Here is a 225,298-nt window from a genome sequence, read left to right as displayed (position 1 = left end):
GGCGCTGCGGCTGAAGGTCGGCATGGTCTTCCAGCAGTTCAACCTGTTCCCGCATCTCTCGGCCGGCGGCAATGTGATGCTGTCGCTGAAGGTGGTGAAGAAGATGGGCACGGCCGAGGCCGAGGCGGTGGCGCGCGAGATGCTGGCCAAGGTGGGCCTCGCCGACCGCTTCGATCACACGCCCGATCAGCTGTCGGGCGGCCAGCAGCAGCGCGTGGCGATCGCCCGGGCGCTGGCGATGCGGCCCAGAGTGCTGCTCTGCGACGAGATCACCTCGGCGCTCGATCCTGAGCTTGTGGCCGAGGTGCTGGCGGTGGTGCGCCGTCTGGCCGAAGAGGGCATGACCCTGGTGATGGTCACCCACGAGATGCGCTTCGCCCGCGAAGTCTGCGACGAGTTGGTGTTCATGCATCAGGGCCGGATTCACGAGCGTGGTGCGCCTGCCGAACTGTTCGCTGCACAGCGTACGCCGGAGCTGGCGGCGTTCATCGGCGGGCACTGAACGCGAAGACTGTTTATCATAAGAAACCAGCGAGAGAAAATCACGTATCCGGACAAGATAGGACAGCTTTCCTGAATATTCTGCAGGCGTTGCGGCGCTTCGTCGCAAGTTCCCACCCTTAACGTATTCTTCATCGCCCGCACATGAAGATGCTGCGCAGGTTCACACCATCAACAGGCGCGCATCATGTTCTGGCGGAAGAATGACGGTATGCAGGGGGCCGACGGAGAAGCGGCCCGTCAGATGGAACTCCTCGGCCGGTATGCAGGCGTCGGCTTGTGGGACGCGGTGCTCTATCAGGGCGACGCGATGCATGCCAAGGCCTCGTGGCACTTCTCGGACGAGTTCCGCCGGCTGGTGGGCTTTGCCCATGGCGACCGGCAGGGTTTCCCCGACAAGGTCCAGTCCTGGTCCGACCGGCTGCATCCGGAGGATTCCGGCTATACCTTCGAGGCATTCGCCGCCTGCCTGAACGACAAGAGCGGCCGCACCGGCTATGACGTCACCTACCGGCTGAAGATGAAGGACGGCAACTGGCGCTGGTTCCGTGCCGTGGGCGGTGTCGCCCGCGACGCCCAGGGCAACCCGCTGCGCGCCTGCGGCTCGCTGATCGACGTGCATGACCAGAAGGTCGATGTCGAGCGCATGGCCCTGCTGGCGCGCCATGCCGGTATCGGTCTTTGGGATGCCCTGCTCTACGAGGGCGACGCCATGCATCCGAAGGCACAGTGGCGTTTTTCGGGCGAATTCCGTCGCCTGGTGGGCTTCGGGTCCGACGATCTGACCGGCTTCCCCGACAAGGTGAACGCCTGGTCCGACCGTATCCATCCCGAGGACACCGCAGCGACTTTCGACGCCTTCGGTGCCTGCCTGAACGATCGCAGCGGCCGCACCGGCTATGACGTCGCCTATCGGTTGAAGATGAAGGACGGCAGTTACCGGTGGTTCAAGGCGATCGGCGGCGTGGCCCGCGACGCCAAGGGCAACCCGCTGCGTGCCTGCGGCTCTCTGATCGACATCCATGCCCAGAAGCTGGCGGAGCTTGAGAACGAGCGCGCCGAGGCCAATCGCCGCAAGGGCATCCACGACATCGCCGACACGCTCTCGGCCCGGGTCGGCAGCTCGGCCGATCGGGCGACCGCCAACACCCAGGTCGTGGCGACGGCGACCGAGGAACTTTCGGCCTCGGTGGGCGAAATCGCCGCCCGTTCCAGCGCGGCCGCCAATGCGTCGGCCACCGCGGCGAACGAGGCGACGCGCACCAACGAGACGGTGCAGGCCCTGGTTGCGGCCGGCGAGCGGATCGGCGTGGTCATCAAGCTGATCAACAACATCGCCAGCCAGACCAATCTTCTGGCGCTGAACGCCACCATCGAGGCCGCCCGCGCCGGCGAGGCCGGCAAGGGCTTCGCGGTGGTGGCCGGCGAGGTGAAGAACCTCGCCCAGCAGACCGCCTCGGCCACCGACGAAATCGTCGAACAGATCGCCTCGGTCCAGCGCGAGGCTGCCCGCACGGTGGACGCGATCCACGCGATCTCGGCCGCCATCGGCGAGGTTCAGACCATCTCGGCCTCGATCGCCTCGGCGGTGGCCCAGCAGGACGCGGCCGCGCGCGAGATTTCCGCCAGCATCACTCAGGTCGCCCGCGATGTGGGCGACGTGTCGGAAAATGTCGGCGCGGTGACCCGGCAGCTTCGGGCCGGGTGAGCGGACGGGGCGGACGGCCAGGAACGGACGGAATGCCGCCGGGGAGGGGACTCTCCGGCGGTTTTTCTTTGGGGTGGGCCGCCTCAGCGTTGTGGGGGCCGCATGGTCGGGGCCGGTGCCCGGAACCGACGCCGTGCCTCGGCTTTGACCTCCGCCATGGTCGCAAGCGTGCTGCGGCCGCTCTCAAGCCCCTCTTGCACGGCTGCACGCAGCTCTTCGACCGTGTAGCCCGGCAGGTCGCGCCGCTCCTTCCATTCCCGCACGGCATCCTGCACGACATCGGCCGCGGTCGCATACTCTCCGGAGGAGACTGCGGCATGAACGGCGTCGGTCAGTTCCGGTGCGAGAGTGATGGAGATTCTGCTGGTGGTGGCCATCTCCTACCTCCTGATCCGGCGATGTCCATGCGTCCCGGAGCGGTCGATCGGCGCTTTGTTACTAATCCACGCACCCGCAAGGGGTGCAACCGTATTACAAATCAAAACGGTGCGGGCATCTGCGGTTTCAATCCACGCACCCGCAAGGGGTGCGACCTCGATGCCGAGCGTGTCGGCACCGAGCACCGCGGTTTCAATCCACGCACCCGCAAGGGGTGCGACCTCCCTGTAAAGCGGTTTGTTTCGATTTTTTCGGTTTCAATCCACGCACCCGCAAGGGGTGCGACGCACACCCCGGCGGGCTGGCGGGGATCGCCGCGGTTTCAATCCACGCACCCGCAAGGGGTGCGACGAGGCACCCGGGGCACTCCACTCGGTCGTCATCGAGTTTCAATCCACGCACCCGCAAGGGGTGCGACCTGTCGATGGCGCGTCATACACCGCGTCGAAGGTGTTTCAATCCACGCACCCGCAAGGGGTGCGACTCACCCCCTTTTAATATCCTGATTCAGCGTCGGAAAAAAGCCGATTTGCGCGAACCTCGGGGCGAGATATGCGGTGGTATGTGTGTGACGTCACTGCAAAATGCAGGTGTTTGAAAGATAAGGGGAATCTGGCGTGCGAACCTCCCGGGGTTTTTACGTGTGCTTGGGGTTCGCGGAGATCGGGGCTGAGGGAGGGATGATCGCCCGGGGGTGGGGTGGCTTGCAAGGGGGATATGCGCGGGGGGCCCGGGCAGGGGGAACCCGCGGGTCCGGGGCGTGGTTCGGGTGGCGGATGGGGGGATGTCTGCCCATATGATAGTGCGCCACAGCAGCAGGAGCCGGATCATGGCCGATCTTCATCCGCCCGAGGTGACCACCGCTTCGGATCGTGTTCCGGCGCCCGGCGAGGTTCGGGCCAATGGACGGCGGCCGCGGGTGGTGATCGCAGGTGCCGGCTTCGGCGGATTGCAGGCGGCGAAGGCGCTGGACGGAGCGCCGGTGGAGGTGATCGTCGTCGACCGGCAGAACCACCACCTGTTTCAGCCGCTGCTGTATCAGGTGGCGACCGCGACCCTGTCGCCCGCCGACATCGCCTGGCCGATCCGCGCCATCCTGCGCCGGCAGGCCAATGCCACGGTGCTGATGGCCGAGGTGGACGGCGTCGACACCGCGCGGCGCGAGCTGCGGGCCGGGGCGGCGCGCATTCCCTATGACCAGCTGATCCTGGCCACGGGCGCCACCCATTCCTATTTCGGCCATGACGACTGGGCGGGGGCGGCACCGGGGCTGAAGCGGATCGAGGATGCGACCACCATCCGGCGGCGGATCCTGCTCGCCTTCGAGCGGGCCGAGATGGCGCGGTCGGATGACGAGCGGCGCCGGCTGCTGACCTTCGTGGTGGTGGGCGGCGGCCCGACCGGCGTGGAGATGGCGGGCGCCATCGTCGAGATCGCCCGCAAGGTGCTGCCGCCGGATTTCCGGCTGGTCGATCCGCGCGCCGCCCGCATCGTGCTGGTCGAGGCCGGGCCGCGCATCCTGCCCGCCTTCCCCGAGGATCTGTCGGATTATGCCCGGCGCTCGCTGGACAGCATGGGCGTCGAGGTGGCGACGGGTGTGCGGGTCACCGCCTGCGACATGGATGGCGTGTCGGTGGCCCTGGCCGAGGGCGTGACGCCGGCCGCGGGCAGCGCGATCGAGGGCGGGCGGATTCCGGCCTCGACCATCATCTGGGGCGCGGGCGTGGTCGCTTCCCCCGCCGGCAGATGGATCGAGGCACCGCGCGATCGCGCCGGACGGATCCAGGTCGGCCCCGATCTGAGCGTGCCGGGGCACCCCGAGATCTTTGCGATCGGCGACACCGCCGCCGTCACCGGCCCCGAGGGCCGGCCGGTGCCGGGTATTGCGCCGGCCGCCAAGCAGATGGGCGATTATGTGGCGCGGGTGATCCGCGCCCGAGTGACCGGGACGGCCGTGCCCGGCCCCTTCGCCTATCGTCATGAGGGCGATCTGGCGACCGTCGGCCGGCGATCGGCGGTGGTGAAACGCGGCGGGCTGAAGCTGACCGGCTTCACCGGCTGGGCGTTCTGGGGCATCGCCCATGTCTATTTCCTGGTCGGGCTGCGCTATCGCATCGCCGTGGCGTTCAAATGGCTGTGGGATTATCTGACCCTGCAGCGCGGTGCCCGGCTGATCACCGGTACGGAGAAGGACGGACCGGTGGGCCAGGCGGTGGTGCCGGTGGCTGAAGAGGCGCGGCGAGGCTGAGCCCCCGTCAGACCGCCCCCTCACACGGGCAGTTCGGTGGTCGACAGGATTTCTTTCAGCACGAAAAAGGTGCGGATCTGGCGCACGCCAGGAAGTTTGATAATTTCGCCAGCGTGCAACTTGTTGAAGCGGGCGAGGTCGCGGGTGCGGAGCAGGAGGAAATAGTCCACCTCGCCCGCCACCAGATGGCATTCCAGGCAGCCGCTGAGGCTGCGGGCTGCGGTTTCGAAATCTTCGAAGCTTTCGGGGGTGGAGCGGTCGAGCACCACGCCGACGAAAACCAGCGTTGTCATGTCGACCGCTTCCGGATCGATCATGGCGACCGTGCGGCGAATGATACCGCGCGCCTTCAGCTTTTCCACCCGGCGCAGGCAGGCGGTGGCACTGAGATGGACCCTCTGGGCCAGCGCGGTGTTCGGCAGATCCGCATCGCGCTGCAACTGGCGCAGGATGTTGCGGTCGATGCGGTCCAGGCTGTGATCCTCTTCCATGTCGGGCCCCTTCGGCTGACGCAGAAAAACTGCGTGATTACCGTAAATGATGCAATCAGGCGCAATAAATTGTCGAGATCGAGACCAATTCTTCGAGAATGTGGCCCGATAACGCATTTGCCTGAAGCTTGGGCCCGCAACAGGATTCCAGGGTGGACGGAGGGAGCCGCCCACAACTTTCGAGGGAGGTTGCGACCATGCATCTGGATCGTTTCGCGCGCCATCGCCTGACCTTCGGCCCGACCCCGATCGAGCGGCTGGACCGGCTGTCGGCGGCGCTGGGCGGGCACGTCACCATCTGGGCCAAGCGCGAGGACTGCAATTCGGGCCTGGCCTTCGGCGGCAACAAGCTGCGCAAGCTGGAATATCTGGTGCCCGAGGCCCTGGCCCAGGGGGCCGACACGCTGGTCACCATCGGCGGCATCCAGTCCAACCACACCCGCCAGGTGGCGGCGGTGGCGGCGAAGTTGGGGCTGCGCTGCCGGCTGGTGCAGGAAAACTGGGTCGATTATCACGATGCGGTCTATGACCGGGTCGGCAATATCCTGATGAGCCGGATCATGGGCGCGGAGGTCGAGCTGGTCGATGCCGGCTTCGGCATCTCGTTCAAGGAAAGCTGGGAACAGGCGCTCGACGATGTCCGCCGCCGCGGCGGCCGGCCCTATGCCATCCCGGCCGGGGCGTCGGATCATCGCCTGGGCGGGCTGGGCTTCGTGGGCTTTGCCGAAGAGGTGCGAGCGCAGGAACGCGAGCTGGGCGTGCACTTCGACCATGTCATCGTCTGTTCGGTGACCGGCAGCACCCAGGCCGGCATGGTGGTGGGTTTCGCCGCCGACGGCCGTGCGCAACAGGTGATCGGCATCGACGCCTCCGCCACCCCCGACGAGACCCATGCCCAGATCCTGCGGATCGCAGAGCGCACCGCCGATCTGGTCGGGCTGGGCCGGCCGATCACGGCCGACGACGTGGTGCTGGAGCGCGGCTATGCCTACCCGTCCTATGGCGTGCCCTCGGCCGGGACCAATGACGCGATCCGGCTGGCGGCCCGCACCGAGGGCATGATCACCGACCCGGTCTATGAGGGCAAATCCATGCAGGGGATGATCGATCTGATCCGCAGCGGCCGGATCCCGAAGGGCGCCAATGTGCTCTATGCCCATCTGGGCGGGGTACCGGCGATCAACGCCTACAGCTTCCAGTATCGCAACGGTTGAGGATCAGCCGGGGGCGGCACCGTCGATCATCTGACGGTCGGCTGCCCCCGCATCTCACGCCGCCCTGAGTTCCGGGATCGGCGGTTCCAGCTCTCCGGCATAGTGGCAGGCGACCTGGTGGTCGTCGGGGAAGCGGCGCAGGGCCGGTTTTTCGGTGCGGCAGCGGTCGGTGGCGAAGGGGCAGCGGCCGGCGAAGCGGCAGCCCGGGGGCGGGTCGATCGGGCTCGGCGGTTCGCCGGTGATGGTGAAGCGGTCCGCAGGCGCCCCGCCGGCATGACGTTCCGGCGACAGCGCCGAGGCCATCAGCGACCAGGTATAGGGATGGCGGGCACTGGCGAAGAGCCGGCCGGTCGGGGCCTGTTCGACGAATTCGCCCAGATACATCACCGCCACCCGGGTGCAGATGTGCTGCACCACCGCCAGATCGTGCGAGATGAAGACGTAAGTGAGGCCGCGATCGCGCTGCAGGCCCTTGAGCAGGTTCAGGATCTGGGCCTGGATGGCGACGTCCAGCGCCGAGACCGGCTCGTCGCAGACCACCAGTTTCGGGCTGGTGACCATGGCCCGCGCGATGCACAGCCGCTGGCGCTGGCCGCCCGAGAACTGGTGCGGGAACAGCCGGCGGGCATCGGGGTGCAGCCCCACCTGCCGGAACATGGCGTCGACCCGGGCGTCGCGGTCGGATTTCGCGCCCAGATTCATCAGGTCCAGCGGCTCGCGCACGGCGGCCCCGGCGCGCAGCCGCGGGTTCAGCGACGAGAACGGGTCCTGAAACACCATCTGGATCATCGGGCGGAGCCGGCGCAGCGCCTCGCCCGCGGCGGTGCCGAGATCATGGCCGTCGAGGCGGATGTGACCCTCGACCGGATCGACCAGACGCATCAGGGCGCGGGCGGTGGTGGATTTGCCCGAGCCGCTTTCGCCGACGATGCCGAAGCATTCCCCCTCTGCGACCTGGAAGCTGACCCCGTCGACCGCATGCACGGTCTTGCCCGAGGGCAGGGGAAAATGGACCTTGAGGTCTTCGACCGAAAACAGGCTCATGGCCGCGCCTCCGCGGAATGGGGGGGGACGTGCCAGCAGAGTGCCGTATGGGCGGGGCCGGTCGGCACCAGCGGCGGCGCCTCGGCATGGCAGCGGGCATCGGCCAGGCCGCAGCGCGGACCGAAGCGGCAGGCACGCGGGAAGCGGCCGAGCGGCGGCACCATGCCCGGGATCTCGCCCAGGCCGCGCGGGTCCGGCTGAAGGGCGGCGGCCCCCAGGCGGAGCCGTGGCGTGCAGGACATCAGGCCGCGGGTATAGGGATGCGAGGGCGCGCCCAGGATGGCATCGACCGGGCCGCGCTCGACGCATTTGCCGGCATAGAGCACCGCGACCTCGTCGGCCATGTCGGCGACCGCCCCCAGATCATGGGTGATCAGCAGGATGGCGGTGCCGGTGTCCATCTGGAGTTCGCGCAGCAGCCTGAAGATCTGCGCCTGGACGGTGACGTCGAGCGCAGTGGTCGGCTCGTCGGCGATGATCACCCGTGGCCGGCAGGCCAGCGCGATGGCGATCATCACCCGCTGGCGCATGCCGCCCGACAGCTCGTGCGGATAGGCGTCGAGCCGCTGTTCGGGGCCGGGGATGTGGACCGCGCGCAGCATTTCCAGCGCGATCTCGCGCGCTTCCGCCCGGCTGCGGCCCTGGTGCAGTTCGACCACTTCGGCGATCTGCCGTCCCACGGTCATCACCGGGTTGAGCGAGGTCATCGGCTCCTGAAAGATCATCGAGATGGCGTTGCCGCGCAGCTGGCGCAGCCGCGGGGCGGCAAGGCGGGTCAGGTCTTCGCCGTCAAACAGGATCTCGCCGCCGGTGACGGCGAAACGTTCGGGCAGCAGACCCATGGTGGCGAGTGCGGTCATCGACTTGCCGCAGCCGCTTTCTCCGACCACGGCCAGCGTGCGCCCGGCATAAAGGTCGAGCGAGACCCCGTCGAGGACCGAGAGCGACCGGCCGCCGATGTCGACCTCGACCTTCAGATCGCGGATGGAGAGGATCGGATCGGCCATCACCGCTTCCTCAGCTTGGGGTTCAGCGCATCATTGATGCCGTCGCCGACCAGGCTGATCGCCAGGACGGTGATGAAGATCGCCACACCCGGCAGGGTGACGGTCCACCAGGCATCAAGCAGGTAGTTGCGGTTCTGGCCGATGATCAGCCCCCAGGACATGGTGTTGGGATCGCCGAGCCCCAGGAAGCTCAACCCCGCTTCGAACAGGATGGCGGTGCCGACGGCAAGGCCCGCCGCCACCACCAGCGGCGGCAGGGCCCCCGGCAGGATCACCCGGAAGATCAGATAGGCGTCGCGGGCGCCCGAGGTGCGGGCGGCGGCGACATAGTCGAGCTTGCGGATGCGCAGGAATTCCGCCCGGGCAAGGCGGGCCACCTGCGGCCAGGCGACCGCGCCGATCGCGACGGTGATGATCGGCAGCGAGGCGCCGAAGATGGTGACCAGTACCATGGCCAGCAGCAGCGGCGGCAGGATCTGGAAGAATTCCGTCACCTTCATCAGCGCCGCATCCATGACGCCGCCGAAATAGCCGGCGAGCGAGCCGATCAGAATGCCGATCCCCACCGAGATGGCGGCGGCGGTGCCGCCGACCGCAAGCGTCGCCCGGCCGCCGGCGATGATGCCGGCCAGGATGTCGCGGCCCAGATAATCGGTGCCGAAGGGCGCGTAGTCGCCCAAAGGCGGGGTGAAGGGCACGTCGACCATCGAATAGGGATCGACCGGGTAGAGAACCGGCCCGAGGAAGGTTGCAAGCAGCACCAGGGCCAGCAGCAGAATGCCGAGGATGGCCGACTGGTTGCGGGCGAAGGCGCGGAAGAACTCGACGGCCGGATGCACCGGGCGCGGTGCGTCCAGGGCCGGGTCGGCGGCGGGCGCGGTGACGCCTGCGGCGGTGGCGGTCTGGTCGGTCATCGCGGGGCTCCGGTGGCTTTGGGCTTGCGCGCGGCAGCGGGCTTGCGGGTGCGGATGCGCGGATCGACGAGGCCATAGGCGATGTCGGTGAGGATGTTGGCCACCACCACCAGGATCGCCGAGAAGAACAGGATCCCGAGCAGGGTTGGGTAGTCGCGGCGCAGGATGCTTTCGAAGGCGAGCCGGCCGAGGCCCGGCCAGTTGAACACCGTCTCGACCAGCACGGCGCCGGCGAAGAGCTGGCCGAATTGCAGCCCGACCATGGTCACCACCGGGATCAGCGCATTGCGCAGCGCATGGCCATAGACCACGCGACGCTCGCTCAACCCTTTGGCGCGGGCGGTGCGGATGTAATCGGCCCCCAGCACGTCGAGCATGGTGGCGCGCGACAGCCGGGAATAGATCGCGATGTAGATCGAGGCGAGCGTCACCGCCGGCAGCACCAGATGGTGGGCGACATCGGCCACGCTGCCGAGGAAGGTTTCGGCGCCGCGGACATCGGCCATGCCTGAGACCGGGAACAGCGGCAGGATCGACGAGAACAGGATGACCAGCATCAGCCCGGTCCAGAACACCGGCGCCGAATACCCGGCGAGAGAGACCAGCGTCACCAGATAGTTGAGCGGGCCGCGCGGCCGGCGGGCGGAGAAGATGCCGAGCAGGGTGCCGACCAGCACCGCGACCGCAAGTGCCGTCACCACCAGCAGGATGGTGGCCGGCAGCCGCTGGAGGATCAGCGACAGCACCGGTTCCTTGAAATAATAGGAGAAGCCGAAATCGCCGTGGAGGATCTTCCAGACATAGACCCCGAGCTGGACGTGCAGCGGCTGGTCGAGCCCGTATTCCGCCCGCATGCGGGCGATCAGCTCTTCCGAGGCGCCGCCCATCTCGCCGACGATGACCGAGACCGGATCACCCGGCGCCATCTGGATCAGCAGGAAGTTCAGCACCACCACCGCCAGCAGCAGGCCGAGGGTCGATGCCAGGCGGCTGAAAAGGGGAAGCAGGCGTTTCATGTCGTGCCCCGGCTCGTGGATCGGGTGGGACGGGCGGGCGCGGGGGAATGGATGGGGGTGGATGCGGCCCGGGCAGGCCGCACCACCCACGCGCCGGCAGAGACGGTTACTTCTTGTCCCAGTAGACCTCGTCCATGGGCGAGGCGGCACCCCAGATGGTGAGCGGCGGGTTCTTCAGGTTGGATTTGTAGACCGTGTTGAACGGCGTGACGTTCAGGAACAGGATCGGCGCGTCGTCGACGACGATCTTCTGGAACTCGGCATAGAGCGCCGCGCGCTTCGCCGGATCCATCTCCTGGCCGGCCTGTTCCAGAATGCGGTCGACTTCCGGGTTGCTGTACTGCTGGGTGTTGGACCAGATCACACCCTTGCGGATGTTCGACGACAGATAGGTGCGGTTCACGCCGATGACCGGGTCGCCCCAGTTGTAGACGTTGTCTTCGGTGACGTCGAAATCATAGTTCGAGATGCGCTGTGCCCAGGTCGGGAAGTCGGGCGAGTTACGGACTTCGACCTCGATGCCGACCTGGCGGAGCTGGGTGCGCAGATATTCAACGATGTTGCGGCCCTGATCGGTGAAGCCGGGGATGTAGTCGGCGGTCATCTTCAGGCGCACGCCATCGGCACCGGGCTTGAGGCCGGCCTTGTCGAGCAGCTCTTTCGCCTTGGCGAGATCGAGGTCGTAGTGCTCGACCTGATCGGTGGCGAGCGGCGAGGAGGGCACGATCGGCCCATAGGCCCGCTGGGCGACGCCGCCGAGCAGGCGCTCCAGGATGAATTTCTTGTCGATGGCATAGCCGATGGCGCGGCGCACATCCGGGTTGTCGAAGGGCGGCTTCTTCGTGTTGAAGGCCAGCCAGTTGAGCGCGCCGAAGCCGTCGGAGCCCTTGTCCGAGACGGTCAGCCCCTCGGTCTTCTGCAGCATCTGGATGTCGCGGACGGCCGAGACATAGGGCACCAGGTCCAGATCACCCCGGCGCATCGACAGCACCATGCTGGTCGGGTCGCCGATGATCTGGACGATCACCTCGTCCAGATAGGGGCGGCCCTTGATGAAGAAGTTCGGATTCTTCTTCAGCTTATAGTATTCGCCCTGCTTGTATTCCTCGAACATGAAGGGGCCCGAGCCGACCGGCTTCAGGTTGGCGGGGTTGGACTGGATGTCGCCCTGGCCATAGACGTGTTCGGGCAGGATCGGCATCAGCGCCGGCGACATCGCCAGCAGCAACGCCGGATGCGGATGGGCGAGTTTGATGACCGCGGTCTGCGGGTCCGGCGTCTCGACGTCGGTGACCGGCGCCAGCATGGTGGTGAAGGGGTGGTTCTTCTTGATCGTCATGATCGAGAATTTCACGTCTTCCGACGTGATCGGCTGGCCGTCATGGAAGGTGGCACCCTCCACCAGATGCAGCGTCACCGACAGGCCGTCGGCCGCCACCTCCCAGCTTTTGGCCAGATAGGGCTGAGGGGTCCAGTTGGCGTCATAGCGCAGCGGGCTGGCGAAGATCTGGGTCGAGGCAAGCGCCGTCGCCTGGCCGGACTGAATGGCGCCGTTGAAATGGCGCGGCACCTGGGTGGTGCCGACCACCAGCGTGCCGCCGTCTTCGGGTGCTGCCTGCGCACCTGTCCCGCCGAGTGCCGTTGCCCCGAGGGCGAGTGCGACCGCGGCCGCGAGCGTGAACTGCTTCAGTCTGTTCAGCATGTGATGCCGTCCCCCGTTCTTGTCAGGTCGATCTGGCCGTTTCGGCCTCTCTGTCAGCTCTGGTCTTGTTTTTGGGTCGTCTGTCTCGTGGTCGTCTGGTGTGTGGTCGGGAGGGCCGCGGTCAGGGCAGACCGTTCAGCCCCCGCAAGGCGGAGATGCCGGCCGTGATCGCAAGCAGGCCGATCGCGGCGCGGCGGTAATTGCCCTCGCTCAACCGGGCGAAGACCCGGCCGCCGGCCCAGGTGCCGACGAGCAGCGCCGGCAGCGCCACCAGGGCTGCGATCACCTGGTCGCGATGCAGCTGGCCGGCCAGGGCGAGGCCCGGCAGAGCCATGAGCGAGGTGAAGAAGAAGAAGACCATCAGCGAGGCGCGCACCCGTTTCGCCGGGGTGGCGGTGCCGAGGAAATACGCGATCGCCGGCGGCCCCGGCATGGCGGCGAGGCCCGAGAACAGGCCGGCCACCAGGCCGGCGCCGACCGCGCTGCCGCGGCCCGGGCGCAGCAGCCCCTGGGGGCGGCCGATCAGCACGGCCAGGCCGAGCATCACCACGCCGGCGATCACGATGCGCATCACATCCGGGCTCAACCGGTCGAGCAGCCAGATGCCGGGCATGGTGCCCAGAACCGCGCCCAGCGACAGGAAGGCGAGGGTGCGATGGTCGGTATCGGCCCTGAGCGCCACCACGTCGCGCAGGCCGACGAAGCTTTGCAGCAGCAGCGCCACCGCGACGGCCTGGGCGGGGGGAACGGCCAGACTCATCAGCGGCACGGCGGCCAGCGCGAAGCCGAAGCCGGTGATCCCGCGAAGGATGGCCGCCGCGAAGACGGCCGGAACGACGATAAGAAGGGTGCCCGACATCCGGCTCCGGCTCAGTCGAAATTGATGACGATGGTCTTCTTGCGGGTGAAGTGCTCCAGCATCGCCTCCAGCGAGGCCTCCTTGCCGAGCCCCGAGCGGCCGAAGCCGCCATAGGAGACGTTGGGCTGGATGGTCAGGTTCTGGTTCACCTGCACATAGCCGGCATCGATGCGCTGTGTGGCATCGAGCGCGGTCGAGAGCGAGGCAGTCCAGACCGTGGCCGCAAGCCCGTAATGAGTGGCATTGGCGCGGGCGATCACCGCGTCGTAATCGGCCCAGGGCTGGATCACCGCCACGGGACCGAAGATCTCTTCCTGCACGCAGGGGTGATCATCGGCGATGTCGGTGAGCAGGGTGGGCTGCATGAACAGCGCAGGATCAAGGGCCGGATCTTCCGGCAGACGGCCGCAGCGGATGACGCGGGCGCCATCGGCCTCGGCCAGATCCAGATAGCGGCGGATGGTCGCCATCTGCCTCGCCGAAATGATCGTGCCGACATCGGTCGCCTCGTCGAGCGGATCGCCGATCACCAGCTGGTCGAGCCGGGCGGTGAGCGCCCCCAGGAAGGCGTCGTAAAGGTCCTGATGGACATAGATCCGGCTGGAGGCGGTGCAGCTCTGGCCCTGGCGGGTGAATCGCATGCCCGAAACCGCGCCCTCGACAGCCTTGGCCAGATCGGCATCGGCGCAGACGATCATCGGGCTCTTGCCGCCCAGCTCCAGGCTGACCGGCACGATGCGGGCGGCGCCGGCCTCGTAGACCGCCTGGCCGACCGCTTCCGATCCGGTGAAGGTGATCTTGGCGACATCGGGGTGGGCGGTGAGCGCCGCGCCGCAGACGGCGCCGGTGCCCGAGACCACGTTGACCACGCCGGCCGGCAGATGGCGGGCAAGGATCGCGGCGGCGGCGAAGGTGGCGTAGGGGGCTTCTTCCGATGCCTTCACCACCACCGTGTTGCCGGCGACGAGGGCCGGCGCGATCTTCAGCATCATCAGCACCAGCGGCACGTTCCAGGGCAGGATCGCGGCGACGACGCCCAGCGGCTCGCGGGTGGTCATGGTCAGCATGCGCGGGTTGAAGGGGACGGTCTCACCCTTCAGTTCCGATCCGAGCCCGCCATAGAATTCCAGGATGTCGGCGGCGGTGCGCAGCTCGCCGCGGCATTCGGTGCGGATCGCCTTGCCGGTTTCCAGCGCCAGCACCCGGGCCAGATCCTCCAGCTCGTCGAGGATGGCACGGCCGGCGGCGGCGACCCGGCGGCCGCGATCCCGTGCCGGCATCGCCGCCCAGCCGGGCCAGGCCGCCCGGGCCGCCGCGACGGCGGCATCGACCTCGGCCGGGCCCGATGCGGCGGTGACGCCGATTTCTGCGCCGGTGGCAGGCGCGATCACCGGCAGGGTCGCTGCGGCGGCAAGCCGCTCGCCGCCGATCAGGTTCAGGCCCTGCCAGGCGGCGATGATGGCGTCGGCGGCCGGAGCTGTGGGGGCAGTTGGAGTTATGGGGGCGGCCTGGGCTGTGGACGTCTGCACGGTCATGATGCGGGGCTCCGGGGGGCGAGAATGAAGAAGGGGGCGGCCATCAGTCTGCGTCGCCGCGCAGCAGGGCGGCGAGATCGAGGCCGGGGGCGCTGGCGATGGCCATCAGCCGGGTGGCGGATGTCTGGTCCGCCGCCTCGGGGCCGAATTCCCACTGCCCCTGCACCCATTGCAGCAGCTGGGGGCGGGGCGCATCGGTGAACTGCACCCAGCCCTTCAGGCGCAGCAGGCTGCGCGGCAGGCGGCCGAGCGCCCGGTTCAGGGCGGCACGGTCGAAGGGCCGCGGGTCGGTCAGCGTCAGCGGATGGAAGATGCGGTCGTGGCCGGCGTGATGATGACCGTGCGGGGCGGCCGCGAAGACGGTGATCTCGTCGCGCACCAGCAGCGCGGCCGGGATCTCGGCGCGCACCGTTTCGATCACCGGCCGGCCGGGGGCCAGGCGGCGCAGCGCCGCCCGGGCGGCATCGCGCGCCTGCGGGCCGGCCATGTCAACGCGGTTGAGCAGGATAAGATCGGCGCCGTCGAACTGGCGGGCGACGGTGTCGCCGACCAGCGGATCTTCCAGCTGGTCGGGCAGGTTGGCGGCATCGGCGAGCGTCACCACCAGATCCAGATGCAGGGCCGGGTCGAGCAGGGCGTATTCGGCCACCCGCCGCGGCTCTCCCACACCGCTGGTCTCGATCAGGATCCGCGCGGGGCCGGCCGCGACCGCCCGTGCGATGGCGGAAGCGAGCCCGTCGGCCATGGAACAGCAGATGCAGCCATTGGCGAGTTCGAAGGTGAGGCCGTCGCCGGAGTTGAGGACGGCGGCATCGACGTTGATTTCGCCGAAATCATTGACCAGAACCGCGGTGCGGGCCGGGCTTTCGGCCAGCAGCCGGTTCATCAGCGTGGTCTTGCCGCTGCCGAGAAAGCCGCCGATCACCGAGACCGGGATGGTGGGCCGTGCATCGGGCGCACCGGGGGACGCCATCACGCGGCCCCGATCGCGCTCTGGTGCGGCATGCCGCCCAGGATGGTGCCCCAGACCCGGACATCTTTCAGTGCCTGGGGCGCGATCCCGGTGGGGTCGTCCTCCAGCACCGCGAAATCGGCATATTTCCCGACCTCGATCGAGCCGACCACATGGTCGAGACGCAGCTGCCAGGCGGCGCCCAGCGTGATGGCGTGGAGCGCGTCGGCGACGCTGATCTTTTCTTCCGGGCCAAGTTCGCGGCCGGTGGCCGTCTGTCGGTTGACCGCACACCAGGCGGTGAAGAGGGGGGCGAGCGGGGTGATCGGCGCGTCGGAATGCATGGCGAAGCGCACGCCTTCGGCCTTCGCGGTGCCGCAGGCATCCATCCGCCGGGCGCGATCGGGGCCCATGGTCAGGGCGGCGTGCTGATCGCCCCAGTAATAGATGTGGTTGGCGAACAGATTGGCGGCGATGCCGAGCGCCGCCATGCGCCGGAACTGCGCGGCATCGGCCATCTGGCAGTGCTGAAGCACGTGGCGATGATCGGGGAAGGGGGCCTCGGTCAGCGCTTCGGCCAGGCAGTCGATGGCGAATTCCGAGGCCTGGTCGCCATTGACATGGATGTGCATCTGGATGCCGGCGGCGTTATAGGCCTTCATCTGCGCCTTCAGCACGGCCGGCGGCTGGTTCCAGATGCCGTTGGGGGCGCCGTTGTGATAGCCGGGCCATTTCAGCCGGGCGGTGAAGCCCTGGATCGAGCCGTCGGTCATCACCTTGACGAGGCCCGGGCGGAATTTGTCGTTGGCGCGCTCTTTCAGAACCGCCATGCGGGCGATGCCAGTCTCGGGCGCCCAGGCGGCGGCGGCCATGGCCGGGGCGATGCGCACCGGGAAATCCTCGGCCGCGGTGGCGGCGACATAGGCATCGAGTGCGGCATCGTCGAGCGGCGCATACAGATCGGTGCAGGTGGTGACGCCGGCATTGGTGGCAGAGCGGCCGAAACGGCGGAGCGAGGCGATGCTGGTTTCGGTGAGGGCGAATTTCGCACCCACGGCCTGGCGGGCATACTGCATCGCCGCCATTTCCTGCAACTCGCCGGTGACGTCGCCCTGGCCGTCGCGCAGGATGCCCTCGACGCCGGTGACCTGGAAGAGGCCGCCCTTGTCCAGCACCACCGTGTTGACGTTCATGATGTGGAAGCTGGCATGCATGACCAGCACCGGCCGGGTGGTCGACACCCGGTCCAGATCATGGCGGGTCATCCGCGCGCCGCCGTAATAGATCGGATCGAAGCCCCAGGCGAGCAGCGGTTGATCGGGATCGGTGAGTGCTGCTTCGGCCCGCTGCAGGCGCTGGACCGCGTCTTCGATGGATCTGATCCCGCCTTCCAGGCTGCCTTCGGGGGAATGGCGCGGGAAGAAGCCGAGGAAGGTATCGGCCCAGACGGCACCTTCCATCGCATGGCAATGTGCCTCGACCAGGCCGGGCATCAGCACCTTGTCGGCAAAGCGATCATCGATCGGCGCCCCCCAGCCGGCCGCATCTTCGGCATCACCGACCGCCAGGATCCGCCCCTCGCGCAGCGCCACATGGGTGGCGACGGGGCGGTTGCGCGCCATGGTCAGGATTTTCCGGGCGCGGAAGACCTTGATCGGTTCGGACATCGGCTTCCCTCATCAGCAGCGGTCTTTCCGACGCTATGAGGGTGGGGCAAAGGGGGACAGGGCCAGGGGGGGAGGTTGGGATGGGCCAGGATTGTCCGGCCGGTATGTCCTGGCCCGGGCGTCTGAGGATGCCGGTCAGCCCCTGGTACAGGTGGCATGGCCACACCAGCGCCTCGCGGGAGCTGGTGTGGCTGCTGCCGTCAGACCGGCGTTTCAGGCGACGGATCCGTCAACGCGGATCAATCGGAACCGCAGGGCCGCCCCGCGCGGCGATGTCGGCTCCGGCATCCAGAAGCAGATCCTCGCGGAAGCGGGCGGCGATGAGCTGGACGCCGACCGGCGACCGGCCTTTCATGCCGGTTGCAACCGAAAGGCCCGGCAGGGCCAGGAAGGGAATGCCGAGCTGGGGAAGCTGGGCATCCCAGACGCGAAGATAGGCCTCTGCGTCCTTCAGGTCTTCATTGAAGGGGAAGGGCAATTCGGCCGAATTCGGCATCAGCAGGATCGGATAATCCTGGAAGAACATCTGCCATTTGCGCGCAAGCGTGGCACGGGTCTTCAGCAGGCCGTGAAGTTCGGGCAAGCCTATGGAGCGGGCCAGTTTCTCCTGACCGCGCAGCATGGCGATCACGCCCGGATCGCCATCGGCCTCGGCCGCGGCGAGCGTGCCGTCGAAATCCTCGGAGAGCCAGAGTTTGACCTGGGCCTCGCCGGCCTCTTTCAGGGGCGGGATGGTGTCGATCTCGTCGACCTGCCAGTCTGCGTCGCGCAGCCGTTCCGCCGCGTCAAGCAGGGCTTCGACGATGGCATCCTGCGTATCCAGCCCGTCCGGTCGCAGTGACAGAGCCACCCGGCGGGGGACATCCGGCCCTTTCAGCGGGACGGGCGCATACCAGGGGTCGCGCGGGTCGGGCTGTGCCATCGCCTCGAAAGCCAGGCGCAGGTCGTCGATGGTGCGCGCCAGCGGGCCGGACACCGACATGAGCTGGCCCGAAATCCCGCGTTCGGGGAGGCTGGGATTGTAGTTCGGCACCCTGCCCAGCGTCGGCCGCAGCCCATGCACACCGCAGGCATAGGCCGGGTAGCGCACCGATCCACCAATATCCGTCCCATGCGCGATGGCACCAATGCCACTCGCCACGGCCGATGCCGCTCCGCCGGAGGAACCGCCGGGGGTGATGCCCTTGTCGAACGGGTTGTAATTGTCGGGATAAAGCCGGGAGGTGGTGAACCATCGGACCCCGAAGGAGGGCATGTTCGAACGTCCGATCGACACGGCACCGGCGCGTTCGAGATTGTCGACAACCGGGCCGTTTTCAGCCGCGATGTTGTTTTTGTAGGCGACCACGCCAAAGGTCGTGGCGAAGCCGGCCTCGTCATTGGTGACTTTGATCGTCACCGGCACACCTGCCAGCGGTCCGGGATCGCGACCCGCCAGGATCATGGCGTCAATCTCGGCAGCGCGTGCCAGCGATCGCTCGGGGTTGTAGTCGACGATGGCATTGATCAGCGGGTTGACCGCTTCCAGCCGCTGAAGTGCCGATTGCGTCGCCTCGACCGCCGTGAACGTCCCGGCGCGGACGGCGGTGGCGATGTCGACTGCGGAAAGTTTCCAGATGTCCGACGTCATGCTTCCTGTTCCTCTGTTATTCAAGGTTTCTTTGTTTCAACGAAGCGAAGCGGGTGCATCCAGGCCATCGTCGGAGACCGTGAAGCCCGGCCCCGGACGTTTGCAGAATGCGTCACATGAATCGCTACTGGAGCAGGAAACGCTTGCATAGGTGCAGATGGCATCTATCCATGGCTACAGCCCGCCCGATCGGTGCCGTCTGCGGCCCGTTGCCCCGGGCCAAAACACTGGTGATCCCCGCAGGGCGACGTTAAATTCAGCCCATCTTTCCGGCCGCTCCCCTGCAGGCAGAGCTGCGGAAGTCTGGGGTGAGCCAAATGATCGAAAACTTCATCCGGCTCGACCGTCATTCGACGGAGAGTCTGCAGATGCAGATTCGCCGCCAGATCGCCATCGCCGTGGTCTCCGGCCGATTTCCGCCGAATTATGCATTGCCGTCGGTCAGAGGGTTCGCGCAGCGGCTCAATGTGAGCAACAACACGGTCTCTCTGGCCTATGACGCGCTGCGGCAGGATGGGTTCATCGCCAGCAAGAACCGGTCCGGCTATTACATTTCACCGGATGCCCACGCGATCCGCGACGCAGCGGTTATGCGGGATGCCGCCCGCGAAGATGCCGATCGATTTGATTTCAAGGCGCATTTTCGTGGCGCGACCTATGACCAGCCGCGTACGACCAAGCCGCATGATGCGCTTGTCCGTTTCCGTTTCCCTTTCATTTGCGGGCATGTGGATCCGAACATATTCCCTGTCGGTGCCTGGCGGGAATGCGTGCGCGATTCGGTGAACTCCCTCCAGATCCGCAATTGGGCGATGGATTTTTCTACCGTGGACGACCCGCTTCTGGTTCAGCAGCTGATCTTGCGTGTTCTTCAGCCGCGCGGGATCTATGCCAATCCGGACGAGGTTCTGATCACCGTGGGCGGCCAGAACGCGCTTTACATCGCACTGAAGCTTTTGCTGAGCAGACGCGGCGTTCTGGGCGTGGAAAATCCCGGATATCCCGAGGCCGCGAATATTGCCCGGATGGACGGGCATCGGGTACGCCACCTTCCCATGGATGAAGAGGGCCTGATACTTTCGCCCGAAGCATTGGAGTGTGGCTGTCTTTACGTGACGACCACCCATCAGCATCCGACGACGATCACCATGTCGGAACCGCGCCGCCATGCGTTCCTGGAAAAAACACGCGAGAAGGGCATCTTCATCATTGAAGATGACTATGAGGCAGAGACGACCTTCGACGAGAAAGCCGTGCCGGCGCTGAAGGCGCTCGATCGCTATGGCAACGTCATCTATGTCGGCAGCCTGACAAAGTCTTTGATGCCGGGCCTGCGGATCGGGTTCCTGGTGGCCGATCGCGATTTCGTGACCGAGGCGCGCTCTTTCCGTCACCATATTCTGCGGCATCCGCCGATCAACAACCAGAATTCCGTGGGGCTTTTTCTGGAGCGCGGGCATTTCGACAGGTTCATCGCACGGCTGCGACAGGAATACATTGCCCGCTCGGACATTATGCGCAAGGCGCTGCACACCTGGCTGCCGGAACTGGACGATCGTGTGCGCTTTGGCGGGAGCAGTTGCTCCCTCAGTTTTGCCGACATGCTGGACACTCTGGCCTTGCAGGAAGCGGCGGCGCGTCGATCCGTGTATTTTGAAGAATTGAGCAAGAATTTTGAAAACCCCGAAGACGGTCGCTCGTGGATGCGCATCGGGTATTCCTGCATCGACAAGGCGCTGATCCCTGAAGGCATCCAACGCCTGTCGGAAGCGGTTGCCGAACTGCGCGGCCAGCAAAGGTGATCTGAGGCCTTTTGCCGGTCGCGGGCACCCGTCGCATCACATCAGGTCATGCGCCCGATCTCCCGCGCCGCCCGCCCCAGCCTTTCCAGCCCCGGATCGATCCGGCGTTCCGAGATGTAGGAGATGCCGAGGCGGATGAAGCGGCCGGCCTGGGCTTCGGGCATGAAGGGGTCGCCGGATTCGATCAGCACGCCGAGGCCGGCGGCGCGCTCGGCCAGCGTGCGGCCGTCGATTTCAGGCGGGCATTCGAGCCAGAGGCAGGAACCGCCAGTGGCGGGGGATCGGCGGAAGCCGGGGAGGTGGCGGTCGCAGCCGTCGGCCATCCGGCGCCAGCGGAGTTCATGGGCGGTGCGCAGCGAGCGGAGCAGGGCGGTGTAATGGCCCTCTGCCAGGAAGATGCCGGCGGTGCGCTGGTTGTTGAGCGGCGTGGAGCGGTGCATCAGCCGGCGCAACCACAGCGCCTCGCGGATCAGCGCCGCATCGGCGACCATAAAGCCGATCCGCACCCCCGGCGCCAGCACCTTGGACATGGTGCCGAGATAGACCACCCGGCCGTCGGTGTCGCGGGATTTGAGCGTGCCCGCCTCTCCCGATCCTGAGAGTTCGCCTTCGAAATCATCCTCGATCAGGATCGTGCCATGGGCGCGGGCGGTGGCGTAGACCCGGTCGCGGCGGCGCTCGCTCATCGAAACCATGGTCGGGCATTGATGGGCGGGGGTGAGAACGGCGAGGTCGAGCGGGCCGGCTGCAGAAAGATCGGCGCCTTCGGCATCGACCGGCAGGTCGACGATCTCGGCCTGTTCGGCCGCGAAGATGTTGCGGCCGTCGGGATAGCCCGGCACCTCGATACCGACCCGCGTGCCGTGGCGGGCGAGAAGGCGGGCAAGCAGATAGATGCCCTGCTGGGTGCCCAGCGTCACCAGGATCTGGTCTTCGCGCACGAAGATGCCGCGCTGGGGCAGGATCTGGGTGCGGATCTGCTCGATCAGCAGCGGGTCGTCTTCGACAGCGCGATCGGCGGTCCACCAGTCGATGGCGGCCCGGCCCAGCGCATCGCGGGAACAGGTGCGCCAGGTGTTGATCGGGAAGAGGTTGGGATCGACCTGACCGTAGATGAAGGGATAGTCGAAATCCTGCCAGTTCGACGGCTTGACGATGTGGCGGAGCGTCGACGGGGCCTGTTTCAGCCGGCCCTGCCAGTCGATCGCCCCACCGCGCAGCGGCGCCTGCGCCTCTTTCCGGATCTGGCCGGCATCCGCCGGCAGGCCGCGGCCGACGAAATAGCCCTGGCGGGGCAGGGCGTCGAGATAGCCGCGGGCGACCAGTTCCTCGTAGACGGCGGTGACCGTGTTGCGGGCGATGCCGAGCTGTTCGGCCAGCCGGCGCGAGGGCAGCAGCTTCTGCCCCGGGGTCATCTGCCCGGCGTGAATGGCCGCGATGATCGAGCGGCGCAACTGCGACTGGATCGATTCGTCGCTCTGCCGTTCGAGGACGGATATCGACATGCGGGGGCCTTCCTGGGAGGTCGTACCCGGTCAGTATTGCACGAAAGCCGGGCAGGAAAGCCAGCAGTCCGGACATTGTGCCGGCGGGAGCGGCAGAGGACGTTGGTCGTGGTTCCATAGAATGACGGGCCGTGGACCTGTCGCGGCCGCGCGAAACGGCGTAGCTCGATGGATGATCACGGACCTGTTGCCACAGGCCCGACCGAACCGGAGCCGTCACGATGTCTGAAAACGACCTGTCCCATATCGTCGAAGCCGATCGCGCCCATGTCTGGCACCATCTCGTGCAACATCGGGTCTTCGATGCCCGCGACCCGCGGATCATCGTCGAGGGCAAGGGCATGTCGGTCTGGGACCAGAACGGCCGCCAGTTCCTGGATGCGCTGTCGGGCGGCGTGTGGACGGTGAATGTCGGCTATGGCCGCGAGAGCATCGCGAATGCGGTGCGCGACCAGCTGATGAAGATCAACTATTTCGCCGGCTCCGCGGGCTCGATCCCCGGCGCGCGCTTCGCCGAACGGTTGATTTCCAAGATGCCGGGCATGAGCCGGGTCTATTACTGCAATTCGGGCAGCGAGGCGAACGAGAAGGCGTTCAAGATGGTGCGCCAGATCGCGGCCCGCCGCTATGGCGGCAAGAAGCACAAGATCCTGTTCCGCGAGCGCGACTATCACGGCACCACCATCACGGCGCTGTCCGCCTGCGGCCAGCCCCAGCGCGCCGAGCAGTACGGGCCGTTCACCCCCGGCTTCGTCGAGGTGCCGCACTGCCTGGAATATCGCAAGCAGTGGGATGTGGAGAATTACGGCGAGCGCGCGGCCGATGCGATTGAAGAGGTGATCCTGCGCGAGGGCCCCGACACCGTCGGCGCCATCTGCCTGGAGCCGATCACCGCCGGCGGCGGCGTGATCACCCCGCCCGAGGGCTATTGGCAGCGGGTGCAGGAGATCTGCCGGAAATACGACGTGCTGCTGCATATCGACGAGGTGGTCTGCGGCGTCGGCCGGACCGGCAAGTGGTTCGGCTATCAGAATTACGGCATCGAGCCCGACATGGTGACCATGGCCAAGGGCGTGGCTTCGGGCTATGCCGCGATCGCCTGCCTGGTGACCACCGAGGCGGTGTTCGACATGTTCCGCGAGGATGCCGCCGACCCGATGTCCTATTTCCGCGACATCTCCACCTTCGGCGGCTGCACTGCGGGGCCCGCGGCGGCGCTGGAGAACATGCGGATCATCGAGGACGAGGGCCTGCTGGAGAACACCCAGGTCATGGGCGCGCGGCTGATGGAGGGCTTGCAGGCGCTGAAGGACAAGCACGCCATGGTGGGCGATGTCCGCGGGGCCGGCCTGTTCGCCGGTGCCGAGCTGGTCGCCGACCGCGAGACCCGCGAGCCGCTGGCGGAAGCCCGCGTCCAGGCGGTGATCGCGGCCTGCGATGCCGAGGGCGTGCTGGTCGGCATGACCAACCGTTCTCTGCCCGGCTTCAACAACACGCTGTGCTTCAGCCCGGCGCTGATCGCGACCGCCGACGATATCGACCACATCCTGGCGACGGTGGACGGCGCGCTGACCAGGGTCGCGGCGGCCTGACCGGCGGCTGGTGACCGACGGCTGGCCGGCAGACTGAAGAGGGGTCGCCCGCGGGCGGCCCCTTTTTTATGCGCGGAAGCCGTGCCTAGCCCGAGACCACCTCTACCCCAGAGCGCCCGGCGCCCCGGGGGGTGACGCGGATCTGGACCGGGATGCGGTCCTTCAGTGCCTCGACATGGCTGATCACCGCGACCCGGCGGCCGGTGGCCTGCAGGCGTTCGAGCATCGAGATCGCCATGGCGAGTGCGTCCGGGTCGAGCGCGCCGAAGCCTTCGTCGATGAACAGGCTTTCGATGGCGAGCCCGCGGCCGGCGGAAATATCGGCGAGGCCCAGGGCCAGCGCCAGGCTGACCAGGAAGCGTTCGCCGCCCGAGAGGTTGTGCACCGCGCGCGCCTCGTCGGCCATGTCGTGGTCGACCACCTCCAGCGCCATCTCAGCGCCCTCCATGCGACGCAGCGCATAGCGCGGGTGCAGCTCGCCCAGATGGCGGTTGGCGCCGGCGACCAGCCGGTCGAGGGTGAGCGACTGGGCGAAGCGGCGGAATTTCGTGCCGTCGGCGGCGCCGATCAGCTCGTTCAGCTGCGCCCAGACGTCCGCCGCGGCCCGGGCATCGGCGAGTGCGGCGGCAAGCCGGCCTGCGGCCAGGCGGCGGCTGTCGTCTTCGGCGAGGCGCTGTTCAGCCTTGCGGCAGGCGGCCTCCGCTGCGGTGCAGGATGTGGCCGCTTCGGCATGTGCGGCCTCCGCGACCTCTCGCAGGGCGGTGTCGGCCCCCGAGGCGATGGTGTCCGGATCGGCGAGATGGCGGGCCAGATCCTCCTGCCGGGCGCGGAGCGTCGCCTCGGCCTCGGCCAGGCTGCGGGCGAGCGCGTCGAGCCGCCGGGCCTCGGCATCAAGCGCCGGTGCACCGGCCGTGATCACCGCGCGCAGGGTGTCCGGATCCATGTCGAGCGCCGCGCGGGCGGTCTCGAGCGCGGCATCGGCAGCGGTGGATGTTTCTGCCGCGGCAGTCACCGCCACCTCTGCCTGATGGCGGGCTTCCATCGCCCGGGCGCGGGCGGTCGCAGCCTCGGTGAGGCGGGTGAGGGCGGCATCGAGGGCCATGCGCGCGGTGTTGCGGGCGGCCTCTGCCCCGGCCTCGACCGCCGCGACCGACCGGCCGTCGAGCAGCATGGTGCGGGCGTCCTGAAGGGCCGCATGGCTGCGGGCGCACTCCTCGGCAAGTGTCGTGGCGTGGCTGGCGGCGTCGGCGGCGGTTTCGGCGCGGACCCGGGCGGCGGCATGGTCAGGGGCGAGGCGAATGCGCTCGGCCCGTGCGGCTTCGGCGGTGCTCTGCGCTTCGGCCAGTTCGGCGGCCCGGCGTCGGATCAGGGCGGCGAAGCCCGCGGCGTCGGCGGCGAGGCTGTTCCGCCAGTCGGGACAGGCGGCATCGAGCAGGGTGGCCAGCCGCTCGTCCAGCCGGGCGATGCGGGCGGCGAGATCGGTGCGGCGCTGCTCGCCGCGGGCGATCGCGGCCCCGGCTTCGGCCCGGCGCGCGGCCAGGCGGGCGAGCGCTTCGGCGGCCGCATCCCGATCGCGGGTGGCGGCAGTGTGGTCGCGGCGGAGGCTGGCGGCCCGGGCGGCGGCGGCGTCGATCGTCGTGATCCGAACCTCGGCCGCCTCGATTGCATCGGTGACGGCCTCGCGCCAGCCGGCGAGGCGGGCAGCCGGCGGCCGATGGTCGGTCGTTTCGTGAGCGGCTTCGGCGGCGGGCAGGGGCGGCAGGGCATCGAGCCCGGCCTCGGCCGCTTCATCTGCCAGCCGGGTGAGCAGTGCCTCGTGGTCGGCCGTCGCAGCGGCGAGGGTTTCCGCCGAGTCCTCACGGGCGGTGGCTGCGTCGGCAGCGCGGCGGGTTTCGGCGCGCGCCCGTTCTTCCGCCCGGGCGAGGGCGGTGGTGAGGGCGCCAAGCTCGGCCTTGAGATCGGCCAGCCGGGCGCGGTCGGTGTCGAGCCGTCGGGCGAGCAGGTCGTCGATCGCACGGGTCGGATGATCGGTCGAACCGCAGACCGGGCAGGGCGCACCCGGGATCAGCAGAGCACGCAGCCGGCCGGCATGTTCCTCGGCCGCGGCCGATGACAGGTCGGCGGCGCGGCCGGCCTCTTCGAGCTTCGCTTCGACCACCGGCAGGGCGGCGCGGTGGCGTTCGGCCTCGGCAGTTGCGGCTGCAGCAGCCTGCATCGCGTCTTCGGCCGTGGCGGCATGGGCGTCGCGGGCGCGCGTGGCCTCAAGCGCTGCAACCATCACCTCGGAGAGGTCGTCGAGGTGATGGCCGATCTCGACCAGCCGGTCGCGGCGGCGGCGCAGTGCCCGTGCCTCCGCCTGGTCGGCCTCGGCCTCGGCGGCGGTGATCGCCTCGGCAAGGCCGGTCATGCGGCGGGCGGCATCGTCGCGGGCGGCGGCGAGGCGGTCGGCCTCTGCGGCATCGGCGCGGTCGCGCGCCTGAAGATCGTCGAGCCCGACGGTCAGCCGACGCAGTTCGTCACCGAGGGGCGCACGCTCCAGGATGGTTTCGGCCGCGGCCTCCGGATCGGCGACCGGCGGGGCGGCTGCCGCCAGCGCTGCCAGTCGGGCCAGGGCGGCGGTCTCACGGGCCTCGGCGGCAGCGATGACGGCGGCCAGCCGGTCGGAGGCGGCCTGATGGCCGGTGGCGATGTCGGCGGCCGCTTCGGCGTCGCGGCGGGCCTGGGCGAGGGCCCGGGCGGCGGCACCAAGCTGTTCGTCCAGCCGTCGCGCCTCGGCCAGATGCGGGGCGCGGGCGGCGTCTTCGTCCCGGCAGCGGCCGACGGCGGCTTCGGCCTCGGTCCGGGCAGTGCGTGCGGCTTCGTGATCGGCCTCGGCCCGGGCAAGGGCGCCGGTGGCCGCGCCAAGCCGCTCGCGGGTCCGGGCCAGCCCGGCGGTGGCGGCATCCGCCGCCGCCAGTTCGGCCCGAGCGGCCAGGGCCTGGCGGTTGCGGGCCAGCCGGTCGCGGTCGGGGGAGGCGGCGTCATTGGCAAGGCGGGCGGCTTCCAGGGCTTCTGCCGCGGCGGTCCGGGCCGCCTCCAGCGACAGGCGGCGATCGATGCGGCGCAGGGTTTCGGCGGCGGCCTCCTGCCGGGCACGGGCGGCGGCGAGGGCATGACGCGCCGCCTCCGCGGCGGCCTGGGCCTCGGCCCGGGCTGCGTCGTCGAGCGGCTGGTGCTCCCCAAGCTGAAGACGGATGCGCTCGATCTCGGCCTGGGCGGCCTTGTTGCGCTCGAAGGCTGCACGCGACAGCCGGCCATAGATGCCGGTGCCGGTGATCTTCTCCAGCAGATCGGCGCGGTCGCGGGCATCGGCGCGCAGAAAGGCGTCGAAATCGCCCTGGGCGAGCAGGACCGACCGGCGGAACTGGTCGAAATCGAGCCCGATCCGGGCCGCGATTTCGATACCGACATCGCGCTTGCCGTCGGCGACCACCTGGCCGGCCTCCAGATCGATCAGCACCCGCTTTGCCGCCTGCAGCGTACCGGTGGCCCTGCCCCGGGCGCGACGCACGCTCCAGCCCGCCCGGTAGCGGCGGCCGTCGCGGCCGATGAAATCGATTTCGGCCTCGGCCTCACCCGCGCCATGGCTGAGGATCCGGCGGCCGTCATTGAGGGCGAGGTCGCGGGTCTCACCGCGGGCACCAGCGCCGGCGGTGCGCGGCAGGGCATCGTAGAGCGCCAGGCAGACGGCATCGAGCAGGGTCGACTTGCCGGCGCCGGTCGGGCCGGTGATCGCGAGGATGCCGGCATGGGCGAGCGGTGGGGCCTCGAAATCGATGATGAAATCGTCCTGAAGGCTGGCGAGGTTGCGGCCGCGGATCCGGAGCAGGCGCATCAGGCGGTCTCCCCGGCATCGGTGTCGGGGCCGGCATGGGCGTCGGCGAGCAGTTCGGCGAAGGCGCGGGCCAGTGCGTCGGGCGGGTCGGTATCGAAACGCTGGCGGTGCAGCCGGGCGAAGACGTCGGCCGGATCGATCTCGTCGAGGGCGGGCGGCAGGCTGGCGCCGTCGGCGAGGCTGCCGCCGCTGCCGCGGCTGAGCGAACGCACCCGGGCAAGGCGCACCGGCGTATCGCCCAGCGCCTCGGCGACCCGGCGGCGGAGATCGGGGACGGGGGCGTCGATCGCGACCACGACCTCCAGATAGGGGCGGAGATCGGGGCTTTCGGGTGGGGCGATGTCGAGGGCTGCGACCGCGGCGAGCGCCGCCTCGGGGTCGAGCGCCCCGGTTTCGGGCACGCGCAGAAAGGCGACCGGGCGCGGCACCGGGATCAGCCGGTGGGTTGCGGGGCCGCACCCGTCGGTTTCGACCAGCACCACCGAATGGCGGTAGCTGCGTTCCGCCATCGACATCGGGAAGGGGGCGCCGGCATAGCGCAGCGGCATGGCGGCTTTCAGCCCCTGGGCGCGGTGCAGATGGCCGAGGGCGACATAGGCATAGCCCTCGGGGAAGAGGTCGGGCGACAGCGCCTCCTCGCCGCCGATCATCACCGGCCGTTCGCTTTCGGCCGAAACGTCGCCGCCGGTGACGTGGAGATGGCCGGTCGCGATCACCGGCAGGCCGGGGAAGCGCTCGCGGGCGGCGGCGAGAGCCTCGGCATAGATCGCGGCCAGCGCCGCGGCACCGCCGCCGTCGACCGGCAGATCCCCCGGGCGGGGATAGGCGATGGCGGCGACCACGGCGGCCACCTGTCCGGCTTCATCGGTGAGCGGCACCAGCGTGCGGGCGGGATCGGGCCGGCCGTCGCTGCGGGGCAGGGCGCCGAAAATCGAGATCCGCGACCGGTCGAGCAGTGGCGCCGGCAGTTCCAGCCGGCTGGGCCCGTCGTGATTGCCGCCGACGATCACGATGTCGAGCCCGGGCCGGCGGGCCAGGGCGGTGTTCAGGAAGCGGTAGAGCCGCTGCTGGGCGGCGACCGGCGGGTTGACCGTGTCGTAGACATCGCCCGCCACCACCAGCGCATCGATCGCGTCTTCGTCCAGCGTGTCGAGCAGCCAGACGAGGAAACGGTCGTGCTCGGCGCCGCGGTCGAAACCGTGCAGCTCCTGACCCAGATGCCAGTCGGCGGTGTGGAGGATGCGCATGCCCGTTCCGGTCTGCGCCGGGGCGGTCTCGCCCGCGGCGGGAAGTGGAAGAGCGGAAGATACACGCGGCCGATGGGGGAGCGGAAGAGGCTGCGGCCCGGAGGCGGATCAGCCGGGCCGCCGCATCAGCCGCCAGACCAGGAAGGCGGTGACTTCCACCGCGAGCACGGCGGCCGCGAACCACATCATCACCTGGGTGGTGTCCATCCGGCTTTCGGCGAGCACGTCGCCCAGCACCACCAGCGGCGTGTTCCAGAGCGCGGTGCCGACGATGGTGGCGGCGAGATAGGGCCGGAAGGGCATGCGCATCACGCCGGCCGGCAGGCCGATGAAAATCCGGACCGTGGGAATGGTCTGGGCGATCAGCGTCACCAGGAAGGGGCGGCGGCCATAGGCGTCGCGCATCCGGGTATAGAGCTTAGGGGTGAGCAGGATATAGCGGCCGCGGCGGGCGACGAAGCGCTCGGCGCGTTCCGACAGCACCCGGCCGACCCAGTACCAGCCGACCGCGCCGATCACCGACCCGATCGTGGCCGCCACGACGGTCGCGACGATGCCGCCTTCCATCTGATCGCCCAGCGCACCGAAAGCGGCGAGCATCACATAGGAGGGGATGATCGGCACGTATTTCTCGGCGAAGGCCAGAAAGGCAACCCCGGCGAGACCGGCGGACATCAGCAGATCGACGATGGATTGCGGCATGGATCGAGGACGCGCGGCCCCTCCGGACGGTGATTCACCGGCTGTTCATATCATGCCCTGCGACCGGAGGGCAGTGACCAGATCGCGGCGGTGCAGACGGTCAAAGCTGCACGGGCAGACTCTTCAGGAACATGGCATCCTTCTTGGGCGCAGTCCCGAACAGCCGCGTGTATTCCCGGCTGAATTGCGAGGGGCTTTCATAGCCGACGCGGAAGGCGGCGCTGGTCACGCTGGCGGCTTCCGCCACCATCAGGCGCCGCGCTTCCAGAAGCCGCAGCTGCTTGTGATATTGCAGCGGTGTCATCGAGGTCAGCGTCTTGAAGTGCTGATGGAAGGACGACACACCCATGCCGGCGGCATGTGCCAGCTCCTCGATGCTGAGTGGCTGCCCGACATTCCCGCGCATCAGATGGATCGCTTCCGCGATGCGCTGGGTGTGGCTGCCGGCACGCGCGATCTTGCAGATCTCGCCGCCATTCGGGCCCGACAGAAGCCGGTAATACAATTCCCTGACGGTTGCGGGGTAGAGAACGGGAACCGCATCGGGGGTTTCGAACAGCTGTACGAGCCGGATAAGGCAATCCTGAACCGGGTCCGACAGCTCCTCGACAAAGACGCCGAGCCGTTCTTCCGCCGGCCGCGGAGGCGAGGGCATCTGATCGAGAACCTCGCGCAGCAGGGCGATGTCGAATTCGATGGTCATGCCGAGGAAGGGCTCCGCCTTCGTCGCCTGCGTCACGCTGCCGAAGCCCGGCAGGCCGATACTGATGATCAGTGCGCTGCCGGCCGAATAGTCGAAGCTCCGATCTTCAAGCTCGATGCGCTTGGCGCCCTGAACGACCACGCAGAGCGACGGCTTGTAAGCCTTGCGGAAGGGCATGCGCTCTTTCGTGCTGCACATGAGGATGACGTCCTGAACCGCTGTCCGCGAGACCGCGTCCGGGCCGCCATGGCTTGCAACATAGCGCGCCACAACTTCCCTCAATTCCTGCCGCATCGTGCTGCTCCCGCCGGTGTCGATACGGAAAAAGCCTAGGCACGAATTCCGCACCGCACCAGCACCTTGGAGAATCGGGCAAGTTTTTTGCGCGTTCCGGCATGAAGGGCCTGGCCTTCGTTTTCATCTTCCAGAGATGCAACAGGCTGGAGGTCGATGATGACGGGCAGAGATGTCGGATGTGCGCCGCAGATCAGGGTCAGCCCGGCCGTGGCGGGAACCGGTCGTGGAGGCGTCGGATGGTCGCGCTGACGGTGAACGGCCGCCGGGTCGAGGTCGCGGCACCGGATCACAAGCCGCTGCTCTGGGTGCTGCGCGAGGATCTGGGGGTGCTCGGCCCCAAATATGGCTGCGGCGTGGGGCAGTGCGGCGCCTGCCGGGTGCTCGTCGATGGCGAGGCGATACGGTCCTGCATGCATCCGATCGGCAGCCTCGGCGGCGCTTCGGTGGTCACGATCGAAGGGCTCGCGGATCCGGACGGCAGGCTGTCGGTCGTCCAGCAGGCATGGATCGACGAGCAGGTTCCCCAATGCGGGTACTGCCAGCCGGGCTTCATCATCGCCGCAACGGAACTTCTGGCCCGGACCCCCGCGCCCACCGATGCCGAGATCGACGAGGCGATCACCAACATCTGTCGCTGTGGCACCTATCCGCGCATCCGCCGCGCGATCCACCGTGCCGCCTCCATGATGACCCGGACGTAAGGTGTTCCCATGCCCCGTCTTCTGTCCCGACGCACTTTCCTGTGGACCGGCGCCGCGCTCGGCGGCACGGCGCTGGTCGCCGCCGTCGGTGGTGCCGGCTATCTTGCGACCATCGATGTGGACGGGCGCGCAAGCTCCGTCGACGACGACGGTGCCGCACTCAACGCCTTCCTGACCATCCATGGCGACGGTCGCGTGGTCATCCGGGTTCCGAAGACCGAGATGGGGCAGGGCATCCATACCGGGCTCGCCATGGTCGTGGCGGAAGAGCTGGACATTCCCTTCGACGATCGCATCCGGGTGGAGTTCCCGGTCGAGCCGCTGCCGGCCTATTCCAACTGGTTCAATATTCTGCGCGTGCGCCCGGAAGAGGCGAGCGGGCCGGTGGTCTGGGTCGGGCGGCGCGTGCTCGGCCTGGCGGGCTTCATCGCCACCGGCGCGTCGGCGTCGACCATGGCGCTGTGGCATCCCATGCGGGTTGCGGGCGCGTCGGCGCGCCACATGCTGCTCGCGGCCGGCGCGGCCCGGCTCGGCGTGCCCGTTGCCCAGCTTTCGACCGGCGACGGCAAGGTCCGGCACGACGCGTCCGGTCGCAGCCTGTCCTATGGCGACCTTGCGCGTGACGCCGCCTTCATGCCGCCGCCCGACGATCCGCCGCTGAAGCCGGCGGCCGAATGGCGGGTGATGGGCAGGTACCAGCCCCGGGTCGACGTGCCGGCCAAGGTCAGAGGCGAGCCCGTCTTCGGCATCGATGTCGTACGCCCCGAGATGCTGCACGCCACGATCCGCCAGGCTCCCGTGTTTGGGGCAGGTGTCGCACGCGTCATCAATGCCGCCGAGGTGCGTCGCGAACCCGGAATCGTAGATGTCGTGGTCATCGACGGCAAGAGTGTCGCGGTGGTTGGTGATCAGTGGTGGCAGGCCGAGAGCGCTGCCCGACGCCTGGAGATCGCGTGGACGCCGACCGACGCGGATCACGTGTCCGACAGCACGCTGTCCGCAGCACTCAGGGCCGGGCTGCGCAGCGAGACGCCCTATGAAAACGTCGAGATGGGAGATGTGGATGCGGTCATCGCGGCCAACCCGGCAACCCTGGTCGAGGCCACCTGTGACGCGCCTTTCGTGGCCCATGCCTGCATGGAGCCGATGAACGCGACGGTGATCATCCGGCCGGACGGGTCGGCCGAAGCCTGGGTGCCGTCGCAATCGCCCATGAGCGTGCGGACCGGGATACGCAGCGGCGCCGGCCGCGCCGGCGTCAGCGTCGCCGACATCACCTGCAACATCACGATGAACGGCGGCGGATTCGGGCGCCGCAGCGACCAGGATGTGGTCGCGCAGGCCGCGTATCTTGCGGCACGCCATCGCGGAAGGCCGGTCAAACTGGTCTGGCCGCGTGAAGAGGATATCGGTCGCGGCCTGTTCCGCAGCCATGCGGCTGCACGGCTGCGCGCGGTGCTGGGCGCGGACGGCCTGCCCGTCGCCTGGGATGCGCTGGTCGCGACGCAGTCGGTCATACATTCGGTCGCCGGCCGGAACCTGCCGTTCACGCCCGGTCCCGACGGCGATCGCCTGGCGATCGAAGGGCTGGAAAAACCCTGTTATGCCATCCCGAACCGGCGGGTGCGCAGCCAGAACGTTCCCAGCCATGTGCCGATCGGTCTGTGGCGATCGAACGGGTTTTCCTTCAACACCTTCTTCACGGAAAGCTTCATCGACGACTGCGCGCTGACCGCGCGGATCGATCCTGTGGACTATCGCCGGGTACTTCTGCGCGACAATCCCCGCCATCTGCGCGTCCTGGAGCGCGTGGCCGGGATGGCCGGCTGGGGCAGTTCCATGGCGCCGGGGCGCGGGCGCGGCATCGCCATCGAGGACTGCTATCAAAGCGTGGTGGCTCAGGTGGCCGAGGTCACGGTTGCCGGGGATGGCGAGATCACCGTGGATCGGGTGTTCTGTGCGATCGATGCGGGGCTGGTGATCAATCCCGATGCGGTGATGGCCCAGATGGAGGGCGGCATTATCTTCGGCGTCACCTCCGCATTGAACAGCATGATCACGCTGGAAAACGGTGCGGTGATGCAGTCGAACTTCCACGACTTTCCCATGCAGCGCCTGCACAACGCCCCCGCCGTGACGGTCGAGATCGTCGGGAGCGACCTGCCCCCGGGCGGCGCGGGGGAACCCGGCATCGTCCCCGTCGCGGCAGCGATTGCAAATGCGGTTCGCGCAGCGACCGGCCTGCGCCTGCGCTCCCTGCCGCTCGCCACCACCGAGACCGTGGGGGACGGGCGCACACGGACGATCCTGCGCACGACCCAAGCCTGACACGATCGCATCAGATCCGATGGTCCCGGGACCCTCGTTCATGAAACGGAATGCATCCATGCTCTCCGACCAAGCCCGTTTTTTTCGCGCCTGGATGGCGAACCCGTTGCGGGTCGCGGCGCTGGCACCTTCGGGCGCCGCACTGGCACGGCTGATCACCAGCGAAATCGGGGCCTCTCACGCCCCGATCCTGGAACTCGGCCCCGGGACCGGCGTCTTCACCCAAGCCCTGATCGATCGCGGGATCGACGAGCGGGATCTGACGCTGGTCGAATTCGACGCGGCGTTCGTCACACTTCTGAAGAGACGGTTCCCACGGGCGAACATCGTCCATGCCAGTGCCGTGCGTCTCTCAGGGTTGAGACTGTTTCCCGGTGCGGAAGCCGGCGCCGTCGTCAGTGGCCTCGGTCTGCTGTCGATGTCCACCCGGATGGTGTTCGCCATTCTTGCGGGTGCGTTCGCCAGCCTGGGTCCGTCAGGGGCGTTCTACCAGTTCACCTATGTCCCGCGATGCCCGGTCGAGCGGCCGATCCTCGATCGGCTCGGTCTTGAGGCGCGACGCCTGGGCGGCACGCTGCGCAACCTTCCGCCGGCCGCGGTCTATCGTGTCGCCCGGCGCGATGCGCTGCCTGCGTAGTGGTCAATTCATGGCCGCGATGCGGGCCGCGAGATCGAAGGATCCGACAGATGACCAGATGGACCATGGACGACATCCTTTTCCAGAACGGACGCACGGCCGTCATCACCGGCACCGGCGGCCTCGGCTACGAAACGGCTCGCGCGCTTGCCCGCGCCGGGGTGCAGGTGATCCTGGCCGGGCGCAATGCGGCAAAGGGGGCAGACGCCGTCGGACGGATCCGGGCGGCCACGCCCGGCGCCAGGATCGCCTTCGAACGTCTCGATCTCGCCAGCCTCGACTCGGTTGCCGATTTCGGCGTGCGGCTGGGCGCGACGTGGGGAAGGCTCGATCTGCTCATCAACAATGCCGGTGTGATGGTCCCGCCCAGACGACAGCAGACGGCGGATGGCTTCGAGCTGCAATGGGGCGTCAATTATCTCGGTCATTTCGCGCTGACGGCGCATCTCCTGCCATTGCTCAGGAATGGCAGTCATCCCCGGGTGGTCAGCCTGTCGAGCATCGCCGCCCGCACCGGCACGATCGATTTCGACGATCTGAACGCGGCGCGCGGCTACAGACCGATGCCGGCCTACAGTCAGTCGAAGCTCGCCTGCCTGATGTTCGCGCTTGAACTGCAGAGACGCAGTGAGGCTGCCGGCTGGGGCATCACGAGCATGGCCGCTCATCCGGGCGTCTCCCGCACCGGGCTGCTGCGCGACGGCCCCGGCCGGCAGAGCCTGTCCGGCATGGCGAGGAGGTATCTGTGGTTCCTGTTTCAGCCCGCAGAACGGGGTGCCCTGCCCACGCTTTACGCGGCGACCTCACCCGAGGCGACGGGTGGCGGCTATTACGGCCCTGACAGGATGAGCGAACTCCGCGGCTTCCCGGCCCCGGCCCTGCTCCCGCCGCAGGCGGAGGATCACAAGACCGCGGCGCGATTGTGGGAGGTTTCGCAGGACCTGACACAGGTCCGCTTCGGCTAGGAGGGCGACCGGCATGCGGCATGCCCGCATGCCTCCCTGGCCGGCGGATCTGATCGAAGCGGTGGACTTTTGCTCCGGATAAGCATTACCTGTGCGGGACAGGACATTCCGGCGCCCGCGGCCAGATCTGCGGGCCCGTTGCGGAGAGAGTTTGCTCATGACCAGGATCCAGCTTTCCCGCGCCGTGCTGGCGGCGCTTGGTATCGTTGCCGGGATGGCGGCGGCGGGGGCGCCCCTGCGGGCTGCCGAGTCGATCCGGGTGGGCGAGGTCAACAGCTATTCGGCGCTGCCGGCCTTCACCGAGCCCTATCGCAAGGGTTGGCAGCTGGCGCTGGACGAGGTGAATGCGGCGGGCGGCGTGCTGGGGCGGCCGCTGGAATTCGTCTCGCGCGATGATGCCGGCAAGCCGGCCGATGCGCTGAATGCGGTGAACGAGCTGGTGACCCGCGAAGAGGTGGCGCTGGTCGCCGGCACCTTCTTCTCCCATGTCGGTCTCGCGGTCGCCGACTATGCCGCGCGGCGCGAGGTGTTCTTCCTGGCCGCCGAGCCGCTGACCGATGCGCTGGTCTGGTCGAAGGGCAATGACGTCACCTTCCGCCTGCGGCCCAGCAATCATATGCAGGCGGCGATGCTGGCCGAAGAGGCGGCGAAGCTGCCGGCGAAGCGCTGGGCGACCATCGCGCCCAACTACGAATACGGCCAGTCGGCCGTGGCCGAGTTCCGCAAGCTGCTGTCGGAAAAGCGTCCCGATATCGAATGGGTGGCGGAGCAGTGGCCGCCGCAGGGCAAGATCGATGCCGGCCCGGTGGTGCAGGCGATCGCGGCAGCGGAGCCCGAGGCGATCCTGAACGTCACCTTCGGCCCGGATCTGGTGAAGCTGGTCCGGGAGGGGACGACCCGCGGCCTGTTCAAGAGCCGGTCGGTGGTCAGCTTCCTGACCGGCGAGCCTGAATATCTGGACCCGCTGGGCGCCGAGGCGCCGGAGGGCTGGATCGTGACCGGCTACCCCTGGTATGCGATCGACACGCCCGAGCACAAGACGTTCCTGGAGGCCTATCAGGCGCGCTGGAACGATCATCCGCGGCTGGGGTCGATCGTGGGCTATGTGACGGTCAAGTCGATCGCGGCGATCATCGCCAAGGCTGGCTCCACCGATACCGCGGCCCTGGTCGAGGCGGCGAAGGGGGTGGCGGTGGACACGCCCTTCGGACCCATCACCTATCGCGCAGCCGATCATCAGTCGACGCTGGGCGCCTTCGTCGGCCGCACGGCGGTGGTCGACGGCAAGGGGCGGATGGTCGACGCGGTCTATCGCAACGGCGCCGACTATCTGCCGGCCGAGGCCGAGGCGGCGAAGCTCCGGCCGGGCGGCTGAGCCGTCCTTCCGCCGTCCTCGCACATGCGCGGGCATCCGGTGTAGACTGATGCACCTGATCGCCCGCACCCCCTGTCTGCTGCCCGGCCCCAGCTTTAGCGGATCCTCTGCTTGGACCTGATCCTCGCCCAGTTCCTCACCGGCCTCGCCAGTGCATCCTCGCTGTTCCTGGCGGCGTCGGGGCTGTCGATCATCTTCGGCGTGACCCGGATCGTGAACTTCGCCCATGGTGCCTTCTACATGCTGGGCGCCTATCTGGCCTGGACCTTCGCCGGGCTCTGGGCGGGTGCGCTGGGCTGGTGGGCGGCGATCCTGGCGGCAGCGGCCGTGACCGCGGCCTTGGGTGCGATCACCGAGATCGTCCTGCTGCGCCGGCTCTATCGCGTGCCGGAACTGTTCCAGCTGCTGGCGACCTTCGGGCTGACGCTGGCGGTGCAGGACATCGTGGTGCTGATCTGGGGGCCCGAGGATCTGGTGGGCCCGCGCGCCCCCGGGCTCGACGGGGCGGTCACGATCATGGGGCAGGCGCTGCCGGTCTATGATGTGGTGCTGATCGCCGCTGGACCGATCGTGTTGGCGGGGCTGTTCCTGATCTTCCGCCGCACCCGTTTCGGCATTCTGGTCCGGGCGGCGACCCAGGACCGCGACATGGTGGCGGCGCTGGGCGTGGACCAGCGGCTGCTGTTCACCGGCGTGTTTGCGCTGGGCGTGTTCCTGGCCGGGCTCGGCGGCGCGCTGCAACTGCCGCGGGCGGCCGTTTCTCACGCCATGGATCTCGGGATCATCGTCGAGATCTTCGTGGTGGTGGTGATCGGCGGGCTGGGCAGCATCACCGGCGCCTTCCTGGCGGCGGTGATCGTGTCGGAGCTGAACGCCTTCGGCATTCTGGTCCTGCCCGAAATCTCTCTGGTCATCGCCTTCCTGGTGATGGCGGTGGTGCTGGTGGTGCGGCCGCAGGGCCTGCTGGGGCGGGCCGAGGCGCCGGCACGCGGGGCCGCGGCCGGCTTCGTGCGCAAGCCCTGGGCCCCCTGGCCGGTGCCCGTGCGGGCGGCCGTGATCGCGGGGCTGGTGGTGCTGCTGGCGGGCCTGCCCGTCGTGACCGGCGGCTATGTGCTGGGGGTGGCGGCCGAGATCGCGATCTTCGCGCTTTTCGCCCAGAGCCTGCAATTCCTGATGAGCACGGCGGGCGTGGTGTCGTTCGGCCATGCCGCCTATTTCGGGCTGGGGGCCTATGGCACGGCGCTGGCCGCGACCGGTTTCGGCCTGGCGATGGGGCCGGCGGCTGCGGCGGGCGTGGCGCTGGCCGGTGCCGGGGCGGTGGTGTTCGGCTGGTTCTGCGTCAGGCTTTCGGGCGTCTATCTGGCCATGCTGACGCTCGCCTTCGCCCAGATCGCCTGGTCGATCGCCTTTCAATGGGTGTCGGTCACCGGCGGCGACAACGGCATTCTGGGGGTCTGGCCGCCTCGGGCCGTTTCCGACCCCGCAGCATTCTTCCGGCTGGCGGCGGTGGTGGCGATCGCGGGCGTGGCGCTGCTGCGCATGATCACCTTCGCGCCCTTCGGCCAGGCGCTGCGCGCCCTGGCCGATGCACCGCGCCGGGCCGAGGCGATCGGGCTGGACCGGCGGCGGATGCAATGGGCGGCCTTCGTGGTCGCGGGCGTGATGGCGGGGCTTGCCGGCGTGCTCCACGCCTATCTGAAGGGCAGCGTGTTTCCGGACGTGCTGGCCATTCCGCTGTCGGTCGATGCGCTTGCGATGGTGCTGCTGGGCGGTGTGGAGACGGTGTCGGGCGCCGTGCTGGGGGCGGGCGTGTTCCGCGGCCTGTCGATCTGGCTGACCGCCAGCACCGATCTTTCCAAGCTGGTTCTGGGCCTGCTGATCGTGGTGGTGGCCGCCCTGGTGCCGCGCGGGCTGGGCGGTCTGCCCGCCCTGCTGCCACGGAGGCACGGCCGGTGACGCCGGTGCTGGAGGCAGACGGGCTGGTCAAGGCCTGGGGCGGGGTACGCGCCGTCGACCAGGTGTCGATCCGGGTCGAGGCCGGGCGGATGCTGGCGCTGATCGGCCCCAACGGCGCCGGCAAATCGACCTGCTTCAACCTGCTGAACGGCGAGCTTGCCCCCGATGCCGGGCGGGTGGTGATGCTGGGCACCGAGGTGACCGGCTGGCCGCCGCGGCGGATCCGGCGGCTGGGGGTGGGGCGCACCTTCCAGATCACCGAGGTTTTCGGCTCCATGACCGTGCGCGAGAACGTGCAGGCGGCGCTGATTGCGGCCCGCAGAGAGAGTTTCCGCTTGTTCGGCCGCGCCGACCGGCGGCATATGGACGATGCAAATGCCTTGCTGGATCGGATCGGCCTGGGGGAGCAGGCCGGGCGGGCGGCGGGCGAGCTGGCCTATGGCGACGTCAAGCGGCTGGAACTGGCGATCGCCATCGCCAACCGGCCGAAACTGCTGCTGATGGACGAGCCCACTGCCGGCATGGCGCCTGCGGAACGGGCCGGGCTGATGCAGCTGGTGTCGGCGCTGGTGCGCGAGACCGGCATGGGCGTGCTGTTCACCGAGCACGACATGGATGCCGTTTTCGGCCATGCCGACCGGCTGATGGTGCTGCATCGCGGCCGGGTGCTGGCCGAGGGGCGGCCCGACGAGGTGAGGACCGACCCGCGGGTGCGCGAGGTCTATCTTGGTGGCGCCACGCCGCCGGACGGGAGGGATAAGACGAGATGACCGACGGGCCCGCCGCTCTTCTGGCAGTGGAGGAGCTGAGCGCCTTCTATGGTTCGGCGCTGATTCTGGACGGGCTGTCGCTTTCGGTCGCACCGGGAGAGGTGGTGGCGCTGCTGGGCCGCAACGGCGCCGGCAAGTCGACCGTGCTGAAGGCGGTGCTGGGGCTGGTGCCTCGCCGGCTGGGCCGGGTGACCTTCGAGGGCGCCGACATCTCGCGGCTGCCGACCCATGAAATCGTCCGCCGCGGCATCGGCTGGGTGCCCGAGGACCGGCGGATCTTTACCGAACTGACGACGCTGGAAAATCTGGAAGTCGGCCGGCGCGACGCCCGCCCCGGCGCCCCGCACTGGACCGTGGAAGCGCTGATCCGGCTGTTCCCCAACCTGGCCGAACTGGCCGACCGGCCGGCGGGGCGGATGAGTGGCGGCGAACAGCAGATGCTGACCATCGCCCGCACGCTGATGGGCAACCCGTCGCTGGTGCTGCTGGACGAGCCCTCCGAGGGGCTGGCGCCGCGGATCGTGGAAGAGATGACCCGGATGCTGGCGACGCTAAAGCGCGAAGGGCTGGCGCTGCTGCTGTCGGAACAGAATCTCGCCGTCGCCCGCGCGCTGGCCGACCGGGTCTATGTGATGGAGAAGGGCCGGGTGCGCTTTACCGGCACGATGGCCGAGCTGGACGCACGGCCGGATGTGAGGGATGCCTATCTGGCGGTCTAGGCCGCGGCTGCCGCCCCTCCCCACGGTTGAGGCCGATACCGCCCTGCGGAATGTTCGCCCGGGCCTGTTGACACAAACGTTCGTATGAAAGAGCCTTGTTTCCGAGAGAAGGTGCCACGGCCGGGAGGGGGCCGGCGGCGCCCGCCTGCGTGCAGATCAGCCCCGCATACCCGCGAACCGGGATGCCCGTCCGAGGAAGCGCTCCTATGACCGAAGCCGTCATCGTCTCCACCGCCCGCACGCCGATCGGCAAAGCCTATCGTGGTGCCTTCAACGACACCAGCGGCCAGCAGCTTGCCGCCCATGCCATCCGCCATGCGGTCGCCCGTGCCGGCATCGACCCGGCCGAGGTCGAGGACGTGGTGCTGGGCTCGGCGCTGCAGCAGGGCTCGACCGGCGGCAATGTGGCGCGTCAGGCGGCGATCCTCGCCGGCCTGCCGGTGACCACCTCGGGCACCACCATCGACCGCCAGTGCAGCTCGGGCCTGCAGTCGATGGCGCTGGCCGCCCGCGCGATCATGTACGACAAGGTGCCGGTCGCGGTGGCCGGTGGCGTCGAGTCGATCAGCCTGGTGCAGAACGACAAGATGAACACCTACCGCGCGGCCGACGAAGAGATCCTGCGCATGAAGCCGGAACTCTATCTGCCGATGATCGACACCGCCGAGGTGGTGGCCGCCCGCTACGGCATCAGCCGCGAGGCGCAGGACGAGTACGGGCTGGAAAGCCAGCGCCGCACCTTCGCCGCCTTCGAGGCCGGCCGCTTCAAGGACGAGATCGTGCCGATGACCACCACGATGCTGGTGGCCGACAAGCAGACCGGCGAGATTTCGAAGCGCGAAGTGACCCTGGACCGTGACGAGGGCATGCGCGGCGAGACCACGCTGGAAGGCCTGTCGTCGCTGAAGCCCGTGCGCGGCGAGGGCAAGACCGTCACCGCCGGCAATGCCAGCCAGCTGTCGGACGGCGCCTCGGCCCATGTGCTGATGAATGCCAAGCTGGCCGAGCAGAAGGGCCTGCAGCCGCTGGGCATCTTCCGCGGCTTCCAGGTCGCCGGCTGCGAGCCCGATGAGATGGGCATCGGTCCGGTCTTCGCGATCCCGCGCCTTCTGGAGCGGAACGGCCTGAAGATCGACGATATCGGCCTCTGGGAGCTGAACGAGGCCTTCGCGGTGCAGGTGCTCTATTGCCGCGACAAGCTGGGCATCGACCCCGCGAAGCTGAATGTCGACGGCGGCGCGATCTCGGTCGGCCACCCCTATGGCATGTCGGGCGCGCGGCTGGCCGGCCATGCGATGATCGAAGGCAAGCGCCGCGGCGTGAAGTATGTGGTGGTGACCATGTGCATCGGCGGCGGCATGGGCGGCGCGGGTCTGTTCGAGATCGTCTGATCCCGAGCGCCGTGTCCGGGCTGATCCGGAACCGCCCGGCGGGGAGACCCGCCGGGCGGTTTTGCATGTCTGGCGGCAGGGGATCCTATGGGGGTTGACGGAAAGGGAGTGCCATCCCAGATGGCCGGGCGCCTGTGGCAGACGCCCGGCGCCGTGGCTGACATCCGATGTCGGAGTGGAATGCGCTGGCGCGTCTCATGCATGAGGAGGTGGTGAGCCATGACGGCATGCTGCATGTCCCGTGCGTCTGCACCGACGGTCAGGATCTGGCGGCCCGCACGGCCGGTGACCCGAAGCGCGCCTCGCAGCCGGGACTGGATCCTGGAATTCGAACCCGAAAGCGCCCCATGGATCGATCCGCTGACCGGCTGGACCGGCAGCGCCGACACCCGGGCACAGATCAGCCTCCGCTTCCCCAATCCCGCTTCGGCAGTCGAATTTGCACGGCGGAATGGCTGGAATGTCGAACTGATCCTGGATCGTGATGTGGCAAGGGAACCGGTGGATACCGGTGCGGCATGGGCGGCGAACATCATGAAGGAGGAGAGGCGCCATGCGGCTTGAGGACGCAGTGCGGGCGCCGAAGACGGCCGGTCCGGATGCCCGGGGGGTGGATGCCAGCGGCGTGGACGACGGCGGCGTGGACGACGGGCCGCGGTGGTCGAAGAGGTGGACGCCGGCCGGGCTGTGGCAGGCGATGGCGGCCGGCGGGGCATTCGCGACCGCGGCGCCGGTTCTCGGCTGCCTGCCGATGGTGGTTCTTGTCGCCCTGACCCCTCGTGACTGGCGCCCGCGGATCATGCCGGAGGTTGCGCGCTTTGATCTGAAGCATTGTGCATGGCCGGGCTTCATGGAACTCTGCACCGACAACCACCGCAACGGAGTTGCCGAGCCCCATGGAAGGCAGTCCACGCATGCTGCTGCCCTGTCCCCTGACCCCGCTGGCGGTCGAGGTGTGGGAGCTGCGTGACGATCTGCCGGACAATCCTTTCGACCAGTACGAAGTGCGCCAGCTGATCGCCCCCGACGAGCAGGAGGCGGAAGAGGTGGCGCTGGGCCTGCTGACCGTCTTCGCCGATATGAGCATCGACGAGGTGGAAAGCCTGCAGCTGGACTGGCTGGCATCGGGCATGTCGGGCATGGTGCCGACCGCCGGCGGTTTTCTGGGGCTGCGCGCGGTGATCTATGCCATGCAGGTGGCAGGGATCGGCCGCGAGGATCTGGCACCGGTGCGCGACTATATCCGCGCCTTCAACGAACTCTGCCTGCGTCGCTGGCGGGCGGACGGGCGCGAGGCCGATGCCACCACCCTGGCGGCCTGGCTGGAGCAGTTCGACCAGCACTGGGCGGTTTTCCTGGAGGCCTGGCAGGCCGCGCATGCGCCGGGCGATCCGGATGTCGTGGATGCCCCGGATCAGGCGGCACTCGATGCGGACGGCATGGGGGAACCGGGAGACGACCCCGCCGGTTGATCCCTCGGGCCGCATACCGCGGCCTTCAGATCAGCCCCCGGAAGCCCGTCCCGTCATGACCGCCACCCTCATCGATTTCGCCGGTTTCGTCGCCCTGCTGCTGTGGGGGACGCATATGGTGCAGACGGGGGTGCAGCGGGCGGCGGGCGCCCGGCTGAAGCTGTGGTTGGGGCATGCCCTCCGCGGCCGGTTGAGCGCCTTCGCCGCCGGGATCGGCGTGACCGCCCTGCTGCAGAGCAGCACCGCCACCGGGCTGATGGTGACCGGTTTCGCGGCGACCGGCCTGCTGGCCCTGGTGCCGGCGCTGGCGGTGATGCTGGGGGCGAATGTCGGCACCACGCTGATCGTGCAGCTTCTGGCCTTCGATGTGCAGCTGGCGGCACCGCTGCTGGTGCTGATCGGTGTGGTGGTGTTCCGGCGGCTGGAACGCGGCCGGCTGCACGATCTGGGGCGGGTGGCGATCGGGCTGGGGCTGATGCTGCTGGCGCTGGACCATCTGAGCGGCAGCCTGGCGCCGCTGGCCGACAGCCAGGCGGTGCGGACCCTGATCGGCCTGCTGCAGGCGGCACCGGTGGCGGCGGTGATGCTGGCCGCCGCACTGACCTGGATGGCGCATTCCAGCGTGGCGGTGGTGCTGCTGGTGATGTCGATGGCGGGCCAGGGCCTGGTGGCGGGGCCGATGGCGATCGCCCTGGTGCTGGGCGCCAATCTGGGCACCGCGATCAATCCGGTGCTGGAGGGGGCGGGCGGCGACGACCCGCAGGCGCGGCGGCTGCCGCTCGGCAATTTGATCAACCGGGTTATCGGCGTGGTGGCGGCACTGATCCTGATCGAGCCGGTGGCGGGCGCGATGGGGCGGCTGGTCGAAGACCCGGTGAGGATGGTCGCGGTCTTCCACACCCTGTTCAATCTGACGGTCGCGGCGGTGTTCCTGCCGGTGCTGCGCCATTATGCCGGGCTGCTCGCCCGGCTGCTGCCGGTGCGGGCGGTGCCGGCCGATCCGGCCCGCACGCTGTATCTGGACGAAGAGGCGCGGGAGACGCCGGAAGTCGCGCTGGGGCTCGCCACGCGCGAGGTGCTGCGCATGGCCGATGTGCTGGACGACATGCTGGCCGGTGCGCGCGCGGCGCTGCGCAGCGGCGAGCCGGGGCCGATCGCGGCGCTGAAAGGGTTGGACGATGTGCTCGACCACGTCAACCGCGCGCTCAAGACCTATCTCGCCGGCATCGAGCCCGCGCGGCTGGGCCCGGCCGACGAGCGCCGGCTGACCGATCTTCTGGCCTTCGCCACAAGGCTGGAACAGGCGGGGGATGCCGTCGATCGCGGGCTGCTGCCGACGCTCGGCAAATGCCACAAGCGCGGGGTGCGGCTGTCGAAAGAGGGACAGGGGGAGCTGCTGCGCCTGCTCGACCGGCTGCGCGACAATCTGGCCCAGGCGGCGGCCCTGCTGATGACCCGCGACCTGCGCGCCGCCCGGCTGCTGGCGGCGGAAAAGGCGGTGTTCCGGCGGCTGGAGACCGAGGCGACGCTGGCCCATTTCCGCCGCCTGCGCAGCGGCCGGCCCGAGACGGCGCTGACCAGTGCGCAGCATCTGGACCTGTTGCGCGACATCAAGCTGATCAATTCCCAGATCGTCGCCGCCGCCGCCTATCCGGTGCTGAACCGTGCGGGCGAGCTGCTGGCGAGCCGGGTTGCCGGCGAAGAGACGGACGAAGACGAGAATGAAGGCGAGACCGTAAGGACAGAACCGTCACCACCGCGGCGGTGACGGCCGCCGTCAGCCGCGCGGTTTCAGCTTTTCCGGATAGACCGCTTTGAGCTTGGCCACCTTGGGCGCCGAGACATGGGCGATATAGGGCTGGTTGGGGTTCCGTGCCGCATAGTCCTGGTGATAGGCCTCGGCCTCGTGGAAGAGGTCGAGGGGGACGAGTTCGGTGGCGACCGGGCGGTCGAAGACCCCGGCCTCGTCGATCGCCTTGATATAGGCCTCTGCCACCGCTTTCTGGCCGTCATCGGCATAGAAGATCGCCGAGCGGTACTGGCGGCCGACATCGTTGCCCTGGCGGTTCACCTGGGTCGGGTCGTGGGCGACCGAGAAGAAGATCTTCAGGATCTGTCCCAGATCGATCACCCGCGGATCATAGCGGATCCGCACCGCCTCGGCATGATCGGTGTCACCGCCGCAGACCGCGGGGTAATTGGCGGTGTCGGCCGTGCCGCCGCTATAGCCCGAGGTGACCTCGACCACCCCGGCCAGCTCGCGATAGACCGCTTCCACACACCAGAAGCAGCCGCCGGCCAGGATGATCTCCTGTTCGGTGGTGCCGGCTTCGAGCGGGGAGGCGGGCGGTGGCTCCGGGAAGGGGCCGGCGGAGGGACCGCGATTGCGGCCGAGGATGCCGTCGAGCAGGCTCATCTCGAACTCTCCTTCGGGGACGGTGTCCTGACCAGATGGGAGCGGCGTGCCCCCGGATCCAGGGGGCACCGTTTTCCGCCGCCGCTCGCGCCCCGTGTCCTTGCCATGCCATAGGAGATCCACGCCTTGAACCGTGTCTTCAGGCGGGCCATGTGCCGAAGACCACACGGCCGGTGCCGGATCTGTTCGCAGGGAGACACGACCATGGATGCCAGAAAGCTGCTCGACCAGGTGATGGGGGCGGCGTCGTCCCGCAGCGCGCAGGGCGGCAGGCTGCCCTCGGGCCGTTCCTCCGGGGGGCTTCCTTCGGGGCTGGGCGACATGCTGGGCAAGGTGACCGGCGGTGCCAGGGGTGGCGGCGGTGCCGGTGCCGGTGGACTCGGGTCGATGATGGGCGGGTTCGGCGGCGGCGCCGTGACCGGCGGGCTGGTGGGGCTCTTGTTCGGCAGCAAGAAGGCCCGCAAGACCATGAAGAAGTTCGGCGGCGGTGCGCTCGGCTATGGCGGCGCCGCGGTGTTGGGTGCGCTGGCCTATCGGGCCTGGGCCGACTGGCGGTCGGGCAAGGCGCCCGAAGCCGCGGTGCCGGCCCGGCCCGATGATGCGGCGGCGGCAGAGCCCGCTTTCCGGCCGCTCGACACGATCACCGACCCGGCCGAGGCCGAAGGCTTCGCGATGGCGGTGCTGAAGGCGATGATCGGCGCGGCCAAGGCCGACGGCCATATCGATGCCGACGAGCGCGGCCGGATCTTCGCAGAGGTGGAGCGCCGCGATTTCGACCCCGAGACCAAGGCGGCGATCTTCCAGGTGCTCGATGCGCCGGTCTCGATCCCCGACATCGCCGCCGCCGGCACCGACGAGGCCCGGTCGGCCGAGATCTGGCTGGCGGCGCGGCTGGCGGTGGATGTCGACCATCCGGCCGAACGGGTCTGGCTGGACGCGCTGGCCCATGGGCTGAAACTGCCGGCGCCGCTGGTGGAGCATCTGGACCGTCAGGCGGTGATCGGCCTCAACGATCCGGGCCAGGAGATGGATCCGGCGCGGAACTGATCGCGGCATCGATCCGGGCTTCGAGCCAGTCGAGGCCCGGATCGGGCGCGGACGCGGCCCGGCGCATGATGCCGAGGTCATAGCCCGCCAGCGGCAGCGGCGGCGGGCAGAGCGCCACGCCGAACCGCGCGGCATGGCGGCGGGCCACGCGCTCGGGCAGGGTGGCGACCAGATCGCTGTCGGCGACGACGGCAAGCGCGCCCATGAAATGCGGCACGGCCGCCACCACCCGGCGCGACAGGCCGCGCTCCGCCAGCTCCTCGTCGATGGTGCCGGCGAGGTCGCCTGCGGCCGAGACCAGGATATGGGCGAGGGCGGTATAGGTGGCGAGGTCGGGCGGGCCGTCGGCGAAGGCCGGATGGCCGTGGCGCGCGGCCAGCACATAGCCTTCGTGGAACAATACCCGGCAGATCAGCCGGCCGGGATCGTGGCTGGCCAGCCCGATCATCAGATCCACCTCGCCCTCCAGCAGGGCGCGGACCGCCCGGGCGCGGCCGAAGCTGAGGAAGGCGAGGCCGAGGCCCGGCGCCTCGGCGGCGAGCCCCGCGACCAGCCGCGGGCCGATCACCGACACCGTGTTGTCGAAGGCGGCCACCCGGAACACCCGCTGCGCGGTCCGGGGGTCGAAGCCGCGTGCCGTGCCGATGGTGGCGGCAAGCGCTTCCAGCGCGGCGCGCACCGGGCCGGCCAGGGCCAGGGCCACGGGGGTGGGCTCGATCCCGCCCGCGCGGCGCAGGAAGAGCGGGTCGCCATAGATGTCGCGCAGCCGCCCCAGCGCATGGCTGATGGCCGAGGGGGTGAGGCCCAGCCGCTCGGCCACAAGGGTCAGCCGGCGGTGCTTCAGCGCTTCGTCGAGCACCAGCAGCAGGGTCGGATCCAGTCTGCGGAGTTGAACAGGATCGAAATCGGTCATGAAGCCATTTCGGTGGGGTTCATCTTTCTCCGGTTCTACACCTTGAAGGACCGGCGGGCCAGCCGCCGGCAAACTGCCGCAACCGGAGACCGCTCCCCATGCATGCCCTCATCGTCCTCTCCCATCCCGAACCGCAGAGCTTCAACGCGGCCATGGCGCGGCAGGCCGCCGCCGCGCTGACCCAGGCCGGCCATACGGTCGATCTGGCCGATCTGCATGCCGAAGGCTTCGATCCGGTCTCGGACCGGCGGAATTTCACCACCACGGCCGACCCCACCTATCTGAAACTTCAGGCGGAAGAGATGCAAGCCACCGGTGCAGGCGGCTTCGCGCCCGATCTGGAGCGCCAGATCGCCCGGCTGGAGGCGGCGGATCTGCTGATCCTGCAGTTTCCGCTCTGGTGGTTCGGCCTGCCGGCGATGCTCAAGGGCTGGGTGGATCGCAGCTTCGCCATGGGCCGGATCTATGGCGACGGGCGAATGTACGAGGCCGGCCGGTTCCGCGGCCGGCGGGCGCTGCTGTCGCTGACCACGGGCGGGGCGCCGGCCGGCTATACGCCCGAGGGGCTGCATGGCGATCTCGACGGCGTGCTCCGGCCGATCCGCCGCGGTATTCTGGAATTCGTCGGCTTCGACGTGCTCGCTTCGGAAGTGGTCTGGCAGCCGGCCCGGCTGACGGAGGCGGAGCGGATGGCGGCGCTGGACGGCTGGGCGGCGCGGCTGGCGAGGATCGGGACGGAGACGCCCGAGGGCGCCGGGCGGTACTGATCCGGCTCCGGTCAGCTCCAGATCCTGGTCAGGCGCAGGCGGCGGCGCGGTCGCGGCTGCGGCCCAGCATCACGAAGACCACAAGGGCGGTTGCGAGCGTGACCGCGGCCAGGATCAGCAGCAGCAGGTCGAAGGCGGCATCGAAATGCGCGAGCAGGGCCGCGTGGCTCTGCCCGGGCAGGGCTGCGAGGGCGGCGGCGGCGTCGCCCGCCACCAGCCGGCGGGCGGCGAGGCGGGTGGCATCCATCGGCCCGGCGCCCGCCAGCTGTGCAAGGGTGAGGCCCGAGAGCAGGGCGCCGACCACGGCGAGCGCGATGCCTTCGCCCGCCACCCGGATGGTCGAGAAGATGCCGGTCGCCATGCCGGCCCGGTCGCTGGCGACCACGCTGACCGCGAGCCCGTCCATCAGCCCCCAGGGCAGGCCGATGCCGATACCGATGGTGAGCAGCGGGCCGATCAGGGCCGCGGGCGGGGCATCGGCCGGCAGGAGGGCGGCCCAGGCGAGGCCGGCAGCGTTGATCACCAGCCCGCCGCCGCAGAGCCGGGCGGGAGAGATCCACCGCGCCGCCCGGCCGGCGAGCAGCGGCACCACCAGCAGCGGCGCCGACAGCGCGATCATCATCCGGCCGGCTTCTGTCGCGGTCATGCCGTCGAGGCCGACGAAGCGCACCGGCAGCAGCACCAGCAGCACCACGAAGCCATAGGCCGGGGCGGCGGCGAGCAGCTGCACGCCGGCAAAGCGCGGGTTGCGGAACAGCGACAGATCGAGCATTGGTCGCGCCTGCCGGGCTTCGATGCGGATGAAGCCCCAGATGCCCGCCAGCGTGCCGGCCAGCAGCAGGATCACCAGCGGATCGCTCCAGCCGGTTTCCGGCGCCCGGAGGGTTGCGAAGGTCAGAAGCGTGAGGGTGAGGGTGAAGACGACCGCCCCCGCCCGATCGAGCCCGGTGGCGGCGGGATCACGGCTTTCGGTAAGCGCCCGGGCGCCGGCGAGACAGGCGGCGAGGCCGAGTGCCGCCACCAGCGCGAAGATCATCCGCCAGCCCGCGGCATCGATAATCGTACCCGAGGCGATGGGGCCGAAGGCGAGACCGACGCCGAAGGCGGTGCCGACCAGGCTGAAGGCCCTGAGCCGCGCGGGCCCCTCGACCGTCTGGGCGAGGGCCGCCATGCCGCCCGAGAAGGCGGCGGCCGCCGCCAGCCCCTGGGCGGCGCGGGCGAGATCGAGGGTGAGGATGTCGGGAGCGAGCCCGGCCGCCAGCGAGGCGAGGGCGAAACCGCCGGTGCCGGCAAGAAATACGCGCCGGCGGCCATGGGCATCGGCGAGCGCACCGGCCGCCATCAGACAGGCGCCGAAGGTGAGCATGAAGGCATTGGTCACCCAGGCGAGGGCGACCGGCGAGCCGCCGAGATCGCGGGCGATCGCCGGCAGCGCCACTGCCGTGCCGGTGAAGGTGAGCGGCATAGCCGCCGCCGCAAGACAGACGGCGAGAAGGGCTGCCCCGGGATGGCGGCCCGGCGGGTTGATCATACGGCTCATTCCTGTCGGATCCCATGCGTGGAAGAAGGTGAGCGAGGGAAGAGGCAGGATGATCCGGATCGGTTGATGCTGGAAGCGGGCCTGGTTTCCGTCCAGACTGGACGAAAATTCCGGAATTGAAGGGTTGATGCCATGGACCGGTTGGGCAGCCTGACGGCTTTCGTGCGCACCGCCGATCTGGGCAGTTTCGCCGCCGCCGGCCGGGTGCTGGGGCTGTCGGCCTCTGCCGTGGGCAAGGCGGTGACGCGGCTGGAGCAGGAGATGGGGGTGCGGCTGCTGGCCCGGTCGACCCGCGCGCTCGCCCTGACCGACGAGGGACGGGTCTTTCACGAGCGCTGCCGGCGGATCCTGGATGATCTGGACGATGCACGGGCGGTTCTGTCGCGGTCGCGGGAGGTGCCGCGCGGCCGGCTGAAGGTCAGCCTGCCGATCGTGACCTATCATCTGCTGATGCCGGTGCTGCCGGATTTCGTGGCCGCCCATCCGGAGATCGAGCTGGAGCTGGATTTCAACGACCGGCTGGTTGACCTGATCGACGAGGGCGTCGACGTGGCGATCCGCAGCGGCGAGCTGCCGGATTCCCGCCTGATGACCCGGGCGCTGCGCCCCTTTCAGTTGCTGCTGTGCGCGGCACCCGCCTATCTGGCGGCGGCAGGGCAGCCCGAATGCCCGCGCGACCTGGACGGCCACCGGGCGGTGCGCTTCCGTTTTCCGAACAGCGGCCGGTTGCAGCCCTGGCCGCTGAGACTGCCCGCGGGGGCGGCGGAGCCGCGGCCGCGGACGGTGATGGTCTGCAACAACATGGAGGCGCTGAAAGGGGCGGTGACCGGCGGCCTGGGCATCGGCTGCATGCCCGATTTCCTGGCCGCCGCCCCGATCGCCGAAGGCCGGCTGGTGCCGGTGCTGACCGGGCATCTGGACCTGCCCGGCCAGTTCCACCTGCTCTGGCCGTCAAGCCGCCATCTGTCGCCCAAGGTCAGGGTGTTCGTGGATTTCGTGGGCACGCGGCTGTTTGCGGCGGGGTGAGGGGGCGGGTGGGGGGCAGACGGGCATCACCCCCGCCCGCAATCCATCCTGAACGGACCGAAGGCGGTCTCGACCAGCCGGCTGTCGATCCGGGTGAATCCGGCCTCGGTCATGGCGGCGGCGATGGTGCCGTCGTCGAAGGAGCGGTCCTGGCCGCGGAGCGCCGGGACGAGGCGGCCGGTGACATGGGTTTCGGGGGCGGTGCGTTCGCCGGTCAGCGCCTCGTGCAGGGTGACGAAGACCCCGCCGGGGGCGAGAGCCCCCCTGATGCGGGCCAGCACGCCCGCCAGATCACGGGCATAGTAGAGCGTCATCGCCGTCCAGATCATGTCGTAGCCGGTGCCGAAATCGGTCTCGTTCATGTCGCCGGCGATGACGGTGACCGGGCGGCCGTTCAGCCGGGCGCGGATGCGGTCTGCCATCGGCGGCAGGTCGAAGACGGTGATGTCGAGCTGCGGGTGCCGGTCGGCCAGGCGGCAGGCCAGCACCTCGGACCCGGCCCCCAGATCGAGCAGGCGGCGCGCCGCCGGCCATTCGGGCAGGAGGCTGAGCAGATGGCGGGCGGTCTCGGCCCCCATCGCCCGGTGGAAGGCCCTGAGGCTGTTGGCCGAGCCGTCCCAGAAGGCGGGTGCCGCCATATCGGGGGCGGGCGCCGGGCCCGGATCCTTAAGCAGACCGGCGACGTCGCCATGGCGGAGCCGCGGCAGGGTGAGCAGCAGGTCGCGCATCGACCGCGTGCCATCGGCCCTGAGCAGCGGCGCGGCCTCTGCCGTCAGGCCGTAGCGGCCGCGGGTTTTGTCGAGCAGGCTCATGGCGGCGAGCGCGTCGAGCACGCGGCCGAGACGGGTGGCATCCAGGCCGAGGGAGCCTGCGAGATCCGCTGCGGTGGCCGGCGGGTCGAGCCGATCGAAGAGGCCGAGATCGAGCCCCGCCGCAAGCAGCTGCCAGCGCAGCGGCGCTTGGATCAGGTCGAACAGCCGGCCGGCGAGGCCGTCGCGGCCGGGGGTCTCGACGACGGGGAGCGTGCGATTGCGCATCACCAGCTGGCCTTTACCTGAAGGCTGACCTCGCGGCCGGTGCCGTCTTCGACCAGCTGGCCGAGCGGCACGCCGACGGCGCGGGCATAGACATTGCGGTCGAAGATGTTGCTGGCCTGAAGCGAGATCTCGATGGTGCCGAAACGGTAGCCGAGGGCGGCATCGGCCAGGGCGAAGGCGTCCTGCGACAGGCTGTTGGCGCCGTCGAAGTAATAGGGGCCGGAGCCGTTGGCGGCGATCAGGCCGAACCAGCCGTCGCCGCCGGCGGGGCCGCCCTGGTCGTAGCGGAGCCCGGCCGACCAGGTGGCCTCTGCCGCCATCGGCAGGCGGTTGCCGGAATAGTCGACCGGGACCAGCGTGCCGCCGCGGTTGACGGTGGTGCGATACGAGGTGGCCTCGGCCTTCTGGAGGCCGCCGGTGGCGAACCAGCCCCAGACCTCGTCGATCCGGCCGTCGAGGGCGAGTTCGGCGCCGTAGATGCGGGCCTCTGCGGCATTGCTGATGGTGGTGACGCCACCCGGTTCCAGATCGAGGATCTGGCGATCGGTCGAGGTGGTGTGGAAGAGGGTGAGATCGGCCAGAACCCGGCCGGCGAAGAGGGCGGTCTTGACCCCCGCCTCGGCCGTCCAGCTGTGTTCGGCGCCATAGGTCAGGCTGTCGGACCCGGTGGCGTTGCCGTAATTGTAGCCGCCCGGCAGATAGCCGCGGGCGTAGGACGCATGCAGCATCGTCTCGGGCGCCACATCCCAGGCGAGCGAGATCTTCGGCAGAAGCGTGGTATCGGTGATGTCGGCGTCGAAGGTGGAGCTGCCGGCGCTGTTGGTCAGCCGCATCCGGCCGCTCTGGTCGATCCGCTCCACCCGCGCGCCCAGGGTGACGCGCAGATCCTGTGTCAGGCCGTATTCCGCCTGACCGAAGCCGGCGATGCCGGTCTGGTCGATCGAGGTCTCGCGTGCCACCCGCGGCGTGCCGATGCGGAAATCGAGATCGGTGCGGCTGACATAGCCGTAAAGCCCGGCGAGCCAGCGCAGCCGCGCGCCGTCGTCGGGCGAGGCGATGCGCAGTTCCTGCGAGACGGTGTCGTCCTTGTGGGAGGAGAGAGTCGGCAGGGTGGGGAGCGGCGTGCCGTCCAGATCCATCCGGAAATCGCGGGTGTAATGCGTCCAGCCGGTGATGGCGGTGACGTCGACCGGCCCGGCGCGATGGTCGATGCGCAGCGACTGGATGGCGGTCACCGTGTCGTCCCACGAGGCGGCGTCGTAATTGGTGACGTGGCGCGGCGTGGCATAGGGGCCGGTCAGGAAGCGCAGCCGCTGCTTGCCGAGATCGGCCCGCTCCACGACGCTTTTGAGCGAGATGTCGGTGTCGTCGTCGGGCAGCAGGGTCAGCCCGCCCGAAACGGTCAGCCGGTCGGTTGAGGCGCCGTCATCGGCGCCGTCGGCGAGGTTGAGGCCGGGGCCGCGGGCCTGTTCTGCCCGAAGCGCGAGCGACGCCGCCGCCTTGTCGGGCGCGATGGCGCCCGAGACCCGGCCGCTGATCGTCCAGGCCGGGCTCCAGCCGTCGGCGCCGTCTTCGAAGCCCAGAATGGCGCGGGCTTCGGCCGCCGGCTGCCAGTCGGGATCGGCGGTGCCGGTGCGGATCAGCCCGGCCTCGGTGTTGCGGCCGTACAGACTGCCCTGGGGGCCTTTCAGGATCTCCATGGTGCCGGGATCGGGCAGGCGCGGCGCCTGCACCGCGCCATGGGGCAGGGCCACGTCGTTGACCGTGAAGCCGAGCGGATCCTGCAGGGCGGTGTTGGCGACGGTCATGCCGCGCATCACCACCCGCGTCTGCACCGAGGACTGTTCGATCAGCACATTGGGCGAGCGGCGGGCGATGCCGGCGAGGCCGTCGGCGAGGGGGCCCGCCTGATCCTCGGGTGTCAGCAGCTCGACGGTGCCGGGGGTGCGGCGGACATCCTCGGTCCACTGGCGTGCCTCGACCATCACGGGGGCGAGGCGGGTGATGGTCTCGTCCTCGTCGGCCCGGGCCGCCCCCGTGACGAGCGTCGTGCCGCCGGCCAGCAGCATGGGGACGGCGGAGGCGAGCAGGCGGGTGCGGACCCTGCGATGCGTGGTCATGGGCGTCTCCGGAAGGCGCTGGATGAGATGGGGCGAGGCTAGCGCCCGAGAGCGCCGCGGGCGCCCTTATGGCGAACGCCCGCCGTCATCCGGCGAAAGCTTCGGTGCGGCGGCGGAAGGCGAGGCCTGCAATGGCCGCGAGCAGGGCCGCGCCCGCCCACCAGGGGGCGGTGGGGGAGAGCTGGTGCAGCGTGGCGCCGAGCATCGGCCCCGCCGCCATGGCGAGGCCCTGGGCCATGCCGTTGATGCCGGCGGCGCGGGCCTGGCCGCCCGCAGGGGTCGCGAGGCTGAGCCCGGCGAGGTTGCCGGGCAGCAGCAGGCCGAAACCGGCGCCGAGCAGCACCATGGCGAGCTGCAGCCAGAGGATGGTGGGGGCGGCGGCGGCAGCCGTCATGGCCAAGAGGCCGAGCAGCGCACCCGTCTGCACCAGACGGCCGGGTGCCCAGGCCAGACGGCCGATCACCAGGCCTTGGGTTGCGACCATGGCGAGGGTGGTGAGGGCGAGGAGCGCGCCGCCGCGCTCGATCGAGGCGGCAGCGCCCAGGCCGAACTGATCCTGGAGGCGAAGCGCCGTCACCTGCTGAAGCTGGGCATAGGCGGCGAGCCCGGCGAAGGTGACGGCAAGAAAGGGCAGAAGCCCCCCGAGCGGCGGGCGCGGCGCGGCGGGTGCGGTTGCAAGGGCAGGTGCCGGACGCGGCGCCGCCCGCAGCAGCAGCGCAACCAGAAGCGTGCCGGCGGCGATGGCAAGGCAGAGGATCAGCAGTGCCGCGACCGGCGAGGCGCCGCCCAGCCGCCAGGCGGTCATGCCGCCCAGGATCGAGCCCAACCCGAAGGCGGCGCCCATCATCCCCATGCCGCCTGCGCGTCGGTCGCGGGCGGTGACATCGGCCAGGAACCCCTGGGCTGCGGGCATGATCCCGGCCGACAGGGCGGCCTGAACCAGCCGGGCCGCGAGCAGCAGGATATAGGCGCGGCCGGCATCGAGCCGGCCGGCATCGAGGGCGTCGAGAACCGCGGCGAGCAGGGCGGGGAAGAGCGCCGCGGCGGCAAGCCCCGCCACCAGCACCGGCCGGCGCCCGATCCGGTCGGCGACATGCCCCCAGACGGGGCCCGCCACCACCATCAGCAGGGCGGAGAGGCCGAGCAGCAGCCCGGTTTCGACATCGCCGAAACCGCGGGCGCGGCCAAGCGGCGGCAGGGTGATCAGCAGAAAGGCATGGCCGGCGCCGTTGGCGGTGAGGGCGGCAAGCAGGGCGGCGATCGCGGGACGGGTGGACATGGGGGCAGCGGGCTCCGGATGGGCGGTCTGTGGATGACCATGCCCGGTCCGGCGGCGGCGTGCCGTCATCTGGCGAAAGGGCGGGGGCCTATCCGCGCCGGAACGCCGCCGGGCTGGTGCCGTGGCGGGCGCGGAAGGCGGCAGCAAAATGGCTGGAGCTGCTGAAGCCGCAGAGAAAGGCGATTTCGGTGACGCTCGCCTCGCCCCGTTCCAGCGCGCGGCGGGCCTGATCCAGCCGGCGGTCGCGCAGCCAGGCGAAGACCGTGGCGCCATAGGCCTTGCGGAAGCAGCGGTTGAGGCGGACATGGCTCATGCCGGCGAGCGCCGCCAACTCGTCGAGCGAGGGCGGTTCGGCCATGTCGGCCAGCAGGCGGTCGGCAACCCGGGCGACCGCGCGGCGGTCTTCGGGCGCGAGCAGGCCATTTGGCGGCTCCGGGGCGTGGCCTGGGCCGAGCCAGTCGGCAAGCAGGCCGAGGGCGGCACTCTCGGCCCGGAGCCGATCGAGGGCAGAGGCCAGCGGATTGCCGGTGAGGGCGGAAAGGGGGCTGCGATCATCCAGCCGCCCCAGGCGCCGCGCCCCGGTGCCCTGGCGCGCGATCCCCGCCTCGGCCAGTGCCGTGGCGATGCGGTCGAGGTCGAACTTGACCGCGAACATCGAGGCCTGGTCCTGGGCCGGGGTGAGACGGGTGATCGGCGCATCGTCCAGCCGGAACAGCCAGACATCACCGGCCTGAACCTTGTGGGTGAGATCGGGGCGGCCGCAGCCGAACAGGCTGGTGCCCGAGAGCCCGAAGGCGAGCACACCGACCGCACCACCATGATCGATGTGCGAGCGGTAGTCTGCCTCCAGCCGGCAGGAACTGGTCGTGAGCGTCAGGCCGGGGCCGGGGCGCGCCGTCCGGAAACGCACCGCGCCGCGGCCGACGCCAAGGGCGTGATCCTGCCAGTCGGGGCGGCCGGCCGACAGCCGGTCGAGCAGGCGCGGCCCCACACGGAATTCCTTGCCGGCACGGAACTCGGTCTCGGCGGGGTGAAGCGAAGCGGGGCGGTCGGTCATCGGCGGCGGATCCGGCAGTGGCGGAGTGCCGTCAGACTAGCAGATCATGTTATGAGATTGATAGTGATTCGCAAATAGGGGCGGAGATTCACGCCTCGGTCGGGGTCAGGCCGCGGGTGATCAGATCGAAGATGTCGTCGAAGGCGCGGTCGACATCGGCTTCGGGCAGCGACCAGTGGCCGACATGGGCGGGGTGATGGAAGACCATGGTGGTGCGCAGCACCGCCCAGGCCATGGCGCGCGGGTCGCTGAACCGCACCTCGCCCGTGACCATGCCGTCGCTCAACATGCGCGAGATCTGGTCGACCAGCTTGCCGACATGCTCCTGAACCACGGCATCGGCCTCGTCTGCCAGCGCGTGATAGACCGCGAACAGCTCGGGATCGTCGAGCACCTTGCCGCGCTTGATCCTGATCAGCTGCTCCAGCCAGCGGCGCAGGCGCGGCAGGGCCGGGCCGGTTTCGGCGGCAATCTCGCCCAGCGGTTCCGAGACCCGGGCGAGCCAGCGGCTGGCCACCGCCTCGCGCAGGGCGGTCTTGCTGGGGAAATGGCGGTAGATGCTGCCATGGCTGACGCCAAGCGCACGGGCCACGTCGACGACAGTGGTTTTCTGAAGCCCGAACCGGCGGAGGACATCCTCCGCCGTGTCCAGAATCTGTTCGGGCGTGAGCGCGCCGTCGGCCAATCCATCTCTCCCCGGGGGGCCGGGGCGTCAGACGGCCCCGGTCTCGCTATCCAGCATCCGCATCTGCTCGGGCGCGTAGCGCGTCCCGGCCGGGGCATCGGCCGGGATGGCATTGCGGATCCGGGCAAGATCGCCGGATGAGAGCCGGATGTCGAGCGCCCCGATCGCTTCGGCCAACTGGTGACGCCGGCGGGCACCGATCAGCGGCACGATATCCGGGCCCTGGGCCAGCACCCAGGCGATGGCGATCTGGGTGGCGGTCATCTCGTATTCGGCCGCGATGTCGTGCAGCACGCCGGTGAGCGCCAGATTGCGTTCCAGATTGTCGCCCGAGAAACGCGGCAGATGGGCGCGATAGTCGCCCACCGCCAGCGCCTTGCGTGCCGCCCAATCGGTCGAAAGCAGGCCCCGGCCGAGCACGCCATAGGCGCTGATCACCGTGCCGAGCCGGCGGGCGGCGGGCAGGATCGAGGCTTCGATGCCCCGGTCGAGCACCGAATATTCGATCTGCAGCCAGCGCACCGGATGCACCGCGGCGGCGCGCTCCAGCGTCTGGGCGCTGACTTCCGAGAGGCCCAGATGGCGGACATAGCCGGCCTGGATCATCTCGGCGACGGCGCCGACCGTGTCCTCGATCGGCACGGCGGGATCCAACCGGGCCGGCTGGTAGAGGTCGACATAATCGGTACCGAGCCGTTTCAGGGTGTAGGCGAGCGCGTTCTTGACCGCGGCCGGGCGGCTGTCGAAGCCCAGGAAACGGCCCTCGGGGTCGCGCAGCGCCCCGAATTTGACCGCAATGAACACATCCTCGCGCCGCCGGCTCCACAGCGCTTCGCGGATCAGCAGTTCATTGTGGCCCTGGCCGTAGAAATCGCCGGTATCGAGCAGGAAGATGCCGGCATCGAGGGCGGCATGAACGGTCGCGATGCTTTCGTCGCGATCGGCCGGGCCATAGGCATCGGACATGCCCATGCAGCCGAGGCCGAGCGCCGGCAGGGTCATCGGGTCGTCGAGCCGGCCGGCGGTGCCGGTGAAGGTCTGGGCGGGAACGGATACGGGCATGACACCATCCTCTCTTCATCGGGGTGTGAAGAGAGGATGCGCTTTGCGATGACAGATTTCAATATCTGTCAGTGAGATTCTTTAAACGGTCATCTCATGACTGTCAGGTGGCGCTTTCCTCCCGCGCCGGTTCGTCGAAAAAGGCGGTGGCTGCCGCGGCGATGAAGGCGGAGCGTTCCATCGGCAGCATATGGGTGATGTCGGCCAGCTGAAGCAGGTCGAAACCGCCGGCGCGGGCGGCTACCGGGGTGATGGCGGCGGTGAAAGGATCGGCGGTGATGCCGGTGGGGCGGCGGCCGGCGATCATCAGGCTGGGGGCGACCAGCCCCGGCGCGCGCTTCGCCCGGGCGAGCAGATCCCAGAGCCCTTCGGGCGTGTTGCCGCTGTAGAAGCCGCTTTCGACGGCGGGGGCGCAGGCGAGGCGGAAGCCGCCCTCTTCGGCCGGCACCAGCACGGCGGCGGCCAGATCGTCGGGGGCGCCCGGCTCCATCCAGGCGAATTCCGGCCGCTCGCGGAAGATGCGGGCGAAATCCTCAAGGCTGGCGAAACGGTCACGGCGGCGCTTCATCCGCTCGGCCATGAAATCGCGCCCGGCGGCGGCCTCTGTCGCCCCCTCCATCTCGCCGGCCGGGATCAGCGGCGGCTCCATGAACACCCGACGGTGATAGAGCCGGCCTTCGGCCTGCTCGGCATGCAGCGACAGCACGCCGGAATAGGAATGGAACACCGCGTCCGGGGGCGTGCCGGTCTCGGCCGCAAGATGGCGGGCGATGGCGGCCTGATCGGCGGCAAGCCGGGCCTGGGGCGGGGTCGCGTCGATGCCGGCGGCGTTGAGGCCGTGGCCGCGCAGGTCCACCGCCACGACTTCGCGATCCCGCGACAGGGTCTGCCAGAGGCCGCGATAGGCGAGGGTGGCAAAGCCGACGCCATGGCCCAGGATCACCGGCCGGCGGCCGCTTTCGGCGTAACGCGGGCCGATCCGGGCGAGGGTGAGGGCGACGCCGTCATCCATCACCAGACGCTCGACCGTGAAGCCGGCATCGGCGAAGGCGTCGGGGATCACGCCGTCACCGCGCGCGTCCGAACCAGTATCTCTGAATGCAGCGTCCGATGAACCGGGCATTTGTCGGCAATCTCCATCAGCTTTGCGCGCTGGTCGTCGTCGAGCGGACCGTCGAGAAGGATCTCCCGGTCGATCACGTCGATCTTGCCCTCGCGGGTTTCGCACTCGGCGCAGTCTCGGGCATGGACCTTGGCATGCGCAAGGGTGACGGTCACACGGGCGAGCGGCCAGCCCTTGCGATCGGCATACATGCGGATGGTCATCGAGGTGCAGGCGCCAAGTCCGGCCAGCAGATAGTCGTAGGGTGCCGGGCCGCCATCCTGGCCGCCGACCGCCACCGGCTCGTCGGCGAGTTGGATATGCCGGCCGACCCGGACCGTGTTGCCGAGTCTGCCCCGGCCGTTCTCCGCCACCACCACCCGGCCTTCGGGCGGCGGCGCGCCGGCCGCGGTGGCGGCATCGACCGCCGCGGCATCGGGCGCGCCGGCCCGGGCGCCGTGGCGATGGCCGTCGTCGTCGCGGGTATAGCGCGCGGCCCAGGCGGCGATGACGCCGGCGGCATATGCGGCATCGGCGGCGCCGTTCAGCAGATGGTCGGCGGTGTCGAGCGACACGAAGCTTTTGGGATGGCGGGCGGCGACGAAGATCCGGGTCGCCTCGTCGATGCCGACGATCTGGTCGAGCGGCGCATGCATCACCAGCAGCGCCTTGTGCAGCCGGCCGAGGCCGTGCAGCACCTCGGCCTCGCGCACGCCCTGGACGAAATCGCGGGTGACGGTGATGGTGCCCGACCCCAGCGGCAGCACGGCGCGGCCGTCTTCGAGCGCGTCATCGGCGGCGCGACCCAGATGGTGCAGGATGTGTTCGGGGGCGGAGGGCGCGCCGATGGTGGCGACGGCGCGCACGGCGGCGAGCCTTGGGGCCGCCGCCAGCACGGCGGTGCCGCCCAGGCTGTGACCGATCAGCAGGACGGGCGCTGCATGGCTCCGCTCCAGCCAGCCGGCGGCCAGGATGATGTCTTCGACATCGGCGGCGAAATCGGGCGCCGGCGGCTCGCAGCCTTCACCGCTGCCGGTGAAATCCACCCGAAGCACGCCGAAGCCTTCCGCCGCCAGCCCCCGCGCGATGCGGGTGGCCGCGGTGCTGGCGGCGGAGCAGGTGAAGCAATGGGCGAAAATCGCCCAGCCGGCCGTGACCGCCCCGCCCTCGGGCAGGTCGACCAGAACCGGCAGCGGCCGGCCGTCACGGCCGGCAATCTCGGGGCGGAGCGGCGGGGAGGCCATGGGCGCGCATCCTTGGGCCAGGTGGACGGGATGCCTGCCATGCTACCGCCCGATATGGGGGACCGCCAGTCATGCGACTTTGGGGCGCGGTTCAATGCCCCTCTCCCGGCAGAGGCAGAGATAGACGGCCAGCGATCTGCGGCCTTCCTCTATCAGGTCGGGGATCGTCGTCGCATAGAAGTCGGCGCCACCGCTCAGGCCGATGAATGCACCGCGCAGCATCCGAATCTCGGGATCGAAGGTGACGATCACCGTCTCGCCGTCAATCTCAAGAAGGTCGTTCATGGGGGCGATGCTGCCTCCCGACATGGTGCTGCCTCCCGACATGGGAGATGACCCGAAAGCGTCAAAATCAGCTGTGCATACCAACCTGTGCGTGATTAAAAGTCAAACAGCTTCAGTCCTCCAAAAGGGCGGGGACCCGCCGCCGAGGGGGCGGCATGGTGGTCCCCGCCGGGGTGGGGCGGGTGGGGTCAGCGGGCCGGGTCCGGCGGCGGGGCCGGTTTGCGGTTGCGGGTCACACCGGAATTGGGGTCCGAATGCGAGGGCGGGTCGCTGGCCGGGAAGGTCTCTTCCAGGGCTTCGTCGACCCGTTCCTCCTCGTGCTCTTCGGCTTCGGTCTCCGCATCTTCGGCGGGATCGTCGTCGATGCGGGCGTTGCCGGGCTCGGTCTGGGACGGCGGGTCGCTGGCGGGGAAGCTCTCCTCAAGCGCCTCGTCCAGGCGCTCGTCGGTATGGGCCCGGGCGGCGGTCTCGTCAACCTCGTCGGCGGGGGATTTCCGGTTGGTCATAGGGTCCTCCTGTTCGGGGGCGCACCTCTCATATGTCGATGCATGCCCGGAGGTACAACCCGCGAGACCCCGATCTGGTGCCCTATTGAAATGCGGTTTCGGTGAAGCTGCGCAGCTTGCGGGAATGCAGACGTTCGCGTGGCATGGCGCGCAGCGCCTCCATGGCGCGGATGCCGATTTCCAGATGCTGGGCGACCTGGCGCTTGTAGAAATCGGTGGCCATGCCCGGCAGCTTCAGCTCGCCATGGAGCGGCTTGTCCGAAACGCAGAGCAGGGTGCCGTAGGGCACGCGGAAGCGGAAGCCGTTGGCGGCGATGGTGGCCGATTCCATGTCGAGCGCGATGGCGCGCGACTGCGAGAAGCGCTGGACCAGGGCACTCTGGTTCCAGAGTTCCCAGTTGCGGTTGTCGATCGAGGCGACGGTGCCGGTGCGCATCACCTGCTTCAGATCATAGCCGTCGAGACCGGTGACATCGGCCACCGCATGTTCCAGCGCCACCTGGACCTCGGCGAGCGGCGGGATCGGCACCCAGACCGGCAGGTCGTGATCCAGAACGTGATCGTCGCGGACATAGCCATGGGCGAGCACGTAATCGCCCAGACGCTGGCTGTTCCTGAGGCCGGCGCAGTGGCCCAGCATCAGCCAGGCATGGGGGCGCAGCACCGCCACATGGTCGGTGATGGTTTTGGCGTTGGAGGGGCCGACGCCGATATTGACCAGGGTGATGCCCGACTGGTCGGCGCGGGTGAGGTGATAGGCCGGCATCTGCGGTAGCTTGCCGTCGGGCAGTGCCAGGCCGCGACCGGTTTCGCCCGCACGGGTGATCAGGTTGCCGGGGGCCACGAAGCTTTCGTAGCCGCTGTCGCCGTCGGCCAGAAGCTCCGAGGCCATGCGGCAGAATTCATCGACATAGAACTGGTAGTTGGTGAAGACGATGAAATTCTGGAAATGCTCGGCAGCGGTGGCGGAATAGTGCTGCAGGCGGTGCAGGGAATAATCGATCCGGGGGGCGGTAAACGGGGCCAGCGGCAGTACGCCGTCGGGCGCTTCATAGGTGCCGTTGGCGATGGCATCGTCCATCAGCTTCAGATCGGGCAGGTCGAAGATGTCGGCCAGCGGCCGGTCGATGCGCAGCGCCGCGGCGCCTTCGACATGGGTGCCGTCCCAGAAGGCGAAATGCAGCGGGATCGGCACCTCGGAATCGCCGATCAGCACCGGCACGTCGTGATTGCGGATCAGCAGTGAGATCTGCTCGGTGAGATAGCGGCGGAACAGGTCGGGGCGGGTGACGGTGGTGGCATGCACCCCCGGCCCCGAAACGAAGCCGTAAGAGAGCCGGCTGTCGACCCTGGTATGGCTGTCGGTAACCAGGCGGATCTGAGGGTAGAAGGCACGCACCCGCACCTCGCCCAGGCTGCCGTCGAGCAGTCGGGCGAAGGCATCGCGCAGCCAGCGGGTGTTGCGCTCGAACAGTTCGACCAGCCGGTCCACCGCCGCCTTGGGGTCGCGGAATGGCTGGAGCGGCGCGGCCGGCGCCAGCTCCAGCGGGCGGCTGCCGGTCGCCCGGCCGGTGGTCTTGGGATAGGGCACGGGGGTCGTCTCCGTTCTCGCCATATGATCAGGCAAGATCGGGTGCGGCGGTGCCGGTATCAAGGGAAGAGCCCGTGACGGTCCGGGGTGTCAGTGCCGATCCTCTCGCGAATAGGGGCGGCCGAGGGCGGCCGGGCCCATGGCGCCGTCGCGGCGCAGGATGGCGGTGGCCACCAGCACCGCCAGGGCGGCGAGATAGGGCGCCATGAACAGGATGAAGGTGGGCACCGCCACGCCGGCCGCCTGCAACCGGGGCACCAGCGCATCGACCGCGCCGAAGAGCAGCGCGCCGCCGATCGCCGCGACCGGGTTCCAGCGCGCCAGGATGACCACGGCGATCGCGATCCAGCCGCGGCCGTTGGTCATGCCCTCGATCCACATCCGGCTGCCGGCCAGTGCCAGATAGCCGCCGGCAAGGCCCGAAAGCGCACCGCCGGCCAGCACCGCGCCCATGCGGGTGGCGGTGACCGGCACACCAGCCGCATCGGCGGCATCCGGCGCCTCGCCCACCGCCCGCAGCTTCAGCCCGCCATCTGTGCGGGCGAGATACCACCAGACCAGGGCCGCCAGCGGCAGGCAGGCATAGAGCAGGGCGTCCTGGGCGAAGAGAACAGGGCCGATGCCGGGCAGATGGGCGAGGGCGTGATCTTCCAGCCGTGGGAAGCCGGGCACGCTCTTCTGGGCGTAATCGCGGCCAAGGAGCCCGGTGATGCCGGCGCCCAGTGCTGCGAGGGTGAGGCCGGTCACCACCTGATCGGCCTTGAAGATCAGGCAGGCGACGCCGAAGACCAGGGCGAGGCCGGCCCCGGCCAGGATCGCGGCCGCGACGCCGGCGACCGGGCTGCCGGTGGCGAGCGACGCGACGGCGCCGGCAAGCGCGCCGCACATCATCATGCCCTCGGTGCCGAGATTGAGCACACCCGCCCGGCCGGCAAGGATTGTGCCGAGGGCCGCCAGCAGCAGCGGCATGGTCATCGGCAGCGCCGCCGCCGCCCAGTTGATCAGGAAGATGGCGTCGGTCATGGCCGGTCCCCCCTTGCGGGATGCGGGCCGACACGGTGCAGGCGGATGCCGTAGCGGGCGAGCATGTCGGCCGAGACCACCGAGACCAGGATCACGCCCTGGATCAGCAGCACCACCGCCCGCGGCAGCTGGTAGAAGACCTGGGCGGTATCTCCCGCGACATAGAGACCGGCAGTCAGGATCGCCACGATCACCACCGGGATGACGCCGAAGCGGGCGAGGAAGGCGATCACGATCGCCGAGAAGCCGGTGCCGGTGGCGAGCGCCTGGGTCAGGCGGTATTCCTGGCCGGCGGCGATCATGAAGCCGCCGAGGCCGGCAAGCGCGCCCGAGAGCAGCACGGCGCCCGCGATCACGCCCGCGACCGGCAGGCCGCAGGCGAAGGCGACCCGGGCATCGGCCCCGACCGCGGCCACCCAGGCACCGATGCGCGAGCGTTCCGCCACCAGCCAGAGCAGGGCGGCAAGCGCTAGCGCCACGATCAGCCCGACATGAACCTTGCCCCAGCCGAGCCCGGCCAGACGCTCGACACCGGGCTCGAAGCTTTCGGAATAGGGGAAGCTGGAGGCGGGATCCTTCCAGACCCCGAAGACCAGATGCTGCACGAACAGGGCGGCCACATAGTTCAGCAGCAGGGTGGTGATGATCTCGTTGACGCCCAGCCGGCGCTTCAGGATCAGCGGCGGCAGGGCCATCAGCGCCCCGCCGGCCATGGCGGCCAGGGCCATCAGCAGCAGGCGCGCGCCCGGGCTGCCGATATCGGCGACGGCGACCCAGGTTGCGCAGATCGCACCCATCCAGGCCTGGCCCTCGATGCCGATGTTCCAGAAGCCGATGCGCAGGGCCGCGGCGGCGGCGAGCCCGACCACGATCAGCGGGGTGGCGGCCACCATGGTCAGCGCCAGGCCTTCGCTGCTGAAGAAGGTGTAGATCACGAATTCATTCAGCACGTCACGCGGCGGCACGCCGGCGGCGGCGAGCATGGCGACGGTCGCCCCAAGCCCCACCCCCAGCCCGACGGCGAGGGCGAGCAGGGTGTGGCGGGGCCGGACATCGCGGCGGGGCGTGGCGATCAGCCGGACGGGCAGGCGCGGCCGGCGGCCGGCGGGAACGGTCAGGTCAGCCATGGGCGTGCCCCTTCTGATCGCCGACCATCAGCGCGCCGATGGCGGTGCGATCGGCCCCGCCCGACAGTTCGCCGACGATCCGGCCACGGTTGATCACCCCGATCCGGTCGGCCAGCGCCAGGATCTCGTCCAGGTCGTCGCTGATCAGCAGCACGGCGGCACCGGCATCGCGGGCGCGGACCAGGCTGGCGCGCACCGCCTGGGCGGCGCGGACGTCGAGCCCGCGGGTGGGCGAATGGGCCAGCACCACCGCGGTTGCCGGATCGCCCAGTTCGCGGGCCAGGACCAGTTTCTGGGCATTGCCGCCCGACAGCAGCCGCGCCGTGGTCCAGGGGGTGGCGCCGGCAATGCCGTGGACCGCGATCAGCTTGCGGGCACGATCGGCCAGCGCCTTGCGGTCGAGCAGGAAACGGCCGCGGCGGAGCCCGGTGAGCGCGAGGTTGAGCGCCACCGGCAGGTCGGCGGCAAGGGCCGCGGCGAAACGGTCGGCCGGCACGATGCGCAGCCCCGCCTGCCGGCGCGCGGCAGGGGGCTGGCGGTCGAAGGCATGGCCGTCGATCACCACCTGGCCGGCATCGGCGCGGCGCAGACCGGCGATCGTTTCGGCCAGTTCGGTCTGGCCATTGCCACCGACGCCGGCAAGGCCGTAGATCTCGCCGCCATGCACAGCCAGCTGCACGCCATGCAGCATGGGCGCGCCGTCGTCGCGCCGGCCGGCGAGGTCGTTGACATAGAGCCGGACCTGGCCCGGCCGGGCCGGAGCGGGTGTGACGGCGGGGCCCGGCTCCCCCACCATCAGCCGGGCAAGCTCGGCCGGGCCCAGCCCGTCGGCGGGCAGGTCGGCGGCGACGGTTTCGCCCGCACGCATCACCGTCACCCGGTCGGCGACCGCGGCGATTTCGTGCAGCTTGTGGCTGATCAGTACGATCGCCCGGCCCTCGTCGGCCAGGCGGCGAAGTGTGGCGAGCAGGGCCGCCGCCTCGACATCGGCCAGAACCGCGGTCGGCTCGTCCAGGATCAGGATCCGGGCGCGGGTGATCAGCGCCTTCACGATCTCCACCCGCTGCATCTCGGCGACCGAGAGGTCGGCGACCCGCGCCTCGGGATCGAGGTCGAGCCCGGCCTCCGCCCCCGCTTCCGCGATCCGGCGGGCGATTTCGGCGCGGGTGAGACCGGTGAACGCTTTCGCGCAGGCGAGGCGCAGGTTTTCGGCCACCGTGAACGGCTTCACCAGCTTGAAATGCTGGTGGACCATGGCGATGCCCAGGCCGGCGGCGATGTCGGGATCGAAGCCCGGCACCGGCACGCCCGCCACCGCCACGCGGCCCCGGTCGGGCGCATAGAGCCCCGTCGCCACGGTCATCAGGGTCGACTTGCCGGCGCCGTTCTCGCCCAGCAGGGCGTGGATCTGGCCGAACCGGGCGGTGAAGCCGGCGGCTTTCAGCGCCGGCTTGCCGTCGAAGGCCTTGTCGATGCCGCTGAGCGACAGCGCCTCTGCCCCCGCCGCAGGTGCGGCGGGGGAGGCGGCGACCATCGGGTGCGCGCGGGGTGATGGCGCGCGGGGTAGGGCGGCGGTCATTTCGGCAGCGTGCCCGAGGTGCCCTCGACCAGGAAATCCATGCCGAAGAGCTGGGCGGTATCGAGGGTGGCGCCGTCTGCGACCACGACCTTGCCGGTCTGGTCCTTGATCGGACCCTTCCAGATGTCGAGCCTGCCCTCGGCGATGGCGGCCTTGGTCTCCAGGATCTTAGCCTTCTGGTCGTCGGTCAGCGCCGTGCCGGTGAAGGCGGAGATGTCGACCAGGCCGGTTTCCAGCCCTTCGAAATAATTGCCGCCCTCGAAGGTGCCGGCGATCGCCTTTTTGATCTGCGGCACCACGAAGGCGCCCCAGTTCCAGGTGGCGGCCATGATATGGGCGTTGGGGGCGGAGGACGACATGTCGGCGTTGTAGCCGATCGACTTCACGCCGGCGCGTTCGGCCGCGATCTGCGGTCCGGGGGTGTCCTGGTGCTGGCCGATGACGTCGGCACCCTGTTCGATCAGCGCCTTGGCGGCGGCCTCTTCCCGCACCGGGTCATACCAGGTGTTGGTGAAGGAGACCGCGACCTCGGCGGCGGGGTTGACCGATCGCGCGCCCAGCGCGAAGGCATTGGCGTTCCACAGCACCAGGCCCAGCGGATAGGCGGCGACGAAGCCCAGCTTGTTCGATTTGGTGGCATAGCCCGCCGCCATGCCGGCCAGATAGAGCGATTCGTAGGATTTGCCGTAATAGGAGGCGAGGTTGGGCGCCGAGGTGTAACCGGCGGCGTTCATGAACACCACCTCGGGATGGCGCGCGGCGGCTTCCTTGAAGGCGTCGGAATAGCCGAAGGCGGTGCCGACGATGATGTTGAAACCGCGCCCGACATAGCGGTCGATCACCTGCGATACCCGCTCGGTGACCTCGGGGATGCTCTCGGTATAGGCGGTCTGGACGCCGAGTTCCTTTTCGACCGCCTTGCGCGACTGATCATGGGCCCAGGTCCAGCCCAGATCGCCGACCGGGGCGATATAGATGAAGGCAACCTTGGGGTCGCCCTTGATGCCCATCGCCGCATCGGCCGGCGCCGGCACCGCCGACATCAGGCCGAGCGCCATCATCGCCGCCGTCAGGGCTGCGCGTATCCGCATGTGTCCGGATCCTCGGAAAGATCGTGGAAGAGGAAAAGATCGTGGGAGCGTCAGGGGGATGAGAGAGGGGGCTGCCGGTCAGTCGAGCATCTTGTTGATCCGGAAGACATTGCCTTCGGGATCGAGCAGCACCGCCTGATACCAGTCGTAATAGGTGCGATAGGGCGCCTTGATCAGCGTGGCACCCTTTTCGACGGCCTTCGGGACCATGGCATCGACCTCGTCGACCGTGTCGACATCGATGTTGAGCAGGAATTTGACGCCTTTGGTTTCGGCAAAATCCTGCAGTTTGAGCAGTTCATAGGCGTCGAGGGCGTTGAAGCCGATCGCGGTGCCGCCGGCATCGATGCCCCGGAAAATCGGCGAGCGTATCGCCTCGATTTCGGGGAAGCCGAAGACCTCGGAATAGAAGCCCGACAACGCAACCACGTCGCGGGCGAAGACGTTCACATAGCTCAGATGCGCCATCGGGCGTCGCTCCAACTCGGGACGAATGCGGGAGGGGCGCCGCCGCTCAGGCGGCGTCGCGGCCCTGGGCGGTCTGCTTGGTGAACTTCATGTAGAGATGATCGCCGGACGAGACCGGCGCGTATTTCGCCGGATTGCCGGGCCCTTCGCAGCTTTCCAGGCACGACACCATGGCGTCGTAATTCGGCTGGTGGAAGAAGACCAGCGAGATGCGCCGGCTGTCGAGCGCCTTGTCGCGCGGCGGATTGATCACCCGGTGCATGGTCGAAATCCAGGTGTCGTTGGTCCACTGCATCATCAGATCGCCGATATTGACCACGAAGGAGCCGGGGATGAAGGGCACGTCGACCCATTCGCCCATTTTGTTGCGCACCTGCAGCCCGCCCGGCCGGTCTTCCTGACGCACGATCGTCAGGCTGCCATAGTCGGAATGGGCACCGGCGCGCATCTGGCCGGGCAGCGGCTCGTCTTTCTGATCGGGATAGTTCAGCACCCGGAACATGCTGATATGACGGTCGATCTTGTCGTCGAAGAAGGCCTCGGGCAGGTCGAGCGCCAGCGCGAACAGCCGCATCAGATCGGCGGCCAGCGTCTCCTGGCTCTTGAAATAGGCCTCCCAGATCGGGCGCAGCGCCGGCAGATCCTGATCGGGCCAGAGATTGGGCGCGAAATGCACCGCCGCCGATCCCTCGGTGAAATAGGGATCATCCCTGGGCACGTCGATCGGGCCGACCGAGAAACTCTCTTTCAGGTCGGGCGGGGTGGGATCGTCCAGGCTGTAGGACAGCCCCTCTTCGCAGAGCCCGCTATAGCCGCGGACCTGATCGGGCGAGGGCTGGGCGACCTTGCGCTTCACCGGTTCGGGCAGGTCGAAGAACTGCCGCGAGATGTCGTAGGTCGAGGCGACCAGATCCGCCGGCACCTGATGGCCGGTGACGACCATGAAGCCGATATCGCGGCAGGCGCGGCCGACCTCGGCGGCGACCTTCGCCTTGCCGTCGGGCGTGCCGTCGTAATAGCCCGCAAGATCGATGATGGGAACGTTCTCGAGTGGCATGACTGCCTCCACAACGCGGGGACCACCGTCCGGCATCGTTCTTCGCGCGCCGGCCCTGTCTTTGCTTGGCGGTTGCGGCGACGTCTCACCGGCCCCGGCTGGGCCCCGGGTCCGGATCGTCATCGCCGTGTGCGCATGCGGGGGCATTGCGTCACCACCCCCGTCTCCCCGGGGGCGCTGGCGGTGCGGAAGGTTAGCAAAAGCCGTGCCATGGCACGGGTGCAGCCCTGCCATGGCATGATGGCGGAAACCCTGACCAACTGGTCAGAAAATGCGGCCGGCATCGGGAATGACTGCATAAAAATTATGCGCTTGCCCGATTCCTCGTCATTTTGCCTGTTTTTCGCTCAGATCCTGGTCATGAGGATCCCGCGGCGGCGCTGCAACATGTTGCAACAGATGATCGCGTGCCGACGATAGAACCCGCGGGGCATTCTCGCTGCGTGATTTCGGATGGATCGGCATCCGGAAAGATGGAGCGAAGACATGGCTGACATGATCGTGGTCGATACGCTGGCGGATCTTCTGGCGATTCCTGCAGGTTGGCGGGGGCCCGCGCAGATTCTGGGGCGCAATGTGGTGAATGACGGGGGCGGTGGTGTGTTTCAGTGGGATGCCGCCAGCACGGCGACGCCCAACCGTGGCACCGTCTTTCAGCCGACGGCGGGCGGGACCGGGCGCTGGATCCGGATCTGGTCGGCGATCGCCGACCTGCCCTGGTTCATCCGTGCGGCGGACGGCAGCGCCAGCCCCGGCCTTGCCGCGGCGCTGGAGGTGGCCGATGTGGTCCGCGTCCCCGTGGGCAGCTGGAGCCTGGCCGACATGCATGTTCTGGAAGGCAAGCGCCTGATCGGCGACGGCATGGGGCTTTCGGTCCTGACGCTTGCGAATACGGCTGCCGGCGTGACGCTGTCGGGCCAGGTCGACGGCACCGGTATCTCGGGGCTGACGATCGACGGCGGCCAGCTGACCGATACCACCGGCGCCTCGGGTCTGGTCTTCCGCAATTCCCGCCACAGCCGGGTCGAGAATGTCGAGACCCGCGCGCTGCCCGCCGGCACCGGCTTCGACTTCGTCAATGTCGACAGCGGTTTCAACGAGAGCAACATCCTGATCGGCATCCGCGCGACCGATTGCGGCTGGGGTCTGCGCTTCCGCCGCGCGGCCGGCTCGACCGCCGACAGCTTCTACTACAACACCATCATCGGCACCGTGAGCGGGATGCCCGAAGGCGGCACCGGTCTTGCGGTGGAAAGCGTCACCGATGGTGGCACCACCCGCTTCAGCGTGCTGTCCGGAGCTTTCGTGCGGCTGAACGTCTACGGCAGTGTCGCCGCCGGCTCGCGGGTCGTGGACATCGGCGGGCGCGTGACCTCTTCGGCGCTGTTCGTGACCGGCGAAGCGCCGAGCGGATCGACCGCACATACCACGCTGCGCCTTGGTCCCGCTGCCCACTTCCGCGAGAACACCGGCCAGATCACCTATGTCAACGGTAAGATCGAGATCGCCCCGGATACCACCATCGTGAACAACAAGGTGCTGTTGCAGGCGGGCACCGACGTGCGGGTTCTGGAGACGGCGATCGGCGGCGAGGAAATGCTGAAATTGAACATTCAGGTACCAGCGGATGGCGCCTGGAAATCCCTGGTCAACATCAGTGATGATGATGACGACGAAAAATGGGTGAAGGTGTTCGACCGGCCCAGTCCGCCCGTTTCGGGCGAGCAGATGGTCGGCGGCAAATTCGTCGCCGTGGTGGCTGGCTGCTACCGGATCTCTGCCAACCTGCTGCTGACCGGGATTACGGCCGGTCAGCGAGTGGAGGTTCATGCGGTCAAGTCGGGCAGCAGCCTGAGTGATGCCGGGATCCGGCTTCTGATCGACGACCGTGTGGCGAATGCCGATGGTGTGCTGGTGGTCAGCGGGGATGTGAGTGACCGTCTTGCCGCTGGTGAAGAGGTCTGGCTCGAAACGCGGGTTACTGGCGGCGGCGCCGTCGAGATTGATGCCAGTACCATGGTGGGTACTGACAAGGTCACGGGGTCGACTTGGTCGATGATCTGCCTCGGCAGCTGATCAGGTCTGCCCGACTGAAGACATCACTCGACCCGCGGCTGCACCGGATGCAGGATCACCTCGCCCGCCTGAAGGCGGGCGAGGTTGGTCATGGTGACGGCGGCCAGGCGCTCGTCGATGGCGCCCGATCCGCCGCCCGCGACATGGGGGGTGATGATCAGGTTGGGCGCGCGCCAGAGGGGGGCATCTGCGGGCAGCGGCTCGGGGTCGGCGACGTCGATGCCGGCACCTGCGATCGAGCCCGAGAGCAGGGCTTCGAGCAGGGCGGTCTGGTCGATCACCGGGCCGCGGGCGACATTGATCACCAGTGCATGGCGGGGCAGGGCGGCCAGCACCTGGCGCCCGATCAGCCCGCGGGTGGCATCGCCCAGCGGCAGGCAGGCATAGAGCACGTCGCTGCGGGGCAGAACCGTCGCCAGATCGTCGATCCGCACGGCCTCGTCGGCCAGATCATGCGGCCGGGCGCTGCGGGTGACCGCGATGATGCGGGCGCCGAAGGGCTTCAGCCGCTTCGCCGTCTCTTCGCCGATGGAGCCGAAACCGAGCATGGTGACGGTGCGGCCTTCGAGCGAACCCATCTCGCGCAGGATGCCCCGATCCCAGTTCTGATGCGCCTGGGCGATGCCGGCCTGGGGCAGGCGGCGGAGCAGGGCGAGCATCATGGCGACGGCATGTTCGGCGACGGTCGGCGAATACGAGCCGCCGGCATTGGCGACCATCAGCCCGGCGGGCACGCCATGGGCATCCAGCGGGTCGAAACCGGCCGTCAGCAGCTGAACCAGTTTCAGCCGCGGCATCGCCGCCGCGGCCAGATCGCGCACCTTGGGCGACCAGAATTGCGAGATCATCGCCACCATGTCGACGCCCTCGGCCAGGATGCGGGCGAAATCCTCGCCATTCAGGGCCACCGCCGGCTCGTGCCCGGCCGCGGCGACGCGGTCGGCGATCAGGTCGCGGGCATTCGGGGTCCAGATGGCGATGCGCATGCGGGCCGTCTCCTCGGCGCGGTGTCGAACGGGTAGAGCGATCGGTCGCAGACTACCGCTGTGCGGGGGTTCCCGATACCCCCTTCGAGGGGGCGTCCGACGGGTGATGCTGCATGGAGATTTCCTCTGGCGACGCGGCGTCCCGGACGGCATATCCTTGACACTCAAAGAATGGCGACCGGCGGGACAACCGCAGGCGGCAGTGGAGGAGGCAGTTGCAATGTACAGCGTGGAGCCCGCAGCGCCGCGGGGTCTGGAACGGCTGGTCGACCGGCTGGCCGGCTATGGCGCCTATCACCGTGATGCCCGCAATCTGATCACCCATCTCATCGGCATTCCGATGATCGTGGTCGCGGTCGCGATTCTATTGTCGCGGCCGACGCTGGATCTGGGCGATGTCCATCTCAATCCGGCCATGGTGGTGGCGGGCCTGGCTGCGGCCTGGTATCTGGGCCTGGATCTGCGCTTCGGCGCGGTGATGACCGTGCTGTTGACGGCGGCCGTGGTCACCGGCGATGCGCTGGCTGATCGCAGCACCGGCGTCTGGCTGGGCTGGGGGCTGGGCCTGTTCGTCGTGGGCTGGATCTTCCAGGCGGTGGGCCATGTTTTCGAAGGCCGCAAGCCCGCCTTTCTGGACGATGTCGCCGGGCTGCTGATCGGCCCGCTCTTCGTGGTCTCGGAAACCGCCTTCATGATCGGTCTGCGCCGCGAGGTCGCGGCCGCGATCGAGGCCCGGGTCGGCCCGCTGCGGGTGCGCGAACGCCGTCGGCCGGTGAGGCCGCACTGACGTTACAGCATCCGACTGACGTCATAGCATCCGGCATGTCTGCCCGACGGGGCGGTGGTCAGTCCACCGCCCCGTCGTCGTCTGTGGGGGCGGGCTGCGGATGTGCCTGCAGGGCACCTGACGAGCCGTGACGGCCGAAGGTGAAATAGCGCAGCGCCGCCTCGTCGGTGATGCCGGGGCCGGGTTCGGGAGAGACGCGGCGCGGATCCAGCGGCTCGCCGCATTCCGAGCACGAGACCACCGGACGGAAGTGGTGGCCGCAGTCCAGATGGCGGTGCAGCACCGGCACGCCCTCGCTGTCGGTGCGCCAGCGATCGCCCCAGCTCAGGATCGACATCAGCACCGGATAGATGTCGAGCCCCTTTTCCGTCAGCCGGTATTCCTCGCGCAGCGGCCGTTCCTGATAGGGCACGCGCACCAGCAACCCCGCCTCGACCAGCTTGCGCAGCCGGTCGGCGAGGACATGGCGGGTGATGCCCAGCCGGTTCTGGAAATACTCGAACCGGCGCACGCGCATGAAGCATTCCCTCAGGATCAGCAGCGTCCAGCGATCGCCGATGATCGAGAGGGTGCGCGCGATCGAGCAATGCTCCTCGTCCAACTCGTTCCACCGCATCGGGCGGGCTCTCCCAGGGGCTTCGGGGGGGCATCGGGGCCGACGATGTCGGCCTTGATGCGCTTGACAGGTTCCGATTTGGAACGCACTCTGTCAATACAGGGTTCCGATATGGAACGGACTAACCGGACCGACGGAAACGACCTGAACCGACAGCATGGGCGCCCGCATCGAACGACGGCCGCCCTTGGGGGAACCGCCTGGGAGACGCTTCGAGATGAGCCTGCCCGACAGCCTCGCACGCCGCCTGCAATTGCCGGTGATCGGCTCGCCGCTGTTCATCGTGTCGAACCCCGATCTGGTGATCGCCCAGTGCAAGGCGGGCATCGTCGGCTCGTTCCCGGCGCTCAACGCCCGGCCCGGCCCGGTGCTGGAAGACTGGCTGAAGCGGGTCCGCGACGAACTCGGCCAGTGGGACGAGGAAAACCCCGACCGTCCCTCGGCCCCCTATGCGGTGAACCAGATCGTTCATCGCTCCAACGACCGTCTCAATCACGACATCGACATGTGCGTGAAATACGAGGTGCCGGTGGTGATCTCGTCGCTGGGCGCGCGGGAAGAGCTGAACCAGGCGATCCATTCCTATGGCGGCGTGGTGCTGCACGACATCATCAACGACACCTTCGCCCGCAAGGCGATCGAGAAGGGCGCCGACGGGCTGATCGCGGTGTCGGCCGGCGCCGGCGGCCATGCCGGTACCTGGTCGCCCTTTGCGCTGATCCAGGAAATCCGCAAATGGTTCGACGGGCCGCTGGCGCTGTCGGGCTCGATTGCGAACGGCGCCTCGATCCTGGCGGCGCAGGCGATGGGTGCCGACCTCGCCTATATCGGCTCGGCCTTCATCGCCACGAAGGAAGCCAATGCGACCGAGGCCTATAAGCAGGCGATCGTCGATCATGGCGCGGGCGATATCGTCTACACCAACCTCTTCACCGGCGTACACGGCAACTATCTGAAGCCCAGCATCGTCAATGCCGGTCTCGACCCCGACAATCTGCCGGTCAGCGACCCGTCCAAGATGAATTTCGGCTCGGGCGGCAACACCAAGTCCAAGGCCTGGCGCGACATCTGGGGCTGCGGCCAGGGCATCGGCGCGATCGATGCCGTGCTGTCGGCGGGCGAGCTGGTCGACCGCTTCAAGCGCGAATACGCCGCCGCCCGCGACAGCCTTGCCGCCCGCTCGGCACCCTATGTCTGATTCCTGAAACCTGCGGGCTGTGGCGCCTCGCCGCGGCCCGGGAACCCGCACCCTCCCGGTGCAGACGCCTGGTTGTGGTGCGGGCCGGCCGCCTTCCATCCCCTCCGGCCGCCCGTTCCGCACACCGCCCCCGGTCGCAAGACCGGGGGCTTTTTTTGTGCGGGGAGGGCACCTTTTAAGGGGGGGCGGCCGCCACCAGCGCCGCCATCTCGCGATCCGCCGGGCGGTCGCTTGCGGCCAGTCCGGCCGCGACGCCTTCACGATCGGCGGCGGGCCGGTTCTGGCTGGCCTTGCACTTGCCCTCGATCCGGCTGATCTGAAGCCGCAGCCCGACGATGCCGCGCAGCTGGGCGCGGATGAAATCTTCCGGCGCATCGGCCACCGACCAGGGCATCGGCCGGCTGGCCTCGTGGCGCTCGGTCAGGCGCCGGACCAGGTTCAGCAGCCGGTCGGGATCGTCGAACAGTTCCAGCGTTCCATAGGCGTGAACGGCGACATAATTCCAGGTGGGCACCACCCGGCCGGTCTCCTGCTTGGTGGCATAGAAGGCGGGTGTGACATAGGCGTCGGGGCCGCTGAACATCGCCAGCGCCTCGCCGCCGATGGCGGGCAGCCGCCCTTGCGGATTTGCGCGCGCCAGATGGCCGTAGAGCGTGCCATGGGGCCCTTCGGTCTCGTCCAGCAGCAGGGGCAGCGGGGTCGCCATCAGCCCCTCAACCGTGGCGGTGACCAGGGTCGCAAGACCGGCGTCACGGATGGTGGCGACAAGCCTCTGCCGGTCGTCGATGCGGAAGGCGGGTGGGGTGTACATGGTGAAACTCCCTTGCGTGCACCCCCAGAATGCCGCGAGTCTGGACCGGCAGGAATGTCCGGTTCCGGAGAAAACAGGTGGGCCAGTTTGACGAGGAGGGCATCGCCCGCCGGATCGTGGCGGCGATCCGGGCGCGGATCGACGAGGGGGTCTGGCAGCCGGGGGAGCGCCTGCCGTCGACCCGCAGTTTTGCGGCCGAATGGGGTGTGTCGCGCACGACCGTGACCGCCGCCTACGGCCAGCTGGTGGCCGAGGGCTACATCACCACCCGGCCGGGGGCACGGGCCGAAGTCGCCGCGGGGCTGGGCCGGGACGTGGTGCCGGCGGCGCCCGAACCGGCCCCACCGCGGCGACTGTCGGCCTTTGCCCGGCGGCTTGCCGAGATGCCGCCCCCGGCACCGGTGCAGGCGTTCCGGATTGCGGATTTCCGCTATGGCGATCTGGCGGGGCGCGATTTTCCGGTGCTGGCCTGGCGGCGGGCGATGACCGCGGTGCTGCTGCGCCGCCCCGACCGGCTGGCCTATGGCGACCCGCAAGGGGCGACGGCGCTCCGCCGGGTGCTGGCCGGGTATCTGTGGCGGGCCCGCGGCATCCGCTGCACGGCCGGGCAGATCATCGTGGTCAACGGTTCGCAACAGGCGCTGGATCTTGCGGCGCGGCTGCTGCTCGATCCCGGCGACCGCGTCTTGATCGAAAACCCGGGCTATCTGCTCGCCCGCCGGGCCTTTGCGGCGGCGGGCGGATCGGCCATACCGGTGCCGGTGGATGCCGAGGGGTTGAACACCGACCATCTGCCGCCCGCCCGTCTCGCCTATGTCACGCCCTCGCATCAGTTCCCTTTGGGAGGCGTGCTGTCGGCGGCACGGCGGCGGGCGCTGCTCGCCTGGGCCCGGGCGCAGACGGCGGTGATCATCGAGGATGATTATGACGGCGAATACCGCCACGAGGTTGCGCCCGTGCCCGCCCTGCAGACGGCCGATCCGGCGCGCGTGATCTATATCGGCACGCTCTCCAAGACGCTCTCGCCCACGCTGCGCCTGGGCTATCTGGTCGTGCCGGCCGATCTTGCTCCGGCCTTTGCCGAGGCCAAGCGCGTGACCGACCGGCACACAGCCCTGATCGAGCAGGAGGCCCTGGCCCTGCTGATGGAAAGCGGCGCCTATGAGCGCCATGTCCGGGCCATCCGCCGCCGCAATGCTGCCCGGCGCGCCGTGCTGCTGGATGCGCTGGCAGGGCTGCCGGTGCGGGTGGTGGGTGCCGCCACCGGCCTGCATCTGGTGGCCTGGCTGGACGGCGTGCCGGCCGGCCACGAAGCCGCCGTGATTGCGGCCGCTGCTGCGGCCGGGGTTGGGCTCTACCCGGTCTCGGCCCTCTATGATCCGGCAGCCCCCCGGCCGGAGGTGGCCGGGCTGATCCTCGGCTATGCCGGGCTCGACCCGGCCGCGATCCGGCGCGGGGTGGCTGTGCTGGACCAGGTGCTGGGGCGCTGAAGGCGGCCCTCAGCCAAGGGCGGCATCCAGATCGGCGATGATCGCCGCCGGATCCTCGAAGCCCAGGCCCAGGCGGATCAGCCCGGCGGGCAGGCCCGTCAGGGTCAGTTGATCCGGCGTCATCATCGCCGACCACATCGCCGCCGGATGAACCGCGACCGTCATCGGCGTGCCGAAACTGGCCGAGCGGCGGATCAGCCGCAGCCGGGACATCATGGCCTCTGCGGCATCGAGCCCGCCGGCCACCTCGAAGGAGAGCAGGCCGCCGGCACCCTCGGGCATCTGCCGGCGGGCCAGATCGCGCTGCGGGTGGCCGTCGAGGCCCGGGTAATGAACGGCCGTGATCCGCGGATGCGCCGCCAGATGGCGGGCGACCGCAAGCGCCGTGGCGTTCTGGCGGGCGACCCGCATAGGCAGGGTGCGCAGGCCGCGCAGCACCAGCCATGAAGCGAAGGGATCGGGCGTCGCCCCCAGCAGATGCGCCTCGTGCCAGACCCGTTCGACCAGGTCGGCGCGGCCGGTGACGATGCCGGCCGAGACGTCGCCATGGCCCGACAGATATTTGGTGGCGCTGTGCATCACCAGATCGATGCCGAAGCCGAGCGGCCGCTGGTTGAGCGGGGTGGCGATGGTGTTGTCGATCATGGTCACGATGCCGCGGTCGCGTGCGAAGGCCGCCACACCGGCCAGATCGGTCAGCCGGAGCAGGGGGTTGGAGGGGCTTTCCAGCAGGATCAGTTTCGTGTTCGGACGGGCCGCCCGCGCGAAGGCGGCGGTGTCGTCCTGATCGACCAGATCGACCGTGATGCCGAGCCGCGGCGCCAGACGGGTGAGCAGGCCGGTGGTGCCGCCATAGAGCAGGCGTTGCGCCACCACGTGATCGCCCGCGCCTGCGAAGGCGAGCAGCACGGCCGTGATCGCCCCCATGCCCGAGGCGGTCGCAACCGCGGCCGTGCTGCCTTCGAGGGCGGCCACCGCCCGTTCCAGGGCGCGGGTGGTGGGGTTGCCGTAGCGGGTGTAGAAGCCCTCATGCATCGGCGTCGTCGCCATCCGGGCGAAACCTTCGGCATCCTCGGCAGAGAAGGCTGCCGTCTGATAGAGTGGCGGGGCGATCGGCACCGAGCCCTCTGGCGGGGTGACGGCGGCATGCGACAGCAGGGTCCAGGGATCGGAACCGGTCGAGGGTTCAGGCCAGGAATCGGGATGCGCGAACATGGGGCGTAACCTCGCCGGAGATGGGGGACGGGCGGATCAGCCTAGCGATCTCCAGGGACCGGTCTTGTCCGATCCTGCGCAGGGCTATGCCGGCATTGCCGACGGGGTGCGGCTGGTCGCGGCCGGCACCACCGGCGTGGAGGCCACATTCACGCGTCTGCGCCGGCACCGCTTTCGCCCCCATACCCATGACACGCTGATGCTGGGGCTGATCGAGGCCGGGGTGAAGGAGTTCCGCCGCGAACGGAGCATCCATGCCGCCGCCCCCGGGCGGATCTCGGTGGTCGATCCGGGGGATCTGCACACCGGCAGCCGGGTGGTGGGCGACGAGCTGCGCTATCGCGCGCTCTATCTGCCCATGGCGCTGCTGACCGAGGCCGCCGCCGCGGCCGGCTTCGGCCCCGGCGGCGGCGTTGCCGGCGGCGATGCGCCCGAAGTGGGGTTTCGGTGTGCGGTGATCGAGGATGCCGGGCTGCATGCCCGCCTGATTGCCACCCATCAGGCGCTGTGCCGGCCCGAAACCCGGCTCGCCCGCGACGTGCTGCTGCGCGAGGCGGCGGTGATGCTGGTCGCCCGCCATGGCAGCGGCCGCAGGATGCGGGTCTCTGCGGCGGCGGCCTCGCCCGAGATCGAGCGGGCCCGGGCCCTGATCCGGGACCGCTTCGCCGAAGATCTGCCGGTGGCGGAGATCGCGGCCGTGGCCGGCCTCAGCCCCTGGCATCTGATGCGCCAGTTCCGCCGTCTGGTGGGGCTGCCGGTCCATGCCTATCAGATCCAGCTCAGGGTCGAGGCGGCGAAGCGGCTGCTGGCGGCGGGCTGCCCCACGGTTCAGGCGGCGCTGGAGACCGGCTTTGCCGACCAGGCCCATTTCAGCCGCCGTTTCAAGGATCTGGTGGGCGTGTCGCCGGCCGCCTGGGCGCGCGACCGGCGGGGGGCCATCGGTGCCTGAGCATTGGCGTTTGGTGCCCGCGCGTTGACACTGCGTCACCGCCGTCGGGACTATCGCGGCCGGGACCTGCGGGCTAGCCTCAAGCTGATAACGGGCTTTGAGCGAGGACGGATCCCATGAGCAGGTTCGAGGACGAGATGGCCGGCGAGGCCGCCCCCGGCGGCTGCCCGGCGGTGGAGATGGTGATCCGCGGGCGGGTGCGCGATATCGGCGGGCTGAACGTCGCCCGGCTGCTGCCTTATGCCAAGCGGCGCGCGATCGGGCCCTTCGTGTTCTTCGACCGGATGGGGCCGGTCGGCTTTGCGCCCGGCACCGGGCTCGACGTGCCGCCGCATCCCCATATCGGCCTCGCGACGCTCACCTATCTGTTTCAGGGCGCCATCGTCCATCGCGACAGCCTGGGCACGGTCGCGACCATCCGGCCCGGGGCGGTGAACCTGATGACCGCCGGACACGGCGTGGCCCATTCGGAACGCACCGCACCCGAAGACCGCCCCGGGGGATCGGTGCTCGACGGGGTGCAGATCTGGCTGGCCCAGCCGAAGCCCGAAGAGCAGGGTGCGCCCGGCTTCGCCCATCATGCCGCAGAAGACCTGCCCGAGCTGCGCATCGGCACCGGCATCACCCTGCGTGTGGTGGCGGGGGAGGCCTATGGCGCGCGCTCGCCGGTCGAGGCGCCGGGTGGCGCGCTCTGCCTGGATCTGGCGCTGGAAGACGGCGCGGCACTTGAGGTACCGGATGCCGCACCGGAACGCGGGCTGGTGGTGATCGACGGCGCGGTTCTGATCGACGGCGAACCCCATGAGGCGGGCATGCTGGCGGTGCTGCGCGCGGGCAGCCGGCCGCGGCTTCAGGCGAGTGGCGGTCTGGCGCGGGTGATGCTGATCGGCGGCCCGCCGCTGGATGGGCCGCGGTCGATGTGGTGGAACTTCGTCGCCAGCGACCCGGCGCTGATCGAGGATGCCAAACGCGACTGGGCCTCGGGCGATCCGCGCTTTCCGGCGGTGGCAGAGGAAAGCGATCGGCTGCCCCTGCCGCAGTACTGACCCGGCAATCGACCGATGGTGACACCGGCTTGTTCCCGGATGCTCGCAGCCGATCCGGGCAACCTTGACCATATCTGAAGCTGAACAGGAGATCCCGACCGGCAAACAAGGTGAGAGGCCGCCATGATCGATGCCCCCGGACTGATTGACGCCCCCGGACTTGTGGCGCTCTATCTGTCGGCCGTCATGCTGGGCGCCATGGTGTTCTTCTCAGGTATCGTGGCGCCGACGGTGTTCACCACGCTGGAGCCGCAGCCGGCGGCGCGGCTGATCCGACGGATCTTTCCGCGCTATTACCTGCTGATCATCCTGACCGGCTTCGTCACCGCCCTTGCCGCGGCCTTCGCCGCACGCTGGCTGCCGGCGCTGCTCTTCACTCTGGTGGCGGCACTTGGGCTGATCGCCCGCCACGGCATTCTGCCCGCAGTGAACCGCGCCCGCGATGCGGAGCTTGCCGGCGACCTTGCCGCCGGCCGCCGCTTCGCGCGGCTGCACCGGGCAAGCGTGATCCTGAACGTCGTCCAGCTGGTCATCGCGGCGGTGGGGTTCGGGCAGCTGGCCTGATGCCGCCCCGGACCCTGGAAATGGGGAGGCTTTATCGGTATGGGGTCTTCTTCGGGAAGTCATACCCGATATCGGCAGGCCTTCCCCATTCTCCATCTGAATCATGGCGCGACCATCCGCCCCATATCCCCGCCTTGCACGTGTGGTGATCGCATCGTAACCTGATGCCGTCCCATTCCCCGCATGCGGTCGTGACATGCCGTTTTATGCCCATTCGCTGAAGGACCGGCCCGAGACCGCCTGGCATCTGCTGGCCGATCATCTGCGGGCGGTGGGGGCTGGGGCGGGGGTGAGCGCGGCGCGGTTCGGGCAGGGGAGTATCGCCGGGGCGGCCGGGCTGCTGCACGACACGGGCAAGTATTCTCCGGCGTTTCAGGCGCGGCTGCGCGGGGACGTGACCAAGGTCGATCATGCGACCTGGGGGGCGCGGGTGATGTCCGAGATGATCCGCGACCGCGCCGGCGGGCTGGCCGGGCGTCTGCCCGGGGCACAGGCGGTGCTCTATGCCGTGGCCGGGCATCATGCCGGGCTGGCGGATTTCGAGGATCAGGGCGATGGCGGCCGCGGCAGCCTGCGGGAGCGAGTGGAGAAGAAGCCGCTCGACGATGCCTCGGCCTGGAAAGACGAGATCACGCCGCCCGAACCGGATGAGAGCTGGCGCCACCTGCCGCCGCCGCGGCCGGGGGAGGCGCCGGACGACCGCGCCGGCTTCCGCTTCGCGGTGATGACCCGGATGGTGTTCTCCTGCCTGGTGGATGCCGATTACGCCGACACCGCCGCCTTCCATGCCGCCGCCGAGGGCCGGGAAGATCCGGAGGCGGGCCTCGCGGCGGCCCCGATTGCGGTGCTGCGGGCGCGGGTGGACGGGTTCATCGACGGTCTCGCCGCCGATGCCGCGGCCAGGGCCGCCGGGCAGGCGGGGGCGGAGCGGGTGGTGGCCGCCCGCGCCGAAGTGCTGGCCGATTGCCGGGCGGCGGCATCGGCGGGGCAGGGCGTGTTCTCGCTGTCGGTGCCGACCGGCGGCGGCAAGACGCTGGCCTCGCTCGCCTTCGCGCTGGCCCATGCCGAGGCGCACGGGCTCGACCGGGTGATCATCGTCATCCCCTATACCTCGATCATCGAGCAGACCGCCGGGGTGATCCGCAAGGCGCTGGGGGCCGATCTGGCCGATCAGGTGCTGGAACATCACAGCGCCTTCGACACCGAAGCCGATCTGGACCGCCGCAACATCCCGCCGGAGGCACGGGAACGCTGGCAGGGCCGCGACAAGCTGCGCCGGGCGATGGAGCGCTGGAACCGGCCGATCATCGTCACCACCGCGGTGCAGTTCCTGGAAAGCCTGTTCTCCGACCGCCCGGCGCGCTGCCGCAAATTGCAGGCGATCCCGCGCTCGGTGGTGATCCTGGACGAGGCCCATATGATGCCCCGCGGCCTGCTGCGCCCGACGGTGGCGATGCTCGACGAACTGGCGGCAAATTACCGGGTGACGGTGGTGCTGGCGACGGCGACGCAGCCGGTGCTGGTGGCGCCCGACGGCACTGCGGAGGTCGTCGACGAATACGCCCAGGTGTTCGGGCTGGAGGGCGGGTTCCAGGCGGTACGCGAGATCGTCTCCGACCCCTCGGCCCTGCATGACCGGCTGGCGCGGGTGCGCGTGCGGGAGGCGGGCATTCTGGACGATGCCGGGGTGATCGCGCGGCTGACGACCGGCCCCCGGGCACTGGCCGTGGTCGATACCCGCCTCCATGCCCGGCGGCTCTACGAGAGGCTGGCGGCCGCGGCGCCCGAGGGGGCGTTCCACCTCTCTGCCCTGATGACTGCCGCCCATCGCAGCCGGCGGCTGGACGAGATCCGCGCCCGGCTGGCGGCGGGCGACACCTGCCGGATCGTCTCCACCACCGTCATCGAATGCGGCGTGGATATCGACCTGCCGATGGTGCTGCGCGCCGCCGCCGGCTTCGATTCGATCGCCCAGGCCGCGGGGCGCTGCAACCGCGAGGGCCGGCTGGGCCGGGAGGGGGTGGTCGAGGTTTTCACCCCCGCCGACCCGGCCGACCAGCCCAGACGACTGGCCCAGGCCCTGGCGGCGGCGGCCGTGGCGCGCGGGCGGATGGTCGAGGACCGGATCGACGACCCGCTCTCGCCCGAGGCCATGCGGCTCTATTTCGATGCGCTGTTCTGGCAGGCGCTCGACATGCTGGATGCCGAAAACATCATGGCGCTGCACGACAGCCCGCACCGCCTCGCCATCCCCTTCGCCACCGTCGCCGAAAGATACCGGATCATCGAGGACGGCATGCTGCCGCTGATCATCCCGACCACGCCCGAGGCCGAAGCCTGCGTGGCGGCGCTGGATGCCGCCGACCCGTCCGCCCTCGACCGCTTCGGCGGCGCTGGCGGGGCCGCACGGCTGCTGCAACGCCATGTCGTGACCCTGCCGCCGCGGATCCGGAAGATGCTGGTGGAGGCAAGTGCGGCGCGTGTGGTGGGTGGGGAACGGTACGGGGAGCAGTTCATGGTTCTGACCAACCCGAGCCTGTACCGCGAGGATGTCGGGTTGGTTTGGGAGGAGCCGGCGTTCGTCGCGGTGGAAAAACTGCTCTTCTGACGTTTTCAAAATCAACAGAAATAGCGCTTGACGCTCATTCCATCAAAAGGGAATGATGTGGTGACAAGGTGATCTGTCGGCCGATATTTTGCATTGGCTGTGGGTTGAAACTGATGTTTTTGGAAGACGGTCATCCGGGGGCCGGCCATGTCGGCCCCCAACGGCCCGTCATGTCTTCTCCCTCTGAAAGGTGAGGATGATGGCTTTCGGCGTTCGGCTCCACGTCACCGGGCCGCGTGCACTCTATACACGCCCGGAGATGAAGGTGGAGCGCGTGTCATATGATGTCATTACACCTTCTGCCGCGCGTGGGATCATCGAGGCGATCCACTGGAAGCCGGCAGTCCGCTGGCAGATCGACCGGATCATCGTGCTCAACCCGATCCGTTTCGAGACGATCCGGCGCAACGAGGTCGGCTCGAAGATCGCGGCCGGGGTGGTCAAGCGGGCGCGCGCCGCCGGGAGCACCGCGGGCGTCTACACCATCGTCGAGGAAGACCGCCAGCAGCGCGCCTCGGTGGTGCTGCGCGATGTGGCCTATATCATCGAGGCCCATTTCGAGCTGACGGCAGCGGCGGGGCCGTCGGACAATGAAGGCAAGCATCTCGACATCTTCAACCGGCGGCTGGCGCGCGGGCAGTGCTATCAGCAGCCCTGCCTGGGCACGCGCGAATTCGCCGCCGATTTCGGGCCGGTGGAGGGTGAGCCGGTGCCGCATGCGGATCTGGCCGGCACGCGCGATCTGGGCTGGATGCTCTATGACATCGACTATGCCCGGGGCATGCAGCCGCGTTTCTTCCGGGCGCGGATGGTCGACGGCGTGATCACGGTGCCGCCGCCGCAGTCGGATGAGGTGGTGTCGTGATCCTGCAGCAGCTGTCCGAGTATTACGACCGCCGGATCGAGGGCGGGGACACCGATCTTCCCGAAGAGGGAATGTCGGAACAGGCGATCGATGCCGCGGTCGATCTGGAGCGGTTCCAGCCGGGCTGCGTGCCGCCGGTGCTGCTGCTGGGCGACCGCAGCGGCAAGAAGCCGAAACCGCTGCGCATGACCGTGCCGGCGGCGATCAAGCGCACCTCGGGCGTGGCGGCCAATTTCCTCTGGGACAAATCCGCCTATGTGTTGGGCGTGAAGCGCGCCGGCAAGACGCCGGATGCCGGTGTGGTGGCGGCCGGGAAGGAGTTCGACGCCTTCCGGCAGCTGCATATCGAGGCACTGGCGGGGACCGAGGATCGGGCTCTGCTCAAGCTGTTGGAATTCCTGGAAGACTGGACGCCGGAACGGGCGGTGGCGGCGGTGGAAGCCGGCGAGATTCCGATCGAGGCGGTGGACGGCAATCTCATTTTCCGCTTCGGCCGCGGTACCGTGCGTGATCTGCACCGCTTCCGTGCGGCCCGGGCTGCCTGGGCAGCCCGGCGCGAGGCGGTTGCGGGGGCGGCCGGGCGCTGCCTGGTCAGCGGCATCGTGGCCCCGATCGCCAAACTGCACCCCTCGATCAAGGGCGTGCGCGGCGCACAGAGTTCCGGTGCCTCGCTGGTGTCGTTCAACCTGGATGCCTTCACCTCCTTCGGCAAGGAACAGGGGGCGAATGCGCCGATTTCGGAACGGGTCGCCTTCGCCTATGGCGCGGTGCTGAACAAGCTGCTGGCGCCGGATGGCGCGCATCGGGTGCAGATCGGCGATGCGACCACGGTGTTCTGGACCGACGCCCCCAACCCCGCCGACGACACCGCAAGCCGCGTGCTCGCCAATGCCGTCTCCCCCGCTTATGGGCTGATGGACCAGGATGCGGGCGCAGAGGCCGACGAGGCGGGTGAGGACGGCACCGCAAAGAAGCCCAAGATCGACCTGAAGATGAGCGACGAGGAGGCGAAGCGGGTCCGCACCGCGCTCTCGGCGCTCGCCCGCGGCCGGACGATGGGCGAGGCGATCTCGGCGGATCTTGACCCCGACACCCGGCTCTGGGTGCTGGGGCTGGCGCCCAATGCCGCACGCCTGGCGCTGCGCTTCTGGTACGAAGACCGGCTGGGCGATGCGGTCGACCATGTCCGCCAGCACTGGCACGACCTCCGCCTCGACCCCGGCATCGATCCGGGGCGGCCGGTGTCGGTCTATGCGCTGCTGAAGGCCCTGGCGCCGCAGGGCAAGCTCGACAACCTGCCGCCGAAGCTTGGCGGCGACATCATGCGGGCGGTGCTGAGCGGCCGCCCGTACCCCGCGAACATGGCGGCGCTGGCGCTGATGCGCATCCGCGCCGACGGAGAGATTTCCGCCCTGAGGGTCGCCATGCTCAAGGCCTGGCTGCTCCGGCGGTCGGGCAAGGAACCTCTGGAGAGGGAGGGCGATCTCGTGAGTCTGGATCCTGCCGAAACCAATACCGGCTACCGGCTGGGGCGGCTGTTTGCCGTGCTGGAGAACCTTCAGCGGGCGGCGCTGCCGGGGCTGAACGCCACCATCCGCGACCGGTTCTATGGCGCGGCCTCGGCGACGCCCGGGTCGATCTTCCCGGTGCTGATGCGGGGCAGTACCCATCATGCGGCGAAGCTGCGCAAGGATCGCGGCGGTCTCGCCCACTGGTACGACACCACCATCGCCGAGGTGATCGACGGCCTGCCCTCGAACCTGCCCCGCCATCTGGGGGTGGAGGATCAGGGCCGGTTCGCGATCGGCTATTTCCACCAGCGTCAGGCGATGATGACCCGTGCCCCGGCCGAGGTGAAGGCCGCAGAGGCCGGCGAGCCGGCCGTGATCGGCGACGACGCCTGATCGCCCCATCGCCCTGTTTCAGGATATGAGCCCCGTCTTCGAAAGCGCCCGTTTCCCATGACCGCGATCAGCAACCGCTATGATTTCGTCTATCTCTTCGACGTCACCAACGGTAACCCCAATGGCGACCCGGATGCCGGCAACCTGCCGCGGCTCGACCCCGAGACCAATCAGGGGCTGGTGACCGATGTCAGCCTGAAGCGCAAGGTGCGTAATTTTGTCGACATGGTCGCCGGCAGCACGCCCGGCCATGAGATTTACATGCGGGAGCGCTCGTATCTGAACGAGCAGCACGAACGGGCCTACAAGGCGCTCGACATCAAATCCGAGCCGAAGAAGCTGCCCAAGAAGGAGGAGGAGGCGCGCGCGGTGACCGCCTGGATGTGCGCCAATTTCTTCGACATCCGCACCTTCGGTGCGGTGATGACCACCGAGACGAACACCGGCCAGGTCCGCGGCCCGGTCCAGCTGACCTTCGCGACCTCGATCGACCCGATCATGCCGCTCGAAATCTCGATCACCCGCATGGCCGCGACCAAGGAAGAGCCGGGCAAGAACGACATCCGCACCATGGGCCGCAAGCATATCGTGCCCTATGGCCTCTATCGCGCCCATGGCTTCATCAGCGCCCATCTGGCGGGGCGGACCGGCTTTTCGGACGACGACCTCGCCTTGTTCTGGGCGGCGCTGCAGAACATGTTCGATCACGACCGCTCGGCCGCACGCGGGGAGATGACCGCGCGCGAACTGGTGGTGTTCCGGCATGACAGCGCCATCGGCAACGCCCCGGCGCACAGGCTGTTCAAGCGCGTGACCGTCACCCGCGCCACCCCCGACGAGACCCGCCCGCCGCGCAGCTTCGACGACTACCGCGTGGAGGTGGATACCGACGGGCTGCCCGAGGGGATTACGGTCGAGCGGATGATCTGATCCGCGGGCCTGTATCCGACCGAAGGGGAGGGCGCAGCGATGACGGTCGAGACGGATGCGCCCTCCCTGCCCATCTCGGGGCTGCAGCACTGGATGGTCTGCCCGCGCCAGTTCGCCCTGATCCATGTCGAGCGGATCTGGGCCGAGAATGCGCTCACCGCCGAGGGCCGGGTGGCGCATGAGGCGGTGGACCGGGGCACGGCCGAGGCGCGCAAGGGCGTGAAGCGGGTGACGTCGCTGGCGCTGGTCTGCCGCAATCCATCGCTGCACGGTGTGGCCGATGTGGTCGAGTTGACCATCGAGCGGCGCAGGGTGGTGGCGGCCCTGCCGGTGGAACACAAGCTCGGCCGGCCCAAGGCCCATCGGGCCGACGAGGTCCAGCTCTGCGCCCAGGCGCTGGCGCTGGAAGAGATGTTCGGGCTGACGGTGCCCGAGGGGGCGCTGTTCTACGGCCGGACCCGCCGGCGGCTGGCGGTGATGTTCGACGACGAGTTGCGCGCGTTGACCCGCCGCATCGCCGCCGAGGCCGCCGCCTGCCTGGCCGCGGGGCAGACACCGCCCGCGCTCTATGACCGCAAGCGCTGCGATGCCTGCTCGCTGATCGACACCTGCCGGCCAAAGGCGCTCGCCCGCGGCCGGGCGGTCGCCGGCTGGATCGACGCCCGGCTCGGCAGCGATGCGGATGGGGAGGGGGAGCCGTGAAGCGTTATCTCAACACGCTCTATGTCACCACCCAGGACGCCTGGGTGGTGAAGGACGGCGCCAATCTCGTGGTCCGGCTCGATCAGGCGGAAATCGGCCGGGTGCCGATGCATCTGCTGGGGGCCGTGGTCGGGATCGGCCTGGTCAGCTTCACCGCACCGCTGCTCGCCGCCTGCGCCGAGGCCGGGATCACGGTCAGCATGCTCGACCGCAACGGCCGGTTTCAGGCGCGGGTGGAAGGGCCGGTGTCGGGCAATGTGCTGCTGCGCCGCGCCCAGTATCGCGCGGCCGACGACCCCGACCGCGGGGCGGATCTGGCCGCCTCTCTGCTCACCGCCAAGCTCGACGGTCAGCGGGCGGTGCTGCAGCGCGGCCTGCGCGACCATGGCGAGACCATGGACGCGGCCGCCCGCGACCGGCTGGCGGCGGGCGAGGCGGCGATCGGCGATGCGCTGCGCCGGGTGCGGGCGCTGGCCGCCTCCACCTCCGATCCCGATGCCGCGCGGGATGATCCCCCTGTCATGATCCGGCTCGACCGGCTGCGCGGCATCGAGGGCGAGGCGGCGGCGCGCTATTTCGAGGCTTTCGGCGCCCTGATCCGCAGCGACGAGCCCGCCATGCAGTTCGCCGGGCGAAACCGCCGGCCGCCGCGCGACCCGGTGAATGCGCTGCTTTCCTTCCTCTATGTCCTGCTGACCCATGATTGCCGCTCGGCGCTGGAAAGCGTGGGGTTGGACCCGGCGGTGGGCTTCCTGCACCGCGACCGGCCCGGACGGCCGGGTCTGGCGCTGGATCTGATGGAGGAATTCCGTCCGCGCCTGGCGGACCGGCTGGCGCTCACCCTGATCAACCGACGGGAACTCGGGGCGAAGGATTTCGTCCACGACGCGGCCGGCGGTGTCACTATCCGCGACGAGGCCCGCAAGCGCGTGCTGGTCGCCTGGACCGAGCGCAAGCGCGAGACCGCCACCCATCCCTATCTGGGCGAAAGCGCCGCCCTGGGGCTGATGCCGCATCTTCAGGCCCTGCTGCTGGCCCGCACCCTGCGCGGCGACCTGGATGCCTATCCGCCCTGGCTGCCGCGCTGACCGTCTCCTCCGCTCCACGCCGCCCGTATCAGGGAGACCCCGCCGATGATGGTCCTGGTCAGCTACGACGTCCGCACCGACACGGCCGCCGGCCGCCGCCGCCTGCGCCGTGTGGCCCGGGCGGTGAAGGATTTCGGCCAGCGCGTCCAGTATTCGGTGTTCGAATGCGATGTCGACCCGGCCCAATGGACCCTGCTCCGCGCCCGTCTGATCGCCGAAATCGACCCCGACCAGGACAGCCTGCGCTTCTATCGCCTGGGCGCCAACTGGCGCCCCAAGGTCGAACATGTCGGCGCCAAACCCGCCACCGATTTCGACGCGCCGCTGATCATCTGAACGGCCCGCGGGCCCCGGGTCTGGGCGAGCCCCGAGCACGCGTAAAAGCCCCGGGAGGTTCGCGGCGTGAATTTCCTTTGAATTTCAGCTACCTGAAGTTCAATGGGGTTTTGCTCCATGCTTCAGCATGTTGCTCCCGGAGGTTTGCACAAGGCAGGCGCCCCGTCAGTTGCCCGCTTCCCCGAACAGCGCCTCGCGGAGCGCCAGCCACGACGCCTCGTCCGGCGCGCAGATCAGGCCGCCGGTGGTGTGGGTCGGCAGATACGGGGTGCCGTCGAAATGGGCGGAATGGCCGCCGGCCTCGCGGTGGAGCAGCCAGCCCGCGGCATGGTCCCAGGGCATCAGGCGGTTGTAGACCAGGAAGTCGCAGCCGCCCGAGGCGGCGAGGCGGTATTCCTGGGCGGCGCAGCGCAGCCAGAAATTCGGGCCGACCCGGTCGAGATTGCGGGCAAGGCGGCCGCGCAGCGGCTGGGGCAGGAAGTTGGTGCCGGCAACGCCATGCATCCGCGCGACCGGCCCGGCTGCGGCGACGCGGAGATCGCGGGGGTGGCCCTCGGCCGTGGCGGCCCAGGCGCCCTCTCCGCGCAGCGCCGTCAGGGTTTCGCCGGTCACCGGATCGTGGATCAGGCCGAAGACGATCTCGCCACGGATCGTGGCGGCGATCATGGTGCCGAAGAGCGGCAGGCCCGAGCTGAAATTCTTGGTGCCGTCGAGCGGATCGATGATGAAGGCGAGGTCGGCCGCGGCGATGAGGTCTGCGGGCGGTGCACCGCCCGTGGCATCCGCCGCCTCTTCGCCGATCAGCACCGCGCCCGGGAACATCCGGAGCAGGGCGGTGCCGAGCGCGCGTTCGGTCGCCTCGTCCGCCGCCGTCACCACGTCGAAGGCGGACGTCTTCTGGCGGAGCCCGTCGATGCCGTCGGCCCCGGCCGTCATGCCGGCCCGGAAGCGGGGCATGATCTCATCGGCGGCGATGCGGGCGACGATCCGGCCGATCTCGTCCGCCCCGGCGCGCCCGATCCGGCCGTTCATGCCGCCGTCCCCTTCGAGGCGTCCGCCTCTGCCGCCTCCCGCCGTTCCAGCGCGCCGATGCCCTTGACGATGATCCGGGTGATCTGCTCGGCCGCGCGATCGAATTCGGCGCGGGGCAGGCGGTCGCGGTCGAGCACCGCCTGGATCTGGCACGAGAAGTCGGCGTAATGCTGGGTGACCGCCCAGATCATGAACAGCAGGTGGTAGGGGTCGACCGGGTCGATGCGGCCCTGAGCGACCCAGCGCTCGATATCGGCGGCACGTGTGGCGGCCCAGTTGCGCAGCGTGGTGCGCAAATAGACCATCAGCTGCGGCGCGCCGTGGATGATCTCGTTCGCGAAGACCTTCGAAGCGGCCGGCCGGGTGCGCGACAGCTCCATCTTGGCGCGGACGTAATGGTCGATCGCTTCCACCGGATCATCGCTGATGCCGAACCGGTCGGCGGCCTCGAACCATTCGGTGATGATGCTTTCCAGCACGCGGGCGTAGAGCTGGTTCTTGGTGCGGAAATAATAGTGCAGATTGGCCTTGGGCACGCCGGCGCGTTCGGCGATCGCCGCCGTACTGGCCCCGCGGAAGCCCATCTCGGCGAAGACCTCTTCCGCCGCGGCCAGAATGGCGACGGTGTTCTCCTCGCGGATCTGGGCCTTGCGCGGCAGGGACTGCCGGGCGGGGGCGGGAGCAGGGCCGGCGGGGTCGGGCATCGGTCGGGGGCGTCCTTGGGAAGATGGAGGTGGGGCAGAGCGCAGAGGCATAGGGGCCGGGCATGGGAGGCAATGGCACACCGGTCGCGCGATGCGGACCGATCTGTCGAAACCCGTTCAGGACATCTTGACCGCTTGGTCAGGATACGTCTAACCTGTTCTTCAGGCGATGAAGATCGAGAACGGTCACGTCGCCCGCCTGGCCGGTGAAGCGCCCCCCGCGCACATCGTTCCAGGATCAGGAAGACAGAGGCCGCGTCAAGCGGCCCGGTGAGGGCGAGCACCGGTGGGAGAGACCCGGCGCCGTCTGACAGTGGAGCAGTATGGCCGAGCCGAGCGGGCGTGTGGACACCCTCCACCCGTTTCGACCGATATGCCGGGAGGCCCTTTGAGAATGACCAGCTTCGACTGACCCATCTTCGGATGCCCCATGCCGGGTGATCCGCCTGCGGGATGATCGTCACCCCTGACCCGTTCGGGCCGGGCCGTGTCGTCGTTTCCGGCGGCTGCCATCCGCCGCATGGCCCCTATGCCCCGACGCCCGATTTCCGTCTGCGGCCTGCCCGCGACGCGACGGGAGAGTCGTGCCCTGGGCCCCGGGAGCGGCCCGTGCCGGCCGGCCCGTCTTACGACAGCCCCCCGCAAACATCCCGCCCGGCAGCGTTCAGCCGCCCGGGCGGCCCGCAGAGGACGAGAGACCACCCCATGTCCCGGACCATCGAGCATCTGATCGGCGGCGCGCGCGTCGCCCCCGAAGGCCCCCGCCGCAGCCCGGTCTTCAACCCCGCGACCGGCGAGCAGACGGCCGAGCTTGGCCTTGCGACCCGGGCCGAGGTGGAACGCGCGATCGGCGTGGCGGCGGAGGCCTTCCCGGCCTGGGCGGCGACCCCGCCGGCCAAGCGTGGCCGGATCATGTTCCGCTTCAAGGAACTGCTCGATGCCCGTGCCGATGAGATCGCCCGCGCGATCAGCGCCGAACACGGCAAGACCCATGCCGATGCGCTGGGCGAGGTGGCCCGCGGGATCGAGGTGGTGGAATTCGCCTGCGGCATCCCGCAGCTGCTGAAGGGCGAATACAGCCGCAATGTCGGCCCGGCGATCGACAGTTTCGATGTCCGCGAGCCGCTGGGCGTGGTGGCCGGCATCACGCCGTTCAACTTCCCGGCCATGGTGCCGCTGTGGATGTTCCCGCTGGCGATCGCCGCCGGCAACACCTTCATCCTGAAGCCGTCGGAGAAAGACCCGAGTGCGGCGCTGCTGGTGGCCGAAATCGCGCATGAGGCCGGCCTGCCGGCGGGGGTGCTGAACGTCGTCCATGGCGACAAGGAAGCCGTCGACGTGCTGCTGACCGATCCGCGGATCGAGGCGGTGAGCTTCGTGGGCTCCACCCCGATCGCCGAATATGTCTATGCGACCGGCACCGCGGCCGGCAAGCGGGTCCAGGCGCTGGGCGGCGCCAAGAACCACATGGTCATCCTGCCCGATGCCGATCTGGACCAGGCGGTGGATGCGCTGATGGGGGCAGGCTACGGCTCGGCGGGTGAGCGCTGCATGGCGATTTCGGTGGCCGTGCCTGTGGGCGAGGAGACCGCCGACCGGCTGGTCGAAAAGCTGATCCCGCGGGTGGAAGCGCTGAAGGTGGGGCCCGCCACCGACAGCGCCGCCGAAATGGGGCCGCTGATTTCCGACATCCACGCCCGCAAGGTGCGCGGCTATATCGACAAGGGCGTGGAAGAGGGCGCGAAGCTGCTGGTCGACGGCCGCAATTTCCGCCTGCAGGGCTATGAGAACGGCTATTTCGTCGGCGGCACCCTGTTCGACCGGGTGACGACCGACATGACCATCTACCGCGAAGAGATCTTCGGCCCGGTGCTGTCGGTGGTGCGCAGCGGGTCTTACGAAGATGCGGTGGGCATGATCAACGCCCATGAATACGGCAACGGCACCGCGCTCTTCACCCGCGACGGCGATGCGGCCCGCGATTTCGTGAGCCGGGTCCGGATCGGCATGGTCGGCGTCAACGTGCCGCTGCCGGTGCCGGTCGCCTATCACAGCTTCGGCGGCTGGAAGCGCTCGCTCTTCGGCGCCCATCACATCTACGGGCCCGAGGGCGTGAAGTTCTACACCCGCCTTAAGACCGTCACCCAGCGCTGGCCGACCGGCATCCGCGCCGGCGCGCAGTTCAACTTTCCGACGATGGGATGAGCGGGCACGGCAGATCCGATGCCGCCGCCCGTGCGGCACGGGTGTAGACTCATCTCATCGCATCGTATTCGAGACACAGGATCAGGGGACGATCACACCATGTCGAACATCCGGATCAACGGCGAGCGGCTCTGGGACAGCCTGATGGAGATGGCCAGGATCGGTGCCACCGAAAAGGGCGGCGTCTGCCGTCTGGCGCTGACCGATCTGGACCGCCAGGGCCGCGATCTGTTCGTGAAATGGGCGAAGGAGGCGGGCTGCACCATCACGGTGGACAGGATGGGCAACATCTTCGCCCGCCGCGAAGGCCGCAACCCGTCTCTGCCGCCGGTGATGACCGGCAGCCATCTGGACAGCCAGCCGACCGGCGGCCGTTTCGACGGCGTCTATGGCGTGCTGGCGGGTCTTGAGGTGCTGCGCACGCTCAACGACCTCAATTACGAGACCGAGGCGCCGGTCGAGGTGGCGGTCTGGACCAATGAGGAAGGCTCGCGCTTCGCCCCGGCCATGGTGGCGTCGGGCGTGTTCGCGGGCGTGTTCGACCTGGATTACGGCCTCAGCCGCGCCGATCTGGACGGCAAGACCATGGGCCAGGAGCTGGAGCGGATCGGCTATGCCGGCGATCAGCCGGTGGGCAAGCCGGTCGGCGCCTATTTCGAGGCCCATATCGAACAGGGCCCGATCCTGGAGGCCGAGGGCAAGACCATCGGCATCGTCACCCACGCCCAGGGCCAGCGCTGGTACGAGGTGGTGCTGACCGGCCAGGAGGCCCATGCCGGGCCGACGCCGATGCCGATCCGCCGCGACGCCCTGCTGGGGGCGGCGAAGATCGTTCAGGCGGTCAATAAGATCGGTCTCGACAATGCGCCGGTCGCCTGCGCGACGGTGGGGCTGATGCAGGTTCATCCCAACAGCCGCAACGTCATCCCGGGCCGGGTGTTCTTCACCATCGACCTGCGCCACCCCGATGACGACGTGCTCTCGAAGATGGACCGCGAGCTGCGCGCCGCCATCGACGAGGTGGTGGCCGACGGCAGGCTGGAGGCGAAGGTCGAGCAGATCTTCTACTACGCGCCGGTGCCGTTCGAAGAGGGCTGCGTCAACGCCGTGCGCGCGGCCACTGCGGCCGCGGGCTTCAGCAACCGCGACATCGTCTCGGGCGCCGGCCATGACGCCTGCTATCTGGCGAAGGTCGCGCCCACGGGCATGATCTTCATTCCCTGCATCGACGGCATCAGCCACAACGAGATCGAGGATGCGAAGCCCGAATGGGTTGCGGCCGGCGCCGAAGTGCTGCTGGGCGCGATGCTGGAACGGGCCAATGCCGGCTCGGGGGCTGCCGCCGACGCGGCCTGATACAGGGTTTTTTCAAGGACGTGACGACCCCCTGCGGCGCCTGAGGGTGCCGCAGGGGCAACGGACCGGCGGACCCGCGAAGGGCGGGGGTGGTTCCACCATCTCCATCCTTGGTTGAGAGAGCCCCGGCCGATAACCAATGACAGACGAAGGACGAGCTTCATCATGGACGAGACGGGTGACATCCGGGCCGGCCGTCTGCCGGCGGAAGACCTCGGCCGGAACTTCCTCGATGCCCATCCGCCGCTGCATGGGCGGGCGGCACTGGTCGAGGCGAGCCGCTGCCATTTCTGCTGGGACGCGCCCTGCGTGAAGGCGTGCCCCACCTCCATCGACATCCCGAGCTTCATCCGCAAGATCGCGACCGACAACATGAAGGGGGCCGCGACCGATATCCTCTCGGCCAACATCATGGGCGGCATGTGCGCCCGGGTCTGCCCGACCGAGATCCTGTGCGAGCAGGCCTGCGTGCGCCACGACCAGGACGACAAGCCGGTCGAGATCGGCCTGCTGCAGCGCCACGCCACCGAATGGGTCTATGGCAGCGACACCACGCCGGCAACCCAGCTGTTCCGGCGGGCCGCCCCCAGCGGCCGGCGGGTGGCTGTCGTGGGCGGCGGCCCGGCGGGGCTGTCCTGCGCCCATCGCCTGGCCATGCTGGGCCATGACGTCACGGTGTTCGAGGCGCGCGAGAAGGCGGGCGGGCTGAACGAATACGGCATCGCCGCCTATAAGACGGTCGATGATTTCGCCGCCCGCGAGGTCGCCTGGATCCTGTCGATCGGCGGCATCGAGGTGAAGACCGGCCAGATGCTGGGCCGCGACATCAGCCTGGATCAGCTGCGTGCCGAGTATGATGCGGTGTTCCTGGGCCTGGGCCTCGGCGCGGTGCGCGCGCTGGGCGCCGAGGGCGAGACGCTGGCGGGGGTGGAACCCGCGGTCGATTTCATCGCCCGGCTGCGCCAGGCCGACGATCTGTCCACCCTGCCGGTCGGCCGTCAGGTGGTGGTGATCGGTGGCGGCAACACCGCGGTCGACGCGGCGGTGCAGTCGAAGAAGCTGGGTGCCGAAGACGTGACCATGGTCTATCGCCGCGGCACCGAACAGATGAGCGCCACACCGGTGGAGCAGGATTTCGCCCGGTCGAACGGCGTGGTGCTGCGCACCTGGATGCGGCCGGTGAAGGTTCATGGGGCCAATGGCCGGGTGACGGGGGTGGAATTCGCCTATACCCGCGCCGGCGATGACGGCCGGGCGGTGGATACCGGCGAGACCCGGCTGATCGCTGCCGATCAGGTGCTGCTGGCGATCGGTCAGGTGCTGCTGCCCGACGGTTTCGGCGGCGCGGCGGTGCTGGAGATGACCGGCGACCGGATCGCCGTCGATGCCGGCTTCGCGACCTCGCTCGCCGGCGTCTGGGCCGGTGGCGACTGCGTCGCCAGCGGCATCGACCTGACCGTTCAGGCGGTGGAGCACGGCAAGCAGGCGGCACTGTCGATCGATGCCGCCTTCGCCGCCGCCCAGGGCCGCGCGGCCTGACCCCGAATTTCGGAAGGATATCCCGTCATGGCCGACCTTTCCTGCGACATCGCCGGCATCCGCTCCCCCAATCCGTTCTGGCTGGCCTCGGCCCCGCCGACCGACAAGGAATACAACGTCGTCCGCGCCTTCGAGGCCGGCTGGGGCGGCGTGGTCTGGAAGACGCTGGGCATCGACCCGCCGGTGGTGAACGTGTCCTCGCGCTATGGCGCGGTGTCGTATAACGGCCAGCGCATCGCCGGCCTGAACAATATCGAACTGATCACCGACCGGCCGCTGGCGGTGAACCTGGAAGAGATTGCGCGGGTGAAGCGCAACTGGCCCGACCGCGCGGTCGTGGTCTCGCTGATGGTGCCCTGCAACGAGGCCGACTGGGCGTATATCCTGCCGATGGTCGAAGAGACCGGCTGCGACGGGCTGGAGCTGAATTTCGGCTGCCCCCACGGCATGTCGGAACGCGGCATGGGTGCGGCGGTCGGCCAGGTGCCGGAATATGTCGAGATGGTCACCCGCTGGGTGAAGAAGCATTCGCGCCTGCCGACCATCGTGAAGCTGACCCCCAACATCACCGATGTCCGCCAGTCGGCGCGGGCGGCGAAGAACGGCGGCGCCGATGCGGTGTCGCTGATCAACACCATCAATTCGATCGTCACCGTCGATCTGGACGTGATGGCGCCGACGCCGACGGTGGACGGCAAGGGCACCCATGGCGGCTATTGTGGCCCGGCGGTGAAGCCGATCGCGCTCAACATGGTCGCCGAAATCGCCCGCGATGCCGCGACCCGCGGCCTGCCGATCTCGGGCATCGGCGGGGTGCAGTCCTGGCGGGATGCGGCGGAGTTCATCGCACTCGGCTGCGGTGGGGTGCAGGTCTGCACCGCCGCGATGCATTACGGCTTCCGCATCGTCCGCGACATGATCGACGGGCTGAACAACTGGATGGACGAGAAGGGTTATGCCCGGATCGACGACTTCCGCGGCATGGCGGTGCCGAACGTCACCGACTGGCAGTTCCTGAACCTGAAATACGACATCAAGGCGCGGATCGACCAGGACAAGTGCATCAAATGCGGCCTCTGCCACATCGCCTGCGAGGATACCTCGCATCAGGCGATCACGGCGGAGAAGGACGGCGCGCGCTATTTCGACGTGGTCGACAGCGAATGCGTCGGCTGCAATCTGTGCATGCTGGCCTGCCCGGTGGACAACTGCATCACCATGGAACGGGTGGATGCCGGCACCGAATACCTGAACTGGACCCAGCACCCCAACAACCCGATGGCGAAGCCCGCCGCCGCCGGCACGCCCGAGACGGTCGACGCTGCCGAATGACGGCCGAAGGTGAGTGAGGGCCGAGGGCGAGTGAAGGCCGAAGAACGGGGCCGGCTTCCCCGAAACCGGTGCAGATTATAAGAACAGGCAGGACGAACACGGGACCACCGGCAGCCATGCCCCCGCATCCCCGTCACACCCCCGCGTCCGCGCGCGACGGAGGATGGCAAGGGGTGGGCTGCCGGCGATCCCATGCCCGGGAGGATAAGAGATCCCATGTCGGATCGCATGGAGTACGGTGCTGCCGCGCGCGGTGCGGCCCCGAAACCGAGCGCGGCGCAGTCTGCCGCATCACGGCGTGCCGTCGCGCACGATCCCGCCCTCTGGAACGAGGATCTGGCGCCGACCACGGCCGATCAGCGCAGCTGGGACTGGCCGTCGATCGCAGCCCTCTGGGTCGGCATGGTGGTCTGCGTGCCGACCTATATGATCGCCGCCGGCCTGGTGTCGGAAGGCATGAGCTGGTGGCAGGCGGTCGCCACCGTGCTGGTCGGCAATCTGATCGTGCTGGCGCCGATGATGGCAGTGGGCCATGCCGGCGCGAAGCACGGCATCCCCTTCCCGGTGCTGCTCAGGGCATCCTTTGGCACCCGCGGCGCCCGGCTGCCGGCGCTGATGCGCGGCCTGGTCGCCTGCGGCTGGTTCGGCATCAACACCTGGGTCGGCGGCCAGGCGATCTATGTGATCCTGAATGCCGTCACCGGTGGCGGCGTCACCGGCGCGCCCCTGCCGGGGCTGGGCATCGATATCGCCCAGCTGATGTGCTTCCTGGCCTTCTGGGGCCTGCATCTCTGGTTCGTGGCCAAGGGCACCGAATCCATCCGCTGGTTGGAAAAGGCCGCGGCCCCGGTGCTGCTGGCCATGGGGCTGGCACTGCTGGGCTGGGCCTATGTGAATGCCGGCGGCTTCGGCGCCATGTTCTCGCAGCCCTCGGCCTTCGGCCCCGGCGGTGCCAAAGAGGGCCAGTTCTGGTCGGTCTTCTGGCCCGGCCTCACCGCCATGGTCGGCTTCTGGGCGACGATGGCGCTGAACATCCCCGATTTCACCCGTTTCGCCCGCAGCCAGCGTGACCAGTTCCTGGGCCAGGCGATCGGCCTGCCGCTGCCGATGGCGCTGTTCGCCTTCATCGGCGTCGCCGTCACCTCGGCCACCGTGGTGATCTATGGCGAGGCGGTCTGGGACCCCGTGGCGCTGGCCGGCCGCATGGGCGGCATGGGCGTGGTGCTGGCGCTGTTCGCCCTGCTGGTGGCGACGCTGACCACCAACATCGCCGCCAATATGGTGGCGCCGGCCAACGGCTTTTCCAATCTGGCGCCGGCGAAGATTTCGTTCAGGATGGGTGGCTACATCACCGCCGCCATCGGCATCGCGATGTTTCCCTGGAAGCTGATGGAGAGCGCGGGCGATTATCTGTTCGTCTGGCTGGTGGGCTATTCGGCGCTGCTGGGCCCCATCGCCGGGCTGCTGATCGCCGACTACTTCTTCCTGCGCCGCACGCGGCTGGACATCGACGGGCTGTTCTCGTCCGACGGCCCCTATACCTACAAGGGCGGCTGGAACCCGGCCGCCATCATCGCGCTGGTGCTGGGCATCCTGCCCAACCTGCCGGGCTTTCTGTCCAAGGCCGGCATCATCGGCGCAGTCGCCCCGTTCTGGACCGATCTTTACGGCTATGCCTGGTTCGTCGGGCTTGCCGTTTCGGCCGCGGTCTATCTGGTGCTGATGCGCGGCCGCACCGCAGACTGACCCGTCCCTTCCGGCCCCCCCGCCTGGAACCCCGTCCGAACCGTCACCAAGGAGCAGATACATGTCGTTGCTGATCAAGGGAGGCACGGTCGTCACCGCCGACGCGACGACGCGGGCCGACGTCTACTGTGCCGATGGCCGCATCGTCGCGGTGGGCGAAAACCTGGACGTGCCCGCGGGCGCCGAGGTGGTCGATGCCGGCGGTGCGCTGGTGATGCCGGGCGGCATCGACCCGCACACCCATATGCAGCTGCCCTTCATGGGCACGGTCGCGAGCGAGGATTTCGAGACCGGCACCGCGGCGGGGCTGGCCGGGGGCACCACCTCGATCATCGATTTCGTGATCCCCGATCCGCAGCAGCCGCTGATGGAGGCCTATCGCACCTGGCGCGGCTGGGCGGAGAAGGCGGTGGCCGATTACGGCTTCCACGTCGCCGTCACCTGGTGGGACGACAGCGTCCATGCCGATATGGGCACGCTGGTCCGCGAGGAAGGCGTCAACAGCTTCAAGCACTTCATGGCCTATAAGGGCGCGATCATGGCGCCGGACGAGGTGTTGGTCCGCAGCTTCCAGCGCTCGCTGGAACTGGGCGCCATGCCGACCGTCCATGCCGAGAACGGCGAGCTGGTCTGGACGCTGCAGCAGAAGATCAAGGAGATGGGCATCACCGGCCCCGAGGGTCACCCGCTGTCGCGGCCGCCCGAGGTGGAAGGCGAGGCCGCCAACCGCGCGATCCGCATCGCCCAGGTGCTGGGCGTGCCGATCTATGTGGTGCATGTCAGCTGCAAGGAGGCGCTGGAGGCCATCACCCGCGCCCGGCTGGAAGGCCAGCGGGTGTTCGGCGAGGTGCTGGCCGGCCATCTGGTGGTCGACGACAGCGTCTATCGCCATCCCGACTGGGATACGGCGGCGGCCTATGTCATGAGCCCGCCCTTCCGGTCGAAGGAGCATCAGGAGGCGCTGTGGCGCGGCCTGCAGTCGGGCAATCTGCAGACCACCGCCACCGATCACTGCTGCTTCTGCGCCGATCAGAAGCGGATGGGCGTGGGCGATTTCACGAAGATCCCGAACGGCACCGCCGGTGTCGAAGACCGCATGGCGGTGCTGTGGCATCACGGCGTCAATGCCGGCCGGATGACGCCCAATGAATTCGTCGCCGCGACCTCGGCCAATGCCGCCAAGATCTTCAACATCTATCCGCGCAAGGGCGCGATCACGCCCGGCGCCGATGCCGATCTGGTGGTCTGGGACCCCAAGGCCACGAAGACCATTTCGGCCAGGACCCATCATCAGCGCATCGACTTCAACATCTTCGAGGGCATGACCGTCGAGGGTGTGGCCGCGGTGACCGTCTCGGCGGGTGAGGTGGTGTATCGCAACGGCGCGCTGGACGTGAAGACCGGCCGCGGCCGCTATGTGAAGCGGCCGAACTTCGCGCCGATGTTCGACGCGCTGGGCAAGATTGCGACCGCAAAGGCACCGGTGCCGGTGGAGCGCAAGCTGCCCGACGCGGCAGAATAATCAGCGCGCCGTAACGAATCCGGCCCGTCTTCGGCCCCGGCAGGGATGCACGCCCTGCCGGGGCCTTTTCATCTGACGGTCCTGCATGACGCGGGTGACCGGCCGGTGTATCGTTGGCACCAGAGGACGAGGGCGAAGCGCGGCCAGCGGCTGCGGGGCGGGAGTCTGGGATGGCGATCGATCCGGTCGCGCTCAACCGAAGACTGTTGCATGCGGCTGCCGATGCCGGAGGGCCGGCGGCGGCCTTGGTGGCGTGGACAGCTGCCCTGGGGGACGCCACCGGGGCGGTGAGGGTGACGCTCTGGCAGGCCGGCCGGAATGCGGCGGCCATTCGGATCCTGGTCGACTGGAAGGCGCCGGGCATCGATGCCGGGGCCGACGGTCCGCGCTGCGAGCAGGTGATCCGCCTGCTGATCCATCCGCGCCAGGTGCTGGCGACCCTGGTCCTGCCGGCCGCCATGATGCCCGGCGGTGCGGGCGAGGTGGTGCCGGCAGATCTGGCCCGGGATCTGGGCGCCCAGCTGAAGATCCTGCTGCAGGGCGTGGCCGCCGAGGAACGCGCCGCCACGCTGGCGGCGGCGCTGGATGCCGGCCGCGACGGTGTGGTGGTGGTGGAGGCGCGGCCGGTGGACGGCCCGCCGGGCCGTCTGGTCCATGTCAGCCGTCATTTCGACCCGGCCGCGGCACCGGCCGTGCTGCCGCCGCCGCTGGACCGGCCCGGCATGGCGCGGCCGCTGCGCGAGGCGGCGGCACGGGCCGCCGCCCAGGGGGAGGCGCAGGCGCTGGAGATGCTGCATCCCGGCGACGGCACGCCCCGGGTTCTGAAGATGAGCATCCGGGCCCTGCCGCCGGCGCGGCTGTTCGAGGGCGGCTGGCTGGGCGTGCTGCGCGATCCGGCGGCACCGCCGGGCGAGGCCGAGGTCATCGCCAGCCAGCGGAAGATGATCCAGGCGCTCTACGACGCCAACCCGCTGCCGATGTGGATTTATGACGAGCAGGATTTCCGCCTGCTGTCGGTCAACGAGGCGATGGTCGGAAAATACGGCTATGACCGCGAGACCCTGCTGGGCATGACCCTGCTTGACCTGCGCCCGGCCGAGGATGTCCCGGCGCTGATGACCCGGCTGACCACCCGGGCCAGCGGCCACGAGGTGAGCGGCCCCTGGCGGCACCGGGCCGCCGATGGCCGGACCTTCTATGTCGAGATCGCCACCCATCGGCTGGATTGGGAAGGGCGGCCGGCGATCCTGACGGCTGCGATCGACATCACCGACCGCGAACTCGCCAACCGCGTGCTGCGCAGCCGCCAGGGGGAGACCGACCGGCTGCTGCGCATGCAGACCGCGATCATCGACACCATCCCCGCCCAGGTCTGGCTGCTGGATGTGGCCGGCAATGTGATGGCGGTGAACCGCGCCTGGAGCCGCTTCGCCGAAGAGATGGGCGAGACGGCACCGGATGTTCAGGTCGGCCGCGACTTCCGCGGCGCGGCCGGCGGCTATGGCGGCGCCGAACCCGCCGGCCCGGCCCGCATGGCGCCGCCGATCCAGGCCGATGCGGTGGCGGCGATCCTGTCGGTGGTGACCGGCCGGCTGCCCGAGATCAGCCATGAATACCGGCTGAAGGTGCGCGACCAGACCCGCTGGTTCCGGATGACGGCGGTGGGCGTTACCGACGGGGCCGGGCTGCCGAACGGTGCGGTGGTGATGTCGGTAGAGATCACCGACATGAAGCGGGCCCAGTTCGAAATCATGGCGGCGCAGAACCGGGCCATCGCCGCCAGCGCTGCCAAATCGCTGTTCCTGGCCCATATGAGCCACGAGCTGCGCACCCCGCTGAATGCAGTGATCGGCTTTGCCGACGTGATCGAGGGCCAGATGCTGGGCCCCGTGGGGGTCGGCACCTATCGCGACTATGCCGGCCATATCGCGGTGGCCGGGCGGCATCTGCTGCAGATCATCGACGGGCTTCTGGACCTGGCCAATATCGAAAGCGGCCAGCTGTCGCCGGAACGGCGGGCGGCCGGGCTGGATGCGCTGGTGCGCGAGGCGGCGACATCCTGCGCCGCCGTGCTGCGCCGCTATGGCGCGACGCTCGATATCGAGGCCCGCGGCAACACCACCGCCGATGTCGATGCCCGTCTGACCCGGCGCATGATCGGCTTCCTGATCGACAATGCCATCCGCTACGGTCATCGCGGTGGCCATGTCCGGATCCGCATCGACGGCAGCGCCGACGATCGCGTGTCGATCGACATCACCGACGACGGGCCGGGGGTTCCGGCCGAGCGCCTGCAGACCGTGACCGAGCCGTTCTCGATGCCGTCGGGGTCGGTGCGGCCCGAACGCGCCGGGGTGGGGCTGGGCCTGCCGCTTGCCCGCCATTATGCCGAGCTGCATGGCGGGCGGCTGGAACTGACCGACCGGCATGCGGCGGGGGAGTCTTCAAGCGGGCTGCGGGTCCGGATCACACTGCCGCGGCATCCCGAGGCCTGACCGCCCGATCATCGCGGCCAGACCGTCGCCAGCGCCTCCAGAACCAGGGTCGTCGTCTCCGCATGCAGGGCCGGGCGGTCGCGGCCGTCGCCATCCCGGCAGAGGATGCCGTCGCCCGGCTGTTCCCGCTCAAGGATCGTCGCGGCCCCGGGCTTGCAGAGGCCGATGAAGCTGAAATGGGCGGCATCGGGGAGTTCGTGGAAGTCGGTCGACCGGTCCGGCAGCAACCCGGCCAGGCGCCGGGCTTCGGTTTCGGCCGGCAGATGGATGCGGTCGACACCGGCGGCGATCACCAGCACCGGGATCGTGATACCCTTGAGGCTGGCTTGCGTGAAGCCGCCGATGCCGCCCGGATCCAGGGCAATGACCGCGCTCACGCGCGGATCCACCAGATCCGCCCCCATGTGCGACCGCCAGTCGGGATCGGACAGCCGGCCGATCCGGGCCAGGATGGTGCAGGCGATGCTGGTGGTCTCGGCGCAGTTTCGGGTGAAGGCGTCGGCATCGAACCGGCCGCCGGCGATTTCGACCGACGTCCAGCCGCCGAGCGAATGGCCGATGACGGCGATGCGGGTCGGATCGACCATGGCGGAAAGATCAGCGGCGCCGGTCAGGTGATCGATCACCCGGCTGAGATCGGCCGGGCGCCGCCACAGCGCGGCCGCCTGATCGGGATCGCGGTCGAAGGTGGAGGTGCCGGGATGATCGGTCGCGGCAACGACATAGCCTGCGTCTGCAAGTTGTACGGCAAGCCAAGCCTGGTTAAAGCGGTTGCCGCCGAAGCCGTGGGAGAGCACGACCAGCGGGTGGCGGCCGGAGAGGGGGGTGGCGGCCTCGCGGACCGCGACGCCCTGGAAGACCGGATTGTCGCCCACCAGCCGGGGCGCGCCGTCATCGGCCGCCGGGTACCAGATCGCGAGGGTGAGGGGGTGGGGCCGCTCCGGCGTCTCGATTGTGGCGGTCCGGAAACCGGGCGTGGCCGACGCACCGGTGATGCCCAGCAGCAACCAGGCGAGGGCGAGCAGGAGGCGGGAGCGCAGACGGGGCATGCAGAAGGCCTTCAGGTGATGGGAAACACCCGGTCGTCATGCCCGATCTGCTGCCGCGTGGCGTCCTCGATCACGATCGAGGACGTCCGGGATCGCGATTCAGGCCAGCCGATCCGCGAAAAAGGCCAGAATCTCGTCCCGCGCGGCAAGGGTCGGCTGGCCGGCTTCGTCGATCAGATGGGCGGTGACCACGCTATGGGGCGTGGGGACATGGCGGGCGAAGAAGGGGGAAAGTCCCTCGCGCCGGGCGGCCGTGTCGGGCAGGGTGCGCGGCTGGAAGCGGTTGCCCAACGCGCGTTCATAGGCGGCGAAGCGCTCGGCCCGGCAGACGGCATCGCCGGCGAAGCGATAGGCCAGCACCGTGAGGTTCTCGCGGTCCAGCCGGGCGCGCACTGCGGCCAGTTCCTCGGGCGGGCTCTCGATCGCTGCGGGCGCATCCAGCGGCAGAGAGGGCTGGCAGAGTACCGGGGCGAGCACGGCCGGCTCCAGCATCATCGACAGCGCATAATTGCCGGTGAAGCACATGCCGATCGCCCCCACGCCCGGCCCGCCGCAGGCCTGGTGCGCAATCCGGGCCAGGCCGCGCAACCAGGCGGTGACGGCACCGGGGCCGCCGGTCGCCACGGCGCGGAAGGTGGCGGCGATGCAGGTGCGGCGGAAGATCGCGGCCCCCTCATCCGCCTCCGGCACCGCCCCATCGCGGCCGAAGAGCGATGGCATCCAGACGGTGAAGCCGGCATCGCGCACCCAGCGGGCGAAGCGGGCGACCTCGGGGCTGATGCCCGGCATTTCGGTCATCACGATCACCCCTGGCCCCTGGCCTGCCACCCGGACCCGGCGGGTGACGTCGTCGATGGTGATCTCGCGCGGCTCGAAATCCGCCAGATCGTCGTCCTGATCCAGTGCGTGCATGGGGGCGTCTCCTGGTGGGCTGGTCTTGCCCCCAGGATGGCGGGCGGGCATGCTGGTCGCCAGTGGCCGGATTGACATGTTTCGAGGATTTTTTGCCAGAATGATCATCGAGCTGGTCGCCCTTGAGGGCATGATGGCCTCGGGGCTTGCCATCACCGCCGATCTGGTCGAAACCGCCAACCGGCTGCGCGGGCAGGCGGGACGGACGCGGCTTTTCAGCTTGCGCCTGGCCGGCGCCGGTGCCGGGGTGGCTGCTGCCTTTCTGAATCTGGCGGTCGCCGAGGCAGATGCGCCGCCGGCCGATCTGCTGGTGGTGCCGGGGCTGGGGTTCGCGACGCCGGACGCGCTGGCGGCGGGGCTGGCCCGTCCGGATGTGCAGGCGGCGGGGGTGCGGCTGGCGGCGGCGGTGGCCGGCGGGGCCGAGGTGGCGGCGGCCTGTTCCTCGGTCTTTCTACTGGCGGCGGCGGGCCTGCTCGACGGGCGGCGGGCGACGACCAGCTGGTGGCTGGCCCCGCTCTTCGCCCGGATGCATCCGCAGGTCCGGCTCGATCCGGATGCGCTGGTGGTGCGCGACGGGCCGGTCACCACCGCCGGCGCGGCGATGGCGCAGATGGATCTGATGCTGCAGGTGGTGGCACGCCATGGCGGGCCGGGCCTGGCGCAGGATTGCGCGCGGCTGCTGCTGCTGGATCAGCGGTCATCCCAGGCGCGTTATATGGCGCCGGGTTTCATGGCCGCGGCCGATGACCGCATCGCCCGTGCCGAGGCCTGGGCGCGGGCACGGCTGGACCAGCCCTTCACGGCCGCGGAGATGGCGGCGGCAGCAGGGCTGTCGCCCCGAACCTTCGCCCGGCGCATGGCCTGCGCCACCGGCCTGTCGCCGGTGGGCTTCATCCAGCGCCTCAGGCTGGAGCGGGCGACGGAGCTGCGCGAGACGACCAGGCTGTCGATGGAAGAGATCGCCGCCCGGGTCGGCTATGCCGATGCCTCGACGCTCCGCCGGCTGATGCGGCGGGTGGGCGCCGCCGGCCGGCGGGGGTGACCACGCCGGATCAGCCCGGCTTCTGCCACGCCATGACCACGAAATAGGGGACACGGGCATATCTCGCCGCCTGATCCGCGGGCCCGCCGGTGGGGGCCGGTTCGTCGAACCAGGTGAGGCGGAGGCCGGCCTTCAGGAACAGCTGCATATAGGTCGACAGCGGCCGGTGCCAGTTCACGATGTCGATGCCGCGCCAGCCGACCCGCATCGGCCGGGTCTCCAGATAACGGTCGAGCGCGAAATGGTCGGGGCAGCCATCGGCATCATACTGCCAGCCACGATCGGCCGAGGCGCTGGTGAAGCCGGTCAGGTTGGCGACCAGCAGGCTGCCGCCCGGCTTCAGCACCCGCGCCATTTCGGGGATTGCAGCTTCGATGTCGGGGATGTCGATCAGGGTCAGATAGCTGACCACCAGATCGAAGCTCGCCTCGGGAAAGTCGAGCGCTTCGGCGCGGCCCGGCCGGTAGTCGCCGTCGGGATCGCGGGTGCGGGCGGCGGCCAGCAGTTCCGGGGTGGGGTCGATGCCGGTCGCCCGGATGCCTTCTCCGGCGAGGATCCGGCAGAAGCGGCCCTCGCCGCAGCCGACATCGAGCGCGGTGCGGAAGCCCTGGCCGCGCAGCCAGGGGATCACGACCGGATCGAGCACATGGGCGCGGCCATAGTCGCCGTCGTCACCCTGTTCGCGGATCCAGGCTTCGGCGGATGCCCGCCAGCCGCTGGTGTCTTCACCGGTCATGATCTCGTCTCCCGGAAGCTGTCAGCGTCCGCCGGCCACCCGGAGAATGGTGCCCGACACGTAAGAGGAGGCGTCGGATAGCAGGAACAGGATCGTCTCGGCAACCTCTTCCGGGCTGCCGGCGCGGGCGAGGGGGATGTTGGGGGCCAGGCGTTCCACCCGGTCGGGCATGCCGGCATCGGCATGGATGCCGGTGTCGATCAGCCCGGGGGAGACCGCGTTCACCCGGATGCCGTCGGCGGCGAGTTCGCGCGACAGCCCGATGGTCAGGCTGTCGATTGCACCCTTGGAGGCGGCATACCAGACGAATTCGCCCGGGCTGCCGAGCGTGGCGGCTGCGGAAGAGACGTTGACCATCACGCCGCCCCGGCCGCCGCGGCTGGTTGCCATCGCCTGCGCCGCCGCCCGGGCGACCATGATCGCCCCGGTGACGTTCAGATCGATCACCCGGGTGATCATGGCCGGATCGGCATCGGCAAGCCGTGCGCCGGTGCCGGTGATGCCGGCATTGTTGACCAGATGGGTCAGGCCGCCGAAGCGCTCGACCACCGCCGCCACCAGCGCATCGGCGGCACCCGGCTCTCCCATATCGCCGCGGAAGGCCGCCGCCCGGGTGCCGGCCGCTTCCAGCTCGGCGACCAGCGCGGTTGCCGCGGCCTCGTCGCGGGCATAGTTGACCGCCACGCAATAGCCGGCCGCCGCCGCCAGCCGGCAGGTCGCCGCACCGATGCCGCGCCCGCCGCCGGTCACCAGCAGGATCTTTTCCGCATCCCGGGTCATCCCCGTCTCTCCCTTGCCCATGAACATTCCCCCCACGACCGCACATCCGCGCATTGACCGCAAGGCCCGGACGTGAAGATAATTGATGATCTTTGATCAAACAATGCGGGTCGAGCGAGCGATGTCCACCGAGAGCATTCCTGCCACCGATCCGGCGGCTGCGCCGGGCATCGATCCATGGCCCGCGGGCGAGCCGCGTTCCCTCACCGTCGCCAACCGGACCATGGTCGATGCCCTGGCCGCGACCGCGGCCCGCCTGCCCGACCGGACGGCGCTGTTCTATTACGGCGCGACGCTCGACTATGCCGGGCTCGCGGCGGCGGTGGAGCGGCTGGCGGCGGTGCTGGTGACCCGCTTCGGGGTCGGTCGGGGCGACCGGGTGCTGATCGCGCTGCAGAACTCGCCGCATTATGTGATCGCCTATCATGCCGTGCTCAGGGCCGATGCGGTCGGCGTGCCGGTGAACCCGATGTATCGGAGTGCGGAACTCTCTCACATCCTCGCCGACAGCGGCGCGCGGGTCGCGATCCTGGGCGACGAGCTGGTGGAGAGTTTTGCGCCGCTATCCGGTGCGGATGGCCCGCTGGAGACGGTGATCGCCGCGCACTACGACGACATGGCGGGCGGGGATCCGCGCTTCCCGAAACCGGCGGTCATGACGGCCGGCCGGGCGGCGCTGCCCGAGGGCTGGCACGACTGGCGGCAGGTGATGGCGCAGGAGGCGGCGCCCCTGCCGCCGGCCGCAGGCGGGCCGGACGATCTCTGCCTGATGCCCTATACCTCGGGCTCGACCGGGCGGCCCAAGGCCTGCATGCACACCCATCTCGCGGTGCTGTTCACGGCGGAGGCGCAGCTGCGCCTCTACCGGATGACCGCAGAGGACGTCGTCACCGCCTTCCTGACCCTGTTCCATGTCGCGGGCATGCAGGCCTCGATGAACGCGGCCCTGGTTGCGGGATGCGAAATCGTGCTCATGACCCGCTGGGACCGCGATCTGGTGCCGGTGCTGCTGGCCGACCGGCGGGTGAGCTTCTGGAACGCGGCGCCGGCGATGGTGGTCGACGTGCTGGGATCGGACAATTTCGACCCGGCCTGTCTGGATCGGGTGCGGGTGCTGACCGGCGGCGGCGCCGCCATGCCCGAGGCGGTGGCGGCCGAGCTGAAACAGCGCTACGGCCTGATTTTCATCGAAGGCTATGGCATGACCGAGACCATGTCGCCCACCCATATGAACCCGATGCACGCGCCCCGGCCGCAATGCCTGGGCATCCCGATCCACGACACCGATGCGCGCATCGTCGACCCCGACACCCTGGCCGAGCTGCCGGTGGGGGAGACGGGCGAGATCGTGGTGGCCGGGCCGCAGATTCTGAAGGGCTACTGGCGACGCCCCGAGGCCGATGCCGAAGCGTTTTTCGAGCGCGACGGCAAGCGCTTCCTGCGCACCGGCGATCTGGGCCGGCGCGATGCGGCAGGGTATTTCTACGCCGTCGACCGGCTGAAGCGGATGATCAATGTCGGCGGCTTCAAGGCCTGGCCGGCGGAGATCGAGACCACATTGTTCCGCCATCCCGCCATCCGCGACGCCTGCATCATCTCGGTGCCCGACGATCGCCGGGGCGAGGCGGTGAAGGCGGTGATCGTGCTGAAGCCCGAGGCGAAGGGCCGGGTAACGGCCGAGGACATCATCACCTGGGCCCGCGGCGAGCTTGCCGCCTACAAGGTGCCCCGCTTCATCAGCTTCGCCGAAGACCTGCCGCGCACCGCCACCAACAAGGTCGACTGGCGCGGCCTGCAGGAGGCGGAGCGGGGGCGGCTGCCCGGCAACGGCTGAAAGCTCAATCCGCGCGAACTTCGTCGAGCAGATGTGGATGGCAATCGCTCTGTCTGCACATCCCTTCAGGATATAGATAACTCCGAGGCGATCTTTTATCTAGTCCTGGAACGCTCGAATTCAAACCCCCGTTCGGTTAGGTCAATTTTTGATGAAAGTCTATTGTCTTTCCAGATGGTATCAAACCAGCGACGAAATATATCTGCAACTTCATTATCTTTGATATATATGTAGCCACGATCACCGGAATTTTTGACAGAGGTACTCACATTCAGAAAGACTGTATCTTTTATGATCAGGAAGTCCATTCTTGCATGATACCGCGATCGCCGTGCAGAGAAGTCCTGATCATAGTGCCATGGTCTTCCATTGGTCTCTGCATGCTTATCCATGTAAGTTTTTCGAATATCGAGTTCCTTGAGGCACTCCTCATCCCATTTCTCGTTGTTGCCTTTCGCCATTAGAACCAGGTAGTTTGGCGATGATTTACGCGTAATGATCTTAGCAAGACCATCGAAGTACTTCTCCCGCATCTCGGTATCAGGAGGTGTGAAGCTTGACGTGGCTCGGATGATGGTCTGTTCATACGCTGCGTTCTCTATGCCTTTTAATGCGCTTTCATAAAAATACTCGAATTTATCATTATCTATGACTGATATTGAGTTGTGAATATTTTCAAGTATTATTGATACACCATTTTCAATATTTGAGTTGTTTTTTCTGATATTATTAATGATTTTAAGAATGTGATGAGAAGTTGGAATGAGAGTGGCCATTGCAAGGACAGTGATTATCCTCAAAATCCCATTTTTCACCTCATCTGTGCATGTGAAATCTATTAAGCACGTGCTATTAAATAATATATCATCGACATCTGAAATTACGATGACCAAAGCACCTATTGCAAGGCAAGAAAGGCTTACAATATTTCCGAGAACTTCGCCTGCTTTCAACATGCTGATCCCCCTTGACCTGTTCGTCTCTCATCTTGTAGAGCGCGGGGGCGCATAAGAACCAATTGGTGCTGAACTTTCCTCATTCCAGTAGGAAAATTGAGCAGGCGGTCGATGCGAAACTCGTGTTGACTGTCTGATCCGCCAACAACGGCCGCCGACCAGATCCACCGGCAACGGCTGAAAGCTCAATCCGCGCGAACTTCGTCGAGCAGATGTGGATGGCGATTGAGCACGCGGAGGAGCTTCACGAGTGCGACGGGGGGCTCTGCCTTGCCGGTTTCGTAACGCGAGAACGCATTCACGCCTCCGCCGAAGATCCTGCCGGCTTCGCGCTGATCCAGGGCCAGCTTCTTGCGGACGGCGGTGATGAAGGACGGGTCGACCGCACGAGCATTCACCTGCTTCATGAAGTCGCGCATCTCGCGCATGACCCGGTCGGTCTCGTCCGGGGCAGTGAGGGATTCACCGCAGGCGGGGCAGTAATCGCCCACCACCCGAGAGATGACCGCAGTCTCGCCTTTATAGGTGAAGGTCTGGTCGCGCGTATCGTGGACAAGCTCGGCTGCGCCACATACAGGGCATTTCACGTCACACCTCATTAAACGAGACGATGAGGAGATCGTCGGTGACGGTGAGTTTCAGGTAGACATGGCCCGCCGGGGTATAAGGGCGGTACACGTCCTGCCAGATGGTGTGATCGGCATATGTCGTCATGCTCTTGTGGAAATCGCCCTGTGCAAGCTGACTTACGATGTCGAGGACGTCCTGCTGATCGAGCAGAAGACGACTCGCTCCAGCGCGTGCCGTGCCGGTCATGCGAAAACGGCCGGTAAGGGCCAGCGCCTGCACGAGGCTCAGCGGATGATGCGGCCGCCACTTCTCCATATCATTATTAACCTGATAGGTTATTTTTCAAGCGGAAAAGCAGAGGGAACGCTGCGTTTGCGCACCATAGGAAGGGAGCACCGGATCATCAATTATAAATTATGATATGACAATGAAATACATCTTTTTATTTATATAAAGCGGCCCGGGACCCGCAGCGGCTGCATCTTTGCTCAGGAGCGACACGCCCCTCACTCCCGCCGCCCGCCCATCAACCGCACGCCGATCACGGCGGCGGCGGCGCCGAAGCAGAGATACCAGGCCGGGGCATGCGGGTCGCCGGTGACGCCGATCGCCCAGGTGGCGATGAAGGGGGCGAAGCCGCCGAACAGGGTGACGGCGAAATTGTAGGCGATGGACATGCCGGTGGCGCGGGTGTCAGGGGGAAACAGGCCGGCCATGGCGCCGCCGGCCGGTCCGGTGAAGGCGGCGATGGGGATGGCCAGTGCCGCCTGGACCAGGATCAGCGTCGGCAGCTGGGGGAAGGTGGTGAGGGTGGCGAGCGCCGGCCAGCTGGCCGCGAGCAGCACCAGCGCCGCCGCGGTCATCACCGGCCGCGGGCCGCGGCGATCGGCCAGGATGGCGAAGCCCGGCACGAAGACGACGGCAACCGCCAGCGCCACGGCATTGGAGATCAGCGCGCCGTCGGCGGCGATGCCCAGTTCGCGGATCGCATAGGTCGGCATATAGACCAGGAAGAAATAGGTGCAGATCGTCCAGAGAATGGTGATGCAGAACCCGGCGAGCGCCGCGCGCGGATGGGCGCGGATGACATGGGCCGGAGAGATCCGGGGGGCGCGGGCATCGCGTGCGGCCTGGCGGGCGGCGAATTCCGGCGGCTCTGCGGTGTGGCGGCGGATGTACCAGCCGATCGGGCCGATGATCAGCCCGACCATGAACGGGATCCGCCAGCCCCAGGCTTCGACCTCGGTGGGGGAGAGCAGGCCGGTGACCAGCGCGCCGGTCAGCGAGCCGGCGAGCAGCGCCGTCAGCTGGGTCATCTGCTGAAAGCTCGCCTGCAGCATGCGGCGGCCGGGGCCGGCATATTCCACCAGCCAGGCAGTGGCGACCCCCATTTCACCCCCCGCCGAAAACCCCTGGATCAGGCGGCCGATCACGATCAGCACCGGTGCCCAGAGGCCGATTTCGGCATGGGTGGGGGCGAAGGCGATGAGCGCGGTGCCGAAAACCATGGTGGTGATGGTCAGGCTGAGCGCCGCCTTACGGCCGTGCCGGTCGGCCAGCGTGCCGAGCACCAGGGCACCCACCGGCCGCATGGCAAAACCCACCCCGAAAGTCGCGACCGCGAGCAGCAGCGAGGTCCAGTCCGAGCCGGTGGGGAAGAACAGTTTCGCGATCACCACGGCGAAATAGCCATAGACCGCGAAATCATACCATTCGAGCAGGCAGCCCACCGTCGCCGCGATGATCGGCCTGAGGCTCTGCCGCCGTGCAGTGGCGGCCGGCAGTGGTATCGTGGACATGGGCGCTCCCTCCCGCCAGTGCCCTTTATCAACTCATGATTATATTTTGTGATCTTAAAAGCAATTCGGATAAAAGGACGCCCCCGTGCAGGGGAATGCACGAGGGCGTGAGGACGTCCGCGGAGATCCGGATGGAAGGGGGAGGCGCGGCCTTCCGCGGACGGATCGGGGGTGACCGGGCGTCAGCGCCCCATCATCGTTGCCGGCAACCAGAGCGCGATATCCGGCCAGGCGAGCAGAATGCCGAGGCCGATCATCAGGATGGCGATATAGGGCAGCGTGCCCATGATGATCTCGCCCAGGGGCGCCCGGGTGATCGACTTGATGGTGAACAGATTGAGCCCGACCGGCGGGGTGATCATCGCGAGTTCAAGGTTGATCACCAGCAGGATGCCGTACCAGACCGGGTTCACCCCCAGCTGGTGCAGCACCGGCGCCACCACCGGCGTGGTGATCAGGATGATCGAGATCGCTTCCAGGAACATGCCGAGCACGAAGATCAGCGCCATCACGCACAGAATGAAGCCGATGGCGCCGAGATCGGCCCCGGCGACCAGCTGCAGGATCTCCTGCGGCAGGCGCATCTTGGTCAGGACCTGGTTCAGCATTGCGGCACCGGCCAGAATCATGAACAGCATGGCCGAAGTCCGGCAGGCGTCCTGGACCGAGGCCCAGATCTCACGCAGGCCGATGCTGCGATAGATCAGGATGCCGATCAGCAGCGCCAGAATGGCACCGGTTCCCGCCGCCTCGGTGGCGGTGAAGATGCCGGCATACATGCCGCCCAGCACGAAGACCGGCAGCGAGAGCGCCCAGAAGGAGCGGCGCACGGCGCCCGCCGCCTCGGCCAGCCCGGCGCGCGGCAGACGGGGCTGTGTGCTGCGCAGGCCCGAAGCGCCCACCGTCCAGGCGACAAACAGGGCCGCGATCAGCAGCCCGGGCAACACGCCGGCCATGAACAGCTGGCCGATCGAAGCGTCCGCCGTCACGCCGTAGAGCAGCAGCGGCCCCGAGGGTGGGATCAGGATGCCGAGCGTGCCGCCGGCCGCCACGAGGCCATAGGCGGCGCGCGGGGTGTAGCCGAATTTCAGCATCTGCGGGATCGCGACTGCACCGATGGTGAGGGCGGTGGCGACGCTCGACCCCGAGATGGCGGCGAAGACCACGCAGGCGGCGACCGTGGCAATGCCGACCCCGCCCGGCAGATGTCGGGTGAGCACGAAGGCGGTATCGTAGAGGTCATCGACGATCCGGCTGCGGATCATCACATGGGCCATGAAGGCGAAGAGCGGGATGGCGACCAGCAGATACTGGGCGAATTCCCCCACGATCAACGCCGGGAAGGTCGACAGCGCCCCGCCATTGACGAGTTCGAGCGCGCCGGCGAACAGCATCAGCACCACGAAGATCGGCAGCCCGGTCAGCAGCAGCAGGATCAGCCCGGCTAGCAGCAGGATCAGGGTCATGCGGCCTCTCCGTCGTGCGGCGCGGGGGCTCCGTCGAGAATCAGCCGGAGGAGCGCATCCAACGCCACCAATGCGATCAGCGCCGCGCCGGCCGAGAGCATCAGCAGGAAGGGCCAGACCGGCCATTCCAGCGTGCCACCCAGCGTGATGCCGATGATCCGGGCAAAACCGGCCGAGGCCCAGCCCTGCCAGATGATCGTGAGGCAGAGCAGGATGGTGGCGAGGGCCGAGACGATGCCGGTGATCCGGCGTCCGGCCGGGCCGGAACGAGATGTCAGCAGGTCGACGGCGATGTGTTCGTCACGCCGGGTCACTTCGGCGGCGCTCAGGGTCACGATCGCGACCAGGGCGAAAGCGACGGCGTCGTCCACCCAGGTCAGCGGCGCGTCGAGGAGATAGCGGGAGACCACCGACCAGCCCACCAGCACCAGGCAGCCCAGCAGTCCGGCCGAGGCGAGGCCGTGGGTGAGGCGGACCGTCCATCGGACGATCCGTGTAAAGAGACGATCGGGCCTTGTGACGGGGCGGTCGGGGCGATGATCGGGGCCGGGTGCGGCGGTCATCCGCTCACTCCGCCCGCGACAGGTCGACGACCCGGCGGGCATCGCGGCCCATCTCGGAAAAGGCGCTCATCACCGGGGGGGCCATGACCTGGGCGAGGGCCGCGCTCTGGGCGTCGTCGAGCACCGTCATCTTCATCCCCGCCGTCTCCAGCCCCTTGATCGCCGGATCGGCGCGCGGGTCCAGATTGGCCTCGACGGACGTCGTCCACATCTCGTCGGTGGCATCGGTGATGATCCGGCGGATGTCGTCGGGCAGGTCCTGCCACCAGCCGGGATTGACCAGGAAGACGTTCTTGGCGAAGGAGATGCCGGGTGCCACCACCCCGTATTCCTGCACCTCGTAGAACTTGCGGCCCAGGGCTCCCGTAGTGCCGGTGACCGTGGCATCGATGATACCGGTCTGCAGCGCCTGATAGATTTCGGCGGCCGGCATCGCGGTCGGCGTGGCACCCAGCGCCGCCAGACCCTTGTCATAGAGCGGGTTCAGGCCGCGGATCTTCACGCCCTTGAAGGCATCGGGCTCCGACAGCGGCCGGCCGTTGGAGGTGATCAGCAGGCTGCGCGACTCGACCGTCCAGCCGATCGGCTCGACCATGCGGGCGCGCAGTTTCTCTTCCAGCAGCTCCGCCACCTTCGATGACGGGAAGGCGCGCACCGAGGCCTCGTCGCGGACCAGGAAGGGTATCAGTGACACCACCATCTCGGGCACCGTGCCGCCCATGGTGAAGTCGGGCATCACCGTCGCCTCGATCAGCCCCTGGGCGACCGCGGCATGCTGCTGGTCGGCCTTGTAAAGCTGCATGGCGGGGAAGATCTGGACATCGAGGCGGCCGCCGCTCTTCTCCTCGACGGTCTTTTCGAAGCCGTCGAGGAGTTTCGCGGTCGGCAGGCCGGGCGACCATTGGTGGCTGATGCGCATGGTCCAGTCTGCGGCCATGGCGGCGGTGCTGAAGGCGGTTCCGGTGAGGGCGGTTCCGCCGAACAGAGCGGCGATCGCCGTGGCGCGGGCCAGGCGGGTGATGGTCATGGGTGTCCTCCCGATGGGGCGTCGTCTTTTTTATGTCCGGGCGCCGCGGATCAGTCCGCGGCGAGTGTGACCGGCCGGGGCCAGTCGTCGCGGGGGATGTAGAGGGTGCCGGCCATCAGCCGGCGGGCGGTGCGGGCGAAGCCAAGCCGCGCATAGCGGGTTTCGGCCGGATCGCCGGCAGTGATCGGCTCCACCTCGACCGACATGGCCCCCAGCGGATGGCCGATCACCACCCGGCCGGGGGTGAGCCGGGTCTCGCGCATGGCATCCGCCACCACCGTGCCCGGCACGGCCGAGGCGGCGGCGAAACACATCGAGCCCGTGCCCGACATGCTGTCATGGCATTTGCCGAGGAAGAACATCCGGCCCCACACATCCATCTCATCCGCGGTGAGATGGCGGCCGTCGGAGGTGTGGAAGCCGGTGGGCGGCATCACCAGCAGGGCCTGGGGCAGGCCCGGACGATCGACGCTCCGCCAGTCGGTCCAGTAGCCGCAGGCGACGCCCATGCGGGCCTGGACCTCGGCGATCCGCCGGGTGAGTACCGGATCCGCCATGATCCGGTCGGGCAGTTCCGAGCCGTCCATGCCGAGGTCTTCGGCGCGGATGAACACGCCCGCATTGCCGACGTCGCAGAGCGTCACCCGTACCTCTGTGCCGTCGGAAAGCGCGATGGTCTGGGCCACGGCGCCAGAGGGGAAGAGCCGGCCCGTGGCAGCGCCGACGGTGTCGGCATAGTCCATCATGATCTCGGCACCGGTACCGGGAACACCCGGAATGGCACAGTCGCCGAGCACTCTGGCCCGGCCGCCCTTCACCTGAACCCGCGAGCGCAGGATCTTGTCGGTATTGGCGTTCCAGATCCGCACCGTCACCTCGGACGCATCGGTCGCAACCAGCCCCTCGTCGACGGCGAAGGGCGCGACCGCCGAGGAGATGTTGCCGCAATTGCCTTCATAGCCGATCACTGCCCGGTCGGTGTCGACCTGGGCGAAGGTGTAGATCACGTCGGCATCCGGCCGGTCCGACGGCCGGATGATCGCGATCTTGGACGTCACCAGCCGCGAGCCGCCGAGCCCGTCGATCTGCATCAGATCGGGTGAGCCCATCGCGCGGAGCAGCATCCGGTCGCGGTCCGGACCGGCCGGCGGCAGATCCTTCTCGTGGAAGAACAGGGCCTTGCTCGTGCCGCCGCGCATCAGCACGGCGGGAATCTCGATCATGTCGGCGTCATCCACCGGTCCGTCTCCTCCCATCGGATCTTCCTGCAGGGGCATGCTGTCCGATTTTAGTAAAAGATATGCATAAGAAATGATGATCAGCCCGCAACGCCACAGTCCCCGGTAATCGCCCAGACCCAGGGGCGGCGGGCGCGGTCACTCTGCTGCCAGGCGGTGATGTCGTCTGCATGACGAAGCGTCAGCCCCATGTCGTCGAGCCCGGCCATCAGCGCCTCGCGGCGGGCCCGGTCGATCGTGAAGCCCCTGACCGCGCCCGAGGGCGAGGCGACGGTGCAGGCCTCAAGGTCGACGGTGACGTCGCCGCCGTCTTCGGCTTCCGCCATCAGCCGCGTGACTTCCGCCTGATCCATGCGGATCGGCAAGAGACCGTTCTGGAAGCAGTTGGCGTGGAAGATGTCGCCGAAATCGGGGGCGATCACGCAGCGGATGCCGGCCTGGAGGATGGCATTCACGGCCGGCTCCCGCGAGGATCCGCAGCCGAAATTGGGGCCGGCGAGCAGGATGCGGGCATCCCGCCAGCGCGGATCGTTGAGCGGGAAGGCGGGATCCTCGGTCCCGTCCGGGCGGTATCGGATGCTCTCGAAGGCCCAGGGCCCGAGCCCCGTCACCTCGCCCGAGGTCAGGCGCTCGATGCGGATGATCACGTCGGTGTCGAGATTGGCCACGGGCAGGGGCGCTGCCGGGCCGGTGATCCGGATCACGGGTTCGAACATCAGGAATGGGTCCTCACGTCGACGATCCGGCCGGCGAGTGCCGCGGCCGCAGCCGTTGCCGGACTCGCCAGGTGGGTGCGGGCGCGCGGTCCCTGCCGGCCGACGAAGTTGCGGTTGGAGGTGGAGACCGACCGGGCGCCCGGCGGTACCTGCTCGCCATTGGCGGCGACGCACATTGCGCACCCCGGCTCGCGCCAGGCGAAACCGGCCTCGCGAAACACCCGGTCCAGCCCCTCTGCCTCGGCCGCGCGCTTGACCCGGACCGAGCCCGGCACCACCCAGGCGGTGACGCCCGGTGCCACCCGACCGGTGCGGGCGATGGCGGCGGCGGCACGCAGATCTTCGATCCGGGCATTGGCGCAGGAGCCGACGAACACCCAGTCGACCGGCGTGCCGATCAGCGGTCGGCCCGCTTCCAGCCCCATATAGTCGAGCGCCGCACGCATGCCTTCGCGTGAGGTCGCCGGCGCCCGGTCGGGATCGGGTACGGCTTCATCGATCGCGATCGACTGATCGGGGCTGGTGCCCCAGCTGATCGTGGGAGCGACCTCTGCGGCATCGAACACGGCTTCGCGGTCGAACACCGCGTCCTCGTCGGAGGCGAGATCCCGCCAGACGGCGACCGCCTGGTCGAAATCCCCGCCTTTGGGGGCATAGTCGCGCCCGGCGAGCCAGCCGAAGACGGTGTCGTCGGGGGCGATCAGCCCGGAGCGCGCGCCCATCTCGACCGAGAGATTGCACAGGGTCAGCCGGGCCTCGACACCGAGTGCACGCACGGCGCTGCCGGCATATTCGACCGTATGGCCGACGCCTGCCGCGCTGCCCAGCCGACGCATCAGATGCAGCGCCAGATCTTTGGCGGTCACATGGGCGCCGAGCCGGCCCTCGACCAGCACCCGCATCCGCCGCGGCTTCTGCATCCGGAGCGTCTGGGTGGCCAGCGCATGGGCGCTTTCCGAGGTACCCACCCCGAAAGCAAGGGCCCCCAGCCCGCCATGCGTGCAGGTGTGGCTGTCGCCGCAGATCACCGTCAGCCCGGGCAGCGATATAGCGAGTTCGGGGGCGGTGACATGGACGATGCCCTGGCCGTCCTCGTCCAGGTCGAAGAGACGGATGCCGGCGTGTGCCGTGAGATCGCGCAGGGCCTCGATCAGCCGGCCGCCGGGCGGGAAGCTCGCTGCCGTGCGGCCGGGGCGCGAGGAGACCGCATGGTCAGGGGTGGCGAAAGTCAGCCCGGGCATGGACACGCGGCGCCCGGCGGCCTGAACCTTGCCGAGGGCCGGCGGCCCCGACAGGTCGTGGAGGATGTGACGGTCGATATGGATCAGCGCCCAGCCGTCGCCCAGATCGCGGATGACATGCTGCGCCCAGATCTTGTCGACCAGGCTCTGGCCCGAGGAAGGCATCACGGCGGCGGTCATGCCGCGGTTCCGGCATAGTCGCGCCGCAGGGCATCCCATTCACCCGAGCCGAAGCGCCGGAAGGCCTCGACCACCCCGGCAGCAGGACGGTCGGTGGGCAGGCCCATGGCCTTCAGATCGGCCAGCGCCCGGTCGCCCGCCGCCAGGACGGTGGTCAGCAGCACGGCCGGGCAGATCGCCATGGCATAGCCCATCGCCTGTGCCGCACCGAGGTCGACCGGCGGGGTCTTGCCGCCCGGCACCACGTTCAGCAGGCAGGGGCCGTGTACCCGCTGCGGCACTGCCGCAAGTTCGGCCATCTCTGGGATCGCCTCGACGAAGATCAGATCGGCGCCGGCTTCGACCGCGGCATTGGCGCGGGCGACGGCCTCGTCCAGATCGGCCACCGCGCGGGCATCGGTGCGGGCGATGATCACCAGATCGGGGTCGCGCCGGGCCTGGACGGCTGCTCGGATCTTGCCGGCGAATTCCTCGGCCGGGATCACCTGCTTGCCGTCCAGATGGCCGCAGCGCTTGGGTGCCACCTGATCCTCGATATGCAGTGCGGCGACGCCCGCGCGTTCGTAGTCGCGCACGGTGCGGGTGACGTTGAGTTCGTTGCCGTAGCCGGTATCGGCATCGGCGATCAGCGGGATAGTGGTGCAATCGGCCATCCGGGCGGCATTGGCCGCCATCTCGGTGCCGGTCACCAGGCCGTAATCGGGAAAGCCATGAGCGGCGGCCGTGCCGGCCCCGGTCATGTAGACGGCCTGAAATCCCGCCTGTTCCACCAGGCGGGCGGTGAGCCCGTCCCAGGCGCCCGGCGCCACCAGAAGCTCGGGTGCTGCGATCAGGTGGCGCAGCGCGGCACGCTTCGTCATTGAGTCCTCCCACATGTTCAGAAAAAATCTTAATAAAATCCTATAGCACGATTCCGAAGGGGTGCAACTGGATTATGGGAGGAAATTATCCTAGGATCTGGCGGACAGGACCTCAGCCCCCGGGACGCGCATGGCACACGAGACGGAAGAATCGGTCGTCGACTTCACCATCAACGCGCTGCGCGAGGGCATCCGCGACCACAGCTTCGCCCCGGGTCAGCGGCTGATCGTGGCCGACATCACCAAAAGACTGGGGGTGAGCGCCGGGCCGGTGCGCGAGGCAATCCGGCGCCTGAACGGCGAGGGGCTGGTCGACGTGCAGCCCAATCGCGGCGCCGTGGTCCGCCGCTTCGAGGCGGCCGACATCGCCGAGATCTTCTCGGTGCGCGAGGCGGTCGAGGCGCGGGCGGCGGAGCTGGCGGCACTGAACATCGACCAGGGTGACAACCGCCGACGTCTGGACGAGATCGCGGCCGAGGCGGCGGAGGCCACGGCCGAAGGTGGCACGCGTTATATCGAGCACAATGCCCGCTTTCACCGCCTGATCTATGACATGGCCGGCAATGCCAAGCTGCGAGAAGTGGCCGAGGGGCTGACCCTGCCGATCTACCGCATGCAGTTCCACCAGTTGATGGTCCGGCGCAGCGCCGCCGATTCGGCGGACGACCACGCCCGGATCATGGTGGCGATCCGCGCAGGTGACGCCGATGCAGCCTTTCAGGCCATGCGCGACCATGTCCGCCGCTCAGGGGCGGCGATGCAGGAGGCGGTGGCGAAGAATTTGAGCCGGTTGCAGGGGTGAGTGCGACGGAACGCCCTGTTGCGCAACGCTCTCCGGCCGGTTACGCGCCGCGCACCGCCGTATCCGTCCAGTCGAGCCGGCGGCCGTCCCGGGCGCGGACGTCGAGCCGCGCGACTGGTGCGCCGGTCTGCGTGTCGACAAGTGCGGAGCAGGGCTCACCCGGCGCATAGAGATGGTCCTCGCCCCATTGGCGGAGCGCGACGATCACCGGGAACAGGGCCCGGCCCTGCGGGGTCAGCACATATTCGCGATAGGCCGAGCCGTCCGAGGCGGGGGCATGGCCGAGAATGCCGGCATCGACCAGGGCGCGCAGCCGCGTGCTCAACATGCCGCGGGCGATGCCCAGATTTTCCTGGAAGGCGCTGAAACGACGGATGCCGTCGAAGGCATCCCGCACGATCAGCAGCGACCACCAGTCGCCGATGACGTCCAGCGCCCGCGCAACCGGGCAGGCGGCGCCGGCCAGGCTCGTCCGCTTCATCTTCCCCCCGCTTTTGCCCTGCCTGATCTGGTTCTAATATAGAACTAGATTCTCCGATGCACAAGAAGTCCTATGAAAGGACCAGATGCAACGGATGCTGCCATGACCCATTCCATCTCTCCCGTTTCCCCGACCGAGACGGCCCTGCCGCGCCGGGCCCTGCCGATCTTCGCCGCCGCCTGCGGTGTTGCGGTCGCCAACATCTACTACGCCCAGCCGCTGCTCGATGCCATTGCCGCCTCGTTCGGGATTGCACCGGCGCGGATCGGGCTGGTCGTGACCCTGACCCAGATCGGCTATGCGATCGGGCTGGTGTTCGTCGTGCCGCTGGGGGATCTGATCGACCGGCGCCGGCTTGTACTTCGCCAGATCACCCTGTCGGCCGCGGCACTGGCGATTGCGGGCACCGCGCCGACGGCCGGGGTGTTTCTGGCCGGCATGCTCGCGGTGGGGCTGCTGGCGGTGGTCGTCCAGGTCCTGGTTGCCTTCACCGCGGCGCTGGCACCGGCGGCCGAACGGGGGCGGGCGGTGGGGCTGGTGACCAGCGGCGTGGTTGCCGGGATCCTCGCCGCCCGCTTCGTCTCGGGCACCATCGCCGATCTCGGCGGCTGGCGGGCGGTCTACCTGACCTCTGCCGTCCTGATGCTGGGGCTGGCGGTCATGCTCCGCCGCCTGTTGCCGCACCATCCGGCACCGGTGGCGCCGATCGGCTACGGGGCGCTGATCCGGTCGATCCCGGTCCTGTTCCTGCAGAGGCCGCTGCTGCGCCGGCGGGCGGTGCTGGCCTTCCTGATCTTCGCAGCCTTCAGCACATTCTGGACGCCGGTGGTTCTGCCGCTGCGCGCGCCGCCGCTTCTGCTCTCGCATACCGAGGTGGGGCTGTTCGGCCTGGCGGGCCTGGCGGGGGCGCTTGCCGCGGGGGTCGCGGGCCGGCTGGCCGACAGGGGCCTTGGCGGATGGACGACCGGCCTTGCACTCGCGATCCTGACCCTGTCCTGGGCGCCGATCGCGCTTCTGGGGCAGTCGCTGGTGCTGCTGGTGATCGGGGTGATCCTGCTCGACCTCGCCGTTCAGGCGGTGCATGTCACCAGTCAGAGTCTGATCTTTGCGGCCTTCCCGAAGGCGCAGAGCCGGCTGGTCGGGGGCTATATGGTCTTCTATGCCGCCGGCAGCGCGCTGGGGGGCGTTGCCTCGACCTCGGCCTATGCCCTGGCCGGCTGGTCGGGGGTCTGCCTGACAGGGGCGGGGATCAGCGCCGCCGGCCTGATCTTCCATCTCGTGACAGGCCGCGGTTCGCCTTAGGCGAAAGATGCGCATCCGCGGGAGACGGGAGGGGAGGAGACGCTGTCTCCCGCGGATGCAGGGCGGTGGAGATCGGATCGGGAGCTACCGGGGAGGAGCCGTCCTCATTCCGCCGCCGCAATCCCGGCGGCGGTGCCGTAGCCGCCACCGCCGGGGGTCTCGAAGATGACCTTGTCGCCGCGCTTCAGCGCGATATTGGCCTTGCCGGGCAGGTCGGTCCGGCTGCCGTCGGTCCGCACCAGCGTCGCCCGGGCCGGGGCGCCGGGCTGGCCGCCTTTCAGGCCATAGGGCGGCACGATCCGGCGTTCGAACATGGTGGTCAGCGACATGCCGTCGGTCAGCACCTCGTAGATGCGGACCTGGCCTTCGCCGCCCCTGTGGGCGCCGGTGCCGCCCGAGCCGCGGCGGAGGGTCTGGCGTTCCAGGCGGAGCAGGTATTCCGCCTCGATCACCTCGACCGGCGTGTTCATGACATTGGTCAGGTGGACGCGGACCACGCTCATGCCGTCGCGGTCGATGCGCGCACCCTCGCCGCCGCCATGGGGTTCGTAAAAGGTCGCCCAGCGGCCATGGGGGCCGGGGCCGCTGAAGATCAGCAGCCCGGCCGAGGTGTTGCCGCCGGCGGTCATCCGCTCGCCCAGCACCGGCTCGAAGGCCATGAACAGGGCGTCGACGGCGCGCTGCGAGGTCTCGTGATTGCCGCCGACCACCGGCTTGTCGGGGCCGGGGTCGAGCACCGAGCCCGGGCGGGTGACGATTTCAAGCGGCCGGTAGCAGCCGCCATTGGGCTGGATGGCCGCACCCGCCAGCGATTTCACCACGTAGAAGACCGCGGCGCCCGCGATCGAGGGCGTGGTGTTGAGCGGGCCTGCGATCGCATCATCGGTGCCCGACCAGTCGAAGCGGGCCCGATCGCCCGAAATCTCGACCCGCACCCGGATCGCCACCGGCCGGTCGCCCGGCCCGCCATCATCCAGATAGTCGACGCCTTCATAGACGCCGTCGGGCAGGGCCTCGATCGCCGCCCGCATCTGCGCTTCCGAGATGTCCTGAAGGGCGGCCATGGCGGCGGCGACCGTGTCGGCGCCGTGGCGTTCGACGATTTCCAGGATCCGGCGCTCGGCGACGCGGGTTGCCGCCACCTGGGCCAGGAGGTCGCCCTCGCGTTCGGCGGCGCCGCGGACATTGGCCAGGATCAGGCCGATCTTCTCGTGGTCCGGCCGGTCGCCGGCGAAGATCCGGGTCGGCGGGATCCGCATGCCTTCCATCCAGGCATCGGTGGCGGCGGCGTAATAGCTGCCGGGCGCCGCCCCGCCGATATCGGCCCAGTGGGCAAGCTGGACCGAGAAGGCCAGCAGCCGGTCGCCGGCGAAGACCGGGCGGATCACCTTCACGTCGGGCAGGTGGTTGCCGCCGACATCGGGCAGGTTGAGGATCCAGACGTCACCCGGGGCCAGACGCTCCGCCGGCACCCTGTCCAGGAAGGCACGGATGGTGAAGGCCATCACGCCCAGATGCACCGGCACGTCATGGCCCTGGGCGATCAGCCCGCCTTCGTGGTCGGTCAGGGCCGAGGACAGGTCCCCCGCCTCGCGCAGCAGCGGCGACCGGGCCGAGCGCATCACCACCAGCGACATCTCCTCGGCGGCCGAGGTGAGGGCGTTGCGGATGATCTCGACGACGAAGGGATCGACGGTGGTGGGGAGATCGGTGCTCATGGGCTCAGCTCCCGGTCGCAAGGCGGATGTGCAGATGGCCGAACCGGTCGGTCCAGGCGGTGGCGCCGGGTTCGACCACCACGGTCGAGACCGCATCCTCGATGATCGCCGGGCCTTGGACCTTCAGATCGACGGGCAGGCGGTCGCGGTCGATGCGCGGCGTGTCGACCGGGCCGGTGCCGTCGAACCAGCAGGTGTTGCGGGAATTGACCGGCAGCGCGGCCCCGGCCTCGGCGGTCGTCACCGGGGCGGCGGCGATGTCGGTTGCAGGCACCGAGGCGCGGATGCGGATCGATTCGACCTCCCAGGGCTCGTCGGTGGCATAGCCGTAGAGCCGGACATGCGCATCGTGGAAGGCGCGGGTGATGTCCTCTGCCGCCCGCATGCCGGCGACCGGCACCTCGACCGCATCGGATTGGCCGACATAGCGCAGCAGGGCGGTTTCGGCGGTGGAGATCAGCCCGGCATCGAAACCGGCCTCGATCAGCGGCTCGGCCGCCTGGGCCCGGAGTTCGGCGAGGGCCGCATCGAAACGGTCTTCTGACCAGTCGCTGCGCTTCAGGCGCACGGTGCGCTGAAGCGTGAAGGAGGGCTCGGCCGAGATGCAGCCATAGGCGGAGAAACCGCCCGAGACACCCGGGACCAGAATATGGTCGATGCCGACCTCGCGGGCGAGACCGCAGGCATGCATCGGGCCGGCGCCACCGAAGGCGATCAGCGTGCAGCCGCGGATGTCGACACCGCGTTCGACCGTCACCCGGCGGAGCGCACGGGCCATGACCGCATTGGCGACCTGGACCACGCCGAGCGCCGTGCCCTGGGTGTCTCGGCCCAGCGCCTCGCCGATCGGCGCCAGCACCTTCGCCGCCGCGTCGAGATCGAGCCGGATGGAGCCGCCCAGAACCCGTTCGGGATCCAGATAGCCCAGGATAGCGTTGGCATCGGTGATCGTGGGCCGGGCACCGCCACGGGCATAGACCGCAGGGCCCGGATCGGCGCCGGCGCTGTCGGGGCCGATGGTCAGCCCGCCATGGGCGGCGCGCACGATCGAGCCGCCACCGGCGCCGATCGATTCGATCGCGACCATGGGCTGACGCACCGGCCGGCCGGCGAGCCGGCGGTTGCTGGCGATTTCGACCACGCCGTCGACGATCAGCGAAACGTCGGTGGTGGTCCCGCCCATGTCGAAGGCGAGGGCGTGGCCGATACCGGCCTCGGCTGCGGCGCCGGCGGCAGCGGCCGCCCCCGCTGCGGGACCCGACATCGCGAGCGAGAGCGGCCGTGCCCGCGCGGCGGCAAGAGAGGTCATGCCGCCCGCAGAGTGGAAGAGATGGACATGGGTGCCCGCCGGCACATGGCCCGCCAGACGCTCGACATAGGTGGAGGCGAGCGGCATGACGCCCGCATTCAGCACCGTGGTCAGCGTGCGTTCATATTCGCGCGCCTCGGGGCTGACCTCGTGCGACAGCGAGACATGGGGCATGGCCTCGCGCAGCTTAGCGCCCAGCCTCGCCTCGTGGGCGGGCTCGGCATAGGCATGGAGCAGGGCCACCGCCACGGCGCCGGCGCCGCTGGCCCGGACTTTGGCGACCAGGCGCTCGATCTCGGCATCGGTGGGCTCGATCACCACCCGGCCCTGGGCATCGACCCGCTCGTGGAAGCCGAAGCAGCAATCCTGGGGCACGTCGGGCGCCAGCCGCGGCGGGGTGGCGAGGTCGTAGAGGGTCTGCCGGCTCTGCCGGGCGATCGCCAGCACGTCCTCGAAGCCGCGGGTGGTGACGAGTGCCACAGGCGCGGTCTTGCCCTCGACCAGGGCGTTGGTGACCATGGTCGTGCCGTGGACCAGTTCCGAGACGTCGGGCCAGCCGAGGCCAACGGCGTCCAGCGCCGCGACCAGGCCGCTCAACGGGGCGGAGGGGACGGTCGGGACCTTGGCCAGGCGGCGCTCGCCGCTGGCGGTGTCGATGGCGACGACATCGGTGAAAGTGCCGCCGATATCGATGCCGACCCGCCAGCGGCGCGGGTTCGCAGAGTTGGTCATGATCGTTCCCGAAGTCATGCGGCGCGGGCCTGGGCGAGGACGGTGTCGAGGGTCCGGGCAAGCTTGTCCACGATCTCGGCCAGTTCCTCGCGGCTGGCGGTGAAGGGCGGCGCCAGCAGCACGTGATCGCCACGGATGCCGTCGGCGGTGCCGGGCGAGGGGTAGCAGATCAGGCCGTTCTCGAAAGCGGTTTCGGCCACCCGGGCGGCAAGGCCCAGTTCGGGGGCGAAGGGGGTTTTGCTCTCGCGATCGGCGACCAGCTCGATGGCGCGGAAGAAACCGCGGCCGCGGATGTCGCCGACGAAGGGGTTCTGGCCGAAGCTCGCCGTCAGCATGTCGTGAAGCGCCAGGCCGTCGACGCGGCACTTCTCGACCAGATCGTCACGGCGGATCACGGTCTGCACGGCGAGCGAGGCGGCGCAGGCGAGCGTGTGGCCGGAATAGGTATGAACGCTGGCGACACGGCCGTCGGCGGCGATGATGTCCTGATAGACCTGTTCGGAATAGATCGCAGCACCGATCGGCATGTAGCCGCCGCCCAGCCCCTTGGCGATGGTCATGATGTCGGGTTCGACCCCGTCCACCGCCAGCGCCCGCCAGGCCTCGCAGCGGCCGACGCCGCACATCACCTCGTCCGAGACCATCAGCACGCCATAGCGGGCGCAGACCTCGCGCATCCGCCGTGCATAGCCGGCAGGTGCGGGCACGGCGCCACCGGCGGCCCCCACCACCGGCTCGAAGAAGAAGGCGGCGACGGTCTCGGGCCCGGCGGCGAGCAGCGCCTGCTCGAATTCGGCGGCCAGCGCCTCGGCCAGCGCTTCCGGGCCGCGCCCCGTGGTGGCGATTGGCCGGTAGTCGTTGGCGGCAGAGACGTGGATCACGTCGAGCAGCGCCTTTTCGTAAGGCGCGCGGCGGGCGGGATGGCCCGACAGCGACAGCGTGCCGATGGTGTAGCCGTGCCAGGACTGGTTGCGGGCCACGAAACGGGTGCGGTTGGCGAAGCCGCGGGCGCGCTGAACCTGCAACGCCAGCTTCATCGCGGTCTCGTTGGCTTCCGACCCGCCGGAGACATAGGAGACGCGGGTCAGGTTGCCGCCCGCCTGTTCCACCAGCAGCTCCGACAGCGCATCGATCGCATCGGTGGTGAAGGTTGTGGTGTAGCCGAATTCCAGCGCCTCCAGCTGGCCGCGCATCGCTGCCAGAACCTCGGGATGCGAATGGCCCAGGCAGAACAGCGCCGGCCCGCCCGAGCCATCGATATAGCGACGGCCGGCGGCATCGTAGAGATACACGCCCTCGCCTTTCAGCGCCTTGGGCAGGATCTGGGTCGGGGCATGCTGGTTGACCCAGCGATGGGGGCGTCCGGACATCAGGCCACCTCGTATCTTCGATCTTTGATCAAACTTTACGCGCATGCCGACGCCTGTCAAGCGGCGCCGGCCGGAGGGGGAGCCGGCACCCCGTCAGGGGCGACCGGGAGCCGGACGGTGCTTCAGCACCCGCCCGGCGAGGGCATACAAACTCCAGCCGCCATTGCGGGGGCGGCCAAGGGTGCGGAGCACCCGCCCGGCGAGGGCGTACAAACTCCAGCCGCCATTGCGGCGGCGGCCAAGGGTGCGGAGCACCCGCCCGGCGAGGGCGGACAAACCAACTACTCCTCGTCGAGGACGTGCAATTCTGCGGTCGGCTCGACATCGGTGAAGGCTGCGGGATTGACCTCCTGGATGACCTCGGCGGCCTCCATCAGGTCCATGCGGATGGCGTTGGCCGCGGCGACCGGATCGTGGGCGCGGAGCGCCGCGATTGCCTCGCCATGATTGACCTCGGTCGCCTTCACGCCGCTCTGGTTGTAGCTCAGCCGGATGAACGGCCCCATCTTCAGCCACAGCATGCGGATGTGCTGCATCAGCACGTCCGAGTTCGAGGCCTTGTAGATGGTGAAGTGAAAATCCTGGTTGAGCGCGAAGTAGGTCTCGGCGTCGTTCTCCGCCAGCGCCGCCGCCATGCCGTCGGACAGCTCCTGCAGCCGGTCGCACTGGGCATCGGTGAAATGGGGTGTGGCCAGCTCGGTCGCATGGCCTTCCAGCAGCAGACGGATGCCCAGGATCTGCCGGAACCGCTCATGGGTCATGACCGGCACCTTGACCATGCGGTTGGGCAGCATTTCCAGCGCGCCTTCGGCCACAAGCTGGCGCAGCGCCTCGCGCACCGGCATCGCGCTGACATTCAGCGCCTCGGCGAGTGCGATGATACCCAGATGCTGGCCTGGCAGGAACCGCCCGGCCATGATCGCCTCGCGCAGCCGCGTGTAGATCTGGTCGCGCAGGGTCGTCTTCATGGGCCGGTCGATGCCCGCCAGATCCAGCAGATTTTGCGTCACGTGCGTCTCCTTGGCCCTGGTCGTCAACGTCTTCTGATCGGTCGGCCCGTCGCGGGCCGCCGGCGACCTCAGGCCGCGTCGGGTTCGAAATGCGGAATCGCCGCGATCAGCTCGGCCGTATACGGGTGGGCCGGGCGGTCGAAGACGGCGGCACTTTCGCCCGCTTCCACCACCTGGCCACGCCGGAGTACGACCACCGTCTCACACAGCATCCGCACCACATTCAGATCGTGGCTGACAAAGAGATAGGTCAGGCCGGTCTCGCGTCGAAGGCGATCCAGCAAACCCAATACCACCGCCTGAACCGACACGTCGAGTGCGGCGGTCGGCTCGTCCAGGATCAGCAGGCGCGGCTCCACCGCGATCGCGCGCGCGATGCCGACCCGCGCCTTCTGGCCGCCCGACAGCTGATGGGGGAAGCGGTCGAGCAGCTCGCGGGGCAGGCCGACCCGGTCGGCCAGATCCTCCGCCCGCGCCCTCAGGCTGCGGGCGCCCTGCGGGCCGCCCAGCCGGCGCAGCGGGTCGACGATGCTGTCGAAGGCGGTGAAGCGCGGGTTCAGGCTCTCGGTCGGGTCCTGAAACACGATCTGGATGTCGCGCCGCAGCCGGTGGCGGTGGAACACCGCGGCCGGCACCTGAGAGATATCCTCGCCATCGAACAGGATCTCGCCCGCGGTGGCATCGACCAACCGGCAGACCATGCGCGAGATGGTGGTCTTGCCCGATCCGCTCTCGCCCACCAGCCCCAGCGCCTGACCGGCATTCAGGCGGAAGGCGACGTCGTCGACGGCGTTCACGTCGCCGAACCGCTTGATCAGGCCGCGCAATTCCAGAAGCGGTGTCGCCGGGCTGGCGGTTGCCGGTGCCCGGTGCGCCGCTTCGGCCGGCCGGGCGGCGAGGGCCGCGGCTTCGGGGGCGGCCGCCACCAGATCGTCGAGTGTGGACTCACGCCGTGGCGTCGCGGCGACCAGACGGCGGGTATAGGGGTGCTGCGGTCGGGCGAAGAGATCGGCAGAGGGTGCCGCCTCGACCAGAAGGCCGCGTTCCATCACCGCGATCCGGTCGCAATAGGCGGCGGCCAGGCCCAGATCATGGGTGATCAGCATCATCGACATGCCGCGCTCGCGGGTCAGCGTCGCCACCAGATCCATCACGGTCTTCTGGGTGGTGACATCGAGCCCGGTGGTCGGCTCGTCGGCGATCAGCAGATCCGGGTGGCAGGCAAGGGCCAGCGCGATCATCACGCGCTGGCACATGCCGCCCGACAACTCGTGCGGATAGGCATCCAGCCGCTTCGCCGGATCGTTGATGCGCACCTGATCGAGCAGTTCCACCGCCTTGGCCCGCGCCCGCCGGCCGGTCAGCCCCTCATGGGCCATCAGCACATCGGCCAGCTGGTCGCCGACCTTGCGGATCGGGTTCAGCGCCGCGCGCGGGTTCTGGAAGATCATCGAGATCGCACCGCCGCGCAGCCGCTTCATGGTCGATCGCGAGGCGCCGACCAGATCGCGGCCGCGATAGAGGATGCGGCCGCCGTCGATCCGGCCCGCCCGGTCGAGCAGGCCGGTGATCGCATAGGCCGTGACCGATTTGCCTGATCCGCTTTCGCCCACCACGCCCAGCGCCTGGCCGGGGGCGATATCGAAGGAGATGCCGCGGATCGCCTCCACCCGGCCGCGGCGGGTGGAGAAGCCGACCTTCAGATCCTGGATCGAGAGCAGGGGTTCTGCGGCATCGGCGCCGGTGTTGCGGGCAAGGCTCCGGGTCATCGTTGCGTGATCCACCATCATGTCCGCATCCTGGGGTCGAGCATGTCGCGCAGGCCATCGCCGAGCAGGTTGAAGCACAGCACGGTCGCGACCAGGGCGAGGCCGGGGAAGGCCACGGTCCACCAATAGCCGGTGGTGATGAAGCGGGCGCCTTCGGCGACCATGATCCCCCATTCGGGAGTCGGCGGCTGCACGCCCAGGCCGATGAAGGAGAGGCCGGCGGCATTCAGGATCGACCAGCCCAGATTGAGCGAGATCTGCACCATCATCGCCGGCATCACATTGGGCAGCAGGAAGCGGAACAGCACCGCCGCCTTGCCGTTGCCCGAGGCGCGCGCGGCCTCCACCCAGCCCAGATCGCGGCGGACATTCACCTCGGCGCGGGCGAAACGGATGTAGAAGGGCAGGTTGATGATCGCGGTCGCATAGACCACGTTCTCGACCCGGTTGCCGAGGGCCGCGACCAGCGCCATGGCCAGCACGAAAAGCGGGAAGGCCATGACCACATCGACTGCCCGGCCGGTGATCTTGTCGAAGCGGCCGCCCAGATAGCCGGCCGCCCCGCCGATGGCGGTGCCGATGGCGAAGGACAGGATCACGGCTGCGACCGCGATGCCCAGATCGAGCCGGGTCGCCACCAGCACCCGGCTGAAGATGTCGCGGCCGAGGCGGTCGGTGCCGAACCAGTGCTCCGCCGAGGGTGGCGTCAGGGCATTGGCGACGTTGGAGGTGAGCGGATCATGCGGCGCGATCGCCGGGCCCAGGATCGCGATCACCACCAGCAGCAGGGTGACCAGCGCGGCGCCGGCGGTGACGGCATTGCCGCGCAGCACCCAGCCCACATGTTTCAGCGTTGCCGTGCTCATTCGATCACCACCCGCGGATCGGCGATCCCGTAGGCGAGATCGACCATCAGATTGACCACCACGAAGATGCCGGCCATCAGCAGGACGAAGCCCTGCACCGGGGCATAATCCGAGGCGAGCAGCGCATCCAGCGTGTAGGAGCCGACACCCGGCCAGGAGAAGACCTTCTCCACCAGCACATTGGCGCCGAGCATGGTGGAGAACATGATGCCGGTGGTGGTCAGCACCGGCAGGATGGCGTTGCGGAGCGCATAGACATTGACCACCTTCCAGCCCGGCAGGCCGAGCGAGCGGGCGGTGCGGACGAAATCCCCGCCCAGCGCCGCCAGCATCGAGGCGCGGGTCATGCGGGCCAAGGGGGCCAGCACGAACAGGGCCATGGTGATCGCCGGCAGCATCAGCTGGCCGAGGGCGGCCCGGAAGACCTCCATATCGCCGGCGAGCAGCGCGTCGATCAGCAGGAAACCGGTCACCGGCGGCGGCGCGATCAGGAAGACGTCGATCCGGCCGGTGGGATCGGGCGCCCAGCCCAGCAGGTAGTAGAAGACGAAGATCAGCAGCAGGCCCGAGACGAATGTCGGCATCGCCACACCGGCGGTGCAGACCACGCGGACCACATGGTCGAGCACCGAGCCGGGCATCAGCGCCGCCAGGATGCCGAGCGGCAAGGCGGTCGCGAGCGCCAGCACAAGGGCGACCACGGTGAGTTCGAGCGAGGCGGGCAGGCGTTCGGCCAGATCGTCCAGCACCGGCCGGCCGGTGGTCATCGAGGTGCCGAGATCGCCGGTCGCGACATCGCCCAGATAGAGGATCAACTGTTCGGGCAGCGAGCGGTCGAGGCCCAGCTTCTCGCGCATCGCCTGGATTTCGGCCTCGCCGGAATTCGGACCAGAGGCGAAGAAGACGGCCGGGTCGCCGGGCAGAAGCCGCATCAGCACGAAGGTGAAGACCAGCACGCCCAGCAGCACCGGCAGGGCGGCGGCCAACCGTCGGGCGGACCGGTATGCGATCGAGCGCATGGGGGTCGTCCTTTCCCTGAGGCGGGTGGCTGCCCCGTGGCCCGGGCTATGGCCCGGGCCACGGGGCGGGGCGGCGTCACTTGGTCCGGGTCAGGCTGCGATAGTCGGTCTGACGGTGGAACCAGTAGGTGAAGCCGTCGATGTTCTTCGCCATCACCGCATCGAGCGCGGGCTGCCAGAGCATCACGACCGGCACCTCGTCGGCGGCGATCTTGACCATGCGCTTCGCGGCCGCTTCATAGGCCGCGGGGTCACGCTCGTAGCGTGCCTTGGCGGTCAGCTCGGCCAGTTCCTCGTTCACGAACGAGCCGTAGTTCCACCGGGTCTCACCCTGGAAGAACACCCGGAAGAAATAGTCGGCCGAGGGCAGCCAGGCGATGGCGCTTTCGGTGAAGAAGGGCAGCTTCTTTTCCGAGATCAGGGTGCCCATCTGCGCATCCGGCACCTTCTCGACCGTGACGTCGATGCCGATCTTGCCGAGAGATTCCTTGATCAGCGCCGCGATCGGCTCGCTGGTCGCGGCCGAGCCGACATTGAACGAGAAGGTGGTCTTGAAGCCGTTCGGGAAGCCGGCTTCGGCCAGCAGCGACTTGGCCTTGTCGAGGTTGGTGGAATAGGGCAGACGCTGCGGGAACTTGCCGTTGTCGGGCAGATCCTTCCAGGTCGCTCCCCAGAGCGGCGCACCGCGGCGGTAGAGGGCGGCGGTGAACATGTCGTCGAAGGGCAGCGCATGGGCAACCGCCTGGCGGACCTTGACGTTGTCGAACGGCGCCATCCGGGTGTTGAAGGCGATCATCTGGAAGGCGTTGACCTGCGGGATCGACACCACCTTGACGGCGCCGCGATCCTTCAGCGCCAGCACGTCGCTTGCCTGCAGATCGATCGAGAGATCGGCGTCACCGCGCTCGATCAGGCTGGCGCGGGTCGATGCCTCGGGCACGGTCTGGACGATGATCCGCTTGAAATAGGGCAGCGGGCCGCTCTTCCAGTCGTCGAACCGCTCCAGCACCACCTGCTGACCGGCCTTGAAGGTCGAGACCTTGTAGGCGCCGCCCGAGGCCTGGTTTTCCTTCAGCCACTCGGTCGCCCAGGGATCCTCGGCGGTGGCGTGTTCCTTGGCGAGCTTCGAATTCAGGATGACCGGGAAGACCACGGCCAGGTTCGGCACCGCCAGCCGGTCCGGCTTGTCCAGCGTCACCTGAATGGTGTGGGCGTCGATGATCTTGAACTGGTCGGGCGATTTCAGCGAGCCGGTCGCCATCTGCGCACCCGGGCCCTTCAGCGACACCGCGCGGTCCAGCGACCACTTCACATCCTCGGCCGTGACCGGCGAACCGTCATGGAAGGTGGCGTCGGGGCGCAGCTTGAAGGTGACGGTCAGGCCGTCATCGCTGATCGTGAAGCTCTCGGCCAGCTCCCCCTTCATATGGTCGAAGTCGTAGATATAGCCGTCGCCGAATTTCTTCCGGTCCCAGCTGACCAGCCGGTCGTAGATGTTCCAGTTCAGGCCGAAGCCGTCGCGGGTGATGCCCTGCATGCCGGCGTCCAGGGTATTCACCTGGCCGCCGGTCACCACGCGCAACGTCTCTTCCCGGCTCTGGGCCTGGGCGGCGCCGGCAATGGCCGTCAGGGTCAACGCCGCCGAGGCGGCGGCGGCAATGAGGCGGGCGCGCAGGCGCCCCCTCGGCCGTGTGTGCAGCATTCCTGCCTCCTGTCGATGGTCCCGTGCGGTTCTTGTCTGTCCGTCTCGGTCTGGGTCGTATCGGGGGCTTCAGACGGGTGGTCTGCCGCTCGCCGTCCGGTGCTCTTGCGCTCCCCGCAAGGGCACCGGACGGGAGGGGGATGGTGCGGAAGGTCGGCGTGTCGGCAATCAGGCCGCGGCGGCCCTCGACGGCACGCCCAGCATGGCACGCGCTTCTTCGGGGCTCGCGATCGGGCGGCCGAGTTCCTCGACGATCCGGCGGATCTTGGCGACCTGCTCGGCATTGCTTTCGGCCATCTTGCCCGGGCCGGCATAGAGGCTGTCCTCAAGCCCGACGCGGACATGGCCGCCCATGGCAGCCGCCATGGTCGCGAAATTGATCTGATGGCGGCCGGCAGCCAGCACCGACCATTCGAAGGCGTCGCCGAACAGCCGGTCGGCGATGGTCTTCATGTGCATCAGATTGTCGGGGTCGGCGCCGATGCCGCCCAGGATGCCGAAGACCATCTGCACGAAGAGCGGCGGGGTCGCGAGCTTGCGGTCCAGGAAATGCGCCAGCGTATAGAGATGGCCGACGTCGTAGCACTCGTATTCGAAGCGCGCCCCCCGGCGTTCGCCCATCTCGCGCAGGATGGTTTCGATATCGCCGAAGGTGTTGCGGAAGATGACGTCCTTCGTCGCCTCGACATAGGGCTTTTCCCAGGGGAAGCGCCAGTTCTGATAGCGCTGCCCCAGATCGGAATAGACGAAGTTCATCGAGCCCATGTTGAGCGAGCAGATCTCGGGCGAGAGGCCGAGCGGGCCTTCCAGCCGCTGTTCCATGGTCATGGCGGTGGAGCCGCCGGTGGTGATGTTGATCACCGCATCGCATTGCTGGCGGATGCGGGGCACGAAGCCCTCGTAATGGGCAAGCTTCGGGCTCGGCCGGCCGTCTTCGGGATCGCGCGCATGCAGATGCAGGATCGCGGCGCCGGCCTTCGCGGCATCCACCGCCTGGGTGGCGATGTCGTTGGGCGTATAGGGCAGATGCGGCGACATGGTCGGCGTGTGCACGGCGCCGGTCACCGCACAGCTGATGATCAGCTTCTTGCCGCGGCTGCGGGGCTTTGCGGCCGCATCGGCCGCGGTCTCGGGCACGTCTGCCATGGGGGAGGGTCCTCGTCCTCGGGGGAATGACATCAGGGGCATGCCCGTCCGGCCGCGGTTGATCACATGCCATCGTATTCAATCGACGGCAATGGAAGGCCGCGCCCGCCAGGCGGGGAAGACGCCCGGTGAGATGCCGCCGGGGAAGGCGACCTGCCGGGCAGGCATGCGGGGGAAAGGAGGTGGTGAGCGATTGATGCTCGATCTTTGATCAAAGATTTGATCATCTGGCCCCCGCTTGTCAAACTCCTTTCTGCCCCGGCCGTCGTCGAAGACGGGTCCTGGGGCATGAGCCCTGGGGCATGACACACCACAGACGAGGGTAACCGATGCTGAGAGGCAGCCTGCCCGAACCGACGCCGTCGACGGCCTGGTTCTGGGACGCGACCCGGAGAGGTGAGCTTTACGTTCAGGAATGCACCGCCTGCGGCGGCCGCCATTTTCCGCCCCGGCCCTTCTGCCCCGCCTGCGGCGGGCGGGAGGTGACGGCGCTGAAATGCAGCGGCCGGGCGACGCTCTGGAGCTATGTGATCAACCACATGGTGCCCAAGGGCGGCGACGGCCCCTATGCAGTGGCGGTGGTGCGGCTGGACGAAGGGCCGCTGATGATGACCAATATCGTGGATTGCCCCCAGACACCCGAGGCGCTGCCGCTCGACATGGCGCTGGAGGTGGTGTTCGAGCCGGTCTCCGAGACGATCACCCTGCCCAAATTCAGGCCGGTGGCCACGAGCAACGGAGCCGGTGCATGAGCCTGACCCACCCCCTGGCCTCGATCGTGGGGGCGGCCGAAACCACCCGGCTCGGCGTGCTGCCCGACATGTCGGAACTGGATCTGCATGCCGATGCGGCGCTGAATGCGCTGGCCGATTGCGGCCTCACCCCTGGCGATATCGACGGCATCGCCACGGCGGGTGAAAACCCCGCGATGCTGGCCCAGTATCTGGGCATCACGCCCACATGGGTGGATGCCACCAATATTGGCGGCTGTTCCTTCATGACCCATGTCGCCCATGCCGCGGCGGCGATCCGGGCCGGGCTCTGCCGCACGGTGCTGATCACCCATGGCGAAAGCGGCCGGTCGCGGGTCGGCCATGTGCCCTGGACGGTGCCCGCGCATTCGCTGATGGGCCAGTTCGAACTGGGCTATACCCCGACCATGGCGGCGACGCTGTTCACCATCCCGGCGCTGCGCTACATGAAGACCTTCGGGGTGACCGAGGAAGATCTCGCCCGGGTGACGGTGGTGCAGCGGCAATGGGCCGGTTTCCACCCGCGCGCCTTCCGCCGCGACCCGGTGACGATCGACGAGGTGCTGGCCTCGCGCATGATCGCCTGGCCGTTCCGCATCCTGATGTGCTGTCTGGTCACCGATGGCGGCGGTGCGCTGGTGCTGACCGCTCCCGACCGCGCGGCCGATTTCCCGACCCGCCCGGTCGACGTGATCGGCACGGGCGAGAGCGTCGAACATCTGATGATCACCGAGATGAAGGACTACACCAGCTCCCGCGCCTTCCGCGTGGCCGGGGACCAGGCCTTCGCCACGGCGGGCATCGACCGCGCCGATGTCGACCATCTGATGATCTACGACGCCTTCGCCCATGTGCCGCTCTATGGGCTGGAGGCGCTGGGTTTCGTGAAACCGGGCGAGGCGGCCGGCTTCATCGCCGACGGCCACACCGCCCCCGGCGGCCGGCTGCCGATGAACACCAATGGCGGCGGCATCAACTATATGCATTCCGGCATGTACGGCATGTACGCGCTTCAGGAAGCCGTCCGCCAGATGCGCGGCACGGCGCCCGAAGGGGCACAGGTCAGGGACGCCCGCATTTCGGTCGTCCAGGGCGTGGGCGGCATGTTCGGCACCGCCGGCACGGTCATCCTGGCCCGCCGCTGACGGGGGCGCAAGCGGGGCGCGGATCTTCGGTTTGAACCCGTTTGGGGTGTGTGGATCGTCAGGACGGCGAGTGCACCGCCCCTACTCATCTTCATCCGACAGCGGGGCGTCGAGATCGATCTCGACCCCGGCAGTCAGCGCCAGGGCATGCTGTATAAGGGCGGGATCGAGCGGGATCAGGCGCTCCGGATGCGCGTCGATGTCGGCGGCAAGCAGGTCGAGGAAGAGGGTGATGGACATCGGTGCCTCTCTTTCGGCAGACATGGTGACGATCACGGCGTGCGCGCCCCCGCCCCCCGCCGATCCCGCCGCCAGGCGCTGGGGGTGGTGCCGGTGACCCGGCGGAATTCGCGGTTGAAGTTGGATTTTGTCTGGAAGCCCGCGTCGAACATGATCCGGGTGACCGGGGCGTCCGTGGTGGAGAGCAGGCGGCAGGCCTCGGCCACGCGGTGGTCGTTGACCAGTTGCGAGACATTGCGGTTCAGGCGGCGGTTGACCGCGGCCGAGAGGCGACGGGCCGGCAGGCCCAGACGGCGGGCGAGGCGGTCGAGGGTGAGGTCGGGGTCGCGATAGGGCGCGCGGTCCTGCATCAGGGCGTCGAGGCGGTCGATGATCGCCTGATCCTCGGCGAGGTCGTCCTCGTCAGCCGGAGGCTCGTCATCCTGTGCCGTCTTCGCTTGTGGCGGTTCCGTTGGCACCGCCGGCTGCTGCGGCGGGGCAAGGCCGGTGGTGGCGATGGCCCAGGCGCCGGCGGGCAGGGCGATCAGATTGGCCGCGGCCACGATCAGCGCAGCATGGCGACCGGCCGAGAGCGCAACATCGACGGCGATGGCGAGGTCGACCAGGGCGAAGCTCGCCAGTACCAGCCCGACCAGACGTATCGACCGGATGGCCTTTGGGGCGTCGTCCAGCCGCGCCGCCGCCAGCGCATCGGGGCCGCGGGCGGCGAGGCGCAGCAGGGCTGCGGCATAACCAAGGAAGACGGCCGCCAGCACCCCATCGATCGGCGCCTTCCACAGCGTCCAGATGCCCGACAGCACCGCCACCAGGGCCACTGGCAGCAGATGTGGCCAGAGGGCACGGCGTCGCGGCCGGGTGAGGCGGGCGAAGCACAGCCAGGCGAGCGGCGGCAGGGTGGCGGCGACCACCGGCTGAAGGGCGCGGATGGCCGCGAGATCGGTGCTCCAGCGCAGCCCGACCACGATAAGATCCAGCGTGCAGGCGGCAACGAACACCAGCGGCGGCGTGATCCGCCGGCCGGGCTCGCTGCCTGCGACCAGCCGCGCGCAGAGAATGGCGAGCAGCAGCGCGCCGACGAAGGGCAGAGGCAGGGACGGCATCAGCGGCGGGCAAGCTCTGCCACCGCGCGGGCAAAGGCCGCGGGTGCTTCCTGGGGAATGTTGTGGCCGATGCCCGGCAGCACCTCGTAAGACCAGGGACCCTGAAACTGCCGGCGGTCGCCATCGCGGCCTTCGGGCGGATCGACCCCGTCGCTGCCGCCCTGGAGCACGATCGCGGGCACTGTGATCGGCGGCTGGGCCGCAAGCCGCTGCTCGATCGCCGCATGGGCCGGGTCGCCCGCCACCAGCGCATAGCGGTGGCGATAGGAATGGAGGACGACCTCGACGAAATCGGGGTTGTCGAAGGCGGCGGCGGTTCGGGCAAAGGTCGCGTCGTCGAAATCCCAGTCCGGCGACCAGAGTTTCCACAGCAGCCGGCAGAGATCGCGGCGGTTCCGGGTGAGACCGGCCCGGCCGCGCTCGCCGTGGAAATAATACTGATACCACCAGCGATGCTCGGCCTCGGGCGTTGCCGGTGCAGATGCGGCGGCGATGTTCTGGATGTTGTAGCCCGATCCGCCGCTCACCAGCCCGCGCACCCGTTCGGGCCGGAGGGCCGCCACGATGCAGGCGGCGCGCCCGCCCCAGTCATAGCCGGCGAGCACGGCGGGCGGCAGGTCGAGCGCCTCCAGGAAGGCCAGCAGATCGGCCCCCAGCGCCGCCTGTTCGCCCGAACGCGGCGTCGCGTCGTCCAGGAAGCGGGTCGGACCATAGCCGCGCAGCCAGGGGATCAGCACCCGATGGCCGGAGGCGGCGAGCATCCGCCCCGCCTCGGTCATGGCGTGGACGTCGTAGGGAAAACCGTGCAGCAGCACCACCGGCGGGCCGCTCGCCGCGCCGGCCTCCAGATACGCGATCTCCAGCTGCCCGGCCCGGATGCGCTTCATGTCCATGCCCGTGATCTTCCTTCCTGTCACCGGCTCGCGGCTCACCGGCCCGCGGCAATGCCTTCACGCCTGGGATCGGAGCCGCCCTGCAGCGTGCCGTCGGGGCGGATCCGGATCAGGTTCAGCCCGCTCGTCATCTCGGCGGTCGCGGTCTGATCGCCCAGAAGGCCGAAGCCGGTGATCAGGGCTTCGGCCCCGGTGCCGGCTTCGATCTCGGTCGGGCCGTTGCGGTTCAGCACATGGGGCAGCTCCGCCGCCGCCTGCGGGTCCATGTCGAAATCGATCATCGCGGTCAGGGCCTGGGCGACATAGCCGATGATCCGGCTGCCGCCGGGAGAGCCGGCGACGATCGCCGGCAGGTCGTCGGGGCCGTAGACGATGGTGGGCGCCATGGAACTGCGTGGCCGCTTGCCCGGCTCCACCCGGTTGATCACCGGCCGGCCGTCGATCTCGGGCCGGAAGGAGAAATCGGTCAGCTGGTTGTTGAGCAGGAAGCCGCGCACGAACACGCCCGAGCCGAAGGCGCCCTCGACGCTGGTGGTCATGGAGACGACATCGCCCGCGGCATCGACGATCGACAGATGCGAGGTGCCGTTCTCGTGCCGGCCGGGATCGGCTGCCAGCGCCAGGGTCTGGGCCCCCGGCGGCAGGCCGGCCGGGGCCGGCACCGGCAGGGCTTTGCCCGGCTCGATGGTGCGCGCCCGGGTGTCGAGATAGACCGGGTTGACGAGCCCGGCCACGGGCACCGGCACATGGTCGGGATCGGCCACCCAGCGGTCGCGATCGGCGAAGGCGAGCTTTGATGCCTCCGCCAGCAGATGGATGTTGGTCAGCGCCAGCGGGCTCTGTTTCGGATCGAGGGGATGGCGGTCCAGAAGCCCCATGATCTGGCCGATCGCGAGCCCGCCCGACGAGGGCGGGCCCATGCCGCAGACGTCATGGGCATGATAGGGCACGCAGACCGGGGGCCGCTCCACCACCCGATAGGCGGCAAGATCGGCCTCGGCGATCCGGCCGGGATTGTCGGCGCGCGCGGCGGCGGCCGCGACCAGATCGGCGCCGATCGGCCCGGCATAGAAGGCGGCGACGCCATCCTTCAGCAGGGCGCGGAGCGTGTCGGCATAATCGGGGTTGGGTAGCAGCGTGCCCGGAGCGGGCGGCTGGCCCCCCGGCATGAAATGCGCCATGGCCCGCGGATCCTTGCGGAGCGAGGCCGAGGCGCGGGGGTCGGCGAGAAGCCCCGCCAGGCGCGGCGAGACCGGCACCCCGGCCTCTGCGAGCGCGATCGCAGGCTGGAACAGCCGCTCCAGCGGCAGCCGGCCCCAGCGCTCATGCAGCGCGAAGATCAATGCCGGCACCCCCGGCACCCCCACCGACCGGCCGCCGGGCACGGCGTCGCGGAAGCCCATCGGGCTGCCGTCGGGGGTGAGGAAAAGGTCGGGGCCCGCCGCGGTGGGGGCGGTCTCGCGCGCATCCAGCGTGGTCAGCCGGCCCGCGGCGGCGGCATGGTAGAGCACGAAGGCACCGCCGCCGAGGCCGCTCGACTGTGGTTCCAGCAGGCCCAGCATCAGCTGCACGGTGATTGCGGCATCGGCGGCGCTGCCGCCGTCTTCCAGCACCGCCCGCCCGGCATCGACCGCGAGCGGATGGGCGGCGACCACCATCATCTGCCGGGTGGCGACCGGGCCACGGCTTGCGGCGCGGCCGGTCGCCGCTTCCGGCGCTGCACGACCATCGGTCATCGACGGGCCGGCCGTGGTCTGGGCCAGCGCGGGACCGGTCAGAACCGAGGCGAGCAGGGCCGCCGCAATCCCGGCGGCGGCGGATCGGCGGAGGCGGGCGAGCATGGCGGGTCCGGCTTTCATGGCCGTCGGCGGCAACCGCCGTCGGCGGAGAGAGTGCAGGCCCGCCATCATGCCAGCTTGGGCCGAAGGCGTCAGCCCTGGTGCGCGTGTGCCGCGATCAACGGCCGGTCCCGATCGACTTCGCCACCAGTTCGGCCGTGGCGCCGGCCTGCTGCCCGGCCTCGCGCCGTTCGGAATAGCGATCGACCAGCTGGCCCGCATGAGGGCGGAGCAGGATGGTGAAGCGGACCAGTTCCTCCATCACGTCGACGATCCGGTCGTAATACGCAGACGGTCGCATGCGGCCGACCTCGTCGAATTCCTGCCAGGCTTTCGCGACGCTCGACTGATTGGGGATGGTGAACATCCGCATCCAGCGGCCGAGCAGACGCAGCGTGTTGACCGCATTGAAGCTCTGCGAGCCGCCCGAGACCTGCATCACCGCGAGCGTCCGCCCCTGGGTGGGGCGCAGGCCCTTCATCTGCAGGGGAAGATGATCGATCTGCGCCTTCATGATGCCGGTGATCTGGCCATGGCGTTCCGGGCTGCACCAGACCTGCCCCTCGGACCAGAGCGACAGGGCGCGGAGGTCATGCACGGCGGGGTGGTCATCCCCCGGCACCTGGTCGGGCAGGGGCAGGTCGTGCGGATCGAAGATCCGGGTCTCGGCCCCGAAGGCCTCCAGCAGCCGGGCCGCCTCTTCGACGGCCAGGCGCGAGAAGGAGCGGTCGCGTAGCGAGCCGTAGAGCAGCAGGATCCTGGGCTTGTGATCGGGCCCGCCCGGCGCCAGCCCGGCGGCGGGGTCGGGGATCACATAGTGCGGATCGAGCGCCGGCAGATGATGCGGGTCCGGGAGCGGCCGCAGGCGGGTGATCGTGGTCATCGGCGGGCGGGTCCTGGGGTTGGGGTGGTCCAGAAGCGCGCGGCGCGGCGGGCGGCCTGGACCAGCAGGATCAGCACCGGCACTTCGACCAGCGGCCCGATCACGGCTGCGAAGGCAGCAGGGGAGGCGAGGCCGAAGGCGGCGATCGCAACCGCGATCGCCAGCTCGAAATTGTTGCCGGCGGCGGTGAAGGCGATGGCGGTGGTGCGCGGATGGTCGGCCCCGATCCGGCGGCCCATGACGAAAGAGACCGCGAACATCACCACGAAATAGATCACCAGCGGCAGGGCGATGCGCAGCGCATCGAGCGGCAGCCGGACCACGTCGCCGCCTTTCAGCGCGAACATGGCGATGATGGTGAAGAGCAGGGCGGCCAGCGTCACGGGCCCGATCCGGGGCAGGAAGCGGCTCTCGTACCAGTCGGGGCCGCGGGTCGCGATCAGGATCCGTCGGGTGAGGAAGCCGGCCAGGAACGGAATGCCCAGATAGATCGTGACGGCTTCGGCGACCGTCGTGAAGCCGACCTCGATCACCACCCCGTCGAGCCCGAGGAGCGGCGGCAGCACGGTCAGGAACAGCCAGGCATAGAGGCCGAAGAACAGCAGCTGGAAGATGGCGTTGAAGGCGACCAGCCCGGCAACATACTGGCCGTCGCCGCCGGCCAGCCGGTTCCAGACCAGGACCATGGCGATGCAGCGGGCAAGGCCGATCAGGATCACCCCGGTCATGTAGCCCGGCTGATCGTGCAGGAAGATCACGGCCAGCGTGAACATCAGCACCGGGCCGATCAGCCAGTTCTGGACCAGCGACAGCAGCAGGACCGGCCGGTCGGCAAAGACCTTGGGCAGGTCTTCGTAACGCACCCGCGCGAGCGGCGGGTACATCATCAGGATCAGCCCGATCGCGATCGGCAGATTGGTGGTGCCGACGGTCAGCCGGTCGAGCGCAGCCGGCAGGCCGGGCAGCAGATGGCCGAGGGCGATGCCTGCGGCCATGGCCGCGAAGATCCAGAGGGTGAGCCAGCGGTCGAGAAAGGAGAGGCGGCCGGTTTCAGGCATGCAGTGCCTCAGGCATATGGGGGCGTCCCAGCCCCCGGGTGCGGCAGGCCGCAGGCGGCCGGGTTGCCGCCGCAGCAGTTTTCGGTCAGGAAGCCGATCAGTCCGGTCATCCGGTCGAAGGCGGCAGAATAGATCAGCGAGCGGCTTTCCCGCCGGCAGGTGACCAGCCCCGCCTGTTTCAGCTGGGCCAGATGAAACGAGGCGGTGGGGGCGGCAAGACCGATCGCCTGGGCGATCTGGCCCGCGGGCAACCCCCCTGGCCCCGCCTGGACCAGCAGGCGGAACGTGTCGAGCCGCGCCTCGTGGGCGAGCGCCGCCAGGGCGGTGATGACCTCTGTTTTTTTCATAATTCTAGAATATTCAAAATATAGAAGACGTCAAGCCATGTGGCGGGGGCGCAACGCCCCCGCCACATGGTGATCAGGCCGGGGTGAGCGGATCACCGAGGCCGAGCACGTGGAACCCGATCAGCAGCAGGGTTCCGGCGAGCAGCACGTAATAGATCGTCGGCAGGATGGTGATGCGGAGCGTCGAGCCCTCGCGGCCGAGCAGGCCGACGGTCGCCGAGGCGGCGACGACATTGTGGATGGCGATCATGTTGCCGGCGGCGGCCCCTACCGACTGGCCGGCCACCATGAGCGCGCCCGAGAGGCCCAGCAGTTCGGCGACGCTGAACTGGAACTGGCTGAGCATCAGATTGGAGACGGTGTTCGATCCCGCCAGGAAGGCGCCGAGCGCGCCGACCGTGGGGGCGAAGAGGGGGTAGACATGACCGACGCCGTCTGCCACGGCGCGGGCCATCATCACCGGCATGCTGGCGAGCCCTTCGGCATTGACGCCGGAATTGATCATCACCCGCACCATCGGCACGGTGAAGATCAGCACGAAACCGGCGCCGACCAGCGTGCCGGCGCTTTCGCCGACCGCCCGGCCGAAGGCGGCCGGCTTCATGCGGTGGAGCAGCAGCGTGACCAGGCAGACGATGACCAGAATGCCGCCCGGCAGATAGAGCAGGGCGAAATCGCCGCCGATGCCGGTCTCACCCAGGATGTTGGTGGCCCGGAAGGTGACGGATCTGAGCGCGTCGCCGACAGCCGGCACCGTGCGGCTGACCACCAGGATCACGGCGAGCAGCACATAGGGCGCCCAGGCCAGCGCCACCGGAATGCGGCGGGCCGTCAGCTGATCGAGCCGGATTTCCACCCGCCCCATCCAGCCGGCCGGCCATTCCGACGGCGGGGCGAAATCCCAGCGGTCGCGGGGGACCAGGAAGCCCGCGCGGGCGGCGGCGGTGACGATGGCGAGCCCGATCAACCCGCCCATCAGCGACGGGAATTCGGCGCCGAGGAACATGCCCGCCGCAACATAGGGGAGGGTGAAGGCGAAGGCTGCGAAGATCGCGAAGGGCAGGATCGACAGCCCCTCGGTCCAGGACCGGTTGCGGCCGAAGAAGCGGGTCATGACCATGATCAGGAACAGCGGCATCAGCGTGCCGCAGATCGCATGGATGATGGCCACTTCCGAGGTGATCAGGCCGAAAAACGCGTCCCAGGACGATCCCTGGGCAGTGAGCGTCGCCGACAGCGCCGCCCGGTCGAGCCCGGTTTGCACGCCCACGATCAGCGGCGTGCCGACGGCGCCGAACGAGACCGGGGTCGACTGGATCATCATGCCGAAGACGACGGCCGCCGCGGCCGGGAAGCCCACCGCCACCATCAGGGGGGCCGCGACCGCGGCCGGCGTGCCGAAGCCCGAGGCGCCTTCGATGAACGAGCCGAACAGCCAGGCGATCAGGATCACCTGCACCCGGCGGTCGGGGCTGATCGCGGTGAAGCCCGATCGGATCGCGGCGATGCCGCCCGAATGCTTCAGCGTGTTGAGCAGCAGGATGGCGCCGAAGATGATCCAGAGCAGGCCGGCGGTCTGGATCAACCCCTGAAGGGTGGAGGCGAGCACGCGGTTGCCGCTCATCCCCCAGACGCCCAGGGCGATGGCGACGGTGAGCAGATAGACGATCGGCATGGCACGCGCCGCCGGCCAGCGCAGGCCGATCAGCAGGATGCCGGCGACGAGGATCGGCAGGAAGGCCAGCAGGGCCATCAGCCCGGAGGTTTCGGTGGGCACGGGGGGCATACCTCCTGGAACGGGCGCCCGGCCCGGTGGCGGCGGGCGGTGGTTGCTTCCGGCGGGGTACTGTGCAAGAAGTATGACTAATCAATAACAGGATTAACAGACGATATTTGCAACCTTTAATTTATGAGACGTTTTACGCGATCGGGCGAAGCGATGACGGCGCTGCCCGCGGGTCGAGCAGCCGGGCCAGGCGGTCCAGCGCCTTCAGGAACACGGCGTCGTCGGGGGCGGCGGCCAGCGACAGGCGGGCGGCGGCGGGGACGGGGACCGGCGGCACGGTGAAGGCCCGGGCCGGAGCGACGCGCACACCGGCGGCTTCGGCGGCTTCGGCGAAGCGGTCCGGATCCCAGACACGATCATGGCCCCGGTCGGGCCCAAGACCGATCCAGGCATGGGCGCAGGCCGGGGCAAGCGTCAGGTCCAGCCCGGGCAGGCGCTGGTCGAGCAGGGTGCGGCGGCGCAGATTGGCCGCGCGCGCCGCGGTGGCGAGGGTTTCGGCCGTGCCGTCGTCGATCCAGCGGGTGACGATTTCGGCGCCGAGCGGCGGCGCCATCCAGGCCGAGGCCCAGAGAGCGGCGGCGATGCGGTCGTCGAGGGCGGCCGGTGCCGCCAGCCAGCCGACCCTGAGCCCCGGCCCCAGCACCTTGGACGGGCTGCCGACCAGCAGCACCTGATCGGGGCAGAGCGCCGCGACCGGCGCCGGCAGGGCGGCTGGGGGGGCAAGGGGGGCGTGAACATCGTCCTCGATCAGGAACAGACCGCGACGCGCGATCACATGGGCGAGATCGGCCCGGCGGGCGGGGCCCATGCTGGCGCCGGTCGGGTTGTGCAGAGAAGGGGAGAGAATGGCGCCGCGCAGCCGGCCGTCCTCGGCGGCCAGCCGGTCCAGTGCGGCGGGGTCGGCGCCCTCGGCGTCGATCGGCAGGGGCTTCAGGCGGATGCCGCGGAAGCGGGCCGCGGCCAGGATCGACGGGTTGGCGAGGCCTTCGACCGCCACCGCCTCTCCCGGTGCGGCGATGGCGGCCAGCGCCACCACCAGCGCATGCTGGGCGCCGGCGGTGACCGTTACCCGCGCCGGATCGGGCGACCAGCCGGCCCGGCCGAGCCAGGCTGCCCCGGCTGCACGGTGGCGAGCGGCGCCGCGTGCCGGCTGATAGGCCAGCAGCTCCGCCGCCTGGGGGGCGGCCGCCAGGGCGGCAAGCGTGCGGGAGAGGGCGGCCGCCGCTGCCGGATCGGCGGGCTGGGCCAGGGAAAGGTCGATCAGCGCGGTCTCGTCCTCGGCCTCGGCGGATGTCTCGCGCCGCCGCCGCGGGCGTGCGGCCTCCCGCGGGGCGATCACCCCGTCATCGGCGCGGCGCCGCCGGCCGACCCGGGTGCCGCGGCCGACCTCTGCCGTCACCAGCCCGCGGGCCGACAGCTCGTCATAGGCACGGGTGACGGTGGCGATGGCGACGCCGAGCCCCCAGGCCAGGCGGCGCTGCGGCGGCAGGGCGGCCCCGGGGGCAAGGCGGCCGGCGGCGATATCGGCGGCGATCGCATCGGCGAGTGCGCGATAGACCGCGCCGCCGCGCGCGGCCTCCACCGCCTGCCGCCAGCCCTCGTGCAGCGCGTCCATGATTGCACGTCCCCTTGCCGTGAAATTTGCCCTCAGGACAATCGCGCCGTTGACCGGCGGCCGGTGAAGGCGTGTCCTGAAGATGACGTCGGAACGATACAACCATCTGAGCTGACGAAGTGAATTCAAAGATTGTCCTTAGGACGATCGTGCAGGGGAGACGCCGGGATGACGATCAATGCCGCATTGGAGGATGCCCGCCGGATCGTGGGGGAGGCGATGGCGCCCACGCCACAGATCGCCTGGCCGCTGCTGTCCCGGCGGCTGGCGGTCGAGACCTGGATGAAGCATGACAACCACACCCCGATCGGTGCCTTCAAGCTGCGCGGCGGCATCGTCCACGTCACCCGCCTGCTGCGGGCGCGGCCCGAGGTCCGGCATCTGATCGCCGCCACCCGCGGCAATCACGGCCAGGCGGTCGCCTTCGCCGCCCGGCGCCACGGCATCGCCGCGACCATCGTGGTGCCGCGCGGCAACAGCACCGGGAAGAATGCCGCCATGCGCGCGCTGGGCGCCGAGGTGGTGGAGGGTGGCGCCGACTATCAGGCGGCGCGCGACCATGCCGCGGCGATGGTCGAGGCCGCGGGCGGACGGGCGGTGATGGTGCCGGCGATCTCTCCCGACATCGCCGACGGCACCGCCACTCAGTCGCTGGAATTCCTGACCGCCGCGCCGGCGCTGGACCGGCTGTATGTGGCGGTGGGCATGGGTTCGGGCATATGCGGCGCGGTGCGCGCCCGCGATGCGCTGGGGCTTGCGACCGAGATCGTGGGCGTGGTGGCGGAAGGGGCGCCGGCCTATGCGCTGTCTTTCGCCGCCGGCCGGCGGATCGAGACCGAACAGGCCACGACCTTTGCCGACGGCATCGCCTGCCGGTCGCCCGACCCCTGGGCGCTGGAGGTGATCGGTCGCGGCGTGTCGCGATTTGTGACCGTCTCCGAAGCCGGACTCGCCGAGGCGGTGCGGGCCTGTCACGCCGACACCCATAACCTGGCGGAAGGGGCGGGGGCGGCCGCCCTCGCCGGCGCCATGGCCGATGCCGCCGCCGGCCGGCTGGCCGGCTGCAGGCGGATCGGCGTGGTGCTGTCGGGCGGCAATATCGATGCCGCCCTCTATGCCGGGCTCATCGCGGCACCGGCAGCGGCCTGAACGCCGCCTGCTGCCGGATCGGGGCGGCCCCGAAGGGCCGCCCGCCGGGTCGGGATCCGCGGATCAGGCGGCATCACGTTCGAGGCGCAGGTCGCTGACCAGCAGGTCGCGGCAATCCGCCGCCGCCCGGATCACCCGGTCCAGATCGGCCTGGGTGAGACCGGAATTGACCGTCAGCCGGACCAGCGACCGGCCCTTGGGCGTGGCCGGCGCGCAGAACACCGCGCCGAAGATGCCGTGATCCTCCAGCCGGTCGCGCAGCCGTGCTGTCTTCGCTTCGGCACCGCCGATCAGCGAGATGATCGGCGCCGGGCTGGAGCCCACGTCGATGCCCACCTCCGCCAGGCCCGCCCGCAGATAGGCGGTGTTGGCGAAGAGCCGCGACCGCCGGTGCTCGTCGGCGCGGATCACGTCGAGCGTGGCGCGGAAGCCGGCGATCTCGTGCGGCAGAACCGTGGAGCTGAAGATCGCCGGCCGCGAGGTGTAGCGGAAATACTCCAGCGTCTTCTTCGTGCCGGCGACGATGCCGCCGCGGCCGACCATGGCTTTGGACAGGCTGAAGGTGCGGAAATGCACCCGATGCTCCAGCCCCATGGCGGTGACGAGGCCCGAGCCCTGGGGACCGAACACGCCGACACCATGGCTTTCATCCACCACCAGCATGCAGCCGGTCTCTTCCGCCAGATCGCAGAGCTGGTCGAGCGGGCAGAGGTCGCCGCTGGTGCTGTAGACCGAATCGACCAGGATCACGCCCGGGCCGTTCTTGGCGATCACGCTGCGCAGATGGGTCATGTTGTTGTGGCGGAAGGGCCGCGGCTTCGCGCCGGCGCTGTGGATGCCCTGCCAGAGCGAGGCATGGCCGTAAAGATCGACATAGACCGGGGTGTCGGCATCGGCGATCGCCTGGATCAGCCCGTCATTGGCGGCCCAGCCCGACTGGCAGAGGGCAACACCTTCCGAGCCCAGGAACCGGGCCATCTCGCGCTCATAGGCGCCCTGCGCGTCGAGGAACTGCACGAACACGCCCGACATGAAGGTCTCGGTCTTCACGTCGTCGAGGGCGGCGCGGAGCGCGCCGATGATCCGGCCGTCATCGGCGAGCGAGAGATAATCGTTATTGGCCAGCATGATGGATCCGGCCTGCGGCGCGCGGCCAACCGTGACATGATGCTCGGGGTACTCGGCCTTCCATTCCGCCATGCGGCGCTGCAGGCCCGGCAGTTCGGGGGCGAGCCCGCCCTGGCTGCGGGGCTGCGCCGCCGCAAAGGGCTGGGGGCCCGACAGGGTGCGGTGCAGGCTGTCGACGGCGGCGGTGCGGACGGTGGCGATGTCGTTGGTGAGCATGTGTCTTCTCCTGAGGGACAGGTCCGGGGATCCGGACAATGGTGGGCGCGTTTCTCGCGCAACCGGGCGGTCATCGGCGCGTTCTGCCCGATGTTCGCAATCCGGAGCTGCGTCCATGGACGCGGGCTCGCTCTAAGCTACATGGGGAGAGGGAGGGATCGAATCATGAACTGAAACTTAACGACGATATTTCATCACGCGTCATTCATCTTCAGGCCGCAGAAGACACACGTATGAAGGGTGCAATCGCCCTGCGCCCTTCTATGGTGTCTTGATTTATTCACACAACTTAAAGGTGTTTTTTCTTGCGGAGAATTCTCCCGGGCTGTCGACCCGGCGGGCGTCACGCGGGGCGCACGAAATCGTGAAGACGAGGATGCGGAGGGTGATTGGCGGCCGGGCCCGTATCCTGACTATGCTCGTCTCAAGGACGGCAGGGATGCGGACGGGTTCCAGGGGGGACCGGCATCGCCGCCCGATCGAGAGGGAGCAGGATCCGATGACCATGCGTATCGACAACGTCACCGCCGCCATCGCCGCCGCCATGTCGCTGGCCGCCGTGACCCTCGCCACCGTTCCGGCCACGGCCGCCGAGACCGAGAAGTGCTATGGCATCTCGAAGGCGGGCCAGAACGACTGCGCCAATGCCGCGGGCACCCATTCCTGTGCCGGCATGTCCAAGGCCGATTACGACGGCGCCGACTGGAAGGCGGTGGCCAAGGGCAGCTGCGTCGGCATGGGTGGCATGCTGGAACCCTTCAAGGGCATGAACCCGAAGAAGAGCTGAGTGTTCCACAAGGCGAAATGATCCATCCGGCAGGAGGTGCGGTGATATGGCAGGCACCAATGCGATCGCAGGGATCGGCCTGCGCCCGCCGCACCTCCCCGGCCTTCTGTCGGGAACCGCCGCCAGGCCCGGCTGGGTGGAGATCCATGCCGAGACCTTCATGCCCGCGCACCCGGGTGCCGGGTCGCATCCGCGGCTGCGGGATCTTGAACGGCTGCGGGCGGATCTGCCGGTCTCGATCCATGGCGTCGGCCTGTCGCCCGGCAGTGCCGGCGGCATCGATGCCGATCATCTGGCGCGGCTGGTCGATCTGGTCCGCCGGCTGGACCCGGTCTTGGTATCGGAACACGCCGCCTGGTGCCGGACACCGGCCGGCTGGATCGACGACCTGCTGCCGCTGCCGATGACGACGGGGGCCTTGCGCAGTCTGGCAGACAATGTCTGCCGCATTCAGGATGCGTTGAAGCGGCCGCTGCTGATCGAGAACCCGTCCACCTATCTGCCGCTGGCCGGTGAGATGGACGAGCCGGCCTTCCTGACCGCCCTGGTCCGGCAGACCGGCTGCGGCCTGCTGCTCGACGTCAACAACATCGCGGTCAGCGCCCATAATCTGGGCGGGGATGCGCGTGCCTGGCTGGCGGCGATGCCGCTTGCGGCGGTGGGCGAGATCCACATCGCCGGCCATGCGGTGGAGCCGGATCCCGACGACCCTGCGGCCCCGACGCTGCTGATCGACGATCACGGCCATGCGGTGGCGGATCCGGTCTGGGATCTGCTCGATCAGGCTTTGGTGGCGACCGGGCCGGTGCCGGTTCTGCTGGAACGCGACACCGATCTGCCGCCCTGGACGGTGCTGATCGCCGAGGCGGCGCGGGCCGATCTCGCCATCGATCGGGTGCGGCCATGAGCCTCGGCGATTTTCAGGACCGGATGGCGGCGATGGCGCTTGGCCGGGCGCCGGTCGACCCGGCGGCCGTTGCCGGCTGGGCCGATCCCCGCTGGTCCGCCGCCGCCCTGCAGCGCCGGCTGGCGGTACATCGCCGCAATGCCGCGGGCGCGGCGATCGAGGCGCTGGCCGCGGCGTTTCCGGTCACCCGGATGATGATCGGCGACGCCGCATTCGCCATCTTCGCCCGCACATATCTGCGTGATCACCCGCCGGCCGTACCGCAGCTGTCGGCCTGGGGCGCCGATTTCCCCGACCAACTGGCGGCAGAGGCCGATCTCTGGCCGGCGGTCTCCTGGGTGGCGCGGCTGGAATGGGCGCGGCTGGCGGTCTGGTTTGCGCCCGAGACCCCGGTCTTTCACCCCGGCGAGGCCTCGCCGACGCGCCTGGCGCTCCGGCCTTCGGCCCGGGTGGTCGATGCGCCCTGGCCGGTCCAGGCGATCTGGGCGGCCCATCAGCCGGATGCCGCCATGGATCTGGCCGAAGCGGTGGAGCGCGGGCCGGACTGCGTGCTGGTGGTGCGTGGTCCGTCCGGCCTGCCGGTTCACCGCCTCATGCCCGCCGGGACCGGCATTCTGGCCGGATTATTCCGTCCGAACGACCGGGGCGAGGTGCCGGCGCTTGCCGCCGTGGTCGCGCTGGCACTGGAGCGCCGCCCCGATCTCGACCTGCCGGCGGCGCTGGGCGGGCTGATATCCGCGGGCGCGCTCGGCCCTGCTGCCTGATCATCGAAGGATCTCCCCATGCGACGTATCCTGCAGGGCTATTACCGCTTGCCCGGGGCCGGCGACGGCTGGATCGCGGCCGGTCTGCTGGCGGCGCTCCGGCTCTGGCTGGCCTGGCCGTTTTTCCACACCGGCATGCTCAGGGTGGAGCGCTGGTCGACCCAGACCTTTCTGTTCGGCGACATCCACCCGCTGCCGGGTGTCGATCCGTGGATCGCAGCGCTGCTGACCACCACGGCCGAACTCACCCTGCCGGTATTGCTGGCGGTAGGGCTCGCCGGCCGGCTCGCGGGGCTGGGCCTCGCGGTGATGTCGGCTACCATCCTGCTGGTGGTGGGTCAGACGCCCCAGGGGCTGGAGAACGGCATTTCACAGCCGGCCGAACAGATCCCATGGATCCTGGCCGGGCTGGTCATCGCCCTGGCGGGGCCGGGGCGGCTGGCGCTGGATCGGGTGATCGCGACCCGTTTGCGACCGGCGCGGGTCAGGTCTTGACCACATAGTCCTTGAGCGTGGTCTCCACCACTTCCCAGGTGCCGGTAAAGCCCTCCTGAAGGATGACGGCATCGCCGGGGCCGACCCGGCGGGCGGTGCCGCCATCCTCGGTGATGATCGAAAGCCCCGAGCGGATGCGGCAGTATTCCCAGCAATCGCTGACGAAGCGCCATTTGCCGGGCGTTGCCTCCCAGAGTCCGGCGGCGAGGCCGTCGGGCCGCTCTTCCACGCTCCAGGTGCGGAAGACCGGCGTGCCCTCCAGCACATTGGCGGGGTTGGGGGTGGAGCGTTCCGGCTCTATGCCGTCGATCTCGAGCATGGTGAGCAGGGCCATGGCGTCGTCTCCCTCTGATCCGGGGACCGTGTCGCCCCCGGGGTGAGAGCATAGCCTGCCGCCTGTGGAACGAAAACGGGCGCCGCCTCGATGAAGAGGCGGCGCCCGTTCGAATTCCGTCGCCGGGGGCTCAGCCGATCGGCATGCCCAGGGCGCGCTTGTAGAGTTCGAGCAGTTCGTCCTGCTCCGCGACATCGTGCGGCTCCATCTTGCGGAGCTTGAGCACCTGGCGCATCACCTTGGTATCGAAGCCGTTGCCCTTGGCTTCGGCGAAGATCTCGCGGATGTTCGCGGCGATGCCGGCCTTCTCTTCCTCCAGCCGCTCGATCCGCTCGATATACGAGCGCAGCACGTCGCCCGCGATGCCGCCGACCTCGGTCATGGATCGTATCCCCGTCTCTCAAGGCAGATGACCATCGGAACCCCCGGCCGCGGGGATCCCGTGCAAGGGCGGCAAGATAGCGGCTGGCGCGGGCCGGCGCAATCGCGGCGATGCGGTGGCAGGCCGGCTCAGCCCTCGCGGAACCGGGCGGGGGTGATGCCGAAGGCGCGCCGGAAGCGGGTGGTGAGATGGGCCTGGCTGGCGAAGCCGGTGGCGGCGGCGATCTCGGCGATCGGCAGCCGGGTGCGGGTCAGAAGGTCGCGGGCCCTTTCGAGCCGCAGCCGCATGACATAGGCGAGCGGGGTCTCTCCGGTCTCGCCGCGGAAGCTGCGGGCGAAATGATAGGGGGTGAGGCCGGCGGCGCTGGCCAGATCCGACAGACGGATCGGCTCGTGCAGCCGGTCCATGATCAGGCCGTGTACCCGGGCAAGCCGCCCACCCGGCAGACCGGCCCGCTCCGGATCCGCGACCGGCGCAGCCCTGTGGCGGCGCAGCAGGTCGAGGGCGATCAGATAGGCGCGCGAATCCATCTCGATCGGGCCGGGCGGATCGGTCGTGTCGAAGGCGCGGGTCAGATAGGTCGTCACCTGGCCCGGCAGCTCGCCATCCGGCCGGCCGAAGAAATCGGCCAGCCGTCCGGCACCCCGCCGGCCGCCATGGCCGTCATCGACCTCGTCCAGCAATGACTGGCGGAAATAGAGATGGGCGTAGTCGACCGGGGCCGCCGCCTCGGCGCGAAACCGTCCGCCGCTGCCGGGAACCTGCAATGACACGGTGCCGTCGCGCCCGGCTTCGTCGGTAACCGGCCGGTCGACCCGGCGGACCACGGGGCCGGCGATCTGGATGGTCAGCACGTAGTGATCGACGCCGGGGAAGTCGGTCGCCTCGCCCAGACGGGCGACCTGGCGGCTGACCGGGGCATTCCAGCGCTCGGCCACCCCCACAGGGCTGGTCGCGACCGTGGCACCCAGCCGGCGATAGAGCGCCAGATGCGCGGGTTCCTCATCGAAGGCGTGGACGCCCATCTCCGCCCTCCCTCGCCGGACAGCAATCTGCGGCTAAGAATTAAAGCAATCCGGTGAAAGACGCATCAGGCCGATGGCGGGAAGCTGGCGCTGATTGCGGTGCGCTTGACGGCACCGCCAAAGACCTTGCGGGCCGGAGGCCGCAGCGCCATGAAGATCTATGTTCTCTCCCTCGGTGCCGGCCTGCTGGTCGGCGTGATCTACGGTCTGCTGAATGTGCGCTCGCCCGCGCCGCCGGTCATCGCTTTGCTCGGACTTCTGGGTATTCTGATCGGCGAGCAGGTGGTGCCGATCGCGAAGCGCGCGCTCGGCGGCGAGGGCATCACCCTGTCGTGGATGCGCCAGGAATGCACCCCGCACATCTTCGGCGATCTGCCCCGGCAGGCGTCGAAGACCGAGGGGCGCGATGATCCTGCATCCGACCCCTCCCGTCCCGCCTGATGCCCGCCCAACCGGAGGATCACAGCCCATGTCTGCATCCAGCGGATCACCGATGCCCGACCTGCTGCTGGTCAATGGCCGGGTCACCACGCTTAACCCCGCCAACCCTGAGGCGGATGCGGTTGCAATCGCCGACGGCCGCATTCTGGCCGTCGGCCGCCGCCAGGATCTGGCGGTGACGACCGGCCCCGAGACCCGGGTGATCGATCTGGGCGGCCGGCGGGTGATCCCGGGGCTCAATGACAGCCACACCCATCTGATCCGCGGCGGGCTGAACTACAACATGGAGCTGCGCTGGGAGGGGATCGAGAGCGTTCACGACGCGCTGGCCCTGCTGAAGGCGCAGGCGCGGGTGACGCCTGCCCCGCAATGGGTGCGGGTGGTGGGCTCGTTCACCATGTACCAGTTCCGCGAGAAGCGGCTGCCGATGCTGGACGAGATCAATGCGGCGGCCCCCGACACGCCGGTCTTCATCCTGCATCTCTACGACCGGGCGCTGCTGAACCGGGCGGCACTCCGCGCGGTGGGCTATACCCGTGACACGCCGGAACCGCCGGGCGGTGAGATCCAGCGTGATGCCCATGGCGAGCCGACCGGTCTGTTGCTGGCGAAGCCCAATGCGGCGATCCTTTATGCGACGCTCGCCCGCGGGCCGAAGCTGGAGCCGGAGGATCAGATCAACTCCACCCGCCAGTTCATGCGTGAGCTGAACCGGCTGGGCGTCACCAGCGTGATCGATGCCGGCGGCGGCTTTCAGAACTATCCGGACGACTACGCCATCATCCGCCGGCTGGCCGAGAACGACCAGCTGACGCTGCGCATCGCCTACAACCTCTTCACCCAGCGTCCGGGCGCCGAGACAGAGGATTTCGTGAACTGGGCCGCCCAGGTGACGCCGGGCGATGGCGGCGATTGGTTCCGCCACAACGGTGCCGGCGAGATGCTGGTGTTTTCGGCCGCCGATTTCGAAGACTTCTTCATGCCGCGCCCCGAGTTGCCGTCCGAGATGGAGGGTCAGCTGGAGCAGGTGGTGCGGGTGCTGGTCGCCAATCGTTGGCCCTTCCGCCTGCACGCCACCTATGATGAAAGCATCGGCCGCGCGCTCGACGTGTTCGAGCGGGTGAACCGCGAGATCCCCTTCGACGGGCTGCACTGGTTCTTCGACCATGCCGAGACGGTCACCCCGCGCAATCTGGAGCGGATCGCGGCGCTGGGCGGCGGCATTGCGGTCCAGCACCGCATGGCCTTTCAGGGCGAGGCCTTCGTCGATCGCTATGGCGCCCGCGCCGCCGAGGCCACGCCGCCGGTGCGCCGGATGCTGGATATGGGCCTGCCGGTCGGCGGCGGCACCGATGCGACCCGGGTGGCCAGCTACAATCCCTGGACGGCGCTCGCCTGGCTGATCGGCGGGCGGACGGTGGGCGGTCTGCAGCTCTACCCGCCCTCGACCCGACCCTCGCGGCTGGAGGCGCTTCGCATGTGGACCGAGGGCTCGGCCTGGTTCTCGACCGAAGCAGGCAAGAAGGGCCGGATCCAGGCCGGGCAGTTCGCCGATCTGGCGGTGCTGTCCGAGGATCTGATGACGGTCGCCGACGAGGCGATCGCCGGGATCGAAAGCCTGCTGACCATCGTCGGCGGCCGGATCGTGCATGGCGCCGGCCCCTTCGACCGGCTGGCGCCGCCGCCGCTGCCGGTCAGCCCCGACTGGGCGCCGACCAGGCGCTATGCGCTGGACCAGATGAAGCAGCGCAAGGCGGCGATGGCGGCCGAGGGCATCGACCGCTCGGTCGCCGCGGCCGGCAGCTGCTGTGCCGGCGCCTGCGGCATCCACGGCCATGCCCATGCCCGTCCGCGCGCCGCTTCCCTGCCGGTGCAGGACGGCGATCTGGCCGGCTTCTGGGGGGCCGTCGGCTGCGGCTGCTGGGCGGTCTGACGCCGGACCGCGGTCGGCGTCAGCCCTTGTGTGCCCCTCAGGCCTTGTGCGCCGCCGCCTGTTTCGCGGCGAAGGCCGCCTGCTGTTCGGGCGTCGCCTCGGTCTGGTGGCGGGCCTTCCATTCGGCATAGGGCATGCCATAGACCAACTCGCGCGCCGCTTCCTTGTCGATCGGCTCGCCCTTTTCGGCCGCGGCATCGGCATACCAGTTCGACAGGCAGTTGCGGCAGAAGCCGGCCAGGTTCATCAGATCGATGTTCTGCACCTCCGGCCGGTCGCGCAGATGCTGGACCAGGCGGCGGAAGACGGCGGCTTCGAGTTCGGTGCGGGTATCGGTCATCTGGCTGGTCCTCATCACACGGGAGACGGGGAATGTGGGGCGCCGAGGCCGATCAGTCCAGCCCGGCGATCGCCGCTGAAAGGGCGGCGGCGATCAGTCCGGCCATGACCGCAGCACCCGCCGGGGTCACGATCAGATCCTGGCGGATCTCCAGCGCCACATAGGGCAGGCCGCGGCGCTCGGCATGGATGTCGGTGGTGTAGCCGCGCATCGTCTTCAGCGAATAGGGCTGGTTGTCACCCACCACCAGCTCGGGCACGCCGCGCAGATGGCGGAGCAGCGGCATCGCCAGCCGGTCGTTGCGGGCATGGAGCACACCCACATGCCAGGGGCGATGCTGCCCGCCCATCCGGTCGGTGCAGGAATGGACCGAGACCACTGCCGGATGCAGCCCGGCGGCGACCAGGGCGGTGATCCGGCGGTCGACCGCGGTGTGATAGGGGTGGAAGATCCGTGCGGCCCGCGCCTGATGCTCAGCCGGATCGGCCCCGCGGTTGCCCGGCACCTCGATTCCGTCGGAGCGGCCGGGCATCGAGGCCGGATCATCCAGGAAGCGGTTCACGTCCAGCACCAGCCGCGAGACCGTGGTCAGCACCGCAGGGGCGTTGAAGGCACCGGCCAGGCGGCGCGTCACCTCTGCCGCCCCGATATCCCAGGCGACATGCAGGCCCAGCACGGCCGGATCCAGGCCCAGCCCCTGATATTCGGGCGGGATGTGGTTGCTGGCGTGATCGCAGAGGAAGATCACCCGGGCGTGGGCCTCGGGGCGGATCAACTCGGGCGTGAAGGGGGCGGGCGTGAAGGGGACGGTCAAATCCGGCCTGCCTCAGCTGTCGTCGCCTGCGACGATGACCGCGGCGCGCACGATCTCGGTCGCGCCGGTCGCCCCCAGGGCGGCGAGCAGGGCACGGCCCTTCTCTGCCGTGGCGGCAGAGGGATCGCCGATCACGCCGCTGCGGGTATAGGCGGCCATGCCCAGCTCGGTCAGCCGCGGCCGCTCGCGCGCGCCATCGGCGGCGGGCAGGGGCAGTGCAACGGCATCGGGGGCGGCGGCGAGCAGGATCGAGGTCTCGATTTCGCCCGCATGCATGTCTTCCGACAGGCTGCGGGCGATGCCGGCCGCCTGCAGGGCCTCTGCCCAATGGTCGCGGCCGGGCAGCAGCAGGGTGCGGGGATGGGCGGTCAGGTTCAGTTCCTGGACCAGATTGGCCAGCACGTAATTGCCGCCATGGGCGTTGACGATGGCGAACACGCCGATGCCCTGATGGCGCAGGCTCGCCGCCAGATCTTCCACGAAACCCGCAAGCGCGCGGGCACCAACCCAGACGGCGCCGGGGAAGCCCGCATGTTCCTGGGAACAGCTGACCGGCAGTGGCGGCAGCACCAGCGTGGCGGCGGCCATGTCCGCCGGCAGGGCGTCGTGGATCGCGGCGGCGACGGCACCGGCGATCAGCGTGTCGGTGGTCATCGGCAGATGGGGGCCGTGCTGTTCGAACGACCCCACCGGCAGGATCGCGGCCAGCGGCGCGGTGGCGGTCAGATGGGGCAGGCGCTGTCGTGACGGGATCATCGGATGCGGATCTCTCGACGAATCGGATCTCTGGACGACGGCCGGCCCTACCCTTGATGGGTGGCCGGCCAGCCACCGGAGGGGGAGGGGTGCGCGTGCGCCACAAGAATGGCCCGTCCTGCAGGACTTGCCAAGCCGTGCGACCTCCGGTCACGATCTTCGCGCCGCCTCTTCCCCTGACCAGACGGATCCGCCGCCCATGACCCTCGCCCCCGAAACCCTGCTCCGGCGCCTGTTCGACATCGGTCTGGCCGCCAGCCGCCCCTCGGCGGCGCTGCTTGCCCCGCATATGCCGGCGTCGCCCAGGGGGCGGCTGATGGTGCTGGGCGCGGGCAAGGCCGGGGCGACCATGGCGGCGGCGGTGGACGAGCTGACCGCCGACTGGCCGATGCGGCCCGAGGGGCTGGTGATCGTGCCCTATGGCCATGGACTTGAGACGCGGCATATCCGCGTGGTCGAAGCCGCCCATCCGGTGCCGGACGAGGCCGGGCGGCGGGCGAGTGCGGCGTTGATCGATCTGGCGCGCGGCCTCGGCCCCGACGATCTGCTGCTGGCCCTGATCTCGGGCGGCGGCTCGGCGCTCGCCGCGGCACCGGTGGCGGGAGTACCGCTCGACGACAAGCGGGCGGTGACCCGGGCGCTGCTGGCTTCGGGCGCGCCGATCGGGGCGATGAACACCGTCCGCCGGCATCTCTCGGCGATCAAGGGCGGCCGGCTGGCGGCCGCGGCGGCGCCGGCACGGGTCGTGACGCTGGCGATTTCCGATGTGGCCGGCGACGATCCGGCGACCATCGCCTCGGGGCCGACCGTGCCCGACCCCACCACGCTTGCCGATGCCGGGCGGGTGCTGGCGGATTGGGGAATCACGCCCCCTGACAGCGTCGCCCGGGCGCTCGCCGACCCCGCCAACGAGACCCCGAAACCCGGCGATCCGGTCTTCGATCAGGCCCGCTATCACATGATCGCAACCCCGATGCTGGCGCTGGAAGCTGCGGCGGCAGAAGCGGCCCGCCTTGGCCTCACCCCCCTGGTGCTGGGCGACCGGATCGAGGGCGAGGCCCGCGAGGTTGCCCGCGTCATGGCCGGCATGGCGCTCTCGGCCCGCGCCCATGGCCAGCCGGTCCGGGCCCCCGCGGTCCTGCTCTCGGGCGGTGAGACCACCGTCACCGTGCGCGGCGACGGACGCGGCGGCCGCAATGTCGAATTCCTGCTGGCGCTTGCCCTGGCGCTGGGCGGCGCGCCCGGCATCCACGCCCTGGCCGCCGATACCGACGGCATCGACGGCGCCGAGCCGGTGGCGGGTGCCATCATCGGCCCCGATACGCTCTCCCGCTGCCGCGCGCTCGGCCTCGACCCGGCGGAGATGCTGGCCCGCAACGACGCCCACACCCTGTTCGCCCGGCTGGACACCCGGATCGTGACCGGGGCGACGCGGACGAATGTGAATGATTTCAGGGCAATTCTGGTCATGTGACCTGTCGGCCCCGCGCCCCGAGAATCTGGCGGTTACAGCCTATCCGCCCCATCTATGGAGGGGTAAACTGAGGCCGGAAGGCGGCCAGTCTGCGAAACAGGGGGATGTCATGAGCCTGAACGTCAAAGATCCGGAAGCCCGGCGTCTGGCGCAGGCTATTGCCGATGCGACCGGCCAAAGCATGAGCCGCGTGGTGACGGAAGCCCTGCGCGAGCGCTACGCACGGCTCCGACAGCCCTCCGCCAAGGCGAGCGTCGAGGAGCTTCTTGCCATTGCAGATCATGCTGCAGCCCACGTAAAGCGCCCATATCTTGAACATGGCGATTTGCTTTACGATGAACGTGGGCTGCCGAAATGATTGTGGATACCTCCGCAATGGTCGCGATTCTTTATCGAGAGGCGGAGGCCGAGGCCTTTGTGAATTTTATACATGATGCCGATATCTGTCGAATGAGCGTCGCCAATTATCTTGAGTTGTCGATGGTGATCGATAAGCAGCTTGGCTCGACGGGAATGCAGCAGGCTGATCTCTTCATTCGCCGGGCAGGCATTGTGATCGAGCCGGTGACTGTGGAGCAGGGGCATCTTGCTCGTCTGGCATTTCTGAATTTCGGAAAAGGACGCCACAAGGCGGGTCTCAATTATGGTGATTGTTTTGCTTATGCCCTGGCGAAGGACATGGCAGAGCCTTTGCTTTTTAAGGGCAATGACTTCGGCGAGACGGATCTTCCAAGAGCAGCGCCGGCATCGTCATCCCGCTGACCGCTGCCGGATTGACCCCCGTCAGACCAGGCCGTCGCGGGCCCAGTCGGCCAGATCCCGTGCCGGTACCGGCAGCCAGTCGGGGACGGGGCGGCGGGCCGGGTCGCCATGGAAGGCGGCGAGCCAGCCCAGCGCGCGGGCGTTCAGCTCCACCATCAGCGCATAAAGATCCAGCGCCCGGCGGGCATCGTCGCGGCCCAGATGCGGGATTTCGGCACCCAGCCGGCGGGGCATGGTGGTGTGGTCGAGGCCGATATTGATCTGCTCATGGGCGCGGACCTCGGCATCCTCTGCGGCGGTGATGCCGGCGGCGGCCAGCCGGCCGTTCATCGGATTGGGCCGGCCGGGCAGGCCTTCGGTCACGATCAGCACCGCCGGGAAGGCGGCGGGTGCACGATCGGCGATCAGGCCCAGCAGGTCGACATAGGCCGTGAAGGGCGGCAGCGGCAGACCGTCGATCACCGCGTCGGCATCGAGCCCCAGCCGGCGACAGGCCTCCAGCTCATGGGCTTCATGGCCGCTTTCCTCGACATGATAACGCCGCATGCGGCCGCGCAGTCCCGGGCGCAGCGCCATGCGCATTGCCGGTAGGAAGATGTCGGTGATCCGTGCCGAAACATGGTACTGCGCCAGATAGACGCCGCGCGCGATCGCGGTTGCGATGCCGGCATCCCGGCCGGCCAGCAGCGCCCCGATCCGGTCGTCGCCGATGGCGGAGAGCAGGCCCGGGGTCATCGCCTCGGCGGTGAGGATCAGGCCGATGCCGGTTTCGGGGATCGGGATCCCCGGGGGAGGCAGCGCCCGGCGTTCGGCCCCGGGCAGGCCCGCCAGGATCAGCGTGGTTGCCGCCACCCCCAGATGGCATTCGGCTTCCGTGATGTCATAAAGACAGCCGGGTGGGGCCGAGAACCGTGCCTCGGTGCCGGTCAGCCGGGCGAGCAGGCGCCCGGTGGCGACCAGGCTTAACGGCGCGGTCACCGCCCAGGCTTCGACCAGCAGCCGCAGGATGGTGGCATGGAAGCCGGCGCCCTGCGGCAGCTCCGGCGGCGGGGCGAAGGGGCCCGCCTGGCCGCCGCCGGCGATCAGATCGCGGATGCGGTCGAGCAGGCTGCGGGCAAGATCCAGCATGGCGGTGTGGTCGAGCCCGCCGATCTCGCGCCGCCCGGCGGCGATCCAGCCTGCTGCGCGGTCGAGGGCTGCATCCAGCCGGGCGTGATCGGCGACCAGAACATCGTGGCCGTCATCGGTTTCGGCGATCAGCCCCAGCCGGTCGAGCCCGTCCAGAAGATCGACCAGCCCGTCGGGATCCGGGTCGGCGCCCGCCGCACGCCGCTGTGCGCGGGCCGCCGAGGCGCTGCGTATCGCAGCCCAGTCCCCCGCCGCCGCATCGCGCAGCCGGTCGAGCCGGGCGGCGAGGTCGGCCGCACCGATGCCGGTGACGTCGAGTTCGGTCACGCCGCCGTCATGGACCAGGGCGAGGGTGTCGGGGCTGCGGGGATCGATTCGCAGCACCGCCAGCCGCGGCCGTCGATAGGCGCCGAGGCTCCAGGGGGAGAAGGGGACGCTCGCGGGGGAGACGGGGACGCTCTCAGAGGAGAAGGGGGCGGCGGGCGCGGTCATCGGGCAGGCTCTCCGCGGGTGGCGGTCATCGAAAGCGGCAGGCGCAGGGCCGGGATCGGGTCGGCACCCGGCCCGTAATGGCCGAGAATACGGCGCTCCAGCCGGTCGAAGGCTTCGAGCAGGGTGACGGCCGCCTTCAGCGTCACCAGAGTCTGCTCCCGGCCGACGAAATCACGCAAGCCCATCAGGCGGGACGAGATGTCGCCATGCGCACCTTCGTCGTTCAGCCCGGCATGCCAGACCAGCGGCGACCAGAAGCCTTCGGGCATGTCGAGCGCCCGGGCGTGATCGACCAGCAGATCGTGGAACCGCTGCGCCGGCCGCTCGAACAGGAAGAGCAGGGCCTCGAACGAGACCGGATCCTGGGCGGCGAGCACCGCCAGCGTCGAGGTGAGCGCAAAAGTCTCGGGCAGCGGCACCAGCCGGTCGAGCAGATCCTCGTCGATGCCGACCGCGGCCAGGGCATCGGCGAGGGTGCGGTCGTGGCCGACCTCTTCGGCGAGGAAGCCTTCCAGCAGCCGGGTTCGGGCCGGCGATCCGGCATGGCCGAGCGCCGGGGCGACCGCCCGCGGGCCCATCCGCACCACCTGATGATATTCGATCGCATAGCCGATCAGCTGCGCGCGTGAGGCGCTGCCTTCGGCGAAGGCCCGGCCCAGGGCACCGGTGCAGATCCGCGCCTCGGCGGCGGCGACGAAGCGGCGCAGCTCGCGCATCGCCTGGGCGCCCGACACGCCATGGGCGATGCCGGGATCGGCGTCTTCCAGCAGGCCCAGCCCGTCCAGCGCCTGCAGGATTTCGCCCACACCCGCGGCGCCGAAACCGGGGGCCACGGCCGCCAGCTGCGCCCGCGGGGCACCCGCGGCGAGGGCGGCCATCAGCCGGCGCGCCTCGTCCAGCCCTTCCGGCAGGATGTCGATCGCACAGCCCTGATCGCCGTAATCCAGGCGGATGGAGGCGGGCTCGATCGCCACGCCGACACCGTCCCTGAGTTTCGGCCGGCGCGGCACCGCCGCCTCGGGCGCCGAGGGATCGGTGGTGACGTTGCCCGCGATCGCCGGCAGCCCGGTATCGGGGGCGAAGCCCTCCACCCGCCGCACCCGGTCGCCCGGCACGGCATAGTGATCGAGGATCGCGCCGTAGAAATCGTCATACAGCTCGACGAACAGGTCGAGCCCGTCGATCACCCGGCCGAGCTCGTCCTCGCCGATGCCGTCGAGCGCATCGAAGATCTCGCGGGTGAGCAGGCCGTGGCCGCCGTTCATGTTGATGCCGGCATGGGCACGGATCGGGCCGATGAAGGCCTCGTCCATGCCGCGGCGCTCGGCCGCGCGCACGAAGCTGTCGACGTCGATGTCCCGGCCTTCCAGCACGCCGAGCGTCGCGAAGAACAGGATCGGGTCGGTCCGGGCCCAGTGCGACAGCGCATTGGCAAGCGCCATCGTCTCGGGCAGCGGCACGGTGCGGGCCAGGATTTCGCGGTCGAGCCCCACGGCCTCCAGCGCCTTCAGGATCAGCTCGTCATGGCCGACCTCTTCGCCGTAGAAGCGGTTCATCGCCACCCGCGCGGGCGTGCTGCCGGTCCAGGCCAGGACCGGGCTGTCGAACCAGCTTTCGCGGAACAGGAAGTGGTAGTTCTCGATCGCCATCCCATGGAAGACGCGCTCGGGCACGGCATGGGGATCGTCGAGCATCGCCCGCCAGAACCGGTTGCGATAGAGCCGGGTGAAGAGCAGGCGGTTGGTCCGGTCCTCGATCGCGAACAGGGCGGCCCGGCCCGACCGGGCGGCCGGCGGGGCCGCTTCGTCGACCAGGTCGAAGGCGGCGAGGTCGCGGATCAGCCGGGGCATGTCGGCGCCCCCGGCCTCGCGCTCCAGCGCCTCGGCATCGCGACCGCCATCGATCAGGCGCAGCACCCGGCCCAGCGCCGGGGCATCCACGCCCCCGGCCTCCAGATGGAAGCGCGTGCCGCCGCGGTCGAGAGCGATGCCGTCCGCCGCCTCGACGATGCGGGCGGCAAGGCGCGGGCGGCGGGGTGCGGCGGGGTGGGGGGGAAAGGTGTCGACGGACATGGGGAACGGCGCCTCTCGTGATCGGGATCCATCCAGGCTCAGGACTTGAAGGCGTCGGGATCGCCGCCGCCGAAGGCTGCGGCGATCGCCTTGCCCGAGACGGCGCCGGCCGGGCGGCGGGCGGCCGGATCGAGCATCACCTCGACCACGGCCGGCACGCCCGCTTCGGCGGCGCGCGCGGCACGGGCCAGGGCGGGGGCGATGCCCGCGGCGCGCTCCACCCGCTCGCCATGGCCGCCCAGCGCTTCGGCCAGGCGGTCATAGCGGGTGGCGCGGCTTAAGAACTGGCCGTCGAGATTGGCGTCGCCGAAAATGTCGTCGTGGAAATTGCGCATCTCGCCCCAGGCGCCGTCATTGCCGATCAGCACCACGAAGCCGGTCTTTGCGCGCACGGCGCTGTCGATTTCCATGGCGTTGAAGCCGAAGGCGCCGTCGCCCTGCACCGCCAGCACCGGGCATGCGGGCCGGGCCAGGCGGGCGGCGATGGCGAAGGGCAGGCCGATGCCCAGGCAGCCGAAGGGGCCCGGATCCATCCAGTGGCCCGGGCGGCCGACCGGAATGGCGCCGGCGGTTTCGGCGATCACGTCGCCGCCATCGCCGATGGTGACGGTGTCGGGGGTGACGAACCGGGCGGCCTCGGCCGCGAAACGGGCATGGTCGATCGGGCCGTCGCCGTCCAGGCGGTCTTGACGTGCGCGGGCCGCCCTGGCATCGCGGGCGGCAAGCTGTTCGGGCCAGGCGGCCGGCACCCGGTGGCCATCGGCCTCGAAAGCCTGGGCCAGGGCGGTCAGGAAATGGCGCGGGCTGGCCGTGACGCCCATGACCGCGCCGCGATTGCGGCCGAGCCTGGCGGGGTCTGCATCGACATGGACGATCACGCAATCGGGGTCGATCAGCGGTGCGCGGCCGTAATTCAGGCGGAAGTCGAAATCGATGCCGACCGCGATGATCAGATCGGCCGCGGGCAGGGCGCGGGCGCGGGCGGCATTGTGCATCTGCGGATGATCCGGCGGCAGGATGCCGCGGGCGGCACCATTGGCGAAGACCGGGCAGCCGGTCTCGCGCACGAAACGGTCGAGCGCCTCTTCCACCCCCGCCCAATAGACGCCCGATCCGGCCAGCAGCAGGGGGGTGCGGGCGGCGCGGAGCAGGGCGGCGGTCTTGGCCACGGCATCCGGATCGGCGGCGGGGGCGTGGCTCTGGCCGCGCCCCTGCGCGAAACTGAGCGCATCGGCCGGCATGCGGCCCATCAGCAGGTCGAAGGGCAGATCCAGCGCCACGGGGGCCGGCCGCGGCACCATGGCGGTGGCGGCGGCCTCTGCCAGCAATTCGGGCAGGCGCCACAGATCGCCCGGTGTCGCGGTCATGCGGGTGACGGGCTTCAGCATGTCGAGCTGGGGGGCTTCCTGCAGCGCACCCATGCCTTCCGTGGCCCCGGGATTGCGGCCGGCCAGCAGCATCAGCGGGCTGCCGGCCGCCCAGGCATTGGCGACCGCGACCGCGGCCCCGACCACGCCCGGACCTGCGGTTGCAGCCGATACCTGGACCTGGCGGGTCAGCCGGGCCATGGCATCCGCGGCATGGGCGGCGGCCTGTTCATGGCGGAAATCGACCAGCCGGATGCCGGTGCGGGCGCAGCCGTCGAACAGCGGCGACAGATGCCCGCCGGTCAGCGTGAAGAGATGCCCGATACCCAGCGCGCGCAGCTGGGCGGCAGCGACGATGCCGCCATGGAGCAGGGGGGCCGGATCGGCATCGATCCGCGATGCAGCCGGATCGGGAGCGGCGTGGCTCATCGGGGGCTTCCTTCGGCGTCGGCGGGGAAGGCGCCGGCCCGGGGAGCCCCGGGTCGGCGCCCGATCGTTCAGATGTCGCCGGCTCAGAGATGCACGGCGATCAGCACCGGCTTCTCCTGGGTGGCCGGACGGATCTGGACCAGAAAGGTCTTGCCGCCGGTCAGCCCGGTGCGAAGGGCGATGTCGGGCTCCTTCGCGTCCAGCCCGAGCTTCGCCACCGTCTCCCTGACGTCCACCACATTGTCGCTCATGGCGTCTCCCTCCATACGGGGGTTGTAGAAACATCAACATTCTACCTGAGGTTAATAAAGAGTCACGACTAATCGGAATTAAATGACAGAAAATCATATACATAAGGTTGTAAAATTTGCGGCGACGACGGTAAAGCGCGGTTGTTCCGTCTGGCGATTTGATGAAGCGCGGCCATTGCATCCTGTTATGCTCATCCGGGCAAATCGTGGTGAACCGGAGGTTGCTTCATGTCCGCCCCCCAGCCGCAGTCGAAGCCGAGTGGACCAGGCCGTCAGATCGCAGCCTGGCTGCATGAAATGGTGGCGCTGCGCCACGATCTGCATCGCCATCCGGAACTGGCGTTCGAAGAACGGCGGACCGCCGCGCTGGTGGCCCGATCGCTGGCCGATTGGGGGTGGGAGGTTCATGAAGGCCTGGGCGGGACCGGTGTCGTCGGCACCCTGACCACCGGGCCGGGGCCGGTGATCGGCATCCGCGCCGACATGGACGCCCTGCCGATCACGGAAACCACCGGCCTGCCCCATGCCAGCCTGCATGACGGCCGGATGCATGCCTGCGGCCATGACGGCCACACCACCATCCTGCTGGCGGCCGCGCGCTGCCTGGCCGAACGACGGCGCTTCCGCGGCACATTGCGGGTGATCTTCCAGCCCGCCGAGGAGCATGGCGGCGGGGCGGCGGTGATGATGCGCGACGGGCTGTTCACCCGCTTCCCGGTCGATCGGATCTATGCCCTGCACAACATGCCGGGGCTGCCTGCCGGCGTGTTCGGCTTCCGCCCGGGTGCGCTGACGGCGGCATCGGACGATTACGTGATCACCGTCCGCGGCCGCGGCGGCCATGGCGCCTATCCCGAACGGGCCGTGGACCCGATCGTGGCCGGATCGGCGATCGTGCTGGCCCTGCAATCGGTCGTCGCGCGCAACGTGCCGCCCACCCGGCAGGCCGTTGTGACGGTGGGCGCGTTCCGGGCCGGCGAGGCGGCGAACGTCATCCCCGAAACGGCGGTGCTGAAGGCGAGCGTGCGCACCACCGACCCCGAGACCCGCAGCCTGATCGAGATGCGCATCCGCGAGCTGGTCGCCGGCCAGGCCGCCGCCTGGGGGGCGACGGCGACCGTCCAGGTGGACCGGGGCTATCCGGCGGTGATCAACGACGCCGAGGCGACCGCCTTTGCGCGTGCGGTGGCGGTGGACGCCTTCGGTGCCGGACGGGTGATCGACATCCCCGAGGCATCGATGGGCAGCGAGGATTTCGCCTATATGCTGGAGGGCGTTCCCGGCTGCTATCTGGTGGTGGGCAATGGTGTTGAGTCGGGGCCGACCAGCTGCATGATCCACAACCCCGGCTATGATTTCAACGATGCGGTCCTGGGCGATGCCGCCGCCTTCTGGGTGGCGCTGGCCGAAGCCTCGGCGCCGGCAGGCGCTTGACCATGCCTCCGGGATCGGTCCGCTGCCGCCTGTGCCTCGCCCTGATCGGGATGCTGTTTCTGGCATCCCTGATGGCGGGGGGCGGCGCGGTGCGGGCCGCGATTGCCGCAGAGGCACCGGCGGTGATGACCGAAGGCATCGGGGCCGGGGTCGACCTGGCGCCCTATACCCGCCTCCTGCCCGACCCAGGCGGCGGCATGGATCTCGAGGCGGCGCGCCGGGCCACCGGCTGGACGGCTACGCCGAACCGGGTTCTGCGCTTCGGCTATGCCCCCGACATGGCCTGGTGGGCCCGGGTGACGCTGACCAACCCCTCGGCCCGCACGGCGCGGGTGGTGCTCGATCTGGGCACGTCGCAGCAGGATTATGTGGACTGGTACGTCACCGACCCCGACGGCCGGGTGCTGCTGGCCAACCAAAGCGGCGACCGGCGGCCCTTCGACAGCCGGCTCATGCCCTATCGCGATCTGGCATTGCCCTATCATCTGCCGCCGGATGCGAGCGTGACGGTCTATCTGCGCTTCGATACCCATGACGGCCTGTTCGCGATGATGCCGTTCAGGCTCTATGACTATACCGGCTTCTTCACCGCCTCAGGGCGCGAAAGCCTGCTGCTGTCGATGTTCCATGGCGGGCTCGCGGCCCTGGCCTCGTTCAATCTTCTGGTCTTTCTGGCCACCCGGCAGGGGCCGGTCGGCCTCTATGTCCTGCATCTGCTGGCGGTGCTGGCCGGCAGCGCCAGCTATCGCGGCTATGGTTTTCAGTATGTCTGGCCGGATCTGCCGGCCTTCGGCAACGCCATGACCGCCGGATCGATCATCCTGGCCTTCGTGACCGGCAGCCTGTTCGTGGTGCGCTATGTCCGGCTGCATCGCCATGTGTCGGTGATCACCCGACGGGCGGTCAGCCTGTTGATGATCGCAGCCCTGTCGGGGCTGGTGCCGCTGGCCTTCGGACAGTATGTGCTGGCGGTGGCGTTCAGCCTGATCGGCCTGCTGCTGGTGGTGGTGGTCTATCTGCTGAACGTCCATCTGCTGTTCAAGGGCGTGCGCGAGGCCCGCTTCACGGTGCCGGCCTTCTTCGCCCTGATCGTCGCCGTGGCCCTGCACTATCTGGAGCTGAGCGAGTTGCTGCCGGCCAGCGGTTTCCGGATCTGGCCGCTGATCGTGGGCTCGTCGATCGAGGTGATGCTGCTGGCCTTCGGTCTGGCCGATTCCATGAACCAGCAACGGGAGCGCCGCTTCGCCGCCGAACGCCGGGAAGAAGCTGCCCGGCTGCACATGGCGGAGATCGAGCGCGAAGCCAGCCACAAGGCGCGCCATGACGAACTGACCGGTCTTCTGAACCGCCGGGCGGCCGAAGACTGGCTGGAAGCGGCGGTGGAGCGCGGCCAGCCGGTGGCGGTGCTGCATCTGGGTCTCAGCGATTTCGGTGCGGTGAACGAGGCGATCGGCCATGCCGGCGGCGATGCCGTGCTGCGCCAGCTGGGCCGGCGGCTGGAGACGACCCTGGCGCCGGGGGAAATCGCAGCACGCCTGCTGGCCGATGAATTCCTGGTGCTGATGCCCGGGACCGACCAGGCGCGCGCCATGATCGCGGCCGATCGCATCCAGCGGCTGTTCGCGGTGCCCCAGCAGGTGGGCGGCACCGATATGTCGATCGCCTGCCGGGTGGGGATCGTGATCCATCCCGACGACGCGCGCACGGCCGAGGATCTGCTGCGGCGGGCGGCGATCGCCATGCAGGATGCAGCGCGCCTGCCGCGGCGGATCCAGCTCTACCAGGCCGGGCGCGACGACGACCATCGCCGCCGGATCGCCCTCATCCGCGACCTGCGCCATGCGGCGGAACATGGCGAGTTCCGGCTGCTCTATCAGCCCAAGATCCATGTCGCCACCGGCCGGCTGGTGGCGGCGGAAGCGCTGATCCGCTGGCAGCATCCCACCTATGGCATGATTTCGCCGGCCGAATTCATCCCGCTCGCCGAGCAGAGCGGTGCCACCCGGGGGGTGACCCGCTGGGTGATCAGAGAGGCGGTGCGCCGGATGCGCAGCTGGCGGCTGGCCGGGCTCGATATCGGGCTGTCGGTCAACATCTCGGCCCTGGATCTGGATGATCCGGATCTCGTGGGCTTCGTCGGCCGCAGCCTGGAGGCCGAGGGGATCGAGGGCGGGCGGCTGACGCTGGAGGTGACGGAGAGTGCGATCATGACCGACCCCGACCGGTCGCGTGCGGTGCTGGAAGGGCTGAGACGGAGCGGCGTGACGATCTCGGTGGATGATTTCGGCACCGGCTATTCCTCGCTCGCCCATCTGAAGCGGCTGCCGGTGCAGGAACTGAAGATCGATCAGTCCTTCATCCGCGATCTCTCGGCGGCGAGCGAGGATGCGGTGATCGTGCGCTCGACCATCGGCATGAGCCACAATCTGGGGCTCTCGGTGGTGGCCGAGGGGGTGGAGAGCGAGGAAATCCTGACGCTGCTGGGCAGCTGGGGCTGCGATGTCGCCCAGGGCTATGCCATCGCCCGGCCGATGGATGCCGCGGATTTTGAACGCTGGGCGGGGCATCGCATGGCAGCTGCGCGCGAACAGGCGGCAGCCGCCGACCTGACACGGGTCAGAACCGTCCCCGGTGATCAGGCGCCCCAGCCCGGCTGACGGGCGCCCTCACGGGCTCACGGCGTCTCAGTTCACCGCTTCCTGCGGCGTGCGACGCCTGGCCGCCATGGCGGCCACGGCACGGCGCAGCCTCAGCGTCCACATGGTGATCATCGGCAGGGTGACGGCCGCCGGCACCATCCAATGGGCGCCATCGGCGATCATGCCGCCACCCAGGCTGGCGAAGGGGCGGTGCAGCACCAGGGCGAGCGTGACGGTGGCGGCCAGCGCGCCAAGCATGCGCACCATATGCCGGCCGACCCGCACCCGGCCCGGTTCTTCCAGAACGTCCTGAACCGCCAGGAAGGCGCCGACCAGGCCCAGAACCGGCAGGGCGACGTTGGCTGCAACCGGCATCACCGCCGCCAGCGCCGGGTCGACCTCGCGGCCGATCATGCCGGTCAGCCCGGCCATCACGGTCAGAAGGCCGGTGCCGATCACCACGCCCGACATCATCCGGTCGGCGGTGGACGGCTCGGCGGTCTGTCGGGTGGTGGCCCGCCAGCCGGCGATCAGGGTATAGATGGCAAGCAGGGTGACGATCAGCAGCAGAACCGAGGGCTGCACGATCGCAAGCCCCAGCCCGGCCAGGATCGAGATGCCCATCAGCACGCCGAAAATCCGGCTCATCGGCCGGATACGTGCATCCTCGTGCGGCAAAAGAGCAAGTCTGAAGGCGGCGAGCACCGCCGCCGCGGCCGCGGCGGCCTCGGTGGCCAATAGTCCGTCGACAACCATGGTTTGCCCCTCCCGATGTCCCGTCTTTGCCCCGCCGTCATGAGGGGTCATATGGGGCCCCCGGAACACTGGGCAAGCGTAAACCATCTGTTAACCATGATTTTTATATCAAGGATTTTGACGGCTTTTTATGTAACCGAGGTAACCATCTGATTCCGCTGCGACTCCGCATAATGTCACGGCGGGGGCCACGATATGGGGCGCCTGCCACGAAAATGACATGAGGTGGCCGGTTCCGCGGCGGCCCCTGCGGAACCGGCCAATGATCAGGCACCGGACGTCAATCGGCCGGACGGTCCAGATCCACCGCCGCCAGTGCTGCCTCCTGACGGCTGGTCAGGGTGTTGACATCGAAATCGTCGATCAGATCGCGGAACATCCGGTGCCAGTTGATTTCGGCCTTCAGATGCAGGAAGACCGATCCCAGCCCGATCGCGGCCCGGTCCATCAGCACGAATTCGCGCGGCGGGGTAACGCCGCCCAACCGCTTCAGTTCGGCATGGACCTTCTCGGCCACCGCGCGGCCGTACTGGCCGCTGCTTTCTTCCTGAATCCGCTGCACCCGGTCTTCCAGCAGCGGCCGGTAGAGGAAACCGGCCCAGGTGTTCAGCACCTCGAGCAGGGTCTTGTCGATCTTCTCGAAACCCCAGGCGCGGTAGGCTTCCACCGCCAGCTCGTCGTCCTTGCGGTCGAGCGCGTGATAGAGGTCGATCACCCCCTTCACGAAGCCTGGCCGGAATACACGGATGCAGCCGAAATCGAGCAGGTTGATCCCGTGATCCTCGGGGCGGACGGCGTAGTTGCCCAGATGCGGGTCGCCATGGATCACGCCGTACTCGTAGAAGGGCACGTACCAGGCCCGGAACATGTTCATGGCGATCCGGTCGCGCACCGTCTGATCTGCGTCGCGGAACGACATCAGCCGGGCGCCGTCGAGCCAGGTCATGGTCAGCAGCCGCTTCGTCGACAGCTCCGGCAGCCAGTCGGGCACATGCACATCGGGTTCGCCCCGCAGCATATGGGCATAGAGCCGCATCTGCCGGCCCTCGCGGCCGTAATCCAGCTCTTCCCTGAGCCGCGCCGACAGTTCGGCATGGATCTGGTCGGGGTTGATCGCCCGGTCATAGCGGCGGTAGATGCCGAAGATCAGCTTCAACTGACGCAGATCCGCCTCCACCGCGGAGGCCATGTCGGGATATTGCAGCTTGCAGGCAAGCGCCCGGCCGTCATGGGTGGTGGCCTTGTGGACCTGCCCCAGAGAGGCGGCGGCCACGGCCTCGCGTTCGAAGCTGCCGAACCGGCTGCGCCAGTCGGGCCCGAGTTCGGTCGCCATGCGCCGCTTGACGAACAGCCAGCCCATCGAGGGCGCATCGGCCTGAAGCTGGGCCAGTTCTTCGGCATATTCGCGTGGCAGCGCGTCGGGAATGGTGGACAGGATCTGGGCCGCCTTCATCAGCGGCCCCTTCAGCCCGCCCAGGGCTGCGCGCAGATCCTCGGCATGGCGACCGCGATCCAGCGGCAGGCCGAACAGGCGCTCGCCCGCCAGCCGGGCGGCCAGGCCGCCGACACCGGTGCCGACCCGGGCATAGCGCCGGATCCGACCGCCCAGGCGATCGTCTTCGTCGGACGTTCCCGCCACCCCACCGGGGGTGGCGGTATCGTCATGAGAGGTGGGCGTGGTCATGGGGGAGGAGGCTCCTTCCGGGCAGGCGGCGCCGGAGGCCCGGCAGCCGGGCCCTCAGAGACCCGCCGCCGCGACTTCCGCTTCCAGACGGTCGATATAGCCCTCGATCAGCTGAAGGCCACGGCTCCAGAACGCCGGATCGCCGGCATCCAGGCCGAAGGGCGCCAGCAGTTCGCGATGATCCTTGGCCCCGCCGGTGGCGAGCAGGGTGCGATACTTGGCGACGAAATCCGGATCGCCCTGTTCGTGCACGGCGTAAAGCGCGTGCACCAGGCATTCGCCGAAGGCATAGGCATAGACATAGAAGGGCGTGTGGAAGAAGTGGGGGATATAGGCCCACCAGTTCCGATAATCTTCCGAGAAATCGAAGGCCGGGCCCAGGCTTTCGGTCTGAACCTCGAACCACATCCGGCCCAGATCTTCGGGTGTCAGCTCGCCCGACCGGCGCGCGTCGTGGACCTTCATCTCGAAACTGGCGAAGGCCACCTGGCGCACCACGGTGTTGATGATGTCCTCGATCTTCGAGGCCAGCATCAGCCGGCGGCGGGTCGGGTCGGTCTCGGCATCCAGCAGGGCGCGGAAGGTCAGCATTTCGCCGAAGACCGAGGCGGTCTCGGCCAGCGTCAGCGGGGTTTCCGACAGGAACAGGCCCTGATGCGCCGCCAGCGTCTGATGCACGCCATGGCCCAGTTCGTGGGCGAGCGTCATCACGTCGCGCGCCTTGCCCTGATAGTTCATCAGCACATAAGGATGGGCGCCCGGCACGGTCGGATGCGAGAAGGCGCCGCCGGCCTTGCCATGGGCGACCGGCGCGTCGATCCAGTTCTCGGTGAAGAACCGGCCGGCAATCTCGGCCATTTCGGGCATGAAGCGACCGAAGGCGTCGAGCACGATCTCGCGCGCCCGGTCCCAGTGGATCGCGGCATCGGCATCCTGGGGATAGGCGGCGTTGCGGTCCCAGTAGTTCAGCTTCTCCATGCCGAGCAGCCGGGCCTTCAGCGCATAATAGCGGTGCGAGATCCGCGGATAGGCCTCTCGCACCGCCTTGATCAGCGCATCCACCACCTCGTCTTCGACCTGGTTGGACAGGTTGCGCGACGAGATCGGCCGGGCGAAGCCGCGCCACCGATCCTCGGTCTCCTTGTCCTTGACCACGGTGTTGTAGATCAGCGTCAGCATCGGGATGCGCTGGCCCAGACCTTCGGAGAAGGCGGCCGCGGCCTTGCGCCGGCGCTCGGGGTCGCGATCGCCCAGGCGCGAGAGCACGGCGTCCGAGGTCAGTTCTTCGCCGTCGATGGTGAAGCGCGCCGAGGCCCAGCTTTCATCGAACAGCCGCACCCAGGCCGCGCGGCCCGAGACCGACTTCTCCAGGAGCAGCTTTTCCAGCCGGTCTTCCAACTGGTGCGGCCGGAAGGCGCGCTGCCGCTCGATCCAGGGGCGGTAGCGGGCAAGCCGCGGCTCGGCCTCGTAGGCGGCGGCAAGTGCTGCATCGTCCAGCCGGTTGAACTCCAGCACGAAGAACAGCAGCCGGCTCGAAATCTCGGTCAGCTGTTCCGACACCGTCTGATAGCGGCGCCCGGCCTCGGCCTGGTCCAGGCGGGTGACGTGCATCAGCCCGATATAGGAGCCGATCCGGCCCATCGCCTCTTCGATGCGTTCATAGGTTTCGATCGCATCGGCCAGGGCCGTGGGGGCAAGCTCGGCAAGACGGCCTTCATGGGCCGTGGCGAAGGCCTCCGCATCCGCACGTGCCGTGGCGACATCGGCATCGATCGCCGGATCGTCCGGGGCCGCATAAAGATCGTCGAGGCGCCAGCGGGGCAGATCGCCGATCTCGGGGCGAAGGGGCTCGTGGCCGTCGGGCATGGGAAGGCTGCTCCTCAAGGAACCGTGTCGTCGTGGTGGACACAATATAGGCCGGCGGGCGGAGCCGACCAACCCGAACGGACATGCGCCAGTGATTTCAATGAACCGTCACAGGTCAACCCCAGCCATCAGCCCATCGCGCCGTTGGCGTTGGCCAACTTGGTAAATGGACGTGATACGCTTATCTGATTAAATATGCAGTCTCTCGCGGCCGGCCGGGTTTCCGGCCGCCCGTCCACGGCATCGGAACGGCGCATCCATCATATGACACCCACCATCCTGATCGTCGATGACGACCCCGCTCAGCGCCGGCTGCTGGAGGCGACGATCGGCCGTTTCGGCTATCGGCCCCGGCCGGTGGGCAGCGGCGAGGAGGCGGTGCGCCTGCTGATGCCGGGGCGCGAGCGGGTGGATGCGGTACTGCTCGACCTCACCATGCCGGGGCTGTCGGGCATCGACGTGCTGAACCAGGTGCGGCCCACCCGGCCGCATCTGCCGATTCTGGTTTTCACCGCCCATGGCGGCATTGATGTGGCGGTACAGGCGATGCGGGCCGGTGCGACGGATTTCATGGTCAAGCCGGTCTCGGCCGACCGGCTGCAGATCGCGATCCGTCAGGCGCTGCGTCCCGGCGTCGCCGACGATCTGGACGGCGTGGCGCCGCGGCGCGGCCGGCCGATGCCGGTGACCGATATTCTGGGCGACAGTCGGGCGATCCGCGCCGTGCTGGGCCTGGTGGCGCGGGCGGCCAATTCGACCATCCCGATCCTGATCGAGGGTGAGAGCGGTGTCGGCAAGGAGCTGATCGCCAGGGCGATCCATGCCCGCAGCGACCGCGCCCACGGGCCGCTGGTGACGGTCAATTGCGGCGCGATCCCCGAAAATCTGGTCGAAACTCTGTTGTTCGGCCACGAGAAGGGGGCGTTTACCGGGGCGAGCGAGCGCCATATCGGCAAGTTCCAGGAGGCCTCGGGCGGCACCCTGTTTCTGGACGAAATCGGCGAGTTGCGCCCGGATCTGCAGGTCAAGCTGCTGCGCGCCCTGCAGGCGGGTGAAATCGACCCCGTCGGCTCCAAGCAGCCGGTGCCGATCGATATCCGGCTGATTTCGGCCACCAACCGCAATCTGTGGGATCTGGTCCAGACCGGCCAGTTCCGCGACGACCTTTATTATCGCCTCAACGTCTTTCCGATCTATGTGCCGCCGCTGCGCGACCGGCGCGACGACATCCTGGTTCTGGCTCGCCATTTCATCCAGCGCTTCGAGGCGGCAGAGGGCAAGCGGATCCGCGGCCTGACCGAGGCGGCGGAGCGGCTGCTGACCACCTATCACTGGCCGGGCAATGTCCGCCAGCTGGAGAATGCGATCTTCCGTGCGGTCGTGCTGTCGGATGTCGACATCCTGGATGTGGAGCATTTCCCCCAGGTTCAGCAGGCGGCCTATCGTGCCAACGGCTTCGGCGATACCGCGCTGCCCGGCGATTACGGCGCCGGTCCGCCGGTCTATGCCGGGCCCGGCGGCCAGCCGTCGCTGGCGCCGACGCCGGGCGGGCTTGCCTATCCGCAGGCGGGGGGCCAGATGGCGCCTGCGCCCATGCCGGGTACTCCGATGCCCGGTACTCAGATGCCGGTGGGACGCCCGATGCTGGTCGCGGCGGGCGGCGGCCAGCCGGCCCCGATGATGCCCCAGGGCTTCGCCCAGGCGCCGATGCCTGCGCCGATGCCGCCGGCCCCCCAGGGCTCGCTGCCGGCAGCCGGTCTGCGCCCGCGCGACGACGAGGCCGAGGCGCCGATCCGCGCCTTCGACGAGGCGGGCCATATCCGGCCGCTGGAAGAGATTGAAGCCGATATCATCCGCATGGCGCTGCGCCAGTATCGCGGCCGGGTGAGCGAGATGGCCCGCCGCCTGGGCATCGGCCGGTCCACCCTCTATCGCAAGCTGCGCGATCTGGGTCTCGACGGCACCGATTGAGCCGGGACGAAAAGACGCGGGCGGGCATAAAGCCCGCCCGCTGCGCCGGCATCCGTCCGTTCGGCCCGTCAGGCGTAGCGCGCCTGACGGGCCGAGTGCTTCCGTGCCCGTTTTGCATCCGCATGCAGCCTGCGCGCGGATCTGACCAGATCGACCGCGTCCGGTCCCCACATCATCCTCAGAAAATAGCGTTCGATCGGGCCGCGCTGGAGCAGCCAGATCAACGGCATCATCGCGAAGCGTGCCGCCAGGATCATCTTTTCCCGGCGCGGCGTCACGCCGCTGTTGCGGCGTGTCTTCGAGGAGACGGCACTCATGGCGATGAGCTTGAACAGGCCTTCCTGGGAGAAGAGCTGGCGTTTGACCTTGCGCTGTGACGGGTGATGGTTCTTCTGAATCGACGATTTCCACAATTCATGGAAGTCGTCGCCCGTTTCCGGAATGATGCTGAGCGTCTTCGTGACACCGAAGAGGTGGTCATATTTTTTGTTAGAGCGCTTGCAGATCTGCCATAGAGGCAGGGAGATCCGCTTCATCGTGCGGGAACAGACGGCAGTAGTCGCTGACCTCGCGAATGTACTGATCCCGTTCCTCGGCCGAGAGGCGCCGCGGGAGCCGGAGGCCCCGGAAGCCGAGGCGTTCATAGACCCAGAGCATGGAATGCATCTCGGTCAGCGCGGCCCACATCGATTCGCGCGGGGAATTGGCCCGGTAGCCGCCGATCTCGGGCGCGCCGACATCGATGACCTCCCCGGCCACCTTCTCGTGGACCCGTATCAGGTGCTGATCGCTGGGGGAGTTGTCCGAATACCTCTGGTTCAACGAAGCGGTGACCGCCTGGGCGCTGGAACCGGCCGAGGCGCTGTTCGCTCAGTTGAACGCGGCCGGTTTTCCGGACGAAGACGCCGTTCGGATGGTGACCATGCTCGCCACCCTCTGTCTCGGCCATGCGCGCGACATCGTCCAGGCGGGCCGGGAGACGGAACGACCCCGTGCCCGTTCACTCCGCACGGCCCTGTCCGAGGTCGGACCGCCCGGATTTCCCAATCTGGAACGGATCGCCGGTCTGGGGGTGGACACCTATGGCGCTGCGCAGCTGGCCTTCGGCGTCGAACTCTTTCTGGAGGGGGCCGAAGCGGTTCTGAGGCGCGCCCGGGCTGCTGCCGACCGGCCTGCCGGCCTGTGATCGTGGGTCAGGTCGCGCCTCGCACCGACGAGGTGTCGCGCGATAATTTTCCGCATGATTTTTGAGGGATGTCGGGGATTTTCTTTCGGGAAACCCTGAAAAATCCGCGCTCTATTCCCCTCGGACAAGGATGTTGCGGCATCACCTGCATCCATCGTATAACCGGAAAAATAGGTCACTAATGCTGACCTAATTTGATCTGCCGGCATCGAGGCCGGTCAGCATCGACAAGACGAGCCCGGCCCGGCGCATCGATGCCCGACGCATCGATTGCGGCGAAGGCGGGGCCATCACCCGGGGATCCGCTTCAGGCGGGGACGATGTCGTGTGGAGACGCCGAAATGACGCTGCCCGAATTGTCGCAGGACGATAAGTACACCGTCGAGCGCGGACGGATCTTTCTGACCGGAACCCAGGCCCTGGTGCGGTTGCCGCTGATGCAGCGCCAGCGCGACCTGGCCGCCGGGCTGAACACTGCCGGCTTCATCTCGGGCTATCGCGGCTCGCCGCTGGGCACGCTCGACCAGCAGCTCTGGAAGGCGCGCAAGCATCTGGAGGCGCATCACGTCGTCTTCCGTCCGGGGGTGAACGAAGATCTGGCGATGACCTCGGTCTGGGGCAGCCAGCAGGCCAATATGGACAATCTGACCCGGCCGGAACATGCGGCGCTGGCGAAATACGACGGCGTGTTCGGCATGTGGTACGGCAAGGGCCCCGGCGTCGACCGGTCGGGCGACGTGATGAAGCACGGCAACATGGCCGGCTCGTCGCGCCATGGCGGCGTGCTGCTGCTGGCCGGCGATGATCACGGCGCCAAATCCTCGACCCTGCCGCATCAGGCCGAATACACCTTCATGGACTGTCTGATCCCGATCCTGAACCCGTCGGGTGTGCAGGAAATCCTGGATTACGGCCTGATCGGCTGGGCGCTGTCGCGTTTCTCGGGTGCCTGGGTGGGGATGAAGACCATCGCCGACACGGTCGACAGCTCGGGCTCGATCGATGTCGATGCCGGCCGGGTGCGGGTTCTGCTGCCGGAGTTCGAGTTTCCAGCCGATGGCGTGCATATCCGCTGGCCCGATGCGCCGATGGATCAGGAATACCGGCACCATCGCTACCGGCTGGCGGCGGTCGCGGCCTTCGCCCGCGCCAACCGGCTGGACCGGGTGGTGATGGACGCGCCGCGCGCCCGCATCGGCATCGTCACCGCCGGCAAGAGCCATCTGGACGTCTGCCAGGCCCTGGACGAGCTGGGCATCGACGAGGCCCTGGCCGCCCGGATCGGTATCCGGCTCTACAAGGTCGCCATGCCCTGGCCGCTGGAGCCGGAAGGCATCCGCCGTTTCGCCGAGGGCCTGGAAGAGGTTCTGGTCGTCGAAGAGAAGCGCGCCGTGGTTGAGCCGCAGCTCAAGGAGCATCTCTACGGCTGGCGCGCCGATGTCCGGCCGCTGGTGGTGGGCAAGTTCGACGAGGCCGGCAACTGGATCCTGCCCTCGGCGGGGGAGCTGCGCCCCAGCCGGATCGCCCAGGTCCTGGCCGACCGTCTGGCCCGCTTCCTGCCCGACGAGCCTGGCCTGGCCGAGCGTATCCGTGCCCGGGTGGCACATCTGCGCCAGCTGGAGGACGCGTCCTCGGGCAAGGCGGCGATCGAGCGCAAGCCCACCTTCTGCTCGGGCTGCCCGCACAACAGCTCGACCGTGGTGCCCGAGGGCAGCCGGGCGCTGGGCGGCATCGGCTGCCACTACATGGCGACCTGGGTGATGCCGCGCACCGAGACCTTCACCCAGATGGGCGCCGAAGGGGCATCCTGGATCGGCCAGGCGCCGTTCACCACCGAGCCCCATGTCTTCCAGAATCTGGGCGACGGCACCTATTTCCACTCGGGATCCCTGGCGATCCGCGCCGCGATCGCGGCCAAGGTCAACATCACCTACAAGATCCTGTTCAACGACGCGGTCGCCATGACCGGCGGCCAGCCGATCGACGGTTCGCTGACCGTGCAGCAGATCGCCCATGAACTGCTTCAGGAAGGTGTGCGCCGCCTGGTGGTGGTGACCGACGACACCGCGGCTTACGAGGGTGGCGCCGGCCTGCCGGCGGGCGTGACGGTCCATGACCGCAGCGAACTCGACGCCGTGCAGCGCATGCTGCGCGAGGTCGAGGGCTGCACGGTGATCATCTATCAGCAGACCTGTGCCACCGAAAAGCGCCGCCGTCGCAAGCGCGGCACCCTGGTCGATCCCGACCGGCGGGTGGTGATCAACGATCTGGTCTGCGAGGGCTGCGGCGACTGCTCGGCCAAGAGCAACTGCGTGTCGGTGCAGCCGCTGGAGACTGAATTCGGCCGCAAGCGCCAGATCGACCAGTCGAACTGCAACAAGGATCTGTCGTGCCTGCAGGGCTTCTGCCCCAGCTTCGTGACCGTCTCTGGTGCGAAGATCCGCAAGCCCGCGCCCAAGACCGCCGATGCCACCCCCTTCGAGGTGTTGCCCGATCCGGAGCTGCCGGCGCTGGGGGCGCGGCCCTATGGCATTCTGGTCGCCGGTGTCGGCGGCACGGGTGTGGTCACCATCGGTGCGCTGATCGGCGTTGCCGCCCATCTGGAAGGCAAGGGTGTCGGCGTGCTCGACATGACCGGCATGGCCCAGAAGGGCGGGGCGGTCTTCACCCATCTGCGCATCGCAGAGCGCCCTGAAGACATCAAGTCGATCCGCATCACCACCGGCGGTGCCGATCTGATGCTGGCCGCCGATCTGGTGGTGGGCGCGCGCCCCGATGCGCTGGGGCTGCTGGATCCCGGGCGCAGCCGGGCGGTGATCAACGACCAGGAGTTGATGACCGCGGCCTTCGTCAAGGATCCGGACCTGGCTTTCCCCGGCCAGGATCTGCGCGCGGCCTATCGCCGGGCGGCCGGCCCTGGGGGGGTGGATTTCATCGACGCCGGGCCGATCGCGACGGCCCTGCTGGGCGACAGCATCGCCAGCAACCTGTTCCTGCTGGGCTATGCCTGGCAGCGCGGGCTGGTGCCGCTGGCCGAGGCCAGCATCCTGAAGGCGATCGAGCTGAACGGTGTTGCGGTGAAGCTCAACCTGGATGCCTTCCTCTGGGGGCGGCGTGCGGCCCACGATATCCGCCGGGTGCGGGATCTGGTGGCGCGCAGCCGGCCGGTGGCCGAAAGCGAGCGGCTGTCGGAAACGATCCACGAGGTGATGGCCCGGCGGACCGGTTTCCTGACCGCCTATCAGGACGCCAGCTATGCCGGCGCCTATGCCGAACTGGTGGAGCGTGTGCGCCAGCACGAGATGCGGGTGATGCCCCGCAGCACCGCGCTGACCGATGCGGTGGCGCGGTCGCTGTTCAAGCTGATGGCCTATAAGGACGAGTACGAGGTGGCGCGGCTTTACACCGACGGCGCCTTCCACGACAAGCTGGCGCGGCAGTTCGAGGGCGATGTCAGGCTGACCTTCCACCTGGCTCCGCCGCTTTTCGCCCGGCGCGACAAGACCACGGGCCGGCCGCGCAAATCGAGCTATGGTCCCTGGGTGATGGGGGCTTTCCGCCTGCTCGCCCGGATGAAGCGGCTGCGCGGCACCGTCTTCGACCCCTTCGGCCATACCGCCGAGCGCAGGATCGAGCGGCGGCTGATCGCCGAATACCGTGCCACGGTGGAACGGCTGGTCGCGGGGTTGACGCCCGAAAATCACGCCCGCGCGGTGGAGATCGCGAAGCTGCCGATGGATATTCGGGGCTTCGGTCACGTGAAGGACGAGAACCTGAAACGGGTTCGCCTGAAGGAACGGCGCCTGTTGGCCGCGTGGGAGAGGCCGGGGCCGGTGGTACAGGCGGCGGAATGACGGTTCGGACAGATGGTCCCCGGTCCCGGCTTTGCGTCGGGGCCGGGGATTTTCGCAGTTTCAAAGAATTTTATGCGTTTTAATTTTATATGCCTGTGAGACATACACGCATCAGGTGCATCCACGGCTCTGCTCACAACGCTCCATCGCCAAGGGCACTGAATCCCGCCATAATGGCCGGACATGTTTCAATGGCCGGGATAGAGGGCATATCGGCACATCATGAACCTGCGGCGGGACGGTGGAGCGGAGGGTCAGGCGGCGACAGTGACGGCGCGCATGCGCGCCGCGCAGCTCGATGCGCTCTACCGCGCCGCCCGGATCGGCATCCTTATGGAACCGCTGGTCTCGATCTGCCTGGCGGTGCTGATCTGGCCCGCTGCCGCCCAGCAGCAGATCGCGCTCTGGCTGGTGGCGGTCAACTGTCTGGTGGGCCTGCGCTTCGCCGCCATCCAGCGTGATCTGCGTGATGGCGGTGCCGACACGGAACCCGAACAACGCGCCCTGCCGATCCTGATGATCATCGCGGTCAGCGGTGTGATCTGGGGGCTGGCGCCGCTGGTGCTGGCGCCTGCCGCTGCCTCGATCGACATGGCCAAGGTATTGTTCGCCACCGCCGCGATCGGTGTGGCCGGCACGGTGATGATGTCCTGTCATCTGACGGCGGCTCTGGTCTGGCTGGGGGTGACATCAACGGCACTTGCCGGCGGGCTGATCATCGCCGGGCGGATGGATCTGCCGCTGCTGCTGGCGATCGCCGCATCGGCAGCCGTATTGGCGGTGGGTGCGCATTATCTGGCACGGTTGCTGGACGACGGGCTGCGCCTGCGGATCGAACTGGCCGATGCGGTGCAGGCTGCCCAGGCGGCCAACATCGCCAAATCCGATTTCCTCGCCAATACCAGCCATGAACTGCGCACGCCGCTGAATGCGATCATCGGTTTCTCGGAGATCCTGATGAACGATCGGCCGCGCAACGACGCCCAGATCGACGAGCAGATGGAATTCGCCCGGCTGATCAACGAAAGCGGCGTCCACCTGCTCGACATCGTCAACGACATTCTGGACCTGTCGAAGATCGAGGCCGGCGCCTACAACCTGGACGAAAGCGTCTTCACGCTGGAGAGCATCGTCCGGACCACGACCAATCTGATGCGCGGCCAGGCCGACAAGGCCGGGCTGAAACTGGTCAACATGCTGGCACCCGACCTGCCGGCGCTGCGCGGCGACCAGCGGGCGATGAAGCAGGTGCTGCTGAACCTGCTGTCGAACGCGGTCAAATTCACCCCGATCGGCGGCAGTGTCACGGTAGAGGCGCGGATTGCCGAGGAGGGCGGGTTGACGATCGCGGTGGTCGATACCGGCATCGGCATCGCGCCTGAAGACATCAACCGGGCGATGGAGGCCTTCGGACAGGTGGACAGTGCGCTCAACCGTCGCTATGCAGGCACCGGGCTGGGCCTGCCGCTGGTTCGGTCGCTGATCGAGATGCATGGCGGTCGCTTCCAGCTGATCAGCCGGGTGAACGAGGGAACCCGTGCCGAGATCGCCTGGCCGGCGGCGCGTGTGGTGGGTAGTGGCCGACGCGGCGGACCGCATTCGGGGATCAGCGACCAGGGCGCCGGCGGCCGGCTGAGCGGCGGTGCCGATCCGCGCGCCGGGGGACGCGGTGACAAGGGGCGTGGTGACAAGGGCCGGGGCGGCATGCCGACGGGCCCCAGCACGGTGATGGGCTGAAGACCATGTCGGGCAGCAGCACCTACCGATCCGACCCGAGGCCGGCTGGCGAGGCCGCGCGCCCCGGCACCGACGTCCCGGCCGGCAGCCTGCGCGGCATCATCCTGAACGGTTTCCGCCATATCGAGCCCAATCTCGTGCCGGTGTCGATCGCCGGTGCGGTGATGATGCCGGCCTATTGGATGGTCTGGACCTTCCTCTTTCCCCAGGCTTACGAGAATCTCGGCCTGCGCCTGGCCGGGTCGGTGCTGTGTCTGCTGCTTGCTTTCCGCCGACGCTGGCCGGCGCGGCTGCAGCCCTGGATCCCGGCTGTCTGGCTGGTGATGCTGGGCTATTGCCTGCCCTTCTTCTTCACCTTCATGACGGTGATGAACGGCGGTTCGGTCATCTGGCAGATGTCGACCCTGACGGCGCTGTTCCTTCTGGTGCTGCTGGTCGACTGGTTCAGCCTGATCATGCTGTTCCTGATCGGCACCGGGCTTGGGGTGGCGATGGCCCTGATCACCGGTCCGCCCGAACACGACGTGGCGATCTATGCCGAATACGCCCCGATCCTGGCCTTCGGCCTGCTGGGCGGCGCGATTTTCAACTACAACGCCGCCAATTCCCGGGCGGTGCGCGAACGGGCGCTCGCCGAAAGCGGCCGGGCCGCCGGGCGCATGGTGCAGACGCCGCTGATGAGCATCCGGACCTCGGCCCGTTCGCTGGAGACCTATCTGCCCGGGCTGGTGCGCAGCCATCGCATCGCCCGCGCTCAGGGCGTGCCGGTCGAGAGCTTCGACGACGCCCATCTGGAGGCACTGCTCCACGTACCCGCCCGGATCGACGACGACTGCGCCGAGGTCGCCCGTCGCCTCCAGGCTTTGGGAGATCCGACCGAACTTCGCCGTCGCAGCTGACGACCGGCGGAGAGGGCATTTTACACGGAACTCACTCAAACCGTGTTCGATCGCACAAGCATCGGCACGGCGGTACCATTATGATGAAGCCGCAGCTGCCCGATGGGCGGCGGTAAAATATCGCAACGGGGCAGGCATGATTTCGACGGCGTTTCTGGTGCTGCATGTGGGGGCGGGCGCCCTGGCGCTGGCGAGCGGCTTGACCCTGATGGTCCTGCCGGGCAAGGGCAATGACCGCCACCGACGGATCGGCCGGGTATTCGGCTGGTCGATGGCCGTATCGCTTGCCGCCTCGGTGGTGCTGGCGCTGGTGAACTTCTCGTCCTTCCTGCTCGCCATTGCCGGGTTTTCGGCCTATCTGCTCGCCGCCGGCTGGCGGGCCGCCCGCCGTCGCAAGGCGGAGCCGGGCATGGCCGACCGGCTGATCGCCGGGTTGATGCTGGGCCTGGCCCTGGTGATGATCGTCGCCGGCCTGACCGGTGCGGTGGGCGGGGCAGCCAATGTCGTCATGCCGGTCTTCGGCCTGATCGGCGGCGCGCTCGCCTGCCAGGACCTGATGGAGGTGAGCCGCGTCGGCCCGCCGCGCATCGCCCGTCACCTTTCGCGCATGATGGGCGCGCTGATCGGCACCATCACCGCCGCGCTGGTCGTCAACGGCCCGACCCTCGGCCTGCCCCCGATCGCCACCTGGCTGGTGCCGACGGTGCTGGTGGTGCCGGCGATCATCTGGTGGAACGTCCGGCTGCGGCGGGTGGCCGCCGGGCGGGGGTGATCCCGCCGGGCGGCCCCGATCGGCCTACGCGTTCCGCGGCGTGAACAGATGCGGCACGAAGCGGCTGCCGACCCCGGTGATCTCACCCGTATCCTCGCGCAGACCCATCGCCACGGCCTTGTCGCCGATGATCCAGACACCCGCCACCGCATGGCCGCCCGGGGCGGGGGCGAGCGGCGTGAAGGCCTGGTAGACCCAGCCCTCGTCGCCGGCGATGCGCGGGCCGGGGCTTGCCTGGCGTACCACGCTGTCGGCCGCCGGCATGCCGTCGGGGCCAAGCGTCACGATCTCGACGCCATCGCCTTCGCGGCCGGCGAGCGGCTTGGCCACCACCCGGTCGCCCGGGGCGAACAGGCCGGGGGCGAACCCCGCCTTCAGCAGCCCGGGATGGTCGGGCTCCAGTTCGTACATGAAGGCCAGGATGCCCTTGGAGAAGAGCTGCTTCCACAGCGGTTCGAACAGCACCAGCCGCCCGGTCTCCACCGCCTCGATCAGGGGCACGCCCCAGTCTTCGCGCAGCATCCATTCGACCGGGTACAGGCTGAACAGCGCCTCGATCGGCGTGCCGTCCGGGTCATAGAAGCGGCGGTCGCTCTCGTCGAAGGCGATGTCGCCGATCGCGACCAGCTTGGTGGCGAGTCCCGCTTCGGTGGCGATCGCCTGCAGATAGCCGGCCGTCGCCATGTCTTCGGCCACATCGCCCGCGGTGAAGTGGATCGGCCGCCCGGCCATGGCGGCCCCGCGCGCGGCCCAGGCCTCGACCAGTGCTTCGTGCAGGCGGTTGAACTGGTCGGCCTCGGGATGGGTCTCTTCCAGCCAGTGCCACTGGACCACCGCCGTCTCGTAAAGGCTGGTGGGGGTGGCGGCATTGTATTCCAGCAGCGCCGGCGCGCCCTCGCCGGTCCAGGCGATGTCGAGCCGGCCATAGACCGGGGCTTCCAGTGGGTCGCCCTCGCGGAAGCGGCGCCAGCTGTCGGCCACCGCCGCCACCGCATAGCCCGGAATGCCCAGCTCCGTCAGACGGTTCTGGGAAACGGCGCGATCGGCGGCGCGGATGGCGAGCGCATGGAAGGCGTCGGCCGCATCCTCGATCCGGTCGATCTCGTCTTCGGTGAACGCCCAATGGGCGGTCTCGTCCCAATAGACCGTGCCGTCGGGGGAGTGGAAGACGAAGCCCAGCTCCTCTTCCATCCGGCGGGCCCAGTCGGGGCGGGGCGGGTGGGTGACGCGGCGCATGGGGGATGTCTCCGTCAGCCGCCGAAGGAATAGCCGCGGGCGCCGGTCGAACCGAAGCCGCCTGAACGCCGGGCGGGCGACACCGTACCCGCAGGCTTCACCGGGTTGCTGACCGTGCTGCGCGCGACATTGGCCGAGCCCGCCCAGTTGGTCGGCCGGCCGTTGCGGAACACGTTCTCGCGCCGGGTCTGCCCGAAGCGGTCGGCACCGCTGTACATGTAGCCGTTGCGGTCGACATAAACCGGGCGGCCGTGAAAGCCCCCGCCGCCGCCCATCATCCGGCCGAGCATGAAGCCCGCGAAGGCCGGCATGAAGAAGCTGCCGCCCGACGAGGCCTGCTGCTGGGGCACCGGCTGGCAGCCATCGGCGCCGAAATCCTCTTCACAGGCGGCCAGGCTGTCGAACCGTGGCGCGGTCGCGATATGCGCCTCGCGGGCCTCGGCCTCGGCGGCGGCGCAGTCGGCGGCGGTCATCTCGGCGCTGCAGGCCTCGCTGGTGCCGTAGATCTTCACCTGTTCGGTGTCTTCGCCACAACCGGCGAGGGTGAGGGCGGTACCGGCGATGAGCAGGGTGGTCACGGCGCGGGAGCGACGCATCGGGGAGCAACCTCGTGCGTTGGGGGAGGATGAGCGAGAGATGGGGATCGTCGGGCCCTGAAACGAGGGCTTCAGGTTCAATAGGTCAGCGCCCCGGCATTCACCAGCCCGGTTGCGACCGATACACCGCCCAGCAGAATGCCATAGCCGAGGCGGTCGTCTTCGATACCGGCCGACAGATCGCCCAGCAGCCGGGCGACGATCAGATAGACCACCAGCTGGCTGATGCAGGCGATGGCGCCCCAAAGCGCCATGTCGAGGATCGAAACCGCCCCCGCCGCCACGGTGTTGAGCGCGATGGCCAGGCCGATGATCGTGCCGGAGAGCGAGATGGCCGCCGCCCGGTTGCCGGCGCGGATCAGCCGGATCTCGCGATAGGGCGTAATCGCCTGATAGATCGCCGTGAAGACGGCGATCAGCACCGCCATGGTGCCGAGGAAGCCCAGATAATCGGGCAGGGCGGCCAGGGTGTAGTCGAAGAACATATCGGTCGGCTGCATCGGCGCGTCCTTTTGCGGCCGGCCGGCGGGATCATGACCGCCGGCCCGTCGGGGGGCACCATAGCGCGGCCGCGGGGGTGGGACAATCGGGAGGGGGCCGCCCGCGCGATAGGTCTGGGATGGTCATGATTGTGGACGTTGATTGATCGTCTGGCTGAGGCGGGCGGTCTGGCGAACGAACCACGCGGTTTCGTCCGAGATCCACTCGATCAGCGTGATGATGTTGTCGTAGTCGGACACAGGGCCACGGTCAAAGATCGGTTTGTGGTGGGCGATCCGGTTTCTCAGAATTCGTAGTCGATCAGCACGTCTATGGACATCTCTCAGCGTGATATTTTGAGGCTTGTTCGGGAAGGAGATGGAAAATAAATGGGCCAAAGACTTCCCCGGTAGTTCGTGGTCAGCGTGTGGAGCCAGAATCCGAATGACAGCGCCGATATAATGTGGTCAGGTGTCGTTCGGTCGCGGTGAAGTTGCCTTTCCGTCTCGCCGGCTCTGTTTAATTCTTCAGACAGACGCATAGGAAGGGTGCAGAGAAAAGCACCGTTATGCGGCCACCCTGCTCCGTAGCGTGTTTCAAGTGCTCTGCATATGGCGTTTCGAAGCGCAACTTCCGCAAACTGGACCGGCATATAGAGCGCCTCGCAGAGGCTGATATTCCAGACGCACAGACGAAGTGCCAGATTCCTGTCGCCTTGTGCGGCAGCCATATAGCGACCGAGGCGGGCGGGAGATATCGCGGCCTCGATGGACGAGAGCGTTGCAGGCATGCAAGAGAACGGCGGTTGCAATCTGCCCTCCCCATCGCTAACTTCTGATCATGTGCTGTGGGGATCGTTCCGGGAAACCGGACCCTCATGGACAAAGATCATGAGGCCGGGCCTTCAGGGGCGCCGGCCTCTTCTTTTTCCGGGCAGGGCCCGGGTTTTTCCGGCAGGTTTCAGGCCCGTCAGACGTGCTGCCCGCCATTGATGTGGATTTCCGCGCCGTTGATATAGGACGCGTCTGGCGAGCACAGGAACATGATCGTGCGGGCGACTTCCTTGGGGTCGCCCAGGCGCTGCATCGGGATCTGGGTGCGGACGATGTCTTCGGTGCCGGGGGAGAGGATCGAGGTGTCGATCTCGCCCGGGGCGATCGCGTTTACCCGCACACCGAAGCGGCCGAAATCGAAGGCCTGTTCGCGGGTCAGCGTGGCCAGAGCCGCCTTGGAGCAGGCATAGGCGACGCCCGCGAAGGGGTGCACGCGTGAGCCGGCGATCGAGGTGACGTTGACGATGGTGCCGCCGGTGGCCTTCAGTTCCGGCAGCAGGTTGCGTGAGAGCAGTGCCGCCGAGAACAGGTTGACGTTGAACACCGCCGCCCAGGTGGCGTAGTCGGTATCGGCCACGCCCATCCGCGCGCCGCCCGCCCGCTTGGGCGAGATGGCGGCGTTGTTGACCAGCGCGTTCAGCCCGCCGCCGCCCAGGCGGCGGCGCACCTCGGCCGCGATCGCCTCGAAGGCCTCGGGGTCGGCCAGGTCGCCCTGGATGTGGTTTTCCCGCCCGCCCGGCCAGGGGCATTCGGGATCGAAGGGCGCGCGCGAGAGGGTGAGCACCCGCCAGCCATGCTGGTAGAACAGTTTCACCGTGGCATGACCGATGCCCCGGCTGGCGCCGGTCAGCAGCATGGTCTTGCGGGTGGCGGGCGATTCCTGGTCCTGCATCTCAAACCTGCCGCTGTTTCGACGTCCGGAACCGGACCCTGGGGGGCTTTCGCCAGATGGGGCGGAAGCCCGGTGATTCAACCCGTGCCGCCGACGCTTTGCAATCGAGAACCATCCGCGCATGATCGGACGGCATTCACCCCGCGACTGGAGGCCCGTGCCCCATGGAGATCGATCTGCGTCCGTTGGAAGAGACGGTGACCGCCCCGGCGCCCGACGATGCCGGACTGGTGTTCATCGGCCGGATCCGCACCCCCTGGACCGGCCGGGGCCAGTGTCCGCGCCAGGGCCGGGCGGGGGAGGGCCCCCTCTGCCGGGTGGAGATCGACCCGCTCTGGGCGCCGGCGCTGGCAGGGCTGGGGGATTTCGCACGGCTGGAACTGCTCTACTGGCTCGACCGGGCAAGGCGGGATCTGGTGGTGCAGAACCCCGGCCATAGCGGCGCGACGCGGGGCACCTTCTCGATCCGCTCCCCCAACCGCCCCAACCCGATCGGCACCGCCGAGGTGACGCTGGAGGGGCAGGAGGGCTGCACGCTGCTGGTCCGCGGCCTGGACTGTCTGGACGGCACGCCGCTGCTGGACGTCAAGCCGGCCCGCCGCCAGCTGGCGGAGATCGACGAGACCGGGACGGCCGGGGGGCCGCGCCATTGTGTGAAGGGCTGATGGCGTGGCTGCGGCTCAACCCATTGCGCGGATCCGCGCGATCCGGTCGTCGATCGAGGGATGGGTGGAGAACAGCCCGGCCCGGCGGCGCCGGCGGCCGCTTTCGCCGGGCCCGTCGAGCGGGTTGACGATCCAGAGCGCTTCGAGCGCCCGGGCGGAGGTGGGCGCATCGCGGCCGGTTGCGGCCGCCGCTTCGTCGAGCCGCATCAGCGCCCCGATCATCGCCTTGGGATTGCGGGTGAGCTTCACCGCCGTGGCATCGGCCAGATATTCGCGCTGGCGTGACAGCGCGAACTGCATCGCCTGCGCCGCGAAGGGCGCCAGGATCGCGACCACCATCAGCAGCAGGGCCACCAGCGCCAGGGCATTGCCGCCATTGCGGTCGCTGCCGCGGCGGGAGCCGCCGCCGAAATAGGCCATGTTCCGCGCCATCGCCGCCACGATCACGATCAGCCCGACCATCACCGACACCACGACCATATAGCGGCTGTCGCCATTGGCGAGATGGCCGGTTTCATGCGCCACCACCGCCTGCAGCTCGTCGCGGCTGAGCCGGTTCAGAAGCCCGCGGGTGACCGCGATCGTGCCCTTTTCGGGCGTGAGCCCGGCGGCGAAGGCATTGGGCATGTCGGTCTCGATCACCATCACCCGCGGCTTGGGCAGGCCGGCGGCGATGGCCATTTCCTCGACAACGTTGTGCAGCCGGCGATCGGCGATCGGGTCGGCCTCGCGGGCGCCGGCGATGCCGAGCGCCATGCGATCACCGGTTGTGAGTGCCAACGTGGACCAGAGCCCGCCCGCCATCGCCATCACCGCCGCCCCCACCGCGCCGCCGCCCGAGAGCAGCACAGCGAGCAGGCCGGCACCTTCGGGCACATAGGGCGGGGCCACCCACCAGCCGACCAGGTAGCCGAGCGCCATGCCGAACAGGGTTAGCCCCAGGCAGATCGCCAGGCTTTTGCGGCGGTTGGCGCGGATGGCGCCGGTGAAATCGGTGCGGTCGATACGGATGCCCTCGACCGGTTCCGGCCGGTCTTCCGCCTCGCGTATCGGATCCGGGACGGGATCGGTGGCCGGATCCGTCTGCGGGGTCGTGTCGGCGCCGGTGTTCCATGGGCCCCGGCGCGCCCAGGGGGAGACCTGCCTCTGCCAGGGCCGCCAGCCTTTGCCGCGGGCCATGGGATCAGCGCAGCGACACGGTCGGCACCGCCGTCTCGGCGGCATCGACCTGGAAGAATTCCTCGGTCCGGAAGCCGAACATGCCGGCGATCAGGTTCGAGGGGAACATCTGCACCCGGTCGTTATAGGACTGGATGCTGTCGTTGTAATGCTGGCGGGCGAAGGCGATGCGGTTTTCGGTGGAGCGCAGCTCTTCGGTCAGCTCCGACACATGGGTGCCCGAGCGGATCTCGGGATAGGCCTCGACCACGGCGAGCAGCCGGCCGAGCCCGGCGCCCAGTTCGCGTTCCGCCGCCAGCGCCTGGGCGCGATCGGCGGCACTGCCACCCTGTTCCGCCCGCTGGGTTGCGGCGACCGCCTTGCCGCGCGCGGCGACCACGGCTTCCAGGGTCTCGCGCTCAAACGCCATGGCATCGCGCACCGCGGCGACCAGGTTCGGCACCAGATCATGCCGGCGCTTCAGCTGCACCGAGATCTGGGCAAAGGCATTGCGCACCCCGTTCCGCCGCCCGACCAGGCCGTTATAGGTGGCGATGGCATAAAGCGCCACCAGCACCACGATGCCGAGGATGATCCAGATTTCCATCCGCCTGCGCCTTCTCTCGTCTGCGCCAGAACCGCCGCCCAGACTATGCCGCCGCGCGGCGGCGGGCAATTGCCGCGGGTGGATGACACATGATGATCATGCCGCAGCCGGCGCGCCGCCTCACTTCTCCGGCCACGGCATGATCGGCACGGTGGAGATGGCGTTCTTGGGCGAGCCGTCGACCAGTTCGTCGGAATAGGTCAGGTAGACCAGGGTGTTGTTGGGCTCGTCGTAGAAGCGGACGACCTGGAGGCGCTTGAACAGCCAGGAGCGGCTTTCGCGGAAGACGTCTTCGCCCTCTTTCAGCTTTTCGCGGATGGTGATCGGGCCGACCTGGCGGCAGGCGATCGAGGCGTCGGAGGTGTCTTCGGCCAGGCCCACGGCGCCCTTCAGCCCGCCGGTCTTGGCGCGGCTGACATGGCAGACCACGCCGTCGACCTTGGGGTCGCGGAAGCTGTCGATGCAGATCTTGTTGTTGGGGCCGATCAGCTTGAAGGTGGTGCTGACGCAGCCGACTTCTTCGGCCTTGGCCGGCGCGGGCGCGAGGGCCAGCGTGGCGCCGATCAGGCAGGCGGCGCCGGCGAGGCCGGCGAGGGGCAGCGAGCGGGACATGGGGATGCGGGCCTTCCGGAGGAGGGGCGGGACGTTCCCGATCCTGCCCCGAACCTCCCCCTCTGGTCCAGGCCCCGCCACCCGGGGCTATTGCGCGGTCCAGCCGCCGTCGATGACGAGCGCCGTGCCGGTGGCATAGGACGACCGGTCCGATGCCAGGAACACCACCGCATCGGCGATCTCGCGCGGCTCCCCCAGCCGCCGCATCGGCGTCACCGCCGTCATCCGCCGGTCAAAGCGGTCGCCGCCCAGCGTGTCGGCGATCTGCCCGGTCATCGGCGTGCGGACATAGCCGGGATGGACCGAATTCACCCGGATCGCATAGCCCAGATGCGCGCATTCCAGCGCCGCGCATTTGGTCAGCATGTGCACCCCGGCCTTGCTGGCATTATAGGCGCCGGTGATCGGCATGCCGATCATGGCGGCGACGGACGAGATGTTGACCATGGCGCCACCCCGGTCCTTCATCGCCCGGATGCCGTGCTTCACCCCCAGGAACACGCCGTCGAGATTGACCGTCATCACCCGCCGCCATTCGGCCAGGCTGGTGTCTTCCAGCCGGCAGAGTTCCGGCAGCACGCCGGCATTGTTGACCAGCACGGTCATCGGGCCGAAACGGTCGGCCACGGCCGCCGTCGCCACTTCCCAGCCGGCTTCGTCGGTCACGTCCTGGGGCAGGGCGGCCACCCGGCCCGGATGGTCTTCGGCCAGCTCTGCCGCCAGACGGTCGAGCCGGGCGGCGTCGAGATCGGTGAGCATCACCTGCGCGCCCTCGTCGAGCATGGCGCGGGCGGTGGCGGCGCCGATGCCCGAGGCGGCACCGGTGAGGAGGGCGATCTTGCCGTCGAGCAGGGTGGTCACCGGCAGGCTTCCTCTCCGACAGGGTCTTCCAGGGCGGTTGCCAGGGTATGGCCACCATGCCCGGCGGGGCGGAGCACATAGCCCTGGCGGGGCAGATGGACCATTACTTCGCCGACGGCGGGATGGATGCGGCGCAGGCTGATCCGGCCGGCATCGGCGCGGATCAGCTCGCCGGTCACCGGCTCGGTCACATAGCCTTCGGGCCGCACCTCGACCAGGCTGCCCGGCGCCGGCGCTGCCCCGTCGGCCGAGGCGAGCAGCGGATCCGGATAGGCGGCGGCGGCGGCATCCAGCGCCTGTTCGGCCGTGAACGGGCTTTCCCGGCCATGGCCGAGGGCTGCCACCCGCCCCATCCAGGCGCGGATGGCGGGGTAGAGGTCGAGCGCGGTGCCGCAGCGGATCGGCAGGGCGTCGAGGAACCAGAGGCCGTGATAGACCGCAAGATCGGCCAGGCCCGGCCGTCTGCCGCCCAGCAGGAAATCGCGGCCGTCGCCCAGCATCTGGTCCACCCGGCGGATCTCGCCCAGCGCCTGGCCCAGGCTGTCGCGCGCCACCTGCTGCAGCCGGGCCAGCGACGGCTCGGGCTTGCCGCGCAACGCCGCCCGATCGGCATTCAGTCCCGGCTCCGTGCGTTCGGCATTGACCCCGCTGATATAGCGGGCGAGCGGCCAGAACAGGTCGCGCTCCGCCCAGGCCTCCACCACCCCGGCCAGGCCCTGTTCGGCCAGGCTGGCGAAGAGCGGCGGCGTCGGAAAGCGGCGCTCCAGCTCGCGGGCGATCAGCCGGGTGTCGCAATAGATGTCGGCACCGATCTGCATCACGGGCGTGAAGCGATAGCCGCCGGTCAGCGGCATCAGCTTGGGCTTGGGATTGATCGCCGGCACGATCACCGACCGCCAGTCCAGCCCCTTCAGCCCGAAGATCAGCCGGATCTTCTCGGAAAAGGGCGAATAGTCGTAATGGTGCAGGATGATCGTGCTCATGCGGCACTCTCCCCGACGACATCGCGGGCGACGGGGGGCGCGGTTTCGGCCTGAAGCTGCGCCTCCAGCGTCTTGCGCTGGACCTTGCCGCTGGTGCTGCGCGGGAAGTCGTCGCGCGAGGCGACGAAACGGATCTCGCGCGGGCATTTATAGGTGGCGAGCCCCGCCCGGCACCAGGCGGTCAGCTCCGCCGCCGTCACCGGGGGGGCCTCGTCCGCCAGGGCCACGAAGGCGACCGGAACCTCGCCCCAGCGCTGGTCGGGGCGGCGCACGACCACCGCCTCGCCCACGGCGGGATGGGTCATCAGCACTCGCTCGATCTCGACCGGATAGATGTTCTCGGCCCCCGATTTGATCATGTATTTGGCGCGGTCGACGAAATCGAGCCGGCCGTCGGGGCGCTCCACGAACATGTCGCCCATATGGAACCAGCCGCCGCGGAAGTCTTTGGCATTCGTCGCGGCCGCATTCCAGTAGCCGCTGAAGACCGAGGGGCCGCGCACGGCGATCTCGCCCGCTGTGCCGGGGGGCACGTCGCGGTCGTCCTCGTCGACCAGCCGCCAGAGATGCAGGCTGTTCGGGGCCTTGGCGAGGTCGGCGGGCGCCTCGCCCGGTGCGAAGCGGGTGCCGGCGGCCGGCAGCATGCCGGTTTCGGTGGAGCCGAAACTGTTCCAGTAGGGCGCTTCCAGCACGCCCGAAATCTCGGCGATCAGTGCCGGGGGCACCAGATCGGCCAGCGCGCCCACCATCTCGATCCGTGCCGGCCGCCAGTCGGGCCGGGCGGCCCGGCGGCTGCGGATCTCGGCCGCCACCCGCTCGATCATGCCCGGGATCAGCACCAGCCACCAATGCGGCCCGGTCTCGACCAGATCGACCAGCCGCGGGATGTCGGCCCCGTCGACCACCACCACCCGGCCGCCGGTCATCAGCACATGCATCGCATGCTCGATCGAGACCATGTGGAACATCGGCGCCCAGGCGACGAACATATGCTCGGGCCTGAGCCCGAGTTCCCGCCGGCTGAGGGTGAACCGGGCCATCTCGGCCCGGGCGCTGATCATGGCGCCCTTGGGCAGGCCGGTGGTGCCGCTGGTGTAAAGGATCAGCAGCCCGTCTTCCTGACGGGCTTCGGCCTCGGCTTCGGCGCCCGGGATCGGGCCTGCCTCTTCGGCGCTGAGCGCCGCTTCCCAGTCCGGGCCGAACACCAGCGGGTCGAGGCCGAGCCGGCGCGCGGTGTCGCGGAACCGGGGCGAGGCGATCACCAGCCGCGGGGCCACCAGATGGACGCAATGGCTGAGCTCACCATCCGATAACCGCCAGTTGAGGGCGGCAAGGATGATGCCGGTGCGCGCGGCGGCGAAGGCCAGCACCACATAATCCAACCGGTTTTCCGCCAGCACCGCCATGCGGTCGCCGCGGCCCAGCCCGCGCGCCGTCAGCAGACGGGCGGTGCGGTTCACCCGCGCATCCAGCCCGGCATAGTCCAGAACCAGGCCCTCGCCCTCGATCGCCGGCCGGTCGGGAAAGCGCGCCGCGATCTCCGCCAGATGCCCGCCGGGTGTGCCAGGCAGCACCTCATGCGTTTTTGCTCCGGCATCCCGGATTGCCTGTGATATATCAAGATCGTCTACAGGTTGGGTATCGGGACGCGGATCGACGGTCATCTGGGCTCTCCGTCCGGCGGGGGCGACCGGGATGGTCGATACGGGTGCGGACGTCATTCACCCGATGATGGCCCCTTTAAGAAATGAGTATGGACTCATTGTTTATCCACTGGCAAGTGCGTGCATGGCGGTGCATGCTCGCAGGAGGATATGTCCGGACCGGAGCCCCCAGCCTTGGCCTATCGACAGACGCCCGAGACCCGCCGCCGCCTTGCCGAGCGGCGGATGATGATCCTGAAGGCGACCCGAGAGCTGATCGCCGAGGTCGGTTTCCGGGGTGTGCGCAGCCGGCTGGTGGCCGAGAAGGCCGGGATATCGGAAGGCACGATCTACCGCTATTTCCCGACCATGACCGCGCTTTATGCCGAGGTCTTCCGGACGGCAGCCTTGCGCGAACTGGCCGCCTCGGTCGAGGCGGCGGACCGGCCGGGCCCGCATGGCGAGCGGCTGGCGGCCGCCGTGCAGGTGCATGTTGAACGCGCGCTGCGCCGGCCGCGTCTGGCCCATGCCCTGCTGGCCGAGCCGGTCTCGCCCGAGATCGAGGCGGTGCGCCTGGACTGCCGCCACCGCTTCCATCTGCTGTTTTCCGAGATCCTGCAGGACGGCATCGCCGCGGGTGAATTCATCCCCTTCGACACCGAGCTTGCCGCCGCCTGCATCACCGGCGCGCTGGACGAGGCGATCATCTGGCCCTTCGCCAAGGTGGCGGATGATGCGCGCGACAAGCCGGTGCTGGTCGATTTCATGGTCGGGTTCTGCATGGCCGGGCTCGACCGGTTCCGGACGGCGGGGCCGGGGGGGTACGCCGCCCCGCCTGACGGGTCAGCCGCCGCTGCGGCGCAGCTGCCGCTGGCAGGCCTCCACGAAGGCGCGAAGCTTGGGGTCGCTGCGGCTGGCCCGGGGATAGCACAGGAACAGGGCGTCGCGGGCGGGCATGAAGGCATCCAGCACCGTTTCCAGCCGTCCGGCGGCAAGATCCTCCGCCAGCATCAGCTCCGACCCGTAGACCAGCCCCAGCCCCTGCAGGGCGAAGGTGCGGACCAGCTTTGTGTCGTTGGTGACGATGTCCCCCGGCGGGTCGACCGACAGTGCCTGGGCGGTGCCGTCGGGGCCGGGGCGTTCGAATTCCCAGCGATAGATCCGCCGGCTGCGGGCCAGGCGGAAGCGGATGCAGTCGTGGCGGGCAATGTCTTCCGGCACCTCGGGCCGGCCACGCCGGGCCAGATAGTCGGGAGAAGCCGCCACCAGCCAGCGGAAGGGGCGCGAGACCCTGACCGCGATCATGTCGCGGTCGATGAATTCGCCGATCGCGATATGGGCGTCGTAGCGCCCGGCGATCTGGTCTTCCAGCCCGTCATCGATGGTGATGTCCACCGTGACCCCGGGGCAGGCGGCGCGGAAGGCCGGGATCAGCGGGTGGATCACCGTTTCCACCGCCATCCGGTGGGCGAGCAGGCGAAGCGTGCCCGAGGGTTCGGCCGTCATCCGGCGCAGGCCGTCGATGGTGCCGGTGATGGCGTCGGCCGCGGGGCCCAGCCGCCCGAGCAGGGTTTCCCCCGCCTCGGTGAGCGAAATCCGCCGGGTGGTGCGATGGAAGAGCGGCAGGCCCAGCCGCCGTTCCAGCCCCTGAAGCGCCTGGCTGACCGCCCCCGGCGTGACGCCAAGCTCGGCAGCTGCCCCGCGGATGCTGCCGCGCCGGGCGATGGCCAGAAATTCATGCAGCCCGTCGAAGGGGTCGCCGTTCGCCATGGATGTTTGGTCCGGATCGCAGGAGCGGGGGTGATGGATCGCACCGCCATTGTTCAGTCATACTATACACGGCGTGACCGATCCGGGCGGTTATCCGATGCAGTCCCCCGTGCCATATCGGGCCTTGTCGACAACGACAGCGATCGAATGGGGAAAGCGATGCGCTACAACACCCTTGGCGGCACGGGCCTGCTCGTGTCGGAACTCTGCCTCGGTACCATGACCTTCGGCGGCCGCGGCGGCTTCTGGACCCAGATCGGCAGGCTCGATCAGGCGGGCGCAGATGCGATCCTCGCCCGGGCGCTGGATCGGGGCGTCAATTTCATTGACACCGCCGATGTCTATTCCGGCGGTCTGTCGGAAGAGATCACCGGCCATGCCATGCGCAATTCCGGCCGGCCGCGCACCGACATGGTGCTGGCGACCAAGGTGCTGGGGCAGGTGGGCGACGGGCCCAATGACCGCGGCGCCTCGCGCGGGCATATCATGGATGCGGTCAAGGCCAGCCTGCGCCGGCTGGGTACCGACTATATCGACCTCTACCAGATCCACGGCGTCGATCCGGTGACGCCGATCGAAGAGACGGTGCGGGCGCTCGACGACCTTGTCCGCCAGGGCCATGTGCGCTATGTCGGCGTGTCCAACTGGTCCGCCTGGCGGATCATGAAGGCGCTGGGCATCGCCGACCGGGGCGGCTACAGCCGTTTTGCCACGCTCCAGGCCTATTACACCATCGCCGGCCGCGATCTCGAACGCGAGCTGGTGCCGCTGATCGAGGCCGAAAAGCTGGGTCTGATGGTGTGGAGCCCGCTGGCGGGCGGCCTCTTGTCGGGCAAGTACGACCGTGACGGCAACGGCCCCGAGGGGTCGCGCCGGGCGACGTTCGACTTCCCGCCGGTGAACCGCGACCGTGCCTTCGACTGCATCGACGTGATGCGCGAGATCGCGGCGGCGCGGGGCGTGTCGGTGGCGCGGATCGCGCTCGCCTGGCTGCTGCATCAGCGGTCGGTGATGTCGGTGATCATCGGTGCCAATACGGTGGAGCAGCTGGACGACAACCTGGCCGCGACCGAGGTCGAGCTGTCGACCGAGGATCTGGCGCGGCTGGATGCGGTGAGTGCGCTTCCGCCCGAATATCCGGGCTGGATGCTGGAACGCCAGGGGACCGGACGCGCGGCCTCCCGGCGGCGGGGAGACGATCGGTGAGCGAGGCTGCGGCCACCTCTGAACCATCCGTGTCGCGAGGGCCCTCCGGGGCCCTCGTGGCGCTTTTTGCCGTGGCGACCGGTGCGCTGGTCGCCAATCTCTATTACGCCCAGCCGATGGTGGCGGCGATCGGCGCGGATCTGGGGCTCGATCCCGATCTTGCCGGCTCGCTGACCGGCATCACCCAGATCGGCTATGGCGTGGGTCTGTTCCTGCTGGTCTCGGCCGCGGATCTGGTCGAAAACCGCCGGCTGGTGCTGGCGACGCTGGTGCTGACCACGCTGGGCCTGGTCGGCATCGCGATGTCGACCGAGGCGATGCCGCTCTTCGCCTTCTGCTTCATGGTGGGCCTCTGTGCCACCGGCGCCCAGGTTCTGGTGCCGTTCATCGCGAGACTCGCGCCCGATGAACGCCGCGGCCAGGTGGTCGGCACGGTGATGGCCGGGCTGTTGACCGGGATCATGCTGGCGCGGCCGGCTGCCCTGTTCATTGCCGGCAGCTTCGGCTGGCGGGCGGTGTTCTGGGCCTCGGCCGCGCTGATGCTTGTGGTGGGCGCCGCCCTCTGGCGGATGATGCCGGCCTGGCAGCCGGGGCGGAGCCGCAGCGGATCGGGGCTTGTCGCCTATCTTCGCATCCTGGGATCCATGCCCGGCCTGCTGCGCCGCCTGCCGGCGGTGCGCCGGCGGGCCGCTTATCAGGCGTTGATGTTCGCGGCCTTCAACCTGTTCTGGACCACGGCGCCGATCATGCTGGCAGAGCGTTTCGGCCTCAGCATCCACCAGATCGGCCTGTTCGCGCTGGCGGGTGCCGGCGGCGCGCTGGTCGCCCCGGTCGCGGGCCGGCTGGCCGATCGCGGCTACAGTCGGGTGCAGACCGGGGTGGCGATGGTGCTGGTGGTGGTCTCGTTCCTCGTCTCGGGCGTGGCGGTTTCGGCCGGCTCGATCATCGCCATGGCGGTGCTGGCGGTGGTGCTGGACGCGGCCATCCAGGCCAATCAGATCACCGGCCAGCGGATCATCTTTTCAACCGCGCCCGAGATCCGCGGCCGGGTCAATGCCATCTATATGACGATCATGTTCTTTGCCGGTGCCTCGGGCGCCGCCCTCGGCACGGTGATCTATCATGCCGGCGGCTGGGTGGGCGTGGTCGTGGCCGGTGCCGGGCTGGGCCTTGCCATGCTCCTGATCTATGCGACCGAATTCCGGCGCGGCCGGGCAGGCTGAGCGCGGGGGCGGGGCCTGACGGCGAGGTGCAGCCCGACGATCCCGAGCCCGGCCATCGCCACCACCGCGGCGGGGCGCGGGAAGACATCGGGCATCAGATTGGCCGCCACCACACGCCCGGGATCCAGGCTGGTGCCGAAGGCGAACCAGGCCGCTTCGATCCCGACGGTCAGAAGCCCCGCGGCCAGGGCGAGGCCGACAAGGCCCGGCCCCCCCCGCACCCAGCCGGGGCGCCGGGCATCGGCCAGCCGCCAGAGCGCGGCCCAGCCCAGAATGCCGGCCAGAATGGTCGCCTCCCCCGGCTCCAGCCGGGTCTGCATGAAAAAGTGCAGGGCGCCGAGCAGGGCGGCGGCATAGACCGCCTTGTGCAGCCGCTTCCAGGCACGCCCCCCCAGCCGTTTCGCCATGCCGTCGGTAGAGGTGGCGAGCAGAGCCGCCAGGATCAGCACGGCCACGAAGCCGATGGTGAGATAGGTTCTGAGCCAGATCTCCGACGCGATCCGCGCGACATCCAGCTTCATCCAGACGAGATAGAGCCCGAAATGGGTGAGCGTGTAGAGCCCGGCCGCGACCCCGATCATCCGCCGGAGCTGGCCGATCTTCGGCCGGCCGAGTGAGAGTTTGAGCGGTGTGACCAGCAGCGACAGGGTCAGCAGCCGCACGGCCCAGAGCCCCGCCAGCAGCAGGGTCTCCTTGACCTGGGGCACGCTGAGCCCGGCTTCGTCGATGCCGCCGGCCGGCCCGCCCGGCCCCAGCAGTCCCCGATCCGGCAGCCCCTGAAGCCCGATGCCGGGGCCTGGCTGCTGCGGCATGTCCGGTGCGGCTGCGACCAGGGTCCAGATCATCCACACGCCCGGCAGCAGCAGCAGGCCGAAGACCAGCGCCTTCATCGGCGAGAAGCGGCCGCGGGGGTCGTTCCAGGGCAGGGCAGGCGTGCGGGCTGAGGACATCTGGCGGGTCTCTGAGGCGGATGGGGCTTCCCCACAGATGTCGGCAGATCGGCCGGCGGGGCAAGCCGGAAGCCGCTCGCGGCGGGTCACGTTCCTGTGAGAGCCGGCCCGGCAGAGACGGGGCCTCGCGCAAATAATGAATTTTTACGACGCATATCGACTCAACGGTTCAATCCATGGTGGAATCTCCTCCTGCCGGCGAAGCACCGGCGCCCCTGCCACGCCAGGAGAGGAGATGTGTGTCATGGACGTTCATGCCATCGGTAAGATCGCCGGCGATCTGCCCCTGTTGACCATCGGCCCCGATACCAGGCCGGAAGACGCCATGGCGGCGATGCGGCCGCTGGCCGCGGCCAATGGCTGCATGGCCTATCTGCTGCGCTATGCCGGCCAGGTGCCGTGGGAGCGCCACCCCCATGACGAGCAGGTCCAGGTGCTGGACGGCGCCATCCAGCTGACCCTGCTGCACGACAGCGGTCCGGAAACCGTGAAGATCGAGGCGGGCGGCTTCGTGGTCATCCCCGCCGGCATCTGGCACCACCCGGCCCCGGCCCCCGAGGCCACCACCTTCGCGGTCACCTCCATGGCCGGCACCGAACACTCCGTCGCCCAGGACCCCCGCGCCACCTGAGCGACGTCGGGTACCGGACCGAGTACTCAGGCCGTTCCCATAGAGCTGCACCAGCCATCTTAGATGGCTGGTGCAAGCCGCCATTGCGGCGGCGGCCAAGGGCGCGGCAGCGCCCGCCCGGCGAGGGGCTAACAGACTCGGCGGCGGCCAAGGCCACGGGAGTGGCCGCCCGGCGAGGGGCTAAAACAACCTCTCCCTCCCTCTACGTATACAGCAACCGCCCCGGCCGCATGCTGTCGGCCAGGGCCCGGGCGACGGTGTCCTCTTCGCCCGGATGGAGGCCGGCGATGCCGACACGCACGCCGGGGCCGCTGCGCAGGCGGAAGATTTCCCCGGCCTGGATGGACCAGCCGCGGGCGAGCATGCCCTGGACGACCTCGGCTTCGCGCTGGACGGGCACCCAGACATGCAGGCCCGATCGGCCGAGGGCGATGACGCCGTGATCGGCCAGCCTTGCGGCCAGGGCCTCGCGCCGGGCCCCATAGGAACGGGCGGCCCGCTCGATCACCTGGTCGGTACCGGGGGCTGTCCACAGCCTGAGCACCAGGCGCTGGATGATATGGCTCACCCAGCGCGGGCCCAGCGCCTGCTGATCCTGCATGCGGGCGATGGTCATCGGGTCGCCGGCGACGATGGCAAGGCGCAGATCCGGGCCCAGGAATTTCGACACCGAGCGGATCACCGTCCAGGGGCGGGCGGCCATGCGGGCGGGGGCGAGGGTCTGGGCCGGCACGCCCGAGACGGCGCTCGCGTGATCATCCTCGATCACCAGCACCTCGGGATGGCGGTCGAGCAGGGCGCGCAGCCTGGCGGCCCGTTCGGCGCCGAGACAGGCGCCGGTCGGGTTCTGGGCGCGGGGGGTGGTTACCACCGCGCGCACCCCGGCGGCGAGGGCGGCATCCAGCGCTTCGGGCAGCACGCCGTCTTCGTCCAGGGCCATCGGCACGGGCCTGAGGCCCAGGGAACGCACCAGCAGCAGGGCCGAGACATAGCCCGGATCCTCGATCGCGATCGGATCTCCCGGCCGCAGATGGGCGCGCAATGCCCGTTCCAGCCCGTCCATGGCGCCCGAGACGATGGCGATGCGGCCGGCCTGCAGACCATCGGCGCGGAACACCCGCTGGGCATGGGCGACCAGTTCGGGATCGTCCTCCACCATCTCGTAGCCACCGGGCGGCAGGTCGAGCCGGGCGAGGAAGGGGGCGAGATCGGGCAGCAGCGACGCGTCGACATTGCCCGAGGCGAGGTCGCGGACATCGGCCGGTATCTCGCTGCGGTAAATCTCGACCGAGGGCGGCGCGGCCACGCGGGAGCCCTGGCGGCCGTTTCCGGTGACGAGACCGGCTTCACGCAGACGGGCGTACGCGGCAGTCACGGTGTTGCGATTGACGCCCAGCCGTTCGGCCACGTCGCGCACCGAGGGCAGCTGCTCGCCGGGGGAGACCTGGCCGCTGCGGATCGCCCGCTCGACGCTGGCGGCGATCTCTGCCGCCGATCTGCCGGTGACGAAATGCATCGGGTGAGGGACTCCGGTGAGTGGGGCATGGGTCCGGATCGGACCGAGTGTCTCGGACATTTATGGCGTCATCCGCTTTCGGGGGCAATCGGCGAGCCGGTCCCGACTGCCGCGACAGGGACGCGGGGAGAGGGCCGGCAGGTGTGGCGTGTCGCGGCAGGCGGAACCAGGCTGCCCGGGTCGTGCATTTCGGGCGAACGTCGTGGTTGCAGTGCGGCGAGGAAGAGGCTAGATATATCGGCACATGCCAAATGAGATATTGGCATGTGTCATTAATCGGAGGCAACGATGCTGAAGACCGCCGTCGCCATTCGCCACCTCGCCTTCGAGGATCTGGGCTGCTTCGGGCCGGTCCTGGAACGCGCCGGCTACAAGGTCCACTACTACGATGCCGGTGTGGACGAGCTCTGGACCCTGGATCCCCTGACCACCGGGCTGATCGTGGTGCTCGGCGGGCCGATCGGTGCCTATGAGGAGGAGAAATATCCCTTCCTCACCGAAGAGCTGCAGCTGATCGAGCGGCGCCTGGCCAGTGGCAAGCCGATCTTCGGCGTCTGCCTTGGCGCGCAGCTGATGGCGCGGGTGCTGGGGGCGAAAGTCTATCCGGGCCCTGCCAAGGAAATCGGCTTTTCGGAGCTGACGCTGACTGACGCCGGCCGCCGGTCCTGCCTGAACGTGTTTGAGGGCGGGCCGGTGCTGCACTGGCACGGGGATCGCTTCGACCTGCCCGAGGGGGCGGAGGCGCTCGCCTCCACGGAAATCTGCCCGGTGCAGGCCTTCTCTTATGGTGCCAATGCCTTCGGTGCCCAGTTCCACCCGGAAGCGGGCGGCGAGGGCTTCGAGCGCTGGCTGATCGGCCACACCATCGAGCTTGGCGCCGCCGGCGTCGACGTGCCGCGGCTGCGCGCCGACAACGAGCACTGGGGCCCGATCCTGAAGCCGCGCGCCGAAGCCTGCCTCGAGACCTGGCTGCGCAATCTCGACGCGTAGGCTGTTAGTCCCTCGCCGGGCGGGCGAGTCTGTCAGTCCCTCGCCGGGCGGCCACTACCGTGGCCTTGGCCGCCGCCTCAATGGCGGCTTGCTCCCGCACGGGGGGCGTGCGGGAGCGGGAGTCTGCCCGGCTCTCGCCGGGCGGCCACTACCGTGGCCTTGGCCGCCGCCTCAATGGCGGCTTGCTCCCGCACGGGGGGCGTGCGGGAGCGGGAGTCTGTTTGGCTCTCGCCGGGCGGCCACTACCGTGGCCTTGGCCGCCGCCTCAATGGCGGAGGTTTGTTAGTCCCTCGCCGGGCGGGGGCTGCCGCCCCCTTGGCCGCCGCCTCAATGGCGGCTTGCACCAGCCACTCCGGGTGGCTGGTGCGGGTCGCGTTCTGCTGTCGTCGTCGCTTCTTTCCCCCCACCGCTGCCTTCGGAAATCGCCACCATGCTGAAGACTGCGCCTGTTTCCGTTCCCGATCGCGATGCGCCGCTTGCCGCCATCGATCCCGATCTCGCCCGCGCCATCCGCGCCGAGGAACGCCGTCAGCAGAGCCAGATCGAGCTGATCGCCTCGGAAAACCTGGTCAGCCGCGCGGTTCGCGAGGCCCAGGGGTCGGTGCTGACCAACAAATATGCCGAGGGCTATCCCGGCCGGCGCTATTACGGCGGCTGCGATCCGGTCGATCAGGCCGAGACGCTGGCGATCGACCGGGTTCGCCGGCTGTTCGGCGCCGCCTATGCCAATGTCCAGCCGCATTCCGGTGCCAATGCCAATCTGGCGGTGCTGTTTGCCCTGCTGGAGCCGGGCGATACGGTGATGGGGCTGGATCTCGCCTGCGGCGGGCATCTGACCCATGGCTCGCCGGTCAGCCTGTCCGGGCGCTGGTTCAAGGCGGTCACCTACAAGGTGCGCGCCGATGACGAGACCATCGACTGGGACCAGATGGCGGCAGAAGCCCGGCGGACCCGGCCGCGGCTGATCTTCGTGGGCGGCTCGGCCTATCCCCGGACGATCGATTTCGCCCGCGCCCGCGCGATCGCCGACGAGGTCGGCGCCTGGCTGATGGCCGATATCGCCCATTATGCCGGGCTGATCGCCTGCGGCCTCTATCCCGATCCGGTGCCGCATGCCCATGTGGTGACCTCCACCACCCACAAGACCCTGCGCGGCCCGCGCGGCGGCATCATCCTGACCAACGATCCGGATATCGCGCGGCGCATCGACAAGGCGGTGTTCCCCGGCGTCCAGGGCGGGCCGCTGATGCATGTCATCGCTGCCAAGGCCGTCGCCTTCCACGAGGCCCTGCAGCCCGACTATCGCGCCTATATCCACGACGTCGTCGGCAATGCCGCAGCGCTTGCCCGCACGCTGGATGCAGGCGGCCTGCGGCTGGTGACCGGCGGCACCGATTGCCATCTGGTGCTGGTCGATCTCAGACCCTTCGCGCTGACCGGCAAAGCCGCGGTCGAGGCGATGGAAGAGGTGGGGCTGACCGCCAACAAGAACGCCGTGCCCTTCGACACCGCCACGCCCATGGTGACCTCGGGCATTCGTCTGGGCAGCCCGGCCTGCACCACCCGCGGCTTCGGGCCGGCCGAGTTCGAAACCGTGGGCCGGCTGATCCTGCAGGTTCTGGGGGCGCTGCGCGACAATGGCGGGCTGGATGCCGCGACCGCAGCCGCGGTCCGCGCCGAAGTCGATGCCCTTTGCGCCCGTTTCCCGCTGCCGGCGGCCTGATACCGCTTTTTTCAGCACCCGTCTGTCGTCCACTCCCACGTTGCGGGGGATCGAGCCTCACCCGCGACGCCACTGGAGCCGCCCGGCGACAACCGGGCGGCTTTTTTCATGACAGTTATGTGAAACCGCAACCATGGCGTGTTGCACTAAGCCAGATCACCTGACCTATGCAGCTGAGTTGAAAAGAAAACGATCCCAATCAGACATGAAAATTTCTCAGGATTCTTTTACCAATGGTTGTGTTTGGGCTGGACAGAATAAAGTCAGATCGCTAGTTTATGGCACAGGCCGTTACTAATAATGACATAGGCCAAAAAATGAGATGCGGGCCGCCATGGACCCGCGCCAGCACCAAGGAGAACGGCCCGCCGCGCGACCCCGCCGGACGAGACGCCGTCGTTCGAAGATCGACCGAGAGAGATGGATGCCGCCACCCGCTTTGAGCCACGGGTGCGCGGACCAGTGACCCTGTCCCTTCGCACATGTTTTCGGAGAGCCCTGTCATGACGACGATGAGCGCCCCCGCCATCGCCCCCGGCGGCACTGACGCCGCGCATCAGCACGAGCAGTCGGAAGTCAAGGCGCTGCTGCAGCGCATCGGCGACGGCTGGATCAAGCGCGCCAAGGTGCGCCGCGATGCGGTCGATCTCGCCTTCGATCCGGCCCGGCCGGACTTCCTCGAAGAGCTGCTGCCCTTCCACGCCCACCCGCTCTACCAGCGGCTGGCGCCCGAGCTGAAGTCGAAGATCCTGTCGGCCGGCTGGATCATCTACAATGAGAAGACCGTCGCCATCGAAAGCGCGATCGTCTCGCCCTCCTGCTATGACGCGCTGGACGGCCGCATCCCCGGCCTGACCGACGAGACCAGCCGCCAGATCGTCTGCGAAACCCTGGTCGACGAAGCCTATCACCTGCTGCTGGTCGCCAATGCCAACCGGCTGACCCGCGCACAGCGGGGCCTGGAAGACCTGAAGATCCCCGGCTTCAACCTGGTCACCATGATGAACCGCGAAAAGGCTGTCCAGTCGGAAGACTGGCAGAAGATTCTGGTGCATCTGGCAACCTCGGTCGTCTCCGAGATCTTCGTCAGCGACTATCTGCATCAGCTCTCGGATTGCACCGAGATCCAGCCGATGAACATGGCGACCGTGGCCGCCCATCGCCATGACGAGCTGGCGCATTCGAAGATCTTCACCCTGATGACCAAGACCTTCTACCCGGCGCTGAGCCCGCGCGAGCAGGCCTTCTTCGCCAGCGTGCTGCCCAAGCCGATCGAATGGTTCGCCGATCTCGAACTCGACATCTGGTCGTCGGTGCTGGAGCAGCTGCGTGTGCCGGGTGCCGCGACCATCGTCGCGGACTGCCGCCCGCTGAATGCCGCCGCCCGCGAGCGGCTGGACTATACCGGCATCGTCGGCCTGTCGCACGAGGTGGGCATTCTCTCGACCGATGCCGGCCGCAACAGCTTCACGGCTATGGGTATTGCGATCTGACGCCGGGCCTTTGCTCACCACATCCGACACAAATCGGGAATCCTCTCCGTGCCCATGACCGCCAAGATCGAGGCCGAGGCCGGCGCCCCCGCCGGCAAGGCCTGGAAGTGCCTGCTCTGCACCTATGTCTACGACGAGGCGACCGGGTCGCCGGCCCATGGCATTCCGCCCGGCACCCGCCTCGAAGACCTGGATGACGACTGGTCCTGCCCCGATTGCGGGGCGGGTCGCGAGGATTTCGAACCGCTCGACGCCTGAGGCGCACCGGTTCGCGATCCCGCTGCCGCCGGCCGGGGTGCTGCGTACCCCCGCACGCAGCCCCCGGCCGGCCTTTCCGTTTCCCCCCGGGAGCAGGACGATGACCTGGACATTCGACATCGCCATCGCAGGCGCCGGCCATGCCGGGGCCCAGCTCGCCATCAGCCTCCGCCAGGGCGGTTTCGACGGCACGATCGGTCTGATCAGCGCTGAGCACGAAGCCCCTTACGACCGGCCGTCGCTGACCAAGGATTATCTGACCGGTGCCGCCCTTGCCGCCGATATCCGGCTGCGGCCCGACGGCTTCTGGGCGGAGCGCAACATCACCCGCGTGCCCGGCACCCGGATCACCGATCTGGACCCGGCCGCACACCGGCTGTTCACGGCCGATGGCCGCCGCATCGGCTATGGCCGGCTCGCCTGGGCGACCGGCGGTACCGCCCGTCGGCTGACCTGCCCGGGATCGGACCTGTCCGGCATTCACACCATCCGCAGCCTGGCCGATGCCGACCGGCTGCGTGCCGATCTCTCGGGCCGCCCGCGAGTGGTGGTGGTCGGCGCCGGCTATGTCGGCCTGGAAGCCGCCGCGGCGCTGGTCGGCCAGGGCCATCGGGTGACGGTGGTCGAAGCCGCCGACCGCGTTCTGGCCCGGGTGTCGGGCCGCAACATCGCCGCCGCCATCGAGGCGCGCCACCGGGATGCCGGTGTCGAGATCCGCACAGGTGTGGGCGTCGAGGCGCTGACCGGTGATGCCGCCGGCCGGGTCGCTGGCGTGGTCCTGTCGGATGGTGACTGTCTGCCGGCGGATCTGGTGATCGTCGGTATCGGCCTGGTGCCCGAGGTTTCGGCGCTCGCCGCCGCCGGCGCCACCACCGGGGCCGAAGCAGCGGGCGGCGTGGCGGTCGACGGCCTCTGCCGGACCGGCCTGCCCGATGTCTGGGCACTGGGTGACTGCGCGGCCCATGTCAACCGCTTCGCCGGCGGCCGCCGGGTGCGGCTCGAATGCGTGCAGAACGCGGTCGATCAGGCGCGCGTGGTGGCCGGCGCCATGCTCGGCGGCGACCAGCCCTACGATGCCGTGCCGCGCTTCTGGTCGTCGCAATACGACATCAAGCTGCAGACCATCGGCATCGCGCCGGGCCATGACACCGAAATCCTGCGCGGCCGGCCCGAGAGCGGCAGTTTCTCGGCCGTTTATCTCCGCGACGGCCGGGTGGTGGCGATCGACTGCGTCAATGCACCACTCGATTTCGCCCAGGGCCGCGGCCTGATCCAGGCCCAGGCGGACGCCCTGGCCCCGATCCTCGATCCGGCCGCGCTCGCCGACCCGGCGCGGCCGCTCAAGACGCTTCAGACCGGGACGGTGGCGGTTCCGGCCTGAAGCATCGGACGGCGCCCCCATTGGCTGCCCCCGTGGGGGCGCCGTTCGAGAGTCGTTTTTTAGCCCCTCGCCGGGCGGGCGCTGACGCGCCCTTGGCCGCCGCCTCAATGGCGGCTGGGGGCGCTCATCGGCACGTACCGATCACGTTTCGAGGGCCGATCACGTTTCGAGAGTCTTGCGGTACTCGGCGACGGGAAGGCCGCCGACGCCCCAATCCTCCATCTCGACCTCGTCGATGACGACGAAGGTTACCGCAGGGTTCTTGTCCAGCACGTCCGCCAGAAGGTTGGTCACGCCCCGGATGAGTTCAGCCTTCTGTGCCGGCGTCGCGCCCTCGCGCGTGATCTTTATGTTTACATACGGCATGTCTGCCACTCCTTATGACGGGCGTTCGATGATCTGGAAGACTTTGGCGATGATCCGCCACTCACCCTCGGTGCGCACCAGGGTCAGGAAATCGACGAAATCGCGCGGACCGATCGAGCAGCGGACCCGGACGACGGCGGTGTTTTCGCCGGCGAGATCGATGGCGTCGATATGGTCGCGCCGCGGCTCATTGCGCGAGGCCGGCGACTGCCGGGCGGCCACCACCGGTATGTATTCGACCATGGTGCGGTAGAGCAGCGGCGTCTCGTCGGCGGTTGCATAGATCGCCTTCGGGTGAAAGACGCGCTGAAGTTTGTCGACGTCGCAGAAATGGAGCGCGTCGAAATAGTCCTGGATGACGTCGCCGATGTCGTTCAGGGCGCGGGTCATTCTGCCGCCTCGCTGGTGATCAGTCCTTCCTGGCGCATGGCCTCGCGAACGGAGGACCGCGCTGCAATGCGTGCCCTGTAGGCTGCGACGGCCGGCCAGCGGGTGAGATCGAGCCCGATGAAACCCGACCAGTTCAGGACGACGAACAGATAGGCATCGGCCACGGTGAAGCGATCGCCGAGTATGTAGGTCCGGCCATCGCCGAGGCCGCGTTCCACGTCGGCGATGCGTCGCGCCAGGCGGTCTTCGACCTGTTCTCTTTCCGCCCCGGTCAGCGGCTGGCCCCTGAAATAGGGGCTGAAGGCCTTGTGCAGCTCGGACGAGGTAAAGTTCAGCCATTCCTGAAGGCGCGCACGCTCCAGACCGCCAGAGGCAGGTACCAGGCCCGCTTCGGGATGGGCGTCGGCAAGAAACTGAAGGATCGCCGGGTTTTCGGTGAGAACGACGCCGCCTTCCAGTTCAAGAGCCGGCACATAGCCCTTGGGATTGATGGCCCGATAGTCGTCCCCGGTTTCGGTATCGACGCGAATGGTCTCAAAGGCCAGGCCGATCTCGGTGAGCACGATCCGCGACGACAGCGAACACGCGCCGGGTTTGTAGTAGAGCCGCATGGAAACCTCCCAGGTTGCAGGCCCGATTGCAGGACCGACCCGACCCTATGGGGACAGGTTACCCTTGCCAAGCAGGTTTCTATTGGTTACTGAATATCCCGGTTTCCCCGCAGTAGCCTGGTCGTGCAGATGAGCCTGAAACTCCGCAAGAACCGAAGTACGCGCCCGCCGGTGACCTGCGCCCTGACTGAATGCATGGCGGTCATTGCCGGGGCCTGGGCACCGAACGTGATCTGGCACCTGCGGGCGGGCCCGCGGCGTTTCAATGAATTGCGCCTCGATATTCCGCCGATTTCGGCGAAAGTGCTGTCGCAGCGGCTTCGGGAACTGGAAGGCCGTGGCGTGATCAGGCGCACCATTCAGCCAACGACACCGCCTTCGGTGGAATACAGCCTGACGCCGCTCGGCACCGAACTGCTGCCGGCCCTGGATGCCATCGTCGAGGTCGGCCACAAGCTGAAGGCCCGGAACCGGATGGATGACCATCCGCAGGGATGAGGCCGGTCAGGCGAAACGCCGTGCGGCGGCGACGCAGCTGATCACCAGGATCATGACGACCAGAAGAGACCAGCCGATCGGCTCGCCGAGGATTGCCGCGGCCAGAGCCAGGCCCAGAAAGGGCTGAAGGAATTGCAGCTGCCCGACGCTGGCGATGCCGCCCTGGGCGAGGCCGCGATACCAGAAGATGAACCCGATCAGCATGCTGAACAGGCCGACATAAAACAGCGCCAGAACCGCCGGAGGGGCGACCGTCGTCGGATCTTCCGGCCAGGCGTAGAGTGCCAGAGGCAGCATCACCGGCAGCGTCATCAGAAGAGCCCAGCTGATGACCTGCCAGCCGCCGAGCCGCCGCGAGAGGCGGCCGCCTTCCGCATAGCCGAGCCCGCAGAGGACGATGGCCGCGAGCATCATGAGATCCCCCGGCAGCGTGCCGGCGACGCGCCCGGTCGATGCGGCGAAGGCCATGACCAGCAGGCTGGCGGCAAGCGAGAACAGCCAGAAGGGCGGACGTGGCCTCTCGCCCGCACGGATCACCGCGAAAAGCGCCGTCATCACCGGCAAGAGGGCGATATAGAGCAGGCCGCGCGCCGCGGTGATGTGCTCGAGCGCCAGGGCGGTCAGCAGCGGAAAGCCGATGACCACGCCGGCCGCGACCAGGACCAGACCGGGGATTTCCTCCCTCTGCGGCCGCGTCTGTTTCAGCAGGACAAGTGCGACGGCGCCCGCCATGGCGGCGATCGTGGCCCGCGCATAGGTCAGGAACAGCGGATCGAACCCCTGAAGCGCCAGGCGCGTGGCGGGCAGGGAGCCGCTGAAGATCACCACGCCGACCAGACCGTTGAGCCAGGCGGTTGGACGTGCCGGCATCATCCGGCGGCCGTGGCGGAACGCTGCGCCTCGTAGGCCTGCATATTCGCAAGGCTGAGGCGGAGCAGCGGCGCCGGCACGCCGGCTGTCCTGGCGCGTGCGAGCATGTCGCCGATCACGTGCTCGTGTTCTGTCCGGCCGTTGCGCGCCATGTCGCGGAACATCGACGCCGTGCCCGCCGAACCGCGCTCGGTCAGGGACGAAATCATCTGCGTCATGGCCTCTTCGCGCGGGCGGTGACCGCCGGCGGCTGCCGTCGCCAGGCACTCGTCCAGCATCTCGCGCATGATCGCCTCGCCGTCCTGCGCGGCCATGATGGCGCCGATCGGCGCACGCATCAGGGTCGTCATGCCGGCATAGGTGGCGAGGAAGGTGAACTTCTCCCACATCTCCTGCGTGATGGCGGGGCTCAGCACCGGCTCGAAGCCGCCGGGCCTTACCGCCGTGAACAGCCGCTCCGCCGCATCCGTCTGGTCTGGCATCCGGGGGCCGAAGACGAAGCGCTGCAGCGTGTTGAGATGCAGGATCTCGCCGGCCGGGTTCACCATCGCACCAATGTGGCATAGCCCGCCCAGCACGTGTTTCCGGCCGAAGCGGGCATCGAGCAGATCAAGTTGGCGGATACCGTTCAGAAGCGGCAGGATCAGGGTCGAGGGGCCGGTGGCCGGTGCCACCGCCTCCATCGCCTCGGTCAGGTCATAGGCCTTGCAGGCCAGCAGCACCGCATCGACCGGCTCCGTCGCCGCCGTCATCGTTTTGACGGGCATCCGGAGGTCGCCCAGAGGGCTTTTGATCACCAGCCCGTTCCGCGCCAGAACCTCCGCGCGCGACGGCCTGACCAGGAACTGAACGTCGACCCCGGACGAGGCCAGCCGGCCGCCGAAATAGCCGCCGATTCCGCCGGCTCCAAGGATGAGGATACGCATGCCGGAGTCTCCTGTGCCACCAACAACGATGCCTGTAGATCCCACCTGAGCGGGGCCTGCTCTAGCCTGAAATACTCTTCAGGTAATCGACGATATCCGCCCTGTCGGCTTCGGATGGTATTCCGGAGAACGGCATCCTGTTTCCCGGGATAAAGCCTTGAGGCGACTGAATGAATTTGCGAATCGTCTCGTCGGTCCAGACAATTCCGCTCTGGCTCATTGCCCGGCTGTACCGGAAATCAGCCAGGCTTCCGGCGGGTCGCCCGATGATGCCCTTCAGGCTCGGGGCCCGCCGGCTGCTGGCGGGGCCCGTCTCATGACAGGCGGCGCATGCGGCGAAGAGCGTCTGCCCCCGTTCCGGATCGGCCCTGGTGGGGGCAGTGGCGGCCAGAACCGACACCAGACCCAGGACGACCCTGCCGATCATCTTCATCCGAGCCGCCTCGGATCAGACAGATATGACAGAAGATCCCCGGCCAGTCTCAGGCCGAGCGCGCCCACGGGTCCGGTCGGGTTGTAGCCCGAATTCTGCGGGAACACGCTCGCCCCCGAGATGAACAGGTTCTCCACATCCCAGCTCTGAAGATGAGGCGAGACGACGGAAGAGGTGGGGTCTGCACCCATGATCGTGCCGCCGGTGTTGTGCGTCGACTGATACTGGCGGGTATCGTAGGGGCTCTTGCGGACGTTCGGCTTGCTGATGATCTTCGCACCGGCTGCGGCGGCAATCTCTTCCATCCTGCCATTGGCGAACCGGCACATCCGCGCATCGTTCTCGTCGAAATCGAAGGTGATCCGCAGAAGCGGCCGGCCCCATTGATCTTTGTAATCCGGGTCCAGATCCATGTAATTCCGGGCATTGGCGTAGTTGGAGCCGTGCAGCGAAATGCTCATGGACCGCAGATACCAGTCGGCATTCGCCTTCTTCCAAGCCGATCCCCAGCGGGGCGTGCCGGGCGGCAGGCGTCTCGTATCGATCGGGCGGCCGTTCGTCTGGGTTGCGGAGATGTATCCGCCGCCATGGAACCCCAGGCCGGTGTGATCGAAATTGTCGTTGTTGAAGTCGTCGATGACGAAACCCAGCGCCCCGGCCCCCATGAAGGGGTTTATGTATCTGTCCGGGAAGAACATGTTCAGGCCGGATGTCACCTGATAACAATAATTCTTCCCGACCGTACCGGTGCGGGTGGCCGGATCATAGGGCGTGCCGATCTTCGACAGAAGAAGCAGGCGGACATTGCTCAGCGTGTAGCTGCACAGAACGAAGAGCGCGCCGGGCTGGATGAATTCCTGTCCCGTCGCCACGTCGACATAGCTCACGCTCTCAAGGCGCATTCCGTCGGCGGTCGTGTTGAGACGAATGACCTCCGCACCGGCGCGCAGCTCAAAATTCGGGCGGGACCGGACGAGCGGGAAGAGCAGAGAGGCCGGCGTGGCCTTCGCGTTCGCTTCGCAGGTGAAGCGTTCGCAATGGCCGCAATACTGGCATTGCCCCAGCTGCATCCCGTCCGGGTTCCGGTATGGGCGGCTGGCATTGGCAGCCGGCAGCGGAAACGCCTCATAGCCCAGCTGCCCGGTCGCGTCCTTGAAGATCTGCGAGGCTTCCGACATCTCCAGCGGGGGAAGCGGATATTCCGTGGCGCGCCAGGGTTCGAAGGGATTGCCGCCCGCCTGCCTGACGCCCTTCAGATTGCCCGCCTTGCCGGCAATGCCGAAAAGCGCTTCGAATTCCTCGTAATAGGGCTGGAGATCGCGGTAGGTGAGCCCCCAATCCTGGATCGTCATCCCATCCGGAATGGATTTTGCGCCATAGCGCTCCGTCAGATGCTGTCTCAGGACATAATCGGACTCGGAAAAGCGCCAGGTCTGGCCGTTCCAGTGCTGCGCGGCCCCGCCCACGCCGAAGCCGGGCAGGAAGGACAGCACCTGCCGCATCGGCAGCGCCTCCTCGTCCGGGCTGTGGCGCAGGGTGTAGGTCTCGACGTTTTCGCGGCGGGTCATGCCGCGATAGGTCGACCAGCGCAACTCGTCCCGCTGATGCGGCAGCTCTCCGACCGCCGACCCCGACCAGTCCGGGCCGCGTTCCAGGACGAGCACCTCTCGACCGGCCGGCACCAGCCTGCGGGCAACCAGACCCGCCGTCAGGCCGCCGCCGATCACCACGATCTCTTTCTCAGGCAGTCGCGTCGCCATTGCTGCCTCGCTGAAACCATTTCGGGGGTGGGCCCGGGCGCCTGAACGGCGCTCCCGGTCTCAGGAGAAATCCTGAATCGACATGGGCGTGTCCGATGCCGGATGCCGGCGGCCGCGCCATGTCACCATGTCGGTGGTGTAGGTGGCCGGCAGGCCAGGATAGCCGATCATCCGCCAGGCCTGCTTGTCGCGGTTTCCGCCATAGATCGGATCGGCGAAGGCGCCCCGAACGAAGAGCGGGTAGAACAGCTCGTTGAACCACGCCTTCAGATCGAAAGCGGCGGGCTCGGGCGGCGTCTCGGATATGTCGTGGAGAAGCGCCTCCAGTTGATCCGGCGTCAGGCGATCCGGGGGCGCGGCGTAGCGCCGGTCGGATATCTCCGCAAGATGACGCAACCCGGCCTTCAGGTAGGCTTCGGGGGTGCAGGCAAGCTGGTAGCCGTGTTCCGGTTTGCCCTGCCTGAACGGGCCGCTCAGATACAGGCGATCACCCTGGCCATAGGCGCCCGCCAGCTGGCGATCGATGAAGACGGCGATGCCCAAGGCAACACCATCCGGCGACAGATCGTCGGCCGGCCACATATGGGCGACCAGCGCTTCCACGATCGCGGCCTCTTCGATGCCGAGACTCTGATATCCGGCGACGGCGTCGGGCTGTGCAGCCTGTCCCGGCGCCGTTGCCGGGGGGCTGCCTTCTTCGGCGCCGGCCTGCCGGACAAGGATGGCGTCCGGCGCTGCTGCAACCACACCCACGCCCACACCAAGCGCGCCGGCGCCGGTCAGCAATGATCTCCGGCTGAGGCCTTGCGGTTCATCTGGCAACATCGCCCACCTCCAATCCCTCAATGGTTGAACCGTATTAGAATAGTAGACATATGTCTACCGATTCGTCAGGTCGGGAGGGCCGGCGGAATTTTGGTAGAGTTGCGACACGGTTCCGGCATGCAGAGGCGCAGGCGGCGCAGCGGAGAGGCGATGGCACAGCAATCGGCTGAAGATATTGGTAAAAACCTCAGGGCAATCCGTCAGTTGCGCGGGCTGTCGATGTCGGCGCTCGCCGCGGCATCCTCGGTCAGCAAGGCGATGATTTCGAAGATCGAGCGTGGTGACGGCGGGGTTTCGGCCACGACGCTCGGCAAGCTTGCCGAAGCCCTCGAAGTCGGAATTTCAGACCTGCTGAGCAAAGACGACGTAAGCAGCATCATATATCTGCCCGCCGATGCGCAGCCTGTCCTTCACGACAGCGCACGTGGCTTCGTCCGCCGTGCTCTTTCGCCCATTTTTCCAGGGCGTGGGGTTGACGTCGTCCATAATGAACTCGGGCCCGGCGGGCGCACGGGCCCCTTTTCGCCGCATAAGAAAGGCATTCACGAATACATCTTCGTTCTGGCGGGCCAATTGAGCGTCCACCTGAACGACCGGAAGATCACTATGAAAACAGGCGATAGTCTTTTCTTCGATGCCGATTGCACCCATGAAATGGTCAACGACACGACGGAAGCGGTTTCCTGGCTTCTCGTGATCGATGGCACGAAATACGTCAAGTCGATCACCTGACCGGCCAAAGATGCCGCGTCGGCACCGGACGCGGGAACAGGTCCCGATCAGCTGAAATCGCCTGACCGGGACCTGAGCCGCTGCGCTGCGTTCAGGCGGCGCGACTGACCTCCGGCCGCTGATACCGGGTTGCGGCAGAGGCGAGCAGTGCTGCGATGATGGTTTCAGGGCTGGTCGACAGATAGGTCAGGCCGGCCGGGGCGAGGAACCGCGCCAGCCACTGGACGGAATGCCAGTCGGTGGTCAACTCGCCCGCAAGCCCCCAGATGAACTGCTGGTCCAGCTCCAGGGCAAGGCGGGTGGAGCGCTGCAGCGCTTCATGCATCGCCCGTCCCACCACCGACACCTGGACATGGGTGAACGGGCTGGATGCAAAAAAGCCCTGTTCGACATAGCCGGGGATCAGGTGGCGCGGCGCATCACTGCGATTCATGTTGAGGCAGGCGGTCGTGAAGTCGTTCGACCCGATCAGGCCGCCGACCATCCCCAGCTCGTGGCCGCGTTGCCTCAGGATGCTTTCCAGGCAGATGAAGGCGCCACCGGTCTCCAGCATGGTCGTCGCACCTTCGATCGGGGCGGCCTTCACGCTTCCGAAGATCGAAGACGCGACCTCTTCGAGCGTCACGATGAAGCGGGATGCCTCGTCGGGAAGCGTGAGCGTGGCGAGGAGGAACCGGACCTTCACCGCTGCGCCGTCGGCATTTGCGCGCGCCAGCGCACCCAGCACGGTCCGCAGCCACAGACGCGCCAGATCCGGGCGGATCGAGAACAGGCGGATGCCGCGGCATCCGTGATAGACCTCCCGCTCTCCGCTCAGCCGGCGAAAGGCGCTTTGCGTCTTGGCAGGATCGAGACCGTGCCGCGCCGCAAAATCCGCAATGTCGAAATTGTCGGGCAGGAACTTGCTGAACGGCATGCAAAGGGTTCTGACGACGCAGATCGCGCCCGGCCGGGCGGAGAAGATCGAGTAGTAGCGGTCCCCGTGCCGGCGCTCGTACTGGCGGACGATGCGATCGTAATGCTCTTTGGTCGTGCAGTCGTCGCCCAGGAACAGAATGCGCAGGATGTCGATATCCGACGGATCGATCCACATCCTTTCGTCACGCAACAGGCCGACCCCCAGTGCTGCCTCGTTGCAATCGATCGACAAGCCCGTCCCGTCGAAGGTCAGCGTCGAGGCGAGCAGCCGGGCCCGGACCACGCAGGCGGTTTTGTGAACGTTCACATAGACCCGCAAAGGCGACTGGGCATGACAGAAGCCGATGAGCGACTGGAAGCCTCTGAACTCATCCGACGCGACGATCTCCCGGATCTCTTCGCGATGGGCGGCAAAGAACGCCGTGTCGGAGAGGCGTTCCCAGGCAGAGGCCGGCCCGAATTCGGTCTCGGCCGCCAGATAGGCGTCGGTCAGCAGGTTGTAGAGGGTATCGATCCGGGACGGTGCGACCACACGTGCGCCCGCGAAGACCAGGCCCCGTGATCCCGACATCGCCACCATGTCGCCTTCATAGACCCGGGCTTCGCGACCGTCGATATCGACCGTCGAGATCCAGCGCTTTCTGGTTCTGACGATGCGGGAACCGCCGCTCTTCGTCTGGAAATGAAGGTCAACGGGCTCATCGCTTTCGTGATAGTCGATATTTGCGGCGATGATCGTCGACTTTCCCTCCGATACGGATTGCACCGGAGAGAATGTGGTCTTGCCCGGATGGTTGGTGAAAAAGCCCGCGGCGCCCTTGATCGCCGCGAAATCGTCGATGTCCCCTTCGGCGACCGAGTAGATGTAGTCGGGCGCGTCGGAACTGTCGCCGGCCCCGTCGGAGATCTGCTGTGCGGTGCTCCGGTGGAGCACCAGATAGCCCGAATGATCGCCATCATGGATGGCCTCGCCCGAGGCGAAGGGCGTGTACTCGTCGTCGGAAAAGCGCGGGAAGATGACGCCTTCAAGATCGGCGGCGCGGATGCCGGACAGGATGTCCTCCGGTCTCCGGGCACGGGTACTTATTCCGGTCAGTAATTCCTTGAAATCAAATTTGCTCAGCGTCGCCATGACGACCTCGATCAGCCTGTTGACAGATTTTGTACAGAGCAAGGTGCATGCCCGAGGTTCGCGCCATGTCTCCACGCACGGTTCTTAAACCCCTGCATAAAGCCCTTTTAGGTAGATAAACACACGCCTTATGATTGTACATAATAGTAGACAATAGTCTACGGAGAGATTTGGCGGGAGGGCAGCCGCACAGCCGATCCCAAGGGCGGCGCCCGGCCGGCCGCCACTGGTGATCGGCTGTGATTGCAAGGATTTGCCGCCTGCCCGGCAGGCACCGCAGGGCGTCGGGCCGCCCCTCTTATATCAGGACGGCCGGTGGCGATGATGGTGGCGGCGGGTGCGGCTTTCGCGGGCGAGGCGACTGGCGGCGCGGGCCTCGATGCGGCGGATCAGGGTTTCCAGATCCTCGCGGCTGATGTCGACCGCGGTGCCCATGTCCTCGACCGCACCGGCTATGTCTTCCGAGGTGAAACGCCGGGCGCCGACCGGCTGGCTGGCCGGCTGCGTGGCGCGAAGCGGCCAGTACTGGCCCGACAGGCGATGGAACAGGAAGCCGGTCGCCACCAGGATCAGCGCATTCAGCCCCAGCGGCACGAAGGCATAGGCAAAACCGGTTTCGGTGATCGTGGGGCCGCCCAGCACGGCCGACAGGGCGACCGCGCCGCCCGGCGGGTGCAGGCAGCGCAGCACCGACATCATGCCGATCGCAGCAGCGACCGCGAGCCCGGCGGCGAGTGTCGCATCTGGCACCAGTCGGGCGGTGGCGATGCCGACCAGGGCCGAGATCACCGTGCCGCCGACGATCGGCCAGGGCTGTGCCATCGGGCTGGACGGCAGCACGAAGAGCAGCACCGCCGAGGCGCCGGTCGGGGCGACCAGCACCGGCAGATGCCAGCCCGGCCCCAGGATCCAATGGGCGACCAGGCTGGTGACGGCAACCGCCGTCAGCGCGCCCATGGCGCCGATCGCCCGCGCGCGGACGGTGGCACCGGGCAGGATGGGGGTGAAGATCCGCGCGGCCAGGCGCCGGCGCGCCTTCAGGCGGCGCTTCAGGCCACGGCTGCGGCGGGATGACGACGACATGCGGGGGGATGTGGTCATCAGGCGACCCCGGCCAGCAGGGCGGCCAGCGTTTCGAAGCCGGCGCTGCGATAGTCGCGCCGCGCGACCAGCACCGTCTCTACCGGCCCCAGGCTCTGGATCCGCACGCCCTCGGGTGCCTTCAGCAGATCGAAGACCGAACGTGGCATCACGCCCGACGCGGTGCCGGCGGCCACGCAGGCCATGACCGCGTGATAGGAATTCAGCTGCTGCACCCGTATCGTCCGGCCCCGGGCGGCCGCCGGCCGGACCAGCAGGCTTTCGGCGATCCGGCGATAGGTGCAGCCGGGCTCCAGCACCGCGAGCGCGGCGGGCGGCCGGTCGTCGTCCGCACCGCCAGGCCCCACCACCAGCAGCTCTTCGGTCACGACCGCGCGTTCGCTCAGCTCCGGATGGGGCAGGGGATCGTCGGTCGCCAGCTGTACCGGCGGCCGGGCGACCAGCGCACAATCCAGCCGGTGGCCCAGCACATCGTCGACCAGCGTGTCGGTGGCGCCGGTTACCAGCTCGATCACGGCATCGGGCCGCACGGCCCGGAAGCGCGCCAGCGGCCCGGGCAGCCGGCTCGCCGCCGTGCTTTCCATGGTGCCGAGCCGCAGCCGTTCCGTCCCCGGCGCCAGCGCCGCGCGGGCCTCTGCCACCAGCGATTGCAGGCGATGGGCATAGTCCAGCAGCACCCGGCCTTCATGGGTGAGCGTCATGCGCCGGCCGTCGCGGCTGAACAACGCCACCCCCAGATCGGCTTCCAGCTGGCGCAGCCGCGTGGTGACGTTGGACTGCACCCGATCCAGCCGCCGGGCGGCGCCGGTGACGCTGCCCTCTTCGGCAACGGTGCGGAAGATGTCGAGGGAGACGAGATCCATAGCGGACGGGATCATCTTGTTTTGAGAACGTACCGGGGCATTACGTCTCAGAACGAGATGGGCCTGTCAAGACGGGTGGGCGCAGGGCTGGTATTAAGGCGGGACCTACAGAGGGGGCCCGTGGATCGATTGCCGTCCCGGTCAGACATAAACCCCATAATCGAGCCGAACGAGCAGGGTCTCTACCAGTGTTCGCCCGCGCCGGGTCCTGAGCAGATCGATCGGCCGGTGCCGGTCAAGTGCCGGGGACGGTGTCTGAAGCCAGCGTTCGGCCCCCTCGCGGCTGCCGAAGACCTCGGCCGCCCGGGCAAGGATCCGGCCCGAGTGCCGGATCCGGACATGCGCGGTTGGTTCCAATCGGGCGCTCCGTTCACTTTTCCGGGCTCACTGCCTTCACCTTGGGGTTGATAAGCCGCCAACGCTGACCGCTTCGTTCCAGGTCCCCGGTGACGACGATGGGCGTCTGGTTCTCATGTGCCCGCACCGCCAGCCGGTAGTTTGCCGGATCGAGAACCACGGTGACTGACCGTAGCGCGTCCTCGATGACTGCCTTTAGTGTCACCACCCCGTCGATATCGTCCTGGTCTCGTTTCAGTTGATGCACAGTGGCATGAAGAGTTACATCAGGCACCGGTGCACGAAGCCTGAAGATCCGGGCAGCCTCGGACAGGACGCCTGCATCTGTCTTTGAGAAGCTGACATCTCGGTGGATTTCAGGCACGGGGCGGGTCCGTGCCCAGGTCAGGCGGATGTCCAACCGTTCCGACTGGTCGATGAGGCCTGCAAGCGCTTCACAGAGATTGGCGCTCACCCCGTCGCCGATCGCCTGCTCAAAGGCTTCGGCATCGCCGCGCGTGCTACGCTCAACTGCGGATCGCGACGCTATGAGGGCTGCCATCAATCGCTGTGTAACCTGACGTTCGACCGGTTCTTCTTCGGGGGTGTCCCAGGTCTCGTCGAGCAGCGGTTGCGGGGGTGTCAGCCGGGGTGGAACCGGTGCGAGCAAGGTAAGGACATAGCTGCCATGCTCGGTCTGCCCCAGCTTGACCCGCTTGATGTAGTCTGCGGCCTCGCGGTTTGCGCCGGCACGATAGAGAGCTTGCGGCGAGCGCGTGGCACAGGCGGCCGCCAGTACCAGATCCCGCGCTTTTTCGATCATCCGGACGCCGCGATCGAGCGGAAGTGTTCCATCCTCGCTCAGCCCCACCGACCGGATACGTATGACATCCCGGTCGGCTTCCGACAGTTCGCGATAGGTGGTGAGATCGTCATAGCCCGTCATCTCCGAGAAGATGCGGATCAGACGGGTCATGTGCCCCGCATAGTCGGCCAGATGCTCGCTGCGGGGGAGGATGATGTCCGGCCTGCCCGGGGCGGTATAGACGTCGCCATGCAAACCATAGGCCGCAGCACGACTCCAGCCTTCGCTACGGACATAGGCCGCGAGGGCCTGGGGGGAGATCGCTCTCAAAGCTTCGGTGTCGAGAATCTGCACCTTCATCCTACGACTCCGGTCCTGGCCATCTCCATCAGACGCTTCAATTCCCCGACGTCTAAACGGTTCGTCCGAGGGATGGTAACCGTCACGGCTGTCGTATTTTCGACGGCCGTCGCATTCTTCAGGCTCACCCAATAGGCGCATCTGCGAAGTATAAGCTGTTCTTCGCTCACGGACAGCCAGTCTCCTTCATCTTCCGGCAGGGCCAGGACAAGGAGGATGCGGGGGACGAGGGTTGGGCAACGCAGCAGGTCGTAATTTCGTTTGCGCAGTGCGTAGCGGAAGTCGCCGTCGGCCCCCTCGCGCAGGTCAATCGTCGCCTTGAGCTGAAGATCCAGGGAGGGGAGCATGGCGCCACCAGCCTTGATCTGAAGGTCGATGCCGTCCCGATCGAAATCCTGGACCGCTACCGTGTATCCGGCACCTGCGGCGATTGCTGAGACATAAGCGCGAGAAAGAGCCTCTTCTCGATCCGTCGATGACAGCAGGGCGTCGCTCATTCACATCGTCCACCACGGCAGAACCTCGACGTGCATCGTGCCAGAACGGACGTGTTTTGTCTTTTTGGTAGATAGTTTCGTGATATTTTTCATTCATATGGTGTAAAAGGACCACCAGCCGATACCACCGGTGGTCCCGCCCGGTCAGAGCGACGTCGCCGCCCGGGCCGCCTGATCGTAGAGGCCCGACAGGGCGCGCAGGCGCTGGGCCAGGTCCCCGATCTCCTGATTGGAGAGGCCGAGGGAGTGGAGCGAGTCGATCAGGCAGCGCTCCCGCACCTCGCGATAGGTCAGGCAGGCCTGCTCGCCCGCGGGGGTGGTGGCATAAAGCGCTTCCTTGCCCTTGCGGGCGGCCGAGACCAGCCCTGCTTTCTGCAGCTTCTTCAGGCTGTAGGCGACGGTGTGGCTGTCTTCGATGTTCAGCACGAAGCAGATATCGGCCAGCTTCTTCAGCCGGGCGCGGTGGTTGACGGTGTGCAGCACCAGCACGTCGAGCTGGCCCAGATCCCGCAGACCGGCCGCCCCCATACACCGGGTCATCCAGCGCTGGAAGCCGTGGGCGGCGATGATCAGGCCGAATTCGAACTCCGAAAGTTCGGGGCTCTTGTCGGAGACCAGATGGGCGGAGTTCACGATCCCGCGCCCGCCCCCCGGCCGCGATGCGGCGGGAAGGGCGGGATCGGGGAGGGTGGCGGCCCGGGGGGCCGCCTTGCTGGTGCCGGATGTCGTCATGGGGAGGGTCTCATCTGTCCTGGGGCGGCTCACCATAGCCGCCGCCGCCGGGCGTTTCGATCACGAACACGTCGCCGGGCGTCATCTCGACCGTGGCACAGGCCCCGAACTCTTCGCGGCTGCCATCGGTGCGTTCCACCCAGTTGCGGCCCGGCGCACCATCGGCGCCACCCGCAAGGCCGAAGGGCGGCACCCGGCGGCGGTTCGACAGCAGCGAGACGGTCATCTCTTCCTCGAAGCGCAACCGGCGGCGGGCGCCGTTGCCGCCATGATGCCGGCCGGCCCCGCCCGAACCCGCGCGGATCTCGAAGGCTTCGAGCACCACCGGGAAGCGCCATTCCAGCACCTCCGGATCGGTCAGGCGCGAATTGGTCATATGGGTGTGGACCGCATCGGTGCCGTCGTAATCCGGGCCGGCGCCGGAACCACCGCAGATGGTTTCGTAATACTGGTGGCGGGCATTGCCGAAGGTGAGGTTGTTCATCGTGCCCTGGGCGGCCGCCTGCACGCCGAGCGCCCCATAGATCGCATCGGTCACGACCTGAGAGGTTTCCACATTGCCGGCCACCACCGCCGCCGGATAGAGCGGGTTCAGCATCGAGCCTTCGGGGATGCGCAGGCGGATCGGCTCCAGGCAGCCGTCATTCATCGGGATCTTGTCGTCGACCAGGGTGCGGAAACTGTAGAGCACCGCGGCCCGGCAGACGGCCGAGGGCGCGTTGAAGTTGTTGTCGCGCTGGGCGGAGGTGCCCTCGAAATCGACCACCGCCTCCCGGGCCTCGCGGTCGATGGTGATGGTCACCTTCACCACCGCGCCGTCATCCATCTCGTAGGCGAAGCTGCCGCCGTCGAGCTTCGCGATCGCGCGCCGCACAGCCTCTTCGGCGTTCTTGCGGACATGGATGGTATAGGCCTTCACGACGTCCAGACCGAACTGGCGGACCATGCGGCGGATCTCGGTCACGCCCTTCTCGCAGGCCGCGATCTGGGCCTTGAGATCGGCCATGTTCTGATCCGGGTTGCGCGAGGGATAGCTGCCCGACGACAGCAGGTCGCGCATCTCTGCTTCCAGCAGCCGGCCCTGATCGACCAGGCGGATGCCGTCGATCAGCACGCCTTCCTCGTCGATATGGCGGCTGTCGGCGGGCATGGAACCCGGGGTCTTGCCGCCGATATCGGCGTGGTGGCCGCGCGAGGCCACGAAGAACAGCGGCTCGTCGCCCGCCGCCGCATCCTCGGCGAAGACCGGGGTGATGACGGTGATGTCGGGCAGATGGGTGCCGCCGTTATAGGGCGCGTTCAGCACGAAGACGTCGCCCGGCTTCATGGCGCTGCCATGCTTGCGGATCACCGCCCGCACGCTTTCGCCCATCGAGCCCAGATGCACCGGCATATGCGGGGCATTGGCGACCAGCGCGCCGTCGCTTTCGAAGATCGCGCAGGAGAAGTCCAGCCGCTCCTTGATGTTCACCGAATGGGCGGTGTTTTCGAGCGTGGCGCCCATCTGTTCGGCGATCGACATGAACAGATTGTTGAAGATCTCCAGCATCACCGGATCGGCATCGGTGCCGATCGCGACCCGCTTGGGCCGGGGGATGACGCGGGTCAGGATCAGATGGCCGCGCTCGTTCAGCTCGGCCGCCCAGCCGTGTTCGACCACGGTGGTGGCGGTCGCCTCGATCACGATCGCGGGGCCCTGCACCCGGTCGCCCGGCTGCATGACCTCGCGGTCATAGACCGGCGCCTCGTGCCACTCGCCGTCGGAATAGAAGCGGGTGGTGGCCATGGTGCCGAGGGCGTGGCCGGCCGGGGCGGCGGGCAGCACCGGATCCTCGGGCTGGTCGGTGGCGCCGATCGCCTCCACCTCGACCGCCTCGACCACCAGCGGCTTGCCCGACATCACGAAGCCGAAGCGCTGGCGATGGGCGTCTTCGAACCGCGCGACGATCTCGTCGGCGCTGCCATGATCGACCGAGATGGTGCTGTCGCTGCCGCGATATTTCACATGCAGCCGGCAGGCGACGGTGATGCGCTCTTCCGGCATCGACTGGCCGGTCAGCTCGGCCGTGGTCTCGGCGGCGAGATCGGCCAGCAGGGCATCGAGCTCGGCGATGGTCGCCTCCGATACCTCCTGTTCCACCGCGCGCTCGCGCATCGCCCGGATGTCGGCCAGGCCCATGCCATAGGCCGAAAGCACGCCGGCCAGCGGATGGACGAAGACCCGGGTCATGCCCAGCGCATCGGCCACCAGGCAGGCATGCTGGCCGCCGGCGCCGCCGAAGCAGGCGAGCACATAGGACGAGACGTCATAGCC

The 225,298-nt window shown here is 68.7% G+C and carries 200 protein-coding genes, 1 pseudogene and 1 CRISPR repeat array (2 of these 202 cut by a window edge); of the genes and pseudogenes, 78 read left to right on the top strand and 123 right to left on the bottom strand.

The features are described from left to right. On the top strand, nt 1-502 hold the 3' portion of the coding sequence (locus TMO_RS26085) for an amino acid ABC transporter ATP-binding protein (RefSeq protein WP_014748060.1). It extends 251 nt beyond the left edge of the window; the window shows 502 of its 753 coding nt (coding positions 252-753); its start codon lies beyond the left edge, outside the window; the stop codon is at nt 500-502. 243 nt (nt 503-745) lie between these two features. After that, nucleotides 746-2,209 (top strand): PAS domain-containing methyl-accepting chemotaxis protein, encoded by a 1,464-nt coding sequence (locus TMO_RS32985; protein ID WP_372026495.1) that lies wholly within the window; start codon nt 746-748, stop codon nt 2,207-2,209. A gap of 83 nt (nt 2,210-2,292) precedes the next feature. Here TMO_RS32985 and TMO_RS26075 read toward each other — a convergent pair whose 3' ends face one another. Beyond that, nucleotides 2,293-2,586 carry a type II toxin-antitoxin system ParD family antitoxin gene (locus TMO_RS26075; RefSeq protein WP_014748058.1) on the bottom strand — a complete coding sequence of 98 codons (294 nt, stop codon included), beginning with the start codon at nt 2,584-2,586 and terminating at the stop codon, nt 2,293-2,295. A 58-nt stretch (nt 2,587-2,644) separates the two neighbouring features. Next, nucleotides 2,645-3,071: a CRISPR direct-repeat array (repeat unit 32 nt; unit sequence GTTTCAATCCACGCACCCGCAAGGGGTGCGAC). Between the two features lie 345 nt (nt 3,072-3,416). Between TMO_RS26075 and TMO_RS26070 the strand changes: the two genes are divergently transcribed. Then, entirely contained in the window at nt 3,417-4,835 is a 1,419-nt protein-coding gene (locus tag TMO_RS26070; RefSeq protein ID WP_014748056.1) for an NAD(P)/FAD-dependent oxidoreductase, read from the top strand. A gap of 20 nt (nt 4,836-4,855) precedes the next feature. On the opposite strand, the gene TMO_RS26065 is transcribed toward TMO_RS26070, so the two are convergent. After that, nucleotides 4,856-5,326 carry an Lrp/AsnC family transcriptional regulator gene (locus TMO_RS26065; protein ID WP_014748055.1) on the bottom strand — a complete coding sequence of 157 codons (471 nt, stop codon included), beginning with the start codon at nt 5,324-5,326 and terminating at the stop codon, nt 4,856-4,858. Nucleotides 5,327-5,523: 197 nt separating this feature from the next. Between TMO_RS26065 and TMO_RS26060 the strand changes: the two genes are divergently transcribed. Further along, on the top strand, nt 5,524-6,540 hold the full coding sequence (locus TMO_RS26060) for a 1-aminocyclopropane-1-carboxylate deaminase (protein ID WP_014748054.1): 1,017 nt from the start codon (nt 5,524-5,526) through the stop codon (nt 6,538-6,540). A 54-nt stretch (nt 6,541-6,594) separates the two neighbouring features. Here the strand turns inward: TMO_RS26060 and TMO_RS26055 are convergent, their stop codons facing one another. The 10 genes from TMO_RS26055 to TMO_RS26010 form a co-directional block, all read right to left on the bottom strand. Beyond that, nucleotides 6,595-7,584 carry an ABC transporter ATP-binding protein gene (locus TMO_RS26055; RefSeq protein WP_014748053.1) on the bottom strand — a complete coding sequence of 330 codons (990 nt, stop codon included), beginning with the start codon at nt 7,582-7,584 and terminating at the stop codon, nt 6,595-6,597. Next, nucleotides 7,581-8,591 (bottom strand): ABC transporter ATP-binding protein, encoded by a 1,011-nt coding sequence (locus TMO_RS26050; protein ID WP_014748052.1) that lies wholly within the window; start codon nt 8,589-8,591, stop codon nt 7,581-7,583. The genes TMO_RS26055 and TMO_RS26050 overlap by 4 nt, the downstream gene beginning before the upstream one ends. Continuing rightward, nucleotides 8,591-9,505, bottom strand: coding sequence for an ABC transporter permease (locus TMO_RS26045; RefSeq protein WP_014748051.1), 915 nt, complete (start codon nt 9,503-9,505; stop codon nt 8,591-8,593). Before TMO_RS26045 ends, TMO_RS26050 begins: the two co-directional genes overlap by 1 nt. Continuing rightward, entirely contained in the window at nt 9,502-10,521 is a 1,020-nt protein-coding gene (locus TMO_RS26040) for an ABC transporter permease (protein ID WP_014748050.1), read from the bottom strand. Before TMO_RS26040 ends, TMO_RS26045 begins: the two co-directional genes overlap by 4 nt. A gap of 106 nt (nt 10,522-10,627) precedes the next feature. Beyond that, nucleotides 10,628-12,223, bottom strand: coding sequence for an ABC transporter substrate-binding protein (locus tag TMO_RS26035; protein WP_014748049.1), 1,596 nt, complete (start codon nt 12,221-12,223; stop codon nt 10,628-10,630). 121 nt (nt 12,224-12,344) lie between these two features. Continuing rightward, on the bottom strand, nt 12,345-13,082 hold the full coding sequence (locus TMO_RS26030) for a sulfite exporter TauE/SafE family protein (RefSeq protein WP_014748048.1): 738 nt from the start codon (nt 13,080-13,082) through the stop codon (nt 12,345-12,347). An 11-nt stretch (nt 13,083-13,093) separates the two neighbouring features. Continuing rightward, nucleotides 13,094-14,617, bottom strand: coding sequence for an aldehyde dehydrogenase family protein (locus tag TMO_RS26025; protein ID WP_014748047.1), 1,524 nt, complete (start codon nt 14,615-14,617; stop codon nt 13,094-13,096). A gap of 43 nt (nt 14,618-14,660) precedes the next feature. After that, the gene (locus tag TMO_RS26020; RefSeq protein ID WP_014748046.1) at nt 14,661-15,590 is read right to left on the bottom strand and encodes a CobW family GTP-binding protein; all 930 of its coding nucleotides are present in this window, start codon (nt 15,588-15,590) and stop codon (nt 14,661-14,663) included. Beyond that, nucleotides 15,590-17,236, bottom strand: a complete 1,647-nt coding sequence (locus tag TMO_RS26015) for an amidohydrolase (protein ID WP_014748045.1) — start codon at nt 17,234-17,236, stop codon at nt 15,590-15,592. The genes TMO_RS26020 and TMO_RS26015 overlap by 1 nt, the downstream gene beginning before the upstream one ends. Before the next feature lie 229 nt (nt 17,237-17,465). Continuing rightward, nucleotides 17,466-18,866, bottom strand: a complete 1,401-nt coding sequence (locus tag TMO_RS26010) for an amidase family protein (protein ID WP_014748044.1) — start codon at nt 18,864-18,866, stop codon at nt 17,466-17,468. Between the two features lie 317 nt (nt 18,867-19,183). On the opposite strand from TMO_RS26010, the gene TMO_RS26005 reads away from it, so the two are divergent. Then, the gene (locus TMO_RS26005; protein ID WP_014748043.1) at nt 19,184-20,668 is read left to right on the top strand and encodes a PLP-dependent aminotransferase family protein; all 1,485 of its coding nucleotides are present in this window, start codon (nt 19,184-19,186) and stop codon (nt 20,666-20,668) included. A 41-nt stretch (nt 20,669-20,709) separates the two neighbouring features. On the opposite strand, the gene TMO_RS26000 is transcribed toward TMO_RS26005, so the two are convergent. Then, on the bottom strand, nt 20,710-22,173 hold the full coding sequence (locus TMO_RS26000) for a PLP-dependent aminotransferase family protein (RefSeq protein WP_014748042.1): 1,464 nt from the start codon (nt 22,171-22,173) through the stop codon (nt 20,710-20,712). Between the two features lie 221 nt (nt 22,174-22,394). Between TMO_RS26000 and TMO_RS25995 the strand changes: the two genes are divergently transcribed. Beyond that, on the top strand, nt 22,395-23,765 hold the full coding sequence (locus TMO_RS25995; RefSeq protein ID WP_014748041.1) for an aspartate aminotransferase family protein: 1,371 nt from the start codon (nt 22,395-22,397) through the stop codon (nt 23,763-23,765). 85 nt (nt 23,766-23,850) lie between these two features. Here TMO_RS25995 and TMO_RS25990 read toward each other — a convergent pair whose 3' ends face one another. The 4 genes from TMO_RS25990 to TMO_RS25975 form a co-directional block, all read right to left on the bottom strand. Further along, nucleotides 23,851-27,639, bottom strand: a complete 3,789-nt coding sequence (locus TMO_RS25990; RefSeq protein ID WP_014748040.1) for an AAA family ATPase — start codon at nt 27,637-27,639, stop codon at nt 23,851-23,853. Then, a complete protein-coding gene (locus TMO_RS25985) occupies nt 27,639-28,886 on the bottom strand; it encodes an exonuclease SbcCD subunit D (RefSeq protein ID WP_014748039.1) in 1,248 nt (415 codons plus the stop codon). The genes TMO_RS25990 and TMO_RS25985 overlap by 1 nt, the downstream gene beginning before the upstream one ends. A gap of 108 nt (nt 28,887-28,994) precedes the next feature. Further along, nucleotides 28,995-29,588: a DedA family protein gene (locus tag TMO_RS25980; protein ID WP_014748038.1), complete on the bottom strand. Its 594-nt coding sequence runs from the start codon at nt 29,586-29,588 to the stop codon at nt 28,995-28,997. Between the two features lie 100 nt (nt 29,589-29,688). Next, nucleotides 29,689-30,585 carry an AraC family transcriptional regulator gene (locus tag TMO_RS25975; protein ID WP_014748037.1) on the bottom strand — a complete coding sequence of 299 codons (897 nt, stop codon included), beginning with the start codon at nt 30,583-30,585 and terminating at the stop codon, nt 29,689-29,691. 239 nt (nt 30,586-30,824) lie between these two features. Between TMO_RS25975 and TMO_RS25970 the strand changes: the two genes are divergently transcribed. From TMO_RS25970 to TMO_RS25910, 12 genes are all read left to right on the top strand, one after another. Further along, nucleotides 30,825-31,289 (top strand): (2Fe-2S)-binding protein, encoded by a 465-nt coding sequence (locus TMO_RS25970; protein WP_014748036.1) that lies wholly within the window; start codon nt 30,825-30,827, stop codon nt 31,287-31,289. Between the two features lie 9 nt (nt 31,290-31,298). Then, nucleotides 31,299-33,617, top strand: a complete 2,319-nt coding sequence (locus TMO_RS25965) for a xanthine dehydrogenase family protein molybdopterin-binding subunit (protein WP_014748035.1) — start codon at nt 31,299-31,301, stop codon at nt 33,615-33,617. A 58-nt stretch (nt 33,618-33,675) separates the two neighbouring features. Further along, on the top strand, nt 33,676-34,254 hold the full coding sequence (locus TMO_RS25960; RefSeq protein WP_145978447.1) for a class I SAM-dependent methyltransferase: 579 nt from the start codon (nt 33,676-33,678) through the stop codon (nt 34,252-34,254). A 50-nt stretch (nt 34,255-34,304) separates the two neighbouring features. Then, nucleotides 34,305-35,219 (top strand): SDR family oxidoreductase, encoded by a 915-nt coding sequence (locus TMO_RS25955; protein ID WP_014748033.1) that lies wholly within the window; start codon nt 34,305-34,307, stop codon nt 35,217-35,219. 157 nt (nt 35,220-35,376) lie between these two features. Beyond that, complete coding sequence (locus TMO_RS25950; protein ID WP_014748032.1) at nt 35,377-36,594, top strand: ABC transporter substrate-binding protein; 1,218 nt, start codon at nt 35,377-35,379, stop codon at nt 36,592-36,594. A gap of 111 nt (nt 36,595-36,705) precedes the next feature. Further along, nucleotides 36,706-38,550: an ABC transporter permease gene (locus TMO_RS25945; protein ID WP_014748031.1), complete on the top strand. Its 1,845-nt coding sequence runs from the start codon at nt 36,706-36,708 to the stop codon at nt 38,548-38,550. Beyond that, on the top strand, nt 38,547-39,320 hold the full coding sequence (locus tag TMO_RS25940; RefSeq protein WP_014748030.1) for an ABC transporter ATP-binding protein: 774 nt from the start codon (nt 38,547-38,549) through the stop codon (nt 39,318-39,320). The genes TMO_RS25945 and TMO_RS25940 overlap by 4 nt, the downstream gene beginning before the upstream one ends. Then, the gene (locus tag TMO_RS25935) at nt 39,317-40,039 is read left to right on the top strand and encodes an ABC transporter ATP-binding protein (RefSeq protein WP_014748029.1); all 723 of its coding nucleotides are present in this window, start codon (nt 39,317-39,319) and stop codon (nt 40,037-40,039) included. Before TMO_RS25940 ends, TMO_RS25935 begins: the two co-directional genes overlap by 4 nt. Before the next feature lie 206 nt (nt 40,040-40,245). Then, nucleotides 40,246-41,430, top strand: coding sequence for an acetyl-CoA C-acyltransferase (locus TMO_RS25930; protein WP_014748028.1), 1,185 nt, complete (start codon nt 40,246-40,248; stop codon nt 41,428-41,430). A 234-nt stretch (nt 41,431-41,664) separates the two neighbouring features. Further along, a complete protein-coding gene (locus TMO_RS25925) occupies nt 41,665-41,994 on the top strand; it encodes an NADH dehydrogenase ubiquinone Fe-S protein 4 (RefSeq protein ID WP_041607867.1) in 330 nt (109 codons plus the stop codon). A gap of 332 nt (nt 41,995-42,326) precedes the next feature. Next, entirely contained in the window at nt 42,327-42,902 is a 576-nt protein-coding gene (locus tag TMO_RS25915; RefSeq protein ID WP_145978446.1) for a hypothetical protein, read from the top strand. 55 nt (nt 42,903-42,957) lie between these two features. Continuing rightward, nucleotides 42,958-44,670: a Na/Pi cotransporter family protein gene (locus TMO_RS25910; RefSeq protein WP_014748024.1), complete on the top strand. Its 1,713-nt coding sequence runs from the start codon at nt 42,958-42,960 to the stop codon at nt 44,668-44,670. A gap of 9 nt (nt 44,671-44,679) precedes the next feature. On the opposite strand, the gene msrA is transcribed toward TMO_RS25910, so the two are convergent. Next, on the bottom strand, nt 44,680-45,318 hold the full coding sequence (gene msrA, locus TMO_RS25905) for a peptide-methionine (S)-S-oxide reductase MsrA (protein WP_014748023.1): 639 nt from the start codon (nt 45,316-45,318) through the stop codon (nt 44,680-44,682). A 204-nt stretch (nt 45,319-45,522) separates the two neighbouring features. Between msrA and TMO_RS25900 the strand changes: the two genes are divergently transcribed. Next, nucleotides 45,523-46,365, top strand: coding sequence for a tellurite resistance TerB family protein (locus tag TMO_RS25900; protein ID WP_014748022.1), 843 nt, complete (start codon nt 45,523-45,525; stop codon nt 46,363-46,365). Here TMO_RS25900 and TMO_RS25895 read toward each other — a convergent pair. Further along, nucleotides 46,325-47,278, bottom strand: a complete 954-nt coding sequence (locus TMO_RS25895) for a LysR family transcriptional regulator (protein WP_014748021.1) — start codon at nt 47,276-47,278, stop codon at nt 46,325-46,327. The two genes, TMO_RS25900 and TMO_RS25895, sit on opposite strands and share 41 nt — an antisense overlap. 98 nt (nt 47,279-47,376) lie before the next feature. Between TMO_RS25895 and TMO_RS25890 the strand changes: the two genes are divergently transcribed. Continuing rightward, a complete protein-coding gene (locus TMO_RS25890; protein ID WP_014748020.1) occupies nt 47,377-48,045 on the top strand; it encodes an NAD(P)H-dependent oxidoreductase in 669 nt (222 codons plus the stop codon). Nucleotides 48,046-48,073: 28 nt separating this feature from the next. Here TMO_RS25890 and TMO_RS25885 read toward each other — a convergent pair whose 3' ends face one another. Beyond that, nucleotides 48,074-49,585 carry an MFS transporter gene (locus tag TMO_RS25885; protein WP_014748019.1) on the bottom strand — a complete coding sequence of 504 codons (1,512 nt, stop codon included), beginning with the start codon at nt 49,583-49,585 and terminating at the stop codon, nt 48,074-48,076. A gap of 132 nt (nt 49,586-49,717) precedes the next feature. On the opposite strand from TMO_RS25885, the gene TMO_RS25880 reads away from it, so the two are divergent. Beyond that, nucleotides 49,718-50,611 (top strand): LysR substrate-binding domain-containing protein, encoded by an 894-nt coding sequence (locus TMO_RS25880; RefSeq protein ID WP_014748018.1) that lies wholly within the window; start codon nt 49,718-49,720, stop codon nt 50,609-50,611. Between the two features lie 26 nt (nt 50,612-50,637). On the opposite strand, the gene TMO_RS25875 is transcribed toward TMO_RS25880, so the two are convergent. The 17 genes from TMO_RS25875 to TMO_RS25795 form a co-directional block, all read right to left on the bottom strand. Further along, a complete protein-coding gene (locus TMO_RS25875; protein ID WP_014748017.1) occupies nt 50,638-51,648 on the bottom strand; it encodes a class I SAM-dependent methyltransferase in 1,011 nt (336 codons plus the stop codon). Beyond that, nucleotides 51,648-53,768 carry a TonB-dependent receptor gene (locus TMO_RS25870; RefSeq protein WP_014748016.1) on the bottom strand — a complete coding sequence of 707 codons (2,121 nt, stop codon included), beginning with the start codon at nt 53,766-53,768 and terminating at the stop codon, nt 51,648-51,650. The genes TMO_RS25875 and TMO_RS25870 overlap by 1 nt, the downstream gene beginning before the upstream one ends. Nucleotides 53,769-53,853: 85 nt before the next feature. After that, nucleotides 53,854-55,047 (bottom strand): MFS transporter, encoded by a 1,194-nt coding sequence (locus tag TMO_RS25865; RefSeq protein ID WP_014748015.1) that lies wholly within the window; start codon nt 55,045-55,047, stop codon nt 53,854-53,856. An 88-nt stretch (nt 55,048-55,135) separates the two neighbouring features. Further along, nucleotides 55,136-56,104, bottom strand: a complete 969-nt coding sequence (locus tag TMO_RS25860; protein ID WP_014748014.1) for an AraC family transcriptional regulator — start codon at nt 56,102-56,104, stop codon at nt 55,136-55,138. A gap of 88 nt (nt 56,105-56,192) precedes the next feature. Then, entirely contained in the window at nt 56,193-56,789 is a 597-nt protein-coding gene (locus TMO_RS25855; RefSeq protein ID WP_014748013.1) for a TetR/AcrR family transcriptional regulator, read from the bottom strand. A gap of 27 nt (nt 56,790-56,816) precedes the next feature. Further along, complete coding sequence (locus tag TMO_RS25850; protein ID WP_267021738.1) at nt 56,817-57,791, bottom strand: aldo/keto reductase; 975 nt, start codon at nt 57,789-57,791, stop codon at nt 56,817-56,819. 163 nt (nt 57,792-57,954) lie between these two features. Next, complete coding sequence (locus tag TMO_RS25845) at nt 57,955-58,914, bottom strand: alpha/beta fold hydrolase (RefSeq protein ID WP_014748011.1); 960 nt, start codon at nt 58,912-58,914, stop codon at nt 57,955-57,957. Further along, complete coding sequence (locus tag TMO_RS25840) at nt 58,911-60,197, bottom strand: bifunctional alpha/beta hydrolase/OsmC family protein (RefSeq protein WP_014748010.1); 1,287 nt, start codon at nt 60,195-60,197, stop codon at nt 58,911-58,913. Before TMO_RS25840 ends, TMO_RS25845 begins: the two co-directional genes overlap by 4 nt. A 69-nt stretch (nt 60,198-60,266) precedes the next feature. Continuing rightward, a complete protein-coding gene (locus TMO_RS25835) occupies nt 60,267-60,482 on the bottom strand; it encodes a type II toxin-antitoxin system HicB family antitoxin (protein ID WP_041607858.1) in 216 nt (71 codons plus the stop codon). A 188-nt stretch (nt 60,483-60,670) separates the two neighbouring features. Then, nucleotides 60,671-60,988: a hypothetical protein gene (locus tag TMO_RS30015; RefSeq protein WP_014748008.1), complete on the bottom strand. Its 318-nt coding sequence runs from the start codon at nt 60,986-60,988 to the stop codon at nt 60,671-60,673. Between the two features lie 82 nt (nt 60,989-61,070). After that, nucleotides 61,071-62,603: an AMP nucleosidase gene (locus tag TMO_RS25825; protein ID WP_081599077.1), complete on the bottom strand. Its 1,533-nt coding sequence runs from the start codon at nt 62,601-62,603 to the stop codon at nt 61,071-61,073. Nucleotides 62,604-62,669: 66 nt separating this feature from the next. Further along, entirely contained in the window at nt 62,670-63,602 is a 933-nt protein-coding gene (locus tag TMO_RS25820; RefSeq protein ID WP_014748006.1) for an ABC transporter permease, read from the bottom strand. Then, nucleotides 63,599-64,729: an ABC transporter permease gene (locus TMO_RS25815; protein ID WP_014748005.1), complete on the bottom strand. Its 1,131-nt coding sequence runs from the start codon at nt 64,727-64,729 to the stop codon at nt 63,599-63,601. The genes TMO_RS25820 and TMO_RS25815 overlap by 4 nt, the downstream gene beginning before the upstream one ends. Continuing rightward, a complete protein-coding gene (locus TMO_RS25810; RefSeq protein WP_014748004.1) occupies nt 64,722-66,263 on the bottom strand; it encodes an ABC transporter ATP-binding protein in 1,542 nt (513 codons plus the stop codon). Before TMO_RS25810 ends, TMO_RS25815 begins: the two co-directional genes overlap by 8 nt. A 41-nt stretch (nt 66,264-66,304) precedes the next feature. Continuing rightward, the gene (locus TMO_RS25805; RefSeq protein WP_014748003.1) at nt 66,305-67,399 is read right to left on the bottom strand and encodes a BMP family ABC transporter substrate-binding protein; all 1,095 of its coding nucleotides are present in this window, start codon (nt 67,397-67,399) and stop codon (nt 66,305-66,307) included. A 78-nt stretch (nt 67,400-67,477) separates the two neighbouring features. Beyond that, nucleotides 67,478-67,867: a VOC family protein gene (locus TMO_RS25800; protein ID WP_014748002.1), complete on the bottom strand. Its 390-nt coding sequence runs from the start codon at nt 67,865-67,867 to the stop codon at nt 67,478-67,480. A 46-nt stretch (nt 67,868-67,913) separates the two neighbouring features. Further along, nucleotides 67,914-68,924 carry an isopenicillin N synthase family dioxygenase gene (locus TMO_RS25795; RefSeq protein ID WP_014748001.1) on the bottom strand — a complete coding sequence of 337 codons (1,011 nt, stop codon included), beginning with the start codon at nt 68,922-68,924 and terminating at the stop codon, nt 67,914-67,916. 486 nt (nt 68,925-69,410) lie between these two features. On the opposite strand from TMO_RS25795, the gene TMO_RS25785 reads away from it, so the two are divergent. Next, entirely contained in the window at nt 69,411-71,000 is a 1,590-nt protein-coding gene (locus tag TMO_RS25785) for a hypothetical protein (protein WP_041607603.1), read from the top strand. 23 nt (nt 71,001-71,023) lie between these two features. Here TMO_RS25785 and TMO_RS25780 read toward each other — a convergent pair whose 3' ends face one another. Beyond that, nucleotides 71,024-71,986 carry a D-2-hydroxyacid dehydrogenase gene (locus tag TMO_RS25780; RefSeq protein WP_014747998.1) on the bottom strand — a complete coding sequence of 321 codons (963 nt, stop codon included), beginning with the start codon at nt 71,984-71,986 and terminating at the stop codon, nt 71,024-71,026. A gap of 253 nt (nt 71,987-72,239) precedes the next feature. Between TMO_RS25780 and TMO_RS25775 the strand changes: the two genes are divergently transcribed. After that, nucleotides 72,240-72,773: a DUF962 domain-containing protein gene (locus tag TMO_RS25775; RefSeq protein ID WP_041607850.1), complete on the top strand. Its 534-nt coding sequence runs from the start codon at nt 72,240-72,242 to the stop codon at nt 72,771-72,773. Between the two features lie 58 nt (nt 72,774-72,831). On the opposite strand, the gene TMO_RS25770 is transcribed toward TMO_RS25775, so the two are convergent. After that, complete coding sequence (locus TMO_RS25770) at nt 72,832-73,389, bottom strand: winged helix-turn-helix transcriptional regulator (RefSeq protein WP_014747996.1); 558 nt, start codon at nt 73,387-73,389, stop codon at nt 72,832-72,834. A gap of 217 nt (nt 73,390-73,606) precedes the next feature. Here TMO_RS25770 and TMO_RS25765 point away from each other — a divergent pair, with 217 nt between their 5' ends. Next, nucleotides 73,607-74,587, top strand: a complete 981-nt coding sequence (locus TMO_RS25765; RefSeq protein ID WP_014747995.1) for an NAD(P)H-dependent flavin oxidoreductase — start codon at nt 73,607-73,609, stop codon at nt 74,585-74,587. 175 nt (nt 74,588-74,762) lie between these two features. Here the strand turns inward: TMO_RS25765 and TMO_RS25760 are convergent, their stop codons facing one another. Further along, a complete protein-coding gene (locus tag TMO_RS25760; RefSeq protein WP_014747994.1) occupies nt 74,763-75,398 on the bottom strand; it encodes an FMN-binding negative transcriptional regulator in 636 nt (211 codons plus the stop codon). Nucleotides 75,399-75,475: 77 nt separating this feature from the next. Here TMO_RS25760 and TMO_RS25755 point away from each other — a divergent pair, with 77 nt between their 5' ends. Next, the gene (locus tag TMO_RS25755) at nt 75,476-76,888 is read left to right on the top strand and encodes a PLP-dependent aminotransferase family protein (protein ID WP_014747993.1); all 1,413 of its coding nucleotides are present in this window, start codon (nt 75,476-75,478) and stop codon (nt 76,886-76,888) included. 9 nt (nt 76,889-76,897) lie between these two features. On the opposite strand, the gene TMO_RS25750 is transcribed toward TMO_RS25755, so the two are convergent. Beyond that, a complete protein-coding gene (locus TMO_RS25750) occupies nt 76,898-78,103 on the bottom strand; it encodes a trans-sulfuration enzyme family protein (protein WP_014747992.1) in 1,206 nt (401 codons plus the stop codon). Between the two features lie 64 nt (nt 78,104-78,167). On the opposite strand from TMO_RS25750, the gene TMO_RS25745 reads away from it, so the two are divergent. The 10 genes from TMO_RS25745 (at nt 78,168) to cas2 (ending at nt 89,095) form a co-directional block, all read left to right on the top strand. Next, complete coding sequence (locus tag TMO_RS25745; RefSeq protein WP_014747991.1) at nt 78,168-79,052, top strand: AraC family transcriptional regulator; 885 nt, start codon at nt 78,168-78,170, stop codon at nt 79,050-79,052. A 116-nt stretch (nt 79,053-79,168) separates the two neighbouring features. Continuing rightward, complete coding sequence (locus TMO_RS25740; RefSeq protein WP_014747990.1) at nt 79,169-80,098, top strand: pirin family protein; 930 nt, start codon at nt 79,169-79,171, stop codon at nt 80,096-80,098. 123 nt (nt 80,099-80,221) lie between these two features. Continuing rightward, nucleotides 80,222-80,662 carry a DUF4149 domain-containing protein gene (locus TMO_RS25735; protein ID WP_014747989.1) on the top strand — a complete coding sequence of 147 codons (441 nt, stop codon included), beginning with the start codon at nt 80,222-80,224 and terminating at the stop codon, nt 80,660-80,662. A gap of 196 nt (nt 80,663-80,858) precedes the next feature. Then, nucleotides 80,859-83,270: a CRISPR-associated helicase/endonuclease Cas3 gene (locus TMO_RS25730; protein ID WP_014747988.1), complete on the top strand. Its 2,412-nt coding sequence runs from the start codon at nt 80,859-80,861 to the stop codon at nt 83,268-83,270. Nucleotides 83,271-83,469: 199 nt separating this feature from the next. Continuing rightward, nucleotides 83,470-84,135 carry a type I-C CRISPR-associated protein Cas5c gene (gene cas5c / locus TMO_RS25725; RefSeq protein ID WP_041607845.1) on the top strand — a complete coding sequence of 222 codons (666 nt, stop codon included), beginning with the start codon at nt 83,470-83,472 and terminating at the stop codon, nt 84,133-84,135. After that, a complete protein-coding gene (cas8c, locus tag TMO_RS25720; RefSeq protein WP_014747986.1) occupies nt 84,132-86,039 on the top strand; it encodes a type I-C CRISPR-associated protein Cas8c/Csd1 in 1,908 nt (635 codons plus the stop codon). Before cas5c ends, cas8c begins: the two co-directional genes overlap by 4 nt. 57 nt (nt 86,040-86,096) lie before the next feature. Beyond that, nucleotides 86,097-86,969 (top strand): type I-C CRISPR-associated protein Cas7/Csd2, encoded by an 873-nt coding sequence (gene cas7c / locus TMO_RS25715; protein ID WP_014747985.1) that lies wholly within the window; start codon nt 86,097-86,099, stop codon nt 86,967-86,969. A 39-nt stretch (nt 86,970-87,008) separates the two neighbouring features. Continuing rightward, nucleotides 87,009-87,671, top strand: a complete 663-nt coding sequence (gene cas4, locus TMO_RS25710; protein ID WP_014747984.1) for a CRISPR-associated protein Cas4 — start codon at nt 87,009-87,011, stop codon at nt 87,669-87,671. After that, nucleotides 87,668-88,759, top strand: coding sequence for a type I-C CRISPR-associated endonuclease Cas1c (gene cas1c / locus TMO_RS25705; RefSeq protein WP_014747983.1), 1,092 nt, complete (start codon nt 87,668-87,670; stop codon nt 88,757-88,759). The genes cas4 and cas1c overlap by 4 nt, the downstream gene beginning before the upstream one ends. 45 nt (nt 88,760-88,804) lie before the next feature. Next, entirely contained in the window at nt 88,805-89,095 is a 291-nt protein-coding gene (gene cas2, locus TMO_RS25700) for a CRISPR-associated endonuclease Cas2 (RefSeq protein WP_014747982.1), read from the top strand. A gap of 165 nt (nt 89,096-89,260) precedes the next feature. Here cas2 and TMO_RS25695 read toward each other — a convergent pair whose 3' ends face one another. Together TMO_RS25695 and TMO_RS25690 are read right to left on the bottom strand one after the other, a co-directional pair. Then, complete coding sequence (locus tag TMO_RS25695) at nt 89,261-90,127, bottom strand: inositol monophosphatase family protein (protein WP_014747981.1); 867 nt, start codon at nt 90,125-90,127, stop codon at nt 89,261-89,263. Next, the gene (locus TMO_RS25690; protein ID WP_014747980.1) at nt 90,124-90,831 is read right to left on the bottom strand and encodes a TetR/AcrR family transcriptional regulator; all 708 of its coding nucleotides are present in this window, start codon (nt 90,829-90,831) and stop codon (nt 90,124-90,126) included. Before TMO_RS25690 ends, TMO_RS25695 begins: the two co-directional genes overlap by 4 nt. 705 nt (nt 90,832-91,536) lie before the next feature. Between TMO_RS25690 and TMO_RS25685 the strand changes: the two genes are divergently transcribed. The 7 genes from TMO_RS25685 (at nt 91,537) to TMO_RS25655 (ending at nt 103,026) form a co-directional block, all read left to right on the top strand. Further along, a complete protein-coding gene (locus TMO_RS25685; protein ID WP_014747979.1) occupies nt 91,537-93,036 on the top strand; it encodes a CoA-acylating methylmalonate-semialdehyde dehydrogenase in 1,500 nt (499 codons plus the stop codon). Between the two features lie 99 nt (nt 93,037-93,135). Next, complete coding sequence (locus tag TMO_RS25680; protein WP_014747978.1) at nt 93,136-94,392, top strand: Zn-dependent hydrolase; 1,257 nt, start codon at nt 93,136-93,138, stop codon at nt 94,390-94,392. Nucleotides 94,393-94,557: 165 nt separating this feature from the next. Further along, nucleotides 94,558-95,931: an NAD(P)-dependent oxidoreductase gene (locus TMO_RS25675; protein WP_014747977.1), complete on the top strand. Its 1,374-nt coding sequence runs from the start codon at nt 94,558-94,560 to the stop codon at nt 95,929-95,931. A 27-nt stretch (nt 95,932-95,958) separates the two neighbouring features. After that, complete coding sequence (gene preA / locus TMO_RS25670) at nt 95,959-97,263, top strand: NAD-dependent dihydropyrimidine dehydrogenase subunit PreA (protein WP_014747976.1); 1,305 nt, start codon at nt 95,959-95,961, stop codon at nt 97,261-97,263. Nucleotides 97,264-97,479: 216 nt separating this feature from the next. Then, nucleotides 97,480-99,009 carry an NCS1 family nucleobase:cation symporter-1 gene (locus TMO_RS25665; RefSeq protein WP_014747975.1) on the top strand — a complete coding sequence of 510 codons (1,530 nt, stop codon included), beginning with the start codon at nt 97,480-97,482 and terminating at the stop codon, nt 99,007-99,009. A gap of 61 nt (nt 99,010-99,070) precedes the next feature. Beyond that, nucleotides 99,071-100,531, top strand: coding sequence for a dihydropyrimidinase (gene hydA, locus TMO_RS25660; RefSeq protein ID WP_014747974.1), 1,461 nt, complete (start codon nt 99,071-99,073; stop codon nt 100,529-100,531). Between the two features lie 170 nt (nt 100,532-100,701). Further along, nucleotides 100,702-103,026, top strand: a complete 2,325-nt coding sequence (locus TMO_RS25655; protein WP_014747973.1) for an ATP-binding protein — start codon at nt 100,702-100,704, stop codon at nt 103,024-103,026. 8 nt (nt 103,027-103,034) lie between these two features. Here the strand turns inward: TMO_RS25655 and TMO_RS25650 are convergent, their stop codons facing one another. Together TMO_RS25650 and TMO_RS25645 are read right to left on the bottom strand one after the other, a co-directional pair. After that, complete coding sequence (locus TMO_RS25650) at nt 103,035-104,075, bottom strand: alpha/beta hydrolase family protein (protein ID WP_014747972.1); 1,041 nt, start codon at nt 104,073-104,075, stop codon at nt 103,035-103,037. Between the two features lie 99 nt (nt 104,076-104,174). Next, nucleotides 104,175-104,987: a dienelactone hydrolase family protein gene (locus TMO_RS25645; protein ID WP_014747971.1), complete on the bottom strand. Its 813-nt coding sequence runs from the start codon at nt 104,985-104,987 to the stop codon at nt 104,175-104,177. A 100-nt stretch (nt 104,988-105,087) separates the two neighbouring features. Between TMO_RS25645 and TMO_RS25640 the strand changes: the two genes are divergently transcribed. Beyond that, nucleotides 105,088-106,029: a GlxA family transcriptional regulator gene (locus tag TMO_RS25640; protein WP_145978442.1), complete on the top strand. Its 942-nt coding sequence runs from the start codon at nt 105,088-105,090 to the stop codon at nt 106,027-106,029. 10 nt (nt 106,030-106,039) lie between these two features. On the opposite strand, the gene TMO_RS25635 is transcribed toward TMO_RS25640, so the two are convergent. After that, a complete protein-coding gene (locus TMO_RS25635; RefSeq protein ID WP_014747969.1) occupies nt 106,040-106,765 on the bottom strand; it encodes a class I SAM-dependent methyltransferase in 726 nt (241 codons plus the stop codon). Nucleotides 106,766-106,786: 21 nt separating this feature from the next. Next, on the bottom strand, nt 106,787-107,545 hold the full coding sequence (locus tag TMO_RS25630) for an SDR family oxidoreductase (RefSeq protein ID WP_014747968.1): 759 nt from the start codon (nt 107,543-107,545) through the stop codon (nt 106,787-106,789). Between the two features lie 121 nt (nt 107,546-107,666). On the opposite strand from TMO_RS25630, the gene TMO_RS25625 reads away from it, so the two are divergent. Then, the gene (locus TMO_RS25625) at nt 107,667-109,379 is read left to right on the top strand and encodes a long-chain-fatty-acid--CoA ligase (RefSeq protein ID WP_051045652.1); all 1,713 of its coding nucleotides are present in this window, start codon (nt 107,667-107,669) and stop codon (nt 109,377-109,379) included. Nucleotides 109,380-109,474: 95 nt separating this feature from the next. Here TMO_RS25625 and TMO_RS31420 read toward each other — a convergent pair whose 3' ends face one another. The 11 genes from TMO_RS31420 to TMO_RS25575 all read right to left on the bottom strand — a co-directional run bounded on the left by TMO_RS31420 (nt 109,475) and on the right by TMO_RS25575 (nt 119,995). After that, nucleotides 109,475-110,335 carry a hypothetical protein gene (locus tag TMO_RS31420; RefSeq protein WP_145978441.1) on the bottom strand — a complete coding sequence of 287 codons (861 nt, stop codon included), beginning with the start codon at nt 110,333-110,335 and terminating at the stop codon, nt 109,475-109,477. A gap of 185 nt (nt 110,336-110,520) precedes the next feature. Next, a complete protein-coding gene (locus TMO_RS25620) occupies nt 110,521-110,922 on the bottom strand; it encodes a type II toxin-antitoxin system MqsA family antitoxin (RefSeq protein WP_014747965.1) in 402 nt (133 codons plus the stop codon). A gap of 1 nt (nt 110,923) precedes the next feature. Then, nucleotides 110,924-111,220: a type II toxin-antitoxin system MqsR family toxin gene (locus TMO_RS25615; RefSeq protein ID WP_014747964.1), complete on the bottom strand. Its 297-nt coding sequence runs from the start codon at nt 111,218-111,220 to the stop codon at nt 110,924-110,926. 191 nt (nt 111,221-111,411) lie between these two features. After that, nucleotides 111,412-112,704 (bottom strand): MFS transporter, encoded by a 1,293-nt coding sequence (locus TMO_RS25610; RefSeq protein ID WP_014747963.1) that lies wholly within the window; start codon nt 112,702-112,704, stop codon nt 111,412-111,414. Nucleotides 112,705-112,886: 182 nt separating this feature from the next. Then, nucleotides 112,887-114,170, bottom strand: a complete 1,284-nt coding sequence (locus TMO_RS25605; protein ID WP_014747962.1) for a TRAP transporter large permease — start codon at nt 114,168-114,170, stop codon at nt 112,887-112,889. Beyond that, nucleotides 114,167-114,733 carry a TRAP transporter small permease gene (locus TMO_RS25600; protein ID WP_014747961.1) on the bottom strand — a complete coding sequence of 189 codons (567 nt, stop codon included), beginning with the start codon at nt 114,731-114,733 and terminating at the stop codon, nt 114,167-114,169. The genes TMO_RS25605 and TMO_RS25600 overlap by 4 nt, the downstream gene beginning before the upstream one ends. 4 nt (nt 114,734-114,737) lie before the next feature. Continuing rightward, nucleotides 114,738-115,760, bottom strand: a complete 1,023-nt coding sequence (gene dctP / locus TMO_RS25595) for a TRAP transporter substrate-binding protein DctP (RefSeq protein ID WP_014747960.1) — start codon at nt 115,758-115,760, stop codon at nt 114,738-114,740. Between the two features lie 50 nt (nt 115,761-115,810). Further along, the gene (locus TMO_RS25590; protein ID WP_014747959.1) at nt 115,811-116,998 is read right to left on the bottom strand and encodes a 2-methylaconitate cis-trans isomerase PrpF family protein; all 1,188 of its coding nucleotides are present in this window, start codon (nt 116,996-116,998) and stop codon (nt 115,811-115,813) included. A gap of 80 nt (nt 116,999-117,078) precedes the next feature. Further along, nucleotides 117,079-117,714, bottom strand: coding sequence for a 3-isopropylmalate dehydratase small subunit (gene leuD / locus TMO_RS25585; RefSeq protein ID WP_014747958.1), 636 nt, complete (start codon nt 117,712-117,714; stop codon nt 117,079-117,081). Then, the gene (locus TMO_RS25580) at nt 117,714-119,135 is read right to left on the bottom strand and encodes a 3-isopropylmalate dehydratase large subunit (protein ID WP_014747957.1); all 1,422 of its coding nucleotides are present in this window, start codon (nt 119,133-119,135) and stop codon (nt 117,714-117,716) included. Before TMO_RS25580 ends, leuD begins: the two co-directional genes overlap by 1 nt. Then, nucleotides 119,132-119,995 (bottom strand): isocitrate lyase/PEP mutase family protein, encoded by an 864-nt coding sequence (locus tag TMO_RS25575; protein WP_014747956.1) that lies wholly within the window; start codon nt 119,993-119,995, stop codon nt 119,132-119,134. The genes TMO_RS25580 and TMO_RS25575 overlap by 4 nt, the downstream gene beginning before the upstream one ends. A 130-nt stretch (nt 119,996-120,125) precedes the next feature. Here TMO_RS25575 and TMO_RS25570 point away from each other — a divergent pair, with 130 nt between their 5' ends. Continuing rightward, nucleotides 120,126-120,797, top strand: a complete 672-nt coding sequence (locus TMO_RS25570; protein ID WP_014747955.1) for a GntR family transcriptional regulator — start codon at nt 120,126-120,128, stop codon at nt 120,795-120,797. A 40-nt stretch (nt 120,798-120,837) separates the two neighbouring features. Here the strand turns inward: TMO_RS25570 and TMO_RS25565 are convergent, their stop codons facing one another. Further along, nucleotides 120,838-121,278: a winged helix-turn-helix transcriptional regulator gene (locus TMO_RS25565; RefSeq protein ID WP_014747954.1), complete on the bottom strand. Its 441-nt coding sequence runs from the start codon at nt 121,276-121,278 to the stop codon at nt 120,838-120,840. A 102-nt stretch (nt 121,279-121,380) separates the two neighbouring features. Between TMO_RS25565 and TMO_RS25560 the strand changes: the two genes are divergently transcribed. Next, on the top strand, nt 121,381-122,580 hold the full coding sequence (locus TMO_RS25560) for an MFS transporter (protein WP_014747953.1): 1,200 nt from the start codon (nt 121,381-121,383) through the stop codon (nt 122,578-122,580). 104 nt (nt 122,581-122,684) lie between these two features. Here TMO_RS25560 and TMO_RS25555 read toward each other — a convergent pair whose 3' ends face one another. The 10 genes from TMO_RS25555 to TMO_RS25515 form a co-directional block, all read right to left on the bottom strand. Next, on the bottom strand, nt 122,685-124,298 hold the full coding sequence (locus TMO_RS25555; protein WP_014747952.1) for a hydantoinase B/oxoprolinase family protein: 1,614 nt from the start codon (nt 124,296-124,298) through the stop codon (nt 122,685-122,687). Nucleotides 124,299-124,302: 4 nt separating this feature from the next. Beyond that, nucleotides 124,303-126,339 (bottom strand): hydantoinase/oxoprolinase family protein, encoded by a 2,037-nt coding sequence (locus tag TMO_RS25550; protein ID WP_014747951.1) that lies wholly within the window; start codon nt 126,337-126,339, stop codon nt 124,303-124,305. A gap of 14 nt (nt 126,340-126,353) precedes the next feature. Beyond that, entirely contained in the window at nt 126,354-127,709 is a 1,356-nt protein-coding gene (locus tag TMO_RS25545; RefSeq protein ID WP_014747950.1) for an aspartate aminotransferase family protein, read from the bottom strand. Between the two features lie 93 nt (nt 127,710-127,802). Continuing rightward, nucleotides 127,803-127,985, bottom strand: a complete 183-nt coding sequence (locus tag TMO_RS31415; protein ID WP_145978437.1) for a hypothetical protein — start codon at nt 127,983-127,985, stop codon at nt 127,803-127,805. A gap of 5 nt (nt 127,986-127,990) precedes the next feature. Next, nucleotides 127,991-128,719 (bottom strand): GntR family transcriptional regulator, encoded by a 729-nt coding sequence (locus TMO_RS25540; protein WP_014747949.1) that lies wholly within the window; start codon nt 128,717-128,719, stop codon nt 127,991-127,993. A 68-nt stretch (nt 128,720-128,787) separates the two neighbouring features. Further along, nucleotides 128,788-130,509, bottom strand: coding sequence for an ABC transporter ATP-binding protein (locus TMO_RS25535; RefSeq protein WP_014747948.1), 1,722 nt, complete (start codon nt 130,507-130,509; stop codon nt 128,788-128,790). After that, nucleotides 130,506-131,354: an ABC transporter permease gene (locus tag TMO_RS25530; protein ID WP_014747947.1), complete on the bottom strand. Its 849-nt coding sequence runs from the start codon at nt 131,352-131,354 to the stop codon at nt 130,506-130,508. The genes TMO_RS25535 and TMO_RS25530 overlap by 4 nt, the downstream gene beginning before the upstream one ends. Continuing rightward, nucleotides 131,351-132,373 carry an ABC transporter permease gene (locus TMO_RS25525; protein WP_014747946.1) on the bottom strand — a complete coding sequence of 341 codons (1,023 nt, stop codon included), beginning with the start codon at nt 132,371-132,373 and terminating at the stop codon, nt 131,351-131,353. The genes TMO_RS25530 and TMO_RS25525 overlap by 4 nt, the downstream gene beginning before the upstream one ends. Before the next feature lie 76 nt (nt 132,374-132,449). Next, entirely contained in the window at nt 132,450-134,075 is a 1,626-nt protein-coding gene (locus TMO_RS25520; protein ID WP_014747945.1) for an ABC transporter substrate-binding protein, read from the bottom strand. Between the two features lie 168 nt (nt 134,076-134,243). Next, entirely contained in the window at nt 134,244-135,221 is a 978-nt protein-coding gene (locus TMO_RS25515) for a 3-keto-5-aminohexanoate cleavage protein (RefSeq protein ID WP_014747944.1), read from the bottom strand. 329 nt (nt 135,222-135,550) lie between these two features. On the opposite strand from TMO_RS25515, the gene TMO_RS25510 reads away from it, so the two are divergent. Both TMO_RS25510 and TMO_RS25505 read left to right on the top strand, forming a co-directional pair. Then, on the top strand, nt 135,551-135,973 hold the full coding sequence (locus TMO_RS25510) for a Zn-ribbon domain-containing OB-fold protein (protein ID WP_014747943.1): 423 nt from the start codon (nt 135,551-135,553) through the stop codon (nt 135,971-135,973). Then, entirely contained in the window at nt 135,970-137,118 is a 1,149-nt protein-coding gene (locus TMO_RS25505) for a thiolase C-terminal domain-containing protein (RefSeq protein WP_014747942.1), read from the top strand. The genes TMO_RS25510 and TMO_RS25505 overlap by 4 nt, the downstream gene beginning before the upstream one ends. Before the next feature lie 81 nt (nt 137,119-137,199). Here the strand turns inward: TMO_RS25505 and TMO_RS30925 are convergent, their stop codons facing one another. The 9 genes from TMO_RS30925 to TMO_RS25460 all read right to left on the bottom strand — a co-directional run bounded on the left by TMO_RS30925 (nt 137,200) and on the right by TMO_RS25460 (nt 146,878). After that, on the bottom strand, nt 137,200-137,358 hold the full coding sequence (locus tag TMO_RS30925) for a type II toxin-antitoxin system PrlF family antitoxin (protein ID WP_267021628.1): 159 nt from the start codon (nt 137,356-137,358) through the stop codon (nt 137,200-137,202). A 32-nt stretch (nt 137,359-137,390) separates the two neighbouring features. Further along, on the bottom strand, nt 137,391-138,458 hold the full coding sequence (locus TMO_RS25495; RefSeq protein WP_014747940.1) for a helix-turn-helix domain-containing protein: 1,068 nt from the start codon (nt 138,456-138,458) through the stop codon (nt 137,391-137,393). Beyond that, nucleotides 138,458-139,345 (bottom strand): alpha/beta hydrolase, encoded by an 888-nt coding sequence (locus TMO_RS25490; protein ID WP_041607822.1) that lies wholly within the window; start codon nt 139,343-139,345, stop codon nt 138,458-138,460. The genes TMO_RS25495 and TMO_RS25490 overlap by 1 nt, the downstream gene beginning before the upstream one ends. Nucleotides 139,346-139,386: 41 nt before the next feature. Then, on the bottom strand, nt 139,387-141,192 hold the full coding sequence (gene ggt, locus TMO_RS25485) for a gamma-glutamyltransferase (protein WP_014747938.1): 1,806 nt from the start codon (nt 141,190-141,192) through the stop codon (nt 139,387-139,389). A 115-nt stretch (nt 141,193-141,307) separates the two neighbouring features. Then, nucleotides 141,308-142,072 (bottom strand): arsenical resistance protein ArsH, encoded by a 765-nt coding sequence (gene arsH / locus TMO_RS25480; RefSeq protein ID WP_014747937.1) that lies wholly within the window; start codon nt 142,070-142,072, stop codon nt 141,308-141,310. Beyond that, complete coding sequence (gene arsB, locus TMO_RS25475) at nt 142,069-143,130, bottom strand: ACR3 family arsenite efflux transporter (RefSeq protein WP_014747936.1); 1,062 nt, start codon at nt 143,128-143,130, stop codon at nt 142,069-142,071. Before arsB ends, arsH begins: the two co-directional genes overlap by 4 nt. Before the next feature lie 8 nt (nt 143,131-143,138). Next, entirely contained in the window at nt 143,139-143,477 is a 339-nt protein-coding gene (locus tag TMO_RS25470; RefSeq protein ID WP_014747935.1) for an ArsR/SmtB family transcription factor, read from the bottom strand. A 73-nt stretch (nt 143,478-143,550) separates the two neighbouring features. Next, a complete protein-coding gene (locus TMO_RS25465) occupies nt 143,551-145,263 on the bottom strand; it encodes an L-lactate permease (RefSeq protein ID WP_041607601.1) in 1,713 nt (570 codons plus the stop codon). Between the two features lie 133 nt (nt 145,264-145,396). Next, complete coding sequence (locus tag TMO_RS25460; protein WP_014747933.1) at nt 145,397-146,878, bottom strand: PLP-dependent aminotransferase family protein; 1,482 nt, start codon at nt 146,876-146,878, stop codon at nt 145,397-145,399. Between the two features lie 168 nt (nt 146,879-147,046). Here TMO_RS25460 and TMO_RS25455 point away from each other — a divergent pair, with 168 nt between their 5' ends. Beyond that, nucleotides 147,047-148,027, top strand: a complete 981-nt coding sequence (locus TMO_RS25455) for a threonine dehydratase (protein WP_014747932.1) — start codon at nt 147,047-147,049, stop codon at nt 148,025-148,027. 63 nt (nt 148,028-148,090) lie between these two features. On the opposite strand, the gene cqsA is transcribed toward TMO_RS25455, so the two are convergent. Further along, nucleotides 148,091-149,371, bottom strand: a complete 1,281-nt coding sequence (gene cqsA, locus TMO_RS25450) for an alpha-hydroxyketone-type quorum-sensing autoinducer synthase (protein ID WP_014747931.1) — start codon at nt 149,369-149,371, stop codon at nt 148,091-148,093. A 499-nt stretch (nt 149,372-149,870) separates the two neighbouring features. On the opposite strand from cqsA, the gene TMO_RS25445 reads away from it, so the two are divergent. From TMO_RS25445 to TMO_RS25430, 4 genes are read left to right on the top strand one after another with little or no spacing between them, the layout of a single operon-like run. After that, entirely contained in the window at nt 149,871-150,158 is a 288-nt protein-coding gene (locus tag TMO_RS25445; RefSeq protein ID WP_041607600.1) for a DUF2282 domain-containing protein, read from the top strand. Between the two features lie 46 nt (nt 150,159-150,204). Next, nucleotides 150,205-151,065: a DUF692 domain-containing protein gene (locus tag TMO_RS25440; RefSeq protein ID WP_014747929.1), complete on the top strand. Its 861-nt coding sequence runs from the start codon at nt 150,205-150,207 to the stop codon at nt 151,063-151,065. Next, the gene (locus TMO_RS25435; RefSeq protein WP_014747928.1) at nt 151,062-151,829 is read left to right on the top strand and encodes a DNA-binding domain-containing protein; all 768 of its coding nucleotides are present in this window, start codon (nt 151,062-151,064) and stop codon (nt 151,827-151,829) included. The genes TMO_RS25440 and TMO_RS25435 overlap by 4 nt, the downstream gene beginning before the upstream one ends. A gap of 18 nt (nt 151,830-151,847) precedes the next feature. After that, nucleotides 151,848-152,324 (top strand): DoxX family protein, encoded by a 477-nt coding sequence (locus TMO_RS25430; RefSeq protein ID WP_014747927.1) that lies wholly within the window; start codon nt 151,848-151,850, stop codon nt 152,322-152,324. On the opposite strand, the gene TMO_RS25425 is transcribed toward TMO_RS25430, so the two are convergent. The 3 genes from TMO_RS25425 to TMO_RS30010 form a co-directional block, all read right to left on the bottom strand. After that, nucleotides 152,314-152,658, bottom strand: a complete 345-nt coding sequence (locus tag TMO_RS25425) for a cupin domain-containing protein (RefSeq protein WP_014747926.1) — start codon at nt 152,656-152,658, stop codon at nt 152,314-152,316. The two genes, TMO_RS25430 and TMO_RS25425, sit on opposite strands and share 11 nt — an antisense overlap. 130 nt (nt 152,659-152,788) lie before the next feature. Beyond that, the gene (locus TMO_RS25420; RefSeq protein ID WP_014747925.1) at nt 152,789-153,040 is read right to left on the bottom strand and encodes a DUF2312 domain-containing protein; all 252 of its coding nucleotides are present in this window, start codon (nt 153,038-153,040) and stop codon (nt 152,789-152,791) included. Between the two features lie 128 nt (nt 153,041-153,168). After that, entirely contained in the window at nt 153,169-154,065 is an 897-nt protein-coding gene (locus TMO_RS30010; RefSeq protein WP_014747924.1) for a helix-turn-helix domain-containing protein, read from the bottom strand. 150 nt (nt 154,066-154,215) lie between these two features. Here TMO_RS30010 and TMO_RS25410 point away from each other — a divergent pair, with 150 nt between their 5' ends. Together TMO_RS25410 and TMO_RS25405 are read left to right on the top strand one after the other, a co-directional pair. Continuing rightward, nucleotides 154,216-154,506 (top strand): XapX domain-containing protein, encoded by a 291-nt coding sequence (locus TMO_RS25410; protein ID WP_014747923.1) that lies wholly within the window; start codon nt 154,216-154,218, stop codon nt 154,504-154,506. A 28-nt stretch (nt 154,507-154,534) separates the two neighbouring features. Next, nucleotides 154,535-156,439, top strand: a complete 1,905-nt coding sequence (locus TMO_RS25405) for an amidohydrolase (protein ID WP_228382376.1) — start codon at nt 154,535-154,537, stop codon at nt 156,437-156,439. Nucleotides 156,440-156,476: 37 nt separating this feature from the next. On the opposite strand, the gene TMO_RS25400 is transcribed toward TMO_RS25405, so the two are convergent. Genes TMO_RS25400 through TMO_RS25390 form a run of 3 tightly spaced genes read right to left on the bottom strand, consistent with a single transcriptional unit; the run spans nt 156,477 to nt 158,349 of the window. Then, a complete protein-coding gene (locus tag TMO_RS25400) occupies nt 156,477-156,779 on the bottom strand; it encodes a DUF1244 domain-containing protein (RefSeq protein ID WP_014747921.1) in 303 nt (100 codons plus the stop codon). A gap of 52 nt (nt 156,780-156,831) precedes the next feature. Further along, nucleotides 156,832-157,593 (bottom strand): N-formylglutamate amidohydrolase, encoded by a 762-nt coding sequence (locus TMO_RS25395; protein WP_014747920.1) that lies wholly within the window; start codon nt 157,591-157,593, stop codon nt 156,832-156,834. Nucleotides 157,594-157,605: 12 nt separating this feature from the next. Beyond that, nucleotides 157,606-158,349 carry a creatininase family protein gene (locus TMO_RS25390; protein ID WP_014747919.1) on the bottom strand — a complete coding sequence of 248 codons (744 nt, stop codon included), beginning with the start codon at nt 158,347-158,349 and terminating at the stop codon, nt 157,606-157,608. A 199-nt stretch (nt 158,350-158,548) separates the two neighbouring features. Between TMO_RS25390 and TMO_RS25385 the strand changes: the two genes are divergently transcribed. The 3 genes from TMO_RS25385 (at nt 158,549) to TMO_RS25375 (ending at nt 160,585) form a co-directional block, all read left to right on the top strand. Continuing rightward, nucleotides 158,549-159,823 carry a glycerate kinase gene (locus TMO_RS25385; protein WP_014747918.1) on the top strand — a complete coding sequence of 425 codons (1,275 nt, stop codon included), beginning with the start codon at nt 158,549-158,551 and terminating at the stop codon, nt 159,821-159,823. Nucleotides 159,824-159,932: 109 nt separating this feature from the next. Further along, nucleotides 159,933-160,181: a type II toxin-antitoxin system VapB family antitoxin gene (locus TMO_RS25380; protein ID WP_014747917.1), complete on the top strand. Its 249-nt coding sequence runs from the start codon at nt 159,933-159,935 to the stop codon at nt 160,179-160,181. After that, a complete protein-coding gene (locus TMO_RS25375; protein WP_041607598.1) occupies nt 160,178-160,585 on the top strand; it encodes a type II toxin-antitoxin system VapC family toxin in 408 nt (135 codons plus the stop codon). The genes TMO_RS25380 and TMO_RS25375 overlap by 4 nt, the downstream gene beginning before the upstream one ends. 21 nt (nt 160,586-160,606) lie before the next feature. On the opposite strand, the gene TMO_RS25370 is transcribed toward TMO_RS25375, so the two are convergent. The 4 genes from TMO_RS25370 to TMO_RS31910 form a co-directional block, all read right to left on the bottom strand. After that, entirely contained in the window at nt 160,607-162,205 is a 1,599-nt protein-coding gene (locus tag TMO_RS25370) for a hypothetical protein (RefSeq protein ID WP_014747915.1), read from the bottom strand. Further along, a complete protein-coding gene (locus TMO_RS30005) occupies nt 162,202-164,277 on the bottom strand; it encodes an iron-containing redox enzyme family protein (protein WP_014747914.1) in 2,076 nt (691 codons plus the stop codon). Before TMO_RS30005 ends, TMO_RS25370 begins: the two co-directional genes overlap by 4 nt. A gap of 38 nt (nt 164,278-164,315) precedes the next feature. Beyond that, nucleotides 164,316-166,073 (bottom strand): thiamine pyrophosphate-binding protein, encoded by a 1,758-nt coding sequence (locus TMO_RS25355; RefSeq protein WP_014747913.1) that lies wholly within the window; start codon nt 166,071-166,073, stop codon nt 164,316-164,318. An 83-nt stretch (nt 166,074-166,156) separates the two neighbouring features. After that, entirely contained in the window at nt 166,157-166,324 is a 168-nt protein-coding gene (locus TMO_RS31910; protein ID WP_014747912.1) for a hypothetical protein, read from the bottom strand. Nucleotides 166,325-166,621: 297 nt separating this feature from the next. Between TMO_RS31910 and TMO_RS25350 the strand changes: the two genes are divergently transcribed. Continuing rightward, a complete protein-coding gene (locus TMO_RS25350; RefSeq protein WP_014747911.1) occupies nt 166,622-167,758 on the top strand; it encodes a M20 aminoacylase family protein in 1,137 nt (378 codons plus the stop codon). A 2-nt stretch (nt 167,759-167,760) separates the two neighbouring features. Beyond that, on the top strand, nt 167,761-170,415 hold the full coding sequence (locus tag TMO_RS30000) for an EAL domain-containing protein (RefSeq protein WP_014747910.1): 2,655 nt from the start codon (nt 167,761-167,763) through the stop codon (nt 170,413-170,415). 27 nt (nt 170,416-170,442) lie between these two features. On the opposite strand, the gene TMO_RS25340 is transcribed toward TMO_RS30000, so the two are convergent. The 3 genes from TMO_RS25340 to TMO_RS25330 all read right to left on the bottom strand — a co-directional run bounded on the left by TMO_RS25340 (nt 170,443) and on the right by TMO_RS25330 (nt 174,703). Continuing rightward, complete coding sequence (locus tag TMO_RS25340) at nt 170,443-171,153, bottom strand: hypothetical protein (RefSeq protein WP_014747909.1); 711 nt, start codon at nt 171,151-171,153, stop codon at nt 170,443-170,445. A 280-nt stretch (nt 171,154-171,433) separates the two neighbouring features. Continuing rightward, entirely contained in the window at nt 171,434-172,837 is a 1,404-nt protein-coding gene (locus tag TMO_RS25335; RefSeq protein ID WP_014747908.1) for an ABC1 kinase family protein, read from the bottom strand. A gap of 54 nt (nt 172,838-172,891) precedes the next feature. Then, nucleotides 172,892-174,703: a M3 family oligoendopeptidase gene (locus TMO_RS25330; protein ID WP_014747907.1), complete on the bottom strand. Its 1,812-nt coding sequence runs from the start codon at nt 174,701-174,703 to the stop codon at nt 172,892-172,894. Nucleotides 174,704-174,967: 264 nt separating this feature from the next. Between TMO_RS25330 and TMO_RS25325 the strand changes: the two genes are divergently transcribed. Next, nucleotides 174,968-176,674, top strand: coding sequence for a sigma-54-dependent transcriptional regulator (locus tag TMO_RS25325; RefSeq protein ID WP_041607594.1), 1,707 nt, complete (start codon nt 174,968-174,970; stop codon nt 176,672-176,674). Nucleotides 176,675-176,742: 68 nt separating this feature from the next. Here TMO_RS25325 and TMO_RS25320 read toward each other — a convergent pair whose 3' ends face one another. Beyond that, nucleotides 176,743-177,210: a hypothetical protein gene (locus TMO_RS25320; RefSeq protein ID WP_014747905.1), complete on the bottom strand. Its 468-nt coding sequence runs from the start codon at nt 177,208-177,210 to the stop codon at nt 176,743-176,745. Continuing rightward, nucleotides 177,164-177,433: an oxygenase MpaB family protein gene (locus TMO_RS25315; protein ID WP_014747904.1), complete on the bottom strand. Its 270-nt coding sequence runs from the start codon at nt 177,431-177,433 to the stop codon at nt 177,164-177,166. The genes TMO_RS25320 and TMO_RS25315 overlap by 47 nt, the downstream gene beginning before the upstream one ends. Before the next feature lie 40 nt (nt 177,434-177,473). Here TMO_RS25315 and TMO_RS25310 point away from each other — a divergent pair, with 40 nt between their 5' ends. The 5 genes from TMO_RS25310 to TMO_RS25290 all read left to right on the top strand — a co-directional run bounded on the left by TMO_RS25310 (nt 177,474) and on the right by TMO_RS25290 (nt 185,122). Beyond that, nucleotides 177,474-177,860, top strand: a complete 387-nt coding sequence (locus TMO_RS25310) for a TetR/AcrR family transcriptional regulator C-terminal domain-containing protein (RefSeq protein WP_014747903.1) — start codon at nt 177,474-177,476, stop codon at nt 177,858-177,860. Between the two features lie 341 nt (nt 177,861-178,201). Then, nucleotides 178,202-181,714 carry an indolepyruvate ferredoxin oxidoreductase family protein gene (locus tag TMO_RS25305; protein WP_014747902.1) on the top strand — a complete coding sequence of 1,171 codons (3,513 nt, stop codon included), beginning with the start codon at nt 178,202-178,204 and terminating at the stop codon, nt 181,712-181,714. A gap of 222 nt (nt 181,715-181,936) precedes the next feature. Then, complete coding sequence (locus TMO_RS29995) at nt 181,937-183,451, top strand: sensor histidine kinase (protein ID WP_014747901.1); 1,515 nt, start codon at nt 181,937-181,939, stop codon at nt 183,449-183,451. A gap of 5 nt (nt 183,452-183,456) precedes the next feature. Then, nucleotides 183,457-184,350 carry a hypothetical protein gene (locus tag TMO_RS25295; protein ID WP_014747900.1) on the top strand — a complete coding sequence of 298 codons (894 nt, stop codon included), beginning with the start codon at nt 183,457-183,459 and terminating at the stop codon, nt 184,348-184,350. 136 nt (nt 184,351-184,486) lie between these two features. Beyond that, nucleotides 184,487-185,122 carry a hypothetical protein gene (locus tag TMO_RS25290; RefSeq protein ID WP_014747899.1) on the top strand — a complete coding sequence of 212 codons (636 nt, stop codon included), beginning with the start codon at nt 184,487-184,489 and terminating at the stop codon, nt 185,120-185,122. A 24-nt stretch (nt 185,123-185,146) separates the two neighbouring features. Here TMO_RS25290 and TMO_RS25285 read toward each other — a convergent pair whose 3' ends face one another. From TMO_RS25285 to TMO_RS25270, 4 genes are all read right to left on the bottom strand, one after another. Further along, nucleotides 185,147-186,358 (bottom strand): glutathionylspermidine synthase family protein, encoded by a 1,212-nt coding sequence (locus tag TMO_RS25285; RefSeq protein ID WP_014747898.1) that lies wholly within the window; start codon nt 186,356-186,358, stop codon nt 185,147-185,149. A gap of 14 nt (nt 186,359-186,372) precedes the next feature. Continuing rightward, entirely contained in the window at nt 186,373-186,954 is a 582-nt protein-coding gene (locus TMO_RS29990; protein ID WP_014747897.1) for a DUF1190 domain-containing protein, read from the bottom strand. Between the two features lie 77 nt (nt 186,955-187,031). Further along, a complete protein-coding gene (locus tag TMO_RS25275; protein WP_014747896.1) occupies nt 187,032-187,454 on the bottom strand; it encodes a DUF350 domain-containing protein in 423 nt (140 codons plus the stop codon). A gap of 949 nt (nt 187,455-188,403) precedes the next feature. Beyond that, nucleotides 188,404-189,159, bottom strand: coding sequence for an SDR family NAD(P)-dependent oxidoreductase (locus TMO_RS25270; protein WP_014747894.1), 756 nt, complete (start codon nt 189,157-189,159; stop codon nt 188,404-188,406). Between the two features lie 164 nt (nt 189,160-189,323). Here TMO_RS25270 and TMO_RS25265 point away from each other — a divergent pair, with 164 nt between their 5' ends. Further along, nucleotides 189,324-189,824, top strand: a complete 501-nt coding sequence (locus TMO_RS25265) for an SAM-dependent methyltransferase (protein ID WP_014747893.1) — start codon at nt 189,324-189,326, stop codon at nt 189,822-189,824. 15 nt (nt 189,825-189,839) lie between these two features. Here the strand turns inward: TMO_RS25265 and TMO_RS25260 are convergent, their stop codons facing one another. From TMO_RS25260 to TMO_RS25235, 6 genes are all read right to left on the bottom strand, one after another. Next, a complete protein-coding gene (locus tag TMO_RS25260; RefSeq protein WP_014747892.1) occupies nt 189,840-191,003 on the bottom strand; it encodes a M48 family metallopeptidase in 1,164 nt (387 codons plus the stop codon). A 4-nt stretch (nt 191,004-191,007) separates the two neighbouring features. Next, nucleotides 191,008-191,589 (bottom strand): LemA family protein, encoded by a 582-nt coding sequence (locus tag TMO_RS25255; protein WP_014747891.1) that lies wholly within the window; start codon nt 191,587-191,589, stop codon nt 191,008-191,010. A gap of 120 nt (nt 191,590-191,709) precedes the next feature. Then, nucleotides 191,710-192,201: a CreA family protein gene (locus TMO_RS25250; protein ID WP_014747890.1), complete on the bottom strand. Its 492-nt coding sequence runs from the start codon at nt 192,199-192,201 to the stop codon at nt 191,710-191,712. An 87-nt stretch (nt 192,202-192,288) separates the two neighbouring features. After that, on the bottom strand, nt 192,289-193,062 hold the full coding sequence (locus tag TMO_RS25245; RefSeq protein WP_014747889.1) for a glucose 1-dehydrogenase: 774 nt from the start codon (nt 193,060-193,062) through the stop codon (nt 192,289-192,291). Next, nucleotides 193,059-194,045, bottom strand: coding sequence for a glutathione S-transferase family protein (locus TMO_RS25240; RefSeq protein ID WP_014747888.1), 987 nt, complete (start codon nt 194,043-194,045; stop codon nt 193,059-193,061). Before TMO_RS25240 ends, TMO_RS25245 begins: the two co-directional genes overlap by 4 nt. After that, nucleotides 194,042-195,619 (bottom strand): class I adenylate-forming enzyme family protein, encoded by a 1,578-nt coding sequence (locus tag TMO_RS25235; RefSeq protein WP_187297893.1) that lies wholly within the window; start codon nt 195,617-195,619, stop codon nt 194,042-194,044. The genes TMO_RS25240 and TMO_RS25235 overlap by 4 nt, the downstream gene beginning before the upstream one ends. 240 nt (nt 195,620-195,859) lie before the next feature. Here TMO_RS25235 and TMO_RS32980 point away from each other — a divergent pair. Continuing rightward, nucleotides 195,860-196,339: pseudogene (locus TMO_RS32980) on the top strand (TetR/AcrR family transcriptional regulator); the annotation flags it as partial. Between the two features lie 192 nt (nt 196,340-196,531). On the opposite strand, the gene TMO_RS25225 reads toward TMO_RS32980, so the two are convergent. After that, on the bottom strand, nt 196,532-197,458 hold the full coding sequence (locus TMO_RS25225; RefSeq protein ID WP_014747886.1) for a LysR family transcriptional regulator: 927 nt from the start codon (nt 197,456-197,458) through the stop codon (nt 196,532-196,534). A gap of 159 nt (nt 197,459-197,617) precedes the next feature. On the opposite strand from TMO_RS25225, the gene TMO_RS25220 reads away from it, so the two are divergent. Beyond that, nucleotides 197,618-198,664, top strand: a complete 1,047-nt coding sequence (locus tag TMO_RS25220) for an aldo/keto reductase (protein ID WP_014747885.1) — start codon at nt 197,618-197,620, stop codon at nt 198,662-198,664. Nucleotides 198,665-198,720: 56 nt separating this feature from the next. Beyond that, a complete protein-coding gene (locus TMO_RS25215) occupies nt 198,721-199,887 on the top strand; it encodes an MFS transporter (RefSeq protein WP_014747884.1) in 1,167 nt (388 codons plus the stop codon). Here the strand turns inward: TMO_RS25215 and TMO_RS25210 are convergent. Next, nucleotides 199,851-200,837 (bottom strand): sulfite oxidase heme-binding subunit YedZ, encoded by a 987-nt coding sequence (locus TMO_RS25210; RefSeq protein ID WP_014747883.1) that lies wholly within the window; start codon nt 200,835-200,837, stop codon nt 199,851-199,853. The two genes, TMO_RS25215 and TMO_RS25210, sit on opposite strands and share 37 nt — an antisense overlap. A gap of 244 nt (nt 200,838-201,081) precedes the next feature. On the opposite strand from TMO_RS25210, the gene TMO_RS25205 reads away from it, so the two are divergent. Continuing rightward, a complete protein-coding gene (locus tag TMO_RS25205) occupies nt 201,082-201,468 on the top strand; it encodes a cupin domain-containing protein (protein WP_014747882.1) in 387 nt (128 codons plus the stop codon). 202 nt (nt 201,469-201,670) lie between these two features. On the opposite strand, the gene TMO_RS25200 is transcribed toward TMO_RS25205, so the two are convergent. Continuing rightward, complete coding sequence (locus tag TMO_RS25200) at nt 201,671-202,984, bottom strand: aminotransferase class I/II-fold pyridoxal phosphate-dependent enzyme (protein WP_014747881.1); 1,314 nt, start codon at nt 202,982-202,984, stop codon at nt 201,671-201,673. Nucleotides 202,985-203,272: 288 nt separating this feature from the next. Between TMO_RS25200 and TMO_RS25195 the strand changes: the two genes are divergently transcribed. The 5 genes from TMO_RS25195 (at nt 203,273) to TMO_RS25175 (ending at nt 208,829) form a co-directional block, all read left to right on the top strand. Next, nucleotides 203,273-203,974: a glutamine amidotransferase gene (locus tag TMO_RS25195; RefSeq protein WP_014747880.1), complete on the top strand. Its 702-nt coding sequence runs from the start codon at nt 203,273-203,275 to the stop codon at nt 203,972-203,974. Between the two features lie 430 nt (nt 203,975-204,404). Beyond that, nucleotides 204,405-205,697 carry a serine hydroxymethyltransferase gene (glyA, locus tag TMO_RS25190; protein WP_014747879.1) on the top strand — a complete coding sequence of 431 codons (1,293 nt, stop codon included), beginning with the start codon at nt 204,405-204,407 and terminating at the stop codon, nt 205,695-205,697. Between the two features lie 503 nt (nt 205,698-206,200). Next, a complete protein-coding gene (locus tag TMO_RS25185; protein ID WP_014747878.1) occupies nt 206,201-207,190 on the top strand; it encodes an AurF N-oxygenase family protein in 990 nt (329 codons plus the stop codon). 54 nt (nt 207,191-207,244) lie between these two features. Further along, a complete protein-coding gene (locus TMO_RS25180; RefSeq protein ID WP_051045621.1) occupies nt 207,245-207,448 on the top strand; it encodes a rubredoxin in 204 nt (67 codons plus the stop codon). A 100-nt stretch (nt 207,449-207,548) separates the two neighbouring features. After that, the gene (locus TMO_RS25175) at nt 207,549-208,829 is read left to right on the top strand and encodes an NAD(P)/FAD-dependent oxidoreductase (RefSeq protein ID WP_014747876.1); all 1,281 of its coding nucleotides are present in this window, start codon (nt 207,549-207,551) and stop codon (nt 208,827-208,829) included. Between the two features lie 159 nt (nt 208,830-208,988). Here the strand turns inward: TMO_RS25175 and TMO_RS25170 are convergent, their stop codons facing one another. From TMO_RS25170 to TMO_RS25160, 3 genes are read right to left on the bottom strand one after another with little or no spacing between them, the layout of a single operon-like run. Next, the gene (locus TMO_RS25170; RefSeq protein ID WP_014747875.1) at nt 208,989-209,195 is read right to left on the bottom strand and encodes a tautomerase family protein; all 207 of its coding nucleotides are present in this window, start codon (nt 209,193-209,195) and stop codon (nt 208,989-208,991) included. Nucleotides 209,196-209,207: 12 nt separating this feature from the next. After that, nucleotides 209,208-209,585, bottom strand: coding sequence for a nuclear transport factor 2 family protein (locus tag TMO_RS25165; protein ID WP_014747874.1), 378 nt, complete (start codon nt 209,583-209,585; stop codon nt 209,208-209,210). Further along, nucleotides 209,582-210,196, bottom strand: a complete 615-nt coding sequence (locus TMO_RS25160; RefSeq protein ID WP_014747873.1) for a glutathione S-transferase C-terminal domain-containing protein — start codon at nt 210,194-210,196, stop codon at nt 209,582-209,584. Before TMO_RS25160 ends, TMO_RS25165 begins: the two co-directional genes overlap by 4 nt. A gap of 129 nt (nt 210,197-210,325) precedes the next feature. Between TMO_RS25160 and TMO_RS25155 the strand changes: the two genes are divergently transcribed. After that, a complete protein-coding gene (locus TMO_RS25155) occupies nt 210,326-210,694 on the top strand; it encodes a winged helix-turn-helix transcriptional regulator (protein ID WP_041607590.1) in 369 nt (122 codons plus the stop codon). Nucleotides 210,695-210,700: 6 nt separating this feature from the next. Here the strand turns inward: TMO_RS25155 and TMO_RS25150 are convergent, their stop codons facing one another. The 5 genes from TMO_RS25150 to TMO_RS25130 all read right to left on the bottom strand — a co-directional run bounded on the left by TMO_RS25150 (nt 210,701) and on the right by TMO_RS25130 (nt 215,508). Continuing rightward, nucleotides 210,701-211,564: a DMT family transporter gene (locus TMO_RS25150; RefSeq protein WP_041607783.1), complete on the bottom strand. Its 864-nt coding sequence runs from the start codon at nt 211,562-211,564 to the stop codon at nt 210,701-210,703. Next, nucleotides 211,564-212,490 carry a ketopantoate reductase family protein gene (locus TMO_RS25145; RefSeq protein ID WP_014747870.1) on the bottom strand — a complete coding sequence of 309 codons (927 nt, stop codon included), beginning with the start codon at nt 212,488-212,490 and terminating at the stop codon, nt 211,564-211,566. The genes TMO_RS25150 and TMO_RS25145 overlap by 1 nt, the downstream gene beginning before the upstream one ends. A gap of 61 nt (nt 212,491-212,551) precedes the next feature. Beyond that, on the bottom strand, nt 212,552-212,923 hold the full coding sequence (locus TMO_RS25140) for a c-type cytochrome (RefSeq protein ID WP_014747869.1): 372 nt from the start codon (nt 212,921-212,923) through the stop codon (nt 212,552-212,554). Beyond that, the gene (locus tag TMO_RS25135) at nt 212,920-214,683 is read right to left on the bottom strand and encodes a GMC family oxidoreductase (protein ID WP_014747868.1); all 1,764 of its coding nucleotides are present in this window, start codon (nt 214,681-214,683) and stop codon (nt 212,920-212,922) included. Before TMO_RS25135 ends, TMO_RS25140 begins: the two co-directional genes overlap by 4 nt. 60 nt (nt 214,684-214,743) lie before the next feature. Then, nucleotides 214,744-215,508, bottom strand: a complete 765-nt coding sequence (locus TMO_RS25130) for a gluconate 2-dehydrogenase subunit 3 family protein (protein ID WP_014747867.1) — start codon at nt 215,506-215,508, stop codon at nt 214,744-214,746. 150 nt (nt 215,509-215,658) lie between these two features. Between TMO_RS25130 and TMO_RS25125 the strand changes: the two genes are divergently transcribed. Then, nucleotides 215,659-216,240 (top strand): helix-turn-helix domain-containing protein, encoded by a 582-nt coding sequence (locus TMO_RS25125; RefSeq protein ID WP_014747866.1) that lies wholly within the window; start codon nt 215,659-215,661, stop codon nt 216,238-216,240. Between the two features lie 91 nt (nt 216,241-216,331). Here the strand turns inward: TMO_RS25125 and TMO_RS25120 are convergent, their stop codons facing one another. The 8 genes from TMO_RS25120 to TMO_RS25085 form a co-directional block, all read right to left on the bottom strand. Next, a complete protein-coding gene (locus TMO_RS25120) occupies nt 216,332-218,290 on the bottom strand; it encodes a putative PEP-binding protein (protein ID WP_014747865.1) in 1,959 nt (652 codons plus the stop codon). Between the two features lie 303 nt (nt 218,291-218,593). Continuing rightward, a complete protein-coding gene (locus TMO_RS25115; protein WP_145978426.1) occupies nt 218,594-219,391 on the bottom strand; it encodes an HPP family protein in 798 nt (265 codons plus the stop codon). Then, nucleotides 219,391-220,254, bottom strand: a complete 864-nt coding sequence (locus TMO_RS25110; RefSeq protein WP_014747863.1) for a LysR family transcriptional regulator — start codon at nt 220,252-220,254, stop codon at nt 219,391-219,393. The genes TMO_RS25115 and TMO_RS25110 overlap by 1 nt, the downstream gene beginning before the upstream one ends. A 141-nt stretch (nt 220,255-220,395) precedes the next feature. Then, complete coding sequence (locus tag TMO_RS25105; RefSeq protein ID WP_014747862.1) at nt 220,396-220,611, bottom strand: MbcA/ParS/Xre antitoxin family protein; 216 nt, start codon at nt 220,609-220,611, stop codon at nt 220,396-220,398. A 13-nt stretch (nt 220,612-220,624) separates the two neighbouring features. Next, the gene (locus TMO_RS25100) at nt 220,625-221,755 is read right to left on the bottom strand and encodes a hypothetical protein (RefSeq protein WP_014747861.1); all 1,131 of its coding nucleotides are present in this window, start codon (nt 221,753-221,755) and stop codon (nt 220,625-220,627) included. Continuing rightward, nucleotides 221,752-222,252, bottom strand: coding sequence for a DUF4365 domain-containing protein (locus tag TMO_RS25095; protein ID WP_014747860.1), 501 nt, complete (start codon nt 222,250-222,252; stop codon nt 221,752-221,754). The genes TMO_RS25100 and TMO_RS25095 overlap by 4 nt, the downstream gene beginning before the upstream one ends. A 144-nt stretch (nt 222,253-222,396) precedes the next feature. Beyond that, the gene (locus TMO_RS25090; RefSeq protein ID WP_014747859.1) at nt 222,397-222,984 is read right to left on the bottom strand and encodes a winged helix DNA-binding protein; all 588 of its coding nucleotides are present in this window, start codon (nt 222,982-222,984) and stop codon (nt 222,397-222,399) included. A 10-nt stretch (nt 222,985-222,994) separates the two neighbouring features. Further along, nucleotides 222,995-225,298: the 3' portion of a hydantoinase B/oxoprolinase family protein gene (locus TMO_RS25085; RefSeq protein ID WP_014747858.1), read on the bottom strand. Its footprint extends 1,338 nt past the window's final position; only the last 2,304 of its 3,642 coding nucleotides appear in the window; its start codon lies off the right edge, out of view; its stop codon occupies nt 222,995-222,997.

The organism is Tistrella mobilis KA081020-065 (genome assembly GCF_000264455.2).
GTDB lineage: Bacteria > Pseudomonadota > Alphaproteobacteria > Tistrellales > Tistrellaceae > Tistrella > Tistrella mobilis.
This window is presented reverse-complemented; position numbering and strand designations above follow the sequence as displayed.

What these genes read in the sequence shown, in the direction of transcription:
- TMO_RS32985 (WP_372026495.1), top strand. Translation starts at nt 746, where the DNA reads ATGGAACTCCTCGGCCGGTATGCAGGCGTCGGCTTGTGGGACGCGGTG.
- TMO_RS26075 (WP_014748058.1), bottom strand. Translation starts at nt 2,586, where the DNA reads ATGGCCACCACCAGCAGAATCTCCATCACTCTCGCACCGGAACTGACC.
- TMO_RS26070 (WP_014748056.1), top strand. Translation starts at nt 3,417, where the DNA reads ATGGCCGATCTTCATCCGCCCGAGGTGACCACCGCTTCGGATCGTGTT.
- TMO_RS26065 (WP_014748055.1), bottom strand. Translation starts at nt 5,326, where the DNA reads ATGGAAGAGGATCACAGCCTGGACCGCATCGACCGCAACATCCTGCGC.
- TMO_RS26060 (WP_014748054.1), top strand. Translation starts at nt 5,524, where the DNA reads ATGCATCTGGATCGTTTCGCGCGCCATCGCCTGACCTTCGGCCCGACC.
- TMO_RS26055 (WP_014748053.1), bottom strand. Translation starts at nt 7,584, where the DNA reads ATGAGCCTGTTTTCGGTCGAAGACCTCAAGGTCCATTTTCCCCTGCCC.
- TMO_RS26050 (WP_014748052.1), bottom strand. Translation starts at nt 8,591, where the DNA reads ATGGCCGATCCGATCCTCTCCATCCGCGATCTGAAGGTCGAGGTCGAC.
- TMO_RS26045 (WP_014748051.1), bottom strand. Translation starts at nt 9,505, where the DNA reads ATGACCGACCAGACCGCCACCGCCGCAGGCGTCACCGCGCCCGCCGCC.
- TMO_RS26040 (WP_014748050.1), bottom strand. Translation starts at nt 10,521, where the DNA reads ATGAAACGCCTGCTTCCCCTTTTCAGCCGCCTGGCATCGACCCTCGGC.
- TMO_RS26035 (WP_014748049.1), bottom strand. Translation starts at nt 12,223, where the DNA reads ATGCTGAACAGACTGAAGCAGTTCACGCTCGCGGCCGCGGTCGCACTC.
- TMO_RS26030 (WP_014748048.1), bottom strand. Translation starts at nt 13,082, where the DNA reads ATGTCGGGCACCCTTCTTATCGTCGTTCCGGCCGTCTTCGCGGCGGCC.
- TMO_RS26025 (WP_014748047.1), bottom strand. Translation starts at nt 14,617, where the DNA reads ATGACCGTGCAGACGTCCACAGCCCAGGCCGCCCCCATAACTCCAACT.
- TMO_RS26020 (WP_014748046.1), bottom strand. Translation starts at nt 15,590, where the DNA reads ATGGCGTCCCCCGGTGCGCCCGATGCACGGCCCACCATCCCGGTCTCG.
- TMO_RS26015 (WP_014748045.1), bottom strand. Translation starts at nt 17,236, where the DNA reads ATGTCCGAACCGATCAAGGTCTTCCGCGCCCGGAAAATCCTGACCATG.
- TMO_RS26010 (WP_014748044.1), bottom strand. Translation starts at nt 18,866, where the DNA reads ATGACGTCGGACATCTGGAAACTTTCCGCAGTCGACATCGCCACCGCC.
- TMO_RS26005 (WP_014748043.1), top strand. Translation starts at nt 19,184, where the DNA reads ATGATCGAAAACTTCATCCGGCTCGACCGTCATTCGACGGAGAGTCTG.
- TMO_RS26000 (WP_014748042.1), bottom strand. Translation starts at nt 22,173, where the DNA reads ATGTCGATATCCGTCCTCGAACGGCAGAGCGACGAATCGATCCAGTCG.
- TMO_RS25995 (WP_014748041.1), top strand. Translation starts at nt 22,395, where the DNA reads ATGTCTGAAAACGACCTGTCCCATATCGTCGAAGCCGATCGCGCCCAT.
- TMO_RS25990 (WP_014748040.1), bottom strand. Translation starts at nt 27,639, where the DNA reads ATGCGCCTGCTCCGGATCCGCGGCCGCAACCTCGCCAGCCTTCAGGAC.
- TMO_RS25985 (WP_014748039.1), bottom strand. Translation starts at nt 28,886, where the DNA reads ATGCGCATCCTCCACACCGCCGACTGGCATCTGGGTCAGGAGCTGCAC.
- TMO_RS25980 (WP_014748038.1), bottom strand. Translation starts at nt 29,588, where the DNA reads ATGCCGCAATCCATCGTCGATCTGCTGATGTCCGCCGGTCTCGCCGGG.
- TMO_RS25975 (WP_014748037.1), bottom strand. Translation starts at nt 30,585, where the DNA reads ATGCGGCAGGAATTGAGGGAAGTTGTGGCGCGCTATGTTGCAAGCCAT.
- TMO_RS25970 (WP_014748036.1), top strand. Translation starts at nt 30,825, where the DNA reads ATGGTCGCGCTGACGGTGAACGGCCGCCGGGTCGAGGTCGCGGCACCG.
- TMO_RS25965 (WP_014748035.1), top strand. Translation starts at nt 31,299, where the DNA reads ATGCCCCGTCTTCTGTCCCGACGCACTTTCCTGTGGACCGGCGCCGCG.
- TMO_RS25960 (WP_145978447.1), top strand. Translation starts at nt 33,676, where the DNA reads ATGCTCTCCGACCAAGCCCGTTTTTTTCGCGCCTGGATGGCGAACCCG.
- TMO_RS25955 (WP_014748033.1), top strand. Translation starts at nt 34,305, where the DNA reads ATGACCAGATGGACCATGGACGACATCCTTTTCCAGAACGGACGCACG.
- TMO_RS25950 (WP_014748032.1), top strand. Translation starts at nt 35,377, where the DNA reads ATGACCAGGATCCAGCTTTCCCGCGCCGTGCTGGCGGCGCTTGGTATC.
- TMO_RS25935 (WP_014748029.1), top strand. Translation starts at nt 39,317, where the DNA reads ATGACCGACGGGCCCGCCGCTCTTCTGGCAGTGGAGGAGCTGAGCGCC.
- TMO_RS25930 (WP_014748028.1), top strand. Translation starts at nt 40,246, where the DNA reads ATGACCGAAGCCGTCATCGTCTCCACCGCCCGCACGCCGATCGGCAAA.
- TMO_RS25925 (WP_041607867.1), top strand. Translation starts at nt 41,665, where the DNA reads ATGTCCCGTGCGTCTGCACCGACGGTCAGGATCTGGCGGCCCGCACGG.
- TMO_RS25915 (WP_145978446.1), top strand. Translation starts at nt 42,327, where the DNA reads ATGGAAGGCAGTCCACGCATGCTGCTGCCCTGTCCCCTGACCCCGCTG.
- TMO_RS25910 (WP_014748024.1), top strand. Translation starts at nt 42,958, where the DNA reads ATGACCGCCACCCTCATCGATTTCGCCGGTTTCGTCGCCCTGCTGCTG.
- msrA (WP_014748023.1), bottom strand. Translation starts at nt 45,318, where the DNA reads ATGAGCCTGCTCGACGGCATCCTCGGCCGCAATCGCGGTCCCTCCGCC.
- TMO_RS25900 (WP_014748022.1), top strand. Translation starts at nt 45,523, where the DNA reads ATGGATGCCAGAAAGCTGCTCGACCAGGTGATGGGGGCGGCGTCGTCC.
- TMO_RS25895 (WP_014748021.1), bottom strand. Translation starts at nt 47,278, where the DNA reads ATGACCGATTTCGATCCTGTTCAACTCCGCAGACTGGATCCGACCCTG.
- TMO_RS25890 (WP_014748020.1), top strand. Translation starts at nt 47,377, where the DNA reads ATGCATGCCCTCATCGTCCTCTCCCATCCCGAACCGCAGAGCTTCAAC.
- TMO_RS25885 (WP_014748019.1), bottom strand. Translation starts at nt 49,585, where the DNA reads ATGAGCCGTATGATCAACCCGCCGGGCCGCCATCCCGGGGCAGCCCTT.
- TMO_RS25880 (WP_014748018.1), top strand. Translation starts at nt 49,718, where the DNA reads ATGGACCGGTTGGGCAGCCTGACGGCTTTCGTGCGCACCGCCGATCTG.
- TMO_RS25875 (WP_014748017.1), bottom strand. Translation starts at nt 51,648, where the DNA reads ATGCGCAATCGCACGCTCCCCGTCGTCGAGACCCCCGGCCGCGACGGC.
- TMO_RS25870 (WP_014748016.1), bottom strand. Translation starts at nt 53,768, where the DNA reads ATGACCACGCATCGCAGGGTCCGCACCCGCCTGCTCGCCTCCGCCGTC.
- TMO_RS25865 (WP_014748015.1), bottom strand. Translation starts at nt 55,047, where the DNA reads ATGTCCACCCGTCCCGCGATCGCCGCCCTGCTTGCCGCCCTCACCGCC.
- TMO_RS25860 (WP_014748014.1), bottom strand. Translation starts at nt 56,104, where the DNA reads ATGACCGACCGCCCCGCTTCGCTTCACCCCGCCGAGACCGAGTTCCGT.
- TMO_RS25850 (WP_267021738.1), bottom strand. Translation starts at nt 57,791, where the DNA reads ATGACCCTGCCGGCGCTCGGCCTCGGCTGCATGGGCATGTCCGATGCC.
- TMO_RS25840 (WP_014748010.1), bottom strand. Translation starts at nt 60,197, where the DNA reads ATGGCCTCCCCGCCGCTCCGCCCCGAGATTGCCGGCCGTGACGGCCGG.
- TMO_RS25835 (WP_041607858.1), bottom strand. Translation starts at nt 60,482, where the DNA reads ATGAACGACCTTCTTGAGATTGACGGCGAGACGGTGATCGTCACCTTC.
- TMO_RS30015 (WP_014748008.1), bottom strand. Translation starts at nt 60,988, where the DNA reads ATGACCAACCGGAAATCCCCCGCCGACGAGGTTGACGAGACCGCCGCC.
- TMO_RS25825 (WP_081599077.1), bottom strand. Translation starts at nt 62,603, where the DNA reads ATGGCGAGAACGGAGACGACCCCCGTGCCCTATCCCAAGACCACCGGC.
- TMO_RS25820 (WP_014748006.1), bottom strand. Translation starts at nt 63,602, where the DNA reads ATGACCGACGCCATCTTCCTGATCAACTGGGCGGCGGCGGCGCTGCCG.
- TMO_RS25815 (WP_014748005.1), bottom strand. Translation starts at nt 64,729, where the DNA reads ATGGCTGACCTGACCGTTCCCGCCGGCCGCCGGCCGCGCCTGCCCGTC.
- TMO_RS25810 (WP_014748004.1), bottom strand. Translation starts at nt 66,263, where the DNA reads ATGGTCGCCGCCTCCCCCGCCGCACCTGCGGCGGGGGCAGAGGCGCTG.
- TMO_RS25805 (WP_014748003.1), bottom strand. Translation starts at nt 67,399, where the DNA reads ATGCGGATACGCGCAGCCCTGACGGCGGCGATGATGGCGCTCGGCCTG.
- TMO_RS25800 (WP_014748002.1), bottom strand. Translation starts at nt 67,867, where the DNA reads ATGGCGCATCTGAGCTATGTGAACGTCTTCGCCCGCGACGTGGTTGCG.
- TMO_RS25795 (WP_014748001.1), bottom strand. Translation starts at nt 68,924, where the DNA reads ATGCCACTCGAGAACGTTCCCATCATCGATCTTGCGGGCTATTACGAC.
- TMO_RS25785 (WP_041607603.1), top strand. Translation starts at nt 69,411, where the DNA reads ATGGCTGACATGATCGTGGTCGATACGCTGGCGGATCTTCTGGCGATT.
- TMO_RS25780 (WP_014747998.1), bottom strand. Translation starts at nt 71,986, where the DNA reads ATGCGCATCGCCATCTGGACCCCGAATGCCCGCGACCTGATCGCCGAC.
- TMO_RS25770 (WP_014747996.1), bottom strand. Translation starts at nt 73,389, where the DNA reads ATGCGGTGGAACGAGTTGGACGAGGAGCATTGCTCGATCGCGCGCACC.
- TMO_RS25765 (WP_014747995.1), top strand. Translation starts at nt 73,607, where the DNA reads ATGAGCCTGCCCGACAGCCTCGCACGCCGCCTGCAATTGCCGGTGATC.
- TMO_RS25760 (WP_014747994.1), bottom strand. Translation starts at nt 75,398, where the DNA reads ATGTACACCCCACCCGCCTTCCGCATCGACGACCGGCAGAGGCTTGTC.
- TMO_RS25750 (WP_014747992.1), bottom strand. Translation starts at nt 78,103, where the DNA reads ATGTTCGCGCATCCCGATTCCTGGCCTGAACCCTCGACCGGTTCCGAT.
- TMO_RS25740 (WP_014747990.1), top strand. Translation starts at nt 79,169, where the DNA reads ATGAGCAGGTTCGAGGACGAGATGGCCGGCGAGGCCGCCCCCGGCGGC.
- TMO_RS25735 (WP_014747989.1), top strand. Translation starts at nt 80,222, where the DNA reads ATGATCGATGCCCCCGGACTGATTGACGCCCCCGGACTTGTGGCGCTC.
- TMO_RS25730 (WP_014747988.1), top strand. Translation starts at nt 80,859, where the DNA reads ATGCCGTTTTATGCCCATTCGCTGAAGGACCGGCCCGAGACCGCCTGG.
- cas5c (WP_041607845.1), top strand. Translation starts at nt 83,470, where the DNA reads ATGGCTTTCGGCGTTCGGCTCCACGTCACCGGGCCGCGTGCACTCTAT.
- cas7c (WP_014747985.1), top strand. Translation starts at nt 86,097, where the DNA reads ATGACCGCGATCAGCAACCGCTATGATTTCGTCTATCTCTTCGACGTC.
- cas4 (WP_014747984.1), top strand. Translation starts at nt 87,009, where the DNA reads ATGACGGTCGAGACGGATGCGCCCTCCCTGCCCATCTCGGGGCTGCAG.
- cas2 (WP_014747982.1), top strand. Translation starts at nt 88,805, where the DNA reads ATGATGGTCCTGGTCAGCTACGACGTCCGCACCGACACGGCCGCCGGC.
- TMO_RS25695 (WP_014747981.1), bottom strand. Translation starts at nt 90,127, where the DNA reads ATGAACGGCCGGATCGGGCGCGCCGGGGCGGACGAGATCGGCCGGATC.
- TMO_RS25690 (WP_014747980.1), bottom strand. Translation starts at nt 90,831, where the DNA reads ATGCCCGACCCCGCCGGCCCTGCTCCCGCCCCCGCCCGGCAGTCCCTG.
- TMO_RS25685 (WP_014747979.1), top strand. Translation starts at nt 91,537, where the DNA reads ATGTCCCGGACCATCGAGCATCTGATCGGCGGCGCGCGCGTCGCCCCC.
- TMO_RS25680 (WP_014747978.1), top strand. Translation starts at nt 93,136, where the DNA reads ATGTCGAACATCCGGATCAACGGCGAGCGGCTCTGGGACAGCCTGATG.
- TMO_RS25675 (WP_014747977.1), top strand. Translation starts at nt 94,558, where the DNA reads ATGGACGAGACGGGTGACATCCGGGCCGGCCGTCTGCCGGCGGAAGAC.
- preA (WP_014747976.1), top strand. Translation starts at nt 95,959, where the DNA reads ATGGCCGACCTTTCCTGCGACATCGCCGGCATCCGCTCCCCCAATCCG.
- TMO_RS25665 (WP_014747975.1), top strand. Translation starts at nt 97,480, where the DNA reads ATGTCGGATCGCATGGAGTACGGTGCTGCCGCGCGCGGTGCGGCCCCG.
- hydA (WP_014747974.1), top strand. Translation starts at nt 99,071, where the DNA reads ATGTCGTTGCTGATCAAGGGAGGCACGGTCGTCACCGCCGACGCGACG.
- TMO_RS25655 (WP_014747973.1), top strand. Translation starts at nt 100,702, where the DNA reads ATGGCGATCGATCCGGTCGCGCTCAACCGAAGACTGTTGCATGCGGCT.
- TMO_RS25650 (WP_014747972.1), bottom strand. Translation starts at nt 104,075, where the DNA reads ATGCCCCGTCTGCGCTCCCGCCTCCTGCTCGCCCTCGCCTGGTTGCTG.
- TMO_RS25645 (WP_014747971.1), bottom strand. Translation starts at nt 104,987, where the DNA reads ATGCACGCACTGGATCAGGACGACGATCTGGCGGATTTCGAGCCGCGC.
- TMO_RS25640 (WP_145978442.1), top strand. Translation starts at nt 105,088, where the DNA reads ATGATCATCGAGCTGGTCGCCCTTGAGGGCATGATGGCCTCGGGGCTT.
- TMO_RS25635 (WP_014747969.1), bottom strand. Translation starts at nt 106,765, where the DNA reads ATGACCGGTGAAGACACCAGCGGCTGGCGGGCATCCGCCGAAGCCTGG.
- TMO_RS25630 (WP_014747968.1), bottom strand. Translation starts at nt 107,545, where the DNA reads ATGACCCGGGATGCGGAAAAGATCCTGCTGGTGACCGGCGGCGGGCGC.
- TMO_RS25625 (WP_051045652.1), top strand. Translation starts at nt 107,667, where the DNA reads ATGTCCACCGAGAGCATTCCTGCCACCGATCCGGCGGCTGCGCCGGGC.
- TMO_RS31420 (WP_145978441.1), bottom strand. Translation starts at nt 110,335, where the DNA reads ATGTTGAAAGCAGGCGAAGTTCTCGGAAATATTGTAAGCCTTTCTTGC.
- TMO_RS25615 (WP_014747964.1), bottom strand. Translation starts at nt 111,220, where the DNA reads ATGGAGAAGTGGCGGCCGCATCATCCGCTGAGCCTCGTGCAGGCGCTG.
- TMO_RS25610 (WP_014747963.1), bottom strand. Translation starts at nt 112,704, where the DNA reads ATGTCCACGATACCACTGCCGGCCGCCACTGCACGGCGGCAGAGCCTC.
- TMO_RS25605 (WP_014747962.1), bottom strand. Translation starts at nt 114,170, where the DNA reads ATGACCCTGATCCTGCTGCTAGCCGGGCTGATCCTGCTGCTGCTGACC.
- TMO_RS25600 (WP_014747961.1), bottom strand. Translation starts at nt 114,733, where the DNA reads ATGACCGCCGCACCCGGCCCCGATCATCGCCCCGACCGCCCCGTCACA.
- dctP (WP_014747960.1), bottom strand. Translation starts at nt 115,760, where the DNA reads ATGACCATCACCCGCCTGGCCCGCGCCACGGCGATCGCCGCTCTGTTC.
- leuD (WP_014747958.1), bottom strand. Translation starts at nt 117,714, where the DNA reads ATGTTCGAACCCGTGATCCGGATCACCGGCCCGGCAGCGCCCCTGCCC.
- TMO_RS25580 (WP_014747957.1), bottom strand. Translation starts at nt 119,135, where the DNA reads ATGACCGCCGCCGTGATGCCTTCCTCGGGCCAGAGCCTGGTCGACAAG.
- TMO_RS25575 (WP_014747956.1), bottom strand. Translation starts at nt 119,995, where the DNA reads ATGACGAAGCGTGCCGCGCTGCGCCACCTGATCGCAGCACCCGAGCTT.
- TMO_RS25570 (WP_014747955.1), top strand. Translation starts at nt 120,126, where the DNA reads ATGGCACACGAGACGGAAGAATCGGTCGTCGACTTCACCATCAACGCG.
- TMO_RS25565 (WP_014747954.1), bottom strand. Translation starts at nt 121,278, where the DNA reads ATGAAGCGGACGAGCCTGGCCGGCGCCGCCTGCCCGGTTGCGCGGGCG.
- TMO_RS25560 (WP_014747953.1), top strand. Translation starts at nt 121,381, where the DNA reads ATGACCCATTCCATCTCTCCCGTTTCCCCGACCGAGACGGCCCTGCCG.
- TMO_RS25555 (WP_014747952.1), bottom strand. Translation starts at nt 124,298, where the DNA reads ATGAGCACCGATCTCCCCACCACCGTCGATCCCTTCGTCGTCGAGATC.
- TMO_RS25550 (WP_014747951.1), bottom strand. Translation starts at nt 126,339, where the DNA reads ATGACCAACTCTGCGAACCCGCGCCGCTGGCGGGTCGGCATCGATATC.
- TMO_RS25545 (WP_014747950.1), bottom strand. Translation starts at nt 127,709, where the DNA reads ATGTCCGGACGCCCCCATCGCTGGGTCAACCAGCATGCCCCGACCCAG.
- TMO_RS25535 (WP_014747948.1), bottom strand. Translation starts at nt 130,509, where the DNA reads ATGATGGTGGATCACGCAACGATGACCCGGAGCCTTGCCCGCAACACC.
- TMO_RS25530 (WP_014747947.1), bottom strand. Translation starts at nt 131,354, where the DNA reads ATGAGCACGGCAACGCTGAAACATGTGGGCTGGGTGCTGCGCGGCAAT.
- TMO_RS25525 (WP_014747946.1), bottom strand. Translation starts at nt 132,373, where the DNA reads ATGCGCTCGATCGCATACCGGTCCGCCCGACGGTTGGCCGCCGCCCTG.
- TMO_RS25520 (WP_014747945.1), bottom strand. Translation starts at nt 134,075, where the DNA reads ATGCTGCACACACGGCCGAGGGGGCGCCTGCGCGCCCGCCTCATTGCC.
- TMO_RS25515 (WP_014747944.1), bottom strand. Translation starts at nt 135,221, where the DNA reads ATGGCAGACGTGCCCGAGACCGCGGCCGATGCGGCCGCAAAGCCCCGC.
- TMO_RS25510 (WP_014747943.1), top strand. Translation starts at nt 135,551, where the DNA reads ATGCTGAGAGGCAGCCTGCCCGAACCGACGCCGTCGACGGCCTGGTTC.
- TMO_RS25505 (WP_014747942.1), top strand. Translation starts at nt 135,970, where the DNA reads ATGAGCCTGACCCACCCCCTGGCCTCGATCGTGGGGGCGGCCGAAACC.
- TMO_RS30925 (WP_267021628.1), bottom strand. Translation starts at nt 137,358, where the DNA reads ATGTCCATCACCCTCTTCCTCGACCTGCTTGCCGCCGACATCGACGCG.
- TMO_RS25495 (WP_014747940.1), bottom strand. Translation starts at nt 138,458, where the DNA reads ATGCCGTCCCTGCCTCTGCCCTTCGTCGGCGCGCTGCTGCTCGCCATT.
- TMO_RS25490 (WP_041607822.1), bottom strand. Translation starts at nt 139,345, where the DNA reads ATGAAGCGCATCCGGGCCGGGCAGCTGGAGATCGCGTATCTGGAGGCC.
- ggt (WP_014747938.1), bottom strand. Translation starts at nt 141,192, where the DNA reads ATGCTCGCCCGCCTCCGCCGATCCGCCGCCGCCGGGATTGCGGCGGCC.
- arsH (WP_014747937.1), bottom strand. Translation starts at nt 142,072, where the DNA reads ATGACCACGATCACCCGCCTGCGGCCGCTCCCGGACCCGCATCATCTG.
- arsB (WP_014747936.1), bottom strand. Translation starts at nt 143,130, where the DNA reads ATGCCTGAAACCGGCCGCCTCTCCTTTCTCGACCGCTGGCTCACCCTC.
- TMO_RS25470 (WP_014747935.1), bottom strand. Translation starts at nt 143,477, where the DNA reads ATGAAAAAAACAGAGGTCATCACCGCCCTGGCGGCGCTCGCCCACGAG.
- TMO_RS25465 (WP_041607601.1), bottom strand. Translation starts at nt 145,263, where the DNA reads ATGCCCCCCGTGCCCACCGAAACCTCCGGGCTGATGGCCCTGCTGGCC.
- TMO_RS25460 (WP_014747933.1), bottom strand. Translation starts at nt 146,878, where the DNA reads ATGGACGCGCTGCACGAGGGCTGGCGGCAGGCGGTGGAGGCCGCGCGC.
- TMO_RS25455 (WP_014747932.1), top strand. Translation starts at nt 147,047, where the DNA reads ATGACGATCAATGCCGCATTGGAGGATGCCCGCCGGATCGTGGGGGAG.
- cqsA (WP_014747931.1), bottom strand. Translation starts at nt 149,371, where the DNA reads ATGCTCACCAACGACATCGCCACCGTCCGCACCGCCGCCGTCGACAGC.
- TMO_RS25445 (WP_041607600.1), top strand. Translation starts at nt 149,871, where the DNA reads ATGACCATGCGTATCGACAACGTCACCGCCGCCATCGCCGCCGCCATG.
- TMO_RS25440 (WP_014747929.1), top strand. Translation starts at nt 150,205, where the DNA reads ATGGCAGGCACCAATGCGATCGCAGGGATCGGCCTGCGCCCGCCGCAC.
- TMO_RS25435 (WP_014747928.1), top strand. Translation starts at nt 151,062, where the DNA reads ATGAGCCTCGGCGATTTTCAGGACCGGATGGCGGCGATGGCGCTTGGC.
- TMO_RS25430 (WP_014747927.1), top strand. Translation starts at nt 151,848, where the DNA reads ATGCGACGTATCCTGCAGGGCTATTACCGCTTGCCCGGGGCCGGCGAC.
- TMO_RS25425 (WP_014747926.1), bottom strand. Translation starts at nt 152,658, where the DNA reads ATGGCCCTGCTCACCATGCTCGAGATCGACGGCATAGAGCCGGAACGC.
- TMO_RS25420 (WP_014747925.1), bottom strand. Translation starts at nt 153,040, where the DNA reads ATGACCGAGGTCGGCGGCATCGCGGGCGACGTGCTGCGCTCGTATATC.
- TMO_RS30010 (WP_014747924.1), bottom strand. Translation starts at nt 154,065, where the DNA reads ATGGGCGTCCACGCCTTCGATGAGGAACCCGCGCATCTGGCGCTCTAT.
- TMO_RS25410 (WP_014747923.1), top strand. Translation starts at nt 154,216, where the DNA reads ATGAAGATCTATGTTCTCTCCCTCGGTGCCGGCCTGCTGGTCGGCGTG.
- TMO_RS25405 (WP_228382376.1), top strand. Translation starts at nt 154,535, where the DNA reads ATGTCTGCATCCAGCGGATCACCGATGCCCGACCTGCTGCTGGTCAAT.
- TMO_RS25400 (WP_014747921.1), bottom strand. Translation starts at nt 156,779, where the DNA reads ATGACCGATACCCGCACCGAACTCGAAGCCGCCGTCTTCCGCCGCCTG.
- TMO_RS25390 (WP_014747919.1), bottom strand. Translation starts at nt 158,349, where the DNA reads ATGATCCCGTCACGACAGCGCCTGCCCCATCTGACCGCCACCGCGCCG.
- TMO_RS25385 (WP_014747918.1), top strand. Translation starts at nt 158,549, where the DNA reads ATGACCCTCGCCCCCGAAACCCTGCTCCGGCGCCTGTTCGACATCGGT.
- TMO_RS25380 (WP_014747917.1), top strand. Translation starts at nt 159,933, where the DNA reads ATGAGCCTGAACGTCAAAGATCCGGAAGCCCGGCGTCTGGCGCAGGCT.
- TMO_RS25375 (WP_041607598.1), top strand. Translation starts at nt 160,178, where the DNA reads ATGATTGTGGATACCTCCGCAATGGTCGCGATTCTTTATCGAGAGGCG.
- TMO_RS25370 (WP_014747915.1), bottom strand. Translation starts at nt 162,205, where the DNA reads ATGACCGCGCCCGCCGCCCCCTTCTCCTCTGAGAGCGTCCCCGTCTCC.
- TMO_RS30005 (WP_014747914.1), bottom strand. Translation starts at nt 164,277, where the DNA reads ATGTCCGTCGACACCTTTCCCCCCCACCCCGCCGCACCCCGCCGCCCG.
- TMO_RS25355 (WP_014747913.1), bottom strand. Translation starts at nt 166,073, where the DNA reads ATGAGCCACGCCGCTCCCGATCCGGCTGCATCGCGGATCGATGCCGAT.
- TMO_RS31910 (WP_014747912.1), bottom strand. Translation starts at nt 166,324, where the DNA reads ATGAGCGACAATGTGGTGGACGTCAGGGAGACGGTGGCGAAGCTCGGG.
- TMO_RS25350 (WP_014747911.1), top strand. Translation starts at nt 166,622, where the DNA reads ATGGTGGCGCTGCGCCACGATCTGCATCGCCATCCGGAACTGGCGTTC.
- TMO_RS30000 (WP_014747910.1), top strand. Translation starts at nt 167,761, where the DNA reads ATGCCTCCGGGATCGGTCCGCTGCCGCCTGTGCCTCGCCCTGATCGGG.
- TMO_RS25340 (WP_014747909.1), bottom strand. Translation starts at nt 171,153, where the DNA reads ATGGTTGTCGACGGACTATTGGCCACCGAGGCCGCCGCGGCCGCGGCG.
- TMO_RS25335 (WP_014747908.1), bottom strand. Translation starts at nt 172,837, where the DNA reads ATGACCACGCCCACCTCTCATGACGATACCGCCACCCCCGGTGGGGTG.
- TMO_RS25330 (WP_014747907.1), bottom strand. Translation starts at nt 174,703, where the DNA reads ATGCCCGACGGCCACGAGCCCCTTCGCCCCGAGATCGGCGATCTGCCC.
- TMO_RS25325 (WP_041607594.1), top strand. Translation starts at nt 174,968, where the DNA reads ATGACACCCACCATCCTGATCGTCGATGACGACCCCGCTCAGCGCCGG.
- TMO_RS25320 (WP_014747905.1), bottom strand. Translation starts at nt 177,210, where the DNA reads ATGAAGCGGATCTCCCTGCCTCTATGGCAGATCTGCAAGCGCTCTAAC.
- TMO_RS25305 (WP_014747902.1), top strand. Translation starts at nt 178,202, where the DNA reads ATGACGCTGCCCGAATTGTCGCAGGACGATAAGTACACCGTCGAGCGC.
- TMO_RS29995 (WP_014747901.1), top strand. Translation starts at nt 181,937, where the DNA reads ATGAACCTGCGGCGGGACGGTGGAGCGGAGGGTCAGGCGGCGACAGTG.
- TMO_RS25295 (WP_014747900.1), top strand. Translation starts at nt 183,457, where the DNA reads ATGTCGGGCAGCAGCACCTACCGATCCGACCCGAGGCCGGCTGGCGAG.
- TMO_RS25290 (WP_014747899.1), top strand. Translation starts at nt 184,487, where the DNA reads ATGATTTCGACGGCGTTTCTGGTGCTGCATGTGGGGGCGGGCGCCCTG.
- TMO_RS25285 (WP_014747898.1), bottom strand. Translation starts at nt 186,358, where the DNA reads ATGCGCCGCGTCACCCACCCGCCCCGCCCCGACTGGGCCCGCCGGATG.
- TMO_RS29990 (WP_014747897.1), bottom strand. Translation starts at nt 186,954, where the DNA reads ATGCGTCGCTCCCGCGCCGTGACCACCCTGCTCATCGCCGGTACCGCC.
- TMO_RS25275 (WP_014747896.1), bottom strand. Translation starts at nt 187,454, where the DNA reads ATGCAGCCGACCGATATGTTCTTCGACTACACCCTGGCCGCCCTGCCC.
- TMO_RS25270 (WP_014747894.1), bottom strand. Translation starts at nt 189,159, where the DNA reads ATGCAGGACCAGGAATCGCCCGCCACCCGCAAGACCATGCTGCTGACC.
- TMO_RS25265 (WP_014747893.1), top strand. Translation starts at nt 189,324, where the DNA reads ATGGAGATCGATCTGCGTCCGTTGGAAGAGACGGTGACCGCCCCGGCG.
- TMO_RS25260 (WP_014747892.1), bottom strand. Translation starts at nt 191,003, where the DNA reads ATGGCCCGCGGCAAAGGCTGGCGGCCCTGGCAGAGGCAGGTCTCCCCC.
- TMO_RS25255 (WP_014747891.1), bottom strand. Translation starts at nt 191,589, where the DNA reads ATGGAAATCTGGATCATCCTCGGCATCGTGGTGCTGGTGGCGCTTTAT.
- TMO_RS25250 (WP_014747890.1), bottom strand. Translation starts at nt 192,201, where the DNA reads ATGTCCCGCTCGCTGCCCCTCGCCGGCCTCGCCGGCGCCGCCTGCCTG.
- TMO_RS25240 (WP_014747888.1), bottom strand. Translation starts at nt 194,045, where the DNA reads ATGAGCACGATCATCCTGCACCATTACGACTATTCGCCCTTTTCCGAG.
- TMO_RS25225 (WP_014747886.1), bottom strand. Translation starts at nt 197,458, where the DNA reads ATGGCGAACGGCGACCCCTTCGACGGGCTGCATGAATTTCTGGCCATC.
- TMO_RS25220 (WP_014747885.1), top strand. Translation starts at nt 197,618, where the DNA reads ATGCGCTACAACACCCTTGGCGGCACGGGCCTGCTCGTGTCGGAACTC.
- TMO_RS25210 (WP_014747883.1), bottom strand. Translation starts at nt 200,837, where the DNA reads ATGTCCTCAGCCCGCACGCCTGCCCTGCCCTGGAACGACCCCCGCGGC.
- TMO_RS25205 (WP_014747882.1), top strand. Translation starts at nt 201,082, where the DNA reads ATGGACGTTCATGCCATCGGTAAGATCGCCGGCGATCTGCCCCTGTTG.
- TMO_RS25200 (WP_014747881.1), bottom strand. Translation starts at nt 202,984, where the DNA reads ATGCATTTCGTCACCGGCAGATCGGCGGCAGAGATCGCCGCCAGCGTC.
- TMO_RS25195 (WP_014747880.1), top strand. Translation starts at nt 203,273, where the DNA reads ATGCTGAAGACCGCCGTCGCCATTCGCCACCTCGCCTTCGAGGATCTG.
- glyA (WP_014747879.1), top strand. Translation starts at nt 204,405, where the DNA reads ATGCTGAAGACTGCGCCTGTTTCCGTTCCCGATCGCGATGCGCCGCTT.
- TMO_RS25185 (WP_014747878.1), top strand. Translation starts at nt 206,201, where the DNA reads ATGACGACGATGAGCGCCCCCGCCATCGCCCCCGGCGGCACTGACGCC.
- TMO_RS25180 (WP_051045621.1), top strand. Translation starts at nt 207,245, where the DNA reads ATGACCGCCAAGATCGAGGCCGAGGCCGGCGCCCCCGCCGGCAAGGCC.
- TMO_RS25175 (WP_014747876.1), top strand. Translation starts at nt 207,549, where the DNA reads ATGACCTGGACATTCGACATCGCCATCGCAGGCGCCGGCCATGCCGGG.
- TMO_RS25170 (WP_014747875.1), bottom strand. Translation starts at nt 209,195, where the DNA reads ATGCCGTATGTAAACATAAAGATCACGCGCGAGGGCGCGACGCCGGCA.
- TMO_RS25165 (WP_014747874.1), bottom strand. Translation starts at nt 209,585, where the DNA reads ATGACCCGCGCCCTGAACGACATCGGCGACGTCATCCAGGACTATTTC.
- TMO_RS25160 (WP_014747873.1), bottom strand. Translation starts at nt 210,196, where the DNA reads ATGCGGCTCTACTACAAACCCGGCGCGTGTTCGCTGTCGTCGCGGATC.
- TMO_RS25155 (WP_041607590.1), top strand. Translation starts at nt 210,326, where the DNA reads ATGAGCCTGAAACTCCGCAAGAACCGAAGTACGCGCCCGCCGGTGACC.
- TMO_RS25150 (WP_041607783.1), bottom strand. Translation starts at nt 211,564, where the DNA reads ATGCCGGCACGTCCAACCGCCTGGCTCAACGGTCTGGTCGGCGTGGTG.
- TMO_RS25145 (WP_014747870.1), bottom strand. Translation starts at nt 212,490, where the DNA reads ATGCGTATCCTCATCCTTGGAGCCGGCGGAATCGGCGGCTATTTCGGC.
- TMO_RS25140 (WP_014747869.1), bottom strand. Translation starts at nt 212,923, where the DNA reads ATGAAGATGATCGGCAGGGTCGTCCTGGGTCTGGTGTCGGTTCTGGCC.
- TMO_RS25135 (WP_014747868.1), bottom strand. Translation starts at nt 214,683, where the DNA reads ATGGCGACGCGACTGCCTGAGAAAGAGATCGTGGTGATCGGCGGCGGC.
- TMO_RS25130 (WP_014747867.1), bottom strand. Translation starts at nt 215,508, where the DNA reads ATGTTGCCAGATGAACCGCAAGGCCTCAGCCGGAGATCATTGCTGACC.
- TMO_RS25125 (WP_014747866.1), top strand. Translation starts at nt 215,659, where the DNA reads ATGGCACAGCAATCGGCTGAAGATATTGGTAAAAACCTCAGGGCAATC.
- TMO_RS25120 (WP_014747865.1), bottom strand. Translation starts at nt 218,290, where the DNA reads ATGGCGACGCTGAGCAAATTTGATTTCAAGGAATTACTGACCGGAATA.
- TMO_RS25115 (WP_145978426.1), bottom strand. Translation starts at nt 219,391, where the DNA reads ATGACCACATCCCCCCGCATGTCGTCGTCATCCCGCCGCAGCCGTGGC.
- TMO_RS25110 (WP_014747863.1), bottom strand. Translation starts at nt 220,254, where the DNA reads ATGGATCTCGTCTCCCTCGACATCTTCCGCACCGTTGCCGAAGAGGGC.
- TMO_RS25100 (WP_014747861.1), bottom strand. Translation starts at nt 221,755, where the DNA reads ATGAAGGTGCAGATTCTCGACACCGAAGCTTTGAGAGCGATCTCCCCC.
- TMO_RS25095 (WP_014747860.1), bottom strand. Translation starts at nt 222,252, where the DNA reads ATGAGCGACGCCCTGCTGTCATCGACGGATCGAGAAGAGGCTCTTTCT.
- TMO_RS25090 (WP_014747859.1), bottom strand. Translation starts at nt 222,984, where the DNA reads ATGACGACATCCGGCACCAGCAAGGCGGCCCCCCGGGCCGCCACCCTC.